A 228,056-nucleotide genomic window follows, 5' to 3' on the forward strand; every position below is an offset into this window, starting at 1 on the left:
CGCGAGCACCCCGCTGTTCCGCCCGGCTCCGCGCGGATGCAAAGCCGGGGACAACGCATGGTGGCCACTGGAGAAAACGATACATGTCTGATATTTCAGTCAGGCTTTGCATGACCAATTTGTGCCATGAGGAAACAGCACACTGATCAAGCCCTTGACCATAAGCGGTTCTTTCAATTGCTTCAGAATAAGACAGGCCGCGGATGACAGTCGTCGCGCCGGATCGCCCCTGTCGAGCTGAGCAAGCCATGGGCACGAGCAACATCATCGTTTACGTGCCGCCGGTCATTTTCGGGATGGTTGCGACCATTTTCTTCAACCTCTGGCGGGTCGGTATCGCCACCACCTGGCACTGGTCAGCCGGCTTTGGCCTGACGACCGCCGGCTTTCTGCTGTCGACGTTTCCGGTCGCTCCGGCCTTCGATGCCTTCGTCTCGGGCGCGATCTTCATTGCCGCCGCCTATTGCTATTCAAGCGCCGTCCTCCTGCATTTTAAAGCGCCGCTGTGGCACCTTGAGCGCCGGCTGTTTTGCGCCGCCTATATGGTTCTCCTCGTCCACACCGTCTTCATCATGGAGAGCCTGCGCTACCAGCTGCTGCTGACCGATCTCGGCTTTGCATGCCTGGTGGCGCTAGCCCTCGTGGTCGCGGTGCCGCGCGCCGCGCGGGGTGTGGACCGGGTGCTTCTGGCCACGGTCGGCCTCTGCCTTGCCGACACACTTGTACGGGCGGTGGTGTTCTTCTTCTTTGTCGATGAGAGCGACGATCTGGCCGATTTCGTCAATTCCGCCTATAATCTCAGCGTCCACCTGACGACCATCACGATCTGCCTGACATTTCCCTTCGCAGCGCTGGCCGCCATCGGCTCGGCGGCCATCGAGCGGCACCGGGACGCGGCCGAACGCGACCCGCTGACCGGGCTTTTCAACCGGCGCGGCTTTGACGCGGCCATCGACCGGGCGTTTCTGCCCGGCCTTTCCGCCGGATCCGTGATTGTCTGCGACATCGATCACTTCAAGACGGTCAATGACAGCCACGGCCATGCGGCCGGCGACGAGGTCCTGGCGCAGGTGGGGCGGCAATTGCAGCAGGTGATTGGCGAAAACGGTATCACGGCACGGCTGGGCGGCGAGGAATTCGTGGCCTACCTGCCGGACCTTGCCCCGCCGGACGCCGCCCGTCTTGCCGAAACATTTCGGGCCGCCGTTGCGAGCCGGATCTGGCAGCTGCGCGGCACGCCGCGCACGATCACCGTCAGCCTCGGCATCGCGGCGATCCCTCCCAGCAGGCACACGCTGCAACCGGCCATCGATCACGCGGACGAAGCGCTCTACCGCGCCAAGACCACCGGCCGCAACCGCGTGGTGATCGCCGAGCCTGAAGACGCTCGTCAGGAGGGCAAGCTCGTGAGGCAGTGATCCATGCGATGATGAAACCGGCAGCGGATGGGGCCACCCACCCCGCGCCGATTAACAGGGACTGCTAATTGAGCAAGAAGGTTTGACCGGCCTCCGATCGTCGTGTAACTCCCTCTTGCCCAGAGGCTCCAGGCCCTCGATGAACTAATTCAGCATCTTGGCGTGTGCGCAAGATACGTGAGAGACATTCGATGACTATTCTAGTGACTGGCGGCGCTGGCTTCATTGGCAGCAATTTCGTGCTCGACTGGCTTGCCGAGAGTGACGAACCGATCGTCAACGTCGACAAGTTGACCTATGCCGGTAATCTCGACAACCTGACTGCGCTGAATGGCGATGCCCGCCACATCTTCGTCAAGGCCGATATCGGCGACGTGACGGTGATCTCCAAACTTCTCGCCGACCACAGACCGCGCGCCATCGTGAATTTCGCCGCCGAATCCCATGTCGATCGATCGATCCATGGACCCGCCGAATTCATTCAGACGAATGTGGTCTCGACGTTTAGCCTGCTGGAGGAAGCGCGTCGCTATTGGGGCGAGCTGCCGGACGGGGAAAAGCACGCCTTCCGCTTCCTGCACGTCTCGACCGATGAGGTGTACGGCTCGCTGGAGAAGACCGATCCGGCCTTCCGCGAAGGCGACCAGTACAAGCCGAACAGCCCCTATTCCGCCAGCAAGGCCGCCTCCGACCATCTTGTCCGGTGCTACCATCACACCTATGGCCTGCCGGTGCTCACCACCAATTGCTCCAACAATTACGGGCCGTTCCATTTTCCGGAAAAGCTCATCCCGCTTTGCATCCTCAACGCGCTGTCGCTGAAACCGCTGCCGATCTATGGCGATGGCCAGCAGATCCGCGACTGGCTCTATGTGAAGGATCATTGCGCCGCCATCCGGCGGGTTCTCGAGGCGGGAAAACTTGGCGAAACCTACAATGTCGGTGGCTGGAACGAGATGGCCAATCTGGATGTGGTCGGTACGCTCTGCGCCATCCTCGATGAGCTGCAGCCACGCGCCGACGGGCTTTCCTATGCAAGCCAGATCACCTTCGTGAAGGACCGTCCCGGTCACGACCGACGCTATGCAATCGACGCGACCAAGCTGGAAAGGGAACTCGGATGGAAGCCGGTCGAGACCTTCGAGACGGGCATCCGCAAGACAGTCGAGTGGTATCTGGCGAACCAGGACTGGGTGGCGAACGTGACGAGCGGAGCCTACCAGAACTGGCTCGGCAAACAGTATAGTCACTGACCGATGCGGCTGCTGTTAACGGGCAAGAACGGTCAAGTCGGGTTTGAGCTGCAGCGGGCGCTTGCGCCGCTTGGCGAGGTGATCGCGGTGGACCGCAGTGTCTGCAACCTTGCAGACCACGACGAGGTTCGCGCGCTCATCCGGCGGGTGAAGCCCGATGTGATCGTCAATCCGGCCGCCTATACGGCCGTCGACAAGGCCGAGACCGAAGAGGAGCTGGCGTTTTCCGTCAATGCGACGGCCCCCGGCGTGATCGGCGCAGAAGCTGCAGCGCTTGGCGCGCTCGTCGTGCATTATTCCACCGATTACGTGTTCGATGGGATGCAAGAGGGTTTCTACAGCGAAGCCGATGCGCCGAACCCGCAAGGCGTCTATGGGCGCAGCAAGCTTGCCGGCGAGCAAGCGCTGAAGGACAGCGGTGCGCGGCATCTGATCTTCCGCACATCCTGGGTTGCCGGGGCTCATGGCGGCAATTTTGCAAAAACCATGCTGCGGCTTGCCGCAGAGCGTGAAGACCTGAAGGTCGTTGCAGACCAGGTCGGCGCACCGACATCCGCCGCCCTGATTGCCGATGCGACGGCGCATGCCATACGCGACGCCCTGGCCGCAGAACACGCCGTTCTCGATGGCGTTTATCATCTCGTTGCAGGCGGCGAAACGACATGGCATGCCTATGCCTGTCATGTGATTGAGACGGCGCGGCGCGCGGGAAAGACGATCCGCGTTGCGCCCAATGCCATTCTTCCCATTCCGACGGCGGATTATCCGACACCGGCGAAACGGCCTGCCAATTCCAGGCTCGACACACAAAAGTTTAAAGCGACATTCGGCCTTGAACTGCCGCACTGGCAGGCCGGTATCGACCATGTTCTCCAGCAGATGTTTTGAGGCAATGACGACACGCAAGGGTATCATACTGGCCGGTGGATCCGGCACACGTCTTCATCCGGCGACGCTTGCCGTCTCCAAGCAGCTGCTGCCGGTCTATGACAAGCCGATGATCTACTATCCGCTGACCACCCTGATGCTGGCGGGCATCCGCGATATCCTGATCATCTCGACGCCGCAGGACACGCCCCGCTTCGAGGCCCTGCTGGGTGACGGCAGCCAATGGGGTCTGAACCTCAGCTATTGCGTGCAGCCAAGTCCCGACGGGCTGGCGCAAGCCTTCATCCTCGGCCGCGATTTTGTCGGGAAATACCCGTCTGCCCTCGTTCTGGGCGACAATATCTTCTACGGCCATGATTTCCAGAAGCTGCTGAAGAATGCGGCGGGAAAGCCCGATGGCGCAACCGTCTTCGCCTATCACGTCACCGATCCGGAGCGCTATGGCGTAGTGGATTTCGACAGCAACAAGAAGGCGCTGTCGATCGAGGAAAAACCCTTGAAGCCGAAGTCGAACTACGCGGTGACGGGCCTTTATTTCTACGACAGCCAGGTCTGCGACATCGCCGCCGACATCAAGCCCTCCGCACGCGGCGAGCTGGAGATCACCGATGTCAACAGCTGCTATCTGAAACAGGGGCAGCTGGACGTCGAGATCATGGGTCGCGGCTATGCCTGGCTCGATACCGGCACGCATGATTCCCTCCTGGAAGCGGGACACTATATCGCCACGATCGAAAAGCGGCAGGGCTTGCGGGTCGCCTGCCCGGAAGAGGTCGCCTACCGGGCGGGCTGGATCGACGCGGGCCAGCTGGAAGCGCTGGCAGCCCCCCTGAAGAAGAGCGGCTACGGCACCTATCTGATGAACCTTCTGAAGGACGAGGTGTTCTGATGCAGGCCGTTCCCACCAGCATTCCCGATGTCCTCATCCTCGAGCCGAAAGTGTTCGGCGATGATCGCGGCTATTTCTTCGAGAGCTTCAACGCGCGCGCGTTCCAGGAGGCAACGGGTCTTCAGCGGGAATTTGTCCAGGACAACCATTCCAGGTCCTTGCGCCATGTCCTGCGCGGGCTGCATTACCAGATCCGGCAGCCACAGGGAAAGCTGGTGCGGGTCGTGGAGGGCGAGGTCTTCGACGTTGCCGTCGATATTCGCCGGTCGTCTCCGACCTTCGGCCGCTGGGTCGGCGTACATCTGAGCGCGGAGAACAAGAAGCAGCTCTGGGTGCCGGAGGGATTTGCGCACGGCTTTGTCGTCCTCAGCGAAGCGGCGCAATTTCTCTACAAGACGACCGACTACTACGCGCCTGAGCACGAGCGCAGTATCGTATGGAATGATAAGAGCCTTGCCATCGACTGGCCGTTCGAGGGCGAGCCGAAGCTTGCGGCAAAGGACGCCGCTGCACCGACGCTTGAGACGGCGGAGCTGTTTGACTGATGCAGGCCTTTCCCGCCACCCTTCGCGAAATGGCAGCCAGTCAATGGCGGCACCGCGGCCTTCTCAAGGCTTCCATCAGGCGCGAGGTGCTGGGTCGCTATCGGGGATCGTTTCTTGGCGTGTTCTGGTCCTTTTTCAATCCCTTGCTGATGCTGAGCGTCTATACCTTCGTGTTCAGCTCGGTGCTGAAGGCGAAATGGGGAACGGGCGGCGGTTCGAAGGCAGAATTCGCGCTGGTGCTGTTTGCCGGGCTGATGACCTTCAATCTCTTCGCCGAGACGATCAATCGTGCCTCCGGCCTCATCGTCGGCAATCCGAACTACGTGAAGAAAGTGGTCTTTCCGCTGGAAATTCTTCCCACCGTCGTCCTCGGATCGGCGCTCTTCCACCTCATCGTCAGCCTGTCGGTCTGGTTTCTGGCCTATCTCGTCTTTTACGGCCTTCCGCCGGCAACGGTGGTCTTCTTTCCGCTTGTACTGCTGCCGCTGTGCATATTCACGCTGGGCATCAGCTGGATCCTGGCCTCGCTCGGGGTCTATCTGCGCGATGTCTCCCAGTTCATTGGCGTGGCAACGACCGCCCTGATGTTCCTGTCGCCCGTCTTCTATCCGGCAAGCGCCCTGCCGGACGACATGCGCATCTTTCTCTATCTCAACCCCCTGACACCGGCGATCGAGCTGTCGCGCGATGTCCTGTTCTGGGGAAAGGCGCCCGATTTTCCGCTCCTTGGCCTTTATGGCCTCGCCTCCCTTGCGGTGGCATGGGTCGGCTTTGCCTGGTTCCAGGCGACGCGCAAGGGGTTTGCCGATGTCCTCTGAGGTGGCGATCAAGGTCGAAAACGTCAGCAAGTGCTATCAGATCTACGACACACCGCGCGCCCGCCTGAAGCAGTTCGTGCTGCCGCGCCTGCGCCACGCCATCGGCCTGTCGCGACCGCAATATTTCAGGGAATTCTGGGCGCTGCGCGATGTCTCCTTCGAGGTGAAGAAGGGCGAGACCGTCGGCATCATCGGCCGCAACGGCAGCGGCAAATCGACCCTGCTGCAGATGATCTGCGGCACCCTCAACCCGACCTCCGGCAGCATCAAGGCGCACGGCCGCATCTCCGCCCTGCTGGAACTGGGCTCGGGCTTCAACCCCGAATTTACCGGCCGTGAAAACGTCTACATGAACGCCGCGATCCTCGGCGTTAACAAGGACGAGATCGACGCGCGCTTCGACGACATCGCCGCATTTGCCGATATCGGGGACTTCATCGAACAGCCGGTCAAGAGCTACTCAAGCGGCATGATGGTGCGGCTGGCCTTTGCGGTGGCCATCAATGTAGAGCCGGAAATCCTGATCGTGGACGAGGCCTTGTCCGTGGGTGACGAGCTCTTCCAGCGCAAGTGCTTTTCGAGGATCGAGGCCCTTCGTGCGAAGGGTGCAACGGTCTTCTTCGTCTCGCATTCGGCATCGCAGATCGTGGAACTCTGCGACCGGGCAATCATGCTGGATGGCGGCGAGATCATCGCCTCTGGAGAACCCAAGCAGATCGTGTCCAGCTATCAGAAGCTGCTCTATGCGCCCGCGCATCTGCGGGACGACGTTCGCAATCGGTTGGTGGCGGGTTTGCTGATCGAGCCTGGCAAAGCTTCAGAAAGCAGTGAAGGCATTGCCACCGAACCGCGCGAGGCAGAGTTCGATGACGGATTTGATCCCAACTTCCTTCCGCAAAGCACCATCGAGTTCGAGCCCCGTGGCGCGCGGATAGGAGATCTCGCACTCCTGACGGGCGATGATCGTCGGGTCAATCTGCTGAAAAGGCGGGGAAGATACAGGCTCAGATACGAGGTCAGCGTCGACCGAGTTATCACAAATGTCCGATTTGGCATGCTCATCAAGACGGGCAGCGGCATTCCCTTGGGCGGCTTCATGTCGGCCCCAACACTGGCGGATGCCATTCCTCTGGTGGAGCCTGGAACTCGCTTCATGGTCGAATATTCCTTCACCTGCCACCTGAATCCCGGAGTATACTTCATGAACGCGGGTGTCTTCGGCTGTGACGGTGCCGACGATGGTGACGGCGATGCAGTGCTGCATCGCAAAGCCGACGCGCTCGTTTTTCGCGTTTTGCCTCTTGAACGAAACTGCTCAACCGAGATCGTCGATTTCGACTTCCAATGCGTGGCGAATGTAAATGCCTGATATTTTTGATCGTCTTCTGGTGTCTTGCCCCAACGAGGCCGGAGGCCTGTTCTTTATTCACGGTGGCGCGGTTCGCAGGATCGATCCGAGCCAGTCAACCGGTCTCGCCGTCGATGGCAACCGAGTGCTTCGCGGCATTCAACCGGCCACGGTTGTTCTCGCCGGTGACAGACAGTGGGTCATCAACGCCGATGGCGCCGGTGTCGACGACATTCACGACGTCGTCTTCAAGGGGGAGTTCTTCTATGTCGTCGGAACCACCGAAAACAAAGTCATAAAGCTTGATGCCGAAGGGCAGGAAGTCGAGACATGGACGTTTGCAGAGGCCCATGATTCCTGGCACATAAATTGTCTGGCAGACTGGAACGAACGGATCGTTTTCTCTGCATTTGGCGAATTCGAAACTACCCGTGGCTACAAGCACGCGACAGCCGGGGCTGGCTTCGTGCGAGATCTTGTATCGGGCACGAAACTGATTGACGGGCTCTCGCAGCCGCATAGTCCCGTGCCATGCGGCGAGAACCTCATTGTCGCCAACTCCGAAATGAAGGAAATCCGGGAATATGCACCGGATGGCACGCTGCTGCGCACGGCAAAATTTGACGGCTATACGAGAGGCATCAGTGTCGGCGATGACATTATCTATGTTGGCCTGAGCTGCTCGCGAAACGTCAGCGATACGGGTCTGTCCACGGCCACCGTGGTCGCCATTGACCGAGCGACATGGGCGGAAATTAGCCGTATCGCCCTGCCGTCGCGCGAGATCTACGACGTCAGGCAGGTTGTGGATCGCGATAGCCTTCTGGATGTGATCGGCTGCATCGGAGAGGACGTTGCCAATAGGCTTACCGATGTGGTGAGGCAGCAGCGTCTCGAGTTTGAGAACATTCAGCGGGAGCACGAGGAGCAGATCGAGCGGGAACGCGACGACCATGCTCGACGGCTTGACGATGAGGAGCGCACGGTCGAGAGGTTGAACGCGCAAATAGCAACGATTTTGACTTCGCGTTCATGGCGCGTGACAGAACCATTGCGCAAGGGGCGGTCGCTTATTACGCAGGTGAAAGCTGCATCTGGTGAGATCGGTGTGCCCCTGCAGCAGCGTGTGCGCCGGGCTTGGCGTGAATTGCGGCTGCACGCATCGCTCCGGGACGTCCGCAACAGTGCGTTGTTTGATGCGGACTATTATCGCACGACCTATCCCGACGTCTCTGAAAGTGGCCTGGACCCCGCAACACACTTCGTCGTGCATGGCTGGAAGGAGCATCGCAATCCTTCTGCAACCTTCGATACAGCCTTCTATCTGACTGAAAACCCTGACATTGCCAACGGAAATATAAACCCTTTCCTTCATTATGTCAGGCACGGCCGTCAGGAAGGGCGACGAATTTCCGCGTCGGAACCCAATGTTGTCTCCTTGATTGAAACCGATCCTGAAACGCTGAAGCGAGAGATCGAGACAATCCGCCTGTCAGGTCAGTTCGATGAACAATTTTACGTCTGCGTATACCCCGAACTTCAATTAAAGCCCGAAGATTCCATTCGCCACTACTGTGAGCATGGCTGGAGACAGGGTCGCGATCCCAGCGATGACTTCGACACGCAGTTCTATCTATCGACGTATGACGACATTCGAAATGCGGGAATGAACCCGTTTTTGCACTACGTCCTTGCCGGTGCGGCAGAGGGCCGCCAGATCGCAAATCGTGTACGCGGGCGGCGCGAAGAGGATGCCTGGTTTGGAGAGTTGGATAGCGACGTTAAACTTATAGCGTTTTATGCACTCCCTGACTGGGATGTGGTGCAATCGGCGCGACCGTTGTTCCCGCATCATTCTCAGCCAAAGAAACCCGACGTCAGTCTTGGATATTATGATCTGGCCAGTGCGGACGTTCTGCGCAATCAAGCCAGGATGGCGACGCGTCATGGCGTGTCCGCCTTCTGTTTTGAGCTGACGACTGCGCCAAGCTTTGAGGGTCGAAAGGATCCGCTTGCGCTCTTCCTTGAAAATGAAGACATAGCCATACGATTTTGCGTCAGAGTGGACGTCTCTGCGCAGGCGGCGGAAAATCTATCGGCAATCGGTGACGCATTGGTGCGGCTTTCCAGCGACCCGCGCTGCCTGCGGGTAGACGGAAGACCGTTGGTCGTCGTCGAGGCCACGCAAACATCGATGCAGGTTTCTGGTTATGTTCCTGCCTTGAGAGGCTGGTTTCGCGAACATGGATTGGATGAGCCCTTTATCGTCGGGCGCTCTGTTCTTGACGACGTCAACCACACCCATATCATCGAACTTCTTTCGAGCGGTTGTAACGCTGCTCTTGATTTTCCCGCTCATCCGGTATCGGGCGAAACCGGGAATTTCCGCCCGTCTGATCGGAACGGAGTCCAAATCGTTCCCTACAAGGCAGTTTGCGCTGCTGGTATAGAAAAAGCGCGCAACGATTCCAGCCTGCTGCAACCGGTTTACTCTGTCGTCACGCTCTCCCGTGACAATACGGCCCAGCAGACAGATCCTCGCTTGGTCTACACGAATTTTTCCACTGACAGCTATCGGCAATGGCTGAATGAATGCGTTTCAGCCAGCCTGAAGGGTCACCCTGAAGACAGACGTTTTGTGTTTATAAACGCCTGGAATGACTGGGAGAATGGTCTTTATCTCGAACCCGACCGTCAAGGTGGCTTCAATCGGCTGAATGAAACCGCGCGCGCGCTCTTGAAGCTGGACACCGGCCTGCATCTACCAAAAGTTTCAATAATTGTTCCAAACTACAATCATGAGCTGTTCCTGCGACAGCGCCTCGACAGTATTTATTCCCAAACCTACAGAAACATTGAAGTTATATTGCTGGATGATTGCTCTCCCGATGGAAGCCGCGAAATTCTGGATGAATATCTTGCGAAATACCCGGATGTCACGCGCGTTCTATATAACGCAGAGAATTCCGGGGGGCCTTTCAGACAATGGGCCAGAGGCCTGAAGGAGGCGTCTGGCGAACTCGTCTGGATTGCAGAGAGCGACGATTTTTGCGACCAGAAATTTCTTGAGGTGCTCGTTCGTTGTTTCGATGACGAGGCGGTCTTGCTCGCCTACGGAAAATCGATGTTCGTGAATCGCGATGGGGCGCCGGTTCGCGATGATTTCAAGGCTTATGTCGCTGATCTTGCTTGTGCTGCCAAATGGGAGAGCGCTTACGTCGAGACGGCCCACAATGAGGTCCAGGAAGCGTTAGGCATAAAAAACACGATCCCTAACGCGAGCGGTGTGCTTTTCAAACGACCGATCGAACTGCCACTTCTGGAGGATGAGCAGTGGTTGTCGATGCGTGTCGCCGGCGATTGGGTGTTTTATCTGCATGTCCTTCGAGGTGGAAAGATTGCCTATAACCCTGACGCGATAAACTTCTTCCGTCGCTATGAGGGCAGCGCGGCTGAAGCCACCTACAAGAAAGATTCCTTTTATCGCGAAGTCGGACTGGCAAGCCGGACGGTTGCCGCACTTTATCAAGTTCCCCTTGATGTCCTGGAACGTTGTCGCCGAGGCTATGAAGCGTTCTATTGGACAAGGGTTGGCAACACAGAGGCGGAGTTTTCAGATTGGTACGACTACGAGGCGGTTCTTCAGGCGCGCCTTGAGCGTTCGCCCAACGTTCTTGTGTCGACAATGGGGTTTTACCCCGGTGGGGCAGAAATTTTGCCAATTCGCCTGGCGAATGAGTTCAAGCGGCAAGGTCTCTCAGTGCTGCTGCTCAGCGCTGGTCTCGGCGGTCGCGAGGATGGCGTGCGGCAAATGCTTCGCAATGACGTGCCTTTGATCGAGACCTCCAATATTGCGAAATTCAAGGAGACTATCCGCAAATTCCACATAGAGGCGCTGAACACGCACCAATGGCATATTCAAAAATATCCCTTGGTGGTTCCAGATGTGTTTGACGATCTTCGCGCCCATGTGGCTTCGCTTCATGGCATGATCGAGCACGGCGAAGCTTTTGAAGTGACAAAAGAGCAGCTGGCTGCAGCCGACCGGAACGTCACAACCTGGGCCTATACAGCGGATAAGAACCTTGATCCGTTCAAAAAGCTTGGCCTTTATGATGGTTCTTCGCCACGATTCCAGAAAATCCAGAACGGAATGCAGCCGCCCGAGGTGGTTCCTGTTTCTCGCGCGCGAATGAACATCCCTGAGACGGCATTTGTTTTATGCTGCGTGAGCCGAGCGATACCGGACAAAGGTTGGGCAGAAGCGATTGATGCCGTTGACGGCGCCAGACGCTTGTCAGGGCTGGATATCCGCCTGATTCTCGTTGGCAACGGTGTCGTCTACGATGATTACTGCAAAAATCCCGTCCCGGATTTCGTTTATCTGGCGGGCTTTAGCGAGGACTCGGTTGGGCATTACGCGGCCGCAGACATGGGTATCATGCTCACCAAATTCAAATCCGAAAGTTTCCCGCTTACGATCGTGGATTGTCTTTTTGCGGGTAGGCCATATATCGGCACGGATGTCGGTGAGATCAGAAACATGCTCACGGTCGAGGGCGAACTTGCTGGCACAGTTATCGGCCTAGACGACTGGGAAGTCCCTGTGGAGCAAGTCGCTCGTGAAATAGCCGAGTTCGCATCGAACCGCACGAAGTATCTGAAAGCATTGTCCTTTGTGCCTCCGGCAGCCGCCAGGTATAGAATTGACGTAGCGGCATCACAGTATATTGCGCTTTTTAAGCAGGCTCGCGATGCAGAGCCTATCGGCAGCAAAAAGGGAGAACATCCGCACCTCCTGAATAGTCATAGCGTGCGAGGCGAGGGTTGATTGCAGTTAAATCGGTTGGTTGCATACACGCGGCAGAGTTGTGATTCGATGATCTTGTTATGCCGCAAGCTTCGGCACGTAAAAGCTCTTGCAGCCGCGCTTCGTCCCGCCCTTTCCTTCTACCAGGGATCGCCGCTGCTTGCGATCCGCAGGGTGGCCGGCGTGTTCCGGCGCGAAGGCATGCGTGGCATCATCCGGCGAGCGGCCATGCTGACCGGGCGCCCCCTTGCGGGCGAGGAATTTTCCTCTGCCGATCTCTATGGCGAGGTGCAGCCGCTTGCGGGGGATTTCCGTCCCCTGGTCTCGGTCATCGTTCCCAACTACAACCATGCGCCCTATCTGGCAGAGCGGCTGGATTCGATTTACCGCCAGAGCTATTCCAACGTCGAAATCATCCTGCTCGACGACTGCTCCCGTGACGACAGCCGGGACGTGCTGCGCGACTATGCGGCGCGCTATCCCGAACGGACGATATGCCACTTCAACGAGACAAATTCCGGCGGCGTCTTCAAGCAGTGGAGAAAGGGCCTGGAGCTGGCAAAGGGCGATCTGATCTGGATCGCCGAGAGCGACGACTATTGTTCGGACAACTTCCTTGAGGAAATGGTCCGTTGCTTCCAGACGGAGGGTGTCAAGCTCGCTTTCGCAAACACGCAGTTCGTGCGGGGCAAAGAGCCGGAAACGATCTGGCGTCTTGAGGAGTATCTTCATGAGCTTGGACTTGCCATCTGGGGCCGCCCCTTCATCCGCTCGGCGCATGCCTTGGTCAAGGCCGGCTGGGTGGCGAAGAACCTTGTGCCGAATGTGAGCAGCGCCGTCTTCCGGCATCCGGGGCAGATGGATCTCTTCGATGATCCGGAATGGCTGCGGATGCGGCTGTGCGGCGACTGGGTCTTCTACCTCACCCTCGTGCGAGGCGGCCTCGTGGCCTATAATCCGACAGCCGTGAACTATTATCGGCAGCACGTGGCCAATACCTCGGTCAACGCCCAGAAAGAGGATATCTACTACCGCGAACATGAGATTGTGGCCAAGCGCATCGTCTCCCTCTACGCGGTCGAACCGCAGGGCCTGGAGCGGCAGGAGCAAGTGCTGTACGGCCACTGGTGCACGCAGCGCGGCGACGGACGTCTGGCGGAATTCCAACAGCTGTACGATCTGCAGCGGATTCTGCCACTTGCCGGCACGCGGCTGCCCAACGTGCTGATGGCGGTCTATGCCCTTGCCGCCGGTGGTGGCGAAACTTTCCCGATCATGCTCGCAAATGAATTGGCTCGGAAAGGCTATGCGGTGACGGTACTGAACTGCCGGCAGCAGGCCACGGAGCCCGGCGTGCGGGCCATGGTGTCGCCACAGGTTTCGCTTCTGGAACTGGAGCAGTTGGAACGGCTGCCAAGCATCTGCGCGGATATGGGCATCGACGTAGTTCACTCGCATCATGCCTGGGTCGATATGACACTGGCCATGCTGTTGATGGGCAGGACCGACATCCGGCAGGTGATCAGCACGCACGGCATGTACGAAATGATGACGCCGGAACAGGTCGCGAGCTTCCAGCCTTTGCTGCGCAATCGCATCGACGCCTTTGTCTATACGGCTGAGAAGAACCTCGCGGCATTTCCCCCGGATCTTGTTTCCGCCGGGAAATTCCACCGCATCGACAATGCCCTGCCCTCAAAGCCGATCCACCCGATATCGCGCCAGACGCTTGGCCTTGGCGAGAATGACTTCGTGCTGTGCCTGGTGGCACGAGCCATTCCGGAAAAGGGCTGGGAGGAAGCGATTACGGCCGTCACGGCGGCCAATGCCCGCTCACCGCGTCGCGTGCACCTGCTGCTGATCGGAGAAGGTCCGGAGTTCGACCGCCTTCGGACACGGCCGGCGGGCGATCCTGTCCATTTCCTCGGCTTCAAGAGCAATATCCGCGATTACTTCGCCGCCGCCGACATGGGCTTCCTGCCGTCCCGCTTCAAGGGCGAGAGCGCGCCGCTTGTGCTGATCGACTGCCTGCTCGCCGGGAAGCCGGTTCTGGCAAGCGATATCGGCGAGATCCGCGTCATGCTCGACACGCCGGAGGGGCCGGCCGGAGCGCTGTTTCCCTTGCAGGACTGGACCATCGATGCAGATGGCCTGGCAGAGCTGATCGTGGCTGTTGCCAATGATCCCGAACGCTATGCCGGCATGGCCTCCCGCGTGCCGGAGGCGGCTGCCAAGTTCGAAATGGCCGCAATGGTTGAAAAATACGAAGAGGTCTATAGAAGCGTGCTGACCCCGTCGGGTCACCCGACTTGATGCCGTGTCATCGCATCGGAGGAATGTCGTGAACGACCTCAATGAAAACGCCGTAAAGCGCTGCCTGGTTCTCGGAGGAAGCGGCTTTATCGGTTCGCATCTCGTCGATGAACTGCTGAAGCGTGGTCTTCAGGTGCGCTGCTTTGACCGCCCGCATGTGAAGCCGGTCAGCGCCTTGCATCTCGGCAACGCCAATTTCGAGCTATGCGAGGGCGATTTCGTCAGCGAGGCCGATATCGCGCGTGCGCTCGATGGGTGCGATATCTGCTTCCATCTGGTATCGACGACACTGCCGCAATCGTCCAATGCCGACCCGGTCTTCGATGTCGAAAGCAATGTCATGGGCAGCGTTCGGCTTCTGCATCAGGCCGTCAAGCATGGCCTGAAGAAGATCGTCTTCGTCTCCTCCGGCGGCACGGTCTACGGCATCCCGAAAGAGGTGCCGATCCGGGAAACCCATCCCACCGACCCCTTGTCCTCCTATGGCATCACCAAGCTTGCGATCGAGAAATACCTGCATCTCCACAAGGTGCTGCACGGGCTCGATTACACCATTCTGCGGCTCGCCAACCCCTATGGCGAGCGCCAGCGCATCAATGCAAGCCAGGGCGCCGTTGCCGTATTCCTCGGCAAGGTCCTGCGCGGCGAGACGGTGGAGATCTGGGGCGACGGATCGGTTGTGCGCGATTACATCCATATTGCCGATGTCGTGGATGCGCTGGTGACCGCGGCCGGTTTCAGCGGCAACGAACATATCTTCAACATCGGCTCGGGTCGGGGACACAGCCTCAACGAGTTGCTGGATGCCATCGAGGCCGCGACGGGAAGAAAGGCCGAGCGCCGCTATCTGCCCGGCCGGCCCTTCGATGTGCCGACCAGCGTCCTGTGCATCGAGCGGGCGCGGCAGGCCCTGGGCTGGTCGCCGAAGGTGGGGTTTGAAGAGGGCCTGCGGCGCTTTTCCGACTGGCTGGGCACAAGTGCCGGCGAGGACCGGCATTGATGACCACCGCCCGGGCCTGACCGGGCGGCAGAGCCGGCTGCCATCCGCACCTTGCGCGGATGCGGGCCGTTCCCGGCCTCATCAAGCAGCGCTCTCATCCTTTTCGTTCAAGATAGTGCTGGATCAGAACGGCAAGCTCTGCCGGATCCGTGCCGACGGTGCGCAGGTGTAGTTCCGGGTTTTCCGGCGGTTCGTAGGGAGATCCGATACCGGTGAAGTTGCGGATGGCGCCGGTCATCGCGCGCTTGTAGAGCCCCTTCGGGTCGCGGCGGATGCATTCCTCGATGGGCGTATCCACAAAGACTTCGATGAACTCGTCCTTGCCCAGGAGTTCGCGGGCGAACTGACGCTCCGAGCGGAACGGCGAAATGAAGGACACGATGACGATGAGGCCGGCTTCCGTCATCAGCTTGGCGACTTCGGCGATGCGACGGATGTTTTCCACCCGGTCGGCATCGGTGAAGCCGAGATCGCGGTTGAGGCCGTGGCGCACATTGTCACCATCCAAGAGAATGGTGTGGCGCCCGTGGGCGTGGAGAAGCTTTTCGAGATTGTTGGCAATGGTGGACTTGCCCGATCCGGAGAGGCCCGTCAGCCAGAGAACTGCGGGCCGCTGGTTCATCAGCGCCGAACGCGACTGCTTGGAAACGTCCAGCGCCTGCCACTGGATATTCTGCGCGCGGTAAAGCGGAAAGTCGATGAAACCGGCGCCGACGGTCGCATTGGACATGCGGTCGATGAGAATGAAATTGCCGGTGTTGCGGTTGTCCTTGTAGGCATCGAAGACGATCGGCGCCTGCACCGAGACATTGCACACGCCAAGCTCGTTGCGCTCCAGCGACCGAACAGCCTTGCGGGCGAAATTGTTGATGTCGATGCTGTGCTTGAGGGCGGTGACCGTTGCGGTGACGCTGTCGCATTCGGTCCGCAGGATGTAATTGCGGCCCGGGATCAGCGCTTTCGTATCGAACCAGATCAGATGCGCCTGGAACTGGTCGGCGACGTGGGCGGGACTGTCTGCCGACACCAGCATGTTGCCACGCGCCACATCGACATCATCCTCCAGAACGACGGTCACGGCCTGCCCCTCACGGGCGCGCTCCAGAACACCGTCTGCGGTCACGATCTGCTTGATGCGCGTGATCTGGCCGGACTTTGCCACGCGCACGCGGTCGCCCGCGGCAATGCTTCCAGACGCGATCTGTCCGGCGAGGCCGCGAAAATCGGCGCTGGGCCGCGACACATATTGAACCGGCAGGCGGAAGGGCTTTTCCAGGGTTTCCCAGTCGACGGACACGGTTTCCAACTCGTCGAGAAGCGTTGGCCCCTCGTACCACGTCGTTCTTGCCGATTTTGTCGTGACGTTGTCGCCGTGTCGCGCCGACAGCGGAATAGGCTGGATCGTCACGAAGCCGAGGTCGCGGGCAAACTCGGCATACTCCCCGGCAATGCGCCGGAAAACCTCCTGGTCGAAATCGACAAGATCCATCTTGTTGACGGCAAGGATGATGTGACGGATGCCGAGCAGCGATGCGATGAAGGAATGGCGCTTCGTCTGCGGGCGAATGCCCTGGCGGGCATCGAGGAGTACGATGGCAAGTTCCGCTGTCGACGCGCCGGTTGCCATGTTGCGGGTATATTCCTCATGGCCGGGGGCATCGGCCACGATGAACTTGCGCTTGTCGGTCGCAAAGAACCGGTAAGCGACATCGATCGTGATGCCCTGCTCCCGCTCCGCCTCGAGACCATCGACCAACAGCGCGAAATCGATCTCGCTGCCGTTCGTGCCATGCTTTGCGCTGTCGCGTTCGAGCGCGGCAAGCTGGTCTTCGAAGATGAGCCTCGTATCGTAGAGCAGCCGGCCGATCAGCGTGGACTTGCCGTCATCGACGGAACCGCAGGTCAGAAAGCGCAGGATGGACTTGTTCTCCTGCTGGCGCAGGTAATCTGCCACGCCAGCGGCAGCCGTGGGCTCTTCGGACGACGCCATCAGAAATAGCCCTCCTTCTTCTTCTTTTCCATCGAGGCTGCTTCGTCACGGTCGATGAGCCGTCCCTGGCGCTCGGAGGTGCGAACGGTGAGCGTCTCGGCGACGATCTCTTCCAATGTCGTGGCGTCCGATTCGACGGCGCCGGTCAGCGGATAACAGCCGAGCGTGCGAAACCGGATGCGTCTCTCTTCAATGCCCTCGCCGGGCTCAAGCGTCATGCGGTCGTCATCGACCATGACCAGCATGCCGTTGCGCGAAACCACAGGCCGCGGGCGGGCGAAATAGAGCGGCACGATGGGGATGTTTTCCTTGAGGATATATTGCCAGATGTCGAGCTCGGTCCAATTGGACAAGGGAAAGACACGGATCGATTCACCCGGATTGATGCGGGTATTGTAGGTCTTCCACATCTCGGGCCGCTGGCTTTGCGGATCCCAGGCGTGCTGCGGGTTTCGAAAGGAAAAGATCCTTTCCTTGGCGCGGGATTTTTCCTCGTCGCGGCGCGCGCCGCCAAAGGCGGCATCGAAGCCGTGCTGATCGAGCGCCTGCCGCAGCGCCACCGTCTTCATGACATGCGTGTAAAGGTTCGAACCGTGCGTAAAGGGGTTGATCCCCTCCTTCACCCCCTCGGCATTGGTATGGACGAGGAGCTCAAGCCCGAGTTTTTCGACGGTGCGATCGCGAAATGCGATCATGTCGCGAAATTTCCAGGTCGTATCGATGTGCAGAAGCGGAAACGGCGGCTTTGCCGGATAGAAGGCCTTCATCGCCAGGTGAAGCATGACGGAGGAATCTTTGCCGATCGAATAGAGCATCACGGGCTTCGAGAAGCTGGCGGCCACTTCCCGGAAGATATGAATGGCTTCGGCTTCGAGACGATCAAGATGGGTGAGGTTCAAAACGGATGTTCCATGGGCTGGCGATGGTTTCTAGATTTGCCTCAAGAGCACGGCGCCGGTAAGGCCGATATTGCCGGGCACGGTCTGGCGATAGAGGCCGGCTGCCCTCAGCGCGCGAAGATTTGCCGGAAAGGCTGCACTGCGGGCCGTCTGGAAAAGCTCAAGGAGCTTTCGGTTTTCTGGCGTCAGCAGCGGTTCGATCGGCTCCAGTCCCTTTATATGCTGTTCGCTCCATCGCTTGAAGCGACCATCCTTCAGCATCTTGATGCGTCGCAGACGGGCGCGAAGCCCGGAGTTCGACCCGACCTGGTTGGCCCCGTGCTGGCGATAGTCGATCTTCGGCACCGGATCGTAATGAACGCTGCCGCCCGCCCCGCTGACCAGAATATAGCTCCACCAGTCGTGACTGGGAACCGTGACATCGGCACCGGCGCGCACGATCAGATCGCGGGCCGCCCGGTTCATGACCATGGTATTGCCGCCGGCAATGCTCTGCACAAGCGCATTGGCAAAGCTTGGGGGCCGCCGGAACAGGGGCGAAAATCCGGTTACCGCACCGGTATGATCGACGATTCTGGTGCGCGAGCAAAACAGCGCCGGGCGCGCCGCAGGCTGGGCTTTCAGCCAGGCCAGCGCATGCTCGATCTTGTCGTCATGCCAGAGGTCATCCTGATCGCAGAAGGCATAATAGTCCGCATCGATCTCGGGCCTTGCGAGAAGCGCCATGAAATTAGGCAGAAAACCCCGACGCGGGCCTTCAAGCGTGTGTACCGGCGCATCGGCCTTTCGGGAAAACTGCTCCACGATGTCGAGCGTCCGGTCCGTCGACCCGTCATCCGAAACCCAGAGGCTCCAGTTTGTGTGCGTCTGGCGTTGAAGCGATGTGAGCTGTTGCGGCAAAAACTCTTCGCCCTGATAGGTGCCCATCAAAATGGCAACGTGGTCTGGCATTTCACCTCGAACTTTCGCGCTCTTCCACCAGACGTGGCCGAGCGAATAACATTGGCGCACACTCAGGGCCAAGGCTCGCTCCTGGCCCAATACCGGCGCCGCGCACGATCCCGGGTCCTGTTCTTCCTCTCCACCCCGACCGGACATAACCTAGTTTGGTGTCGGCCACCACCATCCGTTCAACATCACGTTCAATGTCGAGCGCGCGCAACGATCATCGCAGGAAATGGTTCCCGCGATCCTGGGCACCGGTTGCGTTTCTTCGCGGCACGGACACGCGATGCGCAAATGCGCCACGACATGGGGGAACCGCGAGAAAATGGTCCTGAAAAGAGAGCGTGGCTGGGGCGCCAGGATTCGAACCTGGGAATGCCGGTACCAAAAACCGGTGCCTTACCGCTTGGCGACGCCCCACCGTGGATGGCGTTGAGGCAGGGGTGCCGCCTTGGCCGTCCGGGTGCGCCTGCATTAGCAAAGCTCCCGGCGCGTCACAATCACTAAGTTTATCGCCTGAAAAGTTTTCTGTGCGCCAAAACCACCTGCATGGTAGAGCATGTCCAGCAGAACTGCATGGGTGGTTTTGTGTCCAGACCGCGTAAAACCCGATGGAGCGGAGACTGTCGGTTACCGGTCTTCACCGGAATTCTCTTTCCTCTTTCAGAACCATCACCATTCCTGGAGACGTCATGAGCCAGTACCGCGCCCGACCGCCGGCCATTGCCACCACACTTGTGGATGATGCCGTGGTGCGGATCATCCGCTGGGATTTCGAGCCCGGAGCCGATACCGGCGTGCATACCCATGGCCTCGGCTATGTGGTGGTGCCGATGACCGATTGCTCCTTCCTGATCGAGGAAGGGGGCAGCGAACGGCGGGTGGAAATCGAAAAAGGGGCGGCATACCGGCGCGATGCCGGTACCGAGCACAATGTCGTCAATGCCGGGACCGAACCCATGTCCTTCATCGAGATCGAGTACAAGTAAGGGAAAGCGCCAGCCCGGCAGGCGAGGCAGCGGCATCAGGCGAGAGGGTTCGGTCGGTCAGCTTCAGGGGGCCGGGTGTCGACCCGGCCGGGCAAATTGCGGGTTTGAACGCCAAAGTCCCGCCGAGTGGCGGCAACAGACATCGTAAAACAGGTTTGCAAGGCATGGACACGCCGCATTTCGATCTTGATTTTGAGCCCGCCTATGGCGAGGCGGTAAAGGTGGCAGAGGGCGTGTGGCGCATCACCTGCAACAACCCCTCCCCGTTTACCTTTGCCGGCACCAATTCCTATCTCGTCGGGCGCGGCCGCGACGTGGCGCTGATCGATCCGGGGCCGGAGAACGAGGCGCATTTCGAGGCGCTGATGCGGGCGCTGAAGGGGCGTCGGCTGACCCATATCCTGGTCAGCCACACGCATCGCGACCACTCGCCGCTTGCCGCCCGCATCAAGGCGGAAACCGGCGCGATCACGGTGGCCGAAGGGCCGCATCGCGCCGCCCGCCCCTTGCATGCGGGCGAGATCAACCCCTTTGCCGAAAGCAGCGACACCGCCTTTGTCCCCGACCTTGCGCTCGCCGATGGCGCAGTGGTGGAGGGCGACGGCTTTGTGCTCTCGGCGATCCACACCCCCGGCCACACGGCAAACCACACCGGCTTTGCGCTGGAGGACAGCGGCATCCTGTTTTCCGCCGATCATGTGATGGCCTTTGCAACGACCGTGGTTGCACCGCCGGACGGATCGATGGGCGATTTCATGGCCTCGCTTGAAAAACTGCTCGGCCGGCAGGACCGCGTCTTCTTTCCCGGCCATGGCGGGCCGGTTGCCGACCCACCGGCCTTCCTGCGCGGGCTTCGCACCCACAGGCGCATGCGCGAACGCGCCATCCTGGAACGGGTGAAGGCGGGAGACACGGCGATTGCCGACATGGTGGCGAGCATTTACGCCTCCACCGACGTGCGCCTGCATGGCGCAGCCGCCCTCTCCGTTCTGGCGCATCTGGAAGATCTGGTGGCGCGCGGTCAGGTGATCTGCGAGGGGCCGCCGGGTCTTTCCAGCCGCTACCGCCCCGGCTGACGGTCTTTTTCGATTTTGCGGCTGGCCGACAGGACGGGCAATGGCCGGCCGATCAGTGCCTACTCTGCGGCAATTCCCAAAAGCTCCGCATCAAGCGCGCGCAGGAAGGATTGCGCGATCTCGGCGCCCTCTCCCAGATCATGCGGGCCGTAGCGCACCGCAACGCGCATGTCGACAAAGGTCGTTTCTGCCTCCTCGCTGAGGCGGATCACCACATCGAAGGGAAAGCCAAGGATCAGCGTGCGGGTTTGCCCCTGCAAAATGAGATCGCCGCCCTGCGCCGGATCAAGACCCGCACCCTGCAGCGGCACGGCGATGCCGAAGGAGGGACGCGGCAGCGGAATGGGAATGACATCCGGCATGCCCGATGCCGCACCCTTTCGTGCCGTCCCGGCGCCCGGAGCGGCCGGCAGCGCCTCCACCACCGGGGTTTCGGGCACCGCCGGCTTTTCCCGCGGCACCGGCCGCTCCGTGTGGAGCGTCATGCGGTTGGCGCGGGCAACCGTGATCACGGCCTGGTAGACACGGTCGAGCGCGCCCTCGTAACGCCGTCCGGTGAGGCCGGGATAGGCCTTCTCCTGCGCCTGCCGATCCGCCGCAGACACCGCATCCGGCCGCGGCAGCCAGATCTGGCGGGCGACCGGCGGGGTTTTCCAGGCCGGCGGATCGATGATGTCGGTCGTCACATCGAAGAGGCGCGGCCGCGTTTCATAGAGAAAGCCGGCATAGGCGAGAAGGCCGAGCGGCAGCGCTGCATAGACGAGCGCCTTGGCAGACGCGGTGCCAGCGCGCGCGCCAACCTGCCAGAGGCTGAGAAGGCCGAGCATTGCAAGCGGCACGCTCAATGCTGCCATGGCACCCGCCATCAGCACCAGTGCGGCAAACTGCGGCGTGGCAAGCGGCCCGAATCGGTGGCCGAGCCCCGACAGCACGAGAAGCAGGAGCGATGCCTGGGCAAGCCATTTTCCGGCATAGGCTGCCCTCGACACCGGTCTGACGAAACGTACGGTCATGGCATGGTCTCTGCTCTTCACGGCGGGCGGAAATCTGCGACGGGCGCTTTCCGTCTTGTCATTCTCTCTATCTTCTATGACATGCGCGCGGTTGCGTCACCTGCCGCCCTTGAACAAGGAGTTTTGCCATGCGCCTTTCCCGCCCCCTCCTGCCGCTGCTGATCTGTGTCGCGGCCGGTCTCGCCGGCTGCCAGACGATGACGCCGGAGGAACGGCGGGCCGCCGACGAGCGCACCTGCGCCGGCTATGGCTTCCGCCCGGCAACCGATGCCATGGCACGCTGCCTGCTCGACCTCGATCTCGACCGCCGCGCCGACATGCGCGCCTTCCAGACCCGCAGCATGATGTTCGATCAGCCGGTGATCCTCGAGCGGCGGGTGATCGTAGATCGGCGGTAACCTGCCCTGCGCTTACCCGGAGTTTCCGTTTGTCTTCTTCCGCGCCTGTCCCGGTCGCCTTTCTCGCCAGTGCCGATTATGCCCCGCTGACGGGCGGCTATGTCTACAATGCCAGGCTCATCGAGGCGCTGACAGGCCAGCACGGTGCGCCGGTGCCGATCACGCTCGACACGGGCTTTCCGACCGTGCCGCTCCATGAACGCGCAAGCCTTGCCGAACACTTGAGCGCGCTGCCGCAAAACACCGTCATCCTGACCGACCATCTCTATCTGGTGGATCTCCAGGAGGTATTTCAGGCCATACAGAATCCGGTAGTGGCGATCTTTCACCATTCGCTGGTCGAGGAACAGGGCGGGCCGGCGCAGACCGATCCGGCGCTGCGTGAGCGTGAAGCACAGGCGGTCTCTCGCGCCAGCCGGATCCTTGTGACCTCGCCGCAGACGGCGCACTACCTTCAGCAGCATTACGGCGTGGCCGAACACCGCATCCGCGTCGCCGTTCCGGGAAATCGCCCGGCAGTCCGGGGCACGGCGGGCAAGGACCGCTCTCATGGCATGGCCGGGCCGCGCCATCTCCTCTCGGTCGGGGCGGTGATTGCCCGCAAGCGCTACGACTATTGCCTGGATGTGGCAGCTTATCTGCCGAAGACCGGCTGGCGCTGGACGATCGTCGGCGATCCGGCCCGCGATCCGGCCCTCCTGCGCGACCTTCAGGAGAAGGCGCTGGCGCTTGGCCTTCACGATCGCCTGGTCTTTTCCGGTGACCTGAGCCACGAGGCGCTCGAAACGGTGTGGCAGGAGACCGATCTTTATATCGCCGCCTCCCGTTTCGAGGGCTATGGCATGGCGATTGCCGAAGCCTTTCGCCATGGCGTGCCGGTGATCACCACCGCGTCCGGCGCCGTCGCCACCTGGGCTTCCGGCGGCATCATCGAAGCACCGGACGACGATGCAAAAGCCATGGCGGGAAAGATCACGGCCCTTCTCGAAAATCCCGCCCGGCTCCAGGATCAAGCCGACCGCGCCTGGGTTTTCGGCACAACACTGCCGACTTGGGAGGAGACGTTTGATGGCATTGGGGACTGGGTGGCGGGGGACGGCTGAGGGGACTATGCAATTCACAGGCTCAGCCCGGCATGCTCAGCGGGTCGCGGGCGCCGTGACGGATGGCGTGAATGATGATGCTGTCGCCGGTCACTTCATAGAAAATCAGGTAGGGATACGGCGCTGCCACCACGCGACGAATGGATGGATCTTCGGTCCGCTTGCCGAGAAAGGCCTGCTGCGGCAACTGTTCGATCAGCGTCTTGATGCGTTGGCGTACACGCCGCGAGCCCTGCGGCGAACGCGGGTCGAGATAGCTGGCGATCTCCTTGAGATCGTGCAGGGCCGGCCGGGTGTAGAGAAGCTTCACAGACCGAAACTGGCCCAGACGGCGCGCACCTCGTCCTCAGTGGCGAAGTCACCGCGCGCCGCCGCAGCCTTGGATGCCGATATCGCCAGCCGTTCTCCCGGCGACAATGCCACCGGCTCCGGCTCCGCATCGGCAAGGCGCAGCAGAATACCTGCAAGCTCATCCTGCTGATCGGATGGCAAGGAGCGGATACGCGCGACGGCCTGCTCAAGAAGATCGGTCATACGGCCATTATGCATGTTTATGGCGGGCGAAAAAGCAAAAAGACCACCCGTGCTATCGCGCAAAGGGCATGTCCTCACCGCCCCTTGCGCCGCTCGTCGATCGCCGCCTGCGCGGCGGCAAGCCGGGCGATGGGCACGCGGAAGGGGGAGCAGGAGACGTAGTCGAGACCCACCTCTTCGCAGAAGCGGATGGAGGCCGGATCGCCGCCGTGTTCGCCGCAGATGCCGAGCTTCAGGTCCGGTCGCGTGCGGCGTCCGCGTTCGGCGGCAAGACGGATGAGTTCGCCGACGCCGTCGAAATCCAGCGAGATGAACGGATCATGCACGATGATGCCCTTGCGCTGGTAGGTGGGGATGAAACTTGCCGCATCGTCACGCGAAATGCCGAAGGTCGTCTGGGTCAGGTCATTGGTGCCGAAGGAGAAGAATTCGGCGGTTTCGGCAATCACATGGGCGCGAAGGGCCGCCCGCGGCAGCTCGATCATCGTGCCGGCGAGATAACCGATCGCCATGCCGGTTTCCTTCGATACGTCGGCAGCCACCGTGTCGATGCAGGCCTTGACGTAATCGAGCTCCGTGCGAAGGCCGACCAGCGGCACCATGATTTCCAGCGCGACGGCAGCGCCTGTGGCCTTGGCCGCAGCGGCGGAGGCCTCGAAGATGGCGCGCGCCTGCATTTCGACGATTTCCGGATAGGAAATCGCCAGCCGGCAGCCGCGATGGCCCAGCATCGGGTTGAACTCGTGCAGCGCCTCCACCCGGCGTGACAGAAGCGCCGGCTCCATGTCCATGGCGGCGGCCACTTCCTCGATCTCCTGCGCCGTCTTCGGCAGGAATTCATGGAGCGGCGGATCGAGCAGGCGGATCGTCACCGGAAGGCCGGACATGATGGTGAAAAGCTCGGTAAAATCCGAGCGTTGCATGGGCAGAAGCTTCTTCAGAGCCGCCCGGCGGCCGGCCTCGTCTTCGGCAAGGATCATCTCGCGCATCACATGGATGCGGCCTCCCTCGAAGAACATGTGCTCGGTGCGGCAGAGCCCGATGCCTTCAGCGCCGAAGGAGCGGGCGGCGCGCGCATCCGTCGGCGTGTCGGCATTGGTGCGCACCGTCATGCGGCGACCCTTGTCGGCCCAGGCCATCAGGCGGCCGAAATCGCCCGACAGAGCGGGCTGGATCATCGGCACCTCACCCTTCATCAGATGGCCGGACGAGCCATCGACGGTGACGATATCGCCGCGCTTCAGCGTGAAGCCCGGGCCGATCAGCAGTTCGTTGCGCAGGTCGACGCGCAGACCACCGGCACCGACAACGCACGGAATGCCCATGCCGCGCGCCACCACCGCCGCATGGCTGGTCATGCCGCCGCGCGTGGTGAAGATGGCTTCCGCCACATGCATGCCATGAATATCTTCCGGGCTGGTTTCGATGCGCACCAGCACCACCTTGCGCCCCTCGGCTTCGGCTTCCACCGCAGCCTCCGAGGTAAAGACGATTTCGCCCGACGCCGCGCCCGGCGAGGCCGGCAGGCCCGATCCGATCACCACCCGTTCCACGCGCGGATCGATGGTCGGATGCAGCAGCTGGTCAAGCGAGGGCGGGTCGATGCGGCAGATGGCATCTTCTTCCGAGATCAGCCCCTCATCGACCATGTCGACCGCCACCTTCATGGCGGCCTTCGTGGTGCGCTTGGCCGCGCGCGTCTGCAGCATCCACAGCGTGCCGCGCTCGACGGTGAATTCCACGTCCTGCATATCGCCGTAATGGCGCTCGAGCCGGGCGCAGATCGCCTTGAACTGCGAAAACACCTCCGGCATCAGCTTTTCCATCGAGGGCTTTTCCGAGCCGGAGGCAATGCGCCCCTCCTCCGTCAGCGATTGCGGCGTACGGATGCCGGCCACCACATCCTCACCCTGGGCATTGGTGAGGAATTCGCCGTAGAGGGTCTTTTCGCCCGTCGAGGGATTGCGGGTGAAGGCAACGCCGGTGGCGGACGACGAGCCGAGATTGCCGAACACCATGGTTTGCACCGTGACGGCCGTTCCCCACTCGTGCGGGATCTTGTGGAGCGCGCGATAGGTGACGGCGCGGGCATTGTTCCAGCTGGAAAACACCGCGGCAATGGCGCGCCACAGCTGCACATGGGGATCCTGCGGAAAGTCTTCCCCCAGTTCCTCGACAATCACCTGCTTGTAGAGCGAGACCACATGCTGCCATTCGACAGCCGACAGGTCGGTATCGTAGTCATGCCCGAGCCGCGCCTTCTCGTCCTCGAGGATTTCCTCGAACACGTCATGGTCGAGACCCATGACCACGTCGCCATACATCTGGATGAAACGGCGGTAGCTGTCCCAGGCAAAGCGCGCATCGCCGGCATCGTGGCCAAGCGCCTGCACCGTCTGGTCGTTGAGGCCAAGGTTCAGCACCGTGTCCATCATGCCGGGCATGGAGGCGCGCCCGCCGGAGCGCACGGAGAGAAGCAGCGGATGCGACGCCCCGCCAAAAGTGCGTCCAGTCAGCGCCTCCATCTCGGCAAGCCCTTCCAGCACCTGCGCTTTCAGTGTGTCGGGAAGGATGCGGCCGCTCGAAAAGTAATGCAGGCAGGCATCGGTGACGATCGTCAGCCCCGGCGGCACCGGCAAGCCAAGTGCTGCCATCTCGGCCAGATGCGCGCCCTTGCCCCCCAGCAAGGCGTTATCACTGGCCCGTCCGTCCGCCTTGCCTCCGCCGAAACGATAGACCCATTTGCTCATGTCGCTCCTCCAGCCGAGCATGGACTGCTTCTTGTTTTACCAAGCATTTACAGGATCGCACGCCACTTGGAAACCGGCATCATGCTGCATCGCAGCAGAAACACCTGCCCGACAGGTTGCCGCACCCCGCGGAAATCCTTGGTGGCGGCAAAACCGGTTCTTTGGAGAAAGCGCATCCAGCACCCGGCCATGGGGATGACACATAATCAAGCAGGCGCGCGGACGATGCGGTGAGATGGTGACGCAGGTGGCCATCGCTTTGTGGCGAAGGTTTCCGGAAGACGAGAGGATTTTAAACGTCGCCGAGTTGGTCCGCGGCTGACAAAAAGGCCCTCATGCCGGCTCCAGCAGCCATGACAGGCGGAAAATTCAATTCGTTATATAGAAATAAAGTCAGACTTTGCGGGGCCGCCTGCTCCGGCCCCGCAAAGTCTTCCGGCAGGTACAGGAACCCCGCCGGGGGGTACGTGAAACGTATGACAGGGTGTGCCCCTGATGGATTTTATTATAGTGTAATATAAAAAAACATCAAACATTTTACATGGATGACGCTTTGGGCTGCTTCGCCTGCATCAGCGAATGTCGTCTCGCCCGAAGCATTCAAGGGCGTGCAATAGGCATACAACGTCGACAGAGGCCTGCGCAACGGCATTTTTCTGATTTTTATGTATATCCCGAAATGGAGCCAGGTTCGTTTGGCGACGTGCCGGTACGAGACAGGCTGCTCGGATTGATCGTCTCGCAACGGATCAACCGGCGAAGATATCGATAGCAAAGGACCGATCGCTCGTTCGAGCGGGAGCCTGGAACGGAAAGGACGGGACAGTTGTCAGATGCCCGGCTTGCGAAGCAGCGCCAGCATAGCCTGAGACGGGCTCCCTAGGAGAATTTCTCCGTCGCGCGCATCGGCAATCAGTGCCATGGCCTGACGTCCATCGGGGGAAAAGACGAGACGCATGCGGCTTTCGGCGCATTGGCGGGGAAGGCAGGCCCCGAACAGCTCGAACGGCTGTCCGTCCACCTCGACGGCCTCCGAGGCGCCAGAGACATAGCGCGGGGTGGCGACCATGTTGCGCACCCAGCTCGGCAATTTCGGTGCCGGGCGCAAAAGCTGACGCAGCGTCGCCTCATGCGCGGGCGAGCTGGCGATGACCTCATGAAGGTAGCGACCGGATTTCACCGCCTGCGTTGAAGCCGCCGTCGGCGCTGGCGCCGAGACCGCAGGGGCTGGGCCCGCCGGCTGCGCGAGGGCAAGGGTCGGCGCCAGCAAGGCAAGGGCCATGGATTTGAACATGCGGCTCCTTCCGGGTTCGGGCGCTGCCGACGATGCGGTCAGACCGCCTCGCGCAGCAGTTCGGCCGTCTGCAGATCGACCGACACCAGCTGGCTTACCCCCTGTTCGGCCATGGTGACGCCAAACAGGCGGTTCATGCGCGCCATGGTGATCGGGTTATGGGTGATGATGACGAAGCGGGTCTCGGTGGAAGCCGCCATCTCGTCCATCAGGTTGCAGTAGCGTTCCACATTGTGGTCGTCGAGCGGCGCGTCCACTTCGTCCAGCACGCAGATCGGGGCCGGATTGGTGAGGAAGACGGCAAAGATCAGCGCCATCGCCGTCAGCGCCTGCTCGCCGCCGGACAGCAGCGTCATGGTCTGCGGCTTCTTGCCGGGCGGACGCGCCAGAATTTCCAGACCGGCCTCCAGCGGGTCGTCGCTTTCGATGAGTTGCAGTTCGGCCGTGCCGCCGTTGAAGAGATGGGTAAACAGCCGCTGGAACTGCGCATTCACCACATCGAAGGCGGCAAGCAAGCGTTCGCGCCCCTCGCGGTTCAGGCTCTGGATCGCCGAGCGCAGCTTGCGGATGGCATCGATGATATCGTCGCGTTCCTTGATGAGGGCGGACAGCTTGTCGGAAAGCTCCTTCTGCTCCTCCTCGGCGCGCAGGTTGACGGCGCCCAGCCGCTCGCGCTCGATCTTCAGCCGGTCGACGTCGCGCTCGACGATGGCCGTATCGGGAAGGGCTGCGCCCGGCGCAAGGCCCGCCAGCCGGAAGGCCTCGTGCGGCTCGACGTTCAAGGCCTGACGAATGGCGTTTTCCATGTCGTGGCGACGCTCGGCGGTGGAGACCAGCCGCTCCTCGGCGCGGCCGCGCTTTTCGCGTGCATCGGCAAGCGCCGCAAGCGCGGTCGCGGCAAGCCGGTCTGCCTCGCGCTGGCGGGTTTCGGCCTCGGCCAGCGCATCGCCGGCCGCTCGCCTTGCGGCCTCTGCCTTGTCCAGCTCGTTGATCAGCGCGCGGCGCTTGTCGTCGAATTCTTCCGGCGCCAGATCGAGATCGGCCACCTCCTCGCGGGCCTCCTCCTCGCGTTCGCGAAGGGTGGCGATCTGGTGTTCGGCGCTCGCCGCGCGGCTCGTCCAGCTCTGGCGCTCCTGGGCAATGGCGGCAAGACGGCGGCGACGCGCTTCGATCTCGCGCGCAAAGCCTTCGTGGCGGGCGCGCGCCTCGGCAAGGCTTGCGCGATCGGTTGCGACGGCAAGCTGCTGTTCGGCCAGCCGGCGCTCGACTTCGGAAAGATCCGGGGCGTCTTCCAGCTCGGCGCGGGCCCCCTCTTCCTGCGCCTGCAATTCCTCGACCTGGCTTTCGAACTGCCGCACCGCGCTGTCCACCACGTCGCGGCGGCGCATCAGGTCGCCGGCGGCACGCTCGGCCTCAGCCAGCCGGTCACGGGCATCCGCCAGTGTGCGCTGGAGAAGGCGCGACCGCTCGCGCGCTTCGGCGAGCCGAACCTCCTCGACGCGGATGGCAGCGCCGGCGTCCGCCAGCAGGCGTTCGGCCTCCGACAGCACGATCTGCGCCTCGTCCACCTCCGCTTCCAGTTCCGACAGCCGGTTCTTCTGGGCAAGGCGAAGGGCCGACGCACTCGGCGCTTCGGAGCCGGCGACATGCCCGTCCCAGCGGTAGACGGCACCGTCCCTGGTGACGAGACGCTGGCCGGGCTTCAGAAGCGGCAGAAGGCGCGCCGCATCACCCGCATCGATCACGCCGATCTGGTTGAGGCGGCGGGACAAGGGCTGGGGCGCGATCACATGGCAGGCAAGCGGGGCAACGCCCTCCGGGAGGGCGGGATCACCGGCGCCATCGCCATTGCCGGCCCAATGGGCGGGCGCTTCGGCATCAAGGGGGCTGTCGAGATCATCGCCAAGGGCGGCCCCCAGCGCCGTCTCGAACCCACGATCGACGCGGATCAGTTCCGCGGCCGGCGTGAAGCTCCCGGCGGCGGTGCCGGCGGCCAGCATGCGGCGAATGGTGCGGGCTTCGGTCTCAAGGCCGTTCAGGCTGGCGCGGGCGGCCTCCACCGGACGGCGTGCCTCCATCTCGCACTGGCGGGCGCGCGCCAGGGACGCATCGACATCCTCGATGGCAAGTGCCGCCTCCTCGACGGCGCTCTCGGCCGCCTCCACCGCCTCGCGGCGCTCTTCCGGATCGGGCAATTGCGAAAGCTTCTCGCCAAGCGCATCGACCTCCGCCTTCGCCTCGGCAAGCTGGCGGTCGAGCCGCCCGCGCCGGTCGGCGATCTCGCGGATCGTGCGCTCCAGCTGGCTGCAGCCGGCGGCGGCCTCGGCGCGCTCGGCGGTAACGGCGGCAAACAGACGTTCGCTTTCGGCAAGCCGCGCGGCGGCCTCGGCAAACAGTTCGCGGGTCTCCTCCGCCTCCTCGCCCGATTGCGCCAGAAGCGCGCCGAGTTCCTCTTCCTCGCCATTAAGACGGGCAATCACTTCGGCATTTTCCGCCATCAGCTGCTCTTCGCGGCGGATGTCTTCGGCGAGCTGGGCAAGACGTCGGGCAAGATCGTCGCGGCGGCGCAGGAGGCGGCCGGCTTCTTCCTCTAGCTGGCTGCGGGCGATCTGCAGGCGCTGGAGGGCGGCTCCGGCGGTGGCTTCCGCTTCGCGCAGCTCCGGCAGTTTCAGGCTGGCGATGGCTTGCGCCTTGGCCGCCTCCATCTGCTCCTGCGCCCGTTCCGCCACCAGGGAAGTTGCGATGTTGAGCGCGCTCATTGCCTCGTTTTCGGCGTCGCGCGCCAGAACAAAGCGGATATGCAGGAGCATGGCCTCGCGCTCGCGGATATCGGCCGACAGCATCTTGAAGCGGTTGGCCTGCCGCGCCTGGCGCTTCAGGCTCTCGATCTGGCTTTCGAGCTGGGAGGTCACATCCTCCAGCCGCTCCAGATTGGTTTCGGCGGCGCGCAGGCGCAGTTCCGCCTCATGGCGCCTGGAATGCAGGCCCGAAATGCCGGCCGCCTCTTCCAGCAGCTGGCGGCGCGCCTGCGGCTTTGCCTGGATCAGTTCGCCGATACGCCCCTGCCCCACCATGGAGGGGGAGCGGGCGCCAGTCGAGGCATCAGCAAACAGCAGCTGCACATCCTTGGCGCGCGCTTCCTTGCCGTTGATGCGATAGAGCGAGCCCTGCTCGCGCTCGATGCGGCGCGACACCTGGATTTCGTCGCTGTCGTTGAAGCCCGACGGCGCGGTGCGATCGCTATTGTCGAGATAGAGCGCCACTTCCGCCGAATTGCGCGCCGGACGATGGCCGGAGCCGGAAAAGATCACGTCGTCCATGCCGGAGGCGCGCATGTTCTTGTAGGAATTTTCCCCCATCACCCAGCGTAGCGCCTCGACCAGGTTCGACTTGCCGCAACCGTTCGGCCCGACAACGCCGGTGAGGCCGGGTTCGATGACGAATTCGGTCGGTTCCACGAAGGACTTGAAGCCGACGACGCGCAGCTTGTTGAACTTCATCGGGCACCCCCGATGGTGGCTGCCGGCCGGATGTCTTGGAGACGATGATTGGCGCCTTGCCGGAGGTTCACCCCCCTCTGCCCTGCCGGGCATCTCCCCCACACGGGGGGAGATCGGAAGGAGGAAACGTCGCCGCCTCTTCTCGCAGCGACACTTGCGGGCAGAATGGACGCGAGAGGCCAACGATCCTGCCGATCTCCCCCCTTGAGGGGGGGCCGAAGGACGGGGCGAGACCCGCGGCTCGCCCCCGGTCGCGCGGCAGGGCAGAGGGGGGTAGTCTCATCCGCCGACGGGACTGGTAAATCGCGGGTAATCCCACGCGCCAGCTTGCCCGCAAGCTCCCCCGCCACCCCATAAAAAACGGGCGCACGGCTTTCGCCGGCGCCCGCTGTCATGAAAACGGTCGGATCAGAGAAGGCTGTCGATGAGGGCAGACATGACTTCAACCGACATGTCTCCAGAATAATGTTTGCCATTGATCAGGAAGGTGGGCGTGGAGTTCACCTTGAACTCGTCGGCACCACGCTTCATCGTGGCGTTCACATCATCGAGAAGCTTCTGGTTCGTCAAGCAGGCTTCGAAGCTCTCCTGTGTAAAACCGGCAAGTTTCGAGTTTTGCAGGAGCGCTGCGCGCACATTGCCGTCGGCCGGCGCTGCCCAGGCGCGCTGCTGCTTGAACAGCATCGAGACCATGGCGAAATAGGTGTTGGCATCGGACAGCTCCGACGGCTTCTGCGGGTTGCAGCGCGCCAGCATGAAGGCAGCCGTCGCGACCGGATCGAAGGGGAATTCGCGCACGATGAAGCGCACCTTGCCGGTGTCGATATACTTCTGCTTGATCGGCTCGAAGGTGGTGGTGTGGAAATGGGCGCAGTGCGGGCAGGTCATCGACATGTATTCGACGATGGTGACGGGCGCATTGGCCTCACCCAGCGCCATTTCCGGCAGCGGACCGGGCTTCAGCACGGCTGCCATATCCACCGAGCCGGTCGAATCGGGCAGGTCCACCGCAAAAGCCTTGGAAGCCATGCCGACGACCGGCAGGCTTGCGGCGGTTGCGGCCACGCCGCCCATCAGATGGCGCCGGGAAAGAGAAAGGGAGCTGATCGGCATGAAGGACACCTATTGTTCAATGAAATGCTGACATCTGACGAATTCCGTACCGCGCCGCAAAGACGGCGACAAGCACAACCAAGGCCACTCTTCTCAAACAATTGTGACAGAGTGGCGATGGATGCAAGAAACCTGAGGTCTCTTGAAAACCCCACCGCCACTTGCGCGAGGGCGGGAAAGAGCTTGGCGGTCGGCGGCTTCGGTCACCGCTTGCGGGCCGCCGGCTGCAGAACGGCGGTGCCCAGGCGAGTAACGGCGCGGCGCAGCGCCTCGTTTTCGATGCCGTCCATCATGTCGGACAGGCGCTTGGCCGCATCGCCCTTCAGCGGTTGCGGCGCGCGGCGATGGCGGGCCGCCACACTCACCGGCTTTTGCACGATGCGCACCTGGCGAATGGCGGGAAAGCCGAAAAAGCCGTTGATGCGCTCGATAAGTTCGCCCTGCGCATGGGACAGAAACAGAGCGCGCGCGCCCTCGCAGGCAATAGTGAGCACGCCGGCCTGATACCCCGCCTCTTCCGCACCGTCGCGGCGCGGCCAGGCGATCTTTTCAGGCCGCGTGCAATCGGCAAACTCCTCGCCGGCAATCTCGTCCCAGGAACCGAGAAGGGCAGTCGAAATGCCGGCGCGGCGTGCCAGCACCGGGTCCATCAGGCCATTGGCGATTTCGGCGATCTGCTGGGGTATCGGGCGTCTGCTCATCGATCTCACACGATTTTCGGGGCGGCCGGCGTCAGCATGCGCCAGCGGCGGAACTGCGCCATATAGGCGGCAAGGAACAGCATCGTCGTCGCCATGCAAAGCTCATGGTAGAACGGATCGTGGAGAAGGCCAAACACCATGACCGTCAGGAAGAAATAAAACGCCACCCGCTTCATGCTGTTCTGCGCCGACTGCCGCATCACCGTCCACAGAAATGCAACCGGAATGCAGCACAGGAGCATGAGGCCGAACACGCCATTAGCCAGAAGTTCCTGGAGAATGAAGTTGTGGACGTGCTTGAATCCCTCGATCAGCCCCGCATTTTCACCCGCCACACGCTTCAGATGGGCGAACATGTCCATCATTCCGACACCGGTGAATGGATGTTGCGCAATGACGGCGACCGCCGAGCGCCACATCGTCAGGCGGATATCGCCGGACACCATGTCCGCCTCCGGAGCGCCATGGACATAATAGGAATAAACCGTGCCGAACCGCTCGGCGAGCATGGCCTGCACCGGCGGCATCAGCGCAAGAAGGACGACGGCAAGGAGGGCCGCGACATAGCAGCCACTTCGCACGGGGGCGCGCCAGTGCAGGCTGAGGAACACCATCTCGGCGAGGAAGATCAACGGCAGGACGACCAGAACCGCCCGCGTTTCCGTCATGAACACCGAGATACAGGCAATTGCCAGATAATGAAGCCCGTTGGCCAGCAGGCGCGGCGGGCGCTCCAGCCGGATTGTGGCGCAGATCGCTCCAAGGGCCAAAAGCAGCGCCACGATGGCGGCGTTTCCGCCCCCGTCATACCGCTCTTGCGGCCGGAAATAGGCAACCGCCGCAAGTGTCAGCGGCAGGGCGGCAAGCGTCCCGATCCGTGTGCCCAGCACCAGCACCCGCAAGGGGCGGCGCACGAGACAGAGGCCGGGTCCGATGAAGGTAAGGCCGGCCAGCAGGATCATGAACCCCATCTGTCGGTTTCCTGCTTCCAATTGATGGCGAAGCGCAATCAGCAGCAAGGCCCAGAAGACATAGAGCAGGACGAAACCATAGGCGCTGAAGACATGGTCGTGCAGCCGATCGCGCCTGGAAAACGCGACATAGAGGCCCGACACGCCAGACAGGCCGAGAATGCCGACAGTGCCGCTGATGTAGAGCGGAAAGAGGACGCAAGCCAGTCCCATAAGCCACAGATCGACGCGGCGTCGAAAAAGGAGGGATTGTTTCATCGCAATCATGCGGGGGCAGTTTCTTTCACAACGTTGCCTGCGGCTGAAGGTGCCAACCTAGAGCGCCGATGCCACAATGGCAGGCATAGCGGATCAAAATAAGGTGTAGCGGGCGCGGCGCAGCGCTTCGCGCACCCGAAACAGATGAGTCGGCAGCTTTTGCAGACCCCGAAGCTTCAGGCCCCGATAATCCGCCTGGCTTGCAATCAGCGTGTCATTGCGCAGCGCGCCGAAATCGATGACATTGCTGGCCGTCGTATAGACCGGCACGCCGTGATCCCAGGATCGTTCCAGCGCACTGTCGAGCGGCAGCGATTGAGGGCGCATGCCAACGAGAAGCCGCTCCGCCGCCCGCCGTGTCACCACGTAACAGGCCGACGAGCCCTGCGGACCAAAGCGCGAATAGCCGACCAGATCGCCAAGACGGCTTGCAAACCGGCGGCGGAAGCCGACCGTGCGATGGTTGACCAGCTTGACGACACCATCCTGCGGCAGCGCATCGACGATGGCCGCGGCTCGCTGCATGAGATCCTGCGACAGCGCCACATCATCCTCGATGATGATGGCAGCCTCCTGCCCGCTCTCGACCAGATGCGCCAGCGCGTTGAGGTGGCTGCGATAGCAGCCGTATTCGCCGGGCATCATCGGACGTCCATTGCGGCGGCGGAAGAGATCGAGGTCGACATCCTGCCATGCCTCCTGCGGCACCGCTGCGCCATCGACACCGGCGACGGCCACAAGGCGGATACCGAGTTCCTGAGCCTGGCTCTCGATCAACCGGCGTCTCGCTGCCGCCCGCTCGATGTTGATGAGGAGGACCGGCAATTGTGTCTCTGTCGCCATTGGCTTCAACGTCACCGCGCTTTATCTCTGGGGCTCGATCAACCGATCGCTCGAACCCTATATCGGATTCCATGCCCATTTCACCTTACCCAAGCCTCACAGCCGCGCTGCTTGCCTGGTACGACCGCCACCACCGCGACCTGCCCTGGCGCGTCTCGCCGCTCCGGCAGGCACGTGGCGAGCGAGCCGACCCCTACCACATCTGGCTGTCGGAAGTGATGCTCCAACAGACAACGGTGCAGGCGGTCAAGCCTTATTTTCTGAAATTCCTGTCGCTGTGGCCGACCGTCAAGGATCTGGCGGCCGCCCCGGTGGAGGACGTAATGGCCGCCTGGGCGGGGCTTGGCTATTATGCGCGGGCGCGAAACCTGAAGAAATGCGCCGAAGCGGTGGCCGCCGAGCATGCCGGCATCTTTCCCGATACGGAAGAGGGTCTGCGGGCGCTGCCGGGCATCGGTGACTATACCTCCGCCGCCGTTGCCGCCATTGCGTTCGATCGACCCGCTGCCGTGATGGACGGCAATGTGGAGCGCGTGATCTCGCGGCTTTACGCGATTTCCGATCCCCTGCCCGGCTCAAAGCCTGCGATGAAGGCAAAGGTGCGCGCCCTGACGCCCGAGGAGCGCCCCGGCGATTTCGCTCAAGCCATGATGGATCTCGGCGCCACCATCTGCACGCCCAAACGCCCGGCCTGTGCGCTCTGTCCCTTCAACGGCGACTGCCTGGCGCTGAAGGAGCACGATCCGGAGCGCTTTCCGGAGAAGGTGGCAAAGAAGGAAAAGCCGGTGCGGCAGGGGGCGGCCTTCGTGGCGGTGTCGCAAGAGGGCAGGATACTCCTGCGCCGGCGCATCGACAGCGGCCTGCTGGGCGGCATGACGGAAGTACCGACGACCGCCTGGACCGCACGGGCCGACGGCGGATCCACGCCCGATCACGCGCCCTTCGATGCCGACTGGCAGATGGCCGGCGTCGTCACGCATGTGTTTACCCATTTCGAGCTGCGCCTGACGGTGTTTCGCACGCGCACCGAAACGGAGATCGCCACCAATGGCTGGTGGCACGCGGTGACCGATCTCGACAGCCAGGCCTTGCCGACCGTGATGAAAAAGGCGATCACACAGGCCATTCCGCTTGCTTTCACGCGGGACGGCGGCTGACCCCGTCCGCCGCCCCTTCCCGCAGAGATGTTTTTTGATCCAAGGAGTTTTTGATGCCCCGGTCCATCGAGCACATCGTTTTCGACATCGGCAAGGTGCTGATCCATTACGATCCGAACATTCCCTTCAGCCGGATCATTCCGGATGCCGAGGAGCGGCGCTGGTTCTTTGAAAACGTCTGCACCCACGAGTGGAACCTGCAACAGGACCGGGGCCGCGACTGGGCGGTGGCCGAAGCCGAACTGATCCAGAAATTTCCCGAATGCGCCGAGCATATCCGCGCCTTTCGAAAGCACTGGCCGGAAATGGTGTCGCATGCCTATGACGGCAGCGTCGCCATCCTGGAAAAACTGATCGCCGACGGCCGTGACGTGACGATGCTCACCAATTTCGCCGCCGACACCTTTGTCGAAGCGCGACACATCTTTCCGTTTCTCAACGCGCCGCGCGGCGTCACCGTCTCGGGCGAAATCTTCCTGATCAAGCCGGATGTGGAAATCTACCACATGCACGCCAACAACTTCGGCCTCGACCCGGCCCACACGCTGTTCATCGACGATGCACCGGCCAATGTCGAAGGCGCAAAGGCCGCCGGCTGGCAGGCGGTGCATTTCTCCGGCGCCGAGAAACTGCGCGCGGATCTGGCAGGGTTTGGGATCTCGGTGTGAGGCAACCGGATCTACGCCGCGCTTCGGGCGGGCGGAGCCAGGATTTTTCCGGTCAGCCTGTTGAGCAACGGGACCCACCACGCTTCCAGGTAGATAAGCGGCAGCATGGCCAGAGCGCTGCCGACCACCGTGGCAACGGCCGCAAGCGGAACGCCGCCGATCAGAAAGGCGTAGCTCGACAGGCTGAGGATGACCAGCGTGTGCACGAGGTAGAGGGGGAAGGAGATCTTCCCCAGACCGCGCCCCACCGGACCGGCAAACCGGCCTGCCATGGTGGGCATGACGACGAAGCCGCAAATCAGGACCAGCGACACGATGATCTGGATCGGCGTGTCGCTGACACTCATGCCGACGGCGGCGATGAGGAGCAGGGTTTTCGGGTATTCCCGCCGCGGCTTCGTCAGGTGGGGCCACCGTGCAAGGACATAGGCCAGGATGGCACCGGCCAGAAACGGAAGCAGAAAACTTGCAAACAGGGCCGAACAGACGGCGCAGAGGACAAGCACCAGCAAGGCGATGTGGCGGGACGATAGAAACCCGACCGTCGCTGCGGCAAAGACTGCGAGGGACCCGAGATATTCGGGCCGCATCGTCCACAGATTGCTGTTGAAATAGAAGTTGTTCGGCAAGAGGAACACCAGGAACATCTGCCTGACCGCATCAAGCGCGTCGACCGGATGTCCGGCCGGAAGGTTGGCGTAGGCGAAGGCCGCAAGCCACTCCGATCCGGTGATCGCTGCCGCTTCGCGATGAAAGACCAGCCCCTTGTCCAACAGCAAAAAGCCGCACAGGATCGTGACCGCCGCCGGCAGGAACAGACGGGGAAACCGCTTGAGCGATGCACCCAGGAGATAATTGCGGCTGGGTGCCTGGAAGAATTTGTAGACCAGCACAAAGCCGGAAAGGACAAAGAAGAAATTGACCGCGGCACCGCCATTGATGACAAAATAAAGCGGCGATCCCCTCAGACCATCCGGAAATTTCTGCCGCGCGATGGGCAGGAATGCCAGGCAAAAGTGGTGGAAGACCACGATGATGGAGGCAAGACCGCGCAGCGCCTCCAGATACAGCATTTTGCCATTGCTTGCTTTTACGCTCGTCATGCCATGTTTCTAAATTGATGAACTATAACCGTTTCCGTCCTCAACGAGGCTAGCACAGGCGCCTTTTCGCAAACAGGCCATGCGACGACTATCCTCCAAGATCTGTGGGCGCAGACGACAAGACGCAGGTAATTTGCAAGCTTCACGGGCGTCCGGCACTGAAAATTCAGCGTGCGGATATGGCGGTGTTGCCCGCTTCAGATGTCAGGCAACAAAAACGCCCGCCACAGTGTCGTGCGCGGGCGTCCTGCCATCCGGGACTGGAGCCGGATGAAAATATCATCGTCGGAGGCGGTGGATCAGGTCTTCGGCGATGAGACGGAACCAGACAATACCCCGGATGTGGCAAAGGCGAGGCAGCGAATCAGGTTTTTGAGACTTCACGTGGGTGCAGCAACAGGCGCTCTGCCTGTTCGCTGCTCTCTGTCCTGCCGGACATCTCCCGCAACACGGGGGGAGATTGGATGGGGCAACCGGTGGCATTGTTTTGCCTAAACGGCATCACCAGGATGCGAACAGGCGAAGGCGCACCTCGGCAAGACGGCAACCGGAAAACCGGCCGTTCTGCTGATCTCCCCCATGTGGGGGAGATGCCTGGCAAGGCAGAGGGGGGGGGGTAAACCCAGAACGCCAAGGGTCAACTCGGAGGCCCGCACCCCCCAAAAAATCTCAGCCGAGCTTGCCCATGCCGGCACGCACCACGGCGCGCAGATCATCGATCGGCTTCAGCACGCCCTGATCCTCGAAATGCCAGAAGGTCCAGCCGTTGCAGGTATCAAAGCCCTGCACCTTGGCCCCGACGCGGTGGATGGAGCCAGCCTCTCCGCCGGCGACCAGCGTGCCGTCTGCCCGCACGATGGCGCTGACGCGGCGTTTGGCATCCGTCAGCACCTGGCCGGGCTTGATCATGCCGCTTTCCACCAGCGTGTTGAAGGCAACCCGCACTTCCGCCTTCTTGCCGGAGAGCACGGTGAGTTCCACCTTGCCAAGCGGCTCGACGGCGGCAATGCGCTCGGCGGCCGCATCGATGTAATCCTGCTCGCGCTCGATGCCGACGAAATTGCGCCCGAGACGCTTTGCAACGGCGCCCGTGGTGCCCGATCCGAAGAAGGGATCGAGAATGATGTCGCCGGGCTTGGTGGAAGCCATGATGATGCGCGCGAGAAGCGCTTCCGGCTTCTGCGTCGGGTGCACCTTCTTGCCGTCATCGCCTTTCAGTCGTTCGTGCCCGCTGCAGATGGGAAACAGCCAGTCGGAGCGCATCTGCACGTCGTCGTTGGAGGCCTTCAGCGCATCGTAGTTGAAGGTATAGGACTTGGCTTTCGCATCGCGGCTCGCCCAGATCAGCGTCTCATGCGCGTTCTGGAAGCGGCGGCCCTTGAAATTCGGCATGGGGTTGGTCTTGCGCCACACCACATCGTTCAACAGCCAGAAGCGCAGGTCCTGCAGCATGGAGCCGACGCGGAAGATGTTGTGGTAGGAGCCGATCACCCAGATCGTGCCGTTCGGCTTCAGCACGCGCCGGCAGGCGAGCAGCCAGGCGCGGGTAAAGGCATCATAGGCCTGGAAACTTTCGAACTGATCCCACTCGTCATCGACCGCATCGACCAGCGACTGGTCCGGCCGGTGCAGCATGCCGCCGAGCTGGAGATTGTAGGGTGGGTCGGCAAAGATCACGTCGACGGACTGATCGGGAAGCGCATCCAGGGCGGCCACGCAATCGCCCTTGATGATGGAGTTGAGCCAGGCGTCGGGACGCACTTCGGCCTTCAGGTCTACAAGCGGGAGAACGGCTGCCATCTGATACTCGCTGTACGCTTACTCGGATACGTTTACTGACTGTTATGGTTACCTAGTTTGGTTACCAAACCCTGAAGCGGAGACCTCAAAAGCGCAGAAATAATCAGGATGGCGGCAATGCCGGGATCGGATTATGTTAACGGCATGAGGAAACAGGATGCGATCCGATTGCTGCGCGAACGGGCTGAGGCCATACGGGCCCTCGGCGCAACCTCGCTTTACCTGTTCGGCTCGGTGGCGCGGGACGAGGCCAGGGATGAGAGCGACCTGGATCTGTTCATCGATTACGACGCGTCCCGCAAATTCTCTCTTTTCGATCTGGTCGGCCTCAAGCTTTTCCTGGAGGAAGAGTTGCGGTTGGACGTGGATGTGACAACCCGCAACAGCCTGCATCCAAGACTGCGTGCGCGGATAGAGCAAACAGCAGTTCAGGTCTTTTGATGCCCCGGGACGTGACGATCGTCCTTGACGAGATGCTGGAAACGATCGAGCGGATCGAAACATCGCTGGCCGACCGGACGTTTGATCATCTGGCCTCCGAATGGCTTCTCAGGATGGGTATCGAAAGAGCGATCGAGATCCTCTCCGAGGCTTCTCGGCATCTTCCCGATGACCTCGTGGCGACCGAACCCGACATCCCCTGGAAGCGGGTTCGTGGCGTGGGAAATGTCCTGCGCCACGAGTACCATCGCATTGCTGCCGAAGTCATCTGGGATCTTGCCATCAGCGACCTTCCAACATTGAAGGCAGCCTTGATCCGTTTCAGAGCGCGGATTTGAAGTCAGCCTACTCCCCCTTCCCCGGCGCCTCGCCCCGCTCGAACATGCCATAGTCGCGCAGCACATGGCCGATGCGCAGGCGGTAATCGGCAAAGAGGGTTGCGCGCCCCTCGCGCTGGGCGGCCCGGTGCGCCTCGACATTGCGCCAGGCCTTCACCGCCTCCTCGTCGCGCCAGAAGGAGAGCGACAGGATCTTGCCGCGCAGGGTCAGGCTTTCGAAACGCTCGATGGAAATAAACCCGTCGATCTGTTCCAGCTCGACGCGCAGCGCGCCGGCAAGATCAAGATAGCGGTGGCGTTCGCCCAGATAGGGCACCACCTCGAAGATGACGGCGATCATGCCGAAACCTTCGGGCCGTGCGGCAGCGACAGGTTTTTGAGGAACAGCCGGTCCTCCTTCAGGATGAACCGTTCGCGCCTGGCAAATTCATAGTTTTCGCGGCCGAGCGGATCGTCCCGCAGCCGCGCCCGATAGGCTTCGTAGGCGGCGAGGTTTTCGATGTTATAGACGCCGTAGGCGGTCGTCGCAGAGCCCTCATGCGGGCCGAAATAGCCGATGAGATCGGCACCGCAGCGGGGAATGGCCTGCCCCCAGGCTTTGGCATAGGCGGCAAAGGCATCGCCCTTGAAGGGGTCGATGTCATAGCGGATGAAGCAGGTGATCATGAATGTCTCTCCGTTGAAGATGGTGCATCATGCCCCGTTGCGCCACGGCAATGCTTCGTCTACCATCGAAGCATGAAAGAAGGACCAGACATTGCCCGCATCGGAACGCTGATCGGCGATCCCGCCCGCGCCAATATGCTCACCGTGCTGATGGGCGGTGAGGCGCTGACCGCAAGCGAGCTGGCGCAGGCGGCCGGCGTGAGCCTGCCGACGGCAAGCGCGCACCTGTCCAAGCTCGAGGACGGCGGGCTCCTCAACCAGCGCAAGCAGGGCCGCCACCGCTATTTTGCGCTTGCCCCGGAAACGGCAGCGCTTCTGGAAACCATCATGGGCTTTGCCGCCAGCCGCGGGCATCTGCGCCACCGGCCCGGCCCGAAGGACCCGGCGCTGCGGCAGGCGCGCATCTGCTACGACCATCTGGCCGGCGATTTTGGCGTGCGCATGCTCGACAGCCTGTTTGAGCATGGCGCGATCGAAGCCGATGGCGAGGCTCTCGACCTGACTGCGCGGGGCAAAACCTTCATCTGCGACATGGGCATTGATGTAGATGGACTTGCCTCGCCGCGCCGGCCGCTCTGCAAGGCCTGCCTCGACTGGAGCGAACGGCGCTCGCATCTGGCGGGGACGCTTGGCAAGGCGCTTCTGGCGCATTTTCTTGAGACGGGCCTTGCGAGGCGCCAGCCCGGCAGCCGCGCCATTCTGTTCACCGCGAAGGGCAAAAGCCGTTTTCTTGCCCTGTTTCCGGTCAAGGACGCTGAAGCGGCCTGATCGCTGAAGTCACGCCTGATCCGCGATTGTGAAAAACACCTGCCTCGTGTAGGTGGCAAGTCAGGCGCTAGCGGCATTTTCCCCAAAAGGGCCGGCTTACGGCCCGCAACACGTAGAAGAGCTTTTCATCATGAGCGGTTTCGACCTCATCATCTTCGACTGCGACGGCGTTCTGGTCGATTCGGAAATCATTGCGGCGCAGGTGGAATCGCGCCTGCTGACGGAAGCCGGCTACCCGATCAGCGTCGAGGAAATGGGCGAGCGCTTTGCCGGCATGACCTGGAAGAACATTCTTCTGGCCATCGAAAAGGAAGCGGATATTCCGCTGTCGGCCACCCTCATCGACAAGTCGGAAAAGCTCTTGGATGCTCGCCTCGCCCGCGACGTGAAGGTGATCGAGGGCGTCAAATTCGCGCTCTCCAAGCTGACGACGCAAAGCTGCATCTGCTCGAACTCCTCAAGCCAGCGGCTGGACATGATGCTGACCAAGGTGGGGCTGAAACCCTATTTCGAGCCGAACGTGTTTTCGGCCAAGGATCTCGGCCCCGACCGGGTGAAGCCTAAGCCCGATATTTTCCAGCATGCGCTCAGCGTGTTCGGCGTTGCGCCGGAGCGCGCCGTGGTGATCGAGGATTCGGTGCATGGCGTCCACGGTGCGGTTGCCGCCGGCTGCCGCGTCATCGGCTTTACCGGTGCCTCGCACACCTATCCGAGCCATGCCGACCGGCTGACCGATGCCGGCGCCGAGACCGTCATTGCCCGCATGAGCGACCTGCCGGCGACGATTGCGGCTCTTGCCGAATGGGTCGTCGTTTAACAGCTGCCCGGAACGGCGGGATCAACCCGTCCTGACGGCGCTAGCCGCGGTCAGAAAGAGCCGGCGAGCAGGATGGTCGCGCGATTGCTGACCATATGGTCGGAGAAAAGGCCGTTCCAGTTGAGCGTGAGGCGGATGGCCGGGGCAAGTTGCGCCTCGATCCCGGCCTTCAGGATCACCGCATCGCGGGCAAGCGGTACGCCCTCGATGCTGAACGACGAGCCGCCGGCATAGCCGACCTCGGTTGCCGGCGACACATCGCCGATCGAATGGCGCCAGCCGAGTTCGCCGGTCAGCGTCACCGGCACGGACCCCATCGCAAAGGTGGTGGCGGTGCGGATGCCAAGTGTCGTCAGCGTCGCCTCATCCTCGCTTCGTCTGCCCGTCAGCGCCGCAATGCCGCCCTCCTCCGCAAAACCATCGGAGTAGAGGCGCACATGGGCGATGTTGGCAAAGGGCTGCAGGGTGGTCATGTCGCCGGCGCGAAGATCCGTCGACACTTCGGCAAACACCTGCGCGGTATCGCTGTCGTCATCGCTGGTGAGATTGTTCGAGACGGAGCCGAAATTCACCTGTCGGTCGACGGAGGCCAGGTTGCCGGACCAGGCCGCACCGGCGCTGACCGTGATCGGACCGAGCCAGGTGCTGGCATAAAGCCCGGCATGATAGCTGTCGACGTCGGCGCTATCGCCGCTTTCGGGTTCTGTGACGGTCTTTCGGCTTGCCCCGACCACGACGCCGACGCGGGCGCCGTCAAAACGGTCATTGTCGAACAGGATCCCGTCGGCGCCGATGAGTGCGCCGGTGAGCCGGCTTTTCACCTCCTCGGCATTGCCGTCGCTTCCCATATGCGTCCTTGCACCGAAGACGGCCGCCCAGAACGTATCCTTGCCCGCTTCATCGGTGCGCATGCGCTCCAGCAGTTGATCGCGCAGGAACTGGCTGTCTTCCAGAAGGGTGGATTTGAGCGAGGCGTGCAGATCGCCGTCCAGCTGCTCGAAGGCGCCGGGCGCCTCGGAGCGCGACAGCGACACGGCGGCCAGATAGAGCGGATCGGTCGCGGAAAGCGCATCTGCCGCAGACGCTGCCGCCCGCCCGTTTGCCGTTTGCGCAAGCGAGGCGAACGAGACGGCATTGCGGTCGAGATCGACGCTGACCTGCGTTGCGCCATAGGTCAGGAGAGGCGACAGGAAGGCAAAATCGGAAATGACCGAGGAGAACTGGCCCGAGATGGCATTGGCGGTCAGAACCGTGTAGCCGGTGCCCGGCTGATAGACTTGGCTTGCCGCGACAAGCTGCAGGGTCGCGCCGGAAAGCTGCGCCGTCCCGCCGACGCTCACCAGATCGGAGGCACCGGTGGAGGCAATATCGGCCACATAGGTTGAGCCCGCGCCGAGCGTCAGGTCGCCGGTGACGGATAGCGTCGCAAGCCCCGGCCCCGGCGAAAGGATGCCGCCCGCCCCGACAGACAGAAGGCCGATGCTGCCGGTGCCGGACAGGATGCCGGTGCCCGAGACGAACAGCGTGCCGGCAACCGTTCCGTCATTGACCAGCATGCCGCCCGATACGCTGGCTGATCCGGTAATCGTCCCGCTGTTTTCAAACAGGCCATCGGTATTGGTCAGCGACGCGACCGTGCCGCCGTTGGAAAAATTGCCGGCATTGGAGACGGCACCGGTCGTGGCGCCGGTATTGTTGACGACGCGGCCATCGCTTGCGACGGCGACATTCGCAAGGCCTGCGTTGTTGGTAAGCGTGCCGCCAAGCACCGTGGTCGTGCCCGTCACCGTGCCGCCGCCATTGTTGGTGAAGACGCCACCCGTGTTGGACAGCGACGCGATCGTCCCGGCATTGGAGGCCGTGCCGGCATTTGACACCGCGCCGGCTGTCGCCCCGGTATTGTTGGTGAAGATGCCCGCCGCATCCACCGAGACCGCGCCAAGCGTGGCATTGTTGGTGACGGTGCCGCCGGACACCTGCGTTGCGCCCGTGACCACGCCCCCGGAATTGTTGGTGAAACTGCCGCCCGTATTGGCAAGCGTTGTGAGCGTGCCGGCATTGGAGGCGGTGCCGGCATTGGCAAGACCACCCGCCACTGCCCCGCTGTTGTTGACGAAGATCGCGCCGGAGGAAACGCTCACATCTGCCGCCGTGCCGTTGTTGGTGAGGCTGCCGGCAGACACGACCGTATCGCCGGTAATCGTGCCGGTCGCATTGTTGATGACGATGCCGCCGGTCTCGACGGTGAGCCCGGCCAGCGTGCCGTTATTGGTCAGAGGGGCATTGGAAACCGTCGTGTCGCCCGAAATTGCGCCGTCATTGACGGCGCTGCCGCCCATGAGGACGAGATCGCCGTCCAGCAGGCCCGAGACGGAGAGCACCCCGCCCGTGACCGTGAGGCCGGAAGACAGGGTTCCGCCGACCAAAACCTCGATCTGCCCGGCACTCAAAAGAGTGCCATTGCCGACCGTCAGCTGATCCTGAACGCGAAGCGTGCCGCCGCTAACCGCAAGGGTTTCAACGGCGGCATCCGGCGAGACGATGGCAACGCCGCTTGCAATCTCGGCCGCGTCGCCGGCTCCCGGCGCCAGAGGGGCCGTCGACCAGTTGCCGCCATCGGAAAATGTGGTTCCGGCATTGCCGGTCCACTGCGCCGGCGCCGATTGGGCCAGCGCATCGACGCCGGGCAGCAGGGCAAGGCCGGACACAAGCGCCGTGGAAAGCCGCAGGCATGGCCTCAACGGTTCCCGTCTGCCCGCCATGTTCTGCCTCCCCCGATCAGATCTTTGAAGCCATATCGCTCCCGCCGATCAGTTGAACCTAGAATTGAAGGGTTAACGCTTGCTTAAATTATCGGAAATGCAAGTGTATCTGTCACATTTCAGGAACAGCACGCGAGGCCGCAGGTGACGGCCGGCGCAGGATACCCACGCCCCTGCCCTTTCAAGCTCTGCCGATGGCAATCGGGCGCGCAGGGGCAAGACTGCGCGCCGGGTAAAAAATCTCAAAGGAAAATCCCCCCGATGATCACCGGGGGGCAAGATCGGCTGGCCTCGGGGGCTGCGGGATCAGCGCTTCTTGCGCGCCGGCTTTGCCACGGACCCGTCGTCGAAGCCGAGACGAACGCGGGTGAAGCGGGCATCGCCGCTGGCGGCCGTGTTCGGGATGGAAACATCGGCCTTGTTGAAGATGAACTGCGTCGATCCTTCGGCCGGCACATCCACCGGATAGCTGACCTTTTGCGAATAGATGACATTGTCGCCATCGACCACTTCCACCAGGATCGGCAGCGTCACGCGGCCGGATTTCCCGGCCGGGCCGAGGATGAGGCGGCCCTGCGCCACGACATTGATCGTCATGGTCGCTTCGTTTGCCGTGCAGGCGCGGGTCGCATCGGCAAGCGAGGCGCGGTAGATCAGCTTGTCCGGATCTTCCTTGGCATTGCCGGTATAGGAACTGCGCACCGCCGTTTCGTCCCGCAGCACGACGGGCGGGCAATAGGCCTGCACGACAGGCGCGACCGGAGCGGCGGCAGGCTGGGCAGGCGCAAGGCCGGCCGATGTTCCCGAGGAATTGCAGCCGGCAAGAATTGCAAGAAGCGAAACCGAGACAAACTTGAGCGATGACTTGCCAGACACGTAATGCAACCCTTTTCTTCCCAACCGTCCCTGAATAGGCATTCCGGGCTTTCACGGCCAATTTCGATGGTCTATATCAGCGGCGCACGGAAAAATCGATTGGGATTGCAGCCGAATTTTGTCTGACGCGTTGTTTGGGGGAGACTGGCCGGATTTGGCCAAGGTGAGCCCTTCGCGACAGAAGACGAGAGTGCGCTTGTGCCGTCTCCTTCGAAAGCCTGCGCCGCCGTCCGGCACGGACAGATGAACACGCCACCCTGGGACAGATATCTTGGAATATATTTCTACTCGCGGCGATGCACCCGCTCTCGGTTTTCGCGATGCGCTTCTGGCGGGCCTTGCCCGCGACGGCGGGCTTTACCTGCCGCGCGAATGGCCGCAGCTGTCGAAGAAAGATATCCGGGCCTTCCGTGGCAAATCCTACCAGGACGTGGCCTTCACCATCCTGTCCGTCTTCGTCGATGGGGAAATTCAGGGCGAAGCCCTGCGCAAGATGATCGACGAGGCCTATGCCACCTTCCGGCACCCGGCCGTGGTGCCGTTGGTGCAGGTCGGCCCGAATGATTTCGTCGCCGAGCTTTTCCACGGCACGACGCTTGCCTTCAAGGACGTGGCGATGCAGCTGCTCGCCCGGCTGATGGACTATGTGCTGGCCGAACGGGATGAGCGCGCCACCATTGTCGGCGCAACCTCGGGCGATACCGGTGGCGCTGCCATCGATGCCTTTGGCGGGCGCGAGCGCACCGATCTCTTCATCCTCTTTCCCCATGGCAAGGTCTCTGCCGTGCAGCAGCGCCAGATGACGACGTCCGGCCATGCGAATGTCCATGCACTGTCCCTGAACGGCAATTTCGACGATTGCCAGGACCTGGTGAAGGCGATGTTCAACGACGTCCCCTTCCGCGAAGGCGTGAAACTGTCGGGTGTCAACTCCATCAACTGGGGACGCATCATGGCGCAGGTGGTGTATTTCTTTACCACTGCCGTCTCGCTCGGCGCGCCGGACCGGAAAGTGTCGTTCACGGTGCCGACCGGCAATTTCGGAGATATCTTTGCCGGCTATGTGGCCAAGCGCATGGGTCTGCCCATTGACCGGCTGGTGATTGCCACCAATGACAACGACATCCTCGCCCGCACGCTGCGGACCGGGCGCTACGAGATGAAGCCGGTGATGGCCACGACCTCGCCCTCCATGGACATCCAGATCTCGTCCAATTTCGAGCGCCTGCTGTTTGAAGCCTATGGACGCGATGCAGGGGCTGTGCGCACCGCCATGTCCGGCCTTCGCCAGTCCGGCGCCTTCGAGATCGAGGCCGAGGCGCTGAAGGTGATCCGCCGCGACTTCCGCGCCGGCCGCGCCACGCAGAAGCAGGTGGCCGAAACGATCCGCGCGACCTTGTCCGCCACCGGTTACCTTCTCGATCCGCATACGGCGACCGGCGTTTTCGTCGCGGCGAAATATGCAAAGCCCGCAAGCCCGATGGTGACGCTGGCCACCGCCCACCCGGCCAAGTTCCCCGCCTCGGTAGAATCCGCTTGCGGAATTCATCCGGCGCTCCCATCATGGCTCGCTGATTTGATGACGAGGGAGGAGCGCTTCGACCTGTTGGAACCCGAGCTTAAGGCGGTCGAGACCTATATCGGCCAGCATGCGCGGGCGAAGGCTTAAAAGGCTGCAGCGCCGGAAAGACCGACAATGAATGTTGAAATCACCCGGCTTGCCTCCGGGTTGACTGTCGTAACCCAGAACATGCCGCATCTGGAAAGCGTGGCGCTCGGTGTCTGGATCAAATCCGGCGCCCGCAACGAGACGAGCGACGAGCACGGCATCGCCCATCTTCTCGAACACATGGCCTTCAAGGGCACGGCGCGCCGCTCGGCGCGCGACATTGCCGAGCAGATCGAGAATGTCGGCGGCGAACTCAACGCCGCCACCTCGACGGAAACCACGTCCTATTATGCCCGCGTGCTCAAAGACCATGTGCCGCTCGCCATCGACATCCTGGCCGATATCCTGACCGAATCGGCCTTCGACGAGGACGAGCTGGAACGCGAAAAGCACGTCATCCTGCAGGAAATCGGCGCGGCAAACGATACGCCCGACGATGTGGTGTTCGACCGCTTCTCCGAGGTCGCCTACCGCGACCAGACTATCGGCAGGCCCATTCTCGGCACGCCGGAAACGGTCAAATCCTTCACGCCGGACCAGATCCGCGGGTATCTGTCGCGCAATTACACGACGGACCGAATGTTCATCGTGGCAGCCGGCGCCGTCGATCACGACACGCTGGTCAAGCAGGTCGAGGACCGCTTTTCGCTGCTGCCGACGAAACCCGCAACCACACCGATCTTCGAGCCCGCGCGCTATCTCGGTGGCGACGTGCGCGAAACCCGCGACCTCATGGACACGCAGCTGCTTCTCGGCTTCGAGGGCAAGGCGTATCACATGCGCGATTTCTACTGCTCGCAGATTCTGGCCAATATTCTGGGCGGCGGCATGTCATCGCGCCTGTTCCAGGAAGTGCGCGAGCATCGCGGCCTCTGCTATTCGGTCTATGCCTTCCACTGGGGCTTTTCCGATACAGGCATATTCGGCATCCATGCGGCGACCGGCGGTGAAGACCTGCCGGAACTGGTCCCCGTCATCATCGACGAGCTGCGCAAGTCCTCCGAAGTGATCCACCAGCAGGAAATTGACCGCGCCCGCGCGCAGATCCGCGCCCAGCTACTGATGGGCCAGGAAAGTCCGGCCGCTCGCGCCGGCCAGATCGCCCGCCAGATGATCCTCTACGGCCGGATCATTCCGAATGCGGAAATGATGGAAAGGCTGGAAGGCATCACGACTTCGCGACTGACCGATCTTGCCGGACGGCTGTTTTTCGATACAGTTCCGACGCTGTCCGCCATCGGCCCGGTTGAAAAGCTGGCCTCGCTGTCGGACATCACGGCGGCGCTGTCGGCGCCGGACGTCGGGCGACACAAGGCAATCGGCTGAGCACGGCGCAATACCGCTCCGTCGGCCGCATTGCGACGGGCGGGACGGAACGCATAGGATGACGCGGTCGGTGTTTCGGTTCTTGCAACGTCAGCCGGAGATGCCCGAGCTTTACGGCGATCACCACATGCTGCGCCTTGCCCGCTATACGGATTACCGCGCCTGGTACAAGCTGCGCTCGGAAAGCCGGCAGTTCCTGCAGCCCTGGGAGCCGACCTGGCGCCATGACGAGCTGACGGAAGCCTCGTTTCGCGCCCGCGTCACGCGTCATACACAGGAATTCTCGTCCGGCCTTGCCGTGCCGCTTCTGCTGTTTCACCGCGACGACATGAGCCTCCTGGGCGGCCTTACCATCGGCTATATCCGCCGCGGCGCGGCCCAGAGCTGCATGGTCGGCTACTGGATGGGCGAAAAACAGGCCGGCCAAGGTCATATGTTTGCCGCACTCCGCCTTGTAGTACCCTACATCTTCACCGGGCTTCAGTTGCACCGCATCGAGGCTGCCTGTATCCCGGACAACTGGAAGAGCGTAAGGCTGTTGGAAAAAGCCGGTTTCGAACGGGAAGGTCTTTTGCGGAAATATCTGAAAATCAACGGCGAGTGGCGGGATCACACCCTCTATTCCCTGCTGTCGTCGGACCCAATGGACGTGAAGGCGCAAGCCCCACGATGACAAGGCCAGGCACGCGCGTTCCCCCTCTGCCGACCCGGCTGGCACTGCTGTTTGCCTGCCTGTTCATGCTTTTGCCCGGCGCGGCTCTCGCCTTCGAGCCGGTCAAGATCTCCCGCGACGACCGGGCGCTGGACCTGACGGCGACCACCGATATCTATGCCAACCAGGGCGAGGCTTTCCAGGTCTCGACCGCGGCCGGCACCGACGGCATTCGCCGGCGCATCGAGGTGCGCTCGGCAACGCCCGGCCACCAGGGCGACTGGGCCGTGTTTGCATTGGCAAACGTTTCGGAGGAACAGCTGGAGCGCGTCATCGTCGCCCCGCATTTCCGCCTGGTCGGCTCGCGCCTCATCTGGCCGGATCTCGGCTCGCAACGCATCACGGCCATCACGCCGTCTGAAGGCTTCGCGCTCGACAGGGTGCCGAGCCCGGATGCGGATGTCTTCCGCATCACGCTGAACCCGGGTTCGGTCATCACCTTCGTGGCGGAACTCACCTCGCCCAACCTGCCGCAGATCTATCTGTGGGAGCCGGATGCCTACAAGGACACCGTCAACTCGTTCACGCTCTATCGCGGCATCGTGCTCGGCATTGCCGGCTTGCTTGCGGTGTTCCTCACCATTCTCTTCGTGGTGAAGGGCACGTCCATGCTGCCGGCGGCGGCAGCGCTTGCCTGGGCGGTGCTTGCCTATATCTGCGTCGACTTCGGCTTCCTCGAAAAGCTCATCAGCATCACCTCCAGCGACGAGCGAATATGGCGGGCCTGCGCGGAAGTGGCGCTGGCCTCCTCGCTCGTCATCTTCCTGTTTGCCTATCTCAACCTCAACCGCTGGCACGTGCATCTGGGCTATGCCACGTTTGCCTGGGTGATCGGCCTTGCGCTTCTCTTCGGCGTTGCGATCTACGACCCATCGATTGCTTCGGGCATTGCCCGCATTTCGCTGGCACTGACGGCAACGGCCGGCATCCTGCTCATCATCTATCTCGGCCTCAACCGGTTTGACCGCGCCATTCTTCTGGTGCCCACCTGGGCGCTGATCCTCGTCTGGCTGTTCGGCGGCTGGATGACGGTGACGGGCAAGCTCGACAATGACATCATCCAGCCGGCGCTCGGCGGCGGCCTCGTGCTCATCGTCCTCCTCATCGGCTTTACCGTGATGCAGCACGCCTTTGCCGGCGGCGCCTACCAGCAGGGCCTGTTCTCCGATCTGGAGCGCCAGTCGCTGGCGCTGATGGGCAGCGGCGACACGGTCTGGGACTGGGACGTGGCGCGCGACAGGCTGGTGACGACACCCGACATTTCGCTGAGGCTCGGCCTGTCGCCGGGCACCATGCACGGGCCGGCGCGCAACTGGCTGCCACGCCTTCACCCCGACGACCGCGACCGCTTCAAGGCAACGCTCGACGTGCTTCTGGAGCACCGCCGCGGCAAGCTGAACCACGAGTTCCGCATCCGCGCCGAAGACGGGCATTTCCACTGGCTGCAGATTCGCGCCCGGCCGGTGCTCGGCTCCAATGGCGAAATCATCCGCTGCGTCGGCACGATCGTTGACGTGACGGAACCGAAGAATTCCGTCGAACGGCTGCTGGCCGATGCGCTCCACGACAACCTAACCGGTCTGCCGAACCGCCAGGTGTTTCTCGACCGGCTGCAATCGGTGCTCACCATTGCCGCGGCAAGCGACGCGGTGCGCCCGACGGTGATGGCGATCGACATCGATCGCTACAAGCAGGTGAACGACAGTCTTGGCATTGCCGCCGGCGACAATATCCTCATCGCGCTGACGCGGCGCCTGCGCCGCCTGTTGAAGCCGCAGGACACGCTGGCGCGCATTTCCGGCGACCAGTTCGGCCTCATTCTCGTCTCCGAACGCGATCCCGGCAAGGTCGCCGACTTTGCCGATGCCGTCAGCAAGGCGATCATGGTGCCGATCAACTTTGCCAATCGCGAGGTGATCCTGACCGCCTCCATCGGGCTCTCCTCCTGGGTGGATCAGCAGGAAAGCGCCGCCAGCCTGCTCGGCGATGCGGAACTGGCCATGTACCGGGCAAAGCGCGCCGGCGGCAACCGCGTCGAACCCTTCCGCCCGGCCTTCCGCAGCAATGGCACGCCCGACCGCCTGCAGATCGAAACGGATCTTCGCCGCGCCATCGAACGGCGCGAGCTGTCGCTTGCCTACCAGCCGATCATCCGGCTCGACAATGGCGAGATTGCCGGCTTTGAAGCGCTGATGCGCTGGGAGCATCCCAAGCGCGGCACGATTGCGCCGGCAGAGTTCATCCCGATTGCCGAAATGACCGATCTGATCGGTCCGCTTGGCCTGTTTGCGCTCGAAAGCGCCACCGCTGACCTGATGTCGTTTGAAAAGCAGACGGGCGAGCTGCCGATCTTCATGGCGGTCAACCTGTCGAGCGCGCAACTGCTGAACGCCGATCTCTATGCCGAAATCCGCTCGCTGCTCAGCCGAACCCATTTCGACCCGCAGCGCCTGAAGCTCGAACTCACCGAATCGATGATGCTGGAAAACCCGGAACAGGCGCGGCTTGTTCTGTCCAAGCTCAAGGAAACCGGCATCAGCCTGGCGCTCGACGATTTCGGCAGCGGCTATTCTTCGCTGTCGCACCTGACGCAATTCCCCTTCGACACGATCAAGCTCGACAAGTCGATCGTCGCCAATCCGTCCGATCGCGGCGCGGTGCTGCTGCGCTCGGTGATCGCCATGGCGCGGCAGATGGAGATGGTGGTGGTGGCGGAGGGTATTGCGAGCGACGAGGATGCAGGAGAGCTTGCCAAGATGGGCTGCCAGTTCGGCCAGAGCTTCCTCTTTGGCGCGCCGATGCCACCGGATGCCGTGCAGCGCCTTCTGAAGGAGCGCTTTCCGCTGACCAAGCGCGCCTGACGGGCAGACGTTTCCGCAGCACCCTTCTCCCCGTCATGACGAGGAGAAGAGTGATTGCCGATTTCCTCCCTGCCCAAGCGATGGACAGGGCTGGAGCGCGCTTTTTCAGTGCTTGCCGTGGACCAGTCCGTGGATGAATTCCAGCTTGGCGACCACGGTCGGGGTGAGGATGAAGGGATAAAGGTCGGGCACGCCCATCGAGCGGTGGATGCTGTTCATGGCGACCGTAAACGGCACCCAGGCTTCCACCAGCTGCGCGGCATCATGGGCGCGGTAGGGATTGAAATCGACCTCCGAGGCAAGCTCCGAATGGCCGCGCGGCTCCACCACCATGCCGAGGGAGCGTGCCATTTCCAGCGTATCGACCATGTGCACATAATGCGCGAAGCACTCGGCGAAATCCTCCCACGGGTGGGTGCTGGCATAGGTGCTGATGAAATGCTCCTGCCAGTCGGCGGGTGGTCCTTCTTCGTAATTGCGCTTCAGCGCCTCGCCATAATCGATCGTCTCGTCGCCGAAGGCGAGACGAAACGGGTCGAGCCTACCCATGTCGCGCACCAGCTTGTCCCAGATGTAGTGCCCGGTTTCGTGGCGGAAATGGCCGAGCATGGTGCGATAGGGCTCCTTCATCGACACCCTTATCTTTTCGCGCGTGTCGTCATCGGCTTCGGCGGCTCGGATGGCGATGAGGCCGCTTTCATGGCCGGTCATGGCTGGCACCACCGTGCCATCGGCCTTCACCTCGTCCACCAGGAAATCGAAGACCAGACCGCCTTCGGGGTCTTCGGCGCGGGTGGTGCGCGGCAGGTCCCACTTCAGCATCGAATAAAACAGATGGCGCTGCGCCTGGCTGATGGTGCGGAACTGGCGCAGGCCATCTGCGGTTGCCGCATCCGGCACCAGCCGGTTATGGCGGCAGGCGACGCAAAAAGTCTCCTCGCCCTCGGCCGGCAGCGTCCAGTTGCAGATGTCGTTGACCGCATTGGCGCAGAGGCGCAGCGCGTGTCCCGGATCCGAAACCAGCCGCCAGGAGCCGTCCTGGCCTTCGCTCAACGCATGCATGGTCAGCCGTTCCGGCACGAAAGCCAGCCTGTGGCCGCAATTGATACAGACACGGTTGTCGAAATGGATGGATTGGCCGCAGCTATCGCATTCGAAAAGGCGCATGGATCAGGTCCGTCAAACAGCAGGTCTACACATGGAAAGCCTGCCCCGACTGACGACGGGGCAGGCTTCAAAATTCTTCGAATTGGGCTTGATCAGGCCCGGTCGATGACGCCCTTGGCGCCTTCCTTCAGCTCGCCCTTGGCGTGCTGGGCCTTGCCCTTGGCTTCCTGGGCGTGACCCTTGGCTTCCAGGGAATGGTTGTCGGTCGCATCGCCGACAGCCTGCTTGACCTTGCCGGATACTTCATTGGCCTTGCCGGCTACTTTATCGCTCATGCTACCCATGGGTCTTCTCCTTGGTTTACCGCAGTTTTTTCTGGTTTGCTGCGGTTTCTGACAAGAAGAACGCAAGAGCTGCGACTTGGTTCCGCCGCTCAATCAGGCGTGGCCGGCTTCGCTCGACAGCATTTCGGGGCGCACCCCCATCAATGCCAGCGCCCGCTCATACTTATCCTCGAGCGTCCGGTCGAAGATCAGCGCCTCGGCCGCCGGGCAGTTCAGCCAGCCATTGGCGGCGATTTCCGCTTCCAGCTGGCCCGGTCCCCAGCCGGCATAGCCCAGAAGCATGGTGGCACGCATCGGCCCGCGCCCCTCGCTGATGGCCCGCACGATATCGAGCGTCGCCGTCAGCGAAATATCGTCGCTGACGGGAATGCTGGATTCGCTCACGTAATCATCCGAATGCAGCACGAAGCCGCGCCCCGTTTCGACAGGGCCGCCGTTGAGGATCGGAAAGTCGCGCGCCGCATTCGGCAGCATGATCGCATCGGCTTGGTCCACCATCTTCAGGTGCAGGAGGATTTCGGCAAACGAGATGGACTGGGCGCGGTTGATAATGAAGCCCATGGCGCCCGCCGGGGAATGGGCGCAGATATAGACGACCGACCGGCTGAAATTGCCGTCCGGCATGCCGGGCATGGCAATGACGAACTGGCCGTCGAGGAAGCCGCGCTCGCGCTTGTCGGCGGGCTTCTGCGCCAGCTGTTCTGCCAGTTTATCCGTCGGCGTCGACAATGGCATCGTGCCTCCTGCTCGGTAGGCCCGGCCCGGGAGCGGGCGAGCGGTTTTCTTTCAAGCGACCGTCTCACCTCAAGATGGGGCAGCACGCCTCATCAATCAACCGAAAATGATCCGGCTGAAGCGCAAGTGACTGGAACGCGGCGCGGGCATCGCCTAAATCTGCCGGCATGATCGTCAAAGGCCTCGCAACCATGCCCCGCCATGCATATGTGGCATTTCTCATATGCTCCGCCCTGCTCTGGGCTCAGGGCGCCTCGGCGGCCATGAGCGCCTGGGCAGAAAACGAGGGCGGGCGGATGCGAATCATCGCGCTGCCGGCAGAGCCCGACGGCACCGTGCGCGGCGCCCTGCAGATCGAGCCGAAGAATGGCTGGATCACCTATTGGAAGGAGCCCGGCCAGGCCGGCATTCCGCCGCAGATCACGATCTCGCCCGGCGACGGCATCCGCCTTCAGAAGGTGGAGTTTCCGGTACCCCGGCAATTTATGACCGGCGACGTGCGCGACCTGGGCTACGACCATGCCGTGACGCTGCCCTTCACGCTTGAGGTGGAGGACAAGGCAAAGCCGCTGATGCTGAATGCCAGCGCCTTTGTCGGGCTCTGCCGCAATATCTGCATTCCTTTCCAGGCCGATTTCCACATGGATATGGCAAGCGCAAAGGGCCTGCCCTTCGAGGAGAACCTCATTCTGGACGAGGCCAGGAAAAGCCTGCCGGAACAACCCTCCGAGGATTTTTCCGTCGCGCATCATGCCCTGACGGACGGCAAACGAAATTTGCGCGTGGGCCTGCGGCTGCCGGCGGACAGCCCGCCGCCGCAGATCTTTGTCGCAACGCCGGCCGGCCATGTGCTGTTTGACCAGACGGGTGCGCAGATGGTGGATGGCACCTATGTGGTGACCATGCCGCTTGGCAAGGGGGCAGACAAGGCGGTGGTGGCCGGGCGCAACTGGGACATTCTGGTGATTGCCGGAAGCCGCGCCATGGAAACCGCGCTTGCCTTCGATTGAGGCCGTTCTATAGTGCGCCAAACGCTGAAAGGCCGGCAGGCCTTGCCCCTTCGCAGGCCTTTCAGCCGAGCAGGTCCTGCCTGAACTTCATCCCCATTCCTGTCTGACCATCCACGAGGAGACGACCATGACGATTTCCGTCGGCGAAACGCTGCCGCAAGCCACCTTCAAGGAAAAGACCCCGGACGGCCCGGTGGAAGTGACCACCGAAGGTCTGTTCAAGGGCAAGAAGGTCGTCCTGTTTGCCGTACCCGGCGCCTTCACGCCCACCTGCTCGCTGAACCACCTGCCCGGCTATCTGGAAAACCGCGATGCGCTTCTGGAACGCGGCGTCGATGACATTGCCGTCGTGTCCGTCAACGACTGGTTCGTGATGGGCGCCTGGGCCGAAAAAAGCGGTGGCGCCGGCAAGATCCATTTCCTCTCGGATTGGGACGCCTCCTTCACCAAGTCGCTCGGCCTCGACATGGACCTCTCCGCCGCCGGCCTCGGCGTGCGTTCCAAGCGCTATTCGATGCTGGTGGAAGACGGCGTGGTGAAAAGCCTCAACATCGAGGAAAGCCCCGGCCAGGCCACCGTTTCGGGCGCCGCTGCCATGATCGAGCAGCTCTGACCCTCATCCGGACACGACGTTTTCGACCCAAGGCGGCCCCAGGGCCGCCTTGCTGCGTTATAGGATTGTTCTACTCTGTCCCGACACCCGGAAGGCTAGATGCGCCGTATACACGACCCGGCGGAACAAGCGGCCCTCTGCGACATTGTCCATCCGACTGCGCGGTATCCTTCGCGCTTCTCCGGATCGAGACACAGATGCAAGACAGAGTAGCCATTATCGGCAGCGGGCCGACGGGTCTTTACACCCTGAAGGGCCTGATCGGCGCGGCGCGTCCGCTCTCCATCACGATTTTCGAAGCGGAAGCGGAGCCGGGCAAGGGCACGCCTTACCATCCCGACATCAACGATCCGGCGATGCTGTCGAACATTCCGAGCATCGAGTTCCCGGCGCTCACCGAAACGCTGGTCGAATGGCTGTCGCGCCAGGAGGATGCCGAGCTGCAGCGTCTCTGCATTTTGCGCGAGGCGATCGATGCGCGTGAATTTTATCCGCGCGTCGTGCTGGGCGATTACATGCGCGCGCAGTTCCTGCAGCTTGTCGCCATCGGCACCCGCAACGGCCACCGCATCGAGGTGCTCGATCGCCACCGGGTGATCGACATCGCGCTGCAGGACGCAGACATCCGCCTTTCTGTGACCGGCCGTGACGGACAGCGGTTCGAAGCGGTGTTCGACCATGTGGTCATGGCAACCGGCCATAACTGGCCGGACAATACCGAGACTCGTCCGGGTTACTTCATCTCGCCCTGGCCTGCGGCAGCGTTGAAGACCATTCCGGATGGATCGATCGGCATTCTCGGCACGTCTCTCAGCGGCATCGATGCGCTGATGAGCGTGGCAACCGCCCGCGGCACCTTCCGGCTGGATACGGCCGGCGACCTGCAATACCAGCCGGCAACCGGCAGCGAGGCGTTTTGCGCCACCATGATGTCCCGCAAGGGGCTTTTGCCGGAAGCCGATTTCTACTGTCCGCTGCCCTACCGCACGCCGCAGGTCTTGACCGAGGAGGCCGTCGATGCGCTGATCGCCACCGGCCGCCACAACCTGCTGGATGCGGTGTTCGATCTCTTCCGCCAGGAAATTCTCGTGGCCGATCCGGATTATGCGGCAAAGATCGGGCTTTCGGAGCTTACGGTCGAGACCTTTGCCGAGGCCTATTACCGCGAGCGGCTGGCATCGGATCCCTTCGTGTGGGCCGCCCGCAACCTTGCCGAAACGGAAGCCAATCGCGACCGCCAGTATACGGTGCCGTGGCGCTATGCGATCCTGATTACCCATGAGATCGTGGCGCGCGCCATTCCGCATCTCGATGACACCGATCTCAAACGCTTCCATCGCCACTTCAAGTCGATCTTCGTCGACGATTATGCGACCGTGCCGCTGATGTCGATCCGCCGGCTTCTGGCGCTGAAACGCGCCGGCAAACTCAGCATCCTGGCGCTCGGGCAGGATTACGAGATTTCAAGCGACGGCGTGGAGCGCGGCGCGGTGGTGACCGCCCATGGTCAGCGATACGTGTTCGATGCCTTCATCGATGCGACTGGCCAGGCAACGCTTTCGGCAACTGACCTGCCGTTTCCGACGCTCGTGGCGCAGGGCGGCGTGCAGAAATCGGCAACACCGGTGGCACAAGGTTTTATCACCGACGACAGCCCCGTGCCGATGATCCGCACCGGCGGGATCGATATCGATGAGCTGTATCGCCCGAGAATCACCGCCCCGCTGTGCAACAATCTATATTGTGCGGCGATCTCCTTCCTCCTGCACAAGCATCCCTTCGTGCAGGGCATTACCAGTGCGGCGGAAATCGGGGAGACCGTTTCCGGCGCCATTCTGGAGGCGGTGGAAGCAAAATCCGCAAGCGTGCTTCAGCTTTCGGCATAAACCGCATCGCCGGGGGAGATCGTCACCGGACCGGCGATCTCCTCGCCAAGCCGGCCATAGACGCCGAGATGGCGGGCATTGTGGCGCATGATGGCGCGCAGCACATTGGCGTCTTCGGCAAGGCCCGGCTGGGCGGCAAGCGTCATGCCGCAGCGGCGCGTTGCTTCCGTCACGGTAATCCGGTGCTCGCCGATCCGCACGGCCTGTCCCACCCAGCGATTTTCCTCGAACCCTTCGATGCCGTCATCCGTTTCGATGAGCACCGTCGGGCGAAAACGGCGCGGATCCGGCGATGAAAGTCCGCCGAGCGTACCAAGCTTTGCAAGGGACGCTGTGGTGAGGAGATGCAAGGGGGAGACCGCGTAGCGCGGGGCAATGCGCGCCATCTGGGCCGGCACCTCTTCCGCAAAGACATCATGCACGCCTAGCGCTGCGGCAAAGCCGAAATGCGCCCGCAGATGATCGCCAAGCTCTTCCGACAAGGCGCCAAACACCCGGCCATCCGGGAAGGAAATCTGCGGCAGGCCGTCAGGCCCTGCAGAGGCCTCCAGCAGAAGCGCCGGTCGCCAGCGCGGCTCCTGCTCGGGAGCAGCCGGCCGGCCGGTCTGCGGGTCGAAGAGGGCAAAGCGGCGATCCGAGAGAACGCCATCCTTTGACACGGCAATCGATGCCGGCGCCTCGCCGCCGAGCGAGCTGACCGGATAGCGGAACACCTTTGCCACAACCCCGATTTTCCGCATTCATCCATCCCTTTGCTGTTGCGCCTGCGCGACCGTGTGGCTGAAGGCACAGGGTGCCACCCTGCCGGCGGGGGACAAGACAATTCTCACGCCTGAGTTCCAAAAGAACCCGAAGAACCCAATGGAACGCAAAAGAACATCGGCGGGGCTTGCCATTTTTTCGCCGCGATTGTTATAACATAACAAAATCCGTTCCGCCCATCCGAGGCCCCACTTATGCCCGTGCCCATGCCCCGTCGCCTGCCTTCGCTGCCGCATGCGTCCCGTCTTCTCCAGCATTCGGCGCTTGCCCGGCTGGCTGTGGTTGCTGTCGTGATCGGCGGCCTCTGGCTTGCCATTTCCTGGGCGGTCGTTCTGCCATGAGCGCCCATCCGGAACCCGTGATCCGCCTGCACAATCTGACCCTTGCCTATGACCGGCATCCGGCCGTGCATCACCTTTCCGGCACGCTGAAGGCCGGCAGCCTGACGGCGATTGCAGGCCCCAATGGCGCCGGCAAATCGACGCTCATGAAGGCCATCGTCGGCGAGTTGAAGCCGGCGGAAGGCCGCATCGAGCACAGGCTTGGCCGCACCGAGATCGGCTACCTGCCGCAGGCGGCCGAGATCAACCGGCGTTTTCCGATCGATGTGCTCGATACGGTGCTTTTGGGAGACTGGAAGGCGAGCGGCGCCTTTGGCCGGGTGCGCCACGCCGCGATGGAGCGTGCGCGCCAGGCGCTGCAGACGGTCGGCCTCGACGGGTTCGAAAAACGGCCGATCGGTTCGCTCTCGGCCGGCCAGTTCCAGCGCGTGCTGTTTGCCCGCCTGCTGCTGCAGGATGCCCGCGTCATCCTGCTCGACGAGCCGTTTACCGCCATCGATGCCCGCACCACCCGCGATCTCCTGGAGATTGTTGCCTCCTGGCATGGCGAGGGCCGCACCGTTGTTGCCGTTCTGCATGATTTCGACCAGGTGCGCAGCCATTTCCCCGAGACGCTGCTGATTGCCCGCGAACTGATCGGCTGGGGGCCGACGGAAGAGGTGATGGCACCGGAAAACCTGATGCGCGCCCGCGCCATGGCCGAGCGCTTCGATGAAAATGCCGAAGTCTGCGAGCCCGCCGCATGAGCGCCTATGACATCTTCCTGGCGCCGATGGTGGATTACGGTTTTATGCGCCGCGCGCTGGTGGCCTGCCTGTGCCTCGCGCTCGGTTCCGGCCCGATCGGCGTGTTTCTGATGATGCGGCGCATGAGCCTGATGGGCGATGCGCTGAGCCATGCAGTGCTGCCGGGCGCTGCCATCGGCTATCTCGTGGCCGGCTCGCTCTCGCTGACGGCCATGGGGCTTGGCGGGCTGGTGGCGGGGCTTTCGGTGGCGCTTCTGTCGGGCGCCGTCAGCCGGGCAACCGTGCTGTCCGAAGATGCAAGCTTTGCCAGCTTCTATCTCGCCTCGCTTGCCCTTGGCGTTCTCATCGTCTCGCTGCGCGGCTCCAATATCGACCTGCTGCACGTGCTCTTCGGCACGATCCTCGCCATTGATGCCCCTGCCCTCACGCAGATCGGCGCGATCACCTCGCTCACCCTTGTGGTGCTGGCCGTCATCTATCGCCCGCTGGTGGCGGAATGTTTCGACCCCGGCTTTTTGCGCGCCGTCGGCGGGCGCGGGCCGCTTTATCACGTCGCCTTCCTGCTGATGGTGGTGCTGAACCTTGTGGCCAGTTTCCAGGCGCTCGGCACGCTGATGGCCGTCGGCCTGATGATGCTGCCGGCCGCCATTGCGCAATTATGGGCGAAAAACCTGCCCGCCATGCTGGCGGTTGCCGTCGGCACGGCGCTCGTCTCCGGCTATTTCGGCCTCATCGCCTCCTACCATCTCGAAATCGCGTCCGGCCCGACCATCATCATGACGGCGGCGATCCTCTACGGGATTTCGATCTTCATCGCGCCCTCCGGCATTGCCCGGCGCTATTTCCCCCGCCCGCACCTCAAGGGTTAACCGCAAGGAGCCTGCCCATGTTCTCCCGCACACTCTACCTTTCTGCCTCACTGCCGGCCCTCATCGCCTTTTCAGCCCCGGTCTCGGCGGCAGAGCTGAAGGCCGTCGCCTCGTTCACCGTTCTCGCCGATGTCGTCCATCAGGTCGGCGGCGACAAGGTGAAGGTGACAAGCCTCGTCGGCCCCGACGGCGACCCCCATGAATTCGAGCCCTCGCCGAAGGATGCCAAGGCGCTGAAAGCCGCCGACGTGGTGTTCGTGAGCGGCGAAGGCCTCGAAGGCTGGCTCGACCGGCTGATCTCGGCCTCCGGCACCAAGTCGAAGCCCGTCACCGTCTCGGAGGGCATCAACACCCGCACCATGGAAGAGGACGGCAAAACCGTGACCGATCCGCATGTGTGGAACAGCCCGGTCAACGTCAAAATCTGGGTCACCAACATCGAAAAGGCACTTTCCGCCGCAGACCCAGCCGACGCCGCCACCTTCAAGGCAAACGCCGAAGCCTACACGAAAAAGCTCGACACGCTCGACGCCTATGCCCGCGAAAAATTCGCAAAAATCCCGGAAGACCGCCGCAAGGTGCTGACCAGCCACGACGCGTTTGGCTATTTCGGCCGCGAATACAAGGTGACATTCCTGTCGCCGCTTGGCGTTTCGACCGAAACCGAAGCCTCTGCCGCCGACGTTGCCAAGCTGATCGACCAGATCAAGGCCGAGCATGTGAAAACCTACTTCTTCGAAAATTCCAACGACCCGCGCCTGGTCAAACAGGTCGCCAAGGCAACCGGCGCCGAACCGGGCGGCGAGCTCTACGTCGAATCCCTGTCAAAGCCTTCTGGGCCGGCGGGGACGTATGAAAAAATGTTCCGGTTCAATGTGGACCATCTGGCCGGCGCGATGAAGGCGGGGAGCTGAGGTTTTTTGATTTTTGGTCGTGGCTCTCTCCTCGTGGTACGGGGAGAGAGTGATGTTGCAGGAGGATCACACGTGGTGCCGGAGCAGGAGGGGCGGTTTGGCGCCTTGCTTCCGAGAATTCACACAAGCGGCAAGATTTTCCCAGAGCCGCCGCTCGATTTATTTCGGCTGATGTTACTGCTTCAGATATGTTTACGACAATCTGTCTTTGGGTAGCGCACAAGCGAAACAAGCGTCAGACGACTGTCAGCTTCGGCTGCACGCGGGACTGAGCACTGATAAAGGCATCAGAACCCATAAATCATAAGGCTGCGGATTCGATACTAGGTAGCAATCTGCTGATGCGCCTCAGTGGGTATCTATTGTCTTGGAAAGAGAAATAGCTCCTTTGCGATTCCATTCTAAAAGGCTAAACGTGACATGGGCTAGCCTTTCACGGCAAAGAATTTGAGTTAAAATAAAAATGAGGACATTTTAGAGGGCGAAATGGCTAAATCAATCGCATTCTTTAATAACAAAGGGGGCGTAGGCAAAACGACTTTGCTATGCAACGTCGCAGCTTATGCATCAGAGGTACGCGATTTAAGCGTGCTGGTGATTGACGCGGACCCACAATGCAATGCGACTCAATATATGTTTGACGACAAGAGGCTATCTTACTTTTATGAAGAGACATCATCATTTACTATACACAATGTGATAAGACCGCTCTCCCTCGGCAAGGGCTACAGCAAAGAACTCACAGTCAGCAATAGTCCGCGTTTCGCCGTGGATGTATTGCCTGGGGACCCTAGACTAGCATTAACTGAAGATTTGCTGGCGAAGGACTGGGGTTCCGCTATTGGTGGCGACTCCCGCGGAATGCGAACCACGTTAATGTTCGCGGAGCTCATGAAGCGGTGCGATCATTACGACCTCGTCTTGTTTGATGTAGGCCCATCACTTGGTTCTATTAATCGTTCTGTTTTGTTGGCCAGTGACTATTTCGTTGCTCCGATGTCTATAGACATCTTCAGCGTGAAGGCAATCGACAACATCGCTGCATGGCTTTCTAGATGGCGAAAGCAATGGAGCGTTGGCGTTGAGAACGTCGATGATCCTGATGAGGTCGATACAAAGCTTGCCCGGAGTCTAGGGTTCCTTGGCTATGCATCTCAACACTATATCGCCAAAACAGACGGCTCTGGCGCGAAGCGTGCTGTGAATGCTTATGAGAAAATCATGAAGCAATTCGAGAGCATAGTGGCCTCTGAGCTTTCAACGGTTGCCCCCGCGCCCAATCAGATCGATCACTTTTTACTAGGTTCAATTCCCAACCTCCATAGCCTGATACCCATGTCGCAATCCGCACGGGCTCCGGTGTTTGGCCTCAAGGCGAGCGATGGCGTCAGGGGGGCGCACTTTTCGAAGGTGAAAGATGCTCGCGACACATTTGGCATAGTCGCAGACCAAATTCTTCAGCGGGTGGGGCTCCACTAATGATTGCGTGGCCTGAACAGCTTAAGCGCGATCTTATCTCAAGGCGAGTTGTCGTTTTTCTTGGTAGTGGCGTCAGCAAAAACTCCGTGGGAAAAGATGGAAAGACGCGCCCGCCGTTATGGGGCGAGTTCCTCGAACGCGGTCTGGCCAAGATTGGACCCAAGGGCACCGCTCACATTAAACGAGCGATCAAAGACAATGATTTTCTACACGCCTGCGAATGGATCAAAAGCAGGATGGAGGAAGAGTGGGAACACTTTATCAGAGAATGCTTTATCACACCTGCGTATGCACCGGCTGAGATACACAAACTGATATTCAACTTGGACCAGAGGATATACCTAACTCCTAATTTCGATCAAATATTCGAAAACTACGTTATTGCAGAAACTGGCGGTCAGGTCACAGTTAAAAGGCATTGTGACAAGGACGTACACAATTTCCTCCGTGAAGATCGCACCCACATTATTAAGATCCACGGGTCAATCGACCATCCCAATGAACTAATATTTTCAAATCATGATTATGCAAAGGCAAGAATATCCCACTCCGCGTTCTATGACGTTCTAGATGCATGCCTCTTGTCACACACCTTTTTATTAGTCGGATGTGGCATCTCAGACCCGGACCTTAACATGCTTCTGGAAAACCAAAGATTCAGTTTTCCGAACTCCCGACCACATTACTTAGTAACATCATCGCGCATAGCGCCAGACATGGTGAAATCATTGCGGTCGAATCGGAACTTGAAGTGCTTGTGCTACAATCCTGATAACCACCATGCTGAGTTGGTAGAGTCATTTAGAGAGCTTGCTACCCTGATGGACCAAGTTCCCGCCGGTCCATTGTTCAATTAGTGATTGTCGCAATTTATATCTGGAGCAGAACAGCTGTGTTGCGGACGTTGCACAGCAGGCAGAATGACCGAAATCGGGGGGCGCCGGTCGCTGAGGCCGACCCGTACACTATGACAGCTGTCTGTATCCTCGATACCGAAGACTGGACGGTCACGGAGCGGCACCTAAAACAGCCGCCCCCCCAAAAAACTCACACCTCCAGATCAAACACCAGCAACCCCGCCAGCCCCCCGTCGCAGGCCGCGACGATGCGTTCGCCGACTGCCTTGTGGTCGGGGTGGATGAGGTAGGCGTCGCGGGCGTCGGCTGTTTCGAAGGTGACGGCAAAGCCGTCCTGAAAACCGCCGCTCAGGCCTTCGGGCGAGACATTGGGGCCGACCTTGATCGAGACGATGCCGGGGATGATGTCCTTGAGGGCAAGGACGGCATCGAAGATCGATTGCTTGTCGGCCGTGCCAAGGGCTGATTTGAGGCGCAGGAAGACGCAGTGCAGGATCATGGTGTTCTCCGTGGTGGGTCTCTTCCGGTTTCTGGCTATGCGAAGGAGGGCGGCCGGCGGTCGCCATCCTTGTTTTAAAAAATTCAGCGTTTCTTGAACGGCGCCATGCCGAGGCGCGCCAGTTCATCGGCGCGTTCGTTTTCCGGGTGGCCGGCATGGCCCTTGACCCAGTGCCAGGTGACCTTGTGGCGCTGGTTTGCCGCGTCGAGTTGCTGCCACAGCTCGCCGTTCTTTACCGGCTTCTTGTCGGCGGTCTTCCAGCCGTTCTTCTTCCAGCCAAAAATCCACTTCGAGATGCCGTCCATGACATATTTGCTGTCGGTATGGAGGCTGACCTCGCAAGGGGTTTTGAGCGCATTGAGCGCGGTGATGGCGGCAAGCAGCTCCATGCGGTTATTGGTCGTATCCGCCTCGCCGCCGTAAAGTTCCTTCAAGGTTTCGCCATAGCGCAAAATGGCGCCCCAGCCGCCGGGGCCGGGATTGCCGGAACAGGCGCCGTCGGTAAAGATTTCCACCTGTTTCATCAGATCGCCTCCCCGCGCGGCGCAAGGCCATATTCCCCGGGCGAGACGATGGCGCGGTGGAAGCGCAGCTTCCTCAGATATTCGAGCGGATCCTTCTTCACCACCAGCGCGCCTGCCGGCGTCGTCAGCCAGTCATAGAGGCGGGTGAGGAAGAAGCGCAGGGCAGAGCCACGGCAGAGGATCGGAAGGGCTGCCGCCTCCGCATCCAGGAGCGGCCGCACCGACTGGTAACCGGCGAGCATGGACGCGCCTTTTGCGAAATTATAGGCGCCATCGGCCTCGAAACACCAGGCATTGAGGCAGATCGCCACGTCATAGGCGAGGAGATCATTGCAGGCGAAATAGAAATCGATGAGGCCGGAGAGCGTGTTATTGAGGAAGAACACGTTGTCCTGAAAGAGATCGGCATGGATCACGCCGGCCGGCAGATCACGCGGCCAGTGGGCGGAGAGATAATCGAGCTCATCGCCGATTTCCGCCTGCAGGCCCGGCAGAACCTCGTCGGCGCGCGGACCGGCCTTGGCCCAGAGCTCCACCCAGCCATCCAGCGAAAGCGCGTTCGGCCGCCTTATGGAAAAATCCGCAGCCGCCAGATGCATTTGCGCAAGCGCCCGGCCGACTTCAAAACAGTTCTGCGCCTCGGGCTTGCGCAGCCACACACCTTCCAGGAAGGAAATCAGCGCGGCCGGCCGGCCGGACAGCTCGCCCGTCAACGCCCCGTCGCGGCGCGGCAGAGGCAGCGGGCAGGAGAGCCCCCGCCGAGCCAGATGCTGCATGAGGCCCAAGAAGAACGGCAGGTCGCCCGCATCCACCCGCTTTTCATAGAGCGTCAGGATCAGCGGCTCCTTGGTGGTGTGCAGCAGGAAATTGGAATTTTCAACGCCTTCGGCAATCCCCCGATAGGAGGTGAGCTCGCCCACATCATATTGCGCCAGAAAGGTCTTCAGCTCTGTTTCGGAAATATCGGTATAGACGGCCAAATCTGTATGTCCTGCGCTTCGGGCTTTGCGACGTCATGCCCGCAAAGGCATACAGCGGCAGGCGCCGGCATGGCTAGCCCCTTGGGTGCCATGGGCACAGGATTTGGCGGGGTGGATGGGGGATGCGGGTTCAGGGGTCAGGCGTGTCGGGCGGCGGGCTCTCGAAGTGCCTCTCCACATCACGGTGCCCTTCCAGAATGTTGATCACCTCGAACAGGCCATCCCTCAGGCGGAAGAAGATGACATACCCGCGAAAGGCAGAGCTGCGGATGTCCGGCCCGAGCTCCGGCCGCAAGCGCCCCATGTCTCCCGGAAGCGCTGCCAGATGGCGACATTTCTGTCGCAGCAGGCCGGTAAAGTGTTGCCCGACCGCAACCGAACCGCTTGTCTTGGCAATGTAACGCAGGATCTCGATCAGATCCTGACGGGCGCTATCGAGATAGACAAGCCGCGCCACGTCAACGGGTGCTTTCAGAGAGCCTATCCGCTTCGGCAGCAAGCGCTGCCTCCATGTCCTCATCACTGACGCCGCCACCTTGCGCAAGGGAGGCATCCAGCGTGTCCCGAAGCGCGCGAAGCCTGACTTCCCGCTCCTCGACCAGCCGCAACCCCTCGCGCACGACCTCGCTGGCCGAGCCATAGCGGCCGGTCTGCACCGTCTGTTCGACGAATTTTTCCCAGCGCTCGCCTAAAGAAACATTCATGGCGGTCTGCTCCCGTTACGCCGTTACGATAACGAATAACAGAAATTGCGCAAGTTTGGTTATTGTCGGCTGGCGCCGTCGCGCTGGGCTTAAGCCCCCGGCCCTTCGCTTTGGGCTCAGGGCGTTCGCGGCTCAAAACGTGCCACTGGCACGTTTTGCCGGCTGGCGCCGTCGCCGCTCACCCATTCACCCAGGCCATGTCTTCGCGGGTGAGTTCGACGTTGCGCAGTTCACGGTTGACGAGGAAATGTTCGTTTTCCTCCGCCGTGATGGCAAGCTCCACCGTGGCATCGAAACGTTCGCGAAACGCCTCGATGATTTCGTCGACGATGACTTCCGGCGCAGAGGCGCCGGCGGAAATGCCGAGCGTGCGGATCGGTCCCACCTCGTCCCAGGCGATTTCGGCGGCGCGCTGGACGAGCAGCGAGCGGGTGGCGCCGGCGCGAAGCGCCACTTCCACCAGACGCTTGGAATTGGAGGAATTGGGCGCGCCGACGACGATGAAGAGATCGCAGCCGGGGGCCGCCTGCTTCACCGCTTCCTGCCGGTTGGTCGTCGCATAGCAGATGCTGTCGGCAGAGGGCGCCGTGAGGTTCGGAAACCGTTCCTGAAGCTTTGCAATCACCCCCGCCGTATCATCAACCGAGAGCGTCGTCTGCGTCACATAGCCGAGATTGTCGGGATCGATCGGCTGATAGGCTTCCGCATCGGCTATCGTATCGATGAGCGATACCGTACCTTCCGGCAGCTGCCCCATGGTGCCGATCACTTCCGGATGGCCGGCATGGCCGATGAGGATGACGTGGCGGCCGAGCCGCTGGTGGCGCATGGCCTGCTTGTGAACCTTCGACACCAGCGGGCACGTGGCATCGAGATAGAACAGGTTGCGGCTCTCAGCATCCTCCGGCACGGATTTCGGCACGCCATGGGCGGAAAACACCACCGGCTGGGCGCGGTGCTCTTCCGGGATCTCGTTCAGTTCCTCGACAAAGACGGCGCCCTTGGCCTCCAGCCCTTCCACCACATAGCGGTTGTGAACGATCTCGTGGCGCACATAGACCGGCGCGCCATAGGCCTTGAGCGCCAAAACGACGATCTGGATTGCCCGGTCGACGCCGGCGCAGAAACCGCGCGGGCCACAGAGGCGGATGGAAAGGGGCGGTTTCGACACCTGGATGTTCATAATCATTCCGGCTGAATGTCCATGTTCGCCCTCATATAAGCGAGCCGGGCGCCATGCGCCATGCAAAAAGACAAACGTCGCGTGCAAGGGCTGCGCCGGCCATGGCCCATCGCCGCCATCCCGCTGCGCGGTCGCCCGGAGCTGGACGGAAACCGACGCCTACCCGGCTTTTCCGGAAAGCTCCTGCGCCACCGCCCGGCCGGCCATGCGCGCGATGGCAAGCAGCCGGTCGGCGTCGAGGCCGTTGCGGGCCTTGGCCGACAGGCCGGACATGGTGGAACTGACGAAGTCGGTCATGCGGTCGGCAGCTTCAGGATGTCGCGCGGCAATGAAGGCGCGGATAACCGCCTCTGCATGGGCCTGCGCGGCGCAAGCCGCGTTCCGCGCGCCCGGATCGTCGCAGCGCGTCCCCTCGACCACGAGGCAGCCGGTGGCAACCGGATCTGCGACATACTGCCGGGCTGCCGCTTCCAGAACCGCCGCCAGGCATTCCGCCACCGGCCGGTCCGGCCGCAGAAGATCGGCAAGCGGAACAGCGCCGGTCGCTGCGTAGCGATCAAGCACGCGGGCATAAAGCCCTGCCTTGCTGCCGAAGGCGGCGTAGAAACTCGGCGGATTGATGCCCAGCGCCTCGGTCATATCGGCGACACTCACGGCATCGTAGCCACGGGCATGAAACAGCTGCTGGGCGGTTGCGACCCCTTCATCGGCATCGAACCGGCGCGGGCGGCCGCGGGATCGGGACGTATTTTTTGTATCAATCACTACATAAACCTTGACGCTGATGTCTCACCTATTTATGTAGCACTCGTTACGTTAATTCACAAGGATGTACATATGACCACGTTCAAGGGAAAATCCGTGCTGGTGCTGGGCGGCAGCAGGGGTATCGGCGCCGCCATCGTCCGGCGCTTCGCCGCCGACGGCGCGACGGTGACATTCACCTATGCCGGATCGCAGGGGGCAGCCGAGCAACTGGCCGCAGAAACCGGAAGCACGGCGGTCTTCACCGACAGCGCCGACCGTGACCAGGTGATATCCCGCGTGCGCGACAGCGGGCCGCTGGATATTCTGGTGGTCAATGCCGGGATTGCCCTCTTCGGCGATGCCCTGGAGCAGGATCCGGATGCCGTTGACCGGCTTTTCCGCATCAACATTCACGCCCCCTACCATGCCTCGGTGGAGGCGGCGCGGCAGATGCCGGAGGGCGGGCGCATCATCGTGATCGGTTCCGTCAACGGCGACCGGATGCCGGTGCCGGGCATGGCATCCTACGCCGTCAGCAAGTCTGCCCTGCAGGGCCTGGCGCGCGGTCTGGCCCGCGATTTCGGGCCGCGCGGCATCACCATCAACGTGGTGCAGCCGGGCCCGGTCGATACGGACGCCAATCCGGAAAACGGCCCGATGCGGGAGCTCATGCACAGCTTCATGGCCATCAAGCGCCATGGCCGGCCGGAGGAAGTCGCAGGCATGGTGGCCTGGCTTGCCGGCCCGGAAGCCGGCTTCGTCACCGGGGCCATGCACACGATCGACGGTGCCTTCGGCGCCTGATCACCGGGTGCGAAGGGGCGGCGCGTCAATGGCCCCGTGCTAGCGCCGCCGCCCCTTCCACCAGAGGCTGGCCGTCACCAGCACCAGCGCAAAGGCCAGCCCATACCAGGTCACGGCATATTGCAGGTGATTGTTGGACAGCTCGAACTGTGTGACGCCGCCTTGCGGAAAGCCGCCGGGGTTTTTCACGGCATCATCGACGTCCACGAAGAAGGGCAGCACTTTTTGCGGATCGAGCCCGGCGGTGGCCGCCATGGCATCAAGATCCTTCCAGTAAAAAATGTTCTTGGCCGGATCATTGTCAGGCACCAGCCAGGATGGTTTTGCCGGAAGCCGGTTGCGGAAATAACCGGTGAGGGCGACCTGCCCTTCGACCTGGCCTGCCTTGCGCGTATCGGCCGATTTCATCTCGTAGGGCACGAAGCCGCGGTTGACGAAGAGGGTCTTGCCGCCCGCCAGCATCATCGGCGTATAGATGTAAAAGCCGCTGCGGCCCTGATGGGTGGCAAAGAAATGCCGCTCGCGGCTGTGATCGAACACGCCTTCGATGCGCACACGGGCATATTCCTCATCCGCCCCCGCGCCTTGCTTCTCTGCCACCGCCGAAAGCGCGACAGGATCTGCCTCACGGCGCTCGGCGATCTGCGCCAGAAGCCCCTCCTTCCAGTGCAGCCGCTGCACCTGCCAGGTGCCGAGCGACAGGAGGAGGGCAAGCGCTAGGAAGACGGAGATTACGGTCGCCAGACGCTTGGCCGCGCTCATCGGGGGCTTGTGCGGCTCAGTCACGGTCGATCCGGCCTTCGCTTGCGCTATGCCTGTATTGCAGCGAGATCAGCAGGCCCTTCAGCAGCCGCAGCGACGCAAGGCATGTGATGACGGCAAAGGGCAAGGTCACCAGAAAATGCCAGATCACGCTCGGATGGAAGGTGAACTCCAACCACAGGGCAAAACCGACGACGAGAAAGCCGACCAGCAGCATGACGAAGACGGCCGGCCCATCGCCCGAATCGGCAAAGCCGTAATCCAGCCCGCAGGCCGTACAGCGCGGGCGCACCGTCAAAAGGCCATCGAACAGCTTTCCCTGCCCGCATCGGGGGCATGAGCCGCGAAGGCCGGTCGCCACGGCATCCTGCGGCGGAAAATGTGCTTCATCCTGTGGCATGAAAAACCTTCCGGCACGGGTTCCAAATAAAAAGGGCGGCAGGTGCCGCCCTTTTCAATTCTATCAAGCGGCGCTCAATGCGCCAGCGGCGCGCCCCATCCGCCCCAGACGTAGATGGCAAAGAACAGGAAGAGCCAGACCACGTCGACGAAATGCCAGTACCAGGCAGCCGCCTCGAAGCCGAAATGCTTGGTCGGGGTAAAGCCGCCATTGGCAGCCCGGATCAGGCAGACGAGCAGGAAGATGGTGCCGACGAAGACGTGGAAGCCGTGAAAACCGGTCGCCATGAAGAAGGTCGCGCCATAGATCGAGTTGCTGAACTCGAAGGGCGCATGGGCGTATTCGTAGGCCTGCACGAAGGAGAAGAACAGACCGAGCGCAACCGTCAGCGCCAAACCGTTCACCACGCCCTTGCGGTCGTTGTGCAGAAGCGCATGGTGCGCCCAGGTCACGCAGGTGCCGGAGAGAAGCAGGATCACGGTGTTGTAGAGCGGCAAGTGCCAGGGATCGAGCACTTCGATGCCCTTCGGCGGCCACTGGCCACCGGTTGCCGTCACGCGGCTTGCCTGGATCGCCTCATTGGCAAAAAGGCTCGCATCGAAGAAGGCCCAGAACCAGGCGACGAAGAACATCACTTCCGACGCGATGAACATGATCATGCCATAGCGCAGGTGCAGCGATACAACCGGCGTGTGATGGCCCTCGCGGCCTTCCTTGATCGTATCGGCCCACCAGCCGACCATGGTGTAGATGAGGATCGCCAGGCCGATGAAGAACAGCCACGGATGCGCAAAATCCAGACCGAACAGGTGGAACTGCCCGCCATGCAGGTAGCGCATGTAGCCAACGCCACCGAAGGTCAGCACGAAGGCGCCGAGCGAGGCCATGAGCGGCCAGATGCTCGGGTCGATGATATGGTAGTCGTGGTTCTTTTGATGCGCTTGCGCCATGCCAGCAGTCCCCGATGTTTCTCCTCAAGCCTCCCCGCGCAAGCGGGCAGGCCCTCTCTCACAACTTCTTCGCGCTGCCTTCGCCCTTATCCTTCAAACCGGCAACCGGTTTTGCCCCCTGGCTGGGATAGAAGGTGTAGGACAGCGTGATATTCCGGATATTCTTGGTTTCTTCCGCCGTTACGATCTGCGGGTCGATGAAGAACACCACCGGCATGTCGAGCGTCTGACCCGGCTGAAGGGTCGTTTCGGTAAAGCAGAAGCACTCCACCTTGTTGAAATAGGCGCCCGCTTCCATGGGCGTCACGTTGAACACCGCCATGCCGGTGACGGGCACCGGCGAGCGGTTGGTGGCCTGATAGGCGATCTGCACGGTTTCGCCGATTTTCGGCTCGATGGAGCGGTTGACCGGCTTGAACTCCCAGTTGAGGCCGGGCGAGATGTTAGCGTCGAAGGTGACGCGCATCGTGGCGTCGAGAATGGTCTCGGAATACTGCTCGACGCGTTGCGTCGTGCCGTTATAGCCGGTGACCTGGCAGAACAGCCTGTAAAGCGGCACGGACGCATAGGCCGCGCCGACCATGCCGCCGACAAAAACGAGGCAGGCGACCAGGATCGCGCCGTTGCCGACCTTCTGTTTCCTCACGGTGCTGTCAACCGTCATGCCGTACTCCTCCATCCCCCTCAAAGACGCTTCAGCCGGTTCCGCTGATCTTGATCAGTGTCACCACGTAGAAGATCACCACGAGCGCGCCGAGCACCAGGCCAAGCGCGATATTGCGCCCGCGACGGGATTTCTTCTGCGCCTCGTTGATCTTGACGGTCTCCACCATCACAGACCTCCGGCAAGGCCGGCAAACGCCCCGGCATAATGGCTGGCAATCAGGCCAAGGAAGATCGCAAACAGATAGACTAGCGAATAGGCGAACATGCGCTTGGCCGGCAGCATTTTCTCGTCGCCGTCGGCCATGCGCCAGACGGCGATGGAACAGAGAACGAAAAGGGCGCCGAGAATGGCAGCAAAGGCACCGTAGACCCAGCCGACAAGGCCGGTCAGCGCCGGCGACACGCCGGCGATGGCGGTGGCGACGGCATAAACGACGATCTGGTTCTTGGTGGCGCGCTCACCGGCAACGTTGGGCAGCATCGGAACGCCGACCGCGCCGTAGTCGCGCATCTTGAACAGCGCCAGCGCCCAGAAATGCGCCGGCGTCCACAGGAAGATGATGAGAAACAGCACGATGCTGTCGAGCGACACGCCGCCGGTCACGCAGGCCCAGCCGATCATCGGCGGAAACGCGCCGGAGGCACCGCCGATGACGATGTTCTGCGGCGTCGAGCGCTTCAGCCACATCGTATAGACGACCGCGTAGAAGAAGATGGTGAAAGCAAGCAGGCCGGCCGAAAACCAGTTGACCGCAAGGCCGAGGATGCAGACGGAAAAGGTCGACAGCGTCAGCCCGAAGGCCAGCGCCTCCTGCGGGCGAATGCGGCCGGCGGGAATCGGGCGGCGCGCCGTGCGCGTCATCACCGCATCGATATCGGCATCGTACCACATGTTGAGCGCACCCGATGCGCCGGCGCCGACGGCCACGCACAGGATCGCGATGAAGCCGATCACCGGATTGATGGTGCCCGGCGCCAGAAGCAGGCCGGCAAAGGCGGTAAACACCACCAGCGACATGACACGCGGCTTCAGAAGTTCGAAGAAATCGCGCGCGCCGGCTTCCGACAGACGAAACTCGTCCTCGTCTCCCAAGGCGGCGTGATGATCGATGGCAGTCATGCGGTCAGTCCTGTTGGTTGGGCGGCCATGGCACGACGTCGCGCCATGGCCAGAAGCAGATCACTTGATGCGCGGCAGCTGTTCCCACTGGTGGAACGGCGGCGGCGAAGACAGCTGCCATTCCAGCGTCGTGGCACCTTCGCCCCACGGATTGTCGCCGGCGACGCGCTTCTTGGCAAAAGCCTCCCAGACGCAGAAGAGGAAGATCAGCACGCCGACGAAGGAGATGTACGAGCCGATGGATGACACGTAGTTCCAGCCGGCAAAGGCATCCGGATAATCGATGTAGCGGCGCGGCATGCCGGCAAGGCCGAGGAAATGCTGCGGGAAGAACACCAGGTTCACGCCGATGAACATCACCCAGAAATGCAGGTTGCCGAGCTTTTCCGAATACATGTAGCCGGTCATCTTCGGGAACCAGTAGTACCAGGCCGCAAAGATCGCAAAGACCGCGCCGAGCGACAGCACGTAGTGGAAGTGGGCCACCACGTAATAGGTGTCATGCAGCGAGCGGTCGAGGCCGGCATTGGCCAGCTGTACGCCGGTGACGCCACCGACGGTAAACAGGAAGATGAAGCCGATCGCCCAGATCATCGGCGTGCGGAACGACAGCGAGCCGCCCCACATCGTTGCAATCCACGAGAAGATTTTGACACCCGTGGGCACCGCAATCACCATGGTGGCGAACACGAAATAGCGCTGCGCATCGAGCGACAGGCCGACCGTGTACATGTGGTGCGCCCAGACGATGAAGCCGACGGCACCGATGGCCACCATTGCATAGGCCATGCCGAGATAACCGAAGACCGGCTTTTTCGAGAAGGTCGAGACGATGTGGCTGATGATGCCGAAGCCGGGCAGGATCAGGATGTAAACCTCCGGGTGACCGAAGAACCAGAACAGGTGCTGGTAGAGGATCGGGTCGCCGCCGCCTTCGGGCGCAAAGAAGGTCGTGCCGAAATTGCGGTCGGTGAGCAGCATGGTGATGCCGCCGGCGAGAACCGGAAGCGACAGCAGAAGCAGGAAGGCGGTGACCAGCACGGCCCAGGCAAACAGCGGCATCTTGTGCAGCGTCATGCCCGGCGCGCGCATGTTTAGGATGGTGGTGATGAAGTTGATCGCACCGAGGATGGACGAAGCGCCCGCCACGTGCAGCGAGAAGATAGCGAGATCCACCGCGGGTCCGGGCTGGCCGGAAGTGGCCAGCGGCGGATACATGGTCCAGCCGCCGCCGACGCCGTAAGCGCCTGCCGGGCCTTCCACGAACATGGACAGAAGCAGCAGCAGGAAGGCCGGAACGATCAGCCAGAAGGAGATGTTGTTGAGGCGCGGAAACGCCATATCCGGCGCCCCGATCATGATCGGGATCATCCAGTTGGCAAAGCCGCCGATCATCGCGGGCATGACCATGAAGAAGATCATGATCAGCGCATGCGCGGTGGTGAACACATTATACATGTGCTTGCCGCCGTCGATGGCCGCATCCCCTTCGAAACCGTAGACCATGGCGGCAAGGCCATGGAAGATCTGGATGCCGGGCTCCTGCAATTCCATGCGCATGGCAACGGAAAGAAGGCCGCCGATGATGCCCGCCATGATCGCGAAGATCAGGTAGAGCGTGCCGATATCCTTGTGGTTGGTCGATTTGAACCAGCGCTCGAAGAAGCTCAGCTTATGATCGTGGTGATGGTCGTCGCCGGCATGCGCCTCGTGGGCGGCATGGGCGTGATGACCGTCGTGTGCGGAATGTCCAGCCATTGTCCTCGTTCCCCCTTACTTGGATGCCACGTTAAGCGCAGGCGCGCCGGCAGATGCCGTCAGCACCTTGTATGCGCCCGGCAGATCGCTTGCGGCCGCCGTCAGCCAGGCATCGTATTTCTCCTGGGAGACGATGCGGATGGCGATCGGCATGAAGGCGTGGTCCTTGCCGCAAAGCTCGGAACACTGGCCGTAATAGAGGCCTTCCTTCTCGGCGCGGAACCAGGTCTCGTTGAGGCGACCCGGCACGGCATCGATCTTCACGCCGAAGGCCGGCATGGCAAAGGCATGGATGACGTCGGTCGGCGCTGCCGTGACCAGCATGCGCACGGTCTTGTTGACCGGGAGCACCATTTCGTTGTCGACGGCCAGCAGGCGCGGATAGACCTTCATGTCGGTCTTGCCGGCAGCCGTGCGCTCCGCTTCCTTCAGCATGTAGCTGTCGAAGGCAAGCGGCGCTTCGCCACCTTCATATTCGTAGTTCCACTGCCACTGGGTGGCGGTCGCCTTCACCGTCACGTCGGGATTTTCCGGCATGGTCAGCTGGGCGTTCAACAGGTTGAACGAGGGAATGGCGAGAAACAGCAGCACCAGAACCGGACCGAGCGTCCAGGCAACTTCGATGGCCGTGTTGTGGCTGGTACGCGAGGGCACCGGATTGGCGCTGGCGCGGAACTTCACCACGACCACCACCAGAAGCACCAGCACGAACAGCGTGATAGGCACGATGAACCAGAGGCTGTAATGGTTGAACCACTTGATCTCGTGCATGATCGGCGTCACCGCCTGCTGCTGGTCGATCTGCCATGGAACCGGTTGGTCTGCAGCCGCCCCCGAGGCGCAGAGCAGACAGATCATCGCAGCGAAAGCTGCATAGGCTCTGTTCATCACTATTTCTCTCCCCAAGCATTTGATCTGGATCAGATCGAAACGCAGAATCCCAAGCTATAGGCTATCGGTTCAATCACAGTTTGCCAACTGCCGCAATATGCGCCAGTTGCATCTGGCGTTCGCGCCCGTGCGGCATTTTTGCGCGTTGTCAATTCCGCGACGATCCGCCCACGGTGATCGCACCCGCATTATAGCCTCGCAACAGCGCCAAACGGCGGGAACTGCGCTCTTGCGCGGCTCCGCATTTTTGCCGCACTCGCCTGAAAAGAGGGTAAGGGCTTTTCATTAACCCTCCCCGGCGACAAGATTAGCACGACTGATTCGAAAGACAGAGGTATTCATGCGTTTCTCCCTCCTGCGCGCCGCAGCGCTGGCCGCTCTGCTGCCCGGCGCCCTGCTCGCCAGCCCGGTCCTGGCGCAAGCGCCGCAGACGGGGGAAAAGCAGGCAAGACCGCAGCAGAGCGCCCCGCAGCAGCCCTCTGCGCAGCAGTCGCCGGCGCTGACCCCCGGTGCCCAGCAGCCGGCTGCACCCGGCGCGTCTCCGGCCGGCGCTCCGCCCGCCGGCACCGTGCGCGGCAATCATGGCGCCTGGTCCGTTCTCTGCGACAAGCCGGCCGGAAGCTCCGTCGAACAATGCGCGCTGATGCAAAATGTCATTGCCGAGGATCGGCCGGAGGTCGGCCTTTCCGTCGTCGTCCTGAAGACGGCGGACCGCAAGGCCAAGATCCTGCGCATTCTCGCGCCGCTCGGCGTACTCCTGAAAGACGGCATGGATCTCTTCGTCGACGGCAACAATATCGGCCGCGCCTATTTCACCCGCTGCTTCTCCGAGGGCTGCTATGTGGAGGTGGAGATCGACGACGAGCTGATGAAGATCCTGCGCGCCGGCAAGAACGCCGTCTTTGCGCTGCGTGAATCCGTCGATCAGGACCGCGTCGGCATTCCGATCGAGCTTGCCGGCTTTGCCGATGGTTATGACGCGCTGCCCTGATCTTGGCTGACGCCCCACAAGGGCGCGGCTGCGCGGCCCGCGGCGGCGAAGATAAACTTGCGCCGCCGTTCTGACAGACCTACATCGGACGTGAAAGCCGGATGCATCCCAAGCGTCCGCCACAGGAGCGCCACGATGACCACCGACCTCATCAACCTTTTCGATTGCGACGAGACGCGGCTGCGCGAGATGGTGGCCGCAGCGCTTGCCGGCGCCGATGATGGCGAACTGTTTCTCGAGCATGCGCAGGCCGAATCGCTCTCCTTCGACAACGGGCGCCTGAAGGGCGGCTCCTTCAACACCGACCAGGGTTTTGGCCTGCGCGCGGTGGCGGGCGAAGCAGTGGGCTATGCCCATGCGGGCGAGCTGTCGGTGTCTGCCCTGTCGCGCGCGGCGGATGCGGTTGGCGCCGTCACCCGCGGCTATTCCGGCTCCTATGCGGCCGCGCCGCAACGCACCAACAGACGCCTTTACGGTGACGAAAACCCGATCGGCTCTCCGACATTCGAGCAGAAGGTGGCGCTTCTGACCGAGATCGACGCCTATCTGCGCGCCAGGGATCCGAAGGTCCGCCAGGTGACCGCCTCGATTGCCGCCAGCTGGCAGGTGGTCGACATCCTGCGCGCCGATGGCCACCGCGTGCAGGACGTGCGCCCGATGACGCGGCTCAACATCTCCGTCGTGGTCGGCGAAGGCGACCGGCAGGAGAGCGGCTCCTTCGGCACCGGCGGGCGCATCGGCTTTGGCGATTTCATCGCAAACGGCAACTGGCAGACGGGCGCCGACGAGGCGCTGCGCCAGGCCTTCGTCAATCTGGAGGCCATCGAGGCACCGGCCGGCACCATGGATGTGGTGCTCGGCAACGGCTGGCCGGGCGTGATGCTGCACGAGGCCGTCGGCCACGGGTTGGAAGGCGATTTCAACCGCAAGAAGACATCCGCCTTTGCCGGCCTGCTCGGCGAAATGGTGGCAGCCCCCGGCGTCACCGTGGTCGATGACGGCACGATCGACAACCGCCGCGGCTCGATCACCATTGATGACGAGGGCACGCCGTCCGCCTATAACGTGCTGATCGAGAACGGCAGGCTGGTCGGCTACATGCAGGACCGGCAGAATGCCCGCCTGATGGGCATGACGCCGACCGGCAACGGCCGCCGCCAGGGCTATGCCCACCAGCCGATGCCGCGCATGACCAACACCTACATGCTCTCGGGCGACAAGACGCCGGAGGAAATCATCGCCTCCGTGAAAAAAGGCATCTATGCCGTCTCCTTCGGCGGCGGGCAGGTGGACATCACCTCCGGCAAGTTCGTGTTCGGCTGCACGGAAGCCTATCTCATCGAAAACGGCCGGATCGGCGCGCCGATCAAGGGCGCCATGCTGATCGGCAACGGCCCGGATGCGATGAAGCGCGTCTCGATGGTCGGCAATGATTCCAAGCTCGATACCGGCATCGGCAATTGCGGCAAGGCCGGCCAGTGGGTGCCGGTCGGCGTCGGCCAGCCGCATCTCAGGATGGACCAGATCACCGTCGGCGGCACGAAGGCCTGACGGGTGAGCGAAAACGCGCTGGTTCCGGAGCTTGCCGTCACCGACTGGGCAGCAAGCCGCGCTTTCTACCTTGATCTCATCGGCTGTACGGTCCTCTACGAGCGCCCGGAAGAAGGTTTCAGCTTCCTGACGCTTGGAAGCGCTCAGTTGATGATCGACCAGATCGGCACCGGCCGCACCTTCGATGACGCGATGCCGCTCGCACCCCCGCTCGGCCGCGGCCTCAACCTGCAGCTTCGCGTGCCGGATCTGTCGGCCCTCGTCAAACGTCTGGAACGCGCCGGCCATCCGCTTGTCCTGCCGGTCAAGGACACATGGTATCGCCGCGACGACCACGAGGTCGGCAACCGCCAGTGCCTCGTCGCCGATCCCGACGGCTACCTCTTGCGGCCCTTCGAGGATCTTGGCCGTCGTCCTCGCACCGGAGACGCGCCGGACGGCTTGCGGTAAGGAAAAATTCCATTACCTTGAAGCCAAAGGAGATGTGCCATGGCCTCTTTGACCGTGACCGCCAAGGGGCAGATCACCCTCAGGCGGGAGCTTCTGAACCATCTGGGTGTCCGGCCGGGGGAACAGATCGAACTCGACAGGCTTCCGGGCGGTGAACTGCGTCTGAAGGCCGTGCGGCCGACCGGCAGCATCGAGGGCTTTATCGGGCGCCATGCCGGCAAGGCGGCACAACCCCTGTCGATCGAGGAGATGAACCGGATTGCCGCCGCCGGCTGGGCTGGCGAGGAATGAAGATTGCCGTCGACACGAACATTCTGGTTCGCGCCGTGCTGCAGGACGATGCGGTGCAAGGTGCTGCCGCGTCTCGTCTGTTGCAGGAGGCCTCGCTGATTGCGATCTCGTCATCCTGTCTCTGCGAATTTGTCTGGGTGCTGTTGCGCGGTGCGAGACTTTCCCGGCAGGAGGTTGCGCGCTCCCTTCGCGACCTGCTGGAGGCCGGCAATGTCGCGATGGATCGCCCGGCCGTGGAGGCCGGACTGGCGGTTCTGGAAGCGGGCGGCGATTTCGCAGACGGCGTAATCGCCCACGAGGGACAGTGGCTCGGCGGTGAGACCTTCGTGTCGTTTGATCAGAAGGCTGTCGAAGTGCTAGAGGCACAGGGCCGCCTGGCACGCCTTGCTTCCTGACCCGCTTGCAGTGCTGTGCCGATAAGCGCATCCGCGCGAGAACGGGCACCGGCATGGTGGCGTGAGCAGAACGTGAACAGTGAAACCGGGCGTTCCAGGCAAACCCCTTTGCCGCAGACGCCTTCGATACAGGACCGATATGCCGATACTTCCCCGCCTGCCGCAGGCCGTCATCTTCGATATGGATGGCCTGTTGCTCGATACCGAAATCCTCTATCGCAGCTCGATCATTTCCGCCGCCACGGAGAAGGGTCTTCCGATCGGTCCGTCGATCTATGAGGGCATGCTGGGCAGGCCCTGGGTCAGCATCGCGGGCCTTTTGCGGGAGCATTACGGCGAAGCGTTCGATGCCGATGGCTTTAGGACGGTATGGCTTGCGCATTTCGACCGGCTGCTGGAAACCGACCTGCGGCTGAAGCCGGGGGTGACGCAGATGCTGGATCTGCTCGATACCCTCTCCATTCCGCGCGCCGTCTGCACCTCCTCGGCCCATTTCCAGGTCAAGCATCACCTCGGCGAACTCGGCATTCTCGGGCGCTTCGACCATGTGGTGGCGCATGGCGATTATGCCCGCGGCAAGCCGGCGCCCGATCCCTATCTGACGGCCGCGGGACGGCTCGGCGTCGCGCCGGCGCTTTGTCTGGCGCTCGAGGATTCCCACAACGGCATCCGCAGCGCGGCCTCTGCCGGGACCATGGCGGTGATGGTGCCCGACATGCTGCAGCCGACAGAGGAAATCCGGGCGCTCTGCGCGGCCGTGGCCGACAGTCTTGACCATTGCCGCGCCTTCTTCGATCGTCACCCGGCCGTCGTCACGCCGGCCTGAACAACCATTTGCGCTCCACCGCCGCGGCAAGATCGAGACCGTTGGCATGGGCAAACAGCAGGATGTGGCCGAGCACATCGGCGGCTTCGTCGGCCAAGTCGCGCTGCATGTCCTCGACACTGCGGCCCTTGGGCCGGCCGCGCCCGCTGAGCCGGTTCCAGCTTTGCGTGAGTTCGCCCACTTCCTCGTGCAGTTTCAGCACGAACCAGTCGGGATCGCGCGTCACGCCATGCGCCTCGGCATAGCGGTGGGAGGCAGTTTCAAACTCATCGATCAGCTGACGCAGCATGATGTTCTCCTTTTGTTTTAGCCACAGAACACCGATTCGCGAGGAAGATCCATCCGCTCGCGTCACGCGCATCGGGATGTCGCCCTGCCCGGCGATGACGTGCCGGAACGGCTCCGCCCCGCATTCGCTTGACAGGCCTTTGAGGCGGACGCAGAACCGGCGCTCACATTCCTCCATCCGCCCCTTCAGAACGCCCTCCCCTACCCGGCCCGCCCATGACCCTTTCCGACATGCTTGCGGCAGATGTCGCGGCCTTTCCTGCCCTGCATCCGCTGAGGCAAATCCTCGCCCTTCTCGCCACCGCCCTCGTTGCGGGTCTGGCGCGTGGGTTTTCCGGTTTCGGCGGCGGGCTGATTTTCATACCGATGGCCAGCGCCATTGCCGGGCCGCAGGCCGCCTCGCCGCTTCTTCTGGTGGTCGACTGGGTGATGACGCTCGGAATGTTGCCGGAGGGGTGGCGGCGGGCGAACCGGCGCGAGGTGGCAACGCTTCTCATCGGTGCGCTGGCCGGCGTGCCCGTCGGCACGGCACTTCTCGCCTTTGCCCCGCCGCTTGTGCTGCGCTGGATCATTTCGGTGACGGTTATTGCCCTTCTTGCCTTCCTCATCAGCGGCTGGCGCTACAAGGGCCGGCCGAAGGCACCGCTTGGCGTTGCAACCGGTGCGGTTGCCGGCCTCTTCGGCGGCGTCGCGCAACTGTCCGGCCCGCCGATCGTCGCCTATTGGCTGGGCGGGGCGAGCGACCGGGTGGTGGTGCGCGCCAATATCGTGCTTTATTTCGCGCTCGCCTCCCTGATATCGGCCACCGCCTATATCAGCGCCGGCCTGTTGCGGGTCGATACGCTGCTTCTCGCGGCAGTCGTCGGCCCCGGTTATGGCCTCGGCATTCTGCTCGGATCGCGCCTGTTCGGCTTTGCCGACGAGGCGACGTTCCGGCGCATCTGCTTCTGCCTGATTGCCGGCGCCGGCCTCCTCAGCCTGCCGGTGTTCGACGCTCTGCTGCACTGATGGTATTTGCAGTGCTTCATTAGCAAGGCTTAAAGGTCTCAGCGCTAGCGTGCCGCGAACAACTGGCGGTGAAGCAGTGCAGATGAATGGAAAGATCGACGCCCTGTGGCGTCGCAGCGTCAAGCGTGGCCTGATTGCCGGCGGGCTTGAGACGGCGGGCATTCTGGCGCGGGCCGGCCTGATGCGCGAGGCGCGCGGTCGCGGCGCGATTTTCACCCTGCATCACGTGCGCCCGCCGGAGCCGCGGCTTGCCGCGCCGAACGCCCATCTGGAAGTGACGCCGCAATTTCTCGATGCCGCCATCAGTCGGCTTGCCGAGGATGGCTATGATTTCGTCGCCCTTCAGGACGTGCCCGCGCGCCTAGCCGAACCGCCCGCGCGCCCCTTTGCCTGCTTCACGCTGGATGACGGCTACCGCAACAATGTCGAGCACGCTTTGCCGGTGTTCGAGCGTTACCAGGTGCCGTTCACCATTTTCATCAATGAGGGCTTTGCCGACCGCACCCACACCATCTGGTGGGAAACGCTGGCCGAGCTGTTGAACGAGACCGACAGGCTGAGCTTCGATTTCGGCGCCGGGCCGGAAACGCTTGATCTGACCGCCGGCAGTGCCCGGCTCGATGCGTTTGATCGCTTTGCGCTCTACATCGAACGCGACAACGAAGCCGATGCGGTGGCCGAGCTGGATGCGCTGGCGTGCCGCCATGGGATCGAGCCGCTCGACATCACACGCCGGCTGACACTCGGCCGCGAGGATCTGTCAAAACTGTCGCGCCATCCGCTCGCCTCGCTCGGCGCCCATACCGTCAGCCACCGGGCGCTGAAACGCCTATCAGATGCCGATGCCGGCGCCGAGATGAAGCGCTCCGCCGACTGGCTGGAGGCGCTCACCGGCACACGTCCGGCCGCGATCGCCTATCCCTACGGCACGCAGGCCGCCGTTTCCGAGCGCGACCAGGCGCTGGCGCAGGCGCTCGGCTTCACTGTGGCCGTCACCACGCAGCCGGGCACGGTCTGCGCGGCCGACACCGAACGGCTGACCGCCCTGCCGCGGATTTCGCTGAACGGCTATTACCAGGAGCCGCGCTACGTGGCAGCCCTTGCCTCCGGCATTCCCTTCGCCATGGGCACGCCCTGATCAGAACATCCTGACGGGCACGCCTTGACTCCGGGGAAACCCGGTGACGGAAGGGCAGCCTCTCCCGTCACGGATACATGCGCACCTTCGACCAGCCTTCGGCCTCGCCCTCGCGGCGAAACTCCACCCGGTCATGCAGGCGGAACGGACGGTCGTGCCAGAACTCGATCGAGCTCGGGATGATCCGAAAACCCGACCAGTGGGCCGGACGCGGAATGTCGCCGATGGCATAGCGGGCGGTATATTCGGCTACCGCCTTTTCGAGCGCAAAGCGTCCCTCGAGTGGGCGCGACTGTTTCGATGCCCAGGCGCCGATCCGGCTGCCGCGCGGGCGCGACGCATAATAGGCATCCGCCTCCTCGTCGGACACGACGCTCACCGGTCCGCGCAGCCGCACCTGCCGGCGCAGCGACTTCCAGTGGAAGCACATCGCGGCCTTGCCTTGCCCTAAGATCTCCCGGCCCTTCTGGCTTTCGAAATTGGTATAGAAGACGAAGCCGCGCTCGTCGAAGCCCTTCAGCAGCACCATGCGCACATTGGGCAGGCCGTCTGCATCCACCGTGGCAAGTGCCACGGCATTGGGATCGTTGAGTTCGGAACCTTCCGCATCCTTCAGCCATTCAGCAAACAGGGCGAAGGGCTCGTTTTCCTCGGTGAAGTCACCGCTTGTTAACCGATCTTGCGACATATTGACTAAAATGCTCCCGATCTGATCAAATGGACCCGTGAACCTTTTCCGGACTGGACGCAAGGTGGCAGTGACAGACAAGACAAAATATCGCATCCGATCGCCGCTGTCGCTCACGCTCAAAGCAGCCCTTTTGGTTACCCTTTCGACGACAATGTCGGGCTGCACCAGCGGCGCCTTCGACCTGTTCGACAGCTCTGCCAAGGTGGACCGCAGCCTCTCCACATCCACCATTCCCAAACGCTCGCAGGAAGCGGTCTCCGACGAAGTGACGGTACGCAATGCCGTCACCTCCGCCGACCTTTCCAAGGTGTCGGGCGCAGCACTCCCCTGGGCCAATACGGCAACCGGCAGCGCCGGTGTCGTCTCCGGCATCCGCGAGGCCAATGTGGCAGGCGTCGTCTGCCGCGGCTTCGTCACCACCCGCCATTCCTATGAAGGCATTGCCAAGTTTACCGGCCAGGCCTGCATGGCAAACAGCGGCGACTGGATGCTGACCTCCTTCGAACGGCAGTAATATCCTTCCTCTTTCCGGTAGAGACCCGCAGCGCAACCCCGCGCTGACGGACAGACATGCCGTCGCCGCAACTATCATTCCTCAGGATCGGCTGGTTACTGCGCGGTAATCTTAATTCCAAGTCGCCGGCGCGCGTAAATTCTCCTTAGAGAGTGTCACGATTATATTTCTTCACCATAGGCCAAAAGGGCGAAGTTCCGGCAGCGGAACCCTTCGCCGACGGCAAGAGTTGTTGTCGACAGCAGCCGCCGGGCGTTCCGGTGAGGCTGCAAACATAAGCGGTGGACGGTATGCGCGATCCCTATTCCCTTCTCGGCGTGAAGAAAGATGCCGGTGCCGACGAGATCAAGGCTGCCTGGCGTTCCAAGGCGAAATCGCTGCACCCGGACCATAACCAGGACGATCCGGCCGCCACCCGCCGCTTCGCCGAAATGGGCCAGGCCTACGAGGTCTTGAAGGATCCCGAACGCCGCAAGCGCTACGACCGCGCCTATGAGACCCACCAGACCATCCTGCAGCAGCGCGAAAACGCCCGCCAGGCGGAAGAGCGGGCAAAGGCCGCCCGCGCCAAGGCCGAACAGGTGATGGAGGAACTGGCGCGCGCCAATGCGCAGCGCGCCCAGAACCAGGCCAATCAGAACCGGGCGAATGCCACGGCCGGCGCCAGCACGCTTGGCGGGGCGGAGGAAAACCCGGAAGACCTGATCAACCGCATTTTCGGTCCCGCCCCTTCGGCGGGCTCCTCCACGGCCTCGCAGGCAGGAACGACCGGCAGTCGGCGCAGCAACGCAGAGGCAGGTGCGCAGGCTGGACAGGACCATGCCCGCACCGAGCGGCCCCAGCCCTCTTCGGCCAAAGGGCAGGCAGGCGCCGCACAGACCCAACGGCCCGCAGCCGAAAGCAGCAATCCGGATGCGACCCGGCCCGAACCAACTGGCCAGAAAGTGCCGCCGCCGCTTCCGCTTCAGGCGATCGAGCTTCTTTCCGGTCTCATGCGGCGAATCCGCGGCACGGCCCCGCCCCCGGAAAAGGCGCCCGACCTGTCAACGACCGCCACCGTGTCTCTTCAGGACATGCTGGCCCTCAACACGGCAACCGTCATCCTGTCCGACGATCGCGAAGTGCGCTTTCCGCTGGAGGCCGGCATGACGGATGGCCAGGTGCTGCGTCTCATCGGACAGGGACTGCGGCTTCCCGGCGCCCAGCGCGGCGACCTGCTGGTGACCCTGAAGATTGCCCGTGACAATCGTTTTCATGTGGAAGGTTTCGATCTCCACACCGTGTTGCCGATCTCGCTGGAGGATGCGGTTCTGGGCACCGAGGCCGAGGTGGAGACGCCGGGCGGGCGCGTTCCCGTCTCCATTCCGGCCTGGACCGGATCGGATCAGAGCGTGCGGATCGAAGGTCTTGGCTTGGCAAACGATGCCGGCGGGCGCGGCGATCTGGTGGTCGAACTGCGGGTGGTGTTGTGGGAAAAGCCCGACCCGAAGGTCATCGATCTGATGCGCCACATGCGCCACGGCCTCTTCGTGTGACGCCATTGTGACGCTATCCCCAGGCGGTTGCGTCTGCGCACCCATTGTTACACCCCCTTACAGGAGATGATCTCACGCCTGCTTGAACGTCGGGACGGCCTATGCCATAGGCAACTTTCGTCTTAAGTCTTAGAGGATAGAGTATGGCTCAGGCATCCGGCCTCATGGCAGGCAAACGTGGCATCATCATGGGTGTCGCGAACAACCGTTCCATCGCGTGGGGGATTGCCAAGGCCATTCATGCCCAGGGCGGCGAAGTGGCGCTCACCTATCAGGGCGATGCGCTGAAGAAGCGCGTCGAGCCGCTGGCCGCCGAAATCGGCGCTTCGCTTGCCGGCCATTGCGATGTCAGCGACGAATCGACCATCGATGCCGTCTTTGCCGATATCGAGCAGCGCTGGGGCAAGATCGACTTTCTCGTGCATGCCATCGGCTTTTCCGACAAGGACGAGTTGACCGGCCGCTACGTCGATACGACCGCCGACAATTTCGCCAAGACCATGCAGATCTCCGTCTACTCCTTTACCTCGGTTGCCCGCCGCGCCGAAAAGCTGATGACGGATGGCGGCTCCATGCTGACGCTGACCTATTACGGCGCCGAAAAGGTCATGCCGAACTACAACGTCATGGGCGTGGCGAAGGCCGCGCTGGAAGCCAGCGTGAAATATCTCGCGGTCGATCTCGGCCCGAAGAACATCCGCGTCAACGCGATCTCGGCCGGCCCGATCAAGACGCTCGCCGCCTCCGGCATTGGCGATTTCCGCTATATCCTCAAGTGGAACGAATACAACGCGCCGCTGCGCCGCACCGTCACCATCGAGGAAGTCGGCGATGTCGGCCTCTACATGCTGTCGGACCTGTCGCGTTCGGTGACGGGCGAAGTGCATCACGCCGACAGCGGCTATCATGTCGTGGGCATGAAGGCGGTCGACGCGCCTGACATTTCCGTCATCAAGGATTGATGACACGAGGCCTGGGGCCTCAATTCGGGGTTGGACTTTCGCCTTTCATTGGGTAGGCTCGGATCAAGGTTTCGGCAGGATATTGCCGGGACTTCAACCGGGCGCCCTGCCATTTGTGCTGGACGGGACCCGGAAACCCGGAGAGACCGGCTACACATTCGGCGCAGCACGAGCGTGCAGCCAAGGCATGAAAGAGGGTTTTACCCGTGCTCATCTACATGATCCGCCACGGACAGACCGACTGGAATGCCGAAGGACGCCTGCAGGGTCAGAAGGACATCGGCCTCAACGACACCGGCCGGGCCCAGGCTTTTCAGAACGGCGAAACGCTGCGCGGCCTTTTGGGGACAGACGTCTTAAACTTCGATTTCGTCGCCTCCCCCCTCTCGCGCACCCGCGAAACCATGCAGATCGCCCGCAAGGCGATGGGGCTTGACCCCATGGGCTACCGCACCGACGAGCGGCTGGTGGAACTGTCCTTCGGTGACTGGGAAGGCCATACGCTGGACGATATTCGCGCCGTTGCGCCCGATCGGCTGAAAATGCGCTCGCGGCAGAAATGGAACTTCATTCCCCCCGGCCCTTCGGCCGAAAGCTACGAGATCCTTTCCTGGAGAATCGGTGCCTGGCTGCAATCGGTGGAGAGGCCGACCGTCTGCGTCAGCCATGGCGGCGTCATCCGCTCCATTCTGAAACTGGTCGGCGGCTGGGACGAGGCGGACGCGTCACGCTGCGACATCCACCAGGACCGCGTGCTGATCATCGAGCAGGACAAGGGCCGCGCGGAGTGGTTGTGACGGTTTCGGCGCAGCAAGCGCCGGCCTGTTACTGCTGGACGATCTGCAGGTCGTCGATCACCCGGTGGCCGTCAACGACGGTATAGAAGACGACGACCTTCACGCCCGACGACAGGCCGTCGAAGTTGAACTCCTCCGGCACCTTGTAGGTCTTTCCGTCGTCCAGCGTCAGGCTGAGCTTCTTCACGTCAACGGACTTGATCGTGGCTTCGACATCGACGCTCTGCGCCAGCGCGGAGAGCGGGGAAAGCATACTGGCGGTTGCGAGCAGCGCTGCAATCAGGAGGCGCATCGTATAAGCCTTTGGCAGATCAAGGAATGTTTTGTTTCGAAACATGATTTGCCTTTCGATTGTGGCAAAAGTTGCCCGGCTTGATGTCAATTCGCGTCTCATTGATGAACAGGATTTTAACCAATTGCAACCATTTGCCCTGGAAAGCCCGAAAGGCCGGAAAAACCGGCCATTCCGACGGCAGCATCCCGTGACGAAATGCCATCGAGTTTGCGTTTGCCGGTGCAATGGGAAATTAACCCGCGCTGTCTAGCCTGTGGACAAGCGATTGGGGGCAACGCGTTTGACAATGAGCTTGATGGCAAGGTGGCGGACAGCGGCCGCACAGATGCGCTGGCGCCTGCCGGTGGCTGTGGCCGGCGCCCTTGCGCTTTCCGTGATCGCAACCACCATCCTTCTCGATCGCCAGCATCGCCACGATTACCAGGAGTTTCTGCGCGGCGCGACCGAGCGCACGATGATCATCCTTCGCCAGCGGCTCGCAAGCCGGATGCAGGCAGACCTTATCCTTGCCTCCCATCTGGGGCAGTTGCTGGGCGATCCGTCGGCTTTCGACCTCGCCCAATTTGCGCCGGCCGCGCACGACATCCTGCTGCGCAATCCGCATCTGGTTGCCGTGGCTCTGGCGCCGGACAACAAGCTCGGCCCCATCATCACCGCGCAGGCGCAAGCTCCGGATGCCGGGCCCAGCGCCGCCATCGATCGGGGAGCACTGTCGAAGGCCATCCTTGCCCATCGCCTGCCGGGCCCAGCGCTGCTCAGCCAAGGGGCCGGTGACGGAATGATGGTGCTTGTGCTGCCCGTCTCCGCCAACAACACGCCCTGGGGCAAGCTGGCGCTGGTGATCGATCACCACCGCTTCCTCGCCGAGGCCGGTATCGAACCTCAGACATCCACCATTGCTCTTCAGGAGAGCCCGCACGAAAGTCTGCTGGACATCACCATCCGCCATGTCGGGTCCGACGCCAACCGGCTGCTGACCGGTCCGGAGACTATTGTCGACCGGGAGCCGGACGTGTCCACGCTGCCGATCTCCGGCGGCCACTGGGAACTGTCGGCCGCGCCGCCCGAGGGCTGGTCGGCCGCGCCGAACGACCAGCCGTCCTTTCGCCTGCTGCTCGCCGCTGCCGGCCTGGGAATGATCGTACCGATCCTCGCGGCGGGCGTGCTGATCGGCGAACGCAACCGTCACATCGCCATGCTGAAGGCGCGCGAGGCCAATCTGGTGGCGTTGTCGCAGCGCTTCAGCCTGGCCATGGAAACGTCCAGCATGGGCATATGGGAAGTCACCGACGACAATAACCTCACCTGGGACGCGCGCGCGGCCGCCCTGTATGGTCATCCGGAAAAACCCGGCGGCAACCGGCTCGAGGACTGGGTGGCTTCTATCCATCCCGACGATGTCGACACGGCGGAAGCGCATTTCTTCGGCTGCATCTGCTCCACCCGCTCGCGCGTCGATGACTATCGCATCTGCCTTGGCGACGGCACCATCCGCACGCTTCGCTCGACCGGCGCCACCTTCGTCGATCCCGACGGCAGCTGCCACACGACCGGCATCGTCTGGGACGTCACGGCGGATGCCGAGACCACCCAGGCGCTGCGCGCGGCCAAGGAAAGCAGTGAAATCAAGAACGCCGAACTGGAACTGGCGCTGGACGAGCTGTCGCACCGCGAGCGGGAACTGGAGGAGCTGTCGACCAAGCTCGACCTGGCGCTTGCCTCCTATGACTGCGGTATCTGGGAAACCTACCCGCAGGAAGGGCTGGAAGTGTGGGACAGGCGCATGTGCCAGCTCTACGGCATCGCCTATACCGACGGTCGCCTGAGTACTGAGCAGTGGCTGAGCCTCATCCACCCGCAGGACCGCCCGCGGGCCGAACGCCTGATGAAGAGCGTGGATGACAGCAACAAGACATCGCTTGTGGTACGCGTCCCGCAGGCGGATGGCAGCATCCGTTTCGTCCGCACCATCGGCAGGCGTCACGGCGATCGCGATGGCGCCTACAAGTTTCTCGGCATTGCGCTTGACGTGACGGAGGACATGCAGCTGACGGCAGCGCTGCAGGCCGCCAAGCAGGACGCCGAGGCCAAGAATATCGAGTTGCAGCTTGCCCAGCGCCGCATCGAGCACAATGCACTCCACGATCCGCTGACGATGCTTGCAAACCGGCGCAAGCTGGACGTGGCCCTCGACGCTCTGTCGCGGGAAAGCCAGACCGAGCGCCGCCATGCCTCTCTCCTCCATCTCGATCTCGACCGGTTCAAGCAGATTAACGATACGCTGGGTCACGCCGCCGGCGATGCCATGCTGGTGCATGCGGCGCAGATCCTCACCCGCAATGTGCGCAATGAAGATGTGGTGGCGCGCATCGGCGGCGACGAGTTCGTCATCCTCGTCGCCAACACGGCTGACCCCGCCGAAATGGCGGCGCTCGCCGCACGCATCGTCAGCGAGCTCCACCAGCCGATAGAGTTCGAGGGGTTTTCCTGCCGCTGCGGCGTTTCCATCGGCATTGCCCAGGAAAGCGGCCGCAGGATCGATGCGCGCAAGATGCTGATCAACGCCGATATCGCGCTCTACCGGGCAAAGCATCTCGGCCGCAACCGCTTCGAGTTTTTCACGCAAAACCTCCAGGCCGAAGTGATCAACAACAAGCGCATGGCAGACGAGATCCTCGTCGGCATCGAGCAGGGCCAGTTCGCCACATTCTACCAGCCGCAGTTTTGCGCACGGACCTACCAGCTCGTGGGCGGCGAGGCGCTGGTGCGCTGGCACCATCCCGACCGCGGCCTTCTGACGCCGGATGTCTTCCTGAAGATCGCCGAGGATCTGAACGTCGCGGCCACGCTCGACCAGCTGGTGCTGGAAACCGTGCTGCGCGACCAGATGCTGTGGGCGGCCGCCGGCATCGACGTGCCGCGCGTATCGGTCAATGTGTCTGCCAAGCGCCTCCACGACCGGACGCTGGCCGACACGCTGAACACGCTGTCCATCTCGCCCGGCAAGATTGCCTTCGAACTGGTGGAATCGATCTTCCTCGACGAAAGCGACGACGTGGTGACGGACAATCTCAACCGCATCAAGGCGCTGGGCATCGACATCGAGGTCGACGATTTCGGCACCGGCCACACCTCCATCGTCAGCCTGCTGAAGCTGAAGCCGAAGCGGCTGAAAATCGACCGGCAGCTGGTGATGCCCATCCTGTCGTCGCAGCAGGAACGCGGGCTGGTGCGCTCGATCATCGAGATCGCCCGCTCGCTGGGCATCGAAACCGTGGCGGAGGGCGTGGAAACCATGGAGCATGCCTCGCTTCTGAAGGAGCTGGGCTGCGACCTCCTGCAGGGCTTTGCCTTTTCGCAGCCGCTGGCCGGCGCCGAATTCGCCGTCGCCGCACGCCGGGGATTTATCACCGCGGCGTGAAAATCCTCGATCAGGGCAGCGAGCAGCGGCCGGCGCGGGAGCCCGGCGTGCGGCACAAAAAGGGCTTCCCCCCCGCCCCCCTTTTCCACTATGACAAGTGCGCTTCACGTCACGACGGCTTCCCGCCACGGGGTTTGCCGGCGCTCAACGGTCAGGGTTCATGTCGCATAATACATTCGGTCATCTGTTCCGCGTCACCACCTGGGGCGAAAGCCATGGCCCGGCGCTTGGATGCGTCGTGGATGGCTGCCCGCCCGGCATCCGCTTCACCGCCGCCGAAATCCAGGCCTTCATGGACAAGCGCAAGCCCGGCCAGTCGCGCTTCGTGACCCAGCGCCGCGAGGACGATATCGTCAAGGTGCTCTCCGGCGTGATGCTGGACGAGGACGGCGTGACGATGACGACGACCGGCACGCCGATTTCGATGCTGATCGAAAACACCGACCAGCGCTCCAAGGATTATGGCGAGATCGCCAAGCGCTACCGTCCCGGACACGCCGATTTTGCCTATGACGTGAAATACGGCATTCGCGACTATCGCGGCGGCGGACGCTCTTCCGCGCGCGAGACGGCGGCCCGCGTGGCGGCCGGTGCGCTTGCCCGCAAGGTTCTGCCCGGCGTCACCGTTCGTGCAGCACTCACTCAGATCGGCATTCACAAGATCGACCGCAACCGCTGGGACTGGGCGGAAGTCGACAACAACCCCTTCTTCTGCCCTGACAAGGCAATGGTGCCTGTCTGGGAAGAGTATCTGGACGGCGTGCGCAAGGCGGGCTCCTCCATCGGCGCTGTCATCGAAGTGGTGGCGGACGGCGTTCCGGCAGGCCTTGGCGCGCCGATCTACAGCAAGCTCGACCAGGACATCGCTTCGCTGCTGATGTCGATCAACGCGGTGAAGGGCGTCGAGATCGGCGACGGTTTTGCCGCAGCAGAACTGTCTGGCGAAGAAAATGCCGACGAGATGCGCATGGGCAATGACGGCAAGCCGCTCTTCCTGTCCAACCATGCCGGCGGCGTGCTTGGCGGTATTTCCACCGGCCAGCCCATCGTGGCGCGCTTTGCAGTCAAACCCACCTCCTCGATCCTGACCGAGCGCCAGTCGATCGACAGCGACGGGCAGAATGTCGATGTGCGCACCAAGGGCCGGCATGACCCCTGCGTGGGCATTCGCGCCGCCCCCATCGGCGAAGCCATGGTGGCCTGCGCGCTGGCCGATCATTTCCTGCGCGACCGGGGCCAGACCGGACGCATCCGCTCATTGCCGACAGAGTAATTTTCAAAAGGATTGACTGCCATGCCCTTCGACCAAAAGCGCGTTGTCGATGCCATCCGGGCCTTCGAGGCCGGCGAAATCATTGTCGTGACCGATGACGACGACCGCGAGAATGAAGGCGATCTGATCGTTGCAGCCGTTCACTGCACGCCGGAAAAGATGGCCTTCATCGTGCGCCACACGTCGGGCATCGTGTGCACGCCGATGCCGCGCGAGGAGGCCAAGCGCCTGAACCTCAACGCCATGGTGGCCGAAAACGACAGCGCCCACACGACGGCCTTTACCGTCAGCGTCGACTTCAAGCATGGCACGACGACCGGCATTTCCGCCGACGACCGGACGCTCACCGTGCGCAATCTCGCCAATTCGAATGTGGGCGCCGCCGATTTCGTGCGCCCCGGCCATATCTTTCCGCTGATCGCCCGCGAGGGCGGCGTTCTGATGCGGTCAGGCCATACGGAAGCAGCGGTCGATCTGTGCAAGCTTGCCGGCCTGCCGCCGATCGGCGTCATCAGCGAACTGGTGAACGACAACGGCACCGTGATGCGCGGCCCGGACGTCGCAGCCTTTGCCGCTGAGCACAAGCTGACGCAGGTCTCCGTCGCCGATCTCATCGCCTACCGCCAGCGCAAGGAAACGCTGATCGAGCTGCAATCAAGCTTCGACGTCGCAACGCCGGTCGGCAAGGCCAAGGCGCATGCCTACTCGCTGCCCTGGGATCCGATGCAGCATCTGGCAGTGGTGTTCGGCGACATCCGTGACGGCGTCGATATTCCCGTGCGCCTGCATCTGGAAAATGTCGCAAGCGATGTCTTCGGCACCGACCGCAGCATCGGCCGCTACATGGACAAGATCGCCGAGGCCGGGCGCGGCATCATCATCTACCTGCGCGAAGGCTCCGTCGGCGTCGGCCAGAAAGGCCTCAACCGGCGCACCCGCATGGGCACCGAAGACCACGGCCAGGCCCAGAGCCGCGATAGCGAATGGCTGGAAATCGGGCTCGGCGCGCAGATCCTGAAGGATCTCGGCGTCACCTCGATCCGCCTCTTTGCCTCGCGCGAGCGCCACTATGTCGGCCTGGAAGGCTTCGGCATCAAGATCAGCTCGACCGAGATTGTTTGAAGCGTCTGACCGGTCGGCAGCCGGTCAGGCTACCGCCATCTTCCCAACATAAGGGGTAAATCTCTTCTAGAGGAAGAAAGACCCCTCCCAAACCCTCCCCACAAGGGGGAGGGCTTAGCCCGGCCGCACCCTCTGATGCAGGAACCGGGCGCGTTCCCAACATCTACAAGAACTGGTCGGAGATCAACCCGACGCTGTCGAAGGGCCCGATCGCTGCCTCCATCGGGTCTCCCCCCTTGTGGGGGGAGATGGCGGCAGCGAGAGGGGGTTTAAAGTCTAATCAACGCCATAGCCGCAGCGCCTTCAGGCAACCACCAGGCCACCGTGATAATCCAGCCGGTAGACCGCGCGGTTCTCGAACATGATCTGCTCGACACCGGTGAAAGACGTATGGTCGCCGTCGCTTGCATCCAGATAGCGATACGGGCCGGCATCGTGCGCAAAACCGCCGAGAAACCGCCCCTCGGCATACATCCGCGGCAGCGCCGCGCGCAGCACATTGGCGGCACGGCTGCCGTCGATGGCCGCGCCATCCAGCACCCGGCCATAATAGTTCATCGCCCAGACCGGCGCCCCGTCACGCCAGACGACTTCCTGGCCCAGAAAATCCGTTCCACCGAAATAGCTGTCGAGATAGGACCACGCACCCCGCCGATAGGGGATATCGCGCGAGCCCGGCCGGCATGATCCCTCACCCGGCTTTCCGCCAATATAGGCGGCCGCCTTGGCCTCCACGATGAACGGCAGGAGACCATCCAGATTGACACCAGTCTCCATCGGCTCTGCCTCCGCTACCGAACAATCTTCATGGCCATGCCGACAGAGCGCGGGGCCGTTTCGGCAAAACCGAACTGGGCATAGAGCCGATTGGCCGGTACGTCGGCGATGAGACTCACATAGGCGCTTTCGGGCGCATTCGCCTTCAGGTGATCGGTGAGGGCTGCCATGATACGCTTGCCAAGGCCGCGGCCCTGGTGGGCCGGATCGACGGCAATGTCCGTGATCTGGAAAAAGCAGCCGCCGTCGCCGATGATGCGCCCCATGCCGACGATCTTGTCCTCCCACACCAGCCGCACGCCGAAAACCGTACCCTTGAGGCCAAGGCTTGCGGCTTCCGGCGTAAACGGACTGAGGCCGGCCACCTGGCGAAGACGCAGATAATCGGCAAGCGGCGGGGCCTGCGGCTCCAGGCGATAGTCGTCCGGCAGCCGTGTTGCAACGTCGTCAGTCACTCTGTCATGTCTCCCGTTTTCGGATCCCGCGACCTCTGGCCGCCCCGATTGTCCGTAAATATCCAGTTCTCTGCGTAGTCTACCCGCTCCACACCGGTGAAGCGGGCCAGCCGCTGCAGTTCCGCATCAAGCTTTTCCAGCCGGCCGGCCGAGGCGCGCACGTCAGGCTCCAGCCAGAGCCGCTTGACGGCAAGCACGCCCGCCTTGCGATCCGCCTTCATGTCGATGCGCCCGATCAGCCGGTCGCCTTCCAGAAGCGGAAACACGTAGTAGCCGAACTGTCGCTTCGGTTCGGGCACGAAGACCTCGATGCGATAATTAAAGCCGAACAGGCGCTCCGCCCGGTCGCGGTCGCGCAGCAGCGGATCAAACGGGCTCAGCACCCGGATGCGCGCCGGTGGCTCGGGCGGTTCCAGAAGCGCCGGCAACCGGTCGGGCAGCGCGTAGGAGAGGCGCCGGCGGCCATCCACCGTGACGACCTCCACCGGTTGCAGGTCCTGCGCCTCGCGGGCAACCCAGTCTTTCGCCTCCTGCGGCGTGATGAGGTCGAAGAAGGCGGCGATCTCGCCGGAGGTGGCAAAGCCCAGCCGCGAGAGGGCCGCGCGGCAGGCCCAGTCGACAAATTCGCCATGGCTGACCTCCGGCTCATGATGATGGGCCGGCACGACACGCTCGGTGAGATCGTAGACCTTCTGGAAATTCACCCGGCCGGCAATCGCCAGGCGGCCGGTGCGCCAGTGATATTCGAGCGCCGTCTTGGACGGATGCCAGTTCCACCAGCCGCCGGAGGTATGATCGGCGTGGCGGATCTCGCGGGCCATCACCGGCCCGCCCTCCCTTACCCGGGCATAGGTTTCCTCGAACACTGCATCGAACCCCTCGCCGCGCCATTTCTGCCAGCGTGCCAGAATGGCCGCCTCCTCCCTGAGGAAGCGGTGCTTCCAGTAGCGGAAGAAGCCGGAGGGGATGATCGCCGCATCATGCGTCCAGTGCTCGAAGAGCGCCCGATCCGTTTCCAGAAGGGCGGCCAGATCCTCGCGGCGATAGGTCTGGTTGCGGGAAAACAGGATCTGGTGATGCGCGCGCTCCACGGTCTGGATGCTGTCGACCTGCACGAAACCCAGATCCTCGATGAGGCCGAGCAGCGCCTGCTTGTCAAGCTTCAGGTTCGGCGCGCGCGAAAGCCCCTGCCGTTCGAGGAAGGCCCAGCGTGCCGTGCGATTGTCGATCAGAATCGTCATGCAGAGAGGCTAGCTCCCGTTCGCGTTTTGTTCAACCGAAAACGCAGCACGCTGGGGTCCGTGAGGAGAGACGGCAGGAGCGATATTCCACTGATTGTCACAGCCGCAAGATTTGCGGGGAACATCGGCCATAACCCACGGTTGGGCCAATGTACTCCAACCAAAGGAACGCCTTATGTTCATGAGAGTAGACCAGCTGCAGGCCAATCTGCCAGCGCCCGCGCGGGCAGATCCCAATGCCGCCGCCGCCCTCCAGGAATTGCTGGGAGGAAAGTACGGCGAAATGTCCACGCTCGGGAACTATATGTTCCAGAGCTTCAATTTTCGCAGCAAGGAAAAGCTGAGGCCCTTCTATTCGCTGGTCGCCAGCATTACGGCCGAAGAACTCGGCCATGTCGAGCTGGTGAGCAACGGCGTCGTCATGCTGAACAACGGCCCTGACATTCCCGATGGCGATGCAGGCGATGGCGGCGACATTTCCGACGCGCCCTGGGAAGGCATGAAGGATATCCGGCTTGCCGCAGCCTTTTTGTCGGGCGGTGGTGGCGCAATGCCCGTCAACAGCAATGGCGTGTCATGGAACAACGACTTCATCACCATGACCGGCAATGTCGTGGTCGACCTGCTGCACAACTTCCATCTGGAATGCGGCGCACGCCTGCACAAGCTGCGCGTCTATGAGACATTGTCGGACCCGACGGGCCGGGAAGTCTGCGGTTATCTTCTGGTGCGCGGTTCCGTCCATGCGCATGCCTATGCGCTGGCGCTCGAAAAGATCACCGGGGTCGACGTGAAGAAATTCCTCCCGACCCCCAACATTCCGCTCGACAAGATCCCGGAGTGCCAAAAATATCTCGACGAGGGCTCGCATCGCCGGCTCTATACGTTCAGCCCCAACGACTACAAGGAAATGTCCGGCATCTGGGGCAATGGCGAAGTGGCCCTGCCGAACGATCCGCCCGGCGAGCTGGAAGTGGTGGACGGCATGCCTGAAGGCGGCAAGATCCACCAGTTCGTCGGCGTGCCCTCCGCATTCACTCCGGACTATTCGCCGGAGGAAATGTTCGAAATCGCCGAAAAGCTCTACAAGAAGTCCAGATAACGGACGAAACGACAACCGTGTCGGGGCATTTCACCCCGGCACGTCTCCCCCGGCACGTCTCCGCTGACGAAAGCCCCGTCCCGGACTGCAAGGCTCTGGCACATTCGATCGCCGCGTCGCAGACCGAAATTGCCGGTCCCGCGCTTCCCCCCTGCCACCTTCGCGGTTTATAGAGGCCTCAAGACCGGAAGAGGCCCGCCCTTTGCACATCATCTTCGACAAGGCCGAATTGCGCTTCGGCGAGCGCGTGGCGCTTCATCCGCTGAGCCTTCAGCTGTCAGAGCCGCGTATCGGCGTGATCGGCCTCAACGGCTCGGGCAAGACGAGCTTTGCCCGGCTGGTGAATGGGCTTGTGAAGCCGACAAGCGGCCGCGTGACGCTGGACGGCATGGACACGGTGGCGGATGCCAAAGCCGTTCTTGCCGCCACCGGCTTCATCTTCCAGAACCCGGCCAACCAGATCATCCTGCCGCTGATCCGCGACGACATCGCCATGGGACCGAAAGCCCGAGGCCTGAAGGGCAAGGCGCTGGATGAAGCGGTGGAGGCCGTGATGGACCGGTTCGCCATCGCCGAGCTTGCCGAGCGTCGCCCGCACGAACTCTCCGGCGGGCAGCTGCAGCTCGCAGCGCTGGCCGCCGTGGTGGTGACGGAACCGAAGCTCATCCTGTTCGACGAGCCGACCAACCAGCTGGATCTCAAAAACCGCGCACTGGTGAGGCGGGCGATCGACGGGCTGGAGCAGCAGGCCATCGTCATCAGCCACGATCTGGATCTCGTCTCAGGCTTTGGCCGGGTGCTTGTGTTTCACGAAGGCCGCCTTGCCTTCGATGGAGACGGTGCCGAGGCCATTGCTCGCTACCGGGAGACTGCCGCATGCTGACCAGCCTTTATGTCGAAGGCACAAGCTTTCTCCACCGCATGAGCGTGCGGGCAAAGCTTGCGGGTCTGATGATCATCGGCCTTGCGCTTTTCCTCGTCGCGAACCCCGTGGCGCTGGGATTTGCCCTTCTCGTCACCGCCACGCTCTATCTGCGGCTGGGGCTGGGGGTGGGCGAGGCCTTTCGGCGGCTGCGCCCGGTGCTCATCACGATTGCCTTTTTCGGGCTCGTCAATGTCGTCGTCCTGTCGCCGCACGAGGCGCTTACGTCCACCTTGCGCCTGCTGGCGATCCTGTTTCTGGCGGCAAGCGTGACCGCCACCACGACGATTGCCGACTTCATCGACACCATCACCGCGCTTCTGGTGCCCCTGGAGCGGCTTGGGCTGATGAAGGCCGCAGACGGCGGGCTGGCCTTCGGGCTGGTGCTGCGGTTCGTGCCGGACATTGCGCTACGCTATGCGGTGCTCAAAGAAGCGCATGCGGCGCGCGGCCTGACGCTGAAGCCGCAGACCATTCTCGGGCCGCTCATCATTTCAACCCTCAAGGAAGCAGACAGCATTGCAGAGGCGATTGACGCGCGCGGCATTCGGGGCCAGTAGAAGCATCGGAAGACCTGTACCCCTCAACCGGAGTGTTTCATGATCACCAGGGATCTCGTTCTGTCGGCATTGTTTACTGCCATCATCATCGTGCTGGGCCTCATCCCGCCGGTGACGCTCGGCTTCATTCCTGTGCCGATCACGGCACAGTCGATGGGCGTCATGCTGGCGGGTACGATCATCGGCGCCCGGCGCGGGGCGCTCGCCTATGTGCTCCTCGTGGTGCTGGTCGCCGTCGGCCTGCCGGTTCTGTCGGGCGGCCGCGGCGGGCTCAACGTCCTGATGGGACCGACGGGCGGTTATATCATCGGTTGGATCCTCGGCAGCTTCGCCACCGGCTATCTCAGCGAGCGCCTGGTGCGCGATGGCCAGTCGGCGCTTCTGCAGGCCGCCGGCTTCTTTGCCGCAAGCGTTGCCGGCGGCATTATCGTCGTCTACGCGATCGGCATGCCATGGGTTTCCCTGATGACCGGCACGCCCTTCAGCAAGGTCATCTTCGGCTCCCTCGCCTTCATTCCTGGCGACCTACTGAAGGCCGCCATCGCCATACTCGCCGCCCGCGCGGTGATGGTCGGCTACCCTCTTCTGCCGCAGCGGGCATAAACCGCCTCCAGAGCAGACAGCACTTGAAATGCCACCTTTATGGTGGCATTTTTCGTCATGGAGAAGAAGCGGCCAACCTATCACCTTGAGGCAATACAGGCGGCACTGGGCACGGTAAACGCGCTTGCCATGACGTCCTCGGCCCTGCGTGATGCGCTGGCACTGGGTTTTGACCGACAAGGGGTCGTCGAGACGATCGCAAGCATTCGTCCTTCGATGTTCTACAAGTCGATGACGACGGTCCTTGATCACAGGGTCTGGCAGGACGTCTACCACGTACCGGCGAAGGGCTACATTCTCTACGTGAAGTTCCAGGCAGACGTGATCACCCAGTTCACGGTCATGTCGTTCAAGGAGAAGTAAGCGCATGACCGTTGCAGGGCATAGACCTGAAACCATGATCTCCCCGGAAACCGGCGCTCTCTTGCGCCGTGGCTCACGTCCTTTTGCCGTCTCCTACAAGGGTGAAACTGTAACCGTCGATCTGCCCGGCTATTATCCCGATGATGACGGAGACGGGCTGCATGTGGGCGATGACATGCGCGCTGCGGATGAAGCCTTGCGGCTTCTGAAAGAGCGTATGGACGGCCTTCCCTCGCCCGTCAGCATCCGCAAGCTTCGCCACAAGCTGCAACTCTCCCAGCGCGAGGCCGGCCAGCTGCTGAAAGTAGGGGAAAGCGCGTTTGACAAGTACGAGCGCGGTCTTGCAGAGCCCAGCGGCCCGACCGTACAACTCTTAAAGCTGCTGGATCGACATCCGCACCTTGTTGAGGATCTGCGCACGGTCTGAGCCGGGCAAAGCATCACTCCAGATACTGATAAAGCCAGTCGCGAAGAGTTTCCGGCAGCGCCAGCGCCTCGCCGGTTTCGGGATCGCAGGCGGTCCAGACGATTTCGGCCTCGGCCACGAGAGCGTCGCTGCGGAAAAGCAGGATGGCAAAGCCTGCGGATTTGCCGCCGATCTTGCTGACGCGCACGGCTGTCGAGACGTCGTCGCCGAAGCGAAGCGCCTTGTGGATGACGCAGGCGACCTTGGAGACGTAGAAGGTGGGGTCGGTCTCTTCCGTGGCGCGGGCGCTCCAGAAGTGCGCCAGCGCCTCTTCCGCATAGGTGATGTAGGCGGCGCTGTGCATCTCGCCGCGCAGGCTGACATCGCGAAACGGCACGATGAACGCATAATGACTGTATCGACCGGTCTCTGCCACGCAACCCCCACTCTGTTTGGCGGCATTTAAGACCAGACGGGCCGGAGGAACAAGCTGCAAAGCCTTGTCCGACGCTTGAAAAACGGTGGTGTTTGCGCCATTTCGATGAGACCCGCCGCTCGCATCCGGCGCGGCAGGAGCTTTGGCCATGACCACGCGTCTTTACGAACACAAGATCTTTCTCGAGCACAACACGCCCGCCGGCCATCCGGAGCGCGCCGACCGGCTGCGCTCGCTGGCGATTGCGCTGGAGCATCCGAATTTCGACCGGCTTGAGCGGCTGGAAGCGCCGCAGGCCAATGAGGATACGGTGCTTCTGGCGCATCCGGAAAGCCATCTTCTGTCGGTCATGCGCGAGATCCCCGAGGAAGAGGATCGCATCCGCCAGATCGAGGCCGATACGCATGTGAGTGCCAAGAGCCTGCAGGCGGCGCTGACCGGCATCGGCGGCGCGCTGGCCGCCGTAGACGACGTGTTTGCCGGCCGCGCCGACAATGCCTTCGTCGCCTCGCGCCCGCCCGGCCACCACGCCGAAAAGACAAAGGCCATGGGCTTTTGCCTGTTCAACAACGTGGCGATTGCCGCCCGCCATGCGCAAAAGACCCATGGCGTGGAGCGCGTCGCCATCGTCGACTGGGACGTCCACCACGGCAACGGCACACAGGATATCTTCTGGGACGATCCTTCCGTGCTGTTCTGCTCGACCCACCAGATGCCGCTCTACCCCTGGACGGGAGACCGCCACGAGACCGGCGCGCACAAAAATATTGTCAATGCGCCGCTCGAAACCAATTCCGCCAGCGAGCATTTCCGCGAGGCCTTTTCCACCCGCGTGCTGCCGGCGCTCCATGAATTCCGCCCGGATTTCATTCTGATCTCGGCGGGCTTTGACGCCCATCACCGCGATCCGCTGGCGCAGATCAACCTCGTCGGCGACGATTTCGACTGGGCCACCGGCCGCCTTATGGAAATCGCCGGCAAATACGCCGGCAACCGGGTCGTCAGCCTTCTGGAAGGCGGCTATGATCTGGAAGGTCTCGCCGAATCGGCAGGCCTCCATATTTGCAGACTGATGAGAGGCTAAGAATGTCGCAGAGCCCGGACGGCAACGACGTCAACGGCTACAGCTTTGAAAAGGCCGTGGCGGAACTGGAAAGCATCGTGGCGCGGCTGGAGCGCGGCGATGTGGCGCTGGACGAATCCATTGCCATCTACGAGCGCGGCGAAGCGCTGAAGAAACATTGCGAAAAGCTTTTGAGTGCTGCCGAAAACCGCATCGAAAAGATCCGTCTCGACCGGGCCGGCGCGCCGCAGGGTGTGGAGCCGCTCGACCAGGCTTGAGGATAAGGCGCGGTCGCGCCACGCCGGCCGGCTGGAACAAACAGGCGCGTTTGCCGTTGACGCGCCATGGCAAAAGATACCGGACCCAAAGCCCGCAGCGGCATGCTCACCTTCGTTCTTCTCATCCTTGCCGTGGCGCTCGTGCTGGCAGGTATCTACATGATCGGCTTCACGCCGGGCGAAACCAATCCTTAAACGGCCTTTGCGGCAGCAGCCTTGCCGCTGATCCACAGCGCCCCACGCACCGGTAAATCCGCTTACCGCGACGCCGTCAGCCGCTCGTCCACTGCCGTCAGCGCCCGATCCAGATGCCCCTCGAAGACCAGGGACTGCTCGTCAGGGATCGTCTCGATCACCGGCGGGCCGTTGAGGCGCACGTGCAGGGATTGCGAAAGCCCCTCCTCCATGCCGGCCTTCAGGAGATCGAAAAAGCGCGTTCCCGGACCGGTGACGACGATTGGCAGATTGCCGGCAAGGCTCAATACCCGCGACAGCCCCTGCCCCAGCGTCAGCCCCGCCTGGCGAAAGGCATATTGCGCCATGCGGTTCGACTGGCGGGCGGCGGTTGCGATCTTCTCCATTTCCGACAGCGGCACGAATTTCGCCGGAATGGTGTTTTCCGGAACCTGGAAGGCAAGCCGCAGGATGCCGTAAAATCCGGCCGTCGCCTCCACGCAGCCATAGGCGCCGCACCGACAGAGCCGGTTGTCCACAGTATTCAGCATATGGCCGAAATTGGGGGCGGTGACCGAGAGCGCGCCGCCCGGCCCCTCGCTGCGCGCAATGCCAAGCCCGATACTATGGCCAAGCGACAGTGCCACGAGGCCCGTGCTTCCATCCGGCCCCGCAAGCTGCGGCAGGTTCCGCCGCGACAGGGCCTGGGCGACCAGCAGCGTCTCGTTTTCCACGCCAAGCGCTGCCTGCGGAAACGCTGCCAGCAGCGGCTGGAAATCCACCGGATCGCGGCCGAACACCGGCGACCACAAAAGCCGTCCCCCTTCCGGATCAACGATGCCCTTGCTGCACAACGACAGGAGCGCAATCGACGAAGGGTGCAGCCGCGAGCGCTGCAGCAGCCGCTCCAGGGCACCAGCCATCTCCGCGAGAAACCGGTCCGGCCGGCTGCTCATGGCATCGCGCGCCAGGCTGAACCGGTCGATCAGCGTGCCGCGAAAATCCGACAGCGCATAATGCAGGGCATCGGAGGCGATCTGCACCGCAACCACATGGGCAAAGGCGGCGGAGCGGGAAAACAGCACGCGCGGCCGGCCGCGTACGCCCGCCACCGTCTGCTCCTCGCGCGCGATGGCGCCAAGCTTTTCAAGGTCGGTCGTCAGGGCGGTGACCGTCGCCGAGGCAAGCCCCGTAAGGCTCGACAGGTCCGTATGCGACAGCGATCCGTTGAGGCGAAGGGCGGACAGAACCGAGCGCAGGTTTTGGCGCCGCAGCAGTTCCGTCCCCGGCCGAACCGGGTTTGCGGGCACCGCTGCATCCGGTGCGCCGGGCAAGAGGGAGCGGTTCCGCATGGGCATTAAATTCATTCGAGAGAGGGCTGTTGACAGGTTCATCATCATCTGCCAGATATTTTCTCGACTGTCGAGAAAAACAATCTTTCTCAGGGGATCGGGGGTTTGGCCGACGGTTATTTCAAGCGGGCATGGGCGGACGAGGAGGTTCGCGGCCCGCGTCACTCGGGAGGTTTAAAATGAAATCCGTCTTGAAGCTGATGGCCGCTGCAGCCGTCATCACATCCGTGCATGTTCCGGCCCAGGCCAAGGATCTGGTCGTTGGCGTTTCCTGGTCGAACTTCCAGGAAGAGCGTTGGAAAACCGACGAAGCCGCCATCAAGGAAGCCCTGAAGGCTGCCGGCGCCAAGTATATTTCCGCTGACGCCCAGACCTCTGCGGCAAAGCAGCTGACCGACATCGAAAGCCTGATCTCGCAGGGCGCCAACGCCCTCATCGTGCTGGCGCAGGATTCCGGCGCCATTGGTCCTGCCATCGAAAAGGCAGCCGCCGAAGGCATTCCGGTCATCGGCTATGACCGCCTGATCGAGAACCCGAACACCTACTACATCACCTTCGACAACAAGGAAGTCGGTCGCCTTCAGGCCAAGGAAGTCTTCAAGGTCAAGCCGACCGGCAATTACGTGTTCATCAAGGGCGGCTCCACCGACCCGAACGCCGATTTCGTCTTCTCCGGCCAGATGGAAGTGCTCAAGGCCGCCATCGACAGCGGCAAGATCAAGAATGTCGGCGAAGCCTACACGGATGGCTGGAAGCCGGAAATTGCCCAGAAGAACATGGAGCAGTTCCTGACCAAGAACGGCAACAAGGTGGATGCGGTCGTCTCCTCGAACGACGGCATGGCGGGCGGCGTCGTGGCAGCGCTCGAAGCCCAGGGCCTTGCCGGTTCCGTTCCGGTCTCCGGCCAGGACGGCGACAAGGCAGCACTCAACCGCGTCGCCCTTGGCACGCAGACCGTGTCTGTCTGGAAGGACAGCCGTATGCTCGGCAAGAAGGCCGGTGAAGTGGCCGTAGCGCTTGCCGGTGGCAAGAAGATCAGCGAGATCCCCGGTAGCACCAAGTTCAAGGGCGGTGCAAAGGGCGTGGAAATCACCTCGCAGTTCCTGACGCCCCAGGCCATCACCAAGGACAACCTGAACGTGGTTCTGGATGCCGGCTGGATTTCCAAGGCCGAGCTTTGCCAGGGCGTCAAGCCCGGCGCCGTTCCTGCCTGCAAGTAAGGCAGCGACCGAAGGCCACCCGTTTTAGACCGGGCAGGACGCCGCAACCCGTTGCGGCGTCCCTTGCCTGACTGTGGCTTTGAAAAATAACAAAGGGGAGTAGAAGGGTCATGACGGATCAGACGATCGCCGTGCCTTCCAGCAGCGCACGCCATGCCAAGGGCAACCTGTGGCAGCGTTTCTTTCACGCAACGGAATTGGACACGCGACTTCTGGGCATGGTGTTTGCCCTTGTCGTCATCTGGGTGGGATTTGACATCCTGTCCGGCGGATTGTTCCTCTCATCGCGCAACCTGTGGAACCTTTCGGTGCAGGCGGCCTCGGTGTCCGTGATGGCCACCGGCATGGTGCTGGTCATCGTCACGCGCAATATCGATCTCTCGGTCGGCTCGATCCTCGGCTTTGTCGGGATGATCATGGCCGTTACCCAGACGAAATTCCTGCCGGCCATCCTCGGCTTCGACCATCCGCTCACCTGGGTGCTGACGCTGATCATCGGCATCGCGCTCGGTGGCGCAATCGGTGCCTTCCAGGGCGCCATCATCGCCTTCTTCGGCGTGCCCGCCTTCATCGTCACGCTCGGCGGGCTTCTGGTCTGGCGCGGTGCGGCCTGGATGGTGACGAGCGGTGCCACCGTTGCCCCCATGGACACGACGTTCCGCCTGATGGGCGGCGGTGCCGACGGCTCGATCGGGGCCACGGCAAGCTGGATCGTCGGCGTCATCGCCTGCATCTTCATCGTGCTGTCGATCCTGCATTCGCGCCGCCAGCGCAAGCGCTTCGGTTTCCCGCTGAAGCCGATGTGGGCTGAATATTTCACCGGCATCGTCGGCTGCGGCGTGGTGCTCGGCGCGGTCAACGTGCTCAACAGCTACTACATGCCGGTGAACCTTGCCCGCCGCTATGCGGAGGCAAACGGGATTGCCTGGCCCGAAGGCGGCCTCGACATCTCGCTCGGCATTGCCATTCCGGTTCTCATCGCGCTTGGTATCGCCGTGGTGATGACCTTCCTCACCAACCGCACGCGTTTCGGCCGTTACGTATTTGCCATCGGCGGCAATCCGGAAGCGGCAGAACTGGCCGGCATCAAGACGCGGTGGGTCACGGTGCGCATCTTTGCCCTGATGGGTGTTCTCTGCGCCGTTGCCGCTGCCATTTCCACCGCCCGCCTCAATGCCGCCACCAATGCGCAAGGCACGCTGGACGAGCTTTACACCATCGCCGCGGCCGTCATCGGCGGCACATCGCTTGCCGGCGGCATGGGCACGATTGCCGGCGCCGTCCTGGGTGCGGTCGTCATGCAGTCGCTGAATTCCGGCATGGTGCTGCTCGGCATGGATGCCCCGCTGCAAAGTATCGTGATCGGCCTGGTGCTGGTATTTGCCGTCTGGCTCGACACCGTCTATCGCGCCCGGGCACGCTAAGGAGGACTGGAGACATGACGCAACAACGCACACCTCTCGTGGAAATGCGCGACATTTCCATCTCCTTCGGCGGTATCCACGCAGTCGACAGCGCTTCTGTCGATCTCTTCCCCGGTGAAGTCGTGGCTCTTCTTGGCCATAACGGCGCCGGCAAGTCGACGCTGATCAAGATCCTGTCGGGCGCTTACCGCCGCAATGCCGGCGAGATCCTGATCAATGGCCAGCCGGTCGAGATCAACAATCCGCGCGATGCCAAGCAGTTCGGCATCGAGACGATCTACCAGACGCTGGCGGTTGCCGACAATGTCGATGCCGCCGCCAACCTTTACCTCGGCCGCGAGCTGCGCACCCCCTGGGGCACGCTGGACGACGTGGCGATGGAGGCCAAGGCGCGTGAAGTGATGGGCCGCCTCAACCCCAACTTCCAGCGTTTCAAGGAACCGGTGCGCGCACTCTCCGGCGGCCAGCGGCAGTCCGTCGCCATTGCCCGCGCCATCCTCTTCGATGCCCGCATCCTCATCATGGACGAGCCGACGGCAGCGCTTGGACCGCAGGAAACCGCGCAGGTGGGCGAACTCATCACCCAGCTGAAGCGCGAGGGCATCGGCATCTTCCTGATCAGCCACGACATCCACGATGTCTTCGATCTGGCAGACCGGGTCTTCGTGATGAAGAACGGCCGGGTCGTGGGCCATGCCCGCACGCAGGATGTCACCAAGGACGAAGTGCTCGGCATGATCATCATGGGCAAGGTGCCGCCGGGCGCGGTGGCAGGACCGGGCGCAGCACAGATGGCGTAAGGGGCAAGGCGGGACCTTTTCCGGCACAACGCTCGTGCCGGAGGCCGCCCACCGCTGTGCCGGAGGCTGCCCCCCTCTGTCCTGCAGGACATCTCCCCCACAAGGGGGGAGATTATCGTGGCGCTGCCGTCGCGCCCGCCATTGTAGAGGGATGAAGCCCTTCACGCGATCAAGGGACTTGGTCGATAGAGAGGGAGCTGGACGCATCCCAATCTGATCTCCCCCCTTGTGGGGGAGATGCCCGGCAGGGCAGAGGGGGGCGCACTGGTCTCCGCCTCCAACCCTCACCGCCTCAAACCCTCAGCCGCCCCAAACCCTCACCGCCCGCGCAACACCCCGGCGATCGTGTGGATATGGGCAGCCCCGATGCCGCAACAGCCGCCGATGAGGCTTGCGCCGGCGTCCGCCCAGCTGCAGGCAAAGCGTGAATAGGCGTCGGTGGTGAGGTCCGCGCGCGTTTCGTGCAAGCCCTCGTTGGCAGCCGTTTCGTCGGTGTCGCTTTCGAAGGCATTGGCATAGACGCCGATCCTGATATCGAGGCCCTCTTCGGCAAAAACGGCAGAGGCCGTCGCGACAGCTTTTTCCATCACCTCGGGTTTGGCGCAGTTGAACAGCAGCGCCTCGGCGCCGGAACGGGCCGCCCAGAGGGCTGCATCGCGCACGCTTTCGCCCGAGCGCAGGCGCGCCTCGCCACCGTCTGTCTGCGCTGCCACCTGCGCCTGATCGTCGGCCAGCGTGAACGAGATCCAGAACGGTTTGCCCGTCTCCTTCACCGCCACCCGCACAGCCTCGCCTTCCGCAATGAGGCTCAACGTTTCGCCGAGCCAGACATCGACATGGGGAGCAAGATTTTCGACCAGCACCGACAGGTAATCCTGCACGGTGGCGGGATCAAACCTCTCCGGCTCGTAGGACCCGAAAATCGGCGGCAGGCCGCCGGCGACAATGACCTTGCGACCGGCCTTGTCGGCCGCCTCGCGCGCCAGGCGTCCCGACAGATCGATGAGGGCCGCGCCCTCACGGGCGAACCGTTCCTCGCCGATATGAAACGGCACCAGCGCATAGGAATTGGTGGTGATCACATCGGCGCCGGCGGCGATGAATTCCGCATGCACCTGGCCGACAATCTCCGGCGAATTGATCAGCGCCAGCGCCGACCATTCCGGCTGCACGAGCTCGGCGCCAAGACGCAGCAGTTCACGGCTCATGCCGCCATCGAGAATGAGAAGTCTGTCCATCGCCCCTGCCCTTTTTGCCCGTCCCAAGCCGATCCCGACGGGCTGAAAATTCCGTTTAAGCAATTCTTGCGCGGGTTGAAAGGGATTTGTCGCCGGCGGCTGCGGCGGTGGAGAGCCGTGTGCTCAAAGGGTTTCAGTGCGTGGCAGGCCATGGCGTAGGGCAAATCTCTTGAGATAGCGGCAGGGATTACCCCCCTCTGCCCTGCCGGGCATCTCCCCCTCAAGGGGGGAGATTAGCGTGTGGCCGATGTCTCCATCCCTCACCAGCCGTTTTGCGAAACCCTCATCATCCGTTTGCCGCGATTGCTGAGCTGGGCCTGGAATGCGGCGCCGGCATCCGGCTTATCTCCCCCCCTGTGGGGGAGATGTCCGGCAGGACAGAGGGGGTAACCCCGGCCGCTACGGTCGCGTCACTTCGCGCTCCAGCCGGTCGGGCAAGTTCGGTTCATTGAAATTTTGAGCGGCAGACGGACGCGCCTGCCTCGGCGCAAGTACGCCCCCCTGTGCCCTGCCGGGCATCTCCCCCACACGGGGGGAGATTAGCGTGTGGCCGATGTGCTCGTCCTCCATCAGCCATTTACGGAACGCTCATCCGTTTGCAGCGATTGCTGAGCTGGGCCTGGAATGCGGCGCCGGCTTCCAGCTGATCTCCCCCCCTTGAGGGGGAGATGTCCGGCAGGACAGAGGGGGGCAACCCCAGCCGCTACGGTCGCGTCACTTCGCGCTCCAGCCGGTCGGGCAAGTTCGGTTCATTGAAATTTTGAGCGGCAGACGGGACGCGCATGCGTCGGCGCAAGTGCGGCCCCCTCTGCCCTGCCGGGCATCTCCCCCTCAAGGGGGGGAGATTAGCGTGTGGCCGATGTCTACGTACCCGGGCCAGCCGGGCCGGATCAGCCGCGCGGCTTGGCGCCGGCGGGCTTGGGGGCCTTCTTCTTGGCAAAGGACTTGCCGTCATTGGCGTAAGGCTTGGCGTCCTTGTTGAAGGGTTTGCCCTCCTTCTTGAAGGGGGCCTTGTCCTTGAACGGGCGATCGCCGGCCGGCTTGTCGCGGAAGGGCTTATCGAAGCTCTTTGCGCCGTCGCCGGCATAGGCGGGCTTGCCCTTCGGCTTCTTCGACCAGTCTTCGCGGCCACCTTCCCGGGCGCCATCGCGCGGGGCTTCGCGGGCCGGGCGGTCCTCATACGCCTTCTTGGCATAGGGCTTGGGCTCGGCCTGGCGCGACAGGTCGGGCGCGCCGTCAAGCCGGGTCACGCGGATGCCGCGCTCCAGCGTCTTGTTCGAGCCGATGGCTTCGGAAAACACCGCCGCATGATCGGCAGAAATTTCGACAAAGGTTTCTTCCGCCTGCATCTTGATGGCGCCGATCTGCGCCTTGGTGAGATTGCCGTTGCGGCAGAGCATGGGGATGAGCCAGCGCGGCTCGGCATTCTGCTTGCGCCCGACAGACAGCGAGTACCAGACGGAGGGGCCGAATTCGCTGCGCGGGGTGCGCGGCGTCGCATCAAATTCCTGCCGTTCGAAGGCGCCGTCGCGCGGCTTCTTCTGGCCGCCCGGCTGCACGGAAATCTCGATCAGGTCTTCCGGCGCGGACTGGCGCGAACGGTAAAGATTGACGAAGGCGGCTGCCAGCTTTTCAGCACCATGCGCCTCGACGAGACGGGCGATGATGTCCTGTTCTTCCTCGCGGGCCTCTTCGGCAAAAATCGGGTCGGACAGAAGGCGCTCCTGGTCGCGGCCGATCACCTCTTCGGCAGACGGCGGGCGGGCCCAGGTGGGGGTAACGTCGGCGCCGGCGAGCAAGCGCTCGGCCTTGCGGCGCTGGTTGATCGGCACGATCATCGCGCTGATGCCCTTGCGACCGGCACGGCCCGTGCGGCCCGACCGGTGCAGCAGCGTTTCCGAATTGGTCGGAAGGTCCGCGTGGATGACGAGATCGAGGCCCGGCAGGTCGATGCCGCGGGCGGCAACGTCGGTTGCGATGCAGACGCGGGCGCGCCCGTCGCGCATGGCCTGCAGCGCGTGCGTGCGCTCGTTCTGCGTCAGTTCGCCCGATAGCGCCACGACGTCGAAATTGCGGTTGTTGAAGCGGGCGGTCAGATGGTTGACGGCCGCACGCGTCGAACAGAACACGATGGCGTTCTTGGCATCATAGTAACGCAGCACGTTGACGATGGCGTTTTCCCGGTCGGCCGGCGCCACGACCAGCGCGCGGTATTCGATATCGGCATGCTGCTTTTCCTCCGTGGTGGTGGAAATGCGCACGGCATTGCGCTGGTAGCGCTTGGCAAGCTTGGCAATGCCGCTCGAGACGGTTGCCGAAAACATCAGCGTGCGGCGGCTTTCCGGTGCTGCTTCCAGAATGAATTCCAGATCCTCGCGGAAGCCGAGATCCAGCATCTCGTCGGCCTCGTCGAGCACGGCGACGCGCAGTTCCGACATGTCGAGCGCATTGCGGCGGATATGGTCGCAGATACGGCCGGGCGTGCCGACAACGATATGGGCGCCGCGTTCGAGCGCGCGCCGTTCGTTGCGGATGTCCATGCCGCCGACGCAGCTGGCAATCACGGCGCCGGTCAGTTCGTAAAGCCATTCCAGCTCGCGCTTCACCTGCATGGCAAGCTCGCGGGTGGGGGCAATCACCAGGGCGAGCGGCGCGCGGGCGGTCTCGAAGCGATCGGCCTCTTCCAGAAGCGTCGGCGCAATGGCGATGCCGAAGGCCACCGTCTTGCCGGAACCGGTCTGGGCCGACACCAGCGCATCGGAGGTGACCAGCGCCGGATCGAGCATTGCCTGCTGGACGGGGGTCAGGGTTTCGTAACCGCGCTTCGTCAACGCCTTGGCGATCGCCGGAACGGCGCCATTCAATTCGGACATCTACCTGTCTTTCGGATTTTCATGCGCATTGCCGCGCGGGCTGCGAGGGTCGCAGCGGGATATGGCCTCTCCCTACTGATTTGCGCGCGAAATGTCAAAGCGCATGCGCCACCGGCGCATTGTCTTCTCCCACAGGGTAAATGGACAAGACGGGGGAAACCGGAAGTGGCATAGTGGCAGGACGCGCAGGGCCGACATGGCCGTGCAGGCTGACGCAGACGAATGAGGCGCGGAGAAGAGACGCGCAGACTGGAGAAAAGCTGATGTCCTTCTTTCCCGGCAACGACCCGACGCCCGGCGATGCCTTTGCCTGCGACGCCATCGAAAACCTGATCATTCCCCGCTCTTCCGATATCGGCGGCTTTTCCGTGCGCCGGGCGCTGCCCACCCGCCAGCGCCGTCTTGTCGGGCCATTCATCTTCTTCGATCGCATGGGACCGGCGGTGCTGAAGGCCGACGAGGCGCTGGATGTGAAGCCGCATCCGCATATCGGGCTTTCCACCGTCACCTACCTGTTCGACGGCGAGATCAAGCACCGCGACAGCCTGGGCACCGAGCTTGTGATCCGTCCGGGCGACATCAACCTGATGACGGCCGGGCGCGGCATCGTGCATTCGGAGCGCACGCCGGAAAACCTGCGCGGGCATCCGCTCTCCATGTCCGGCCTGCAGACATGGCTTGCGCTTCCCGATACGCATGAGGAGATCGACCCGGCCTTTGCCCACACGGCGCGCGAAAAAATGCCGGTGATCGACATGCCCGGCGTGTCCGGCCGGGTGGTGATCGGCGCGCTCGACGGCCTCTCCTCCCCCGTTTCCACCTTCACCGATACGCTTTACGTGGATCTTGCGCTGGAGCCGGGCAAAAGCTTTCCCTTTTCCGCCGCCCATGAAGAAAGAGCGATCTATATACTTTCCGGGGAACTTTGGGTTGCGGGCGACTGTTTTGCCAAAGACCAGCTGCTGGTGCTGCGCCCCGGCGACGAGATCACCCTGAAAAGCGGCGAGACGGGTTGTCACATCATGCTGTTTGGGGGTGCCGCCTTGAACTCCAAGCGCTATATCTGGTGGAATTTCGTGTCGTCCTCGAAGGAACGCATCGAGCAGGCGAAGGAAGAATGGCGCACCGGCCGCTTTGATATCGTACCCGGTGACGAAGAAGAGTTCGTGCCTTTGCCAAGTCCATGAATTCGTCTAGAAGCGCGTTCTGAGAGACTTGAAAAAGCCGCGTTGCATCTCATCTTGGGAAAAAACGAAGGCTCGGGACAAGAGCAGAAAAGGCCATCATTCGTGACATCCAGCCCTCAGACGCCGCTGCTTGACAAGGTGAAGCTGCCGGCCGACCTTCGTCAGACCGAAGACCGTGACCTGCCGCAGCTGGCGCGCGAACTGCGCGACGAGATGATCGATGCGGTGTCGAAAACCGGGGGGCATCTGGGCGCGGGCCTTGGCGTGGTGGAACTGACGATTGCCATCCACAAGGTGTTCAACACGCCGCATGACCGTCTGATCTTCGATGTCGGCCACCAGTGCTATCCGCACAAGATCCTGACCGGCCGGCGCGAGCGCATCCGCACGCTGCGCCAGGAAGGCGGGCTCTCCGGCTTTACCAAGCGCACCGAGAGCGAATACGACCCGTTTGGCGCGGCGCACTCCTCCACCTCGATTTCCGCCGGCCTCGGCATGGCGGTGGCGGCCGAGCTTTCCGGCACGCCGCGTAACGTGATTGCCGTCATCGGCGATGGCGCCATGTCGGCCGGCATGGCGTATGAGGCACTCAACAATGCCGGCGCGCTCGATGCGCGCCTGATCGTCATCCTCAACGACAACGACATGTCGATTGCCCCGCCGACGGGGGCGATGAGCGCCTATCTGGCGCGCCTTGCCTCGGGCCGCAGCTACATGGGCTTTCGCGAGTTCGGCAAGAAGCTCACCGCCTATCTCGGCAAGAATGTCGACCGGGCGATCACGCGGGCCGTGGAACATGCGCGCGGCTATGTGACCGGCGGCACCATGTTCGAGGAGATGGGTTTTTACCACATCGGCCCGATCGACGGGCACTCCTTCGAGCATCTTCTGCCGGTGCTGCGCAATGTGCGCGACAATGCGAAAGGCCCGGTGCTGATCCATGTGGTGACGCAGAAGGGCAAGGGCTATGCGCCTGCGGAAGCGGCCGCCGACAAGTATCACGGCGTCAACAAGTTTGATGTGATCACCGGCGCGCAGGCGAAAGCCAAGCCGAATGCGCCAAGCTATACCGCCGTCTTTGCCGATGCGCTGGTGGAAGAAGCCCGCCACGACGACAGGATTGTTGGCGTGACCGCCGCCATGCCCTCCGGCACCGGCCTCGACAAGCTGCAGGAACTCTATCCCGCCCGCACCTTCGATGTCGGCATTGCCGAACAGCATGCGGTGACCTTTGCCGCCGGCCTTGCCACCGAAGGCTACAAGCCCTTCTGCGCGCTCTATTCCACCTTCCTGCAGCGCGGTTACGACCAGGTGGTGCATGACGTGGCGATCCAGGGGCTTCCCGTGCGCTTCCCCATCGACCGCGCCGGTTTCGTCGGCGCCGATGGCCCGACGCATGCCGGCTCCTTCGACACCGGCTTCCTCGCCTCGCTTCCCGGCTTCGTGGTGATGGCCGCCGCCGACGAGGCGGAGCTGAAGCACATGGTGCGCACGGCCGCAGCCTATGACGACGGCCCGATTTCCTTCCGCTATCCGCGCGGCGAAGGGGTTGGCATCGAGATGCCCGCACGCGGCGACATTCTGGCCATCGGCAAGGGGCGCGTCATCAAGGAGGGCGCCAAGGTGGCGCTTCTCTCCTTCGGCACGCGGCTCTCCGACTGTCTGCTCGCCGCCGAAGATCTGGATGCTGCGGGCCTTTCCACCACCGTTGCCGATGCGCGCTTTGCAAAGCCGCTCGACCACGACCTCATCCGCCAGCTCGCCCGCCACCACGAAATCGTCGTGACCGTGGAGGAAGGCGCCGTCGGCGGTTTTGGTTCACAGGTCATGCACTTCCTCGCCAACGAGGGCCTGCTCGACACCGGCCTCAAGATCCGCTCGCTGGTTCTGCCCGACCTCTGGATGGATCAGGCCAAACCCGAAGTGATGTACGCCAAGGCCGGACTGGACCGCGCCGGCATCGTGAAGACGGTGTTCAGCGCGCTGGGGCGTGGGGTTCAGGTGGGGGCTGCTGGGTGAGGTGACGGGGGAGCCGCGGGTTCGCGACTTTCCCTATAGCAGCTCGCCGAAGGCTGATGTCGGCCCTAAACGGTCATTCCAGGCTGGTCACGCACGCGGGAGAGGACGTGGCCAACCCAAGGTCTGCCACGTCATCCATCACAGGAACTTGCAAAGCGAGATGTTCAAAGCGCTACGCCGACACTCGACAGGAAGCTGTCGATGCGGTGATCAACCACGCGCTTTGTTTCGGCCCAGGCGGGAACCGACTGAATTAGATTGTCGTGCCAGGCCATGAGATTGGGAAAATCCCGTAAGGGAGGCCTCGAACGATCGATCTGCGAAAACGGCCCCGCAACGTCGATATCGGCAAGCGTCAGGGTCTCGCCGACAATGAATTTGCGGCCTTGCAGGTGCTGGTCAAGCACTTTCGCGGCCGCACGAAGCTTGCCCTCGGCGAAGGCGATGACGGCCTCGTTCTTTGGCAGCCCCATCACCGTCTTGCCCACTCGCTCGTCGAACAGCGCCGTCGCAAAGACGCGCCATTGCTCACCCGACCAGAACATCCACTGAAGTACCTCAAAACGGTCTTCTGCGGTCGCTCCGACCAATGGGGAGTTTGCCTTGCTCGCCAGATAAAGATTGATGGCGGCTGCTTCGTAGAGAACGAAATCACCATCGACCAGAACAGGCGTCAGGCCGTGCGGATTGAGCCGTGATTTGAACTCAGCCGTCTGGCTCTCGCCCTTGAACAAATCGACCATAACGTGTTCGATTTCGATGCCCATGACTTTTGCCGCCGTGGTCACCCGCCGCAAGCTGCCTGATCCGGGATCGCCGTAAATCTTGATTGTCATAATTCTTCCTTTGGCTCCAAGACCCTCGCGGTCTCACCAAGCCGATTTCTCATATTCTCTGATTGAATTGAATTGCGCCAGGAAGCATAATATGAATTCCATTTTTGAATAGTTCCAAGGGTTAAGGATCGGGGAAATGGACAGGCTCGATTCCATGCGCGCGTTCGTGCGCGTCGTTGAAAGCGGAAGCTTTTCGCAGGCCGCGCGAGACCTGAATGTGAGCCAGCCAACTGTCAGCAAACAGCTCGCGGCTCTTGAGGCGCGTCTTGGAACGCCGCTCCTCTCGAGAAATTCTCGAACTCTTGCCGTTACGCTTGCGGGCCAGGAATATTATGAGGCCACAGTCCGTATCCTTGAGGATATCGATTCCATCGAAGAAAAGGTTCTGGCAGGGCAATCGTCCCCCTCGGGTCTGGTCCGGGTGACCCTCTCGCCAGCCTTCGGCAGGCTCTATGTCATCCCGCGGCTCCGTGCCTTTCAGGATCGTTTTCCGGACGTGGCAATCGACATGGAAGTCTCGGGCCGTCACGTCGACCTTGTCGAGGAAGGGATCGATGTCGCGATCCGGATCGGTCCACTGTCCGATTCTGCGTTGGTTGCTCGACGCATCGGCGATATGCGCATGATAACCCTGGCATCAGCGAGCTATCTCGCCCTGCACGGAAAGCCGGAAACGCTTGACGACTTGCGATCGCACCAACGTATCGGCTATGTCCATAAGGGCAGTGTCGTCGGTTGGGAGTTTACGGCCCACGGTCGGCGGATCACTTTAGACGGCGGAGGCGCGTTTCGCACCAACGATGCCGAACATGTTCGCGGTGCGGTCCTTGCCGGTCTGGGTATTGCCCATCACGCAAGTTGGTTGTTCCCGGATGTCCTGGCCTCCGGCGAGGTCGTCCGGATTCTTGACGATCACGCTCCGCCGCCTTTGCCAATTTTCGCCATCACGGCTTCCGGGCGTCGCATGCCTTCGCGGGTGCGGCATTTCATCGACTTCCTGGCCGATATTTGCGCTGAAGAGGCAGAGCTACGGATCACTGAATGAGCTATGATCGACGTTGGCGCAAAACCGCCATTTCCTCGCTCCCTGCGCATCCCCTTCTCCGCAGCTCCCTTGCAACGCGCTACTCGCCAGCCGCTTCCCTTACTGCCGAGGTGAGGTTTGCGCCGATCGCCCGCGCCTGCTGGAGCCCGGCCTGAGAGGACGCAGCGTCGAGCGGGAGCAGGAGGTCCGATCCCACCCTGCGCGCGCCGACATAGCCGAAAATGCCCTCGTCGATCTGTGTCCGAAGTGCCTGCGCATAACCGCGCTTGTCGTAGGTGCGCTGCGTTGCGCCGCCAACCGCCACCAACTGGACCGCAAGCCGCCCGAGAAGACGTGTCGTTTGCTCGCCCTCGGCATCGATATAGGCCCAGCCATTGGTGAAAACGCGGTCGATCCAGCCTTTGAGGATGGCGGGCATGGACCACCAGTAGACGGGAAAGATCAGGATCAGCAGATCGGCGCGGTCGATCCTTGCCTGCTCGGCGACAGTGTCGGCCGGCAAAACCGTTCCGTCGCGAAAGGCCCGATAGTCGGCACCTGTATAGCGAGGATCAAAGCCCTCGGCCGTCAGGTCGGCGATTTCGACCGTGTTCTGCGGGTCTTCCTGAAGGCCGGCGATGACCTGCTCGGCCACGGCATGCGTATAGGACGAGGCCTCGGGATGCGCAATGACGATGAGAGAATGCATGGCAGGTTTCCATCTGAAGGCGTTTTGGGATTGGCCCGGTGCTAAACCGCCTGCGGGATGCGGGCGATGACCTTGATTTCGAAATCGAACCCGGCAAGCCAGGTGACGCCAACGGCGGTCCAGTTTGGAAATGGCGGGGCCGGAAAAAACTCGTCCTTGATCGGCATCAGGATCTCGAACTGGTTCTGCGGGTCGGTGTGGAACGTCGTGACATCGACGATGTCGTCAAAGCTGCAGCCTGCGGCTTCCAGCGTTGCCCGCAGATTCCGGAATGCCAGCCGGGCCTGCGCTCCGAAATCCGGTTCTGCCGTTCCGTCCTCCCGGGCGCCGACCTGACCCGAGACGAGGTCGCCGGATTGAATGGCGGCGGAATATCCATGCTGCGTGTAAAGCGCGTGCCGGTCGGCTGGAAAAATGGCTGTGCGGGCGGTCATGGGTCTTCCTTTCTGGGGACGCTGCCGAAGCTTCTTCCAACGGCGGGCCGGTTCAGATACTGTGCGTATGTGAAATAGTGAGATACGCTGCGTATGTCAAATTAAATACGCATCGTATGTGAAATGAGGGTATGATGGCGAAGACGCGTGCGCAAACCATGGAAGAAAACAGGGCAAAGCTCATTGCGGCTGCACGCAGGGCTTTTGCCGAAAAAGGCTATGCCGCCGCCTCCATGGATGAGCTGACGGCGGAGGCGGGCCTCACGCGCGGCGCGCTCTACCACAATTTCGGCGACAAACGCGGACTGTTTGCCGCCGTCGTCAACCAGATCGATTCCGAGATGGCGGCGCGCGCAAAGGCGGTGGCGGCCTCAGAACCCGACGAGTGGAAGGCGCTGCTTGCGGAGGGAATAGCCTATATCGAAATGGCGCTTGATCCCGAGGTGCAGCGCATTGTGCTGCTCGATGGGCCGGCGGTGCTCGGCGATCCGTCCAGATGGCCAAGCCAGGACAATTGCCTGCAGGTGACAAGACAGGCCGTCGAGCGGCTGATTGCGCATGGCACGATGAAGCCGCTCAATGCCGAAGCCGCCGCCCGCCTCATCAGCGGCGCCTCCCTCAACGCCGCCCTCTGGGTGGCGGCGAGTGATGATGCGGAAGCGGTGCTGGCGAAGGCTGTCGAGGCGTTTTGCGCAATCGCCAGCGGCGTTCTCGCGCGGCAGGACTGATAGGCTGCGGGTTTGAGCGGGTGCCTCACCGGAAGCCCGAGATGCGCAGGCTGTCTTGGCGCCGGGACGAAAGGACTGGCGCAGGTCTTAGCGCGGCGTGTCTGGTTCACCCCCCTCTGTCCTGCCGGACATCTCCCCCACACGGGGGGAGATTGGCGTGGGGCCGATGTCGCCGCCCCACATCCGCCTTTTGGGAAACCAAATCAGCCGTCCCCCGATTCCACAAGAACCGTTGCCGGCAAACGCTGCGGCAAATTTAGAATGCGGCGCCTACTTCCGGCTGATCTCCCCCCTGAGGGGGAGATTGGCGTGTGGCCGATGTCCCCCTCCCACATCCGCCGTTTGGGCAAACCACATCCGCCGTTGCGGCAATTGCAGAGATAAACTTGGAATGCAGCGGCAGCTTCCAGCTGATCTCCCCCCATGTGGGGGAGATCATCGTGTGGCCGATGTCGCCGTCCCACATCCGCCGTTTCCCAAACCACTTCTGCCGTTTCCGGATCCCACAAATGCCGTTGCCGGTAAACGCTCCGGTAAACTTGGAATGCGGCGGCAGCTTCCGGCTGATCTCCCCCCGTCTGGGGGAGATGTCCGGCAGGACAGAGGGGGGCGCCGCACCCACCGCCCTCACCCGAACCAAAAAAGCCGGCGCGGCCCTACGGACGCCCCCAGGCTCAACCGCGCCCGGCAAGCCATGCAAAAGGGGGGGCCTTTCGACCGCCCCTGGATGTCGTGCCGTTGCCCGCCTCGGCTCAAAACTCTTCCCAGCTTTCGGCGACCGCTGCCGGAGAGCCGCCGCCGAGGCCGACGGCGCCGGCGACTTTGGCGATCATGCGGCGCGCCGGCGAGGCAACGGGCTTTGCTGTCGCCCGGGCGGCTTCCGGACGACGCCCGGCGGGTGCTTCGGAGGCGCCGCCGACGCGGAACTGGCCGATGATGTCGCGCAGCTTGTTGACCTCATTGGCAAGGGCGGCGCTGGCGGCGGTGGATTCTTCCACCATCGCGGCGTTCTGCTGGGTAACCTGGTCCATCTGGTTGACGGCGGTGTTGACTTCGGCAAGACCGACCGACTGTTCCTTGGCCGAGGTGGCGATGGCGTCGAGCTGGGTGTTGATCGTCACCACCTGCTGCTCGATCACCTTCAGCGCCTCGCCGGTTTCCTGCACCAGCCGCACGCCGGTCGAGACTTCGTCGACGGAGTTGCGGATGAGATCCTTGATCTCCTTGGCCGCCTGGGCGGAACGCTGCGCCAGTTCGCGCACTTCCTGGGCAACGACGGCAAAGCCCTTGCCGGCTTCCCCGGCGCGCGCCGCTTCCACGCCCGCATTCAGGGCGAGAAGGTTGGTCTGAAAGGCGATTTCATCGATGACGCCGATGATCGAGGAGATCTGGTTGGACGACTGTTCGATGCGCTGCATGGCATTGACGGCGCTCGAGACAACCTCGCCGGAGCGACGCGCCGAGCGGTTGGCTTCCACTGCCACGTGACGGGCCTCTTCGGTGCGCTTGGACGAGTTGGTGACATTGGTGGTGATCTGGTCGAGCGCTGCGGCGGTTTCCTCCAGCGAGGCGGCCTGCTGTTCGGTGCGCTTGGACAGATCCTCGGCACTCTGGCTGATTTCGCGCGTGCCGTTGCCGATGCTGCCGGTGGCGACGGAAACCGAGCGCAGGCTGTCTGCCAACTGTCCGACGGCAGCGTTGAAATCGGAGCGGAGGGCTTCGAAATCGCGGGCGAAGGGCTCGGAGAGACGGAAGGTCAGGTCGCCATCCGACAGATGCTTCAGGCCCTGCGCGAGGCCGGAGGTGGCCTGCGCCATTTCCTCCGCACGCACGCGATCGGCTTCCAGCGCGCGGGCCTTTTCAGTTTCGCTGGCCGAACGGGCCTGATCGGCTTCCTGTTCCAGCTGGCGGGCACGAAGGCCGTTGTCCTTGAACACCTGCACGGCCTTTGCCATGCCGCCGATTTCGTCGCGGCGATCCGTGCCGTCGACCATGACACCGAGATCGCCATTGGCAAGCGTGACCATGGTGGCCGACATCGCGCGGATCGGCTGCACCAGCCAGGCGCGGATCAGGAAGAAGCCGGCGAGAAGAACCAGCACAAGGCCGCCGATGACGATCGAGAGCGTCACCATCACTGTGGCATTGGTCTTGTCGGTCAGATCGTCGCTGGCCTTTGCGGCGGCTTCGACCAGTTGCGTCGTGATGTTGCTGAATTTGGGCGACACGGCCGTGAAGGCCGGCTGGCACTGTTCGAGGAACAGGGTCTGCGAAGCGGCAATCTCGGCTTCCGTGGTGGACGCCTTGCCGGCAGCGATAACGGCGGCACAGGTGGTGTTGAGGATGCTCAGAACCTCGGTGCGCAGTTGTTCGACCTGCGGATTCCCCGGCAAGGCCTTGGCCACCACATCCATGTACTTCGTAAAATTGGCCTTGCCGTCTTCGATTTCCTTGGCCGACCTGGCATTCTGCTCTTCCGAGCGGGCCATCATCAGGTCGCCGATCGCGGCGCGCATGTTCTGTACGGTGCGGTTCGAGCGCGCCATGTACAGCGCGCCCTGGCTCGGGCCATCCAGCAGTTTGCTGTATTCGTCATCCGTGCGCGAGATCTGCTGCGTGGAGTAGAGCGCCATCCCCAGGGTGAACAGGCCAAAGCCTGCCATGATGATCAGAAATTTGCCGATAATTGAAACGTGCTTCACATGCCACTCCCGCAAGAACCTGGCGTTCAGATGAGTGAGCCGCGTGCAAATCATTCGCCGGGCAAACGCGAAAGAGCGTGACGGACGTCTCCGCATCGGCCCGGGGCGGGCCGAAACGGGCTGCAAAGGTGCTACGCCTCATCGCTCTGTTCGGACGCACACCTTGAATCGGCGCCGATCCGAACGGTCTATTTATGTCAATAGATCGTTACATCTGCGTTAATGATCATGTCTTCATATATCGATAGGACTTCAAATTCGTCGCCATGCGACGAATCCCGTATACGTTTCTCGATATGAGGGGCCGAACGAAAAAGGGGCGGACCGCGATCCACCCCGTACAACACTATCTGCGACCACAACGTCATCCTCGGCCCAGCGCCCAGTCATACAAGCTCCATGAAATCAGAGCGTTGCAGATGCTCGGGACAAGCCCGAACATGACGGAAGAAGCGCAGGCCCCTTTGTCAGCAATCTGGCGAGGCGGACGCGGTCCACCCGGTCTTGCCGTTCATCGAACCATAAAGGCTTGCTCAAAACTCTTCCCAGTTCTCGGCAGCAGGCTTTGCCGCAGGCGCAAAGGCGCTTGCCAGCTTGCTGCGCAGGGCACCCGCCGGAGACGGTCTGGCGCGCGCGCCGGCAGGTGCCGCAACCGGGCCTTTCAGGCGGGCAGGTTGCGGAATTTTTGTGCGGCCTTCCGTGGGCTTTGCTGCGGGCGCAAAGCGTGGCGCCTCGAGGGAAGCGGCACCACCTTGCACCGGCCGGGAGGCCGGCCGGCTGTCCTGTCCAGGCGAGGCGGCGGCATTGCCCAGCCGGAACTGGCGCAGCAGCGCATCCAGTTCGCTTGCCTCGCGCGCCAGCGCATGGCTTGCCGCCGTCTGCTGTTCCACCATCGCGGCATTCTGCTGGGTGTTCTGATCCATCGAGGAGACGGCGGTATTGATCTCCTGCAGACCGGTCGCCTGCTCGCGCGAGGCGGTGACGATCGCCTTGATGTTCTCGTCGATCTCCTGCACCTCGACCACGATGGCCTGCAGCGCCTCGCCGGTTTCGCCGACGAGAGAAACCCCGGCATCCACCTGCTGGCTGGATGTGGTGATGAGCGTCTTGATCTCCTTGGCGGCATTGGCCGAACGCTGCGCAAGCTCGCGCACTTCCTGCGCCACCACGGCAAAGCCCTTGCCCGCTTCGCCGGCACGCGCCGCTTCCACGCCGGCATTCAGCGCGAGAAGGTTCGTCTGGAAGGCGATGTCGTCGATAACGCTGATGATATTGATGATTTCGCTGGACGATTTCGAAATGCCTTCCATCGCCGCCACCGCACGGCGCACCACTACGCCTGACTTTTCCGCGCCGAGCCGCGCCCGCTCGACACGCTCGCCGACATCTTCGGCGCGACGGGCGGAATCCTTCACCGTCGTCGTCACCTCCTCCACGGCGGCCGCCGTCTGCTCGACGGAGGCGGCCTGCCGTTCGGTGCGTTTTGCCAGGTCGTCCGTGGCGCTGCGGATTTCCATCGCGCCGGCATGGATGGCGGACGTGTTGCGCCCGACGCCCTGCAGCGCATCCTGCAGCTTTTCGACGGCCTGGTTGAAATCGCCGCGCACGCGGTCGAGATGGCTGGCAAAAGGCTGTTCGAGCCGGTTTGCCACATCGCCTTCGGCGAGCCGCGACAGGCCTCCGGCCAGCGCATTCATGGCAAACTCGATCTCGGCGGCCTCATGCGCCTTGCGGCTGTCATTGTTCTGGCGTTCCTGTTCGCTGGCCACGCGCAAACTTTCGGTCTCCTGCGCCAGCCGCAGCTTTTCGATCGCCGCATCCTTGAACACGGCAACGGCCTTTGCCATGCGGCCCACCTCGTCGCCCCGGTCGAGCGCCGGCACGGGGATTTCGTGGCGACCGGAGGCGAGCGCCGACATGGCTTCCGTCATGCCGACGATGGGGCTGACGATGGCGCGCGACAGGAGCCAGATCAGGGCCACCGAAATGACACCGGCAACCGCACCACCGATCAGCAGCGTCCAGAGAAGATTGGTGTGTGCGTTGAGCTGCGTCCCGGCCGTGGCGCGGATCAGATCGTCCGCCTGCGCCTTGATGCGGGCGGCGGCGGCACGGAAACCGGCAAGCGGATGGGCGGCCTGGTCGCTAGCCGTCGCTGTGCCCGCGGCCGCCTCACGCGCCTTCACCTGCGGATCCACCACCTGCCGCTGGTAGGCATCGGCGGACGACTTCATCTCGTCAAGCGTTGCGACCATGGCCGGAAAGCCGGTCGCCTGCTTGCGCGCCTCGCCAAGGGCCGACACCACGCTGTCGCGGGCGACAGCCATGGCAGACAGAAGGGCCGGATCGCCGGACAGAAGATAGCCGCGCTGCAGGTAGCCTTGTTCCATCTGCGCCTCGAGCGCCTGGCCGACGGCAGCGGCAATCGCCTGCGCCTGCATCTGCTCGCGCGAGGCGGCAGCCGATTTCAGCCCCTGCCAGTAAACCACCGCAGATGCGATGAGGCAGACGGACATGAGCGCGAGAAATGTGCTGATCAGCTTTTTGTTGAGAGACAGGTTCTTGAACGACATGGAGTGTGCTGCGGTTTCTTCTGGAACGACAGGAAGGCGCACCGGCGCCGGCGACGAACCCCAAAAAGAGCGCACGCGCCTTAACATCGGATTGAGAAAATCGGCAGGATTTCACCCATCGCGCGGCCGAAATTGCGCTTCGTCAAGGCCGGAAACGCAAAATCCCTTGCCAGCCTGCGCATTCGCCGTCATGGACTGGCGCATGACATCTTCACACGATCAAAGACTGGACCAGCTGCTGGTCAACCGCGGCCTGTTTGCCAGCCGTTCGCGCGCCCGCGATGCGGTGCTGCGCGGCACCGTCAAGGTGAACGGCCAGACCGTTCTGAAACCGAGCGCCGTGGTGCCGGGCAATGCGAGCTTCACCATCGACGATCCGGCGCAGGATTACGTGTCGCGCGCGGCACTGAAACTGGTGGCCGCCCTCGACCATTTCGGCCTTGATCCGGAGGGCCTCAACTGTCTCGATATCGGCGCCTCCACCGGCGGCTTCACCGAAGTACTGTTGAAGCGCAAGGCGGCCTATGTGGTGGCCATCGATGTCGGCCACGGCCAGATCCATGACCGAATTGCCGGCAGCCCGCGCGTCTTGAGCCTCGAAGGCCTCAACGCCCGCGCCATGACGCGCGACGATGTGGGCGACGAGGACTTCGGCATGGTCGTCTCGGACGTCTCGTTCATCTCGCTGAAGCTTGCGCTGCCGCCGGCACTCGACATGGCCGAGCCGGGTGCGACCTGCGTGCTTCTGGTGAAGCCGCAATTCGAGGCGGGACGCGATTTCGTCAGCAAGGCCGGCCTGTTGAAGGATCCGGAGACGGCGCCCGACGTGGCGGCCGAGCTGGAGCGCTGGCTGGTGGAGGACATGGGCTGGGAAAGCCTTGGCCTCATCCCCTCCCCGATTGCCGGCGGCGACGGCAACCAGGAATATCTGCTGGCCGGCCGCAAGCCGCTCGTGGATGATGACGACCTGGACGATGACGATCTGGACGAAGAGGCAGACGAGCAATGAGCGCGCCCGGTTCCGGCACCCAGACCGTCACCATCGCGCGCCTGGGCGCCCAGGGTCACGGCATTGCCCATGGCGAGGACGGGCCGATCTACGTGCCCTTTGCGCTTCCCGGCGAAACCGTCTCCATCGCCCGTGTCGGTGCGCATGGCACGGTCATGTCGACCGCCACTGCCTCGCCGGACCGCGTGGCACCGGTCTGTCGCCATTTCGGCCCCGACAGCGATGCCTGTGGCGGCTGTTCGCTGCAGCATCTGGCCGATGTGCCTTACCAGGCCTTCAAGCGCCAGCTGGTGGTCGATGCGCTGAAATCCAAGGGATTGACGCCGGAGGTCAGGGATCTGGTGACGGCCGCCCCGGGCGAGCGCCGCCGCGTCGTGTTTTCCGCCCGCATGACGGAAAAGGGCCTGCTGCTGGGCTTTAACCGGGGCGAAAGCCATCAGCTGTTTTCGGTCGTGGAATGTCCGATCACCACGGCGGGCATCGTGGGTCGGCTCGATGTGATCCGCCGGGCCGCCGGCGCGCTGGCACAGGGCACCGATGTGTTTCGCCTGACGGTTCTCGAAACCCGCACCGGACTTGACCTGTCGGCCGAGGGGCTGAAGGCGCTGACGGACGCGCAGCGACGCCGGGCGACGGAAACCGTGCTGGCGCTGAAGGGCGTCGTGCGGCTTTCGGTGAACGGCGAAATCCTGATCGAGAAGGAAAAGCCGCTGCTCGACTTCGCCAGCGTTCCGGTCTCGCCGCCGCCGGGCGGCTTCACCCAGGCGACCCGCCAGGCCGAAGATGCCATGGCCGCCATCGTCATCGGGCATCTCGGCAAGGCAAAGCGCGTGGCGGATCTCTTTGCCGGCTCCGGCACCTTTGCGCTCCGGATCGCGGCAAAGGCCCGGGTGCATGCGGTGGAAAGCGATGCCAAGGCGATTGCAGCGCTTGACCATGCCGCCCGTCACGCCCAGGGCCTGAAGCCGGTCAGCATCGAGCGCCGCGATCTCTACCGCCGTCCGATGATGGCGCAGGAACTGAAAGTGTTCGATGCCGTGGTGTTCGATCCGCCCCGCGCCGGCGCCGAAGTCCAGATGAGCGAACTCGTCCGCTCCGGCGTCAAGAAGGTCGTCGCCGTCTCCTGCAACCCGCTGACGCTGTCCCGCGATCTGGCCATCCTCATCGCCGGCGGCTACCGCATCACCAGCGTCACCCCCGTCGACCAGTTCCTGTGGAACCCGCATGTGGAAGCGGTGGCGCTTCTGGAGAAGTGACACCCGCGCTTTCTGCAATGCCTTTGCGGGTCACGCCATAGCTGCGGCCTGCATTTACCCCCCTCTGCCCTGCCGGGCATCTCCCCCACACGGGGGGAGATCGGCTGGAAGCAGGCGCGGCATTCAAAGTTTACCGGAGCGATTGCCGGGAACGGTTTTTATGGGATCCGGAAATGGCTGATTTGTTTGCGGAAACGGTTCATGAGGGACGAGCACATCGGCCCCACGCTAATCTCCCCCCGTGTGGGGGAGATGTCCGGCAGGACAGAGGGGGGGGTGAACCGCGCACGCAACGCGCCATCTGCCCTTAAAACCAACGCGACACCTCAAGAGATCAATCGAACACCATCACCCCGCCGGTTGCAACGTGCCGTTGCCGGTGACGCCGTCGCAGCGGCAGCGTCCGCCGGCGCGGCCTTCCGGGGCGCGGCAGATGTAGGGGCGGGTGCGGTCGGCGCTTTTGGGCGGCTCGATGATGCAGACGAAGCGCGGGCGTGGCTTGAACTGGTTGTCGTTATAGACCCGTGTATTGGGGCCGGACGATTGGGCGAGAACGCCGGAAGCGCCCGAAAGCAGGATGAGGATGCCGGCGGCGAGCCTGAGCATGGCGATGTCTCCCAAGAGATTGCGGAACGGATGGCTCCATCCTTGGCCGACCCCGCTTAACGCCCGGTGAAGACGTCTTACCGCTTGCCGCGCTGCAGGAAGGCTTCGAAAGCGGCCCGCGCTTCCGTGCTTTGCAGCTGGCGACTAAAATGCACCATCTCCTCGTCCATGCGGGCCAGAACCTCCTGCCCGTTGCCACGCAGAAGATCACGGGCAATCTTCAGGGCGCCGGCAGGCTTTGCCGCAAGCGCGGCGGCCAGTTTCAGCGTCTCGGCCTCGACATCGGCCGCCTCGACAACCGCCCATACCAAACCCGCCTCGCGCGCGGCCTCGGCCGAAAATCCTTCGCCTGCCACCAGCAGGGCAAAGGCGCGCTGATGGCCCATGAGGCGCGGCGCAAGCAGGCTGGAGGCCGCCTCCGGCACCAGCGCCAGATCGACGAAGGGCGTGCGAAACAGGCTGCGCGACGAGGCGACCGTCAGGTCGCAGTGCAGGTGAAGCGTCGTGCCGATGCCGATGGCCAGACCATCGACGCCCGACACCAGCGGCTTGTCGAAACCGGCCAAGGTTTTCAGAAATTCCACCGCCGCTGGCGGCTCCGTCGTGCCGGACATGGCATGGGCCAGGAAATCGGCCATGTCATTGCCGGCGCAAAAGCAACCGTCCGAGCCGAGAAAGGCGACCGCGCGGATGGCGGGGTCTGCGCTCGCCTCCTGCAGTCCTGCCACCATGGCGCGGTACATGGCAGAGGTGATGGCATTCTTCTTCTCCGCCCGGTTGAAGCGGACGACGGCAACGCCTTCAAAGGCCGGCGGATGTTCGATCAGGATGGGCTCGCTCATCGGTGTCTCCTTCAGCCGAACACGGCGCGGGCGCTAGCAAGGCTTGGGGCCCCGTTTACCACCCGGTCCTTCAAGGCTGCGGTTTCGGCAATGAGGTTTTCGGCGGCAAAGCGGCAGAGCGCCACGCGCTCAGGCTTGCCATGCGCCTCATCCGCCAGCGCCCCCTTGGCGAGATAGATGCCGGTGAGGGCAAGCCCGAACAGCCGCAGATAGGGCGTGGCGCCGGAAAGGGCTGCCACCAAGTTTCCCTCGGCCTGCTGCGCAAGAAGCCATTCGGTTGTCGTTTCGAGATCATCGAGGCTTTGCGCGAGCCGGGCCGCCGTCTCGCCCAGACCGTGGAGATTGGAAGTGCGCACCGCGTCTGCCACCGCGCGCAACTCGGCGATAAAACCACGCACCTGCCCGCCGCCCGACAGCGGCAGCTTTCGCGTCACAAGATCGATCGCCTGGATGCCGTTGGTGCCCTCGTAGATCGGCGCGATGCGCGCGTCGCGCAAGAATTGCGCCGCCCCCGTTTCCTCGATGAAGCCCATGCCGCCATGCACCTGGATGCCGAGCGAGGCGACATCGACGCCGATATCGGTGGCAAAGGCCTTGGCAATCGGCGTGAGAAGAGCCGCCCGCTCCTGCCAGGAACCCGCGTTTTCGCCGGCATGCGAGAAATCGATGGCCTTGGCGCAGGCATAGCAGATGGCGCGTGCGCCCTGCGTCAGCGCCTTCATCGTCAACAGCATGCGCACCACATCCGGATGCTCGATGATCGGGCTCATGCCGTTGCCTGAGGGCTTTTCGCCCGTCCAGGCGGGCGCCTTGCCCTGCGTGCGCTCGCGCGCATAGGCAACCGCCTTTTGCGTTGCCGCTTCCGCAACCGCCACGCCCTGCATGCCGACGGCCAGGCGCGCATTGTTCATCATGGTGAACATGCAGGCGAGCCCGCGGTTTTCCTCGCCGACCAGCCAGCCGATGGCGCCCGGTTCGTCACCGTAACGGCCATCGCCATAGATCATCGTGCAGGTGGGCGAGCCGTGAATGCCGAGCTTGTGCTCCAGCGAATGGCAGAACAGATCGTTGCGCGCCCCCGGCGTGCCGTCCTCATTGGGCAGAAACTTCGGCACGAGAAACAGCGAGATGCCGCGCGTGCCGGCCGGCGCATCAGGAAGACGCGCCAGCACCAGATGGATGATGTTGTCGCTGGCGTCATGCTCGCCCCAGGTGATGTAGATCTTCTGGCCGAAAATGCGGTAGGTGCCGTCGCGGGCCCGCTCCGCCCGGGTCTTCAGCACTCCGAGATCGGAACCGGCATGCGGTTCGGTCAAATTCATCGTGCCGGTCCATTCGCCCGACACCAGCTTTTCGAGATAGGTCTGCTGCAGCGCCCGGCTGCCATGCGCCTTCAGCGCCTCGATGGCGCCGACCGTCAGCGTCGGCCCGAGCGCAAAGGCAATCGAGGCAGAGTTCCACATCTCCAGCGTGGCGACGTTCAGCATGTTGGGCAGGCCCTGCCCGCCGAACTCTTCCGGCGCCGTCAAGCCGTTCCAGCCGCCGGCGCACCAGTCCTTGTAGAGCTTGACCCACTCATCCGGCGACAGAACCCTGTCCCCCTCGACGAGCCGCGCGCCCTGCCGGTCGCCGATGGCGGCAAGCGGGGCGATTTCGTCGCTGGCGAAACGGCCGGCCTCCGACAGGATGGCCTCGACCAGATCCGCGCTCAGATCGCCGAACCGGCCTTCGCCGATGGCATCGGCAAGGCCAATGACATGGTTCAGGGTGAAGGCGATCTCCTCGACCGGTGCCTTGTACATGAGAACTCCTCCTCCGCCGTTCCGGCCGCGCGCCTCCCGCGCACCGCCTCCCATTGCTTTTTACGTAAACGTAAGATGGCTTGTCAATCGCCAAGCGCGGGCGCCCGGCGTGTGCCGGTCGCGGCAAAAGAGGTGTTGCACGACAAAGACCGTCACAGAGAGGCGTTATGGAGAAGACAACGGCGACATTCGTCTGCTGCTGCCGGCCGTCTTCCTTGCCAGACGCGACAGGCAGCGGCAGGATGCCGCTTCCCGCATTTTCCGGATGTCTGCATGGCGCTTCTTACCCCTTCCGTACCGGGCCTCGTCTGGGCCTATCAGTTTCATGGCCACTCGAAGACCTGCCGGCGGCTTCCGACAGAGGCGGGCCGCGACGACCTTGCAACACCGGACAGCGGCGATTTTCTCTGGCTGCATCTCAACCTCGCCGACCAGCGGGTCCCGGCTTTCCTGGAAGGGTTTCAGGATCTTGATCCGGCCGTGGTAACGGCGCTGACGACGCATGAAACGCATGCCTCGATGACCCTCGACGACCGGATGGTCTACGGCACACTTGTCGATTTCCAGCGGGATTTCGATGCCGATACGCGCGATATCGGCTGGCTGCACTTTGCCGTCTGCGGCAACCTCATCATCACCACCCGCCTGCAGCCCCTGCGCTCCATCGACCGGGTGCGGGCGGCGGTGGAAAAGAACCCGGCGCGCTTTCACCAGCCGATCGACGTCTTCGAGGCGATCGTTGCGGAATTCCAGCGCACGCTGATCTCGCTGGTGATGGAACTGACGGAGGAACTGAACCAGATCGAGGATGTCGTCTATGGCAATGATTCGCGCGACGAGAGGCGGCGGCTGGCGCCGGTCCGGCGCGTCGTCGTGCGCCTGCATCGCCATCTGCGCACCGTGCTGACACTGATGCGACGGGCGGCAGCCGCCGACGACGACGAGATGCCGGCGGGTTTTGACGACGTGGCCGGGCGCCTGACGAGCCGGCTGGAAGCGGTGGATCACGATGTCTACGCGCTGCAGGATCGCGCACGCCTGCTGCACGAAGAAATCGATTCCAAGCTCTCCTCGGAAACCAACCGCCACCTCTACATCCTGTCGCTGATGACGGCCTTCCTGCTGCCGCCCTCGCTGGTGACGGGGTTCTTCGGCATGAACACGGCGGCCCTGCCCTTTGCCCATACCGATAGCGGCACCGGCTGGGCGTTTGCCTTCATGCTCCTGTCGGTGGGCTTTGCCTGGTGGCTGTTGAAGCGCGCCGGCATCCTGTGACGGGCGCTGTCTGGCACAACGAAAAACCGCCCGGCGACATGTCCGGGCGGTGTGGTCGTTTCAGACGTTCAAGGCCTCAGTAGTAAGGCGACAGGCACTGCTGGCGCGGGCCTTCATAGGGCTGGAACGTGTTCGAATAACTATCATAGGTGCGGTAACGGGCCGCGCAATATTCGTAGTGGCGCGGGTTGAGCCCCGTGCGCACCGGTGCGACTTCGCGATATTCCGGCACGTAACGGGGTGCGGGAACATAGCGCGGCTCCGGGCGCGGCTGGGCAAGCGCGCCGCCAATGATCGCGCCTGCAGCAAAGGCTGCCAGCGGATACCAATAGCCATCCCGGTAGCGGTGGTTGGGGCGATGCTCGCGGTAACCGCGATAGCCGCCGTAGTAACCGGGGCGATCATAGCCGCGGCCATAATAGCGCGGCGGCGGCGGGCCATCGCGCCAGTACTGCACCTGAACCACATCGCCGGCCGCGGCAGGCGCGGCCACCAGCGGCATGGCCTGCGACGGCAGGATCGACGCCGACAGCAGCGCGGCAGACAGTCCCGCAATGGACAAACTCTTCATCAGCGTCATCATCTTCGGTCTCCCTTTCTGGGTCACGCGGGCAAAGGCGGCATCCGCCACCCCCCGGCGTTTATGAGAAAAACCTATCTTTTCTCACCTGAACCGCCGATTAACATGGGGATTGCGCGACACCGGCAAAAGACCATGCGACAAGACGGCAGGCACAGATGTGCCGAACGCGAAACCCGGCCCCGCACAAGGCAGGACCGGGTCATCAGCAGTCATTCCGGCGAACGCGCCCGATCAGTAGGGCGAGTTGCAGCTCAGACGCTCGCCACGGCTGTTGGCCACGAACGTGTTGTCGGAGGCGCGGTAGGTCTTGTAGCGGTTCTGGCACCAGGCATAGTGGCTCTGCGAATAGCGGCCGGGCGTGACACGCTGCGGCTGCGCAACCGCGCCGCCGATGATCGAGCCTGCCGCAAAGGCAGCCAGCGGGAACCAGAAGCCGTTGTGATAACGATAGCCTGCGCGGCGTTCACGATAGCCACGGTGACCGTTGTAGTAGCCCTCGCGGACCGGCGGGCGACGATAATCGCGACGACCATCGTAATGCCGGCGATCGTTCCAGTGACGGCGGTCTTCGCGGCGCCACTGAACATCAGTTGCCTGCGTCTGCGCGCTCTGGCGGTCAACCGCGACCACCGGCATAGCCTGAACCGGCGCCAGACCGGTGAAGGTCACGGCAAGCGTCGTTGCCAGGATGGCGAATTTCTTCCTGATAGAACCCATGGGTGCTTCCTTCCGTCTTTTTATCAACAGTCAGAACGCGCACTCGACCTTGGAAGTTCCCGTCAAAGGGTCAGAAATGTAAGCTTTTGGTGACCGACAAGGGTCGCGTGAACCCGGTCCTCACCCGACAAAGGGTCGGCAGACGGTGTCAGACCTCGATCTCGACATCGCCCTTCGGACGCGAGCAGCAGGCAAGGATGTAGCCCTCCTCGATCTCCTCGTCGAGAATGCCGCCATTGTGGTTCATGTCCACTTCACCGGACAACAGCATGACGCGGCAGGTGCCACAGAGGCCGGATTCGCAGGCCGCCCCGATGCGCACGCCATTGGCGCGTGCCGTCATCAGGATGGTTTCGCCGGGCTTGCAGGGGGCCTGCTTGCCGGCAATGGCAAAGGACACCATGGCAGGCGCCTCGCCTTCGGCAAGCGCCACCGCCTCTTCCTCGACGGTCGCAACGGCCGGCTGAAAGCTTTCCTGGTGGTAGCGGCTCATGTCGAAGCCTGCCCCGTCCAGCGCCGAACGCACGGCGGCCATGAACGGCTCGGGTCCGCAGCAGAAGATCGTGCGGTCGAGGAAATCCGGCGACAGAAGCGAGATCTTGGCGCGATCGACAAAGCCGCGCAGGCCCGACCACGGTTCGGCCTTGCCGCAATGCTCCACCACGAAACCGAGATTGAGCTTCGGCATCAGCCGCGACAGGTTTTCGAGCTCATGGCGGAAGATGATCTCAGAGGGCGAGCGGGCGCAGTTGATGAAGACGATATCCGACAGCGGCGCCCGGTCGGCCATGTCCCGCGTCATCGACATCATCGGCGTGATGCCGGAGCCGGCCGAGATGAACAGGTATTTTTCGCCCGGATGCTTCACATAGGAGAAATCGCCGAGCGGGCCGTAGGCGCGCATCCTCATGCCGGGCTTCAGGTGCTCGAACATCCAGCGGGTGCCGATGCTGTCCTTCTGCGCCTTCACCGTCACCGCCAGCGCATAAGGCCGCGACGGGCTGGATGACAGCGTATAGGTGCGCATCACCGGTTCCGGCCCGACCGGAATTTCCAGCGTGACGAACTGGCCCGGCAGATAGCGAAACCACACGGACCGTTCCGCCTTGAAGGTGAAGGTCATGACATCGGGCGCCTCCAGCGTCACGGAGGTGCATTCGAGAAGATGCAGCCGGTCGCTCCACGGCACCATCTGGTCGAAATGCTGGTAGGTCGTCACGGCCATGTTCATCTCACGTCATTCCGTCTGCGGGCATGTTGTTTGGCGCCTGTCAGGCGACGGCCGAAAGCTTTGCCTTGTCGCCCTGCAGGCGGTTCATCATGAAGGTCGTGTACCAGTCGACGAACTGCATGACGCCACCTTCGTGATCCGGCGAATAGGGGCCGGGTTCATAAGCGGGCGAACGGATGCCGAAGGCGTTTTCTTCCACGATGGAGCGGTCCTGGTCGTTCGTCATGTTCCACACATGCGTCAGTTCTTCCAGGTCGTAATCGACGCCTTCCACCGCATCCTTGTGGACGAGCCACTTGGTGGTGACGGCGGTTTCTTCCGCCGAGAGCGGCAGCACGCGGAACGAGATGGCATGGTCGCCCAGCATGTGGTTCCAGGTGGTGGGGTAATGGAAGAGCAGCATGGTGCCGATATGGCTGATCGGCACGTCGTCGGACAGCGGACGCTTTACCGCCCGCTTGCCGGACATGGTGTAGCTTTCGGCCTCTTCCACGAGCGGCATGCGCGCCACGCGGAACTGGCCGCTCTCATGCATGGCAAAGGTGCTCGGCAGGCCTGCCGCCTCGCAGCGCTGCCAGTGTTCGGAAATGAACGGGTCGTCACCGGCGCCCTGCACGCCGGTTGCCGTCGGCGCTTCCGGATAGGTGCGGCACAGTTCCGGATGGTTGCCGGCGCAGTGGTAGCATTCGCGGTTGTTTTCCCAGACGAGCTTCCAGTTGCCCTTCTCGATGATGGTGTTCTGGTAGGCGACCTTGGCCTCCGACAGCCGGTGCGGCGCCATGTAGGGTTCGACCATCTGGCGCACGGGAGCAAAATCCGGCGCGACCTCGGCAAGGCAGATGAAGATATAGCCGGCGACCGTTTCGCAGTGCACCTGCTTCATGCCGAACTGCGCCTTGTCGAAATCCTCGCCCATCTGGCGGGCAAAGACCAGCGAACCATCGAGATCATAGGTCCACTGGTGATAGGGACAGACGAGCTTTGCAGAGGCGCCGCGCTCCTGCGTGCACACGCGGTGGCCGCGGTGGCGGCAGGTGTTGTGGAAGGCGCGGATCAGCTTGTCGCGGCCGCGCACCACGACGACGGGATAATCGCCGACCTGCAGCGTCACGTAATTGCCGGCGCGCGGGATCTCGCAATCATGGCCGATGAACAGCCAGTCGCGATACCAGATGGTTTCGAGGTCCAGCTTGTAATAATCCTGATCGATGTAGAACGGCTGCTCCAGGCTGTAGCCCGGGCGGTGGTTCTTCAACTGCCGCAGCATGGTGTCGCGAATATCCATCTTCCGTTCCTTCGATGGCGGGGATGCGAAGGCAGGCATGGGAGGGTGCCGCAAAGGGCCGGGCCTTGTCCATCCCCGTCGCCCACCGCGATGGGTCAACCTGTCACTCGGGCTCTTGTCTGCGTGGCACCGGCGGCTTCCTTAAAGGGCCGGCACCCCGGTGGTCTCCACCGCTTTTTACGGTAAAACCTCGAATAGGAAAGATATAACCGAGGCCCTCCCGGCTGAGCGGATGCAATGCGACATGTCATCCTGCATTGACGACAAAACGCGACATCGGTTGCATCGGGCCGGCAGCATCCCCGGGACGGCATTCCATCGGGCGCGCAAGCCTTTGCCTTGAACCCTAGGCCTTCGCGCCACAGGCCCGGCGGCGAAGGCTGGACGGCGCAAATGGAACATCGCACGCCCGTTCGCGGCGCAAGCCACCGTTAAGGATGTTGCCCTACACTTTGCCTGACGCACAGGGAGTGAACGGACGTGGACGCCAAGGCGAAGCTCAGATATTTCGATGCCCGCGCCGAACGGCCGCCGGCGCCGCAGGCAAAAACCTCTGCCCATTCAGAATTCCTGCGTACCGGGCGCATTTCGCGCGACCGGCGCGACTGGCTGCCCGATGAACGACGCTACCTCACCTATGAGGAAGTGGCCGAGCGCACCGAGCGCAAGCTGGCCCTTGCCGGCGAAAAGACCCATGAGCGGATCAATGCCGTTCACCGCAGGATCACCTTTCCCAAACTTCTGTTCAGCCGGTCGCTGAGCGAGACCCCGCATCTCGGCTATTGCCATGTCACGGCGGCGCGCACTTTCTTTTCCCCCAGCCAGCCGGTCAGCTGGTCCTTCTACATCTGCAATTTTTCCGCCGAGATCGGCGAGGCCGAACAGTTTTTCGGCCAGATCCGCACCGATTACGCCCGCATGTATTTTGCCGTCGCCATCGAGCGGCAGGACACGGGCGAGACGCGCATCAACCGCGCCGTGCGTGGCAATGGCGTCCTGTTTCGCACCAGCGATCCGGCCGAGGCGCTGAAGAACGTGCTGATGCTCGGCGCGCCAGAGCCCTCCTTGCGCGAGGTCATCGCCCGGGCCTGAAAGAATTTGCTTCGGGGCGCCGTTTGGCGTTATGGAAGCGCCATCATGGCAGCACGCATCATCGACATTGCGACAGACCGCGACGTGGCGGTGACGGAAGCCTGCCGGGTGCTGGCGGAAGGCTTTCCCGTCGCCATACCCACGGAAACCGTCTACGGCCTTGCCGCCGACGCCACCAATCCGGTCGCGGTGACCCGCATCTACGAAACGAAAGGCCGGCCGCGCTTCAATCCGCTGATCTGCCACATGTCGGATCTTGAGATGGCCGAGCGCTATGCGGTGTTCGACCCGATCTCGCGTCAGCTGGCAGAGGCCTTCTGGCCGGGTCCGCTGACGCTCGTACTGCCCTTGCGGCAAGGTTGCGGCATCCATGCGCTGGCGACCGCCGGCCTCGACAGCGTCGGCATCCGCGTACCGAAGGGATTTTCCGCAGAGCTGATTGCCGCCTTCGGCAAGCCGCTTGCCGCCCCGAGCGCCAACACGTCCGGCAAGGTGAGCCCGACCTCGGCGCGCCACGTGGCCGACGATCTCGGCGAGAAACTGCGTCTCATCCTGGACGGCGCCAGCGCCGGGGTGGGCGTGGAATCCACCATCATCCGCGTCGAGGGCGAGCGGCTGCGGCTGCTGCGCCCCGGCGGTCTTGCCGCCGAAGACATCGAGGCGCTCACCGGCCGCATGGTCGAGCGCCAGGACGGCCCCGCCCCGGCCATCGAGGCACCGGGCATGATGGCCTCCCATTACGCGCCGGGCGCTGCCGTGCGGCTGAATGCCGCTGCCGCTGAACCGGGCGAGGCGCTGATCCGTTTTGCGGGCATGCCGCTTTCCGCAACCAAGGCCCACGCTATCTTCGACCTCAGCCCGTCCGGCGATCTTGCCGAGGCCGCGGCCAACCTGTTCGACACCTTGAAACGCGCCGATGCGACGGGTGCCGCATCCATCGCAGTTGCGCCCATCCCCGACCACGGGCTTGGCGAAGCGATCAACGACCGCCTGTTTCGCGCCGCAGCGCCCCGCGAGGGATAGGAACCGGGGAGGATGGGACGCAGGATGATCGTTATGCGCTTGCGGTTTTACCCCCCTCTGGCCTGCCGGCCATCTCCCCCGCACGGGGGGAGATCAGCAGAACGAAAACCCGCGGACCTTGACCGCAAGACACCGCAAGCGCACCGCATGGCTTTGGCAATGCATAATCCGGGCAGACTGCCGGCTCCATCCGATCTCCCCCCATGTGGGGGAGATGGCCGCAGGCCAGAGGGGGCAAAACCGCACGCACGCCCTTCCCGACCCGTCCACCAGCGGCGCGATACCGACAGTCCGTAGCCTGACCTTTGAACGAACCACCCCAAGGAGACACCCATGGACGCCCATCAGCCCCTCAGCCGCGACCTTCTCTCCCGTTTTTCCGCCATCGTCGGCGAGGCGAATGTGGTGACGGGCGACGCGGACATGGCGCCGCATCTCGTGGAAAACCGCGGCCTCTACAAGGGCGCCTCGCCGCTGCTCCTGAAGCCCGGTTCGACCGAGGAGGTGTCGGCGATCCTGAAACTTGCCTCCGAGACCGGCACGGCGATCGTGCCGCAGACCGGCAATACCGGTCTCGTCGGCGGCCAGACGCCGAGTGCCGACGGCACGCAGCTGATCCTGTCGCTGGAGCGCATGAACAGGATCCGCGACATCGATCCGCTCGCCAATGTGATGGTGGTCGATGGCGGCTGCATTCTGGCCGATGTGCAGAAGGCGGCAGAGGAGATCGGGCGGCTGTTTCCGCTCTCGCTCGGTTCGGAAGGCTCCTGCCGCATCGGCGGCAACCTCTCGACCAATGCCGGCGGCACGGCGGTTCTCGCCTACGGCAATATGCGCCAGCTGTGCCTTGGCCTTGAAGTGGTGCTGCCGACCGGCGAGATCTGGGACGGGTTGCGCCGGCTGAAGAAGGACAATACCGGCTATGACCTGCGCGATCTCTTCATCGGCGCCGAAGGCACGCTTGGCGTCATCACCGGCGCGGTGCTGAAACTTTTTCCGCAGCCGGCCGGCCATCAGGTGGCCTTTGTCGGGCTTGCCTCGCCGGAACAGGCGCTGCATCTCTTCGAGAAGGCGTCCAACCTCTGCGGCACGGCGCTCACCGGCTTTGAACTGATGCCGCGCATCGGCATCGAGTTTACCACCCGTCATATTCCAGGCGTCCGCGACCCCTTGGGCTCGGTCCACGACTGGTATGTGCTGGTCGACATCTCCACCAATGATTCAGCCGACACCGCCCGGGTGATGGTGGAAACGCTGCTGGAACAGGGGCTGGAGGCAGGCCTGATCGAGGATGCGGTGATCGCCTCCTCCGTTGCCCAGCAGACGGCGCTCTGGCACATGCGCGAAAGCATGTCGGATGCGCAAAAGCCGGAAGGCGGCTCGATCAAGCACGATGTCTCGGTGCCGGTGTCGAAAATCCCCGCTTTCATGGCTGCGGCGGAAAAAGGCGTGCTCGCCGCCATGCCCGGCGCGCGCATCTGCGCCTTCGGACATCTCGGCGATGGCAATATCCATTACAACATTTCCCAGCCCGTCGGCGCCGACAAGGCGGAGTTTCTCGGCCGCTGGCGCGAGATGAACGCCATCGTGCATGGCATCGTGCTTGCCGCAGGCGGCTCGATTTCGGCCGAGCACGGCATCGGCCAGCTGAAGCGCGACGAGCTTGCCAGGATCCGCCCCGAAATCGAGATCGAGCTGATGCGCCGCATCAAGCGCGCCTTCGATCCGGCCGGCATCATGAACCCGGGCAAGGTCGTGTCCGTCTGACGGGCGTCAGCGGCTCTGCGACAGCGAGTAGAGAAGGTCGGCGCTGATGCCGCCATCCGAGCCGCTGCCGGTAAGGATGGACAGCGCCGACGAACTGGCATCGGAATTCTGCACGTCGTACATGACGGTAAACTTGTCGACCATCTTTGACACCTTTTCGGGATCCTTCAGGTCTTCGAGGTTCATGTATTTCTTCACCAGCGCCGCCTGCTTGTCGACGTCGAGATTGCTGAAACTGTCGGGCAGCTGGTAGCTGACGCGGAAGAACTCCAGAAGAGCGGTATCGCCGAGGATATCGTAGGCGCTGGTGATGGAATGCGACAGACGCTCGAAATAGAGCGCAAGCCGCACACCGGCATTGCTCTCGCCCTGCTCCTGCTCCAGCGTCTGGCGGGTGTATTTGTTCTGGGTTTCGAGAATCTTGCCGGTGCTCTGTGCGCCGGTCTCGCGCGCCGCGGTCAGCTTGCCGCTGCTATCGAAATTGAAGGTGCCGAGGATTTCCGCCCAGACCGAATTGGTCTGCTTGTTGACGAAGCTCTTGGGATCATTGAGATCCGAGGCGAAGACCTGCTTGAGGAAATCCTTGGTGACGGATTTCGGATCGACGTCATAGGAGGTCAGCAGCACGTTGACGAGGCGATCGTCCTTGATGAAGTCGGACGCCGTCTGGATCGTCTGCATCTGGGTGGAATAATACTTGACCTCGGCAGAGGCGGCCGTCTTGGCGGCCGTCTTCTTGTCGTCCGCCAGGAAGCGCGTCATCTTGATCGTATATTCGGCGGCGACAGAGGTGATGGTGCCCTGCGCCTGCGCCGTCAGCGGCACCGTCACGTCTCCCTTGGTGTTGAAGTTGAACGCTTTCGCCAGTGTCAGGTAGCGATCATCCTTCAGCTTGTAGATATAGCTGTCCGGATCGTTGAGATTGCTCATCAGCGCCTGGCGCACCGTAAACTTCGACACCTTGTCCGGATCAAGCCCCACGGCCTTCAGGGCAAAATCAAGAACGTCACTCTTGCCCATGAACTCGTCGACAGAGGTGATTCCCGAAATCGCCGCCTTGTAGAGGGCGGCGGCCTTTTCGTCGGCGGTGTCCTGCACATCGTTATAGGTGCTGTAATAGCGGTTGACGGTTGCGGCCTGCTGCGTCGCGGTCTGGGCCGCGCCGGCCGTGACCGTGCCATCGGTCTTAAATCCGAAATCCTTTGCCAGTTGCAGATAGGCCGGGTTGCTCTTGCCGAAGCGGTTGGCATAGCTGTTGGGGTCATTGAGATCGCTGGTGAGGATCTGCTCGATGGTGGAACTCACCACGTTGATGCCCGAAAGGCCGTAGGAGGTCTTGATGAAATTGTAGAGCCGCCGGTCCGCGATGATATCGGAGACATTGTCGACGGAGGCCATCTTTTCCTTGAAATAGTCGGCCTCATTGATGGCCGTGGCGGTCGAGACGCGCGTCTGCCTGCTCAGATACAGGTCGTTGATGGTTTCCTTCTGTACCGCGGTCTGCGCGCCGCCGGCCGGGGTGGTGCCATCGGCCTTGAAGTTGAACGCATCGGCCATGTCATAATAGGTCTGGAGACCGGACAGCTTGGACTCGTAGCCGGAAATTTCCGTATTGATCTTCGTCTTTTCCGCCGTCGTGGTGGCCGCGGCAAGCCGCGTCTGCGCATCGGCCACCTGTGCGTTCAGCGCATCGCGCTGGGGGCCAAGCGTCTGGTTGATATAGCTTGCGCTGTCACCGGTATCGCTCGACAGGACGCCGCGCAGGAAGCTGCGTGAATAATAGCTGTCCGAGACGCCATAGGAGGTGAAGAGATAGCTGCGCAGACGGTCGTTGTTCAACAGATCGTCGACCGAGCCGATTTCGCCCATCATCGCGTTGAAATAGTTCGTCTCGGTGGTCACCGCATTGCCCTGGCTCACCATCGTGCTGGTATAGAGCCCGACCATGGCATCCACCTGCGTCGATGACTGGGCGGCTTTCTCTTCCGACGAGAAGTTGAAGGCTGTGGCAAAATCACGGTAGCGGTGGTCGGTCAGCTTGTTGGCAAAGCTGTTGTCGTCCGACAGATCGCTTTCCAGCACCTTGCGCATGAAGGCCTTGGCATAGGTCATGTCTTCCAGGCCAAACGCCTTCATCGCGTAGGAATAGAGCCGGTAGTCGCCGAGCAGATCGTCGACCGAGGTAACCTTTGAGATGTTTTCCTTGTAGTAAGCGGCCTCGCGCGAGACGTCCGACTGCTTTGCAACGCGCTTCAGGCTGGCCTGCAGGTCGCGATTGACAAGATCGTAGCTCAGATAGGTCGATACCATTCGGGTGGCCTCTTCTCTCCCGGGGCGCTGAAGGTTGATGCGCCCATCCTACGTCAACGAAACTTAAAGAATTGCTGTCCGGGCTTTGCACACAGGGCTTGCACCGGCCTGACCTTAACCCAAAACCTGTCTTGAACTCACGCAGACGCGCCGAAATTCATCTTCAGGAAACCCTGCCGGATTCACTTTTGCTAACCATCAGGGGAGGCAAAGATTTCTTAACCGCAATTTTTAAGTGGTTCTGGAAAGGCCCCGCCTATGTTGGCCCCATCAGAGGACAAAAGTCCCGGCAAGAGATCCGGCAGCGGCTCTCGGGTAAAACAAGGGTAGCAATTGACGATGACTAATACGGTTCTGAAGCCCTCTTGGGCAGGTGCAACACTTCGGCTCGATCCGTCGCGTTTCCCCCAGCAGATCACGTACGGGCTGCATGATGCCGCCGGCGATGTCACCATTACCATCGACGAACGCGGCGCAGTCCTGCGCAAGATCCTTCCCGGCAGCGGGCTTCCGCTGTCGTTCGCTCTTCCGGCCCGCGCCTTCAAGGGTGTCGCGGCCCGGGCCATCGACCACGGCAATGGCGAGGTCACCGTGACGCTCGAACTGCATCACGACGATCCGGATCTGTGCATCCCGCTGCTCGTTGCCCACGACCTTTGCGATATCGCCGCCGACTGGCGCAGCTGGTCGGAAGCCTTCCGCATTCCCATGCTGATGGTGGAAGCCGATGGCGTTGCCCGTCCGCTGGAAAATCATCTCGGCGAAGTGCGCATGCAGGACACCAAGCCGCGCCGCCGCCACTCCTATTTCGCCGCCCGCCGCCCGCGCTTCCTGGTTCGCCGATCCACCGGCAGCCTGGGTGTCGCCATGCGCATCGAAGGCAAGGAGATCATCGCACGGCGCTGATCGCTCCGGCCGACGCCAGGCCACCCTTTCTCATTGATCTCCAGCAGAAGAGCCCGGCACCCCTGCCCGGGCTCTTTCGTTTTCAGGCACGGACACTCAGCCGCCGAGGCTGACGAGCGATGCGACGAGGCTTGCGAAGATCACTGCGCCGACGCGGCCGTTGAACTTGAAGAGCCGCATGCAATGATCCGGATTGTCGATATCGAGGATGAGGATCTGCCAGGCAAACATCAGGGCGGCGATGAAAAGCCCGAGATAGCCGAGAACGTTCACCTGCGCCGCCATGAAGGCAAACAGGAGGAAGATCAGCGCCAGCGCATAGATGCCACAGAGCCAGGCCTTGGTGTTTTCGGCAAACAGGCGCGCGGTGGAGCGCACGCCGACCAGCGCATCGTCCTCCTTGTCCTGGTGGGCATAGATCGTGTCATAGCCGACCGTCCAGGCAATCGCCCCGAGATAGAGCCAGATCGGCGCCCAGGACAGGCTTGCAAAGACGCCCGCCCAGCCCATCAGCGCGCCCCAGGAAAAGGCAAGCCCGAGGAAAAACTGCGGCCAGTCGGTAAAGCGCTTGGCAAAGGGATAGATCGCCACCACCAGCAGCGAGGCAAAGCCGAGAAAAATGGTGAAGCGGTTGAATTGCAGGAGGACGACAAGCCCGATCAGCGCCTGCAGGACGAGAAAGATCTTTGCCTGCAGCCGGGTTGCCCGACCCGACGGCAGCGGGCGCGAGCGCGTGCGCGCCACTTCGCTGTCGATGTCGTGATCGACCAGATCGTTATAGGTGCAGCCGGCGCCGCGCATGGCAACCGCGCCGACGAAGAACAGGAACAGATGCGCAAGCTTCAGCTCCAGCGAAAAGCCGCCGTCGGGAGCCGCATCGGCATTGGCCGCCAGCGCTGCCGACCAGAAGCAGGGCCACATCAGCAGCTCCCAGCCGATTGGCCGGTCCCAGCGGGCAAGCTGCGCAAAGGGCCACAGGGACCGCGGCAGGAACCTGTAAACCCAGTTGTCGGAAGGGGCATCGGCCACGCGGCCGGAAACATCATGTGTCGTGCTCATGGCTGAAACTTCTAAAAGCTTTGCCGCCAAAAGCAATCGGCTCCGACGCCGCAGGAGCGCGGAACGGACATTGCGGGGATGGGGGTGTATGAAGCGCGCTTTTGCGTTCGAGGCCCACCCGCGCTGCGTTTTGGGGCCCACCCCCTCTGTCCTGCCGGACATCTCCCCCTCAAGGGGGGAGATCAGCCCGAAGCAGTCGCCGCATTCCAAGTTTACCGCAGTGACTGCCGGCAATGGCTGATGTGGGTTCCTGAAACGGCTGATGAGGGACGAGCACATCGGCCACACGTTAATCTCCCCCCTTGAGGGGGAGATGCCCGGCAGGGCAAAGGGGGGTACCACCCAGGCACCGACCTCAGAAAATCACCGGCTCCAGCGGCGCCCGTCCGGCCTCGAAGGCTTTCAGCGCCTCCTCGCGCCGCGCAATGTAATCGCGGTCGTGCGGGACGCTGTCGCGTGCCTTCTTCAGCTGGATCTGGAAGATGAAGAAGTTTTCGTGGGTAAACGCCATTTCGGAACCGGCGAGGTAGAATTCCCACATGCGGAAGAAGCGCTCGTCATAGAGCGCCAGCACCTCCGCCTTGCGCGCCAGAAAGCGTTCGCGCCAATGGCGAAGGGTGATGCCGTAATGCATCGGCAGGATTTCGATGTCGGAGATTAGAAGTCCGGCCCGCTCGATCTGCGGCAGCACTTCCGACAGGGCCGGAATATAGCCGCCGGGAAAGATGTATTTTTCGATGAAGGGATTGGTGACGTAGACGATCTCAGGCTGGCCGATGGCATGCAGCACCATCACGCCATCATCGGCCAGCACCTCGTTGACCTTGCGGAAATAGCGGCCGAAATTGGTGCGGCCGACATGCTCGAACATGCCGACGGAGACGATGCGGTCGAATTTTTGCGGCGGCGTCAGGTAACGATAGTCCTGAAGCTCGAAACGCACACGGTCCGTAAGGCCGCGCTTTGCCACCCGCTCGCGCGAAATCTTCAGCTGCTCGCGCGACAGCGTGATACCGGTGACATCGGCCCCGGAGGATTCCGCCAGATACATGGCCATGCCGCCCCAGCCGGACCCGATTTCCAGCACCCGCTGGCCGGGCTCGACCAGAAGCTTTGCCGCGATATGGCGCTTCTTGGCGAGCTGCGCTGCATCGAGCGACAGGTCGGGCGGATTGAAATAGGCGCAGGAATATTGCCAGTCCTCATCGAGGAACAACGAAAACAGCCGCTCGTCGAGATCGTAATGATGGGCGACGTTGCGGTGGTTGCGGTTGATCGGCACGCGGTTTCGAACCTGCGACACGGCAATGCGCAAAAGCCCGCGCCAGATCATGCCGAAGGTCAGGCCTTCGCTTAAGGTATTGTCCTTCACCAGCGCGAGGAATTCGTAGATGTCGCCCTCCTCGACGATCATGCGGCCATCCATGTAGTGTTCGCCGAGCTTCAGCGCCGGATCGGCCGCCAGCTCCTCCTCGGCCTTGTCATCGGTGAAGCGGATCGCCACGCGACGTCCGCCGCCGGATCCGAAGGACTGTTCTCCGGCCGGCCCCCGCACGACAAGCGTTCCGACCTTGATGATTTTTGCAAGCAGGCGACGCAAGGACGAGGCCATACAACCCCCTAGATACTAAGGATGCCTTACTATTTCCCGGTGAAGGTAATACGGATTTTTCCGCTGACAAGGAAAAAATTCGGCGCAAGCCCGCACGCAGACAGCCCGCCAAACCGGATTTGGCGGGCTGAAGTTCCAGGCAGTTGATCAGGACAGGACCGGGCGGTCCTCAGCGCTTCTTCATGGCTTCCGCAAGGGCCGCCCCCAGCCCGCCGAGCTGGGACGTTTCGGACTTGGCCGGCTTGGCGCTCGCATGGCGCATGGCATTGCCGGGGCCGCGCGGCTCGCGCATCGAAGGCGCTTCGGCCTCGCCGCCATCCTTTCGCATGGTGAGCCCGATGCGCTTGCGCTTCACGTCGACCTCCACCACGCGCACCTTCACCACATCGCCCGCCTTCACCACCTCATGCGGATCTTTCACGAAGCGATCGGCAAGCTGCGAGACGTGGACGAGCCCGTCCTGATGCACGCCGATATCGACGAAGGCGCCGAAGGCTGCAACGTTCGTCACGGTCCCCTCCAGCGTCATGCCGGGCTTCAGGTCGGTGATCTCGTCGATCCCCTCCGCAAAGGTTGCGGTCTTGAAGCTTGGGCGCGGGTCGCGGCCGGGCTTTTCCAGCTCGGCAATGATGTCCTTCACCGTCGGCAGGCCAAAGGTGTCGTCGATGAACTGGCGCGGATCGAGCTTCTTCAGCACCGCACTGTCGCCCATCAGCGCACGCAGGTCCCGCCCACAGGCGGCGACGATCTTCTTGGCCACGCCATAGGCTTCCGGGTGAACGGCCGAGGCATCGAGCGGCTCCTTGCCATCGGGAATGCGCAGGAAGCCGGCGCATTGCTCGAAGGTACGCGCGCCAAGACGCGCCACCTTCAACAGGTCCCGCCGGCTGGCAAACGGGCCGTTCTGGTCACGATGCGCAACGATGGAGTCGGCAATGCCGCGCGAAAGGCCGGCGACCCGCGCCAGAAGCGGCGAGGATGCGGTGTTCAAATCGACGCCCACGGCATTCACCGCATCTTCCACCACGGCATCGAGCGAGCGCGACAGTTTTTGCTGGTCGACATCGTGCTGGTACTGGCCGACGCCGATGGATTTGGGCTCGATCTTCACAAGTTCCGCCAGCGGATCCTGCAGGCGACGCGCAATCGAGACGGCCCCGCGCAGCGAGACGTCGAGATTGGGAAATTCCTGGGCGGCAAGTTCCGAGGCCGAATAGACGGACGCGCCGGCCTCCGACACGATCACCTTGGTCGGCTTCTTCGCGGTTGCCGGAAACTGCGCCAGCATGTCGGCCACCAGCTTTTCCGTCTCGCGGCTGCCGGTGCCGTTGCCGATGGAGATGAGATCGACATTGTGCTTGCGGATGAGGCCGGCCAGTTCCGCCTGGGTGCCGCGAATGTCGTTCTTCGGCGGGAACGGATAGACGGTCGAGGTTTCCAGCACCTTTCCGGTGCCATCCACCACGGCGACCTTGACGCCGGTGCGGATGCCCGGATCAAGCCCCATCGTGGCGCGCGAGCCTGCGGGTGCTGCCAGAAGCAGGTCCTTGAGGTTGCGGGCAAAGACGCGGATCGCCTCTTCTTCCGAGCGCTCGCGCAATTCGCGCATCAGGTCGAGCGACAGCGACATGGAGAGTTTTACTCGCCAGGTCCAGCCGGCGACATCCATCAGCCAGCGGTCACCCGGTCCCTTTTCGCCGATCCCGAAGGCAAAGGCGATCTTGCGCTGCACGGGCTTTACCGGCGACGGATCGTCCTGATCCACATCGATGGTGAGCGTCAGGACCTCCTCGTTCCAGCCGCGCAGCATGGCCAGCGCCCGATGGCCGGGCGTGCCGGACCAGCGTTCCGAATGGTCGAAATAATCGGAGAACTTGGCGCCGGCCTCCTGCTTGCCATCGACCACCTTTGCCCGCAGCGTGGCATTGTCGCGCAGATACTGGCGCAACGTCTTCAAGAGGTCGGCATTTTCCGTGATGGCTTCAGCGACGATATCGCGCGCGCCGTCGAGCGCTGCCTTCACGTCGGCGACGTCTGCCGAGAGATAGGCGGCCGCCAACGCATGCGGATCGGCGCTGCGGTCGGCCCAGATCGCGTCGGCGAGCGGCTGCAGGCCGCGCTCGCGGGCAATCTCGGCCTTGGTGCGACGCTTGGGCTTGAACGGCAGGTAAAGGTCTTCCAGCTCGGCCTTCGTCGTGGCCCGCGCAATCTTCAGGGACAGCTCGTCGGTCATCTTGCCCTGCGAGCCGATGCTCTCGACAATCGTCGAGCGGCGGGCTTCCAGTTCGCGCAGGTAGACCAGCCGTTCGGCGAGATTGCGCAGCTGCGTATCATCGAGCCCACCCGTCACTTCCTTGCGGTAACGCGCGATGAACGGCACCGTCGATCCCTCGTCCAGAAGCCCGATGGCGGCAACCGCCTGATCGGGCCGTGCGTTGATTTCCTGGGCGATGGTTGCGGCGATGGATCTGATGTCGGCGGCCATGGGCATCTTCTCTTTGTTGTTCGGGCGCGACCATAGCGACAGATCGTGGCAAGGCAACGCCGGCGGGGGCGATTCCACAGGATCTGGCGACCCAGGAGGGGCAAGGCCCCTGTGTGACCGGGCAAAAGCCTTGACCTTTCTCCCCGCGCCCCTTAACCGCGCAGGCTTATCCTAGACCTTTTAAAGGGGGCGAATGTGAAGGTTCTTCTGATCGGATCCGGTGGCCGTGAGCATGCGCTTGCCTGGAAGCTTGCGCAATCGCCCCTTCTGACCAAGCTTTACGCCGCGCCCGGCAATCCCGGCATTGCCGAGGACGCCGAACTGGTGGCGCTTGCCGTCGAGGATCATGCCGCCGTCATCGCCTTCTGTCGTGACAAGGCAATCGACTTCATCGTCGTCGGCCCGGAAGCGCCGCTGGTCGCGGGTTTGGCCGATGATCTGCGCGACGCCGGTTTTGCCGTGTTCGGTCCCTCGAAAGCTGCCGCTCAGCTGGAGGGGTCCAAGGGTTTCACCAAGGATATCTGCGCCCGCTACAATATCCCGACCGGCGCCTACCAGCGTTTTACCGCGGCAGAGCCGGCAAAGGCCTATATCCGGGAACAGGGCGCACCCATCGTCGTGAAGGCCGATGGCCTTGCCGCCGGCAAGGGCGTGACGGTTGCCATGACGCTGGATGAGGCACTTTTCGCCGTCGACGACTGTTTTGCCGGCGCCTTCGGCGCAGCCGGTGCCGAAGTGGTGGTGGAAGCCTATCTGGATGGCGAAGAGGCAAGCTTCTTCTGCCTGTCGGATGGCAAGACGGCGCTGGCGCTGGCCACCGCGCAGGACCACAAGCGCGTCGGCGATGGCGATACCGGGCCGAACACCGGCGGCATGGGCGCCTATTCGCCGGCCCCGGTCATGACGTCCGAAATGGTCCAGCGGACGATGGATGAGATCATCCAGCCGACGATATCAGGCATGGCCGACAGCGGCATGCCGTTTACCGGCGTTTTCTTTGCCGGCCTGATGATCACCGAGAAAGGCCCCGAACTCATCGAATACAACGTGCGTTTCGGCGATCCGGAAACGCAGGTGCTGATGATGCGGCTGAAAAGCGATCTTCTGCCGATCCTCTATGCGGCCTCGACCGGCACGCTCGATCAAGTGAGCGCCGAGTGGCGCGACGAGGTGGCGCTGACGGTCGTGATGGCCTCCAAGGGCTATCCCGGCGCCTATGAGAAGGGCACGCCCATTGCATCGATTCCGCAAGCGCAAGACGGCGCAAAGGTGTTTCATGCGGGCACGGCGCTGCAGGACGGCCGCCTTGTCGCCACAGGCGGGCGCGTGCTGAACCTCACCGCCCTTGGCGAGACGGTGAAGGAGGCGCAGTCGCGCGCCTATGGATTGGTCGATACGGTCAACTGGGACAACGGCTTTTGCCGCCGCGATATCGGCTGGCGCGCCATCGAACAGGACGCGTGAGGCGGGCTGCCGGCATTCAGGAAGCGTTAACCGCTTCCCCTGACCGGTTTGAAAGGAAACGGCGCTAGCCTTGCCCCGAGAAGTCGAAGCCCGAGACATCAAGGCACGACACCATCAAGGCCCGACATCAAGGAACGCGCCGATGCCAAGCCCTGTGCCATTGCTGTTGATGATGCTTGCCGCCACGCCCGCGTCTGCCGGCTCGATCGAGCGGATTGCGACGGCATCCGAACCGGCACGCCCGACGGGAAGCATCGTGACGCTCGACTGCCTGTCCTGCCCGCCGGTTGAGCGGCGCCGTCCCTCGATGACGGCCCCCTTCGAGCTTGCGCCCGGCCAGCAGATCCTGTCGCTGCAGGAGCGCAACGGCAAGCCGGTGCTGCTGCGCACCGAAGCCTGGATGGGCGGCTCGCCGGTCACGTTTGTGAGCCTCAACCCGGTCTGGATCGACCGGGAGGAACAGGCGATCGTCGCCCGCGCCAGGCCAGCCTCCCCCATGGATCCGGCAGCGCCCTCCGATCCGCTGGATACCGGCACCACGGCAGCCGTGCCGGCACCGCCGACGCAGGCCGCGCCACGCCTGCCGTCTGCCGCTCCCGCTCCCCTTCCGGATTTCTCCGGCGTGGCCCTGCGCCCGGCACTTTAAAACCGACGCCTTCATCTTGCCATCCGGCAGGATGGACTGTCCTACCGGGCGATTTTCTCTGCGCAGTGCTGCAGGAGAACAGGGATAATCGATCCATTAGAGCTTTATTTATAGTTAAAGACTAAAACTCTCGGTGGGGCGTGGTCAGCGTCCGTCAAGCGCAGGAGCGCGATAACGAAACATGTTGTCGCCCGCTCTCCGTTCCATGGGCCCCCGGCGACGACCAAGGGCGGTGGTACCAATGAAGAACATGAAGATATCCACCCAGCTGTTCCTGCTGGTGGGCGCCATGATGGTGGTGTTTGCAGCCATCACCTTCTTCCAGATCAAATCCTCGACGAACGCCATCTATCGCGAACGCTATGAAATGCTGCGCACGCAGGTGGAAACGGCGATTTCGGTGATGAGCGACTTCAACGATCGCGCCAAGGCCGGAGAGTTTTCCAAGGAAGAGGCGCAGAAGCGCGCCTATGCCCTCATCAACAAGATGCAGTTCCAGCCGGACGGATATTTCTTCGGTTACGACTATGACGTCGTCCTGGTCTTCCATCCCACCTCTCCGAGCGTCGGCAAGAGCAACAAGGGCAAGGGTGACCCGACCGGCAACATGTATCGCGACGACCTCGTCAAGCTGGGTCGCGCCGGCGGTGGTTACGTCGAATTCATCGGACCCAAGCCCGGCAAGGACCCGAACGACTACAGCTACCCGAAGGCCGCCTATGGCAAGGTGTTCGAGCCGTGGCAGATCGTCGTCGTCACCGGCCTTTATACCGATGACCTGAGGGCAGAGGTGCGCGACAACATCATCAAGACCGTCGGCGGTTCCTCGCTGCTGTTCCTCATGGCCCTGGCCGGTGCCTTCTTCGTCATTCGCGGAATCACCGGCCCGCTCAACGCCATTCACGATGCGCTGGGGGCCGTGGCCGACGAGGACACGTCGAAAACCATTCCCCATACCGACATGGGCAATGAAGTGGGCATGATGGCAAAGGCCACGAAAGCGCTGCAGGAAAAGATCCGCGAGCGCCACGCGATGGCCGAGCGCCAGAAGGCACAGGAGCAGGAACTGGATGCCGAGCGCCAGCGCAACATAAAGGCCCAGCACGACGAAGCCGAGCAGCAGGCGCATGTGGTGGCCACCATCGGAGCGGCACTGGAACAGCTGGCCGATGGCGACCTCACCATTCGCTGCAACGATCTCGGACGCAAATACGAGGGCCTGCGGCAGAACTTCAACGATGCGCTGTCGCGGCTCGAGCAGGCCATGTCCCGCGTCAACCTCAAGGGCAACGATATCGGCGTCTCCAAGGAGGAGATCCGCCGTGCCTCCAGCGAGCTTGCCCAGCGCACCGAGCGCCAGGCGGCCAATCTGGAGGAAACCTCCGCAGCGCTCGACGAACTGACGGTTGCCGTGCGCCAGACGGCGGACGGTGCCCGGGAAGCCGCCCAGCGCGTGAAGACGATCAGCACCGAGGCGCGCCAGAGCGACAGCATCGTCGAACAGGCGATCGGCGCCATGAGCGGCATCGAGCAGTCGTCGTCGGAGATCACCAAGATCATCGGCGTGATCGACGAGATCGCCTTCCAGACCAATCTTCTGGCGCTGAATGCCGGTGTCGAAGCCGCCCGTGCCGGCGAAAGCGGCAAGGGCTTTGCCGTCGTGGCCCAGGAAGTGCGCGAACTCGCCCAGCGCTCCGCCGCCGCCGCCAAGGAGATCAAGGACCAGATTTCCCGCTCCACCGGCCAGGTGGAACAGGGCGTGCAGCTGGTGGCCCAGGCGGGTGAAGCATTGAAGCGCATTTCCGCCCAGATCGAAGGCGCAAACGACATTGTCGGCAAGATCTCGCACAGCGCCCAGGAACAGGACACCACGCTGCGCTCCATCTCGGCGGCACTGAACCAGCTGGACAGCGCCACCCAGCAGAACGCCGCCATGGCCGAGGAAACCACGGCATCCGCCGAGGTTCTGGCCAATGATACCGGCGACCTTCTGGATCTGATCCGCAGCTTCCGCACCGGCGACGTGCGCGATGCAGCGGGCAACCTGCAGGGGATGGGCCAGAAGATGCGCCGCGCCGGCTGATCCTTACGCTTTGTCTTGATGCAATTCCGGACGCTGGAATTGCTTCGCACACGCAGACAGCGCCGGCCCCCGTGGCCGGCGTTCTGCGTTCAAAGCATCGCTTCAGAGGTAGACTTCCAGTTCCGCCATCAGCCGGTCGATTTCATGGCCGGCAAAAACGGTTATGCCATTCTGGCGCAACAGCGCCGCCGTAACGCCCGATCCCGCATGCCGGCGCCCGGCAAAGGCACCGTCATAGATGGAGATCGAACCGCAGGACGGGCTGCCGTCGATCAGAAGTGCGTGGCAGCAATGGCTTTCGCGCGTAACCGCAAGCGCCTTTTGCGCACCGGCCACGAAGGCAGAGGTGACATCGCCGCCGGTTAACTCCAGCACCCGCGCGCGCCCCAAAAGCACATCCTCGCCTGTCAGGCCCGCCTCGATTTCCGCCGGCGGGCGCGGCACGCTCATGCCGCCCGCCAGCTCCGGACAGAACGCGACCACCCGCCCCTCCTCCTGCAGACGCGTGAGGGCCGCATGGGACAGCAGCTTTCCCTTGCCGTCATAACGGACCGGCTGGCCGAGAAGGCAGGCGCTGACGAGGATTTTGGCGGGCATGGTCTTACACGTCCAATCGGCGCGGGATATCGGATCGTTCATGAAGAATGCGGACAACTTCGACCAGATCGTCCCCAGAAATGACATAGAAGATCAGGTGAGAACCGGCTCTCCTTCGCCGATAGCCGGGCCGCACCCAGTCCACTTCGCCACCCGCGAATGGATGACGGCCGATCTCGGCAATCATCTCAAGTATCTCTTTCAGATAGCGCTCTGCCTGGGCTTTCGACCATCGATCTCGCGTCTCGTCGCCAATATCGAGGAAATCGTTTCGCGCCGCGGGACGAAGCCGGACCTCAGCCACGGGCCTTCCATCTCTCCCGTGCCAAATTCATCAGTTCCTCAGGGTCGAAGGGCACGGAAGGGCCACTGTTCTCACCCTCGATCAGCGCATCGCGCAAGCCTTCCAGCTTCGCCTGCTCTTCCTCCAGCAGCCGGAGCCCCGCTTCTACGACTTGCTGCGGTGAGGAAAACCGGCCGCTTTCGACCTGCTCATCGACGAAGCGGTCGAGCGGTGTATCGAGAAGGATCGAGAAGGGCTTGTTCATGGGAAGCGTCCAACACTGAACTGATGGGATCACTCTAGCCCAGAGAGCCGAAAACTGGAAGGCAGATGCAAAGGCCCCGCCGAAGCAGGGCCTTCATCAATCATCCCGCAATCTTGGAAAAATCCGCAACCGTGCCGGTCGCTTCGCGCACCGCGTAAAGCAGGGCGAGGCGGTTGGCGCGGATTTCCGGGTTTTCGTCGTTGACCAGCACATCCTCGAAGAAGGTATCGACCGGGCCGCGCAGGTTGGACAGCGCCTGCATGGCGGAGCGGAAATCCTCCTGCACGATGGCGTCGGACGCTTCGGCGGAGGCGGCGCGTACGGCGGTGTAGAGCGCCTTTTCAGCGTCCAGAACCAGAAGTTCGTCGGAGACGCCATCGGCAATGACGGCACCCTTCTTTTCTTCCGCCGCCAGAAGCTGCGTGGCGCGCTTGGTGCCGGAAAGCAGGTTCTTGCCGTCTTCGGAGGTGATGAAGGCGGTCAGCGCCTCGACGCGGCGGGCCACCAGCAGCAGATCGTCGGACGCCGGCGTCAGGACGGCATCGATGAGATCGTGGCGGGCACCCATGTCGCGCAGGTAGCCTTTCAGACGATCGTGGAAGAAGGAGAGGAGATCGCTGTCCTTGACGATGGCCAACAACCGCAACCGAACCTTGCATTCCATGAGGATACGCACGACACCAAGTGCTGCACGGCGCAGCGCGTAAGGGTCCTTGGACCCGGTCGGCTTTTCATCGATGGCCCAGAAGCCGGTGAGCGTATCGAGCTTGTCGGCGAGCGCCACGGTGAGACCCACCGCGCCTTCTGGCAGGCGGTCGGACGGGCCCTGCGGCTTGTAATGATCCTCGACGGCGGCGGCCACCTCTGCCGGTTCGCCCTGCAGGAGCGCATATTTGCGGCCCATCAGGCCCTGCAGTTCCGGGAATTCGCCAACGGCTTCGGTGCGCAGATCGGCTTTTGCAAGCACCACGGCGCGATCGACCAGCGCCGGATCGGCACCCACAAGCGGGGCAAGCTGGGCGGCAAGCGCCCGGATGCGCGCCACGCGCTCGCCTTGGGTGCCGAGCTTGGCGTGGAAGGTCACGTTCAGCGCGTCGAGCTTGGCCATGCGCTGGTCGAGCGGTTTCTTCAGGTCGAGACCGAACTTTTCGGCCGAGGCCTTCAACGTATCGAGATCCGGCAGATTGCCCTGGTCGCGGGTCCAGAAGTGCTTGGCGTCCGACAGGCGGGCGCGCACGACCTTGCCATTGCCATGGATGATTTCGGCACCGCCATCCTTCGCCTCGATATTGGAGACGAGGATGAAGCGGTTCGACAGGCCTTCGCCGCCCTGTGGGCGGGTGACGAAACACTTCTGGTTCGTCTTGATCGTCAGGCGGATGATTTCGGCCGGGATCGCCAGATACTCTTCCTCGAAGGCGCCCATCAGCACATGCGGCCATTCGACGAGACCGGAGACTTCCTCCAGTAGGCCTTCATCTTCCACGAGGTCGAGACCGCTTGCAAAGGCGAGATCGCGCGCATCATGCAGGATCACGTCCTTGCGGCGCTCCGCATCCAGCATCACCTTCGCCTTTTCAAGGCTCGTCACATAGTCGTCGAAGCGGCGCACGGTGATGGCGCCGGGCGCATGAAAGCGGTGACCATAGGTGATGTTGGAAGCCTTGATGCCATCGAGCTCGAATTCTACCACCTGCGTTTCGTCATGTTCCGGGCCGAAGACGCAGAGGATGGATTGCAGCGGGCGCACCCAGCGCAGGCTTTCCGAGCCCTTGCCCTCGATGCCGCCGAACCGCATGCCCTTGGGCATGGAGGCAAAGCCGGAGCGCATGCTTTTCGGCCAGGGAAAGGTGCGGATGATGGCGGGCATCACCTCGGCGATGATCTCTTCCGCCGGCCGGCCGGGCTTGGAGACGACGGCGACATAAAAATCACCCTTCTTCGGATCCGGCACGACCTGCGCCTCGGACACGTCCGACAGGCCCGCCTTGCGCAGAAAACCCTGCACGGCCTGTTCCGGCGCCTTGGTGGACGGGCCCTTGATCTCTTCGCGCTGATCGGCCGAGCGGGCATTGAGGCCGCGGATATCGAGCGTCAGCCGGCGCGGTGTCCAGTATTCGCGCACACCCTCATAGGTCAGCCCCTGATCCACCAGCGCATCGGTGACGAGCTTTTTGAGGTCGCCTGCCGCCTTGCGCTGCATGCGGGCAGGAATTTCCTCGGAGCGAAGTTCGAGCAGAAGATCAGGCATGGCACTCGGCTTGTAATGGAAATGACATTGCGCCGGGACTTAGCAAGCCCTCGGGCAAAAGTCATCTGCCGAGTCACGCAAAATGCAGCCGACGGGCCGATGCAGGCACAAAGCCTCACCGGACCGGGCTGCCGGCGATGAGCGCCTGTTGCAGGAGATCACTGCGGACCTTGTTCTTGTGCTGAGCCACCATGCCCGGGATCAGGAAGGCGTCGACCAGGACCCATATTCCGACCGCAATCAGCGGCACTGCTCCCACGCCAACAGGAAGAAGAACGAAGCCCACGATCGTCAGGATTATCATGACAACAGCAGAACCACTGCGCCCCAAGTAAAAACGATGACCGCCCAATCCTCCAACAAACAGCCAAAGCAAATAGGAAGCCCCTATAGACTTTGCTTCGTTGGTCACCCTCTGTTCGATGAGCATTTGCTGCTCTGTAGATACTGCCATTGCTCCTACCCCCAAGTGTCGGGATTGAATCTAGACAATGAGTGGCACGCGGGCAATGCAAAAATGACAGGCTGCGATGTGAGGAGCAGAGCGTCCCCTGCCCTCATCCCCGCTGCAGGGAGACGCCGAGCGAAGTCAGCGCATCCCAGTACCCGGGATAGGTTTTACCCACGCAATCCGGGTCGAGAATGGTGATGCCGTTGATCTTCAGCCCGGCGAGCGCAAAGCTCATGGCGATGCGGTGATCGGCAAAGGTGTCGATCTCGGCCGGCAGGGTCTGGCCGGCAAGCGCCGGGTCGGAAGACACGATGAGGTCGTCGCCCTCTTCGGCCGCCAGCCCTTCGCGAATGGCGTTGAGGCCGGTCGACAGCGCGCGGATGCGGTCGCATTCCTTGACGCGCAGATTGGCGATGCCGACAAAGCGCACCGGCGTTTCGTTGAAGGCGGCAAGCACCGCAATCGTTGGAATGGCATCCTGCATCTGGCTGCCGTCGATGACGGCCGGCATGTGCGGAAAGGCGGCAATGACGGCATGGGCCTTGGCGTCCGGCTGGGTGAAGGCCTGCGCCGGCGTGCCGATATCGATCTGGCCGCCGGTCAGCACTTCCGCACCCCAGAGATAGGTGGCGGCCGAGGCGTCCGGCTCGATGTGGAAATCGGTGGCCGTATAGCCGGTCGGCTTGACGCGCCAGGTGGCGCTGTCCAGCTCTTCGACCTCAGCTCCAAAGGCGCGCATGGCATCCAGCGTCAGGTCCACATAACCGCGCGCGCCGATCTCGGTGCCGGTGAGCGCCACGGTCACCGGGGCATTGGCGCCTTCAGGGGCAAGCGGCGCGGCCATCAGCAGCGCCGAGACATACTGGCTGGAGAGGCCCGCATCGATTTCCACACGGCCGGAGGCAAAATGGCCGGTGCCCCTCACCGTCACCGGCGGGCAACCGGTCGGCGCTTCGGCGGAAATGCCGAGTGCGTTAAGGGCCGAGACCAGCGGCGCGATCGGGCGCTTGCGCATATGCGCATCGCCATCCACCACCACCGTGCCCTCGACCGAGGCCACGGCTGCCGTCAGAAAGCGCGTTGCGGTGCCGGCATTGCCGAGGAAAAGCGGTGTGGCGGGCGCCGTCAGCCGGCCGGTGCCGGTCACGACGAAGGTCGTTGCATCCGGCTCTTCCACGGTGACGCCCATGGCGCGCAGGGCCTCTGCCATATAGCGGGTATCGTCGCTTTTCAGCGCGCCGGTCAGCCGGCTTGTTCCACGCGCAAGACCCGCCAGAAGCAGCGCCCGATTGGTGATCGACTTGGAGCCGGGAGGCGCGACATGGCCGGTCAGGGGATGGCCGGGGGGAAGGATGGTCAGCTTGTCGAGTTGCTTATCGGGGGTCATGGCGGTCTCGTCAGTCTCGGATGGCACGCGGGACGGATGGGTGCAGCATGGCGAAAGGCGCACGGGCATCCGTTTCGGGGTTGATGTCGTGACAAGGCTTGTTCACCAAACCGCGCCGGCTGGCAACAGGCTTTGGCCCCAAACCGCAGGAATGGCGCAAGGCATCGCGCGGGTTTCAAGCCACCAGCGCTGGCTTGCCACCCAACGGAGGCTGTGCAGCAGGACACCGGGCCTATAAGAAGAACGCCCGGCGCACCATATGTCTGGCGCAAAGGCCCGATGGGAGGAGAAACCGCATGCAGCCCCTTCAGGACAGACTGGCCGGCAGCGGCCCGATCATCGACGCCCGTTTCGACGGGGAAGAGATGCAGGAGGCCCATATTGCCGAGGCGGAATTTCGCAATTGCCGGTTTTCAAACTGCACGTTTGACGAAGCCACGTTTCGCAACTGCCGGTTTTACGGCTGCCTGTTTGATCACTGCAACTTTCGCGAAACGATCATCGAGGACTGCCAGTTCTGCGAGGGCGAGACCGGCACGCAGTGGCGCTATTGCGATCTCTCCAAGGCAGAGATCCGCCGCAGCAATCTCAGCCTCAACACCATGATCGGCAGCACGGCCTATCTGACTACCTTCAGCGATTGTTCGGCCGCTGGCATCCGGCTCGACCTCGAGACCCAGCGGAAAATCCGCACGCAGATTCTGGCCGGCGGCGTGACCTTCCGCAAATGCAAGCTGCAATATGCCGTCTTTTCAGCGGCGGATTTTCGCCAAAGCGTGTTTGAAAGCTGTGATCTGCGCGATGCAAGCCTTTCCGGCTGCAATCTGTCGGAGGCAAGCTTTCGCGGCTCAAGCCTTCACAATATCGATCTTGTCGGCGCAACGCTCGACCATGCGGACCTATCGCATGCCAGCTTCGATGCGCTGGACCTCACGAGCCTCGCCTCGTTTCATGCCGCCGTGGTGACGCGCGACCAGCACGAGGCGCTTCTGGCCTCGCTCGGGATTTTGACGGCGGATTGACCATCAGCCGCCGTCAGCACCGCCTCTCATCTGTTATAGACGGTGCAGAACAGCTTCAATCGAGACTTCTCCCGGATGAAAGTCGTATAAGATGCGAGGCTGTACCCCTTTTCGGCCCAGTATTTCTTGTTCTCCTCCAGATTGTTCCAGCCGTCGATCTGCCAGTCGAGGTGCTTGGTATTCTGGCTATAGTGCAGACGAACAAGGGCGCTTTCAACACCAAGTTCCCGCGAGCCACTGTCTTTGCATTCCATCTTGGTAACGATCAGCCCCTGAGCACCAAGCTTTCTTGCATATTTGAAGACCACTTCGCCTGACATCCATTCGGATACTTCCGCCTGCGCTGCTTGTGCCGTGACGAAAGCTGCAGTGACCGACGCGACGATGAAAAATTTACAGAGAACCCTCATAATACTACCCCCAAACACCCAGAGTACTTTATGTCCGGCTCTTCTACTCCGCAAGGCGCTATGGCAGCAGCTTCGGATCGCTCCGCTGTCTTTCGTCAGGCAACGGCCTTTTCGATGTTCACACCGCCGGCATCGGTCAGCAGAAACGCTTCGCCGCAGGCCTTGGCGAGCGTTCTGACGCGCAGGATATAGCTCTGGCGTTCGGTAACGGAAATAACGCCGCGGGCATCGAGAAGGTTGAACACGTGGGAGGCCTTGATGCACTGGTCATAGGCCGGGAAGACGCATTTGTGCAGGCGCTGGTTGGCACTGTCGCCCGGCGCGCCGAAGGCAAGCAGGCTTGCGCATTCGCGCTCGGCATCCTCGAAATGGCGCAGCAGCATGTCGGTATTGGCATATTCGAAATTGTGCCGCGAATATTCCTGCTCGGCCTGCAGGAAGACATCGCCATAGGAGATCTTCTCTTCGCCCTCGCGGCCGTTGAAGTTGAGGTCATAGACATTATCGACGCCCTGCACATACATGGCGAGACGTTCGAGACCATAGGTCAGTTCGCCCGCGACCGGCGAACATTCGATGCCGCAGACCTGCTGGAAGTAGGTGAACTGCGAGACTTCCATGCCGTCGCACCAGCATTCCCAGCCAAGACCCCAGGCGCCAAGCGTCGGGCTTTCCCAGTCGTCTTCGACGAAGCGCACGTCATGCAGCAGCGGATCGAGACCAATGGCGGCGAGCGAACCGAGGTAAAGCTCCTGCAGGTTCGACGGGTTCGGCTTCAGGATGACCTGATACTGGTAGTAATGCTGCAGGCGGTTGGGGTTTTCGCCATAGCGACCGTCGGACGGGCGCCGCGACGGCTGCACATAGGCAGCCTTCCACGGCTTGGGCCCGAGCGCGCGCAGCGTCGTTGCCGGATGAAAGGTGCCGGCGCCCACTTCCATGTCATAGGGCTGCAGCACCGCGCAGCCCTTGTCGGCCCAATAGGCGTGGAGCGTCAGGATCAGCGCCTGGAAGGAGCGCTTGGGGTCCATATGCGGAGCAAGGGGCGTGGTCATGGCACTATCCGGAACTTCAATGAAACGTCGCCCGTCTGGTGCCACGGCGGGCCGGAAGGGTCAAGTGCGGCGGGGAAAGGACGGGACACGGAAGCAAAGTTCGGCTAAAATGAACCGGCGAGATGCAAGGAGCGAAGATGAACGTCAAGACCACGATCGAGCTTCCTGAAATTCTGGCTGACATTACGGAAGAACTCCGCCGCCGGGCCGCCCTGCCCGCAGAGGAATGGCAGCAATGGGATGGCGAAGCGTTATCCTCACGGGTGAAAGCGCGCCTCGACGAAAAATACCGACCGCAGGAATAGTTGTTCGCCCACAGAGCAAGCAGCCTTTCACCGTCTCCGCTCTCTCCCCCGAAGGAAGAGGGGCCTTCAAGCGGTTGAGGGACGCCTTCGCAGACACTGACCTTTGAAATGCAACAGGCGCGATGCCGAGAAAACTACTCCTCGTCGCGGCGCACCCTGTATTCGCCCGTTACCTCGTCCTTGACCAGCGTGCCGATGGCGTTGGTCTGGCGCTCACGCTCCTGCTCGCGCCGGCGGATGGCGAGTTTTTCGGCGTCGGCCACGAACTTTTTATAAAAATACCAGCCCCCGCCGATGACGAGGGCGAGAAACAGAAGTTGCGGCATGGTTGGTTCTCCCCCTTGCAAGCGGTTCGGGGAGACACGGACCGCGTTCCCTGACAATCACGAACGGGACTTAAAGCCCGTAACGGCTCCACAATGCCCGCTCTTCGAGGCTCGCGGCAAGGCCGGATACGGCAGCAGAAGCAATTTCCCCACCGGATCCGATGCCAGGACCGCCCGAAACCCCGCCCGAGATCACGCCCGGCAGGCGCCGGCCGAAGAGGCTGCGGGCACCGCCGATGAGTTCCAGCTTGGTGTTCTTGCCATAACGGCGCTTCAGGACCTCGCGCATTTCGCCGATCCCGTCGACAAGACCAAGCTCGACGCCGCGCGTGCCGGTCCAGAACAGGCCGGAAAAGATCGTTTCCTCTTCCGCCAGCCGCTCGCCGCGGCGTGCCTTCACCATGTCAATGAACACCTTGTGGATATCGAGCTGCAGCGTCTTCAGATATTCGATGTCGGCTTCCTTTTCCGGCTGGAAGGGATCGAGGATCACCTTGTTTTCGCCGGCCGTATAGACGCGCCGTTCGACGCCGATCTTCTTCAACAGTTCGGGAAAACCGAAACCGCCGGAGACGACGCCGATCGAGCCGACGATGGAAGTGGGATCGACGAGGATCTCGTCGCCGGCAATCGCGATCATATAACCGCCGGAAGCGGCGACATCTTCCACGAAGACCAGCACGCGCTTGTTCTTTTCCTCCGCCAGTGCCCGGATGCGCTGGTAGATGAGGCGCGACTGCACCGGCGAGCCACCGGGAGAATTAACCGACAGCGCAACGGCTGGCGCATCCTTGCGCGAAAACGCCTTTTCCAGCATGGGGGCGACGGTTGCAAGGTTGAGCGCCGGGCGAAACTGGCTGCCGCCCGTCATGATGGCGCCATGCAGGCGCACGACGGGAATGGCGATGCCTTCATCCTTGCGGAACCGCTTCGGCACCAACCGTTTCAAAACACCAGCCATTTCATCTCCTGCTTCATCACGTTGCTGATCGAGGATGTATGCAACGGAATGGCCGGCGCAATGGTTGCCATGGATAAATTCCGCGTCATTCAGCGGCTTGTGCGGCGATAGGCGGCACGGCCGTTGTTGAGATCGTCGACAAAGGGGGAAAAGGCATGCCCCTCGTCGGCATGCATGAAGAGCGGCGCGCGAAACCGCGCCCGCGCCCGGGATCCCTTGATGGCGGTGACGAGAAGCCGGATCGCATCCTCGCCCGGGCGCGGATGGACAAGCGTCAGTTCGAGCCCGCCAAAGCGTTTGCCACAGGCGGCAAGGATGTCGCCCACCGATTGCGGCCGCGCAATCAGCGACAGCTGGCCGCCCGGCACCATGATGGCGCCGGCGGTGCGGATCCAGCTCTCGAACAGGTCGTCGGTCATCGCATGGGCCTCCGCCTTCAGCGCATCCGGCGTCTTGCGGTCGCGTCCGTCGTTGAACGGCGGGTTCATGATGACATGGTGGAAATGATCGTCCAAAAGACCCGCGGCGATCCGCGCCTTGCCGCGCAGCGTCACATCGGCCTCGATCACCTGGGCGCGGGCGGCAAGGAATGCGTTCTCGTCAAGGGCAAGCGTGCGCCGGGCATAGTCCGCCATCTCGGCGGAACGCTCCACCAGCACCACTTCGGCGGCGACAAGACGCGCGGCAACGGCAAGACCCGCGGCCCCGGCGCCGGCGCCGAGATCGGCCACCCGCACCGGACGATCCGCATCGACCAGGGCTGCCAGAAGCATGGCGTCCATGCCCGCCCGGTGGCCGCCATCGCGCGGCTGCACCAGAAAGAATTGCCCGCGATGGAAGGCGTCGACCGTCTCGCTGATCGCCCTGTCCATCGCTCACATGTCTCCCGGATCTCTGAGCTCCGCCGACAGGCCGGCGTCGGTCAGAATGCGGCGCGCCGCCTCGATGCGGTCGCCCTCCACCAGCAGCCGGCGCGGCAACAGGCCGAGCGATCCTTCCAGAATGCTCATGGACTGGTCCGCGATGAGACAATGAATGCCCGCATCCTGAAGCAGGCTCTGGGAGAAGGACAGCACAACCGCATCATTGGTGCGGATCAGTTCTTTCATGGGCTTAAAACACCTCAATTATCAGTCATCCGTCCGATTGCCTCTTGCCGGGCCATCCGCCCCTTTCTATTGTCCGGCACAAAATTTGAACAGGAGGCCACATCATTGGGCGTCGTTATTCCGCTCGAAGAGGGCAAAAACAAGCAGGCATCCGTGAAACCGCTGGTCGATCTGACCAAGGCGGACATGGATCGGGTCAACCAGCTGATCCTGTCCAAGGCAGGATCCGATGTGCAGATGATCCCGGAAGTGGCCAATCACCTGATCTCGTCGGGTGGCAAACGGCTGCGCCCGATGCTGACGCTCGCCTCCGCCCAGATGTTCGGCTATGAGGGCGAAGGCCATGTCAAGCTTGCGACCAGCGTCGAGTTCATGCACACGGCAACACTGTTGCATGACGACGTGGTGGACGAAAGCGATCTTCGCCGCGGCAAATCCACCGCCCGCATGATCTGGGGCAACCAGGCGAGCGTTCTGGTCGGCGACTTCCTGCTCGGCCAGGCCTTCAAGATGATGGTCGACGTCGGTTCGCTCGATGCGCTGGACGTGCTTGCCACCTCCGCATCCGTCATTGCCGAGGGCGAGGTTTTGCAGCTGTCGGTCGCCAAGAACATGGAGACCACGGAAGACGACTATCTCTCCGTCATCCGCGCAAAGACCGCGGCGCTGTTTGCCGCGGCCGCCGAAGTCGGCCCGATCATCGCCAATACGGACCGGGCCAGCCGCAATGCGCTCAAATCCTACGGCATGAATCTTGGCCTTGCCTTCCAGCTGGTCGATGACGTGCTGGATTACGGCGGCAAGGCGGCCGATCTCGGCAAGAATGTCGGCGACGATTTCCGCGAGGGCAAGATCACGCTGCCGGTCATCCTCTCCTATCGGCGCGGCACGGCCGAAGACCGTGCCTTCTGGAAAACCGCCATCGAACAGGGCGACAGCAGCGACGAGAACCTTGAAAAGGCGCTCGGCCTCATCGCCAAATACAATGGCCTTGGCGATACCATCACCCGCGCCAGACATTATGGCGAAATGGCCCGCGATGCCCTGTCCCCGCTTGCTGCCACCCCCCAGAAGGCGGCCCTGATGGAAGTGATCGACTTCTGTATCGACCGGGTCAATTGACGACCGTCAGGAGAGGCATGCGCACTCTCCTGTGGATGTCGGGTGCCGGGGTGATTTTCTTGCGGATTTGCTCCAAAAAAGCCATTCTGTGGTGAATCATCGGCACGGGATTCATGGCGGCCACACGGCCGCCCACCGCTTTTCATGAGAGGCACCTTCATGCGGCAGAAATTCGCCCATCGTCTGCTATCGGGCACGGCATTCGGGGCAGCGCTCCTGCTCGCGCAGGCAATGCCGCACATGGCCCGGGCCCAGCAGCCGCCGGTGACCGAGCCTGCACCGGTTACAGAGCCTGCCCCGGCGCCTGAGACCAATCCGGCGACCAGCCCTGCCCCGGCCACCGAGCCGGCGCCCGTCACGGCGGCGGCGCCGGTTGCCCCTCCCATCCTTGACCAACCGGAATTTTCCACCGCGAAGGTCAACAGCTTTTCGGGCGCCTTCCTTGCCGCCCGCACCGCCGATGTCGATCACGATTACGTAACCGCGATTGCGCTCTACCAGAAGGCGCTGCAGTTCGAGCCGGCCAATGTCGACATCCGCGAACGCCTGATGATCTCGCTTCTGATGAACGGCGAGTTCGACGAGAGCCTGAAGCAGGTGGATGCGCTGAAGGAAGACACCGCCGTCGACCGGATCACGAAGATCGTGCGCGGGCTGGACGCCATCCGCCGGGCAGACTACGCCGAGGCCGAAAAGGTCCTGGCCTACAAGGGCCTCAACGATCTCGACCGCATGACGCAGGCGCTGATGACCGCCTGGGCCAAGGTGGGTGCCGGCAAGGGCAAGGATGCCTTGAGCCTCGCCAAGAGCCTCAAGGGGCCGGAGTGGTTCAAGGTGTTTACCGATTACCATATCGGCACCATGGCCATCGTGATCGGCGACAAGGCCACGGCCCGCACCTATCTGAAGGCGGCGATCACCAGCGAGGAGGCGGTGGCGACTTCGCCCGACACCTTCATGCGCGCCGTGATGGCGCTCGCCCGGCTGGAAGCTGCCGACGGCAACAAGCAGAAGGCGCTCGATGCGATTTCCGTGGCCGAGCGGCTGATCACCAATTACGCCCCGCTGAAGGCGCTGCGCCAGGCGATCGAGAAGGGCGAACAGCCGCCACAGCAGGTGACCAATGCCACGGAGGGATCGGCAGCCGTGCTGTTTTCCGTCGGCAGCGCGCTCAACCGCCAGGGCGCCGAGGAAATGGTGTCGCTCTACCTGCAGATCGCCTATGCGCTCGACCCCAAAAGCGCCGATACGCTGATCCTGCTCGGCGGCATTGCCGAAAAGATGGAACAGCCCAAGCGGGCGACCGAGCTTTACAGCCGCGTGCCGGAAGGCTCGCCGATGCGCCGCATTTCCGAGCTGCAGCTTGGCCTCACGCTGGCGCAGACCGGCGATATCGCTGGCGCGCGCGAACACCTGAAATCGCTGATCGACAGCGATCCGACCGATATCCGCAGCTACATCGCCTATGGCAGCGTCCTGTCCGACGCCAAGGACTACAAGGCGATGGCCGAAACCTATGACAAGGCGGTGGAGGTGGTTGGCCCGGTCCCGCGCCCGACCGACTGGACCGTGTTCTTCCAGCGCGGCATTGCCTATGAACGGCTGAAGGAGTGGGACAAGGCCGAGCCGAACTTCAAGAAGGCGCTGGAGCTGAACCCGGACCAGCCGCAGGTGCTGAATTATCTCGGCTATTCCTGGGTGGACATGAACCGCAACCTGGAAGAGGGATTGGACCTCATCCGCAAGGCCGTGGAACTGCGCCCGGATGACGGCTACATCGTTGATTCGCTTGGCTGGGCCTATTATCGTCTCGGCCGTTACGACGAGGCGGTGGAGGAACTGGAGCGCGCCGTGCAGTTGCGCGCCGGCGATGCCGCCATCAACGACCATCTGGGTGACGCCTACTGGCGCGTCGGGCGCAAGCTGGAAGCCGGCTACCAGTGGCAGCGGGCGCTGACCATGAAGCCGGAACTGACGGAAATTCCCAAGATCGAGCAGAAGATCCGCGAAGGTCTGGTGGAAGCGGGTCCGCCGCCGGTGAAGACGGCCATGGCCTCGCCTGCCGCAACGGCACCCACCGTGCTGCAGCAGGATCCGGCAGCCGCCGCCAAGTCGAACTACATCGTGGGTGCCGGCGATACGCTGTGGAAGATCGCCAACGACACGCTGGGCGACGGCGACCGCTTCCGCGAGCTGATCGAGATCAACCCGGAGCTGAAGCGCAATCCGAACCGGCTCTATCCCGGCCAGGTGCTGGAGCTGCCGGGCCCGGCCAACTGACGCTGTCTTGTCCGGCATGACCGCATCCGGCCTGGCGCCAGACAGCATGGCCGCCGGCGTGACCGAAAGGGCGCCGGCAAAGGTCAATCTGTGCCTGCATGTGACCGGGCGGCGGCCGGACGGTTATCACCTTCTCGACAGCCTGGTGACCTTTGCCACCCATGGCGACACGCTCACCTTTAGCCAGAGCACATCGGACAGCTTTGCCGTGACGGGCCGGTTTGGCGAAAGCCTGTCAGCGGCGGCCGACAATCTCGTGGTGCGGGCGCGCGACCGGCTGCGCGCAGCCATAGAGGCTTTGGGGCTGGAGGCCCCGCCGGTTGCCATCACTCTGCAGAAGGACCTGCCGATTGCCTCCGGCATAGGCGGCGGTTCGGCCGATGCGGCAGCGACGCTTCGCGGCCTCCAGCGCCTCTGGTCGGTCCGCATTCCGAAAGAGCCGCTGGCCGACCTCGCCCTTGCGCTTGGCGCCGACGTGCCGATGTGCCTTTCCTCGCGTCCGCTGATGGCGCGCGGCATCGGCGAGGAGCTTGTTGGCGTCGAAAACCTTCCGGCGCTGTTCATGGTCCTGGTCAATCCTCTGGTGTCGGTGTCGACGCCGGACATTTTTCGCCGCCTGACACGCCGCGACAATGCGCCCGTGCCGCCGCTGCCAGAGCGCAGCGATGACGACTGGCTGTCCTTCATCGCGACCTTGCGCAATGATCTGGAACCTCCGGCACGCGCTGCGGTTTCGGAGATCGGGGTGGTATCGCAGGCGCTTGCCGAAACCGGCGCACCACTGGTGCGCATGTCCGGCTCCGGGGCCACCTGCTTTGGCCTTTATCCGACGCCGGATGCGGCACAACGCGCGGCAAAAACCCTGACGAGCCGCCACCCCGCCTGGTATGTTCAGGCAACCACCACGATTGCAGGAGAGGCCACATGAGCCGGATCGACGAAACCCGCCCGTTCCTTCCCGTCGGCATTGCTGTGCTCACCGTCTCCGATACCCGCACGCCGGAGACGGACAAATCCGGCGACACGCTGGTGGCCCGCATCGAAGAGGCCGGCCACAGGCTCATCGCGCGGGCCATCGTACCCGACGACAAGACGGCGATTTTCGAGCGCGTGCGCGACTGGACGCGGATGGACGACATCGACGTGGTGATCACCACCGGCGGGACCGGCTTTACCGGCCGTGACGTGACGCCCGAAGCGCTGGAGCCGCTGTTTGAAAAGCGCATGGACGGCTTTTCGGAGGTCTTTCACCGGATTTCCTACGACAAGATCGGCACATCGACCATCCAGTCGCGGGCAACCGGCGGCGTGGCGAATGCCACCTTCATCTTCGTGCTGCCCGGCTCTCCCGGTGCCTGCAAGGATGCCTGGGATGGCATCTTGAAGGCGCAGCTCGACTACCGCCACATGCCCTGCAATTTCGTGGAAATCATGCCGCGCCTCGATGAACACCTGAAACGCGGCGGCAAGGCTTGAATCCTCAGCTGCGTGCCGCCCAGGCCGGCACCATTTCGCTGGTGAGGCGAAACGGCTTTCTCCCCCGGGCGAGATCCGACAGACGCTGGGCGGTGCGCGCCTGCGCGAGCGCCTCCGACTTGGCGAGGATCAGCCCCTGCTCAAGCGGCTTTGCCGCTCCGGTGAGGCGCGCCAGCAGTGGACGCCGATGATGGCGCGACGGCGAAAACCGCGCTGACTGACGATTGAGCGCGATGTGCTCAGCCACTTCATCGATCCATCCCATCAGCGGGCGCGCGCCCGGCTCGATGAGAAAGAGCCATTCGCCGCGCGTGGCCCGCAGCACCTCCTCGATCGACCAGCCGGTGTGAAACCGGCAGCCGGCGGCATCCGCCACCCGCGCGGACGCATCCGTCGAGCCGTGATCGAGCACGGCCACATCGCTCACCAGCCCCTCCACGGCCCCTGCCACCAGCACAGACAGGGTCTGCGCCAGTTGGGATTCCTGGTCATGGCATTCCATCAGCACACTCAGCATGACCCATGCTTACCGCATCGCAACAGGAATTGCCACAAACCTGACATGGCGATTTTGTTCTTGCAATGTTCTCTTTTTGGCTTTAACAATGAGGGCGTGGCGATCAGGGATGTGACGCCGAGGAGTTTTCCATGAACGAGCTGAACCAGCTGCGGCAGGGTGCATTTGCGCCCGCCCATACGGCAGATATTGCCGATGCCCTGGTGGAAACCTCGGGGCTTCGCATCGAGATCGACCGCCGGCGCGGCCGCGGCGCGGGGCTGAACCCCAGCGGCCGTTTCGAGACGGAACGGCGCGAGGTGTTCGACGACGGCTGGCAGACGCTGGAGGAGCTTGCGCCCTTCAAGACGGAAGTGCAGGTGGAAAAGCCACGCACGATCATCAGCCGCAACGAATCCCCCGATATTCCCTTCGATCGCTCGATCAATCCCTATCGCGGCTGCGAGCACGGCTGCATCTATTGCTTTGCAAGGCCCACGCACAGCTATATGGGCTTGTCCGCGGGACTGGATTTCGAAGCCAAGCTGTTTGCCAAGCCCGATGCGCCAAAGCTTCTGGAACGGGAGCTGAGCCGCCCGGACTACCGGCTGCGCACGATCGCCATCGGCACCAATACCGACCCCTACCAGCCCATCGAGCGCGAATGGCGGGTGATGCGCCAGATCCTCGAGGTTCTGGCCAAGGCCAATCATCCGGTGATGATCGTCACCAAGTCGGCGCTCGTCACCCGCGACATCGATATCCTGTCCGAGATGGCCGCCAAGGGGCTCGCCAAGGTCGGGATATCGGTGACGACGCTGGACGGCAAGCTTGCCCGCACCATGGAACCGCGCGCCTCGACGCCGGCCAAGCGGCTGGAGGCGATCAGCAAGCTGACAGCCGCCGGCATTCCGACCAGCGTTCTCGTGGCACCGGTCATTCCGGCGCTCAACGACCACGAGATCGAACGCATTCTGGATGCGGCAAAGGCGGCCGGCGCCAGCGAGGCGAGCTATGTGCTGCTGCGCCTGCCGCTGGAGGTGAGCCCGCTCTTTCGCGACTGGCTGCTGCGACACTATCCGGATCGCTACCGCCACGTGATGTCGCTGGTGCGCTCCATGCGCGGCGGCAAGGATTATGACGCCGAGTTCGGCAAGCGCATGAAGGGGGCGGGTCCCTATGCCTGGCAGATCTCGCGGCGCTTTGAACTGGCGACCAAGCGACTCGGCCTTGGCCGGCGTGGCATGCCCTTGCGGGACGACCTGTTTATTCCGCCGGCCGGAACCGGCATCCAGCTGTCGCTGCTTTAAAAGTTTGACAGCGTTCGGCCTGCGGCCCTCTGTCTGTTGAAGGGCCTGATCAAATACCGCTCGCGCTGAAAAGTGGCGGGCGACGAGACATAAAAATTCGGCACGGTCCACCGCCTCAATCCGTGCTGAACAGCCCCGGGCCGCCCTTCCCCTTGGGTGGTTCAAGCGATGCCGCAATCAGCGCTTTGCCGGGGCTTGCAGGAGATCGGGTGCGCGTGCGAGTTTCCGCCGCATGTTACAGAGCACGCCACCCGATTCTCCGAGCCTTTTCGAGCTTGCGCCGCCCGTTCCGGATTTCAGCCTGGAGCTTGCGGCACGAAAGGCCGGCCATTGGCCGGTGGCCGGAACCGACGAGGCCGGGCGCGGGCCGCTGGCCGGTCCGGTGGTTGCCGCCGCCGTCATTCTCGATCCGGAGCGGATACCGGAGGGGCTGAACGATTCCAAACAGTTGAGCCTGAAGGAACGGGAGCGGCTGTTTGACGACATCCTGGCAACCGCCCATGTCTCGATCGCCGCCTCCGGTCCCCGCCATATCGACGAGAAGAACATTTTGCGCGCGAGCCTCGATGCCATGCGCCGGGCCATTGCGGGCCTCAGCCTCTCGCCGGCGATGGTGCTTGCCGACGGCCGCGACGTGCCGCCCGGCCTTTCCTGCCCAGGCAAGGCGGTCATCAAGGGCGACGCCCGCTCCGTCTCCATTGCGGCAGCCTCGATCATCGCCAAGGTCACCCGCGACCGGATGATGGTTCGCGCCGGCCTCGTCCACCCCGCCTACGGCTTTGAAGTTCATGCCGGCTACGGCACCGCCCGCCACCGCGCCGCCATCGATGCCGCCGGCCCCTGCCCGCTGCACCGCATGACCTTTCGGCCGCTGCGCAAGGATTGATTTTTTGCGGGCCGTTGGGGTGCCGCCTCTGAGAATGACGTTTGGGCATTGGGCTTGCCACGCATCAGAAACCACAGACGTGGACCTCCCCGGCTCGCTCATCAAGCTCGTGCGGCCTGCTCCTGAACGAGCTATGTCCTATCAACTCTACCGCCCAAGTCGGGAGGATTGAGGGTAATGCTGGCGCATGGCGAAGTGGCACCATGACCACCGAAATGCAAAAAGGCCGGACAAAAGCCCGGCCTTTTGGAAATACTCAAAGGAGACAAGCCTCAGTTGAGGCGGGTCTTAACTTGGCTGATCGTGTCGGCGAACAGCGCCTGCTGGGCGCCGGCATCGGCCTTGGCGGCGATGACTTTTTCGGCAGCGGCAATAGCGATGTCGACGGCTGCGGCGCGCACGGCGCCGATGGCGTCGGCTTCGGCCTGGCGGATCTTCTGTTCCGACAAAGCGTTGCGGCGGGCGACGAATTCCTCGGTCTTCTGGCGGGCTTCCTCGGTCAGCATGGCGGCTTCCCGTTCAGCAGAGGCCAGGATGCCGGCGGCTTCCGCTTCGGCTTCCTTGCGCTTGCGCTGGTATTCTGCCAGCAGCGCCTGGGCTTCCTCGCGAAGACGCTTGGCTTCGTCCAGTTCGTCACGAATGTTGTCGGCGCGCTTGTCGAGCGCCTTTGCCATCATGCCCGGCACCTTCACATAGGCGAGCAGCACGAAGAACAGGATGAGGCCGGCAAGGGCAAAGAATGTTGCATCGAATGCCATGGTGATCAGGCCTCCACTTTGGCGCTTGCAACGGCGGCCCGAACGTCCTCGGCAGAGGCCTTCGGTCCGATCAGCTGCTCGACGATGGCACCGGCGGCCTCTTCAGCAATGGCACCCACTTCGGCAAAGGCCTGAGCCTTGATCGTTGCGATGCTCGCTTCGGCGGCGGCAAGCTTTTCAGCCAGTTCTGCCTCGATGGCGGCGCGGTCGGCGGCAGCCTTGGTGCGGGCGGCTTCGCGGGCGGTCTCGGCAATCGTGCCGGCCTTGGCGCGAGCAGCGGCCAGTTCCTTTTCATAGGTCTCGACGGCGGCGTCAGCTTCCGCCTTCAGGCGCGATGCTTCGTCCAGATCCTGTGCGATCCGGTCATGACGGTGTTCGAGAATGCCGCCGACGCGCGGCACGACCACCTTCTGCATGATCCAGTAGAAAAAGCCGAAGGTGATGACCAGCCACAGCAGCTGCGACGAATAGGTTGTGTGGTCGAAGGGCGGGAACACGCCACCGCCGTGCGCGTCATGCGCCACACCGGTTTCGGTATGCACTTCGCCCGCCGGCGCGGCGCCGGTTGCTGCATTCGGATCGCCATTGGCCGGCGCGCCTTGCGCGAATGCCGGTGTCACGAACATCATCACCTCCAGGGGTATTCAAATACGAAGAATCACGGCGCGCCTTTTTCGAGACGGCCGTGATCCGAAGTCCAGGCCGCTCTTAGACAGCGAACAGGAGGAGGAGAGCAACGAGCAGCGAGAAGATGCCCAGAGCTTCCGTAACGGCGAAGCCGAATACCAGACGGCCGAACTGGCTGTCGGCAGCAGAGGGGTTGCGCAGTGCGCCGGTGAGGTAATCACCGAAGATACGGCCGAGTGCCAGCGACGTACCAGCCATGCCGAGGCATGCGAGACCTGCGCCGATGAACTTTGCTGCTTCCGCTTCCATATGGATACTCCTTCGAAATGGTTGTTGCGGCAGTTGAGGACCCAGGGCTGCCGGGTCCTGCGACTATATTCTCAGTGACCACCGTGCACGGCGTCGTTCAGGTACATGCAAGTCAGTACCGCGAAGACATATGCCTGCAGGAAAGCGACGAGAAATTCCAGACCGGTCATGGCGACCGTCATCAAGAGAGGCAGGATCGCGCCGCCGACGCCCAGTGCGCCCATGGCGCTCATGGAGGCGACGAAGCCGGCGAATACCTTCAGCGTGATATGGCCTGCCAGCATGTTGGCAAACAGACGAACCGAAAGGCTGATCGGGCGCGACAGGAAGGAGATGATCTCGATGGACGAGACCAGCGGCAGCAGAACCTTGGGCACGCCGGCTGGCGCAAACACACTGAGGAAATGCAGGCCGTGCTTGTAGAAACCGTAGATCAGAACCGTCAGGATGACGAAGAGCGCGAGCGCGAAGGTGACGATGATCTGGCTGGTGACGGTGAAGAAGTAGGGGAACATGCCGAGCAGGTTTGCCGTCAACACGAACATGAACAGCGAAAACACCATCGGGAAGAACTTCATGCCCTGGCTGCCGGCGCCTTCGCGCAGCATCGAGGCAATGAATTCATAGGACATTTCCGCCACCGACTGCATGCGCGTCGGGATGAGGCCGCGATTGGCCGTGGAGAAATAGAGAAAGCCGGAAGCGGCCGCAACGGTTGCCACCATGAACAGGGAGGCATTGGTGAACGAGAAGTCCATGCCGCCGATTTCGATCGGGACGATCTTGAAGACCTGGAACTGATGCGTCGGATCGTTGGCCACCGCTCTACCTTCTTTCTACCTTACACCCGCCGCATTCGGCGGATTATCTCACCCTGCAGTCTCACCTGCCGTCCTTGTCGCTCTGATCCTTGAAGGGACCGGGCTGGGCAACCATGCCAAGCGCACGCAGGACGTTCAGTATTCCGGCGCAGAAACCAAGGAGGAGAAGAACGATCATCCCCCACGGCGTCGTACCGGCAAAACGGTCGAGAAGATAGCCAAGCATGGTGCCGACAGCGATGGCAGCGATGAATTCCGAAGAAATCTTCAGCCCGAGAGCCATGCCTTTACGGCTTTCCTCGGAACTCTTTTCCTTCGCGGTCTCCGCTGCATCGCCCCGCTTCCGGTCCGCAAGCTTGGCGGAAAGGGATTTGCGGCGCTGCTCAAGACTATCGTCGCGGTCTTCCGTCACTTAAGTCCCCCCTCAAGCTTCCGTTGCCCTGACCGGAGGTCAAAGCCTCTCTCGAAGCCCGGGAATAAGCGCCTTCCGGCCGTTTTGAAGTCGGCGCACCATAGTTTTGCGCGAACCCATAGTCAAGGCAGCACAGGGCGCTCATCCAGAACTAATTTAATTCGGAAATTCAATCGTTTAAGTCACAACCAGACGAAGTCGTGATCGGTTGTTGAGCAAATCACACATTTCAACTCCATCCGCCGCCATAGGTGCGGTAGAAGATGTGGAGCCCGATGCGGCCGACCTTCTCCATGCTGCGGGCCCATTTGGGGCGCACATAGACGGCGTGATAATGGGTGGCAGAGCCCACTTCCGGCAGCCAGATCTTGCCCGCAGTCACGGCGATGGCGACCTCGCGGGCCATTTTCCAGTGCTCTTCGGAGCGGATACGGTCCTTGATGTCATCGCAGGCGAAGGAGAACTGGCAGCGGTTGCGCCAGTCCTCGTTCTGGTAGACGACGCCGCAGATGGTTTTCGGATAGGCGGGATTGCGCACCCGGTTGAGGATCACCTGCGCGACCGCCGCCTGGCCCTTCACCGATTCGCCGCGCGCTTCGAAATAGATGCCCGACGATAGGCATTGCTGTTCGGCGGCGGAAAACACTTCGGCAGGCAGCGCCGTTGCCGCCCAGGCATGGTCCTTTGGACCGATTTCGGGCACGAAGCGCCCCTCCTCCGGCTTCTTCAGGATCGCATCGAAGGGCGACTGGCGGGAAAAATCAGGCTTTTGCGGCGCAAAGGCCGTGGCAAGACTATCCGCGTGCGTATTGGTCACAAGGCTTGCCACCATGGGCGAGAGATCCGGCTCGCGCGGCTTTTCTTCCTTTTTGCGGAAATAGAAGGCGGCAAGCTTGATCTCGTTGCCGGCCTTGCCGGGCTTTGCAAGGGCTGTGCGCTCGCCGGATGCGGCAGGCGGCAATAGCAGCGAACTCTGCCGCTGCAGCACCGAACCTGCGGTAAAATCCTTAGGGGGCTGCATCCGCTCCACCGCAATCACGCGGCCGCGTTTTGTCGAACGATTGACGCGCTCTTCATCGGTTGACGCCTCATCGCCGGCCTTGGTTGCGGCGGCAAAGGCAATGCGCCGGCCGTCCGGCAGGCTCATGCCGGCGCCGCGGGCAAGACGCTCCTCCCCTTCCGGAAAGGCAAGTTCTGCCGCGTGCAGCGACCCCGCCGGCGAATCGGTCAGAACCATGCGCCACTGGCTCCCGGCCCGGTCAAAACCGGAAAGCATCTCGGCAAGATCGGCCTTGCCCGGAAGAGAGGGAAAGATCAGCCAGGCGGCAAGACCGAACAGCGCCGGCGAAGTCCACCGGTCCAGGCGCGTGGGCGAACCACGCTTGATAGACTTGCCACGCACAGCCACAACTCCAACACGTCAACTCTTATCCGCGAAAGATCTGATATTAACCTAAACGGAGAGTTAACGGGGCCGATGTTCCAGGCTTTTAAGGGGTTTTAGCGGCCTGAAGGCTCAAGCCGGCAAAGCAGGCGCCGCCGGCGTTAAGCATGTTTTCACGCGACGGCGGCTGTATGCTCCACAATGACTGGCGCCACGTCCCTGCAAGGGACTAGTGGTGAGGCCGTCAGATGATGACGTGGGATCCAAGCTCAACCACGCGGTTGGCCGGCAGGTGGAAATAGTCCGAGGGATCGGTTGCGGCATTGGCAAGGGCGATGAACAGCCGGTCCTGCCAGATCGGCATGCCCGATTCGGCATCCGGCACCAGCTTGCGGCGGCCGAGATAAAAGGAGGTCGACATGATGTCGAACTTCAGGCCGCATTTGCGCAGGTAGGCAATGGCCTGCGAGACATTCTGCGACTGCATGAAGCCGAAGCGCAGCTCGATCAGCGTAAACCGCTCGGAAAATTTCTCCACATGGAAACAGTGTTCCTGGGAAACGCGCGGCTTGTTCACCGTCTTGATGGTGAGGATGACATTCTTTTCATGCAGCACGTGATTGTGCTTGAGATTGTGCATGAGCGCCGCCGGCGCCGATTCCGGATCGCTGGTGAGAAAAATCGCCGTGCCCGGAACGCTCACGGGGGCATGGGCGCTCTTGCCGCTGATCGATTTTTCGATAGAGGCGGCAAAGGCCGCCAGCGGCACGTCGGAGCGGCGGGTCTTTTCGGCAAGGATCGCGGTTCCGCGCTTCCATGTCCACATGATCACCGTAAAGGCCACCGCCATCATCACCGGCACATAGCCGCCGTCGTGGATCTTCAGAAGGTTTGCGCCGAGAAACACCAGTTCCAGCGCCAGAAGCGGCGCGAGAGCAAGAGCCGCCACGGTGCGCGGCCAGCGCCAGCGCGCGCGCACGAATTCGAACGCCATCAGCGTCGTCACCACCATCGCGCCGGTGACGGAGATGCCATAGGCGGTGGCAAGCGCATCGGAGCTTTCAAAGCCCAGCACCAGCGCCAGAACGCCGATCAAGAGCAGCATGTTGACGCCCGGCAGGAAGATCTGCCCGGTATTGGTTTCCGAGGTGAAGAGGATTTCCATGCGCGGCAGATAGCCGAGATGGATCGCCTGGCGCACCAGCGAGAAGGCGCCGGTGATCACGGCCTGGCTTGCGATGATCGTTGCAGCCGTTGCAAGGATGACCACCGGCAGCAGCGCCCAGCTCGGAAACATCAGGTAGAACGGGTTTTCCATCGCCTCCGGATGCTTCAGCACCAGCGCGCCCTGCCCGAGATAGTTCAGCGTCAGCGCCGGAAAGACCACCACGAACCAGGCCCACTGGATCGGCCGGCGACCGAAATGGCCAAGATCGGCATAGAGCGCTTCCGCGCCGGTGACGGTGAGGAAGACGGCGCCCAGCACGACGACGCCGACATAGCCCTCGTCCAGCATGAAGGTGACGGCATAGATGGGGTTGAAGGCGCGGAAAATGCTCACATCATCGGTGATATGGGCAATGCCGCCGGCGCCCATGACGATGAACCAGACCAGCGTGATCGGCCCGAAGAAACGCGCCACAAGGCCGGTGCCCTGCGACTGGATGGCAAAGAGCCCGATGAGAATGACGATGGAAATCGGCAGCACCGCCTCGCTGAGGGCGGGCGTGACAAGCTTCAGCCCCTCGACGGCCGAAAGCACCGAAAGGGCCGGCGTAATCATCGCGTCGCCCAGGAAAAGCGCCGCCCCGATGAGGCCGAGCATCATCAGGACTGCCTTGTTGCCGCCGGCCGTCTTCATCAGCATGGCCAGAAGCGACAGCGTGCCGCCTTCGCCATGGTTGTCTGCGCGCAGCAGGAACAGCACGTATTTGATGGTGACGATGATCGTCAGCGTCCAGATCATCAGCGAGATGATGCCGATGATTTCTGCCTGAGTCAGGCCATCGGCCGAGACCGGGCGTAACGCCTCGCGAAAGGCATAGAGCGGGCTCGTGCCGATATCGCCATAGACGACGCCCACAGATCCCAGCGTCAGCGCGAGGAAGTGTTTCAGGCTTTTGTTTTCGGCGATTTGGTCGTCAGCTGCGTGTGACATCCGGTTTCCTGGCGCTTAGAGCCAGCCCTTCCAGCGGAAAAAGTAAAACGGAACGATGGCGGAGATCAACATGCCGACAAGGGCCATGGGATATCCGAACGTCCAATCCAGTTCGGGCATTGCGCGAAAATTCATGCCGTAGACGGAAGCCACCAGCGTCGGCGGCAAAAACACCACCGAGGCGATCGAGAAGATCTTGATGATGGCATTCTGCTCCACATTGATGAGGCCGAGCGAGGCATCGAGAAGAAAGGCGATATTGCCGGCAATGAAGGCGGCATGTTCCGAGAGCGTTGCGACATCCTTCACCACCGTGGCGCAGAGGCTGACCACCTTGGTATCCTCCTGGACGGCGGGCACGTTGAGAAGGAAGGAGAGAACGCGCGAGAGCGAGCTCAGACTGTCGCGCACCTTGCCGACGAGGCGATGGCACTCGGCGATCTCGGCCAGCTTGTGCTCGAGGAATTTCGGAGGGCGGCGCTCGTCGCGGCCGCGAAAGATGTCGTTCGACAACTGGTCGACGCGCGCGACCACCGTTTCGAGAATTTCCGCCGTGCGATCGGCAATCGTCTCGATGAGGTGGGCAAGCAGCATCCGCCCGTCGCAGGTCTCGTCCGGGGCCCGGCCCAGCGCTGCGATGAACAGGTTGAAGGATTTCGGCTCCGCATAGCGCACCGTCACCAGCCGGTCGCCGGTCAGGATGAAGGCGACATCGGTGATCTGCGGATTGTTGGTGTCGGCCTTGAAGACCAGCGAGGCCGTCATGAAGACGGCATCCTTTTCCACATAGAGACGGCTGGAGGGCTCGATATCCTTCAGGTCGTCGCGGGTCGGCACCTCGATCCCGAGAAGATCTTCCACCAGCCGGTCTTCCTCGTGCGAGGGCGCGACGAGATCGATCCAGACGATATCGCTCGTCAGGCTCTGGCCGGGAACGTCCGGAGAAAGCACCGTATGAAGGCCATTGGCACGATAGGCATTGATCAAGCAGCGTCTCCGCGCCGGCGCCCGATCGACCGACACAATTGAACGTAAAGGGCCAACATACAGTTCCCCCGTCCCAAGCGAGACGGGCGTATAAGACCACTCAATGACGAATGCAAGCGAAACGAATCAGATACGGCTAGTCGAAGACGATGGACGGCGCCGGTCGCGGCTTCATTCCCGTCAGTTCCTGCGCCACGCGCCGGGCGATGTCACGGTAGATCTGGGCGGAGGCGCCGTTTGGATCCGAGACGACGACCGGCGTTCCCGCATCCGAGCGTTCGCGGATATCCATGGTGAGCGGAACTTCGCCGAGGAAGGGCACGCCGATGCGGGCCGCTTCCGCCTGCGCCCCGCCATGGCCGAAAATATCGTAGCGCGTGCCGGTATCGGGGGCGAGGAAATAGCTCATGTTCTCGATGATGCCGAGCAGCGGCACTTCCACCTTGCGGAACATGGCAATGCCCTTGCGGGCATCAATGAGGGCAAGGTCCTGTGGCGTCGAGACGATGACGGCGCCGGCAAGCGGCACCTGCTGGGCAAGCGTCAGCTGTGCATCGCCGGTGCCGGGTGGCATGTCGACGACAAGCACATCCAGTTCGCCCCAGGCCACTTCGCGCAGCATCTGCAGGATCGCCGATTGCACCATCGGACCGCGCCAGATCATCGCGGCCTCTTCATCGACGAGAAAGCCCATGGACATGGCTTTCAGGCCATAATTTTCCATCGGCACGATGATGCGGTTCTCGATCTGCTGCGGGCGGCCGGAAATCTTCAAGAGACGCGGCACGGAGGGACCATAGATATCGGCATCCAGAAGGCCGACCTTCAGCCCGTTCGCCATCATGGCGAGCGCGAGATTGACGGCGGTGGTGGATTTGCCGACGCCGCCCTTGCCGGAGGCAACCGCAATGATGGCACCGACGCCCGGCACGCCGGCCTTCTGCGCCCGCTGGGGCGGCGCCGGCTGGCCGGGGCTACGTGCCTGCGGCGCATGGCCGTGGCCGGCATGGTCATGCGGGGCGGTGGGCTGTGTCGGACGGGCGGGCGCGGCACCGGCCTTGCGGTCGGCCGTCAGCGTCACCAGCGCGCCGCGCACGCCCTCGATCGCCGTCACCGTCTTTTCGGCGGCAACCCGCAGCGGCTCCAGTTCCTTGGCCCGCTCGGCCGGCACGGTGATCGAGAAATAGACCTTGCCATCGGCAATGAAGACGTCGGACACCATGTTGCGCGATACGATATCGCCTTCCAGATCCGGCCCGCGCACGCGCGACAGCGCCGCAAGCACGATATCCTTGGTAACCTCGGCCATATCAAACTCCCTTGCCCCGTGCATCACGCCACATCCTCCCTTGCGGGGACGCCTTTGGCGAGGCATCTGGTGCAGCGTGTCCGGTCGGACTTATAGGTGGTGCATCGGGCCGCGGGCAACAAGTATTAAAGCCGCCGCCTGAGGCCTGCAGCAGTCAGATCGACGCGCGAAGCTCAGACGACGGCTTTTGTTGCATGCGTCTCTTGGGACGCTTTTTGTCCCCTCTGGACATGCCATGGAGGATGCAGGATGCGTGCCAGTTGCAGAAACAGGCGTTTACGGAGGGAAGCGGCCGGAATCGGGGCCGCAAGTAGATGTTCCCGGCCCGTCATGACTAAAACTTGAGCGTGAATGAAATAAAGGCAGCTCGAACTGCCTCTCAAGCGATCAGTTTCAGGCGCAGTGCCTTGGCCACGGCCTGTGTGCGGTTGACTGCATCGAGTTTCTTGGTGGCGCGATTGAGATAATGGTTAACCGTGTGTTCCGACAGGGTCAGGATCTCGGCGATTTCGGCACTGGTCTTGCCGGCAGACGTCCAGTTCAGGCAATCGAGCTCCCTGTCGCTCAAATGCTCGGTGACCTTGATGTCGATATCGCGGATCTCGGCCAGGCGCTGGTAGACGTGCACCGATATATAGAAGAGTTCGAGCATCTGCAGCACGGTAAACAGCACACCTTCGCCAGAAAACCCGACGGTACCACGCTTGCCTGCGGCATCATGGACGGGGAAGAAGACGCCGCCGCCCATGCCGAACCGCTGAAAAATCTCGCAGGAGACCATGTTGCCGCGCGCCAGCGCAATTTCGGCCATGGAATAGGTGACCGGCAGCGTGGAAGTGCGCAGACGCTGCAGCACCGGGCTCGTCTGCAAAAGGCCCGCCTGATCGAAATTCGACATCAGTTCGGACGGCCAGTTGGTAATGATCGTATTGCCGGAAAGCTCCAGCGTCGTCGTGGACGGAAGCTCGCACACGATGAACATGCGGCACCCGTAACTCTCGGTGATGCGGCGCATGAAGCGGAAAATGTCGAATTGCGTCGGAAGGGATTTGAGTTCCGCCACACGGGCGGCCACGCTGGAGGTGGCGTCGAAGCTTTCGGTCTTATCCATCTTTCATGACAATCTTGGTTAGAGCGTCCCCGAAAGCCGGTCTTTGATGCCTTAACAGGCAGAACAGGTCTTCGGGGTGACATCGAGCCGGCAACCAACAGGCCGGTCTTGCGTAGATGCCATCATGGCCGCAATCATCATGCCCCAATCATGCCATGATTGGTTGTATTTGACAAACACTCAGTTCCGGATTTTTGACAGATTTCGTAAAATCCGAGCGTTTTTCAGCGGCGGGGTCCCAGGCGGCGGGCGATATCGGCCACAATGGCGCTGGCCGCCGCGCAAACCGGTCCCGCCCAGGCCTCCAACTGCTCCGGCCCGGCGCGAAAGGCCGGAGCCGTGACGGAGATCCCCCCGACAATTCCGGCCGCCGGCGCATGAATGGATGCGGCCACGCAGCGGATGCCCGGCTGGTGTTCCTCCAGATCATAGGCAAAGCCGCGGCTGCGGATTTTTTCAATTTCTGCCAGAAGCGCCGCGGCATCGGTCAGTGTCGCTTGTGTATAGGCGTCAAAGGTCATGCGCGCGCAGCGACGATGGAGATCCTCGTCGGAAAGACAGGACAGCGACACCTTGCCGACGCCGGTGCAATAGGCGGGTGCGGAATTGCCCACCTGTGAATGCATGCGCACCGCCTGCCGGCTTTCGATCTTGTCGAGATAGACGATCTCGCAATCGCGCAGCACGCCGAGATGCACCGTCTCGCCGGTCGTTTCGTGAAGGCGCGTCAGGTGCGGCTCGGCCACCAGCCGGAACGAATTGCGCGCCCAGGCGCGCGAGGCAAATTGCAGGAGGCGAAGGCCCGGCGTGTAGACGCCGTCCGGCGACAGGTCGATCAGCCCTTCCAGCACCAGATGCCGCAATTGCCGGTGCAGGCTGCCGCGCGGCTGGCCGGTCTGCTTGAGGAGATCGGTAAAGCGCGGCGGCATGTCGGCCCGGGCGACGAGATCCAGCAGCGCCACGGCCTTGCCGAGCGTGCCGGTATCACCGGCGGCGTTTTGCGGGTCCAGTTCTGCCGGGTCGGGGCGATCAGCGTTTGACGAGAGGTGAGGCAATGGGCGGTCCCGGCCAGTGGTGGTGGAGATCGGCCGCTAAGGCGGCTTGACACGTCCCACGGTTTATTCTCTTTATTCCACTTAGTCAAACAGAGTTCCATATATCGGAACAACAGGATCCTGCCCGTGAGCTCCCATCCCTCCTTCCGCTTTGCCGATCTGGAAGACCGCGGCGTGCTGATTACCGGCGGTGGCTCCGGCATCGGTGCTGCCTTCACGCGCGCCTTTGCCCGACAGGGCGCCCGCGTCGCTTTCATCGACCGGGCGGAGGGGCCGAGCGAGGCGCTGGTTTCCGACATTCTCCGCGACAGCCGCCATCCGGTCACCTATCTGAAGGCGGACCTGCGCGACATGAACGCCGTCGAAGATGCCGTTGCAACGGCCGCCGAGCGCTGCGGCGGCCTCGGCGTTCTGGTCAACAATGCCGGCTGGGACGACCGGCATGAGCTTTTCGACGTGACGGAAGCCTATTGGGACGACAACCAGGCGATCAACCTCAAGCAGATGTTCTTTGCCGCCAAGGCCGCGGCGCCCCATCTGAAGGCGGATGGTAGCGGCGCCATCGTCAACCTGTCGTCCATCGCGTTTCTGCTCAACATGGGCAGCCTGCCGAGCTATGCGGCGGCCAAGGCCGGCATTCTGGGGCTGACGAAAAGCCTTGCAGGACGGCTGGGTCCCGACAATATCCGCGTCAACGCCATCCTGCCCGGCATGGTGGTGACGGAGCGGCAGAAGGAATTATGGCTGACGGATGACAGCATCAGCGCGATGATCGATCGCCAGTGCCTGAAACGCAGCCTGATGGCCGAGGACATGGTGGGGCCATGCCTGTTTCTCGCCTCGACCGCATCCGCCGGCATGACGGCGCAATGGCTGACCGTAGATGGAGGAACTCTCTGATGGCTGAGGCCGCCTATATCGCCGTGGACTGGGGCACCAGCAGTTTCCGGCTCTGGCTGATGGATGCCGGACATACCGTTCTTGCCGAACGCCGCAGCGGCGAAGGCATGACGACCGCCGCCGAAACCGGCTTTGCAAACGTGCTCAACGCCCATCTTGCCGCCGTCTCGGCGCCGGCAAACCTGCCGGTCATCATCTGCGGCATGGCCGGCGCCCGCCAGGGCTGGGTGGAAGCCGGCTATGCCGATGCGCCTGCCCCGCTGTCCTCAGTGCTCGAAGGTGCGGTTTCCATGCCCGGCGAGAGCCGCGACATCCGCATCCTGCCCGGCATTGCCCAGCGCGCAGCCGACGCACCGGACGTCATGCGCGGCGAGGAAACCCAGCTTCTCGGTGCGCTCGGCACCGCCTCCCGCGGCAAGCAGCTGGTCTGCATGCCCGGCACCCATTCAAAATGGGTGAATGTCGAAGACGGCCGCGTCACAAGCTTTGCCTCCTTCATGACCGGCGAAGTTTTTGACGTCTTGTCAAAACAGTCGATCCTGAAACATGCTGTTGCCGGGGCCGAAGGGTTCGATGGCACGCATCCGGCCTTTCTGGCGGCAGTCGCCAAGGCCTCATCCGCCCCTGCCATGCTGACCAACCTCGTCTTTACAGCCCGCTCCGGCCAGCTGCTGAACGGACTTGACGCGACAAGTGCCGCCGCACGCCTCTCCGGCACGCTGATCGGCGCGGAAATCGCCGGCGGCCTGTTTGGCGCCGGTGGCACGGTCGATACGGTCGAGCTGGTCGCGTCGGGTCGCCTGCAGGGGCTCTACGAGGCAGCCTTTGCCGCACTTGGCCTTGCCTATCGGACAGTCGATGCCGATCTTGCCGTGCGAAACGGCCTGGCCGCTGCCGCCCAAAACCTTTTCTTTCCCGATGCAAGGATATCCGCATGACCCGCGTTCCCTTTCCCCCGATGCAGCGGCCGCTGGTCGCAATCCTGCGCGGCCTGACGCCCGGCGAAACGGAAGCCGTCGTCGGCGGCCTGATCGAGGTGGGCTTTACCGCCATCGAGATCCCGCTCAATTCACCCGATCCGTTCCGCTCCATCGAGATGGCGGCAAAGCTTGCGCCGGCCGAGTGCCTGATCGGTGCCGGCACCGTGCTGACGGTCGAGGATGTCGAAGCGCTGGAGGCGGCCGGCGGCCGACTGATGGTCAGCCCGAATGTCGAGCCGGCGGTGATTTCGCTTGCCGCGCAAAAGGGCATGGTAACGCTTCCCGGCTGCTTTACCGCAACCGAGGCGCTGGCCGCCGCCCGCGCCGGCGCGACCGGGCTTAAATTCTTCCCCGCAAGCGTGCTTGGCCCCTCCGGCATCAATGCCATCCGCGCCGTGCTGCCGAAGGATCTGATCATCGCGGCCGTCGGCGGCGTGTCGGACGCCAATTTCGGCGAATACATCAAGGGCGGCATCACGGCCTTCGGCCTCGGCTCCAGCCTCTACAAGCCAGGCATGACGCCGGCCGAAGTCATCGCCAAGGGCCGCCTCACCATCGAGTCCTATGATCGGGCCATGGAGGCGCGCGCATGACGCAGGTGATCGATTTCAACGGCTCGGTTCTCTCGTCGCAAGGCCTGGAGCTCGGCGAAGGCCCGACCTATGACGCGGCAACCGATACGCTCTGGTGGTTCAACATTCTGGGCCAGCAACTGCATGAGCTGAACGTGACGAGCGGTGCCGCGCGCATCCACGCGCTGCCGTTCCGGGCCAGCGTTCTTGCCCGAATCGATGCCGGGCGCCAGCTCATGGCATCCGAAAAGGGCCTCTTCATCCGCGATGTCGCAACGGGAGAACTGACCCTCTACCGCGAGCTGGAACCGGCCCATATGGGCACCCGCTCGAATGACGGTCGGGTTCATCCGTCCGGCGCGCTCTGGATCGGCACCATGGGGCTGAAGGCCGAAGACGGCGCCGGCTCCATTTATCATGTCGCCAGGGGCGTCATCACCCGGATGTTTGCCGGCATCAGCATCCCCAATTCCATCTGCTTCTCGCCCGACGGTGCCACCGGCTACTATACCGATACCCGCATCGGCAAGATCATGCGCGTGCCCCTTGATGCGGCAACCGGCCTTCCCGCCGGTAGAGCCGAGGTGTTTGTCGAAAGCGGTCCGGCCGGTGGACCGGATGGCTCCGTCTGCGATGCCGAAGGCAATGTCTGGAATGCCCGCTGGGGCGCATCGGCGGTGGATTGCTACCGTCCCGATGGCAGCCATGCCGCCCGCTATGCGCTTCCGACTGCCCGTACCTCCTGCCCCGCCTTCTTCGGCAAGGACCTGGATCGCATCGCCGTCACCACCGCCTATGAAGGGGCAAGCGCCGAGGAACGCGAAAGCGATCCGCAGGCAGGCTTCCTGTTTGACCTCGGCATTACGGTGAAGGGTCGGCCGGAACCGGCCTACATCCTGTAAGGCAACAGCTTTCACCCTCCCCGCGAAGGCGGGCACAAACAAAGATCAGGCGAAAACGTTCCCGCGTTTTCGCCTATTTTTTTGGCAGATGCCTTCGGAACTATCGAGCCTCCTCCGCATTCTCTCCTCGAACCGACACGGAAGACCACTCCGGTCACCGCGTCAGATCGAAAACAGATAAAAAGGTAGGTACGATATGAAGAAGACCCTTAGCACCATGGCAGCCGCTGCCGTACTGATGGCCTCCACAGCAGTCGCACCCGCGCTTGCTCAGACCGCAACCCCTGCGGCCCCCTCGGCCCAGACCCAGACCACGATGCCGTCGGCTGCGACGACCGGAACGACGTCCGCTGCTGGCGCTGGCATGACCGGCGAATACCTGACCGAGCAGGCGCAGAACCAGATCAGTGCCAATGATTATATCGGCAAGTCGATCTATAACGGCGAAGACAAAAGCATCGGCAGCGTGACCGACCTCATCCTGGAACAGGATGGCGGCATTGTCGCAGCCGTGGTCGGCGTCGGCGGCTTCCTCGGCATCGGCCAGAAGAACGTAGCAGTTCCGATGGACAAGATCACGGTGACCCGCGAAGCCGACAGCAACGACATCCGTCTGACGACGGCTGAAACGGCTGATGCGCTGAAGGCCGCACCGGAATTCAAGACGCTGGATGATCAGGCCTCCACGGCTTCGACCAACGGCGCAACGGACGCCACCACCACCTCGTCCACCGGTGGCGCTGCAACGACCCCGGCCCCTGCTGCAGGCGGTGCAACTGCCCCGTCGACGACCACCCAGCCGTAATCTTTACGGCGGGTCCCGGAACGAGAGACGTATTGCCCACAGGGACAAACGGATGAGGGCGGCACGCAGGTGTCGCCCTTTTTCCTATGGATGCACATGGGCCAAGCGCAGCGTCAGGCGGTTTCGCGGCTCTCGCCGGAGCGGTCGCCGATACGCAGGTGCTGTTGCAGATAATGCTGCGTTGCCGCCGCATCGATCGGGCGACCGTAATAATAGCCTTGCCCCATGGCGCAGCCGAGGGCTCTGAGCTTCTCGGCATCGGCCTGCTCCTCGATGCCTTCCGCAACCACTTCAAGACCGAGCCCGTCACACATGGCAATGATCGCCCGGACGATATGTTCGGTGGCACGATCAACGGTGATGCGGGATATGAAGGCACGGTCGATCTTCACCTTGTCGAAGGTAAAATCGCGCAGGCGCCCGAGGCTCGACTGGCCGGTGCCGAAATCATCGAGCGCGATGCGCACGCCGACCCGTCGAAGATCGGCAATGATCCGCTCGGCCGTATCGGCCGATGTCATCACCGCCGTCTCGGTGATTTCCAGTTCCAGCCGGGCAGGGTCGAGCCCGACGCGCGAGAGCGTGCTCAAAATGGCGCCGGCCGTGCCGCTATCCATCAGTTGCGCAGAGGACAGGTTGAACGACAGGAACAGTTCGCGCGGCCAGGACAGGGCCGCTTCCGCAGCCTTTCGCAACAGCGCGTGCGACAGCGCATCGATGAAGCCGCGCTCTTCTGCAAGGGGAACGAAGACGGCAGGCGAGACGAAGCCGAGATCCGGATCGTTCCAGCGGGCAAGCGCCTCGAAGCCGACGACAGAGGCATCACGAATGCGCACGATGGGCTGGAAATACACCTCGACGGCGTCGGCGATGATGGCATTGCGCAGCGCCTGTTCGAGCTGCGTAGACCGCTTCATTTCCTGGGCGATTTCGCGCGAATAGACGGTGATCTGCCCGCGTCCACGCCGCTTGGACCGGTAAAGCGCGGTTTCGGCACTTTTCAGCAATTCCTCGAACTCGGCTCCGGCGAACGGGTAGACGGCAAAGCCCAGCGAGGCCGACAGGCGCACATGACGATCGCCGAGATCATAGGGGGCCGACAGCACGTCCTTGATCATCTGGCCCAGCCGTTCGGCGCTCAGCTTCTCAAACACCAGAGGCAGGAGGATGGCAAATTCGTCTCCCTCGTGACGGGTGACGGTCGCGCCATCGGGGATGCAGGCTTTCAGGCGAAAGGCGACCTGGCAGAGGATTTCGTCCCCGGCTTCCGAACCGAAAAGGTCGTTGATCGGCTTGAACCCATCGAGATTGACGATGCCCAGGGTGAAGGGCGCCGGGTCATCAGCCCGCTCGGCGGCAATCAGACGCACTTTGTCGCGCAGCCGGTAACGATTGCCCAGGCCCGTTAGGGGATCCCGGTACGCCATCGCCTGCAGTTCGTTCTGACTGACGTCTGGCAACGGATCGCCCGCCGACTTCATAAAACCGTGTCCCCCGGATGTCTGGCCTTGGCGCACAATGCTGGCGAAAGATTAACAAAGCATGGCTTTGCGACTAGCGGTATTCCCTTTGCGCTAAACGCACGCCGTCGCGGTGGCGCCTCTCGGCGCCATCGTCTGCCAGATGCCGGCGAAATGTCTCCTCCAAAAGATCAGGGCTCAGCGGTTTCATCACCACATCGTCCATGCCGGCCGCCCAGCAGGCGTGGCGGTCGCCTTCGACGGCCGGCGAGAGCACGCCGATGATCGGCACCGTGCCGGGCACCGTCTCCAGCTCGCGGATCGCCGATGCGGCTTCAAACCCGTTGAGGCGTGGCAGCGTGATATCCATCAGGACGATGCGCGGCTGAAGTTCGCGAAACAGCCGAACCGCCTCCTGGCCGTCGGACGCAATCGCGTAGCGATAACCAAGACCTTCGAGGATCTGCGAAAAGACGATCTGGTTGACGGCATTATCCTCCGCCACCAGGACATCGGCCGGCGTGGCGGTGGAGATCTGCCATTGATCCTCCGGCTCCGCCTTTGCGGCACGAGGCTGGCGGAAGCGCCGCTTGACCGAGGGGACCAGCTCGCGGGCGATCTGGAAGGCTTCGAGCACCAGAACGTCGATGCCGGACGCCTGGGCCGCCTCCAGGCAGGCGAAATCCATGGCGGCATCGACCACGATCAGATCAACCGACACCTGCCTGTCACGAACGACGGCGAGGAGCGCGGCAAGCTCGCGACCATTGCGGGCAGCGGTTGCATCAAAACCTGCAGCAAGGAGCAGCGAGACCCCTTCCTCCTCTACCGCCCGGTCGTCGGTGACCAGCAGAACGCGGCAACCGGCGATGCTCGCCGCCGTCACGCCCTGCGGCCCCTGCTCCTCGCGCCTCTGCCGGCCGAGATCCGAGACGATGAAATCGACACCCTCGAGACCGGCGAAATTCCACTCCGGCTGCCCGCCGCTTGCCAGCACATCGGCCACGTCCTCCAACACCGTCACGACGCAGTAGCGACCGGGCTTGCCGACGCGGAATTTGCGCAGGAGATAGCAGGAGGGCGGCTCATCCGGGGGAATGATCTGGACGCCGATGGAAAACGGCACGCCGGTCTCCAGAACCTTTCGGTTGGTGGCATCGATATGGACCGAGGGCTCCGACGCATGCAGTTCATCGGCCCGGCGACCGAGAATTTCATCCACCGGGCGGCCATACAGCCGTTCCGCCGCCTTGTTGACAGCCACGCAGACGAGATGGCGATCCCGAACGATCACCGGGAAAGGCAGCGTATCGAGGATTTCCTCCGTGAGCTGGACCCGTTCGAGGTCCGTTCGCCACTGATCTTCGCGGCGGCGCAGTTCCGAGACATCGCGGATGACGCAGGTGCCATGGCCGGACGGCAGGCGGCGGCGGGAAAGGCTCATCCAGCGGTCGCCGTCGCGGCGCACCACCGTTTCGCAGCGCTCGCGCCAGAGGGCGGCGATCTCGCCGGAAATCCAGTCCTCGCGGCGGATGCAGCGATGCTCCACGCCACCGGACAGATCGCCACTATAGCCGCCACCGTCGTAGATGGCGCCCAGAAGATCGCGAAGCCGCGTGCCGGGCGCGGGTGCGACCGAAAGCGCCGGCAGGAAGCTCAAGACCTGCGGACTTGCAAACACGATCATATCGTCGCGATCATAGATCAGCACGGCGCCGGAGATCGCGTCGGCAACCATGTCCATCATCAAGGAGGCGGCAAGGCCTTCCGTCTGCCCGGGACCGGTCATGGCAGGACCGTCTGCAGGGTCCGGTTGGCTCCCGCCCGAGGGAGCCGGCTTTGGTCAGCTGCCGGTTGCATTGCGTCCTGTCCTGTCGTGCGGGCAGCGTGCCGAGCGCAACCCGATCTTGCATGTTCCATAGGGGAAACCGCAGTGACTGGCGCGACGCCGTACGGCAGGGTATCCTGTTGCAAACGATTACCGATTCCGCGTTAAGGTGCGCTTAACGCTGCGTTCTTCGGGGGACAAGGCGCCAGACGGGCTTTTCCCGGGGCGGAAAATCCAGGAAAATGGTGCAATGTCCGTCAAACAGCTTCCCGAAACGCTCATCAACCAGATCGCCGCCGGCGAGGTGATCGAGCGCCCCGCCAGCGCCGCCAAGGAGCTGATCGAAAACGCCATCGATGCCGGCGCGACGCGCGTGGAAATCGCCACGGCCGGCGGCGGCAAGAGCCTGATCCGCATCACCGACAATGGCAGCGGCATGGATGCCGACGACCTGAGCCTTGCGGTGCGCCGTCACTGCACCTCGAAGATTTCCGAAACGCTCGATGATATCCGCACGCTCGGCTTTCGCGGCGAGGCGCTGCCCTCCATCGGCTCGGTCGCCAAACTGTCGATCACCAGCCGGCGGGCCGGTTCGGCGACGGGTGTCGAAATTGCGCTTGCCGGCGGCAAGCTGACGCCGGTGCGCCCGGCGGCCGCCAATATCGGCACCGTGGTCGAGGTGCGCGACATCTTCTTTGCCACCCCGGCCCGGCTGAAATTTCTAAAGACGGAAAAGGCCGAGGCCGGCGCCATCACCGAGGTGGTGAAGCGCATGGCAATCGCCTTTCCGCATGTGCGCTTCGTGCTGTCGGGATCGGACCGTTCGACGCTGGAGTTTCCCGCCTCGCCCGGCGATCCGCTCGCCCGCATGGCGCAGGTGCTGGGCGCCGAGTTCAAGGACAATGCCATCGAAATCGATGCGACGCGCGAAGATGTCGGCCTCAAGGGCTTTGCCGGCGTGCCGACCTTCAACCGCGGCAATTCGGCCCATCAATATGCCTTCGTCAACGGTCGCCCGGTGCAGGACAAGTTGATCCTCTCGGCGATCCGCGGCGCCTATGCCGAAACCATTCCGTCCGGCCGCTATCCGGTCGCTGTCCTGTCGATCACGCTCGATCCGGCGCTCGTCGACGTCAACGTCCATCCGGCCAAGGCCGATGTGCGCTTTCGCGATCCGGGCCTCGTGCGTGGCCTCATCGTCGGTGCGCTGCGACAGGCCCTGGCGCGCGAGGGCGACCGGGCGGCAACGACCGGCGCCGATGGCCTGATCCGCGCCTTCCGTCCAGGCTTTGACGCAGGCCTTGGTACAGGGGCGGTCGAAAAAACGGCGGCAGCGCAGGCCAGTGGTTCCAAGGGCTATTTTACCGGCCACCGCAGCGGCAATCTCGGCTGGACGCCGGCCGCATCGCCATTTCGGCCAATGGCCATGCCGGAGAAGGCCGGTCTCTCTGCGGGAGGTTTCGCAGAACGCCGCCAGGCCGCCTTCGACGCGGTGCTGACGCCGAGTGCGCGCGCCGACGCCGTGATGGCGCACGACACCGAAAACCCGGCCGCGCCTGCCGGCGACCCCGCCACGCAGTTCCGGCTCGGCGCGGCGCGCGCGCAGCTGCACGAAAACTATATCATTGCCCAGACCGACACCGGCCTTGTCATCGTCGACCAGCACGCCGCCCATGAGCGGCTGGTCTTCGAGGCCATGCGCAAGGCGCTGGAAAAGGACCGCCTGCCCTCGCAGGTCCTGCTTATTCCGGAAATCATCGACCTGCCCGAAGAAGAGTGCGACCGGCTGATTTCGCATGCGCCGGAGCTTGAAAAACTGGGGCTGGCGCTGGAGCGCTTCGGCCCCGGTGCCGTTGCCGTGCGCGAAACGCCGGCTCTCCTCGGCAGTGTCGATGCCGCCGGCCTCGTGCGTGATCTGGCCGATGAAATCGGCGAGTGGAACACGTCCGACGGCTTGAAAAGCCGGCTGGAACACGTGGCGGCCACCATGGCCTGCCATGGCTCGGTGCGTTCGGGCCGCAGGCTTCGGCCGGAGGAAATGAACGCGCTCCTGCGCGAGATGGAGGCAACGCCAGGCTCTGGCCAATGCAACCACGGCCGCCCGACCTATATCGAACTGAAGCTCAACGACATCGAGCGCCTGTTCGGCCGCAGCTGACTTTTTAACCATGCCCGCGCCGGCGGCTCTGGCCAAGGGGCGGCGCGTGGGGATAGATGAAACGATGAATCTACGCAGGAGACGACCGATGAACCGTTTTGAAGGCGGCAGCCACCGCGAGGCGAAAATCCGCTATCTCGACGGCGATTTCCAGATCCTGTCCGCCGGCGCCTATGTCACCTGCGCCATGACGGGCGCCCAGATTCCGGTCGACGAGTTGCGCTACTGGAGCGTCGCCCGCCAGGAACCCTATGTCGATGCCGCCGCCTCGCTCGAAGCCGACAAGCGGGCGGGGATTTTACCGAACCAGGGCCGGGGGTAGTTTTGTGGTGGTGGTGACTTGGGGCTGAGGCCGCCGAGTATGCCGCCAAGACCCTCTCTGCCCTGCCGGGCATCTCCCCCACAAGGGGGGAGATCAGATGGGGCCACCGCCCAATTTCATCGATATCTACCAAGTTTCTCGGGAGTATAAAGGGCAGCGCCCCTCTGCAATGGGAGCCGCGACGGCAGCGCCACGCTCATCTCCCCACCTGTGGGGGAGATGCCCGGCAGGGCAGAGGGGGACTTTGCGGCAGATTGAAAGATCTCGCCGCATGCCGAACACCTTCGATCCGCCGCGTCAAACCGGCCCGCTGCCTCGCTTCTCCCGCAACACCCGCTTCCGGCAATGAGCAATCGCGTCCTCGATCATCTGGCCCGGCGCATGGGGATCATCGAACACCATATCGACCTCCACCACCCGCAGCCGATCCAGAAGCGTTTTGGCCGCCCCCGGCCGCCCGGCAAGGCGCACGGCATCCTTTGACGTGGTGACGATCACAAGATTTTTCTCCTCCGCCTCGCGCAGGAGGTCGGCCAGTTCCTCGTCGGTGAAGGCATGGTGGTCCGGGAAGGACCGTTCGACCGCGATCTCCCCGCCGATCGACACCACCGTGCGGTAAAATTTCTGCGGATCGGCAATGCCGGCGAAGGCCAGCACGCGCTTGCCGGCAATCTCCGGGTCCGGACGCGGCACAAGGCTTGCCATGCGAAGCGGTTTTCCGGCGCGCGCCGCACGGCGCACCACCGTATCGGCGCCGGTGCCATTGCCCACCTTCATCAGCGCCGACATCTGGCGGATCTGTTCGGAAAGCGGCGCACGCAACGGCCCTGACGGAATGACATGGCCATTGCCCACGCCGCGCACCGAATCGATGACGACAAGGGCGAAATCGAGCACCAGACGGGCGCTTTGAAAGCCGTCATCCATGATGATGAGGTCGCAGCCTTCTGCCACGAGCTTTTGCGCCCCTTCGAACCGCTTGCGGGAAATCACCGTCAGCGCCTCGCGCGCCAGAATCAGCGGCTCGTCACCAACCGCATCGGCACCGTGGCGCTGCGGATCGACCACCGTCGTCACGGAAAGCTTGCCGCCATAACCGCGGCTGAGAAAGCCGGGCGTGAGCCCTTTCGCCTTGGCCGCTCGGGCGATGGCAATAGCGGTCGGTGTCTTGCCGGCGCCGCCGACGGTGAAATTGCCGACGCAAAGCACCGGCACGGGAACGCTTGGCCGCTGCGTGCGGGCCATGCGCCGGCCGGCAATGCGACCATAGACGACAGAGAGCGGCCACAGGCCATAGGCACGCCAATTCGTCCGTGTCCACCAGAAGGAAGGCGCCTCAGAAACCATCTTTGTCCTCTTTGCCGCCAGCACCTATCCTGCCGAACGCTCGCACAGGGTCAGGCCGGCTCACCCTGCGGCAAAAGCGTTTCAAGTCCGGTAATATCGTCCAGCACGTGATCGGCGGCGCCCGCCAGTGTCTCGGGCGAGCCGGTGCCTGTCAGCACCGCAACCTTGAGGCCCGCGCCGGCCGCCGCCCCCATGTGCAGATCGTGATTGTTGTCCCCGACCATCGCCACTTCGAAAGGCTGCAGGCCCACCGACTTGCAGAAGCCCAGCACCATGCCCGGCTCCGGCTTGCAGCCATGGCCGCTGTCATAGCCGGCAATGAAATCGAGATGATCGAGAAAGCCGAAGCGGCGCGCCGTCTCGCGGATCGAACGCTCGTTGTCGCTGGAGGCCACGCCGAGCCGGAAGCCACGCGCGCGCAGGCGGGCGAAGAAGCCGGCAAGATCGGTCACCGCGACGGAAAAATCCGAGGCCCGCACGAACAGTTCATCCAGTGCAACGGTGAGCGGTCCAACGGCGAGCGGCGATCCGGCGGCGACGAAGCCGGCGGCGATCTGGGCTGCGGTTCCGGCCGCAAACAGGCTGTCGGCCCGCGTCAGCCCGGTCACCGGGTCCATGCCGCAGGCAATCAGCAGCCGGTTCTCCATCGCCTCGCCGGCGCCGTCGGCGGCAAGCTTTGCCGCCTGCCGGTTCACCGGCCCCCAGCTTTCGTCATAACGCAACAGCGTTCCGTCCTTGTCGAACAGAAGGCCCCTGATCGCGGCAAGCGGGTTGTCGCTGTTCATCATCAGCCAGCTGCTCCGGCCGGGCGCAGACGGGCGGTGACCGTCAGCGGGTTGAGATAGGGTTCGAGCGCCTTGATCGTGGTGGAGAGCGCGCCGCGCATGTCCTGCACGGCCTCATGGCCACAATCGATCATCTTCTGGCGGGCCGGATCATTGGTCAGCAGGTAATGCACGGCTTTCGCCAGCATTTCGGTGTCGCGCACCATACGCGCGCCGCCGCGGCGGATCACCTGCTGATAGGTCTCGCGGAAATTCTGCACATTGGGGCCGGTCAGCACCGCGCAGCCCAGCATGGCCGATTCGAGCGGGTTCTGGCCGCCTTCGGCCGTCAGCGAGCGGCCGACGAAGGAAATTTCAGTGAGCCGCAGGTAAAGCCCCATTTCGCCGATCGAATCGCCGAGGAAAACGTCGGTTTCCGGCGTGATGCGGTCGTTGCGGCTGCGGCGTGCCACGACAAGACCCTGGCCAACCAGCATCGCCTCGATATCGTCAGCCCGTTCGGGATGGCGCGGCACGAGAACCGTCAGCTGTTCGTTGCGCGGCTTCAGCGCCCGGTGAACGAAGGCCGCCGCCTCCTCCTCGCCCTGGAACGTGCAGATCGCAGCCCAGGTCTTGCGGGTGCCGATGTCCGAAAGATAGCGCGACAGGACCACCTCATCGACCGGCGGCGGATCCGTATCGCCCTTCAGGTTACCCGACACGACCACCGGCCAGGCACCAAGATCGCGAAAACGCTCCGCATCGACATCCGAGCGTGCCACCACAAGCGCAAGCTTACCAAACAGCAGTTCGGCGATCGCCGAGCGACTGCTCCAGCGGGCAAAGGAACGGTCGGAAATGCGCGCATTGACGCGGATCTGCGGAATGTTGCGCCGCGTCAGTTCCGCCATGGTGGTGGGCCAGATCTCCGATTCGGCGGTGATTGCCGCATCCGGATGCCAGTAGGCGACGAAGCGCTTGATGGGGAACTTCACGTCGAGCGGCACATACTGGTGGATGACCTCGTTGCCGAGGCGTTTTCGGCTGAGTTCCGCCGAGGTCACGGTACCGGTCGTCAGGAGAACGTGGATCTCGCGGCGCACAAGCTCGCGGATGAGCGGGATGACGGCAATGGTTTCGCCGACGCTTGCCGCATGCACCCAGATCAGGGGACCGCGCGGGCGCGCCACGCTGGCATAGCCGAAACGCTCCAGCCGGCGCTGGCGCTCTTCTTTGCCCTTGAGGGATCGGTAGGCAAGATAGGGGGATGCCAGAGGATATCCGCAAATTCCGGCCATGCGATATCCCAGCAAGGCCATGCGCGCCAAGCCATTGCTCAATGCCATCGCCCTTCTTTGCTTGCCATCCGCACCATCCCCGGTCGCAGCCCTATTTTACACACTGGTGCATGCCTGACAAATGCGTCGAAAACACAGCCGTCGATTGCTTGAGGGCGGCAGGGCCGCCGCGTGGGGCTTAAGCTCAGCCCTTCGTCTCAGGGTCCAGCAGGCGGTGCATGTGGACGATGAAATAGCGCATATGCGCATTGTCCACGGTCATCTGCGCCTTGCTTTTCCAGGCTTCCAGAGCGCTTGCATAATCGGGAAAGATACCGACGATGTCGAGGGCTGCCAGATCCTTGAATTCAAGGCCCTTGAGGCTTTCCAGCTCGCCGCCGAAAACCAGGTGTAGGAGTTGTTTCTTGCCGCTTTGCTCGGTCATGTTATGCCTCGTCTCTTCGTCTCCCCCGCCCCTTCCTCCTGCGGCATTCCGCATCAAAGGTCAACCCGAGGCAAGGCCCGCTACCAAGCTTTCCAGAACATGTTCGGCCCCGCCGCACAGAACGCCCTGCGTCACCGCCTGCCGGTTGTAGACGAGGCGATGTCCGGCAAGATCGACCAGCCGGCCGCCAGCCCGCTCCAGAATGATGTCGGCGGCGGCCAGATCCCATTCATGGCTGTTGCGCTTCACCACCGTTCCATCGATACGGCCATCCGCCACCATGGCCAGCCGATAGGCGAGCGAGGGCACGTGGCGGATGCGGTGCAGGGTCTGGCGGAAGCCCGGCGCAAACTGGCCGAGCATGTCTTCGGCAACCGCGATCTGGCGCGCCTCGCCGGGTTTTTCCGCGGAAACCGAAATCTCCGACCCATTCTTCATCGCCGGCCCGGTGGCTGCCGCCCAAAACTCTTCCTGCAGCGCCGGCGCATAGAGAACGCCCGCCACCGGCTTTCCCCGGTGAACCACAGCCACGCTGACGCACCAAGTCTTTTCGCCGTTGATGAAGGCCCGCGTGCCATCGATCGGATCGACCACGAAGAGCGTGTCGCGCGAAAGCCGCCCGGCATCGTCATCGGTTTCTTCCGACAGCCAGCCATAGCCGGGACGGCTCCCAAGAAGCAGCGTCTGCAGCCGGTCGTTGGAGGCAAAATCGGCAGCGCTGACCGGGGAGCGGCCCTCGTTCTTCCACCAGACCTCCGGCGAGCGCCCGAAATAGCCCAGCGCGATATCACCCGCCTCGCGCGCAGCGCGGCGGATCAGCGCCAGGTCGTCATCGAAAGTCTGCCGCGTCTCCTGCTCCAAGATCACCGCCCCGCCAGTGTCATGCCCTCGATGGCAATCGTGGGTGCGGCAACGCCGTATTTGCGGTCGATGTCATTTGCCGGCGTCAGCCGCATGAACATGTCCTTCAGATTGGAAGCGATGGTGACTTCGGAGACGGGAAAGGCAAGCTCGCCGTTCTCGATCCAGAAGCCGGTGGCGCCGCGGCTATATTCGCCCGTCAGCATGTTGACGCCCTGCCCGATCAGTTCGGTCACGTAAAGCCCGGTGCCGATGCTGCGGATGAGGTCTTCAGGGGAGATATCGCCCGGCTCCAGTGCCAGATTGGTCGAACCCGGCGAGACGGAGGTGCCGCCGCGCACACCGCGCCCGTTGGTGGAAAGGCCAAGCTCGCGGCCGGTCGAAGTGGACAGGAACCAGTGGTTCAGCACACCGTCCTCGATCATGAGAAGCCGGCGGCCCGAGACACCTTCGCCATCGAAGGGACGCGAGGAGGAGCCGCGCACGACCAGTGGATCGTCGGTGATCGACAGGCCGGCCTTGAGAACCTGCTGGCCCATCTTGTCGCGCAGGAAGCTTGTCTTGCGGGCAACCGATGCGCCGTTGATGGCGCCGGCGATGTGACCGACGAAGCCGCGGGCAAGGCGCGGATCAAACACCACGGTGACATTGGCACCGGTTTCCACCTGGCGCGGGTTGAGGCGTTTCACCGTCCGCTCGCCGGCACGCCGTCCGATGAGGTCCGGCGCGGCAAGCTCTGCGGCATAGAGGCGGCTGTCGAAATCATAGTCGCGCTCCATCTTCGTGCCCTCGCCGGCAATGACGCTGACGGAGCGGCTGAAGCGGCTGGCCATATAGCTGCCGGAAAAACCGTGCGAGGTGACGAGGACGAGGCCACCGGCGCCCGCGGAGGCACCGGCGCCGGACGAATTGCTGATGCCCGCAACGCCAAGTGCGGCCTCTTCCATGGCAAGCGCGGCTTCCGTCAGCTCTTCGGCCGACATTTCGGTCGGATCGAACAGGTCGAGATCCGGATAGTCGCGCGCCAGATCGGCCTCGTCGGCCAGACAGGCGTAAGGGTCATCCGGCGAAACGCGCGCCATGGCGACAGCCCGTTGGGCAAGCGCTGCCAGATCAAAGCCCGGATTGGCCGAGACGCTGGCCACGCGCTTTCCAACGAACACCCTGAGCGAAAAATCGTCACTTTCGGATGCTTCCGTGCCCTCCACCTTGCCGAGGCGAACGCTGACGGAACGGGAGCGGGAGCGCACGATGACCGCATCGGCCTGATCTGCACCGGCCTTTCGTGCAAGATCGACAAGCTCACCGGCGCGAGAAAGCAGAGCGCTGGTGCCAATTTCAGAGGACATGGGAAACCCTTTCATTCCTGTTCCATGTATTGTGCACTAAAGGAAGCATCAAGGGCGGCTCAGCGATTCTTGACGATCGGCCGCCGAAAGGTCCCCGCGAGGTTTTATGGCAACCGCAGATCCCCTGTTCAACGAAACGCTGCTGCTTCTCGCAGGCGCGGTTCTGGCCGCTCCCCTGTTCAAGAAGCTCGGCCTTGGCACGGTGCTGGGCTATCTTGCCGCCGGCATCGTCATCGGCCCCATCCTGCAGCTGATCGCCGATCCGGAAGAAGTGCTGCATGTGTCGGAACTCGGCGTCGTCTTCCTGCTGTTCATCATCGGGCTGGAGCTGAAACCCTCGCGCCTGTGGCAGATGCGCGGCGATATTTTCATCCTCGGCACGGCGCAGGTGCTGGCAAGCGGACTGGTGCTGACGGGACTTGCCTGGGCGACAGGCATTGCCAGCTGGCAGGGTTCGGTGATTGCCGGCTTTGGCCTTGCGCTCTCGTCCACCGCCTTTGCGCTGCAGATCCTCAATGATGCCGGCGACACGAACTCGGCCTATGGGCGGCGGGCCTTCTCCATCCTGCTCTTCCAGGATCTCGCCATCGTGCCGCTTCTGGCGCTGGTGACGCTGCTGCGGTCTGGCCCAGGCGTTGCCGAAAGCTCGTTCGTCAGCGATTTTGCCATTGCAGCCGCCGCCGTCATCGGCATGATCGTGGCCGGCCGCTATCTGCTGACGCCACTCTTCCAGGTGATTGCACGCACCGGCGCACGCGAGGTAATGCTGGCGGCAGCGCTGCTGGTGGTGCTCGGATCGGCGGTTCTGATGCAGCTTGCCGGGCTCTCCATGGCCATGGGCGCCTTTCTCGCCGGCATCATGCTGGCCGAATCCTCCTATCGCCATGAGCTGGAGGCCGATATCGAGCCGTTCCGCGGGCTGCTCTTGGCCATGTTCTTCATGGCGGTCGGCCTGTCGCTCGATCTCGATGCCATCCTCTCCAATCTGGCGCTGATCGTCATCGGCGTGCCGCTGTTCATGGCGGCAAAAGGCATCGTCATCTATCTGCTCTGCCGCATCGGCGGGTCCCGCCGGGACGATGCCGCAAGCATTGCCGTGCTTTTGCCGCAGGGCGGCGAATTCGGTTTCGTGCTGTTTACGACGGCCGTCAGCGCCGGCCTTCTGTCGCCCGCCACGGCCTCGCTGCTGATTGCGAGCGTCACCCTGTCCATGGCGCTGACGCCGCTCGGTTCGGCCATCGCCAAACGCCTTCTCGTTCGTGATGAGGGTCGCGAGGAAATCCCGGAGGATTTCGAGGGCGCCGGCTCCGACGTGCTGATGGTGGGCTTTTCGCGCTTTGGCCAGATCGCCTCCCAGATCCTGCTCGCCGGCGGACGCGACGTGACGGTGATCGACGATTCGCCCGACCGTATCCGCCAGGCGGCGACCTTCGGCTTCCGCATCTATTTCGGCGACGGCACGCGCCGCGAAGTTCTCTTGGCGGCCGGCATCGAACGGGCGAAGATCGTGGCTGTCTGCACCCAGAAGCGCGAAATCACCGACCGCATCGTTGATCTCATCCGGGCCGATTTCCCCGATGTGCGGCTGTTCGTGCGCTCCTATGACCGCATCCACACCATTTCGCTGAGGGCCCGCGAGGTGGAATACGAGCTGCGCGAAACGCTGGAATCCGGTCTGCTGTTCGGCCAGAAGACGCTCGAGGCGCTCGGCACATCCGAAGCGGAAACGAGCGAGATCGGCGCCGACATTCGCCGGCGCGACGAGGAGCGGCTGCAGATCCAGGCCGCGCAAGGCATTTCCGCCGGTGCCCACATGCTGCACACGCGCCCTGTCCGCCCCGAACCGCTGACCAAGCCGAAACGCGCCACGATGGTGACGGAAGAGCAGGAAGACGCCTGACAGTCTAACCCGTCATTCCCTGCGGCGGGCTGCAAATGGCGATTGTCAGGGTCTGAAGGCCCGTGTCCGCGGCAGGTTAAGCGCGGGCAGCGGCAAGCAGGCCTTCCAGCCCGCGCTTCAGCTCGTCCTTGATCGGCGCCGATTCCTCGAGGATCTCGCGGGCCTTCAGAAAGTCCATCACGCCGAAGCGGTTGACCGAGGGGCGCAGGAAAAGATGCGGCGGATGCAGCTTCATCTTCAGGGCGATCGCCGCCTGCATCATCAGCTGGCTTGCGCCAAAGACGCTGTCGATACGGTTCGGCGGGTGCGTTCCATCGCCTTCCGGCGCGCCCACCACATCGACGCCGATAACGATATCGGCATTGTCCATGACATGTTCGTAAGGGATCGGGTTGAACACCCCGCCATCGATCATCACCCGGCCATGGATCATCACCGGCATGAAAAGTCCGGGAATGGCGGCGGAGGCGGCAATGGCCGGGCGCAACTCCCCCTCTTCCAAGATGACTTCGGACTGGCCGTAATAATCGGTGACGGCGATCTTCAGCGGGATCTTCAATCCTTCGAAACCGGCTGGAATGTCTGCCGGCAGAAACGCTTCCAGGATGCGTTCCAGGTTGAAATGGCCAAGCCGGAAACCGCCCACGACATCGCGCATGCTGGAGGGACCGAGCGACCAGAGACGGTTGAGAACGGCTGTCCGATTGCCGACGGTTTCCAGCGTATGCTCGCGGATGGCAGCGCCGGTGAGGCCGGCCGCCATGCCGGCGCCGAAAATCGCCCCGATGGAAGAACCGGCAATGGCAACGGGCCTGATGCCCATTTCGTCGAGGGCTTCTATGACGGCGATATGGGCAATGCCGCGCGCGCCGCCGCCGCCAAAGGCCACCGCCACCCGCGGTGCGCCGCCCTCAAGCGGCAGACCATGTTCGGGAAGCGAGAGTTTCGTCGTCATCGCCTCGGCCTCAGACCGGCCTGTAACGGTAAAAATCGACGCGCGTATCGCCAAACACCCGCTGTTCCAGCGGCTGGAAGACCGGCGCGACGGCCGGTGTCACATCGGCGCGCTCCTCCAGCACCACCAGCGCGCCGGGCAGAAGCCAGCCGCCCTCATGGGCCGAAACGAGCGCTGCCTCGCCGAGCCCGCGCCCATAGGGCGGATCGGCAAACAGGAAATGACAGGGCTCCATCGTGCCGACGGTGCCAAGCTTGGTGGCATCGCGGCGCAGGATGCGCGCCCGGCCGTGCAGGCCAAGGCTCTCGATGTTTTCCCACAAGAGCCCGCGGCCCTCGACGCCGTTTTCGACAAACAGCGCGCTGCGACAGCCGCGCGACAGGGCTTCAAGCCCCACCGCGCCGGTGCCGGCAAACAGGTCGATCACCCGCGTGCCTTCGATGGCATCGGGATAGACATGCCCGATGATGTTGAACAGGCTTTCGCGCGTCCGGTCGATGGTCGGCCGGATCGCGTCTGTCTTTGGCGCGGCAAGATTGCGGCCACGAAATTCACCGCCAACGATGCGCAAGGATCAGCCCCTCGGTGTTCTGGAACGATTGCCGCCGCCCTTCGGGCCGGAGCCCGGGCCACGACCGCCGGATGGCTTTCCACCGGAAGGCTTTCCGCCAAACGGTTTTGCACCACCGGGTTTCCCACCAAATGACTTGCCGCCGCCGGGCTTACCGCCAAAAGGCTTCGCACCACCGGGCTTGCCCCCGAACGGCTTTCCACCGGCAGGCCTGTCACCGAAGCCCCCGCGTCCGCCTTCGGACCGTTCGCCGGCCGGGCGACCCGAATAGGGCCGTGCGCCGCCGGGCTTGCCGCCGAAGCCGCCGCGACCACCTTCGGCGCGATCGCCTTCAGAACGGCCACCCTCGAAACGGCCTTCAGAGCGGGGACCGGACGGGCGAAACGCCCGTTCGGCATTTTCACGCGGCGAACGACCGGGGCCGGCACCAGCGCCGTAAGGCTTGGAACGGCCACCCTCTTCGCGCGGCTTGCGATCCCCGAAGGAACGGTCGCCCCTGGGGCGATCTCCTGAAGGACGGTCTCCTGCCGGGCGGGCACCGCGCGGACGGTCGGAAAAGTTGCGCTCGCCACCTTCGCCGCGGGCGGGACGATCGCCGCGCGGCGGACGGTCACCGCGGGCCGGACGATCTCCCCGATCACCCCGATCTCCACGGCCTTCGCCACGACCGCCGGAGCGATCGCCACGGCCGCCGGCAGGCGGTTCGTCGGCGCGGATCCAGTCGCTGTCGCCCTGTACCCGGTTCACCTGCACGCGCAGGCTTGCATCATCCGTGCCCTTGGCAAACAGACGCTCGGCCTCGGCGCGGGCAGAGGACTTGCCCTTCTGATCAGCGGTCGGACGTGCACCGGGCGCCATCCAGACATTGGCCGTGCGCGAGGTGCCGAGCGGCGGGCGCTTCTTCGGCTTGTCCTCGTCGAAGGCGGGCGCCCTGTCGAACTTGCCGCCGAATTTGGCGCCGCCCTTGTCGAATTTGCCGGCAGGCTTGCCCGAGGGCTTTGAAAAGGCGGGGCGCTTGCCCTCACCGGCAGCCTCGGAGCGCTCGCGCCGTTCGACGGCAAAGCCACGCTCTTCGCGGTCGCCCTGCTTGCCAAACGGCTTGCCGAGCGGCTTTTCCGCCGAGCGGGCGGTGGCCACATCCTCTTCGATGGGACCGTTGTTGCTATAGATCGGCGCGTCGAAATTCGCCTTGGATTCCTCGATGAGGCGGGGGCCGAGCTGGTCGCGCAGCATGCGGCCGCGCACTTCCACCACCTGGCCTTCCGGCAGGTCACCGAGCTGGAAGGGACCGTAGGAGAGACGGATCAGGCGGTTCACCTCAAGGCCGAGCGCACCGAGCACGTTCTTGATCTCGCGGTTCTTGCCTTCGCGAAGCCCCATGGTGATCCACACATTGTGGCCCTGGGTGCGGTCGAGCGTCGCATCGATTGCGCCATAGAGCACGCCATCGACGGCAATACCGTCCTTCAGCGTGTCGAGCTTTTCCTGGCTGATATCGCCATAGGCGCGCACGCGGTAGCGGCGCAGCCAGCCGGTGGTCGGCAGTTCCAGAACGCGCGACAGGCCGCCGTCATTGGTCAGCAGCAGCAGGCCTTCGGTGTTGATGTCGAGACGGCCGATCGACATCACGCGCGGCAGGTCTTCCGGCAGGTTGTCGAAGACCGTGGGGCGGCCTTCCGGATCGGAATTGGTCGTCACCAGGCCGGCGGGCTTGTGGTAGAGCCACAGGCGCGTGCGCTCGATGCCGCGGATCGGCTGGCCATCGACCTCGATGCGGTCGGCAAGCGTGGCGTTCAGAACCGGCGTCTCCAGCTGCTTGCCGTTGACGCTGACGCGGCCCTCCATGATCATCCGCTCCACGTCGCGGCGCGACGCAATGCCGGCGCGGGCGAGGATCTTGGAAATGCGTTCGGGCTTTGCGGAGGCGGATGCCGCGCCGTCCGTTGCCACCGGCGCCGGCTTGCGCGCAGCACGCGGCTCGCCATCCGGCGCGCTTCTGCTCGGCGTCTTCTTGGGGGCGGAGGTGGATTTCCGGTCGCGATCGAAGGACCTGGTCCCCTCGCGCTTCGGCTTGTCTTTGAAGCTCATTTGTTGTTTGCCTGAAGCGTGTGTCGGACAATGCTGTCCATGACATGCGTGTTTGACTGAAATTAAAGTCTGTCGCGTTGCGAAAGACGGCTGACGCAACGCAGGTTGGACCGTTCCTACCAGTTCGCGTTGCCCTGGTTAAGAGGAAATCGCCGCATGGGCGGGACAAATCGCTTCATGGACGAAGCATTGATCGAGGCGCAGCAGGCGGCAGAGCGCAACGAAGTGCCGATCGGCGCCGTCGTGGTGCTGGATGGGACGATCGTCGGACGCGCCGGAAACCGTACCCGGGAGATGCACGACGTGACGGCACATGCCGAAATTCTCGCCATTCGCATGGCCTGCGAAGCGCTTGGCCAGGAACGGCTCTCAGGCGCCGATCTCTATGTGACGCTCGAACCCTGCACCATGTGCGCCGCCGCCATTTCCTTTGCCCGCATCCGCAGGCTCTATTACGGCGCAAACGATATAAAGGGTGGCGCGGTGGAAAGCGGCGTGCGCTTCTTCAACCAACCCACCTGCCATCATCAGCCGGATGTCTATTCCGGCATCGGCGAAACGGCAGCAGCGGACATTCTGGTGGAATTTTTTAAAGGCAAGCGCGGGGATGCGATCTGATTTTTGCGAAGGGCTGAGAAGGCACGGAGCAAGCGCACCTTCATCCGCCAAGATCAAATGTCGATCAAACCATACTGTAGTCGGATCGGGATAACCGCTCCCGGAAAAAATCACCTTACTGGAACGGCTTCCACCAGGACGATGACTTGGTGCCCGCTTCCTGGGCGGCTTTCTTGCGTTCGCGTTCCTTCTTCAGCTCCGGCTCGCCCAGATCGTTGAGCTGGTCGGTATCGGCGATGCGATACTCGGCCGGCGGATCGGTCAGCGAGCGGCGGGCGCCGGTGATGCCGGGATTTTCGGCATTCTGGCGCGCCTTGCGGAAGGCGTCCCATTTCTGGCTTTCCGTCAGCGTGCCGGCGGTGCCATTGCCGGCCAGAAGCGGCGAGCGGTAGTTCGGGTTGTCCTTGTTGGCGTCGGCCTCGTCGCGCAGGCGCGCGCGGGTTTCTTCCGGCGATTCAACCCAGTTGGGATTGTTCTCGCGGCTGGCGAGCGAGGTCTGCGGCGCCGGCAGGGTCTGCGTGACGTTCTTGTTCACCACCAGCTGCGGGCGCGGATTGTACTTGGTGTTCTTGTTGGCCGGTTCAGAACCCAGCGATACCGCCTGTCCGAGGTCATCGACCAGCTGTTCGGATGCCGTCTTGTTCGTTCCGTAAGTCGGGCCGGTGGTGCAACCCGACACCGCAAGAGCGGCTGCGGCAACGGCAAGAAGCCCCGCGCGCGCGCGAATTGCAGCTGCCCGTGCGCCCATGACAGTGGTCATTTTCATCAAAACCCTTCCAGCCGCGCCCGTCCGTGACGCTTGCGAGATCCATCATCTCCCGTTGACCGAAAATTCCGGCCAATTTCAGGCAGATTTACCGGATGACGCGGCAAAGCGCAATCATCCGGTATCAAGGCTTTAGTTCAGCGCGGCAAGTTCACGCAGAGCTTCCGCATCACGGGCAGACACATCCGGATAGTCGGGATCGGAGCCGACATCCTTGGTGATCTTCCACGAGCGGGCGCATTTGACGCCTTCGGCAAGTTTTGGCTCGACAGCAACCTTTGTGCCGTCCTCCAGGCGAAATGCCTCTGCCGGCCCCTCGCCCGCCACCACGGAAATATCCGAGGTGATGCAGATTTCGGCCATGTCGAGGCCCTCCAGCGCCGCAAGAAGTTCGGCATCCGCCACATGGACGACCGGAGCCGCCTCCAGCGACGAGCCGATGCGCTTGTCCTTGCGCTCCACTTCCAGCGCGCCGGTGACGGCACGGCGCACGGTGCGCACACGCTTCCACTTGTCGGCGAGCGCCTCGTTCAGCCACTCGGCGGGAATTTCCGGGAATTGCTCCAGATGCACCGAGACGGCGGAGGGATCGCGACTCAGCCACGCCTCTTCCGTGGTAAACGGCATCATCGGCGCAAACCACAGAACCAGGCAGTCAAACAGCTTGCGGATGACATGCAGGGCGGAGCGGCGGCGCAGAGACGACGGCGCATCGCAATAGAGCGCATCCTTGCGGATATCGAAATAGAAGGCCGACAGTTCCACATTGGCGAAATCGGTGAGCGCACGGGTGATGCGCTTGAAATCGAAATCATCGTAAGCGCGGCGCACAAGCTGGTCGAGTTCGGCCAGCCGGTGCAGCATCAGCTTTTCGAGTTCCGGCAGGTCGGCATAGGCGATCTCCTCGCCTTTATCGTGGGCGAGCGTGCCGAGCATCCAGCGGATGGTGTTGCGGATTTTCCGGTAGGCATCGATATTGGTCTGGATGATCGTCTTGCCGACGCGCAGGTCCTCGGCGTAATCCGAACTCATCACCCACAGACGCAGGATATCGGCGCCGGCATCGTTCATGATGGCTTGCGGGGCGGTCACATTGCCCTTCGACTTCGACATCTTCTCGCCCTTCTCGTCCATGATGAAACCATGGGTGACAACGGCGTTGTAGGGCGCGCGGCCGCGCGTGGCGCAGCTTTCGAGAAGCGAGGAATGGAACCAGCCGCGATGCTGGTCGGACCCTTCCAGATAGACATCGGCCGGCCATTTCAGGTCCGGACGGTCTTCCAGCGTGAACGTGTGCGTGGAGCCCGAATCGAACCAGACATCGAGAATGTCGGTGACCATCTGCCACTGTTCGCTATCATGCGCATTGCCGAGGAAGCGTTCCTTGGCGCCTTCAGCAAACCAGGCGTCAGCCCCTTCCTTCTCGAAGGCGTCGAGGATGCGGGCATTGACGTCCTCGTCCTGCAACACGTTTCCGGCCTTGTCGGCAAAGACGCAGATCGGCACGCCCCAGGCGCGCTGACGCGACAGCACCCAGTCCGGCCGCCCCTCGATCATGGCGCGCAGACGGTTCTGGCCGGCAGCGGGCACGAAGCGGGTGTCATCGATGGCAGACAGGGCGCGCGACCGCAGCGTCGTGCCATCGGACAATTCCTTGTCCATGTAGACGAACCACTGCGGCGTATTGCGGAAGATGACCGGCTTTTTCGAGCGCCAGGAATGCGGATATTCGTGCTTGATGCGGCCGCGAGCAAACAGGTTGTTGGCCGCGATCAGCGCTTCCGTCACCCTCTTGTTCGCATCGCCCTTCTTGCCGTTGTCATCCAGCACACGCGCCGCACCACCCTCGGCCGAGGGGCCGAAACCGGGGGCTTCATCGGTGTAGAAGCCGGCGTCGTCAACGGGGAACGGGATTTTGGTGTCGATGCCGCGGGCTTCCAGCGCGCGGACATTGCTCATCCAGGCCTCGAAGTCTTCGCGACCGTGGCTGGGCGCCGTGTGGACAAAACCGGTGCCGGCATCATCGGTGACGTGATCGCCATCGAGAAGCGGGACGGCGAAGGTGTAGCCCATATCGGCGAGCGGGTGAGCGCAGGTGATGGCTGCAAGTTCCGCACCGGTGACGTCGCGGATCAACTTGAACGTGACCTTGGCCTTGGTTGCAGAGTCCTCCGCAAGACGCTTGGCAAAGATCAGCTTTTCACCCGGCTGCGGGCCAAAGTCGTTGACGGCTTCGGTGACTTCGTAAAGCCCATACTCGATACGAGACGAATAGGAGATTGCCCGGTTGCCGGGGATCGTCCAGGGCGTGGTCGTCCAGATGACGACAGCGGCACTCCACAGATCCTGCGGAGTTTTGTCAGGCGAGTGAGATGGCGCCGTGTCGCCGGTCAGGCGATCTACAACAATATTCTGCGGGACGATCGGAAACTTCACCCAGATCGTATCGCTCTCGACCTCGTGATACTCCACCTCGGCTTCGGCCAGCGCCGTGCGCTCCACCACCGACCACATGATCGGCTTCGAGCCGCGATAGAGCTGGCCGGACATGGCAAGTTTCAGCAATTCGCCGGCGATGCGGCTTTCGGCGTGAAAATTCATCGTCGTGTAGGGGCGCTCGAAATCGCCCTCGATGCCGAGGCGGCGGAATTCTTCCGACTGGATGTCGATCCAGCCTTGCGCGAACTCGCGGCATTCGCGGCGGAATTCGTTGACCGGGACCTCGTTCTTGTCCTTGCCCTTCTCGCGGTATTTTTCCTCGATCTTCCATTCGATCGGAAGGCCGTGGCAATCCCAGCCGGGCACGTAATTGGCGTCATAGCCGCGCATCTGGAACGAGCGGGTGATGACGTCCTTCAGTACCTTGTTCAGCGCATGCCCGATGTGGATATTGCCGTTGGCGTAAGGGGGGCCATCGTGCAGCACGAATTTTTCGCGCCCGGCGGCGGAGGCGCGGAGCTTCTTGTAAAGTTCCATCTCCTTCCACTTCTTCGCCATTTCCGGCTCCTTGGCAGGCAGGCCGGCGCGCATCGGAAACTCGGTCTCGGGCAGATAGAGGGTCTTGGAATAGTCAGGCTTTTCAGCGGTCTCGGTCATGGATCAACCATCGGAAAGGCGACCGGTCGCGGTCGCAGAATAAACAATTTGGATTGGCGACGGACGCGCAAGGGAAAACCCAAGCGCCAAAAACCCGGACCTTCCCGTCGGCTTTTCAAGCCGTGGGGAAAGCCGGGCCAATAATTCGAATGACACGGGCCGCCGAAAGATAGGTCATGGTGGCGCATTCTTTAGGGGTTTTCGCCGCCAAAAGGAAGAGGGGATTGGCATTGCGGCGGATGGATGTATTCTTGGGGCCGCAAGGTTTGAAATACGGCGGGCGGCGGAACGAACGGAAAATGCCATGGCACCGAAAGCACAGCTGACCATCGACATGGACGCGACGCTGGCAGCCGAATTTGCCGCCGCGACGAGATCGGCGCGGACCTCCGAAACGGAAGTGCTGCGCGCCATGGTGCGCGACTATGTGGAACGTCAGAACGTGCCCGAAGCCTATCGATCGTTTGTCGAGGCCAAGGTGGAGCGGGGACGCGCCGATGTGACGGCCGGCATCACACAGTCTGCCGAAGACGTCGAACGAGAATTTTCGCAATTGCGCAACCGCCTGATCGACACAGGCCAGCAATGATTATCCGGTGGACGCTGCAAGCCACCGAAGACCGCCTTTCCATTTTCAATGACATCAAGGACCACCATCCGCCGGCAGCGCTTGCGATGGATCTGCTCTTCGAGCAGGCCACGAAACATCTGGCGCAGTTCCCAAGGCTTGGCAAAGCCGGGCTGGTGGCCGGCACGCGCGAACTCTTGCCGCACCCAAGCTATCGACTGGTCTATGAAATAGATGGCGATACCCTGTTCATCCTGACCATCGTTCATACGGCGCGCGCATGGCCGCCTGTCAAGGACGGCTGATCGCTTAGAACGCGATTTTGCCATCCACCGCACTCAGCGGCTGAACGCCCGACAGCAGCGCGCGCGCCTCTTCCTCGTCACGCTTCATCTGCACGACAAGCGCATCGAGCCCGTCGAATTTCAGTTCCGGGCGCAGATAGCCGAAGAAAGACACCGAACAGATTTCGCCATAGAGGCTGCCGGAGAAATCGAAGACGAAGGTTTCCAGAAGCGGTGCGCCGTTTTCCGTCACCGTCGGGCGCCGGCCATAGCTTGCCACGCCATTATAGAGCGTGCCGTCCGGACGGCGGAAGCGCACGGCATAGATGCCGGCTTTCAGCTCCACCTCGGGTTCGAGCGCCATGTTGGCGGTGGGGTAACCGAGCGTGCGGCCAAGCTGCTCGCCGCCGACGATTTCGGCCTCGACGGTATAGCGATAGCCGAGCAGGCCGGCCGCCTCGCTGACATCACCTTGGGCAATCAGATCGCGGATGCGGCTCGACGAAATCACCTCGGCATTTTCATCGCGGAAGGCATCGACCAGCGTCACGTCGAAGCCGAAGCGGCGCCCGGCATCCATGAGGAAGGCCGGCCCACCCTCGCGGCCACGGCCGAAATGGAAATCGAAACCGGTGACGACGGCGCTCGCCTTCAGCCAGCCGGAGAGAATGTTTTCGACGAAATCCTCGGCGGAGCGCTGCGAGAACGCGCGGTCGAACGGATATTCGATCACCGAGTGAAAGCCCATGGCCTCCAGCACCCGCGCCTTCAAGGGCGCCGGCGTCAGGCGAAACACCGGCTGGTCGGGCTTGAAGACGGTGCGTGGATGCGGCTCGAAGGTTAAAACCAGCGCCGGGACGCCACGCTCCGCAGCAAGCGCCAGCGCCCGGTCGAGCACGCTGCCATGGCCGCGATGCACGCCATCGAAATTGCCGATCGCCACGACGCCGCCCTTAAGGTCCTGCGGCAGCGGCTCCTTCATTTCATTGCGGTGAAACACGCTCATCTCGTCCATCCCTCAGGCAAGCCGCGGCATCCACCATTTGGGCGTCGCATTCTCGCGCTCCAGATAGGCGTTGAGGATCGCCTCGTCGGTCTCGCCATTGATGGTGTATTCGGCCGCATGAATGCCGCCGGAGATGTAGAGAAGGTCGAGGCCGTAGCTCAAGGCGCCCTTCACATCGGTCGGCATGCCATCGCCGACGGCAATGATCTTCGACAGGTCGATTTCGCCCTTCACGTCGCGCGCGCTGGCAAGGGCCGCCTCGTAGATCGGCCGGTGCGGCTTCCCGCCGAAGCGCGTATGGCCGCCCAGCTGGTGGTAATAGGCGGCAACGGCACCGGCGCAGGGGATAATGCGATGACCGCGCTCAACCACCAGATCCGGATTGGCGCAAATCATCGGCACGTCACGCCCGATGAAACGCACCAGCATGTCGTGATAGTCTTCCGGCACCTCTTGCTCGTCATCGAAAAAGCCGGTGCAGACAACGCAATCGGCATCCGCCTCGCCGGTGACTGTCACATCAAGGCCCTCGAACAGCGGCATGTCGCGCTCCGGGCCGAGCAGAAAGACCTTTTGCGGGCCTTCGGCGATCAGCTTGCGGGTGACGTCGCCGGAGGTCACGATGCGGTCATAGGTTTCGTCCGGCACGCCGAGCGCCCGCAACTGGTCGATGACGCCGGGTGCCGGCCGCGGCGAATTGGTGATGAGGACAACGGCAAGGCCTGCCTTTCGGGCGTCCTTCAGGGCTTCGCAGGCAGCCGGAAAGGCAGTGATGCCATCGTGCAGCACGCCCCAGACATCCGAAAGCACGAGATCGTAGCCAGTGGTGATTGCGCTGAGGTTCTTGATGCGGTCTGCCATGATCACCCTGATGCGTTGCAAGAAACTGGCGCTGACATGACAAAGCTTGCCTGCAATGGCAAGGAGTTTTAGCCTATGCCGCGCGTGGAAGCCCCTGCCTCTTCCTGCAGAAGACGGCCCCACGAACCGCTCAAAAGCCTGCAAGCCGCCAGCACAGACCGGCGGAGGCTGAAAGCGCCAGTACCTTCACCATGCCGAGCTTCAGCCGCAGCAGGAGGAAAGCCGAGACGGCAAAGAGGACGGCAGCGGCCGCATCGAGCGAATGCAGATCCGGCCACCAGAGGCCGGGCGCGCCCTCGCCGGCCCAGCCGGGAAAGAGGGCGATGCGCGCGACGCGCGCAAACAGCACATGCAGGCCGAACCACAGGGCGAGATTGAGGATGACGCCGACGACGGCCGCCGTAATGGCAGAGAGGGCCGCCGAAATGGCGGCATTGCCGCGCAGCCGCTCGATATAGGGTGCACCGGCAAAGATCCAGATGAAGCTCGGCACGAAGGTTGCCCAGGCCACCAGAAGCGCGCCGACAGTTCCCCCAACGATCGGATCGAGCCCCGGCACGGTGCGGAAACCGACGAGATAGCCGACATAGGAGAGAACGAGCACCAGCGGACCGGGCGTGGTTTCGGCAAGCGCCAGCCCGTCCAGCATCTCGCCGGGCTGCAGCCAGCCGTAATTTTCCACCGCCACCTGCGCCACATAGGCCAGCACCGCATAAGCGCCGCCGAAGGTGACGAGCGCCATCCTCGAAAAGAAGGCAAACATCGCCGCAAGGCTTTCGGCGCCGGAGATCAGCGACAGGACCAGAAGCGGCAATTGCCACACGCCGATCCAGAACAGCAGGGAGGCGATGGAGCGCAGAAGCGGCGGGCGGGAAGGTGCTGACGGCAAAAGTTTTTGTGGGGCATCGTGACGGTTCAGGGAGCCGGCCTCACCGCGCCTTGCTTGAAGAAATCCGGCAAGACCGGCCAGCAGCACGACAAGCGGAAACGGCAGCGCCAGCACGAAGAGCGCCAGAAAGGCGAGAAGCGCCAGCGCCCGCAGGAACCGCGTCTTCAAAGTCTTCCCGGCGAGCCGGATCACCGCCTCCACCACCACCGACAGGACGGCCGCCTTCAGCCCGAAGAACAGGCCGGCAAGCCAGCCCGCCTCCTGGTACAGCCCATAGGCGGTGGACAGCCCGATGATGACGAAAAGCCCGGGCAGCACGAAGAGAAGGCCAGCGACGATTCCGCCGCGCACGCCGTGCAGGAGCCAGCCCGTATAGGTCGCCAGTTGTTGCGCCTCCGGCCCTGGCAGAAGCATGCAGTAATTCAGAGCGTGCAGAAACCGGTCTTCCGACAGCCAGCGGCGCTCCTCGACGATGGCCCGGTGCATCATGGCGATCTGGCCGGCCGGGCCGCCAAAGCCCAGGCAACCGATGCGGGCAAAGACCAGCGTCAGCTCCTTCAGCGAGGGGTTTTCCGGCACAGCCGACGGAGCCGCGCCGGGGGTGATTTTTGCCGCCGGCGGGGTCGAAAGGCCGCTCACGCCATCCCTCCGCCGCAAAGACGCGCCACGGCAGAGGCCGGCCCAAAAATCGCGACAGATTTTTTAGAGGCCCGTTCTTGACTCATCCGCCCACCGGTCTTATTTCGAGGCCGTTAGCACTCCCAAGGGGTGAGTGCTAACAAAGGGACACGGGCCTCCTCAAAGCCCGTAAAGGTCATTTGATCGAGGGATTAGACAATGGCAAGCACCAATTTCCGTCCGCTTCACGACCGCGTCGTCGTTCGTCGCGTTGAATCCGAAGCCAAGACCAAGGGCGGGATCATCATTCCCGACACCGCCAAGGAAAAGCCGCAGGAAGGCGAAATCGTCGCTGTCGGCACCGGCGCTCGCGATGACAGCGGCAAGATCGTTGCACTCGACGTCAAGGTTGGCGATCGCGTTCTGTTCGGCAAGTGGTCGGGCACGGAAGTAAAGCTCGACGGCGAAGACCTTCTGATCATGAAGGAAGCCGACATCATGGGCATCATCGGCTGATTTTTCAGTCCGATCTTTTCCATCAGATTATCAATTCAACCAAAGGGCGTGATGCCCGGGAGTTTTGAACATGGCAGCTAAAGAAATCAAGTTCGGCCGCACTGCGCGCGAAAAGATGCTGCGCGGCGTCGACATCCTCGCAGACGCAGTGAAGGTAACGCTCGGCCCGAAGGGTCGTAACGTCATCATCGACAAGTCCTTCGGCGCACCGCGCATCACCAAGGACGGCGTATCGGTCGCCAAGGAAATCGAACTGGAAGACAAGTTCGAGAACATGGGCGCCCAGATGGTGCGCGAAGTGGCATCCAAGACCAACGACATCGCTGGTGACGGCACCACGACGGCAACGGTTCTGGCCCAGGCGATCGTTCGCGAAGGCAACAAGGCAGTTGCTGCCGGCATGAACCCGATGGACCTGAAGCGCGGCATCGATCTGGCCGTTTCGGAAGTCGTGAAGGATCTCCAGGCCAAGGCCAAGAAGATCTCCACGTCTGAAGAAGTTGCGCAGGTCGGCACGATTTCGGCAAACGGCGACGCTCAGGTCGGCCGTGACATTGCTGAAGCCATGCAGAAGGTCGGCAACGAAGGTGTTATCACCGTCGAAGAAGCCAAGACCGCCGAGACCGAACTCGAAGTCGTCGAAGGCATGCAGTTCGACCGCGGCTACCTGTCGCCTTACTTCGTCACCAACCCTGAAAAGATGGTTGCTGACCTGGAAGACGCCTACGTTCTCCTGCACGAGAAGAAGCTTTCGAACCTCCAGGCCATGCTGCCTGTTCTCGAAGCTGTCGTTCAGACCGGCAAGCCGCTCGTCATCATCGCTGAAGACGTTGAAGGCGAAGCTCTTGCAACGCTCGTCGTCAACAAGCTGCGTGGCGGCCTGAAGATTGCTGCCGTCAAGGCTCCGGGCTTCGGCGATCGCCGCAAGGCCATGCTGGAAGACATCGCGATCCTGACCGGCGGCACCGTGATTTCGGAAGACCTCGGCATCAAGCTCGAGTCCGTCACGCTGGACATGCTCGGCCGCGCCAAGAAGGTGTCCATCACCAAGGAAAACACCACCATCGTTGATGGCGCCGGTGCAAAGACCGACATCGAAGGCCGCGTTGCCCAGATCAAGGCGCAGATCGAAGAAACCACTTCGGACTACGACCGCGAAAAGCTGCAGGAACGTCTGGCGAAGCTGGCTGGCGGCGTTGCCGTGATCCGCGTTGGCGGCTCGACGGAAATCGAAGTCAAGGAACGCAAGGACCGCATCGACGACGCGCTGAACGCAACGCGCGCTGCCGTTCAGGAAGGCATCGTCCCCGGCGGCGGTACCGCTCTCCTGCGCTCTTCCACGAAGATCACCGTCAAGGGTGCAAACGACGACCAGGAAGCCGGCATCAACATCGTTCGCCGCGCCCTGCAGTCGCTGGTTCGCCAGATTGCTGAAAACGCAGGCGACGAAGCCTCGATCGTTGTCGGCAAGATCCTCGACGGCAACAGCGACAACTTCGGCTACAACGCCCAGACGTCCGAATATGGCGACATGATCGCCATGGGTATCGTCGACCCGGTCAAGGTTGTCCGCACGGCCCTGCAGAACGCAGCTTCGGTTGCTTCGCTGCTGATCACCACGGAAGCCATGATCGCCGAACTGCCGAAGAAGGATGCCCCGGCCGGCATGCCTGGCGGCATGGGCGGAATGGGCGGCATGGACATGATGTAAGACCTGATCGGTCTTGCATCTGGGCCATCCGGTTCAGACTACGGAAAAGGCGCCGGGAAACCGGCGCCTTTTTTGCGTGATGAGGACATCACCGTGACTGGTCGAGGTGATCCGAAAGGGCCGAGGCAACGACGACTTCCGTTCCGGCAAGCCCCGTCGAGCAGAACAATGTCACATCGTCCAGTCCGCGCCCCTGCCCCGTAGCGCCCGCCGGGAGCGCTCCCGCAACAATGTCCGCCAGATCTTCCATCCGAGAGAGTTGCGGCGTGCCCGCCAGAAAGAAAGGTCGCCCATAGGCCTGCAACTGCGCGGGCGAATCCGTGGCGATGCGACGGGCCATTGCGGCAACCTCGACAGGCAGTTCGTGTGCCTCCGCGGTTTTTGGACCCACAGTGTTGATGTGCGCGCCGGGCTTCAGCCATTCTGCGCGGATGACCGGTTCCGGGCTTACCGTGGCACACAGCACGATATCGGCCCCCTCCACCGCGGCTCTTGCCGTTTCCACCGCCTGCACGGGACGTCCGAGGCGCTGCTGCATTTCCATGGCAAAGCGATCGCGGTTTTCCGCCGAGCGGCTGAACACGCGCACCTCGCGGACGGGACGCACGGCTACGGCCGCCTCGAGCTGTGTGCGCGCTTGGAGCCCGCTGCCGATGACGGCAACCACCTGCGCATCCTCACGCGACAGGTAACGGATGGCAGCGCCGCCAATGGCGCCCGTCCGGATCGCGCCGAGCAGGCTGCCGATGACGACGGCTTTCAGGGTGCCCGTCTCGACGTTCCAAACCGCCACGAGCTGATCGTCCTGCTGTACCGAAAAGGTCGTATAGGCGCGAAAACCGGCAACCGGCGACTGCCCGCCGGCACCGCCGCCAATCGTGAAGACGAGGTCGCCGGCGCCGTCGATTGAAACGGCATGGCGGGGCGGCGAGACGAACGCACCCCTTGCCCGCTGACGCAGAACATCCTCGACAGCCTCGATCGCGAGCGGCATCAGGGCGGGCATCTGGAGGTCATGATCTGTCAAAATACGCGTCATCGTCAGCTCCTCTACGACATTGACCGGATGATGGAGCCTCAAGCGCATGTCAGGTCAAGTGAGGGGTGATCGGCGGTTAGATTTGCCGACAAGCCGCCGTTCATCAATATCGAACAATTTGTCTCCGATCGTTCATCTTTCGCGGGGCGACGATCTGGCGCATATCAGAGGGCAGAAAGTTAACGGCCACCTGGCCCTGCCCCCGGAGATCCTCCCATGTCTACCCCCAGCAATGCACTTCTGCTTCTTGCCCGCATCCTCCTCTCCTTCATCTTCATCCTGTCCGGTTTCGGCAAGCTGGCCGATCCGTCGGCCACTGCCGGCATGATCACCGGCGCCGGCCTGCCGGCCGCAACCGCCCTTTCCTATCTCGCCGGCCTGTTTGAACTGGTCACCGGCCTTGCCGTTCTCGCCGGCTACCAGGTAAAGATCGTCGGCTGGGCACTCGCCCTCTTCTGCATCTTCACCGGCGCCGTCTTCCATTCGGGCACGGTTGCCGTTCCCGGCTGGCCGGATGCCGCTCTCGGCTGGATCAACGCGCTGAACAGCATCATGATGATGAAGAACTTCACGCTGGCTGGCGCCTATATCCTGCTCGCCACCGTCGGCGCCGGCGCCTACTCGGTCGATGCCCGTCGCGGCGCTGCACCGGCGCTTGCCACCCGCTAATCCCTGCCCCCAAGGCAAAAAGAAACCCGCTGGAGCGATCCGGCGGGTTTTTTCGTGGGGAAATTTTGACCTTGCACTCCGCAAAGCCCCCTCTGGCCTGCCGGCCATCTCCCCCACAGGTGGGGAGATCACCGTGCCGTAACCCTCGCGTTTCCCACGCCTGGCAGAATATTGGTGCGGAAACCGTCGACATCCCTGTTCTGGCGCCGAGCGTGCATCCTGCTGATCTCCCCACCTGTGGGGGAGATGGCCGGCAGGCCAGAGGGGGGGCTTGGCAGGCACTTAGCGTTACCGCCTCACAAAGCCCCGCGCACAGCCTCTACGATCCTTGCGACCGTCGCATTGCCCTCATGCTCCGGCTTTTTCGCCCGCACGAGGCAGGCCTCGGATTTGAGGATGACGCCGTCCGACAGCACTTTCAGATGATTGGCAACGAGCGTCGAGCCCGTCGAGGTGATGTCGACGATTATATCCGCCTGGCCGGCCGCCGGGGCGCCTTCGGTGGCGCCGAGGCTTTCCACGATGCGATAGAGCTGGATGCCGTGGCTCCCGGAAAAATGCTGCTGGGTGAGCCGCCAGTATTTGGTGGCAATCGCCAGACGCCGGCCGTGACGGGCGCGGAAATCCGCCGCCACATCGCCGAGATCCGCCATGCTTTCCACGTCGAGCCAGATGTCCGGCACCGCCACAACCACATCCGCATGGCCAAAGCCCAGGCGGGCGGAAATTTCCATGCGCCGGTCGGCATCCGCCAGTTCCTCGCGGATGAGATCCTCGCCGGTCACGCCGAAATCCACCGTGCCGTTGCCGATTTCGCGCGAGATTTCCGAGGCCGAGAGGAAGGCGATTTCGATATCGTCTGCACCTTCGACGCGGCCGCGATAGGAGCGCTCGTTGCCGATGGCCGAAATCACAAGGCCAGCCCTGGCAAAAATCGCCGAGGCATCGTCCTTCATGCGGCCCTTGGAGGGAAGCCCGATGGTAATGGTCATCGGCTGGTCTCCCTCGCCTTTTCGATGCGGTCCAGCCACAGCGCAAAGCCGACGGCGGGAATATGGTCCTTGGCGCCGAGCAGCGTCAGCATGCGATCATAGCGCCCGCCGCCGGCCAGCACGTCATGGTCGCCGCGCGCGGTGATTTCGAACACGAGCCCGGTGTAATAATCGAGCGGACGCCCGAAGGCGGCCCGCCAGGTGATATCGGCAAGCGAGGCGCCTGCATTGGCAAAGGCTGCCACGCGCGCATCAAAGCCTGCAATCGCGGCCTGAAGCGGCAGCCCCGCGGACCGGGCGAAATCGGCAAGCACGCCCGGCGCATAGCGCAGCGAGACGTTGAGCGACAGAAACTCCTTCAGCGCATCGAGCTTGGCCGGTTCGAGCGAAGCCCCGGCCAGCAGCCGCTTCTCTTTGAGCCGCCGCACGATCTCGACCGGCGCGCGGCTGGCATTGGTGAGATAGCCGGTGCGCTCCATCTGCGCTTCGACATGGACGACAAGGGCTGCCTCGTCTCCCGCCTCCAGAAGCGCTTCCACTTCACCCGACAGGCCCGACACGGGCTGTGGGCGCGCAAGCCGTGCAATCATCGCTTCCAGCAGATCCGTCTGGCCAAACGCGCGCACGAGGCGCTTCTGCCAGCCGGCGGGAAGGCCAAGCGCTGCCACCACGGCCTCGAACACCGCCTGATCGCCGATGGTGACGGCAAGGCCCCGGTTCGGCAGGACCTTGGTGAGGCATGACAGCGCATCGACCACCACGCGCGCATCGGCGCTTGCCACGTCCCGGTCACCCAGATCCTCGATGCCGGCCTGATAGAACTCGTTTGCCCCTTCGCGGCGCTGGCGAAACACCTGGCCGAGATAGGCATAGCGCTTTGGCGTGCCGGTTGCCGTTTCGATGTGGCGCAGGCAGACCGGAATGGTGAATTCCGGGCGCAGGCAAAGGCTTGCGCCGCGCTCGTTCTCGGTCAGAAAGATACGCCGGCGCAGGTCTTCGCCGGCCATGTCGAGAAAGGGTTCGGCCGGCTGGATGACGGGCGTATCCACCCGCGTGGTATTGCGTGCTGCAAATTCTTCGAGCAGCATGGGCGCGAAATCGGGCATGTCGATCAGCGGCATGGGGTAAGGCCTTGGGTGAAATACCCCCTCTGGCCTGCCGGCCATCTCCCCCACAAGGGGGGAGAAGACCTGGAGCAAGCGCCCGTTACCAATCTAGCGCCCCGGGCACGACGAACAGTCTGAGCGCGCAAATTGAACAGGTGGGAAAACGGCACGCGCCGACCGGCTCCCTCCCCCTTGTGGGGAGGGTTGGGGAGGGGAAAAACCACAGACGCCAACATCAAACGCCCTTTGCCCGCAGACGATCTTCCGCCTGCTGGCCCAGAATTTCCTTCACCTTGGCCACCAGATCCGCCTCCGGCACGACCACCTGCGCAACACGGGCCTCGCGCCATTCGGTGTTGTCGGAAATCTCGCCGGAAAGGCGCTTGCCCTCGATCAGGTCCTTGATCTGCACGACGCCTTGCGCCCGCTCGTCACCGCCCTGGATGATGGCGATGGGGGAGCCGCGACGATCGGCATACTTCAGCTGGTTGCCGAATTTTTTCCAGTTGCCCTGGTACATTTCGGCGCGGATGCCGGCATTACGCAGGTCCTGCGCAAACTTTTGGTAGCGCCCCATGGCTTCCACATCACCATCCATGACGGTGACGAGAACCGGCGCCAGAACGTCGTCCTGACCCAGTTTGCCAAGGTTTTTCAGCGCCGTCATCAGGCGCGACACGCCGATGGAAAAGCCCGTGGCCGGCACCGGCTGGCCCATGAAGCGGGAGACGAGGCCATCATAGCGACCACCACCGCCGACAGATCCGAAGACGACCTTTTCGCCCTTTTCGTTGGTCACATCGAAGGTGAGTTCAGCTTCGTAGACCATGCCAGTGTAGTATTCGAGGCCACGTACAACAGACATGTCTATAAGTATCCGATCAGGTCCATAACCGGCAGCTGCAACCAAATCCTCAAGGGTACGCAGCTCATTGAAACCGTTCGTGTATGTCTCGTTTTGCTTGCTTCCTCCAAGGACGCCTTGCAGAGGCATGTTCATCGACCGTCGGACAATTTCTGAGGATTGGACCTGTTTTGTCGACTCGCTTTCCTTTGTCTTCAGGAATAGATTAGCAACAAAATCGATGTGCTTTTGCTCAAGCCCTGCACCCTTGGTGAAGTCACCACTCTCATCCTTGCGGCCCTCACCAAGCAACAGCCGCACACCCTCCAGGCCAAACTTGTCAAACTTATCGATCGCCCGCAGCACAGTCAGCCGCCGCGCCGCGTTCTCCTCGCCGCCAAGGCCGATGGCTTCCATCACGCCATCCAGAACCTTGCGGTTGTTGACGCGAATGACGTAATCGCCGCGCTTGATGCCCAAGGCTTCCAGCGTATCGGCCATCATCATGCACATTTCCGCATCGGCAGACACGCCGGGTGCGCCAACGGTATCGGCATCGAACTGCATGAACTGGCGGAAACGGCCGGGGCCCGGCTTTTCGTTGCGGAACACATAGCCGGCGCGATAGGTGCGGTAAGGCAGCTGGATCTCGTTGAAATTTTCCGCGACGTGGCGGGCGAGCGGGGCGGTCAGATCATAGCGCAGGCTCATCCACTGATCGTCGTCATCCTGAAGCGAGAACACGCCCTCGTTCGGGCGGTCGCTGTCGGGCAGGAATTTTCCGAGCGCATCGGTATATTCGAACAGCGGCGTCTCGATCGGGTCAAAACCGTAGCGCTCGTAGACCTCACGGATTTTTGCCATCATCTCGTTGGTGGCATGGATGTCGGTTGCGGTACGATCGCCAAACCCGCGCGGCAGGCGGGCCTTGAGTTTCTGCGTTTTTTGCTTCTTGTCGCTCATGATCGTCTTCCTTGGCCGCGGCACATGAAAAAGGCCGGAAATGTGTGCGGTTTCTTAGAGGATGCAGGCGAAGGCGGCAAGCCTTGAAGCGGGCGCAACGGCTGGCCGCACACGCTGCGGCCTGCTAGGATGGCGCGGTGTTGGAGATTGGGCGATGAACCAGCAAATAACCCTCGATATGCCGGATGAAACCTATGCGCTCCTCTCAAAGGAAGCGGAAAAATGCCGCCTTACGGTCGAAGAATTTATACTCGACCTCATCAGGAGCGATATCGGGCGCGAGGTGCACGAGGCGGAAAGTGCCGACGACCGGCAAGAGCGACCGGTTGCCTGACGCAGGTTCAGGCACCTCTCCATCGCGGCGCAAGCGCGCCCCCCTCTGCCCTGCTGGGCATCTCCTCCACAGGTGGGGAGATCAGCCTGCACGCCACCCTCGCCTTTCATCAATGATGCGGTGGGATAAGCAGCGGCGCACTTCCCGCCACCTCCATGATGAAAAGTGAACGCAATCGGCCATGATCCTCGAAGCCCTCAACTATGCCGCAAGCTGGCCGCTGACGCCAAAGCCGTTTCGCCCCCACATCGCCTCCTCCATCAGCCTTTTGGCGCGCGCCAACCGCTGCCGGGCTGCCTGGGGGCACCATGAGGACAACAGCAAGGCGCATGTGCTTTCCGCCATCAACGGCCTGAAGCAGCGCCGCACCGCCGTCGTGCTCGGCTCCGGCCTGTTGCGCGATGTGCCGATCCTGGAACTGTCGCGCGCGTTCGATACGGTGGTGCTGGTCGATCTCGTGCATCTGGCAAGCGTGCGCGCCTTTCTTGCCGCACGACGGCTTTCCAATGTGCGGCTGATCTGGCGCGATCTCTCAGGGTTTGACGAGGCCGTGGCAGGACAGGTGCCGGAACCGCTCGGCTTCCTGCGGCAGGTGCCCTATCTCGATCTCGTCGTCTCGGCCAATATCCTGTCGCAGATCGGCGTCGGCGCCCGCGCCCGGCTGGAGGCGACCGGGCAGAGCGCGAGCGCGGAGACGGTGCTGCCCGCCCTTGTCGGCGCCCATCTGCACGGGCTCGCCACCGTTGCCGCAAAAACCTGCCTGATTACCGATGTCTCCTATCGCATCGAGGACAGGGGCGGCAAAATTCTGGAGGAGCACGATCTTCTCGCCGGCGTGCGCGTCCCCGCGCATGACCAAAGCTGGGACTGGCCGGTGGTGCCGCTCGAAGAGGCGCGCGGGGCGTATCGGGCGGTGCACCGGGTGGTGGCAGGCTGAAGGTGCCGGGATTGCCGGCCCCGACAACGCCCGTCAAAACAGCAAACGAGTTGTCCGGCCGATGCAATGCGCTTATAGTTCGGCCATGCGCCACATTGCCCGGCTTTTCATGGTTGTTGCCGTTCTCCTGCAGGGGATGATGCCGGTGCTTGCCCTGCAGCCGATGGCCGTAATACCGACAATGGCGTTAATGCCGCATCATGCTGCCTTTTCGTCCGCGGCCATGGACGATGGTCACGCGCCGCATGGCCCGCATCACGCGCATGCGACACAGAAAATGGCTCCCTGTCCCGGCTGCAAGCCGATGCCGATGATGAACTGCTGCGCCGGAGCGTTTTGCGCGGCCTGCTTGTCGCCGCTGCCGGTGCCGCTTTTTGCCGATGTGCGCAAAACGCTTCCGCTGAGCTATCCCGCTTCCCGCGTGGCACAGATGCGGGCCGGCGCGCCCGATCCGCTGGTGCCCCCTCCCCGCGCCTGACCTTTGCGATGAACGGGCCGATCCGGCCCAATTCCATCCATTTGCGTCAGATAAAAGGGAAATCCCCATGACCACCAGACTGCTCGACCCGAGACTGATCCCGGCTGCGCTTGCCGCAGCGCTTGCCTTCACCGCCCCGCTTCTCGGCGCGCCCGCAATCGCGCAGGACATGCCGGCCCATGCCGGGCATGGCGAGATGAAGGGCTCCATGATGAGCCAGATGCCAAAAGCGGCCGACACGCCCTCCACCCGCGCCTTCGAAGCGGCCAACCGCAAGATGCACATGGACATGGCGGTCAAATATACCGGCGATGCCGATGTGGATTTCGTCCGTTCGATGATCCCCCATCATCAGGGTGCCATCGACATGGCCCGCGTCGAGCTTGAACACGGCAAGGATCCAAAGATCCGCGCGCTGGCGCAGGACGTGATCAAGGCGCAGGAGGCCGAGATTACCGAGATGAAGGCCTGGCTGAAGAGCCACGGCCGTTAAGCACGGGCACGACCGATGCAATGGCGCTTTCCCGCGCCATTGCTTTGCCTCACCGCCGGGTTACACTTGCGCTTGGCTGAACATTCGGAGGCTGCCCATGACGATCCGCCGCTTGTCCGTGATCGGTTTCGATGCCGACGACACGCTCTGGCAGAACGAGCAGTTCTATCGCCTGACGGAAGGCCATTTTCGCGCGCTGCTCGCCGACTTTGCGGAAGGCGAGCAGATTTCCGAACGGCTGCTGGAGGCGGAAAAGCGCAACCTTGCCCATTACGGTTTCGGCATCAAGGGCTTTACCCTCTCGATGATCGAGACGGCGCTGGAAGTGACCGAAGGCAAGGTGTCGAGCGAGGTCATTGGAAAAATCCTCACCATCGGCCGCGATCTGCTGAGCCACCCGGTGGAATGCCTGCCGCAGGCGCGGGCCGCGCTGGAGGCGCTTCGCGGGCGCTATTTTCTGGTGCTGATCACCAAGGGCGACCTCTTCGACCAGGAACGCAAGCTTGCCCAATCCGGTCTTGGCGATTTCTTCGATGCGGTGGAAATCGTCTCCGACAAGACGGCCACCACCTATCGCCGGATCTTTGCAAAACATGGCGAAGGCGCCGAACAGGCGATGATGGTGGGCAATTCGCTGAAATCCGATGTGGTGCCGGCCATTGCAAGCGGCGCCTGGGGCGTGTTCGTGCCGCACGAACTGACCTGGGTTCTGGAGCATGTGGAACGCCCGCTCGAGGCGCCGCGCTTTCGCGAGATCGAAACGCTGGGCCAACTGCCCGACCTCATCGCGCAGATCTGTTCGGCACCGGATTAAGGCCGCACGAAAGCATCCTTGAGCGCCTGCACCTCCGGCTGGCGATAACAGCCGTCCAGATGATCGTTGACGAGGCCCATGGCCTGCATGAAGGCATAGACCGTGGTCGGGCCGACAAAACTCCAGCCGCGCTTTTTCAAGTCCTTTGACAGCCGCACCGAGGTGGGCGTCGTCGGATTGGCCCGCAGCGTGTCGAGATCCATCACCGCCGGGCGTTCGGAGGTATCCGGCTCATAGGACCAGAAGAACTTGGCAAGCGAGCCGAATTCATCGCGCAGCTCCACCGCCCGGCGGGCATTGTTGATGGTGGAAACGATCTTTCCGCGGTGGCGGATGATGCCGGCATCGGCCACGCAGCGTTCGATATCCGCCTCATCGAACAGCGCGACCTTGTTAAAATCGAAGCCGGCAAAGGCTGCGCGAAAATTGTCGCGCTTGCGCAGGATGGTGAGCCACGACAGGCCCGACTGAAAGCCTTCAAGGCAGATCTTTTCAAACAGCCGGATATCGTCGACCACCGGCAGGCCCCACTCCGCATCGTGGTAGCGCTCGTAATCGGCAAGGCCCTGATGCCAGCTGCAGCGGCAACGTCCGTCCGCCCCCTCAATGATCCCCGGCTTCTGCATGATCGATATCCCTCCCGACGCGCCCCCTCGTTTAGCCGGGATAAACCATGTCTGCCAACCAGAGATTAACCGTGACGGCAGAGTTTGCGCCAAAACCTGACAGGCAACGGGAGCGCATTTACGTTTCGCTTGCACCTTTCCCGCACGGTCAGGCCATCGCGGCGTGAAGGCGATCAGTGGGTTAAGCATTTGCAAAGGATAAGGCCGATGAAGACGATGTGGCTGATCGGTGCGCTGGGACTTGCAAGCCTCTCGGGTCCGGCACTGGCCGAGGACCGTTATGCGGAGCGCCCGCCCGTCATCGTCAGCCCGGATCTCACCGCGCCCTGGATTACGCAGCTCGGCGGCACGCCGCGTCGCACGCCTGTCCCCTCCGGCGTCCGCGCCGCTCAAGTGCCACCACCGCCCGGCCTGCGCGTCCTCTACCGCCAGCCGCCGCCGTCGCCGCGCACCCAGTCCACCCAGATCCGCCCACGGGAGCCGCAAGTGGCACCGGAGCCGCAGGCGCAAGGTGTGCGGCCGGTGCAGACGACGGTGGCCGGGCGGCCTCTTCCGGTCATCCGCGGGCGCATCGAGCCGCAATTCCTGCCGCAGATCGTGTCCTTCGACACCAGCCACGCGCCCGGCACGATCATCATCGATTCGACCAGCCGCTTTCTCTATCTCGTGCTGCAGGATGGCAAGGCGAAGCGCTATGGCGTCGGCGTTGGCAAGCCCGGCTTCGAATGGGCCGGCGCCCATACCGTAACCCGCAAGGCCGAATGGCCAAGCTGGCATCCGCCACAGGAGATGATCAGCCGCGAGGCGGAAAAGGGGCATTACCTGCCGGCTTCCATGGAGGGCGGACCGGAAAACCCGCTCGGCGCCCGTGCGCTCTATCTCGGCTCGACGCTCTACCGCATCCACGGCACCAATGCCCCCTGGACCATCGGTTCCGCCGTCTCCTCCGGCTGCATCCGCATGCGCAATGAAGACGTCACCGATCTCTACGGCCGCGTGCCCGTTGGCACCAAGGTGATCGTCATCTGAGTTCAAGTGATGCCGCCGCGCCACAGCCGCGTCATCACCCTGTCATCGACGCCCGCTTAGCTCCATCCCAAGCTTTGGGGATCGGGGTCAACATCATGTCTTTTCGCATGGGTCTTGCCGCTGCCGTCTTGGGCGGCTGTCTTCTTGTCGGTGTCGCCCATGCGGGCGATTTCGAGATTTCCGCCTATGGCGGTTACCAGACCGCGCCGCACAGCAAGGTAGAAGTGTCCGACCAGGCGGATTTCACCGCCGGCTGGGAGGGAAAATCCTTTGCCTCGCCGCCCTATTGGGGCGTGCGCGGCACCTACTGGTTCGAGGGCGGTGCGCTCTCCAATCTCGGCATCTCGCTCGATTACACCCATGACAAGGTCTATGCCGACGACGACACGCTGCAAAAATCCGGCTGGTCGCATTTCGAGTTCACCGATGGCCTCAATCTCCTGACGCTGAACGCGCTCTATCGCTTTCCGCTGGAGAGCATGCCGGCGCTCACCCCCTATGTCGGTGCCGGTGCCGGCATCAACGTGCCGCATGTGGAAGTCACGCGTGCCTCGGGCAAGACGTTCGAATACCAGTTCGGTGGCGCGACGCTGCAGGCGCAGGCCGGCGTGAGTTACGCCATCACCAGGAACTGGTCGACCTTTCTGGAATACAAGGGCACCTATTCCTTCGTCGACGTGGACATCGACAGCGGCGCGTCGCTGAAGACCGACGTGAAGACCAATGCGGTTAATTTCGGCGTCGCCTACAAGTTCTAAGCCCGTTCAAGACCGGCAAGCTTGGCGGGTTTCGGCCCGCCATAGGCCCAGTCCAGCAGTTCCACCGTATGCAGGATCGGCATTTTCGCAGCGGTCGCAATCTGCGTGATGCAGCCGATATTGCCGGTGGCGATCAGATCGGCGCGGGTCGCCTCGATATTCTTCACCTTGCGCGCCTTCAACTGCGCCGAAATCTCGGGCTGCAGGATATTATAGGTTCCGGCCGATCCGCAGCAGAGATGGCCTTCGGCCGGATCCTTCACCGCAAACCCCGCCGCCTTCAGAAGAAGTTTCGGCTGCATTGTGATCTTCTGGCCGTGCTGCATCGAGCAGGCGGAATGATAGGCGACGGTGAGGTTCTGCGGAGCAAGACGCGGCAGGTCGAGCAGCGCCAGAAATTCGGTGACATCCTTGGCGAGCGCCGAAACCCGTGCGGCCTTTTCAGCATAGGCCGGATCAAGCCGCAGCATGTGGCCATAGTCCTTGATCGTCGTGCCGCAGCCCGAGGCGGTGATGAGGATGGCATCGAGCCCGCCCGCCTCGATCTCGCGCGTCCAGGCATCAACATTGGCGCGGGCAAAATCCAGCGCTGCCGCCTCGCGGCCCATGTGATGCACCAGCGCGCCGCAACAGCCCTCTCCCTTGGGTGTCACGATCTCCACCCCGAGCCGGGACAGCAGCCGAACGGTTGCCGCATTGATGCCGGGATCGAGCACCGGCTGGGCGCAGCCGGCAAGGATCGCGACACGCCCGCGGACCGGTTGTTCCACTGGGACCGGACCCGCAGGTGCGGCCGGAAGCGGGCTTTGCGGCGCAAGTTCCAGCATGGCGGCAAGCGGTTTTAACGCCCTTACGCGGCCAAGAACGGACGCTAGCGGCCGGGCCAGACGGGCAAGCGCCAGCGCCAGCCGGAAGCGCTGCGGATGGGGCAGCACCGCCACAAGCACGCCGCGGATCAGCCGGTCGATCAGCGGGCGGCGATAGGTGTTTTCGATATGGGCCCGCGCATGGTCGATGAGGTGCATGTAATCGACGCCGGAGGGACAAGTGGTGGTGCAGGCAAGGCAGGAGAGACAGCGGTCGATATGGGTCACCACCTCGCGGTCGGCCGGCCGGTCGTTCTCCAGCATGTCCTTGATGAGGTAGATGCGCCCGCGCGGACTGTCGAGTTCATTGCCGAGCGTTACATAGGTCGGACAGGTGGCGGTGCAGAAACCGCAATGCACGCAGCGCCGCAGGATTTTTTCCGATTGCGCCACATGCGGATCGGCAAGCTGGGCTTCGGTGAAATTGGTCTGCATCGGCGGTTACGCCCCCATCTTTCCCGGATTGAAAATGCCGGCCGGGTCCAGCTTTTGCCTGACCCGTTCAGACAGGGCCGCAAGCGGCGCCGGCTGCGGCTCGAAGGCGGGCGTCTGATCGCGCACGGTATCGCCGGCGCGCAGCAGCGTGGCATGGCCGCCGCCGAACCGGGCAATGAGGGCACGCAACAGCGCGGCCTCCGGGTCTGCCTCCATGCGCATCCACACAAGACCGCCCTGCCAGTCGTAAAACGCATCGACACCGGCTTCGAGCCTGAGGGCCGCCACCAGCGACGCTCCGGCACCGGGCGAAACCGAAACCCGCCAGAGCGGTTTCTGGCTGCGATCCGCATAAGGCAGCACGTCGCGGATCTGCAGCCACAAATGCGCGCTCGCCTCGGCCTCGACGCGCGAGACCGGACCGAACCGGTGAAGGGCAGCAGTGAGTTTTTCGGCGCGCACGGGAACGGAGGCGGACAGGCCCTCGAGCCGCAGAACGGTTGCCGCACCATCCGGCAGGCGGCCGGAAAGGAAGCGGCCGCGCACGCTTTCCGGCAGGTGGGCAGCGCCGGACACCTCGACGGAAAGTCCCATGGCAAGCGCCATGGCGCGTGCGCCGACGTCATCCTCAAGGCCGCTTACGATCAGCGTCTGTTCCGTCTGCGGGCGGGGCGCCACGCGAAACGTCACTTCGGTGAGGAAGCCGAGCGTGCCGAAGGAGCCGGCCAGCAGCTTGACGAGATCGAGCCCGGTGACATTCTTCATCACCCGTCCGCCGGCGCGGATGACCTCGCCCTCCCCGTTGATGAAGCGGATGCCGAGAAGGCTGTCGCGCGCGGCGCCCGCCAGGATGCGGCGCGGACCGGAGGCATTGGTGGCAAAGACGCCGCCGATGGTGGGCTCGCCTTCCGTGCCCATCACCGCCCGGTGATCCATGGGCTCAAAGGAGAGCATCTGATTGTTTTCGAGCAGGATGTCCTCGATTTCGGCAACCGGCGTGCCGGCCCGTGCCGTCATCACCATCTCGGCCGGATCATAGGCGACGATGCCGGACATGGCCGCCGAGCGCAGCACCGCATCGGCGTCCACGCGGTTGCCGAAGCCGGAGCGGGTATTGCCGCCGGAGATCGAAAGCCGGCGCCCGGCCTCGGCCGCCGCGCGGATCATGCCGGCCGCCTCCTCCTCGCAGATCGGAACCAGGATCGCGCTCATCGCGCCGGTATCGAGCGGATTGGCGGTGATGGATGTCATATCCGTCGAAATCGCACTCATGCGGAAACCGTCCCCATGGCAGGCCGCCCGTCGAGCGGAAACACCTTTGACGGGTTCATCAGCCATTGCGCATCGAAGGCGGCGCGCACCGCCATCTGCTGGTGAAGATCGGCTTTCGAATACTGGTGGCGCATCAGGTCGCGCTTTTCGATGCCGACGCCATGCTCGCCGGTGAGGCAGCCGCCCGCATCGACGCAGAGTTTCAGGATCTCGTTGCCGGCCGCCTCCGCGCGGGCTGCCTCGTCGGGATCGTTCGCATTGAACAGGATCAGCGGATGCATGTTGCCATCGCCGGCGTGAAAGACATTGGCGACGCGAAGCCCAAAGCCTTGAACGATCTCGCCGGTGCGCTTCAGCACATAAGGCAGCTGGCTGAGCGGCACCGTGCCGTCCATGCAGATGTAATCGGCGATGCGGCCGGTGGCGCCGAAGGCGGATTTGCGGCCCTTCCAGATGAGAGCGGCCTCCGTCGCCGACTGGCATTCGCGCACCGTTTTCACCCCATGGCGGCAGGCGATCTCGACGATCAGCGCCAGCATGGCGTCCATCTCGGCCTCCGACCCCTCGACCTCGACGATCAGCAGAGCCTCGACATCCAGCGGATAGCCGGCCTTGGCAAAGGCCTCGCAGATCTCGATGGCGGGCTTGTCCATGAATTCGATCGCAACGGGAATGATGCCCGATCCGATGACATCGGCCACGCAGGCGCCCGCCCCTTCCGAGGTGTCGAAGCCGAACAGCACGGGCCGCGCGCCCTCCGGCTTTGCGATGAGGCGCACCGTCGCTTCCGTGACGATGCCAAGCTGGCCTTCCGAGCCGCAGACGAGGCCAAGCAGATCATAGCCGCCGGCATCCAGATGCTTGCCGCCAAGCTCGATCACCGTGCCATCCACCAGCACCAGTTTGACGCCGAGCAGGTTATTGGTGGTGACGCCATATTTCAGACAGTGCGCGCCGCCGGAATTCATGCCGATATTGCCGCCGATGGTGCAGGCCAGTTGCGAGCTCGGATCCGGCGCGTAGAAAAACCCCTCCGGCGACACCGCATCGGAAATGGACAGATTGGTGACGCCCGCCTGCACGGTTGCCGTGCGGTTGAACGTGTCGATCTCCAGGATCTGCGTCATGCGAGACAGCCCGATTACGACGGCATCCTCCTGCGGGATGGCGCCGCCGCAGAGCGACGTGCCCGCCCCGCGCGGCACGACCGGGATGCCATAGCGGTGACAGTATTTCAGGACAGCCGCCACCTCGGCAGTGGTCTTGGGCAGCGCGACGGCCAGCGGCAGGCGGCGATAGGCGACAAAGGCATCCGTTTCAAACGGCACCAGTTCGCGCGCCTCATGCACCAGACACTCCGGCGGCAAAAGATCCGCCAGATCGGCAATGATGACCGAGCGGCGCGCCAACACCTCGGCACGCGGCTTCAGGAATGCGATGACCTCCGACACGTCGTCTCCTCCACCTGTCCGCCAGTCGTCTCACACATGGCCCATCCGCATCAAGGGCTTCGCGCAAAGAGAGTGGAGGTCGAAAAAAATCGCTCCATTCCCCAAGCAAATTCTCATATATTCAGGTTGGTGCAATCCAGAGAGTGTAAAAGAGTTTTGAGATTGCCGCACTTCGAATCAATTTTTCCGCTAACGTCGCAAATGAACAGCTGTGCAATGGCCTTTTCTGCTAGGAG

216 protein-coding genes and 1 tRNA gene are annotated in these 228,056 nt (G+C 62.8%); 104 read left to right on the plus strand and 113 right to left on the minus strand.

Features of this window, described 5'->3' with window-relative positions; genetic code table 11:
* Nucleotides 1–248: 248 nt before the first annotated feature.
* The 10 genes from J2858_RS02880 (at nt 249) to J2858_RS02925 (ending at nt 15,282) form a co-directional block, all read left to right on the plus strand.
* Nucleotides 249–1,418 carry a GGDEF domain-containing protein gene (locus tag J2858_RS02880; RefSeq protein ID WP_210103230.1) on the plus strand — a complete coding sequence of 390 codons (1,170 nt, stop codon included), beginning with the start codon at nt 249–251 and terminating at the stop codon, nt 1,416–1,418.
* Between the two features lie 191 nt (nt 1,419–1,609).
* Nucleotides 1,610–2,671 carry a dTDP-glucose 4,6-dehydratase gene (gene rfbB / locus J2858_RS02885; RefSeq protein ID WP_210103231.1) on the plus strand — a complete coding sequence of 354 codons (1,062 nt, stop codon included), beginning with the start codon at nt 1,610–1,612 and terminating at the stop codon, nt 2,669–2,671.
* Between the two features lie 3 nt (nt 2,672–2,674).
* On the plus strand, nt 2,675–3,559 hold the full coding sequence (rfbD, locus tag J2858_RS02890; protein ID WP_210103232.1) for a dTDP-4-dehydrorhamnose reductase: 885 nt from the start codon (nt 2,675–2,677) through the stop codon (nt 3,557–3,559).
* Between the two features lie 4 nt (nt 3,560–3,563).
* On the plus strand, nt 3,564–4,448 hold the full coding sequence (rfbA, locus tag J2858_RS02895) for a glucose-1-phosphate thymidylyltransferase RfbA (protein WP_210103233.1): 885 nt from the start codon (nt 3,564–3,566) through the stop codon (nt 4,446–4,448).
* Nucleotides 4,448–4,993 carry a dTDP-4-dehydrorhamnose 3,5-epimerase gene (gene rfbC / locus J2858_RS02900; RefSeq protein ID WP_210103234.1) on the plus strand — a complete coding sequence of 182 codons (546 nt, stop codon included), beginning with the start codon at nt 4,448–4,450 and terminating at the stop codon, nt 4,991–4,993. Before rfbA ends, rfbC begins: the two co-directional genes overlap by 1 nt.
* The gene (locus J2858_RS02905) at nt 4,993–5,811 is read left to right on the plus strand and encodes an ABC transporter permease (RefSeq protein ID WP_245365525.1); all 819 of its coding nucleotides are present in this window, start codon (nt 4,993–4,995) and stop codon (nt 5,809–5,811) included. The genes rfbC and J2858_RS02905 overlap by 1 nt, the downstream gene beginning before the upstream one ends.
* Before the next feature lies 1 nt (nt 5,812).
* A complete protein-coding gene (locus J2858_RS02910; RefSeq protein ID WP_348635438.1) occupies nt 5,813–7,180 on the plus strand; it encodes an ABC transporter ATP-binding protein in 1,368 nt (455 codons plus the stop codon).
* Complete coding sequence (locus J2858_RS02915; protein ID WP_210103235.1) at nt 7,173–11,990, plus strand: glycoside hydrolase family 99-like domain-containing protein; 4,818 nt, start codon at nt 7,173–7,175, stop codon at nt 11,988–11,990. The genes J2858_RS02910 and J2858_RS02915 overlap by 8 nt, the downstream gene beginning before the upstream one ends.
* Nucleotides 11,991–12,038: 48 nt before the next feature.
* Nucleotides 12,039–14,282 carry a glycosyltransferase gene (locus tag J2858_RS02920; RefSeq protein WP_210103236.1) on the plus strand — a complete coding sequence of 748 codons (2,244 nt, stop codon included), beginning with the start codon at nt 12,039–12,041 and terminating at the stop codon, nt 14,280–14,282.
* A 28-nt stretch (nt 14,283–14,310) separates the two neighbouring features.
* Complete coding sequence (locus J2858_RS02925) at nt 14,311–15,282, plus strand: NAD-dependent epimerase/dehydratase family protein (protein ID WP_210103237.1); 972 nt, start codon at nt 14,311–14,313, stop codon at nt 15,280–15,282.
* Nucleotides 15,283–15,376: 94 nt separating this feature from the next.
* On the opposite strand, the gene cysN is transcribed toward J2858_RS02925, so the two are convergent.
* From cysN to J2858_RS02945, 4 genes are all read right to left on the minus strand, one after another.
* The gene (cysN, locus tag J2858_RS02930) at nt 15,377–17,272 is read right to left on the minus strand and encodes a sulfate adenylyltransferase subunit CysN (protein WP_210103238.1); all 1,896 of its coding nucleotides are present in this window, start codon (nt 17,270–17,272) and stop codon (nt 15,377–15,379) included.
* A complete protein-coding gene (gene cysD / locus J2858_RS02935; RefSeq protein ID WP_210103239.1) occupies nt 17,272–18,171 on the minus strand; it encodes a sulfate adenylyltransferase subunit CysD in 900 nt (299 codons plus the stop codon). Before cysD ends, cysN begins: the two co-directional genes overlap by 1 nt.
* Before the next feature lie 30 nt (nt 18,172–18,201).
* The gene (locus J2858_RS02940; protein ID WP_210103240.1) at nt 18,202–19,122 is read right to left on the minus strand and encodes a glycosyltransferase family 2 protein; all 921 of its coding nucleotides are present in this window, start codon (nt 19,120–19,122) and stop codon (nt 18,202–18,204) included.
* Nucleotides 19,123–19,461: 339 nt separating this feature from the next.
* Nucleotides 19,462–19,536, minus strand: a tRNA-Gln gene (locus tag J2858_RS02945).
* A gap of 272 nt (nt 19,537–19,808) precedes the next feature.
* Between J2858_RS02945 and J2858_RS02950 the strand changes: the two genes are divergently transcribed.
* Together J2858_RS02950 and J2858_RS02955 are read left to right on the plus strand one after the other, a co-directional pair.
* Nucleotides 19,809–20,105, plus strand: a complete 297-nt coding sequence (locus J2858_RS02950; protein ID WP_210103241.1) for a cupin domain-containing protein — start codon at nt 19,809–19,811, stop codon at nt 20,103–20,105.
* 164 nt (nt 20,106–20,269) lie between these two features.
* Nucleotides 20,270–21,181, plus strand: coding sequence for an MBL fold metallo-hydrolase (locus J2858_RS02955; protein ID WP_210103242.1), 912 nt, complete (start codon nt 20,270–20,272; stop codon nt 21,179–21,181).
* 59 nt (nt 21,182–21,240) lie between these two features.
* On the opposite strand, the gene J2858_RS02960 is transcribed toward J2858_RS02955, so the two are convergent.
* Nucleotides 21,241–22,194, minus strand: a complete 954-nt coding sequence (locus J2858_RS02960; RefSeq protein WP_210103243.1) for a DUF1499 domain-containing protein — start codon at nt 22,192–22,194, stop codon at nt 21,241–21,243.
* A gap of 128 nt (nt 22,195–22,322) precedes the next feature.
* On the opposite strand from J2858_RS02960, the gene J2858_RS02965 reads away from it, so the two are divergent.
* A complete protein-coding gene (locus J2858_RS02965; protein ID WP_210103244.1) occupies nt 22,323–22,592 on the plus strand; it encodes a hypothetical protein in 270 nt (89 codons plus the stop codon).
* 29 nt (nt 22,593–22,621) lie between these two features.
* Entirely contained in the window at nt 22,622–23,695 is a 1,074-nt protein-coding gene (locus J2858_RS02970; protein ID WP_210103245.1) for a glycosyltransferase family 4 protein, read from the plus strand.
* A gap of 22 nt (nt 23,696–23,717) precedes the next feature.
* Here the strand turns inward: J2858_RS02970 and J2858_RS02975 are convergent, their stop codons facing one another.
* The 9 genes from J2858_RS02975 to J2858_RS03015 form a co-directional block, all read right to left on the minus strand.
* Nucleotides 23,718–24,005 (minus strand): type II toxin-antitoxin system RelE/ParE family toxin, encoded by a 288-nt coding sequence (locus tag J2858_RS02975; RefSeq protein ID WP_210103246.1) that lies wholly within the window; start codon nt 24,003–24,005, stop codon nt 23,718–23,720.
* The gene (locus tag J2858_RS02980) at nt 24,002–24,229 is read right to left on the minus strand and encodes a hypothetical protein (protein WP_210103247.1); all 228 of its coding nucleotides are present in this window, start codon (nt 24,227–24,229) and stop codon (nt 24,002–24,004) included. Before J2858_RS02980 ends, J2858_RS02975 begins: the two co-directional genes overlap by 4 nt.
* A 74-nt stretch (nt 24,230–24,303) precedes the next feature.
* The gene (gene ppdK / locus J2858_RS02985) at nt 24,304–26,979 is read right to left on the minus strand and encodes a pyruvate, phosphate dikinase (RefSeq protein WP_210103248.1); all 2,676 of its coding nucleotides are present in this window, start codon (nt 26,977–26,979) and stop codon (nt 24,304–24,306) included.
* A gap of 829 nt (nt 26,980–27,808) precedes the next feature.
* Nucleotides 27,809–28,273 (minus strand): Ivy family c-type lysozyme inhibitor, encoded by a 465-nt coding sequence (locus J2858_RS02990; protein WP_210103249.1) that lies wholly within the window; start codon nt 28,271–28,273, stop codon nt 27,809–27,811.
* Nucleotides 28,274–28,311: 38 nt separating this feature from the next.
* Nucleotides 28,312–31,773 carry a chromosome segregation SMC family protein gene (locus J2858_RS02995; protein ID WP_210103250.1) on the minus strand — a complete coding sequence of 1,154 codons (3,462 nt, stop codon included), beginning with the start codon at nt 31,771–31,773 and terminating at the stop codon, nt 28,312–28,314.
* Nucleotides 31,774–32,181: 408 nt separating this feature from the next.
* Nucleotides 32,182–32,886, minus strand: coding sequence for a DsbA family protein (locus J2858_RS03000; RefSeq protein WP_210103251.1), 705 nt, complete (start codon nt 32,884–32,886; stop codon nt 32,182–32,184).
* A gap of 203 nt (nt 32,887–33,089) precedes the next feature.
* Complete coding sequence (locus J2858_RS03005) at nt 33,090–33,587, minus strand: DUF721 domain-containing protein (protein ID WP_210103252.1); 498 nt, start codon at nt 33,585–33,587, stop codon at nt 33,090–33,092.
* Nucleotides 33,588–33,592: 5 nt separating this feature from the next.
* The gene (locus tag J2858_RS03010; protein WP_210103253.1) at nt 33,593–34,816 is read right to left on the minus strand and encodes an O-antigen ligase family protein; all 1,224 of its coding nucleotides are present in this window, start codon (nt 34,814–34,816) and stop codon (nt 33,593–33,595) included.
* 93 nt (nt 34,817–34,909) lie between these two features.
* Nucleotides 34,910–35,659 carry a glycosyltransferase family 25 protein gene (locus J2858_RS03015; RefSeq protein ID WP_210103254.1) on the minus strand — a complete coding sequence of 250 codons (750 nt, stop codon included), beginning with the start codon at nt 35,657–35,659 and terminating at the stop codon, nt 34,910–34,912.
* A 71-nt stretch (nt 35,660–35,730) separates the two neighbouring features.
* Here J2858_RS03015 and mutY point away from each other — a divergent pair, with 71 nt between their 5' ends.
* Together mutY and J2858_RS03025 are read left to right on the plus strand one after the other, a co-directional pair.
* Nucleotides 35,731–36,816 carry an A/G-specific adenine glycosylase gene (gene mutY / locus J2858_RS03020; protein WP_210103255.1) on the plus strand — a complete coding sequence of 362 codons (1,086 nt, stop codon included), beginning with the start codon at nt 35,731–35,733 and terminating at the stop codon, nt 36,814–36,816.
* A gap of 53 nt (nt 36,817–36,869) precedes the next feature.
* Nucleotides 36,870–37,484 (plus strand): HAD family hydrolase, encoded by a 615-nt coding sequence (locus J2858_RS03025; RefSeq protein ID WP_210103256.1) that lies wholly within the window; start codon nt 36,870–36,872, stop codon nt 37,482–37,484.
* Between the two features lie 11 nt (nt 37,485–37,495).
* Here the strand turns inward: J2858_RS03025 and J2858_RS03030 are convergent, their stop codons facing one another.
* Complete coding sequence (locus tag J2858_RS03030; protein WP_210103257.1) at nt 37,496–38,587, minus strand: acyltransferase family protein; 1,092 nt, start codon at nt 38,585–38,587, stop codon at nt 37,496–37,498.
* A gap of 669 nt (nt 38,588–39,256) precedes the next feature.
* The gene (locus J2858_RS03035; protein WP_210103258.1) at nt 39,257–40,387 is read right to left on the minus strand and encodes a site-specific DNA-methyltransferase; all 1,131 of its coding nucleotides are present in this window, start codon (nt 40,385–40,387) and stop codon (nt 39,257–39,259) included.
* A 144-nt stretch (nt 40,388–40,531) separates the two neighbouring features.
* On the opposite strand from J2858_RS03035, the gene J2858_RS03040 reads away from it, so the two are divergent.
* Both J2858_RS03040 and J2858_RS03045 read left to right on the plus strand, forming a co-directional pair.
* On the plus strand, nt 40,532–40,828 hold the full coding sequence (locus J2858_RS03040; protein WP_210104111.1) for a nucleotidyltransferase family protein: 297 nt from the start codon (nt 40,532–40,534) through the stop codon (nt 40,826–40,828).
* A gap of 11 nt (nt 40,829–40,839) precedes the next feature.
* Complete coding sequence (locus J2858_RS03045) at nt 40,840–41,166, plus strand: HepT-like ribonuclease domain-containing protein (protein ID WP_348635439.1); 327 nt, start codon at nt 40,840–40,842, stop codon at nt 41,164–41,166.
* Nucleotides 41,167–41,173: 7 nt separating this feature from the next.
* Here J2858_RS03045 and J2858_RS03050 read toward each other — a convergent pair whose 3' ends face one another.
* Nucleotides 41,174–41,506, minus strand: coding sequence for an antibiotic biosynthesis monooxygenase family protein (locus J2858_RS03050; RefSeq protein ID WP_210103260.1), 333 nt, complete (start codon nt 41,504–41,506; stop codon nt 41,174–41,176).
* Nucleotides 41,503–41,832 (minus strand): NIPSNAP family protein, encoded by a 330-nt coding sequence (locus tag J2858_RS03055; protein WP_210103261.1) that lies wholly within the window; start codon nt 41,830–41,832, stop codon nt 41,503–41,505. The genes J2858_RS03050 and J2858_RS03055 overlap by 4 nt, the downstream gene beginning before the upstream one ends.
* Nucleotides 41,833–41,904: 72 nt before the next feature.
* Here J2858_RS03055 and J2858_RS03060 point away from each other — a divergent pair, with 72 nt between their 5' ends.
* Both J2858_RS03060 and J2858_RS03065 read left to right on the plus strand, forming a co-directional pair.
* The gene (locus J2858_RS03060; RefSeq protein WP_210103262.1) at nt 41,905–42,600 is read left to right on the plus strand and encodes an ArsR/SmtB family transcription factor; all 696 of its coding nucleotides are present in this window, start codon (nt 41,905–41,907) and stop codon (nt 42,598–42,600) included.
* Nucleotides 42,601–42,730: 130 nt separating this feature from the next.
* Nucleotides 42,731–43,417 carry an HAD family hydrolase gene (locus J2858_RS03065; RefSeq protein WP_210103263.1) on the plus strand — a complete coding sequence of 229 codons (687 nt, stop codon included), beginning with the start codon at nt 42,731–42,733 and terminating at the stop codon, nt 43,415–43,417.
* Nucleotides 43,418–43,467: 50 nt separating this feature from the next.
* On the opposite strand, the gene J2858_RS03070 is transcribed toward J2858_RS03065, so the two are convergent.
* On the minus strand, nt 43,468–46,179 hold the full coding sequence (locus J2858_RS03070; protein WP_210103264.1) for an autotransporter outer membrane beta-barrel domain-containing protein: 2,712 nt from the start codon (nt 46,177–46,179) through the stop codon (nt 43,468–43,470).
* A gap of 306 nt (nt 46,180–46,485) precedes the next feature.
* Nucleotides 46,486–47,055 (minus strand): PilZ domain-containing protein, encoded by a 570-nt coding sequence (locus J2858_RS03075; protein ID WP_210103265.1) that lies wholly within the window; start codon nt 47,053–47,055, stop codon nt 46,486–46,488.
* Nucleotides 47,056–47,326: 271 nt separating this feature from the next.
* Here J2858_RS03075 and thrC point away from each other — a divergent pair, with 271 nt between their 5' ends.
* From thrC to J2858_RS03095, 4 genes are read left to right on the plus strand one after another with little or no spacing between them, the layout of a single operon-like run.
* A complete protein-coding gene (gene thrC, locus J2858_RS03080; protein WP_210103266.1) occupies nt 47,327–48,724 on the plus strand; it encodes a threonine synthase in 1,398 nt (465 codons plus the stop codon).
* Nucleotides 48,725–48,751: 27 nt separating this feature from the next.
* Nucleotides 48,752–50,050, plus strand: a complete 1,299-nt coding sequence (locus tag J2858_RS03085; protein ID WP_210103267.1) for a M16 family metallopeptidase — start codon at nt 48,752–48,754, stop codon at nt 50,048–50,050.
* 58 nt (nt 50,051–50,108) lie between these two features.
* Nucleotides 50,109–50,723, plus strand: a complete 615-nt coding sequence (locus tag J2858_RS03090) for a GNAT family N-acetyltransferase (RefSeq protein WP_210103268.1) — start codon at nt 50,109–50,111, stop codon at nt 50,721–50,723.
* A complete protein-coding gene (locus tag J2858_RS03095) occupies nt 50,720–53,623 on the plus strand; it encodes an EAL domain-containing protein (RefSeq protein WP_210103269.1) in 2,904 nt (967 codons plus the stop codon). The genes J2858_RS03090 and J2858_RS03095 overlap by 4 nt, the downstream gene beginning before the upstream one ends.
* A gap of 105 nt (nt 53,624–53,728) precedes the next feature.
* On the opposite strand, the gene J2858_RS03100 is transcribed toward J2858_RS03095, so the two are convergent.
* The 3 genes from J2858_RS03100 to J2858_RS03110 all read right to left on the minus strand — a co-directional run bounded on the left by J2858_RS03100 (nt 53,729) and on the right by J2858_RS03110 (nt 55,809).
* Nucleotides 53,729–54,790 carry a zinc-binding metallopeptidase family protein gene (locus J2858_RS03100; RefSeq protein WP_210103270.1) on the minus strand — a complete coding sequence of 354 codons (1,062 nt, stop codon included), beginning with the start codon at nt 54,788–54,790 and terminating at the stop codon, nt 53,729–53,731.
* Nucleotides 54,791–54,882: 92 nt separating this feature from the next.
* Nucleotides 54,883–55,074 carry a CsbD family protein gene (locus tag J2858_RS03105; RefSeq protein ID WP_210103271.1) on the minus strand — a complete coding sequence of 64 codons (192 nt, stop codon included), beginning with the start codon at nt 55,072–55,074 and terminating at the stop codon, nt 54,883–54,885.
* A gap of 93 nt (nt 55,075–55,167) precedes the next feature.
* Nucleotides 55,168–55,809 (minus strand): YqgE/AlgH family protein, encoded by a 642-nt coding sequence (locus tag J2858_RS03110; protein ID WP_210103272.1) that lies wholly within the window; start codon nt 55,807–55,809, stop codon nt 55,168–55,170.
* A gap of 263 nt (nt 55,810–56,072) precedes the next feature.
* On the opposite strand from J2858_RS03110, the gene J2858_RS03115 reads away from it, so the two are divergent.
* The 3 genes from J2858_RS03115 (at nt 56,073) to J2858_RS03125 (ending at nt 59,318) form a co-directional block, all read left to right on the plus strand.
* On the plus strand, nt 56,073–56,819 hold the full coding sequence (locus tag J2858_RS03115) for a protein-disulfide reductase DsbD domain-containing protein (RefSeq protein WP_210103273.1): 747 nt from the start codon (nt 56,073–56,075) through the stop codon (nt 56,817–56,819).
* 127 nt (nt 56,820–56,946) lie between these two features.
* Nucleotides 56,947–57,432 carry a peroxiredoxin gene (locus tag J2858_RS03120; RefSeq protein ID WP_210103274.1) on the plus strand — a complete coding sequence of 162 codons (486 nt, stop codon included), beginning with the start codon at nt 56,947–56,949 and terminating at the stop codon, nt 57,430–57,432.
* A 197-nt stretch (nt 57,433–57,629) separates the two neighbouring features.
* Nucleotides 57,630–59,318 (plus strand): FAD/NAD(P)-binding protein, encoded by a 1,689-nt coding sequence (locus J2858_RS03125; RefSeq protein ID WP_210103275.1) that lies wholly within the window; start codon nt 57,630–57,632, stop codon nt 59,316–59,318.
* On the opposite strand, the gene J2858_RS03130 is transcribed toward J2858_RS03125, so the two are convergent.
* Nucleotides 59,303–60,058 (minus strand): MOSC domain-containing protein, encoded by a 756-nt coding sequence (locus tag J2858_RS03130; RefSeq protein WP_210103276.1) that lies wholly within the window; start codon nt 60,056–60,058, stop codon nt 59,303–59,305. The genes J2858_RS03125 and J2858_RS03130 overlap by 16 nt on opposite strands.
* Before the next feature lie 216 nt (nt 60,059–60,274).
* Here J2858_RS03130 and J2858_RS03135 point away from each other — a divergent pair, with 216 nt between their 5' ends.
* The 6 genes from J2858_RS03135 (at nt 60,275) to J2858_RS24340 (ending at nt 65,286) form a co-directional block, all read left to right on the plus strand.
* Nucleotides 60,275–60,421 (plus strand): hypothetical protein, encoded by a 147-nt coding sequence (locus J2858_RS03135; protein ID WP_210104176.1) that lies wholly within the window; start codon nt 60,275–60,277, stop codon nt 60,419–60,421.
* A complete protein-coding gene (locus tag J2858_RS03140; protein WP_210103277.1) occupies nt 60,418–61,167 on the plus strand; it encodes a metal ABC transporter ATP-binding protein in 750 nt (249 codons plus the stop codon). Before J2858_RS03135 ends, J2858_RS03140 begins: the two co-directional genes overlap by 4 nt.
* Nucleotides 61,164–62,036, plus strand: coding sequence for a metal ABC transporter permease (locus J2858_RS03145; protein WP_210103278.1), 873 nt, complete (start codon nt 61,164–61,166; stop codon nt 62,034–62,036). The genes J2858_RS03140 and J2858_RS03145 overlap by 4 nt, the downstream gene beginning before the upstream one ends.
* A gap of 17 nt (nt 62,037–62,053) precedes the next feature.
* Entirely contained in the window at nt 62,054–62,950 is an 897-nt protein-coding gene (locus tag J2858_RS03150; protein WP_210103279.1) for a metal ABC transporter substrate-binding protein, read from the plus strand.
* Nucleotides 62,951–63,436: 486 nt separating this feature from the next.
* Nucleotides 63,437–64,429: a ParA family protein gene (locus J2858_RS03155; RefSeq protein ID WP_210103280.1), complete on the plus strand. Its 993-nt coding sequence runs from the start codon at nt 63,437–63,439 to the stop codon at nt 64,427–64,429.
* A gap of 236 nt (nt 64,430–64,665) precedes the next feature.
* Entirely contained in the window at nt 64,666–65,286 is a 621-nt protein-coding gene (locus J2858_RS24340; protein WP_432443270.1) for an SIR2 family NAD-dependent protein deacylase, read from the plus strand.
* A gap of 190 nt (nt 65,287–65,476) precedes the next feature.
* On the opposite strand, the gene J2858_RS03165 is transcribed toward J2858_RS24340, so the two are convergent.
* The 7 genes from J2858_RS03165 to J2858_RS03195 all read right to left on the minus strand — a co-directional run bounded on the left by J2858_RS03165 (nt 65,477) and on the right by J2858_RS03195 (nt 69,941).
* Nucleotides 65,477–65,785 carry a Dabb family protein gene (locus tag J2858_RS03165; protein ID WP_210103282.1) on the minus strand — a complete coding sequence of 103 codons (309 nt, stop codon included), beginning with the start codon at nt 65,783–65,785 and terminating at the stop codon, nt 65,477–65,479.
* An 83-nt stretch (nt 65,786–65,868) separates the two neighbouring features.
* Nucleotides 65,869–66,312 carry a ribonuclease HI gene (gene rnhA / locus J2858_RS03170; RefSeq protein WP_245365597.1) on the minus strand — a complete coding sequence of 148 codons (444 nt, stop codon included), beginning with the start codon at nt 66,310–66,312 and terminating at the stop codon, nt 65,869–65,871.
* Nucleotides 66,309–67,289 carry a homoserine kinase gene (locus tag J2858_RS03175; protein ID WP_210103284.1) on the minus strand — a complete coding sequence of 327 codons (981 nt, stop codon included), beginning with the start codon at nt 67,287–67,289 and terminating at the stop codon, nt 66,309–66,311. Before J2858_RS03175 ends, rnhA begins: the two co-directional genes overlap by 4 nt.
* A gap of 130 nt (nt 67,290–67,419) precedes the next feature.
* Entirely contained in the window at nt 67,420–67,746 is a 327-nt protein-coding gene (locus tag J2858_RS03180; protein WP_210103285.1) for a type II toxin-antitoxin system RelE/ParE family toxin, read from the minus strand.
* Nucleotide 67,747: 1 nt separating this feature from the next.
* Nucleotides 67,748–67,993 carry a type II toxin-antitoxin system ParD family antitoxin gene (locus J2858_RS03185; RefSeq protein WP_210103286.1) on the minus strand — a complete coding sequence of 82 codons (246 nt, stop codon included), beginning with the start codon at nt 67,991–67,993 and terminating at the stop codon, nt 67,748–67,750.
* Nucleotides 67,994–68,171: 178 nt separating this feature from the next.
* Nucleotides 68,172–69,176, minus strand: a complete 1,005-nt coding sequence (gene ispH, locus J2858_RS03190) for a 4-hydroxy-3-methylbut-2-enyl diphosphate reductase (protein WP_210104112.1) — start codon at nt 69,174–69,176, stop codon at nt 68,172–68,174.
* A 159-nt stretch (nt 69,177–69,335) separates the two neighbouring features.
* Nucleotides 69,336–69,941: a TetR/AcrR family transcriptional regulator gene (locus J2858_RS03195; RefSeq protein WP_210103287.1), complete on the minus strand. Its 606-nt coding sequence runs from the start codon at nt 69,939–69,941 to the stop codon at nt 69,336–69,338.
* Nucleotides 69,942–70,013: 72 nt separating this feature from the next.
* On the opposite strand from J2858_RS03195, the gene bdcA reads away from it, so the two are divergent.
* Nucleotides 70,014–70,727 carry an SDR family oxidoreductase gene (bdcA, locus tag J2858_RS03200; RefSeq protein WP_210103288.1) on the plus strand — a complete coding sequence of 238 codons (714 nt, stop codon included), beginning with the start codon at nt 70,014–70,016 and terminating at the stop codon, nt 70,725–70,727.
* 39 nt (nt 70,728–70,766) lie between these two features.
* On the opposite strand, the gene J2858_RS03205 is transcribed toward bdcA, so the two are convergent.
* The 8 genes from J2858_RS03205 to coxB form a co-directional block, all read right to left on the minus strand.
* Nucleotides 70,767–71,489: an SURF1 family protein gene (locus J2858_RS03205; RefSeq protein ID WP_210104113.1), complete on the minus strand. Its 723-nt coding sequence runs from the start codon at nt 71,487–71,489 to the stop codon at nt 70,767–70,769.
* Between the two features lie 16 nt (nt 71,490–71,505).
* Nucleotides 71,506–71,889 (minus strand): DUF983 domain-containing protein, encoded by a 384-nt coding sequence (locus J2858_RS03210; protein ID WP_210103289.1) that lies wholly within the window; start codon nt 71,887–71,889, stop codon nt 71,506–71,508.
* A gap of 74 nt (nt 71,890–71,963) precedes the next feature.
* Entirely contained in the window at nt 71,964–72,839 is an 876-nt protein-coding gene (locus J2858_RS03215) for a cytochrome c oxidase subunit 3 (RefSeq protein ID WP_210103290.1), read from the minus strand.
* A gap of 58 nt (nt 72,840–72,897) precedes the next feature.
* Nucleotides 72,898–73,503: a cytochrome c oxidase assembly protein gene (locus J2858_RS03220; RefSeq protein WP_210103291.1), complete on the minus strand. Its 606-nt coding sequence runs from the start codon at nt 73,501–73,503 to the stop codon at nt 72,898–72,900.
* Between the two features lie 31 nt (nt 73,504–73,534).
* A complete protein-coding gene (locus tag J2858_RS03225; protein ID WP_210104177.1) occupies nt 73,535–73,672 on the minus strand; it encodes a hypothetical protein in 138 nt (45 codons plus the stop codon).
* Nucleotides 73,672–74,625, minus strand: coding sequence for a heme o synthase (locus J2858_RS03230; protein ID WP_210103292.1), 954 nt, complete (start codon nt 74,623–74,625; stop codon nt 73,672–73,674). Before J2858_RS03230 ends, J2858_RS03225 begins: the two co-directional genes overlap by 1 nt.
* 60 nt (nt 74,626–74,685) lie before the next feature.
* Nucleotides 74,686–76,383, minus strand: a complete 1,698-nt coding sequence (ctaD, locus tag J2858_RS03235) for a cytochrome c oxidase subunit I (RefSeq protein WP_210103293.1) — start codon at nt 76,381–76,383, stop codon at nt 74,686–74,688.
* Nucleotides 76,384–76,398: 15 nt separating this feature from the next.
* Nucleotides 76,399–77,271, minus strand: a complete 873-nt coding sequence (gene coxB, locus J2858_RS03240) for a cytochrome c oxidase subunit II (protein ID WP_210103294.1) — start codon at nt 77,269–77,271, stop codon at nt 76,399–76,401.
* Nucleotides 77,272–77,590: 319 nt separating this feature from the next.
* Here coxB and J2858_RS03245 point away from each other — a divergent pair, with 319 nt between their 5' ends.
* The 6 genes from J2858_RS03245 to J2858_RS03270 all read left to right on the plus strand — a co-directional run bounded on the left by J2858_RS03245 (nt 77,591) and on the right by J2858_RS03270 (nt 81,778).
* Nucleotides 77,591–78,265 (plus strand): invasion associated locus B family protein, encoded by a 675-nt coding sequence (locus J2858_RS03245; RefSeq protein ID WP_432443271.1) that lies wholly within the window; start codon nt 77,591–77,593, stop codon nt 78,263–78,265.
* 135 nt (nt 78,266–78,400) lie between these two features.
* Entirely contained in the window at nt 78,401–79,816 is a 1,416-nt protein-coding gene (gene tldD, locus J2858_RS03250; protein ID WP_210103296.1) for a metalloprotease TldD, read from the plus strand.
* Nucleotides 79,817–79,819: 3 nt separating this feature from the next.
* Nucleotides 79,820–80,266: a bleomycin resistance protein gene (locus J2858_RS03255; protein ID WP_210103297.1), complete on the plus strand. Its 447-nt coding sequence runs from the start codon at nt 79,820–79,822 to the stop codon at nt 80,264–80,266.
* Between the two features lie 39 nt (nt 80,267–80,305).
* Nucleotides 80,306–80,557 carry an AbrB/MazE/SpoVT family DNA-binding domain-containing protein gene (locus tag J2858_RS03260; RefSeq protein ID WP_210103298.1) on the plus strand — a complete coding sequence of 84 codons (252 nt, stop codon included), beginning with the start codon at nt 80,306–80,308 and terminating at the stop codon, nt 80,555–80,557.
* Nucleotides 80,554–80,952 carry a type II toxin-antitoxin system VapC family toxin gene (locus J2858_RS03265; protein ID WP_210103299.1) on the plus strand — a complete coding sequence of 133 codons (399 nt, stop codon included), beginning with the start codon at nt 80,554–80,556 and terminating at the stop codon, nt 80,950–80,952. Before J2858_RS03260 ends, J2858_RS03265 begins: the two co-directional genes overlap by 4 nt.
* A gap of 139 nt (nt 80,953–81,091) precedes the next feature.
* Nucleotides 81,092–81,778 carry an HAD family hydrolase gene (locus tag J2858_RS03270; RefSeq protein WP_245365526.1) on the plus strand — a complete coding sequence of 229 codons (687 nt, stop codon included), beginning with the start codon at nt 81,092–81,094 and terminating at the stop codon, nt 81,776–81,778.
* Here the strand turns inward: J2858_RS03270 and J2858_RS03275 are convergent.
* Nucleotides 81,765–82,067 (minus strand): pyrophosphatase, encoded by a 303-nt coding sequence (locus tag J2858_RS03275; protein ID WP_210103300.1) that lies wholly within the window; start codon nt 82,065–82,067, stop codon nt 81,765–81,767. The genes J2858_RS03270 and J2858_RS03275 overlap by 14 nt on opposite strands.
* Before the next feature lie 215 nt (nt 82,068–82,282).
* Between J2858_RS03275 and J2858_RS03280 the strand changes: the two genes are divergently transcribed.
* Together J2858_RS03280 and J2858_RS03285 are read left to right on the plus strand one after the other, a co-directional pair.
* On the plus strand, nt 82,283–83,074 hold the full coding sequence (locus tag J2858_RS03280) for a sulfite exporter TauE/SafE family protein (RefSeq protein ID WP_210103301.1): 792 nt from the start codon (nt 82,283–82,285) through the stop codon (nt 83,072–83,074).
* An 82-nt stretch (nt 83,075–83,156) separates the two neighbouring features.
* On the plus strand, nt 83,157–84,212 hold the full coding sequence (locus J2858_RS03285; protein ID WP_210103302.1) for a polysaccharide deacetylase family protein: 1,056 nt from the start codon (nt 83,157–83,159) through the stop codon (nt 84,210–84,212).
* A 67-nt stretch (nt 84,213–84,279) separates the two neighbouring features.
* Here J2858_RS03285 and pdxH read toward each other — a convergent pair whose 3' ends face one another.
* Nucleotides 84,280–84,900 carry a pyridoxamine 5'-phosphate oxidase gene (pdxH, locus tag J2858_RS03290; RefSeq protein WP_210103303.1) on the minus strand — a complete coding sequence of 207 codons (621 nt, stop codon included), beginning with the start codon at nt 84,898–84,900 and terminating at the stop codon, nt 84,280–84,282.
* 70 nt (nt 84,901–84,970) lie between these two features.
* Here pdxH and J2858_RS03295 point away from each other — a divergent pair, with 70 nt between their 5' ends.
* From J2858_RS03295 to J2858_RS03310, 4 genes are all read left to right on the plus strand, one after another.
* Complete coding sequence (locus J2858_RS03295; protein WP_348635440.1) at nt 84,971–85,417, plus strand: RT0821/Lpp0805 family surface protein; 447 nt, start codon at nt 84,971–84,973, stop codon at nt 85,415–85,417.
* Nucleotides 85,418–85,707: 290 nt separating this feature from the next.
* Complete coding sequence (locus J2858_RS03300; RefSeq protein WP_210103304.1) at nt 85,708–86,952, plus strand: DnaJ C-terminal domain-containing protein; 1,245 nt, start codon at nt 85,708–85,710, stop codon at nt 86,950–86,952.
* 143 nt (nt 86,953–87,095) lie between these two features.
* Nucleotides 87,096–87,914, plus strand: a complete 819-nt coding sequence (gene fabI, locus J2858_RS03305; RefSeq protein WP_210103305.1) for an enoyl-ACP reductase FabI — start codon at nt 87,096–87,098, stop codon at nt 87,912–87,914.
* 206 nt (nt 87,915–88,120) lie between these two features.
* Entirely contained in the window at nt 88,121–88,711 is a 591-nt protein-coding gene (locus J2858_RS03310) for a histidine phosphatase family protein (RefSeq protein WP_210103306.1), read from the plus strand.
* Nucleotides 88,712–88,739: 28 nt separating this feature from the next.
* Here J2858_RS03310 and J2858_RS03315 read toward each other — a convergent pair whose 3' ends face one another.
* Complete coding sequence (locus J2858_RS03315) at nt 88,740–89,003, minus strand: DUF1344 domain-containing protein (RefSeq protein ID WP_210103307.1); 264 nt, start codon at nt 89,001–89,003, stop codon at nt 88,740–88,742.
* A gap of 298 nt (nt 89,004–89,301) precedes the next feature.
* Between J2858_RS03315 and J2858_RS03320 the strand changes: the two genes are divergently transcribed.
* The 3 genes from J2858_RS03320 to ribB all read left to right on the plus strand — a co-directional run bounded on the left by J2858_RS03320 (nt 89,302) and on the right by ribB (nt 94,822).
* The gene (locus J2858_RS03320; RefSeq protein WP_245365527.1) at nt 89,302–92,427 is read left to right on the plus strand and encodes a bifunctional diguanylate cyclase/phosphodiesterase; all 3,126 of its coding nucleotides are present in this window, start codon (nt 89,302–89,304) and stop codon (nt 92,425–92,427) included.
* Nucleotides 92,428–92,587: 160 nt separating this feature from the next.
* A complete protein-coding gene (gene aroC, locus J2858_RS03325) occupies nt 92,588–93,700 on the plus strand; it encodes a chorismate synthase (protein ID WP_210103309.1) in 1,113 nt (370 codons plus the stop codon).
* Nucleotides 93,701–93,721: 21 nt separating this feature from the next.
* Nucleotides 93,722–94,822, plus strand: a complete 1,101-nt coding sequence (gene ribB, locus J2858_RS03330) for a 3,4-dihydroxy-2-butanone-4-phosphate synthase (RefSeq protein ID WP_210103310.1) — start codon at nt 93,722–93,724, stop codon at nt 94,820–94,822.
* Nucleotides 94,823–95,125: 303 nt separating this feature from the next.
* Here ribB and J2858_RS03335 read toward each other — a convergent pair whose 3' ends face one another.
* The 3 genes from J2858_RS03335 to J2858_RS03345 are packed head-to-tail and all read right to left on the minus strand — an operon-like array spanning nt 95,126 to nt 97,295.
* The gene (locus J2858_RS03335) at nt 95,126–95,599 is read right to left on the minus strand and encodes a DUF5680 domain-containing protein (protein WP_210103311.1); all 474 of its coding nucleotides are present in this window, start codon (nt 95,597–95,599) and stop codon (nt 95,126–95,128) included.
* Nucleotides 95,600–95,613: 14 nt separating this feature from the next.
* Complete coding sequence (locus J2858_RS03340; protein ID WP_348635441.1) at nt 95,614–96,054, minus strand: GNAT family N-acetyltransferase; 441 nt, start codon at nt 96,052–96,054, stop codon at nt 95,614–95,616.
* A complete protein-coding gene (locus J2858_RS03345) occupies nt 96,051–97,295 on the minus strand; it encodes a winged helix-turn-helix domain-containing protein (protein WP_210103312.1) in 1,245 nt (414 codons plus the stop codon). Before J2858_RS03345 ends, J2858_RS03340 begins: the two co-directional genes overlap by 4 nt.
* A gap of 175 nt (nt 97,296–97,470) precedes the next feature.
* Here J2858_RS03345 and J2858_RS03350 point away from each other — a divergent pair, with 175 nt between their 5' ends.
* The 6 genes from J2858_RS03350 (at nt 97,471) to J2858_RS03375 (ending at nt 101,272) form a co-directional block, all read left to right on the plus strand.
* Complete coding sequence (locus J2858_RS03350; protein WP_210103313.1) at nt 97,471–98,397, plus strand: manganese catalase family protein; 927 nt, start codon at nt 97,471–97,473, stop codon at nt 98,395–98,397.
* Nucleotides 98,398–98,599: 202 nt separating this feature from the next.
* On the plus strand, nt 98,600–99,280 hold the full coding sequence (locus J2858_RS03355) for an energy-coupling factor ABC transporter ATP-binding protein (RefSeq protein WP_210103314.1): 681 nt from the start codon (nt 98,600–98,602) through the stop codon (nt 99,278–99,280).
* Entirely contained in the window at nt 99,274–99,879 is a 606-nt protein-coding gene (locus J2858_RS03360) for an energy-coupling factor transporter transmembrane component T family protein (RefSeq protein ID WP_210103315.1), read from the plus strand. The genes J2858_RS03355 and J2858_RS03360 overlap by 7 nt, the downstream gene beginning before the upstream one ends.
* Before the next feature lie 39 nt (nt 99,880–99,918).
* Nucleotides 99,919–100,482: a biotin transporter BioY gene (locus J2858_RS03365; RefSeq protein WP_210103316.1), complete on the plus strand. Its 564-nt coding sequence runs from the start codon at nt 99,919–99,921 to the stop codon at nt 100,480–100,482.
* A gap of 39 nt (nt 100,483–100,521) precedes the next feature.
* Nucleotides 100,522–100,845 carry a type II toxin-antitoxin system MqsR family toxin gene (locus J2858_RS03370; RefSeq protein WP_245365528.1) on the plus strand — a complete coding sequence of 108 codons (324 nt, stop codon included), beginning with the start codon at nt 100,522–100,524 and terminating at the stop codon, nt 100,843–100,845.
* Between the two features lie 4 nt (nt 100,846–100,849).
* Entirely contained in the window at nt 100,850–101,272 is a 423-nt protein-coding gene (locus tag J2858_RS03375) for a type II toxin-antitoxin system MqsA family antitoxin (protein WP_245365529.1), read from the plus strand.
* 13 nt (nt 101,273–101,285) lie between these two features.
* Here J2858_RS03375 and J2858_RS03380 read toward each other — a convergent pair whose 3' ends face one another.
* Nucleotides 101,286–101,687, minus strand: coding sequence for an acyl-CoA thioesterase (locus J2858_RS03380; protein ID WP_348635442.1), 402 nt, complete (start codon nt 101,685–101,687; stop codon nt 101,286–101,288).
* Nucleotides 101,688–101,835: 148 nt separating this feature from the next.
* Here J2858_RS03380 and J2858_RS03385 point away from each other — a divergent pair, with 148 nt between their 5' ends.
* The 3 genes from J2858_RS03385 (at nt 101,836) to J2858_RS24220 (ending at nt 103,223) form a co-directional block, all read left to right on the plus strand.
* Complete coding sequence (locus J2858_RS03385) at nt 101,836–102,771, plus strand: histone deacetylase family protein (RefSeq protein ID WP_210103317.1); 936 nt, start codon at nt 101,836–101,838, stop codon at nt 102,769–102,771.
* A gap of 2 nt (nt 102,772–102,773) precedes the next feature.
* The gene (locus tag J2858_RS03390) at nt 102,774–103,028 is read left to right on the plus strand and encodes an exodeoxyribonuclease VII small subunit (protein ID WP_210103318.1); all 255 of its coding nucleotides are present in this window, start codon (nt 102,774–102,776) and stop codon (nt 103,026–103,028) included.
* Nucleotides 103,029–103,094: 66 nt separating this feature from the next.
* Nucleotides 103,095–103,223, plus strand: a complete 129-nt coding sequence (locus tag J2858_RS24220) for a hypothetical protein (protein ID WP_281067712.1) — start codon at nt 103,095–103,097, stop codon at nt 103,221–103,223.
* 62 nt (nt 103,224–103,285) lie between these two features.
* Here J2858_RS24220 and J2858_RS03395 read toward each other — a convergent pair whose 3' ends face one another.
* Entirely contained in the window at nt 103,286–104,554 is a 1,269-nt protein-coding gene (locus J2858_RS03395; protein ID WP_210103319.1) for an ROK family transcriptional regulator, read from the minus strand.
* Between the two features lie 179 nt (nt 104,555–104,733).
* Here J2858_RS03395 and xylF point away from each other — a divergent pair, with 179 nt between their 5' ends.
* The 3 genes from xylF to J2858_RS03410 all read left to right on the plus strand — a co-directional run bounded on the left by xylF (nt 104,734) and on the right by J2858_RS03410 (nt 107,998).
* Nucleotides 104,734–105,774, plus strand: a complete 1,041-nt coding sequence (gene xylF / locus J2858_RS03400; protein ID WP_210103320.1) for a D-xylose ABC transporter substrate-binding protein — start codon at nt 104,734–104,736, stop codon at nt 105,772–105,774.
* Between the two features lie 110 nt (nt 105,775–105,884).
* Nucleotides 105,885–107,198: a sugar ABC transporter permease gene (locus J2858_RS03405; RefSeq protein ID WP_210103321.1), complete on the plus strand. Its 1,314-nt coding sequence runs from the start codon at nt 105,885–105,887 to the stop codon at nt 107,196–107,198.
* Between the two features lie 14 nt (nt 107,199–107,212).
* Entirely contained in the window at nt 107,213–107,998 is a 786-nt protein-coding gene (locus tag J2858_RS03410; RefSeq protein WP_210103322.1) for an ATP-binding cassette domain-containing protein, read from the plus strand.
* A gap of 317 nt (nt 107,999–108,315) precedes the next feature.
* Here J2858_RS03410 and J2858_RS03415 read toward each other — a convergent pair whose 3' ends face one another.
* Both J2858_RS03415 and J2858_RS03420 read right to left on the minus strand, forming a co-directional pair.
* A complete protein-coding gene (locus tag J2858_RS03415) occupies nt 108,316–109,236 on the minus strand; it encodes a homocysteine S-methyltransferase family protein (protein WP_210103323.1) in 921 nt (306 codons plus the stop codon).
* Between the two features lie 890 nt (nt 109,237–110,126).
* Complete coding sequence (locus tag J2858_RS03420) at nt 110,127–112,109, minus strand: DEAD/DEAH box helicase (protein ID WP_210103324.1); 1,983 nt, start codon at nt 112,107–112,109, stop codon at nt 110,127–110,129.
* A 263-nt stretch (nt 112,110–112,372) separates the two neighbouring features.
* Here J2858_RS03420 and J2858_RS03425 point away from each other — a divergent pair, with 263 nt between their 5' ends.
* Both J2858_RS03425 and dxs read left to right on the plus strand, forming a co-directional pair.
* A complete protein-coding gene (locus tag J2858_RS03425; RefSeq protein ID WP_210103325.1) occupies nt 112,373–113,296 on the plus strand; it encodes a pirin family protein in 924 nt (307 codons plus the stop codon).
* Between the two features lie 102 nt (nt 113,297–113,398).
* A complete protein-coding gene (gene dxs / locus J2858_RS03430) occupies nt 113,399–115,315 on the plus strand; it encodes a 1-deoxy-D-xylulose-5-phosphate synthase (protein ID WP_210103326.1) in 1,917 nt (638 codons plus the stop codon).
* A gap of 164 nt (nt 115,316–115,479) precedes the next feature.
* On the opposite strand, the gene J2858_RS03435 is transcribed toward dxs, so the two are convergent.
* Nucleotides 115,480–116,151, minus strand: coding sequence for a glutathione S-transferase family protein (locus J2858_RS03435; protein WP_210103327.1), 672 nt, complete (start codon nt 116,149–116,151; stop codon nt 115,480–115,482).
* 136 nt (nt 116,152–116,287) lie between these two features.
* Between J2858_RS03435 and J2858_RS03440 the strand changes: the two genes are divergently transcribed.
* Nucleotides 116,288–117,196, plus strand: a complete 909-nt coding sequence (locus J2858_RS03440) for a LysR family transcriptional regulator (RefSeq protein ID WP_210103328.1) — start codon at nt 116,288–116,290, stop codon at nt 117,194–117,196.
* A 79-nt stretch (nt 117,197–117,275) separates the two neighbouring features.
* Here J2858_RS03440 and J2858_RS03445 read toward each other — a convergent pair whose 3' ends face one another.
* Nucleotides 117,276–117,884 (minus strand): NAD(P)H-dependent oxidoreductase, encoded by a 609-nt coding sequence (locus J2858_RS03445; RefSeq protein ID WP_210103329.1) that lies wholly within the window; start codon nt 117,882–117,884, stop codon nt 117,276–117,278.
* A gap of 41 nt (nt 117,885–117,925) precedes the next feature.
* Entirely contained in the window at nt 117,926–118,318 is a 393-nt protein-coding gene (locus J2858_RS03450) for a RidA family protein (RefSeq protein WP_210103330.1), read from the minus strand.
* A gap of 134 nt (nt 118,319–118,452) precedes the next feature.
* Between J2858_RS03450 and J2858_RS03455 the strand changes: the two genes are divergently transcribed.
* Nucleotides 118,453–119,046, plus strand: coding sequence for a TetR/AcrR family transcriptional regulator (locus J2858_RS03455; protein WP_210103331.1), 594 nt, complete (start codon nt 118,453–118,455; stop codon nt 119,044–119,046).
* A gap of 752 nt (nt 119,047–119,798) precedes the next feature.
* On the opposite strand, the gene J2858_RS03460 is transcribed toward J2858_RS03455, so the two are convergent.
* Nucleotides 119,799–121,748, minus strand: coding sequence for a methyl-accepting chemotaxis protein (locus tag J2858_RS03460; RefSeq protein WP_210103332.1), 1,950 nt, complete (start codon nt 121,746–121,748; stop codon nt 119,799–119,801).
* A gap of 533 nt (nt 121,749–122,281) precedes the next feature.
* Nucleotides 122,282–124,321, minus strand: a complete 2,040-nt coding sequence (locus J2858_RS03465; protein WP_210103333.1) for a methyl-accepting chemotaxis protein — start codon at nt 124,319–124,321, stop codon at nt 122,282–122,284.
* Nucleotides 124,322–124,523: 202 nt separating this feature from the next.
* Here J2858_RS03465 and J2858_RS03470 point away from each other — a divergent pair, with 202 nt between their 5' ends.
* Both J2858_RS03470 and J2858_RS03475 read left to right on the plus strand, forming a co-directional pair.
* A complete protein-coding gene (locus J2858_RS03470) occupies nt 124,524–125,330 on the plus strand; it encodes a TlyA family RNA methyltransferase (protein WP_210103334.1) in 807 nt (268 codons plus the stop codon).
* Nucleotides 125,327–126,586 carry a class I SAM-dependent RNA methyltransferase gene (locus J2858_RS03475; RefSeq protein WP_210103335.1) on the plus strand — a complete coding sequence of 420 codons (1,260 nt, stop codon included), beginning with the start codon at nt 125,327–125,329 and terminating at the stop codon, nt 126,584–126,586. Before J2858_RS03470 ends, J2858_RS03475 begins: the two co-directional genes overlap by 4 nt.
* 348 nt (nt 126,587–126,934) lie before the next feature.
* Here the strand turns inward: J2858_RS03475 and J2858_RS03480 are convergent, their stop codons facing one another.
* The 3 genes from J2858_RS03480 to J2858_RS03490 form a co-directional block, all read right to left on the minus strand.
* Nucleotides 126,935–127,192, minus strand: coding sequence for a hypothetical protein (locus J2858_RS03480; protein WP_210103336.1), 258 nt, complete (start codon nt 127,190–127,192; stop codon nt 126,935–126,937).
* A 77-nt stretch (nt 127,193–127,269) separates the two neighbouring features.
* The gene (locus tag J2858_RS03485; protein ID WP_210103337.1) at nt 127,270–128,034 is read right to left on the minus strand and encodes a crotonase/enoyl-CoA hydratase family protein; all 765 of its coding nucleotides are present in this window, start codon (nt 128,032–128,034) and stop codon (nt 127,270–127,272) included.
* A gap of 11 nt (nt 128,035–128,045) precedes the next feature.
* Entirely contained in the window at nt 128,046–129,836 is a 1,791-nt protein-coding gene (locus J2858_RS03490) for an acyl-CoA dehydrogenase (RefSeq protein ID WP_210103338.1), read from the minus strand.
* 273 nt (nt 129,837–130,109) lie between these two features.
* Between J2858_RS03490 and J2858_RS03495 the strand changes: the two genes are divergently transcribed.
* Nucleotides 130,110–131,111, plus strand: coding sequence for a transporter (locus J2858_RS03495; RefSeq protein ID WP_210103339.1), 1,002 nt, complete (start codon nt 130,110–130,112; stop codon nt 131,109–131,111).
* Between the two features lie 76 nt (nt 131,112–131,187).
* On the opposite strand, the gene J2858_RS03500 is transcribed toward J2858_RS03495, so the two are convergent.
* From J2858_RS03500 to J2858_RS03515, 4 genes are all read right to left on the minus strand, one after another.
* Nucleotides 131,188–131,694, minus strand: coding sequence for a BA14K family protein (locus J2858_RS03500; protein ID WP_210103340.1), 507 nt, complete (start codon nt 131,692–131,694; stop codon nt 131,188–131,190).
* Between the two features lie 231 nt (nt 131,695–131,925).
* Nucleotides 131,926–132,411, minus strand: coding sequence for a BA14K family protein (locus J2858_RS03505; RefSeq protein ID WP_210103341.1), 486 nt, complete (start codon nt 132,409–132,411; stop codon nt 131,926–131,928).
* A 148-nt stretch (nt 132,412–132,559) separates the two neighbouring features.
* Nucleotides 132,560–133,642 carry a hybrid-cluster NAD(P)-dependent oxidoreductase gene (locus tag J2858_RS03510; protein ID WP_210103342.1) on the minus strand — a complete coding sequence of 361 codons (1,083 nt, stop codon included), beginning with the start codon at nt 133,640–133,642 and terminating at the stop codon, nt 132,560–132,562.
* A gap of 40 nt (nt 133,643–133,682) precedes the next feature.
* Nucleotides 133,683–134,927 (minus strand): aromatic ring-hydroxylating oxygenase subunit alpha, encoded by a 1,245-nt coding sequence (locus J2858_RS03515; RefSeq protein WP_210103343.1) that lies wholly within the window; start codon nt 134,925–134,927, stop codon nt 133,683–133,685.
* Between the two features lie 480 nt (nt 134,928–135,407).
* Between J2858_RS03515 and J2858_RS03520 the strand changes: the two genes are divergently transcribed.
* The 3 genes from J2858_RS03520 to J2858_RS03530 all read left to right on the plus strand — a co-directional run bounded on the left by J2858_RS03520 (nt 135,408) and on the right by J2858_RS03530 (nt 138,809).
* Complete coding sequence (locus J2858_RS03520; RefSeq protein WP_210103344.1) at nt 135,408–136,019, plus strand: DUF6656 family protein; 612 nt, start codon at nt 135,408–135,410, stop codon at nt 136,017–136,019.
* Nucleotides 136,020–136,064: 45 nt separating this feature from the next.
* On the plus strand, nt 136,065–137,042 hold the full coding sequence (locus J2858_RS03525; RefSeq protein ID WP_210103345.1) for an L-threonylcarbamoyladenylate synthase: 978 nt from the start codon (nt 136,065–136,067) through the stop codon (nt 137,040–137,042).
* A 333-nt stretch (nt 137,043–137,375) separates the two neighbouring features.
* On the plus strand, nt 137,376–138,809 hold the full coding sequence (locus tag J2858_RS03530; protein WP_210103346.1) for an FAD-binding oxidoreductase: 1,434 nt from the start codon (nt 137,376–137,378) through the stop codon (nt 138,807–138,809).
* A gap of 6 nt (nt 138,810–138,815) precedes the next feature.
* On the opposite strand, the gene J2858_RS03535 is transcribed toward J2858_RS03530, so the two are convergent.
* Nucleotides 138,816–141,119: a DUF1217 domain-containing protein gene (locus J2858_RS03535; protein WP_210103347.1), complete on the minus strand. Its 2,304-nt coding sequence runs from the start codon at nt 141,117–141,119 to the stop codon at nt 138,816–138,818.
* Between the two features lie 339 nt (nt 141,120–141,458).
* Here J2858_RS03535 and J2858_RS03540 point away from each other — a divergent pair, with 339 nt between their 5' ends.
* Nucleotides 141,459–142,025, plus strand: coding sequence for a DUF6101 family protein (locus J2858_RS03540; protein ID WP_210103348.1), 567 nt, complete (start codon nt 141,459–141,461; stop codon nt 142,023–142,025).
* A 96-nt stretch (nt 142,026–142,121) separates the two neighbouring features.
* Here the strand turns inward: J2858_RS03540 and ubiA are convergent, their stop codons facing one another.
* From ubiA to J2858_RS03555, 3 genes are all read right to left on the minus strand, one after another.
* Nucleotides 142,122–143,084 (minus strand): 4-hydroxybenzoate octaprenyltransferase, encoded by a 963-nt coding sequence (ubiA, locus tag J2858_RS03545; protein WP_210103349.1) that lies wholly within the window; start codon nt 143,082–143,084, stop codon nt 142,122–142,124.
* A 355-nt stretch (nt 143,085–143,439) separates the two neighbouring features.
* Nucleotides 143,440–144,696 (minus strand): SAM-dependent methyltransferase, encoded by a 1,257-nt coding sequence (locus tag J2858_RS03550; protein WP_210103350.1) that lies wholly within the window; start codon nt 144,694–144,696, stop codon nt 143,440–143,442.
* A 169-nt stretch (nt 144,697–144,865) separates the two neighbouring features.
* Entirely contained in the window at nt 144,866–147,181 is a 2,316-nt protein-coding gene (locus J2858_RS03555; protein WP_210103351.1) for a Tex family protein, read from the minus strand.
* 195 nt (nt 147,182–147,376) lie between these two features.
* Between J2858_RS03555 and purD the strand changes: the two genes are divergently transcribed.
* From purD to J2858_RS03570, 3 genes are all read left to right on the plus strand, one after another.
* Nucleotides 147,377–148,645, plus strand: a complete 1,269-nt coding sequence (gene purD, locus J2858_RS03560) for a phosphoribosylamine--glycine ligase (protein WP_210103352.1) — start codon at nt 147,377–147,379, stop codon at nt 148,643–148,645.
* 142 nt (nt 148,646–148,787) lie between these two features.
* Complete coding sequence (locus tag J2858_RS03565; RefSeq protein WP_210103353.1) at nt 148,788–149,291, plus strand: plant virulence effector HPE1-like domain-containing protein; 504 nt, start codon at nt 148,788–148,790, stop codon at nt 149,289–149,291.
* 241 nt (nt 149,292–149,532) lie between these two features.
* Nucleotides 149,533–151,374: a methyl-accepting chemotaxis protein gene (locus tag J2858_RS03570; RefSeq protein ID WP_210103354.1), complete on the plus strand. Its 1,842-nt coding sequence runs from the start codon at nt 149,533–149,535 to the stop codon at nt 151,372–151,374.
* A 102-nt stretch (nt 151,375–151,476) separates the two neighbouring features.
* Here J2858_RS03570 and J2858_RS03575 read toward each other — a convergent pair whose 3' ends face one another.
* The 6 genes from J2858_RS03575 to aroA form a co-directional block, all read right to left on the minus strand.
* Nucleotides 151,477–151,971: a DUF523 domain-containing protein gene (locus tag J2858_RS03575; protein WP_210103355.1), complete on the minus strand. Its 495-nt coding sequence runs from the start codon at nt 151,969–151,971 to the stop codon at nt 151,477–151,479.
* A gap of 4 nt (nt 151,972–151,975) precedes the next feature.
* Nucleotides 151,976–152,275 carry a type II toxin-antitoxin system RelE/ParE family toxin gene (locus J2858_RS03580; protein WP_210103356.1) on the minus strand — a complete coding sequence of 100 codons (300 nt, stop codon included), beginning with the start codon at nt 152,273–152,275 and terminating at the stop codon, nt 151,976–151,978.
* Nucleotides 152,268–152,519: a type II toxin-antitoxin system ParD family antitoxin gene (locus J2858_RS03585; RefSeq protein WP_210103357.1), complete on the minus strand. Its 252-nt coding sequence runs from the start codon at nt 152,517–152,519 to the stop codon at nt 152,268–152,270. Before J2858_RS03585 ends, J2858_RS03580 begins: the two co-directional genes overlap by 8 nt.
* Nucleotides 152,520–152,619: 100 nt before the next feature.
* A complete protein-coding gene (gene glyS, locus J2858_RS03590) occupies nt 152,620–154,770 on the minus strand; it encodes a glycine--tRNA ligase subunit beta (protein ID WP_210103358.1) in 2,151 nt (716 codons plus the stop codon).
* A gap of 115 nt (nt 154,771–154,885) precedes the next feature.
* Complete coding sequence (locus J2858_RS03595; protein ID WP_245365532.1) at nt 154,886–155,200, minus strand: TM2 domain-containing protein; 315 nt, start codon at nt 155,198–155,200, stop codon at nt 154,886–154,888.
* A 127-nt stretch (nt 155,201–155,327) separates the two neighbouring features.
* Nucleotides 155,328–156,608, minus strand: a complete 1,281-nt coding sequence (aroA, locus tag J2858_RS03600; RefSeq protein ID WP_210103360.1) for a 3-phosphoshikimate 1-carboxyvinyltransferase — start codon at nt 156,606–156,608, stop codon at nt 155,328–155,330.
* A gap of 296 nt (nt 156,609–156,904) precedes the next feature.
* On the opposite strand from aroA, the gene J2858_RS03605 reads away from it, so the two are divergent.
* Entirely contained in the window at nt 156,905–157,630 is a 726-nt protein-coding gene (locus tag J2858_RS03605; RefSeq protein ID WP_210103361.1) for a pentapeptide repeat-containing protein, read from the plus strand.
* Nucleotides 157,631–157,656: 26 nt separating this feature from the next.
* On the opposite strand, the gene J2858_RS03610 is transcribed toward J2858_RS03605, so the two are convergent.
* Nucleotides 157,657–158,040, minus strand: coding sequence for a hypothetical protein (locus J2858_RS03610; RefSeq protein ID WP_245365533.1), 384 nt, complete (start codon nt 158,038–158,040; stop codon nt 157,657–157,659).
* Nucleotides 158,041–158,135: 95 nt separating this feature from the next.
* A complete protein-coding gene (locus J2858_RS03615) occupies nt 158,136–159,071 on the minus strand; it encodes a glycine--tRNA ligase subunit alpha (RefSeq protein WP_210104121.1) in 936 nt (311 codons plus the stop codon).
* Between the two features lie 161 nt (nt 159,072–159,232).
* Between J2858_RS03615 and J2858_RS03620 the strand changes: the two genes are divergently transcribed.
* A complete protein-coding gene (locus tag J2858_RS03620) occupies nt 159,233–159,400 on the plus strand; it encodes a hypothetical protein (RefSeq protein ID WP_210103362.1) in 168 nt (55 codons plus the stop codon).
* A gap of 134 nt (nt 159,401–159,534) precedes the next feature.
* Here the strand turns inward: J2858_RS03620 and J2858_RS03625 are convergent, their stop codons facing one another.
* The 4 genes from J2858_RS03625 to J2858_RS03640 form a co-directional block, all read right to left on the minus strand.
* Nucleotides 159,535–159,726 (minus strand): hypothetical protein, encoded by a 192-nt coding sequence (locus J2858_RS03625; RefSeq protein ID WP_210103363.1) that lies wholly within the window; start codon nt 159,724–159,726, stop codon nt 159,535–159,537.
* A gap of 70 nt (nt 159,727–159,796) precedes the next feature.
* The gene (locus tag J2858_RS03630) at nt 159,797–160,687 is read right to left on the minus strand and encodes a S49 family peptidase (RefSeq protein ID WP_210103364.1); all 891 of its coding nucleotides are present in this window, start codon (nt 160,685–160,687) and stop codon (nt 159,797–159,799) included.
* An 89-nt stretch (nt 160,688–160,776) separates the two neighbouring features.
* Nucleotides 160,777–161,559 (minus strand): tRNA1(Val) (adenine(37)-N6)-methyltransferase, encoded by a 783-nt coding sequence (locus J2858_RS03635; RefSeq protein WP_210103365.1) that lies wholly within the window; start codon nt 161,557–161,559, stop codon nt 160,777–160,779.
* Nucleotides 161,560–161,562: 3 nt separating this feature from the next.
* Nucleotides 161,563–161,796 (minus strand): DUF2007 domain-containing protein, encoded by a 234-nt coding sequence (locus J2858_RS03640; protein WP_210103366.1) that lies wholly within the window; start codon nt 161,794–161,796, stop codon nt 161,563–161,565.
* 105 nt (nt 161,797–161,901) lie between these two features.
* On the opposite strand from J2858_RS03640, the gene J2858_RS03645 reads away from it, so the two are divergent.
* The 4 genes from J2858_RS03645 (at nt 161,902) to moaB (ending at nt 166,674) form a co-directional block, all read left to right on the plus strand.
* The gene (locus tag J2858_RS03645) at nt 161,902–162,918 is read left to right on the plus strand and encodes a polyprenyl synthetase family protein (RefSeq protein ID WP_210103367.1); all 1,017 of its coding nucleotides are present in this window, start codon (nt 161,902–161,904) and stop codon (nt 162,916–162,918) included.
* 159 nt (nt 162,919–163,077) lie between these two features.
* Complete coding sequence (locus J2858_RS03650) at nt 163,078–165,198, plus strand: tetratricopeptide repeat protein (RefSeq protein ID WP_210103368.1); 2,121 nt, start codon at nt 163,078–163,080, stop codon at nt 165,196–165,198.
* Nucleotides 165,199–165,214: 16 nt separating this feature from the next.
* Nucleotides 165,215–166,126 carry a 4-(cytidine 5'-diphospho)-2-C-methyl-D-erythritol kinase gene (locus J2858_RS03655; RefSeq protein WP_210103369.1) on the plus strand — a complete coding sequence of 304 codons (912 nt, stop codon included), beginning with the start codon at nt 165,215–165,217 and terminating at the stop codon, nt 166,124–166,126.
* A complete protein-coding gene (gene moaB, locus J2858_RS03660) occupies nt 166,123–166,674 on the plus strand; it encodes a molybdenum cofactor biosynthesis protein B (RefSeq protein ID WP_210103370.1) in 552 nt (183 codons plus the stop codon). Before J2858_RS03655 ends, moaB begins: the two co-directional genes overlap by 4 nt.
* A 4-nt stretch (nt 166,675–166,678) precedes the next feature.
* On the opposite strand, the gene J2858_RS03665 is transcribed toward moaB, so the two are convergent.
* Nucleotides 166,679–167,191 carry a glycosyl transferase gene (locus J2858_RS03665; protein ID WP_210103371.1) on the minus strand — a complete coding sequence of 171 codons (513 nt, stop codon included), beginning with the start codon at nt 167,189–167,191 and terminating at the stop codon, nt 166,679–166,681.
* Nucleotides 167,192–167,322: 131 nt separating this feature from the next.
* Here J2858_RS03665 and J2858_RS03670 point away from each other — a divergent pair, with 131 nt between their 5' ends.
* Both J2858_RS03670 and J2858_RS03675 read left to right on the plus strand, forming a co-directional pair.
* Nucleotides 167,323–168,480 carry a PA0069 family radical SAM protein gene (locus J2858_RS03670; RefSeq protein WP_210103372.1) on the plus strand — a complete coding sequence of 386 codons (1,158 nt, stop codon included), beginning with the start codon at nt 167,323–167,325 and terminating at the stop codon, nt 168,478–168,480.
* Nucleotides 168,481–168,712: 232 nt separating this feature from the next.
* Nucleotides 168,713–169,366 carry a ribonuclease HII gene (locus tag J2858_RS03675; protein ID WP_210103373.1) on the plus strand — a complete coding sequence of 218 codons (654 nt, stop codon included), beginning with the start codon at nt 168,713–168,715 and terminating at the stop codon, nt 169,364–169,366.
* Between the two features lie 272 nt (nt 169,367–169,638).
* On the opposite strand, the gene J2858_RS03680 is transcribed toward J2858_RS03675, so the two are convergent.
* The 11 genes from J2858_RS03680 to J2858_RS03730 all read right to left on the minus strand — a co-directional run bounded on the left by J2858_RS03680 (nt 169,639) and on the right by J2858_RS03730 (nt 180,252).
* Complete coding sequence (locus J2858_RS03680) at nt 169,639–170,124, minus strand: F0F1 ATP synthase subunit B (protein WP_210103374.1); 486 nt, start codon at nt 170,122–170,124, stop codon at nt 169,639–169,641.
* Between the two features lie 5 nt (nt 170,125–170,129).
* A complete protein-coding gene (locus J2858_RS03685; protein WP_210103375.1) occupies nt 170,130–170,753 on the minus strand; it encodes a F0F1 ATP synthase subunit B in 624 nt (207 codons plus the stop codon).
* Nucleotides 170,754–170,832: 79 nt separating this feature from the next.
* Nucleotides 170,833–171,060 carry a F0F1 ATP synthase subunit C gene (locus J2858_RS03690; protein WP_137132375.1) on the minus strand — a complete coding sequence of 76 codons (228 nt, stop codon included), beginning with the start codon at nt 171,058–171,060 and terminating at the stop codon, nt 170,833–170,835.
* 71 nt (nt 171,061–171,131) lie between these two features.
* The gene (locus tag J2858_RS03695) at nt 171,132–171,881 is read right to left on the minus strand and encodes a F0F1 ATP synthase subunit A (RefSeq protein WP_210103376.1); all 750 of its coding nucleotides are present in this window, start codon (nt 171,879–171,881) and stop codon (nt 171,132–171,134) included.
* Between the two features lie 61 nt (nt 171,882–171,942).
* Nucleotides 171,943–172,293, minus strand: a complete 351-nt coding sequence (locus J2858_RS03700) for an AtpZ/AtpI family protein (protein WP_210103377.1) — start codon at nt 172,291–172,293, stop codon at nt 171,943–171,945.
* Between the two features lie 229 nt (nt 172,294–172,522).
* The gene (locus tag J2858_RS03705; RefSeq protein WP_432443272.1) at nt 172,523–173,680 is read right to left on the minus strand and encodes a cell wall hydrolase; all 1,158 of its coding nucleotides are present in this window, start codon (nt 173,678–173,680) and stop codon (nt 172,523–172,525) included.
* Nucleotides 173,681–173,921: 241 nt separating this feature from the next.
* Complete coding sequence (locus J2858_RS03710; RefSeq protein ID WP_210103378.1) at nt 173,922–175,835, minus strand: potassium transporter Kup; 1,914 nt, start codon at nt 175,833–175,835, stop codon at nt 173,922–173,924.
* Between the two features lie 15 nt (nt 175,836–175,850).
* Complete coding sequence (locus tag J2858_RS03715) at nt 175,851–176,822, minus strand: magnesium transporter CorA family protein (RefSeq protein ID WP_245365534.1); 972 nt, start codon at nt 176,820–176,822, stop codon at nt 175,851–175,853.
* 136 nt (nt 176,823–176,958) lie between these two features.
* The gene (locus tag J2858_RS03720) at nt 176,959–178,131 is read right to left on the minus strand and encodes an Mrp/NBP35 family ATP-binding protein (protein WP_210103379.1); all 1,173 of its coding nucleotides are present in this window, start codon (nt 178,129–178,131) and stop codon (nt 176,959–176,961) included.
* A 379-nt stretch (nt 178,132–178,510) separates the two neighbouring features.
* On the minus strand, nt 178,511–179,242 hold the full coding sequence (locus tag J2858_RS03725; RefSeq protein WP_210103380.1) for a LuxR family transcriptional regulator: 732 nt from the start codon (nt 179,240–179,242) through the stop codon (nt 178,511–178,513).
* 224 nt (nt 179,243–179,466) lie between these two features.
* Nucleotides 179,467–180,252, minus strand: coding sequence for an IclR family transcriptional regulator (locus tag J2858_RS03730; protein ID WP_245365607.1), 786 nt, complete (start codon nt 180,250–180,252; stop codon nt 179,467–179,469).
* A 171-nt stretch (nt 180,253–180,423) separates the two neighbouring features.
* Between J2858_RS03730 and J2858_RS03735 the strand changes: the two genes are divergently transcribed.
* From J2858_RS03735 to J2858_RS03755, 5 genes are all read left to right on the plus strand, one after another.
* Nucleotides 180,424–181,197 (plus strand): SDR family NAD(P)-dependent oxidoreductase, encoded by a 774-nt coding sequence (locus J2858_RS03735; protein WP_210103382.1) that lies wholly within the window; start codon nt 180,424–180,426, stop codon nt 181,195–181,197.
* Nucleotides 181,197–182,135: a 2-dehydro-3-deoxygalactonokinase gene (locus J2858_RS03740; protein WP_210103383.1), complete on the plus strand. Its 939-nt coding sequence runs from the start codon at nt 181,197–181,199 to the stop codon at nt 182,133–182,135. The genes J2858_RS03735 and J2858_RS03740 overlap by 1 nt, the downstream gene beginning before the upstream one ends.
* Nucleotides 182,132–182,770, plus strand: a complete 639-nt coding sequence (locus tag J2858_RS03745; protein WP_210103384.1) for a 2-dehydro-3-deoxy-6-phosphogalactonate aldolase — start codon at nt 182,132–182,134, stop codon at nt 182,768–182,770. Before J2858_RS03740 ends, J2858_RS03745 begins: the two co-directional genes overlap by 4 nt.
* Nucleotides 182,767–183,651, plus strand: a complete 885-nt coding sequence (locus tag J2858_RS03750; RefSeq protein WP_210103385.1) for an SMP-30/gluconolactonase/LRE family protein — start codon at nt 182,767–182,769, stop codon at nt 183,649–183,651. The genes J2858_RS03745 and J2858_RS03750 overlap by 4 nt, the downstream gene beginning before the upstream one ends.
* Before the next feature lie 196 nt (nt 183,652–183,847).
* Nucleotides 183,848–184,456 (plus strand): PRC-barrel domain-containing protein, encoded by a 609-nt coding sequence (locus J2858_RS03755; protein ID WP_210103386.1) that lies wholly within the window; start codon nt 183,848–183,850, stop codon nt 184,454–184,456.
* 113 nt (nt 184,457–184,569) lie between these two features.
* Here the strand turns inward: J2858_RS03755 and J2858_RS03760 are convergent, their stop codons facing one another.
* Both J2858_RS03760 and J2858_RS03765 read right to left on the minus strand, forming a co-directional pair.
* Complete coding sequence (locus tag J2858_RS03760; RefSeq protein ID WP_210103387.1) at nt 184,570–185,937, minus strand: putative bifunctional diguanylate cyclase/phosphodiesterase; 1,368 nt, start codon at nt 185,935–185,937, stop codon at nt 184,570–184,572.
* Between the two features lie 73 nt (nt 185,938–186,010).
* Nucleotides 186,011–187,705, minus strand: coding sequence for a response regulator (locus J2858_RS03765; protein WP_210103388.1), 1,695 nt, complete (start codon nt 187,703–187,705; stop codon nt 186,011–186,013).
* Nucleotides 187,706–187,994: 289 nt separating this feature from the next.
* On the opposite strand from J2858_RS03765, the gene mutL reads away from it, so the two are divergent.
* Together mutL and J2858_RS03775 are read left to right on the plus strand one after the other, a co-directional pair.
* Nucleotides 187,995–189,902 carry a DNA mismatch repair endonuclease MutL gene (gene mutL / locus J2858_RS03770; RefSeq protein WP_210103389.1) on the plus strand — a complete coding sequence of 636 codons (1,908 nt, stop codon included), beginning with the start codon at nt 187,995–187,997 and terminating at the stop codon, nt 189,900–189,902.
* Nucleotides 189,903–189,990: 88 nt separating this feature from the next.
* Nucleotides 189,991–190,224, plus strand: a complete 234-nt coding sequence (locus J2858_RS03775) for a DUF2093 domain-containing protein (RefSeq protein ID WP_210103390.1) — start codon at nt 189,991–189,993, stop codon at nt 190,222–190,224.
* A gap of 297 nt (nt 190,225–190,521) precedes the next feature.
* Here J2858_RS03775 and lpxK read toward each other — a convergent pair whose 3' ends face one another.
* From lpxK to J2858_RS03805, 6 genes are all read right to left on the minus strand, one after another.
* Nucleotides 190,522–191,571: a tetraacyldisaccharide 4'-kinase gene (gene lpxK, locus J2858_RS03780; protein WP_210103391.1), complete on the minus strand. Its 1,050-nt coding sequence runs from the start codon at nt 191,569–191,571 to the stop codon at nt 190,522–190,524.
* A gap of 50 nt (nt 191,572–191,621) precedes the next feature.
* Entirely contained in the window at nt 191,622–192,359 is a 738-nt protein-coding gene (locus tag J2858_RS03785; RefSeq protein ID WP_432443242.1) for an HAD family hydrolase, read from the minus strand.
* Nucleotides 192,359–193,675: a lipid IV(A) 3-deoxy-D-manno-octulosonic acid transferase gene (gene waaA / locus J2858_RS03790; RefSeq protein WP_210104125.1), complete on the minus strand. Its 1,317-nt coding sequence runs from the start codon at nt 193,673–193,675 to the stop codon at nt 192,359–192,361. Before waaA ends, J2858_RS03785 begins: the two co-directional genes overlap by 1 nt.
* A gap of 142 nt (nt 193,676–193,817) precedes the next feature.
* A complete protein-coding gene (locus J2858_RS03795) occupies nt 193,818–194,057 on the minus strand; it encodes a DUF4170 domain-containing protein (RefSeq protein ID WP_210103392.1) in 240 nt (79 codons plus the stop codon).
* 60 nt (nt 194,058–194,117) lie between these two features.
* Complete coding sequence (locus J2858_RS03800) at nt 194,118–194,918, minus strand: 3'(2'),5'-bisphosphate nucleotidase CysQ (protein WP_210103393.1); 801 nt, start codon at nt 194,916–194,918, stop codon at nt 194,118–194,120.
* Between the two features lie 2 nt (nt 194,919–194,920).
* Nucleotides 194,921–196,267: a TldD/PmbA family protein gene (locus J2858_RS03805; RefSeq protein WP_210103394.1), complete on the minus strand. Its 1,347-nt coding sequence runs from the start codon at nt 196,265–196,267 to the stop codon at nt 194,921–194,923.
* Between the two features lie 106 nt (nt 196,268–196,373).
* Between J2858_RS03805 and J2858_RS03810 the strand changes: the two genes are divergently transcribed.
* Nucleotides 196,374–198,167 carry a monovalent cation:proton antiporter-2 (CPA2) family protein gene (locus tag J2858_RS03810; protein ID WP_210103395.1) on the plus strand — a complete coding sequence of 598 codons (1,794 nt, stop codon included), beginning with the start codon at nt 196,374–196,376 and terminating at the stop codon, nt 198,165–198,167.
* Between the two features lie 76 nt (nt 198,168–198,243).
* Here the strand turns inward: J2858_RS03810 and J2858_RS03815 are convergent, their stop codons facing one another.
* The 3 genes from J2858_RS03815 to J2858_RS03825 are packed head-to-tail and all read right to left on the minus strand — an operon-like array spanning nt 198,244 to nt 201,781.
* Nucleotides 198,244–199,122 (minus strand): patatin-like phospholipase family protein, encoded by an 879-nt coding sequence (locus tag J2858_RS03815; RefSeq protein ID WP_210103396.1) that lies wholly within the window; start codon nt 199,120–199,122, stop codon nt 198,244–198,246.
* Between the two features lie 10 nt (nt 199,123–199,132).
* Nucleotides 199,133–199,693 (minus strand): 16S rRNA (guanine(966)-N(2))-methyltransferase RsmD, encoded by a 561-nt coding sequence (gene rsmD / locus J2858_RS03820; RefSeq protein ID WP_210103397.1) that lies wholly within the window; start codon nt 199,691–199,693, stop codon nt 199,133–199,135.
* A 3-nt stretch (nt 199,694–199,696) separates the two neighbouring features.
* Nucleotides 199,697–201,781, minus strand: coding sequence for a pseudouridine synthase (locus J2858_RS03825; RefSeq protein ID WP_210103398.1), 2,085 nt, complete (start codon nt 201,779–201,781; stop codon nt 199,697–199,699).
* Between the two features lie 156 nt (nt 201,782–201,937).
* On the opposite strand from J2858_RS03825, the gene J2858_RS03830 reads away from it, so the two are divergent.
* Nucleotides 201,938–202,399, plus strand: coding sequence for a nucleoside deaminase (locus tag J2858_RS03830; protein WP_210103399.1), 462 nt, complete (start codon nt 201,938–201,940; stop codon nt 202,397–202,399).
* A 115-nt stretch (nt 202,400–202,514) separates the two neighbouring features.
* Here J2858_RS03830 and J2858_RS03835 read toward each other — a convergent pair whose 3' ends face one another.
* Nucleotides 202,515–203,159, minus strand: a complete 645-nt coding sequence (locus J2858_RS03835; RefSeq protein ID WP_245365609.1) for a hypothetical protein — start codon at nt 203,157–203,159, stop codon at nt 202,515–202,517.
* A gap of 138 nt (nt 203,160–203,297) precedes the next feature.
* Nucleotides 203,298–206,261, minus strand: a complete 2,964-nt coding sequence (ileS, locus tag J2858_RS03840; protein ID WP_210103400.1) for an isoleucine--tRNA ligase — start codon at nt 206,259–206,261, stop codon at nt 203,298–203,300.
* A gap of 304 nt (nt 206,262–206,565) precedes the next feature.
* Between ileS and J2858_RS03845 the strand changes: the two genes are divergently transcribed.
* A complete protein-coding gene (locus J2858_RS03845) occupies nt 206,566–206,850 on the plus strand; it encodes a hypothetical protein (protein ID WP_210103401.1) in 285 nt (94 codons plus the stop codon).
* Nucleotides 206,847–207,134: a type II toxin-antitoxin system RelE/ParE family toxin gene (locus tag J2858_RS03850; RefSeq protein ID WP_210103402.1), complete on the plus strand. Its 288-nt coding sequence runs from the start codon at nt 206,847–206,849 to the stop codon at nt 207,132–207,134. Before J2858_RS03845 ends, J2858_RS03850 begins: the two co-directional genes overlap by 4 nt.
* A 4-nt stretch (nt 207,135–207,138) precedes the next feature.
* Here the strand turns inward: J2858_RS03850 and J2858_RS03855 are convergent, their stop codons facing one another.
* The 3 genes from J2858_RS03855 to chrA all read right to left on the minus strand — a co-directional run bounded on the left by J2858_RS03855 (nt 207,139) and on the right by chrA (nt 210,475).
* Nucleotides 207,139–208,119, minus strand: coding sequence for a bifunctional riboflavin kinase/FAD synthetase (locus J2858_RS03855; RefSeq protein ID WP_210103403.1), 981 nt, complete (start codon nt 208,117–208,119; stop codon nt 207,139–207,141).
* Nucleotides 208,120–208,131: 12 nt separating this feature from the next.
* Nucleotides 208,132–208,980, minus strand: coding sequence for a TIGR01459 family HAD-type hydrolase (locus J2858_RS03860; protein ID WP_210103404.1), 849 nt, complete (start codon nt 208,978–208,980; stop codon nt 208,132–208,134).
* A gap of 130 nt (nt 208,981–209,110) precedes the next feature.
* The gene (gene chrA, locus J2858_RS03865) at nt 209,111–210,475 is read right to left on the minus strand and encodes a chromate efflux transporter (protein ID WP_210104127.1); all 1,365 of its coding nucleotides are present in this window, start codon (nt 210,473–210,475) and stop codon (nt 209,111–209,113) included.
* A 231-nt stretch (nt 210,476–210,706) separates the two neighbouring features.
* Between chrA and groES the strand changes: the two genes are divergently transcribed.
* Nucleotides 210,707–211,003, plus strand: a complete 297-nt coding sequence (groES, locus tag J2858_RS03870) for a co-chaperone GroES (RefSeq protein ID WP_210103405.1) — start codon at nt 210,707–210,709, stop codon at nt 211,001–211,003.
* Between the two features lie 70 nt (nt 211,004–211,073).
* Nucleotides 211,074–212,714: a chaperonin GroEL gene (groL, locus tag J2858_RS03875; protein ID WP_210103406.1), complete on the plus strand. Its 1,641-nt coding sequence runs from the start codon at nt 211,074–211,076 to the stop codon at nt 212,712–212,714.
* Between the two features lie 88 nt (nt 212,715–212,802).
* On the opposite strand, the gene J2858_RS03880 is transcribed toward groL, so the two are convergent.
* Complete coding sequence (locus J2858_RS03880) at nt 212,803–213,753, minus strand: ornithine cyclodeaminase family protein (RefSeq protein WP_210103407.1); 951 nt, start codon at nt 213,751–213,753, stop codon at nt 212,803–212,805.
* Nucleotides 213,754–213,969: 216 nt separating this feature from the next.
* Between J2858_RS03880 and J2858_RS03885 the strand changes: the two genes are divergently transcribed.
* On the plus strand, nt 213,970–214,422 hold the full coding sequence (locus J2858_RS03885; protein WP_210103408.1) for a DoxX family protein: 453 nt from the start codon (nt 213,970–213,972) through the stop codon (nt 214,420–214,422).
* 296 nt (nt 214,423–214,718) lie between these two features.
* On the opposite strand, the gene hisG is transcribed toward J2858_RS03885, so the two are convergent.
* The 3 genes from hisG to hisS form a co-directional block, all read right to left on the minus strand.
* Nucleotides 214,719–215,414: an ATP phosphoribosyltransferase gene (gene hisG / locus J2858_RS03890; RefSeq protein ID WP_210103409.1), complete on the minus strand. Its 696-nt coding sequence runs from the start codon at nt 215,412–215,414 to the stop codon at nt 214,719–214,721.
* The gene (locus J2858_RS03895) at nt 215,411–216,535 is read right to left on the minus strand and encodes an ATP phosphoribosyltransferase regulatory subunit (RefSeq protein WP_210103410.1); all 1,125 of its coding nucleotides are present in this window, start codon (nt 216,533–216,535) and stop codon (nt 215,411–215,413) included. The genes hisG and J2858_RS03895 overlap by 4 nt, the downstream gene beginning before the upstream one ends.
* A 220-nt stretch (nt 216,536–216,755) precedes the next feature.
* A complete protein-coding gene (gene hisS / locus J2858_RS03900; protein ID WP_210103411.1) occupies nt 216,756–218,327 on the minus strand; it encodes a histidine--tRNA ligase in 1,572 nt (523 codons plus the stop codon).
* Between the two features lie 154 nt (nt 218,328–218,481).
* On the opposite strand from hisS, the gene J2858_RS03905 reads away from it, so the two are divergent.
* The 5 genes from J2858_RS03905 to J2858_RS03925 all read left to right on the plus strand — a co-directional run bounded on the left by J2858_RS03905 (nt 218,482) and on the right by J2858_RS03925 (nt 221,383).
* On the plus strand, nt 218,482–218,661 hold the full coding sequence (locus tag J2858_RS03905) for a ribbon-helix-helix protein, CopG family (protein ID WP_210103412.1): 180 nt from the start codon (nt 218,482–218,484) through the stop codon (nt 218,659–218,661).
* 181 nt (nt 218,662–218,842) lie between these two features.
* Entirely contained in the window at nt 218,843–219,598 is a 756-nt protein-coding gene (locus J2858_RS03910) for a hypothetical protein (RefSeq protein ID WP_210103413.1), read from the plus strand.
* An 85-nt stretch (nt 219,599–219,683) separates the two neighbouring features.
* On the plus strand, nt 219,684–220,076 hold the full coding sequence (locus tag J2858_RS03915; protein WP_210103414.1) for a hypothetical protein: 393 nt from the start codon (nt 219,684–219,686) through the stop codon (nt 220,074–220,076).
* A gap of 67 nt (nt 220,077–220,143) precedes the next feature.
* The gene (copM, locus tag J2858_RS03920; protein WP_432443243.1) at nt 220,144–220,569 is read left to right on the plus strand and encodes a CopM family metallochaperone; all 426 of its coding nucleotides are present in this window, start codon (nt 220,144–220,146) and stop codon (nt 220,567–220,569) included.
* A gap of 97 nt (nt 220,570–220,666) precedes the next feature.
* A complete protein-coding gene (locus J2858_RS03925) occupies nt 220,667–221,383 on the plus strand; it encodes an HAD family hydrolase (protein ID WP_210103415.1) in 717 nt (238 codons plus the stop codon).
* Here J2858_RS03925 and J2858_RS03930 read toward each other — a convergent pair.
* A complete protein-coding gene (locus J2858_RS03930) occupies nt 221,380–222,009 on the minus strand; it encodes a DNA-3-methyladenine glycosylase I (protein ID WP_210103416.1) in 630 nt (209 codons plus the stop codon). The two genes, J2858_RS03925 and J2858_RS03930, sit on opposite strands and share 4 nt — an antisense overlap.
* Nucleotides 222,010–222,216: 207 nt before the next feature.
* Here J2858_RS03930 and J2858_RS03935 point away from each other — a divergent pair, with 207 nt between their 5' ends.
* Both J2858_RS03935 and J2858_RS03940 read left to right on the plus strand, forming a co-directional pair.
* Nucleotides 222,217–223,038 carry a L,D-transpeptidase gene (locus J2858_RS03935; protein WP_210103417.1) on the plus strand — a complete coding sequence of 274 codons (822 nt, stop codon included), beginning with the start codon at nt 222,217–222,219 and terminating at the stop codon, nt 223,036–223,038.
* Nucleotides 223,039–223,133: 95 nt separating this feature from the next.
* Nucleotides 223,134–223,796, plus strand: a complete 663-nt coding sequence (locus J2858_RS03940; protein WP_210103418.1) for an outer membrane protein — start codon at nt 223,134–223,136, stop codon at nt 223,794–223,796.
* Here the strand turns inward: J2858_RS03940 and glcF are convergent.
* The 3 genes from glcF to J2858_RS03955 are packed head-to-tail and all read right to left on the minus strand — an operon-like array spanning nt 223,793 to nt 227,820.
* Nucleotides 223,793–225,097: a glycolate oxidase subunit GlcF gene (glcF, locus tag J2858_RS03945; RefSeq protein ID WP_210103419.1), complete on the minus strand. Its 1,305-nt coding sequence runs from the start codon at nt 225,095–225,097 to the stop codon at nt 223,793–223,795. The genes J2858_RS03940 and glcF overlap by 4 nt on opposite strands.
* A 6-nt stretch (nt 225,098–225,103) precedes the next feature.
* Nucleotides 225,104–226,309, minus strand: coding sequence for a glycolate oxidase subunit GlcE (glcE, locus tag J2858_RS03950; RefSeq protein ID WP_210104129.1), 1,206 nt, complete (start codon nt 226,307–226,309; stop codon nt 225,104–225,106).
* 56 nt (nt 226,310–226,365) lie between these two features.
* Nucleotides 226,366–227,820 (minus strand): FAD-linked oxidase C-terminal domain-containing protein, encoded by a 1,455-nt coding sequence (locus J2858_RS03955; protein ID WP_210103420.1) that lies wholly within the window; start codon nt 227,818–227,820, stop codon nt 226,366–226,368.
* Between the last annotated feature and the right edge of the window lie 236 nt (nt 227,821–228,056).

This window comes from Neorhizobium galegae, from assembly GCF_017877135.1.
GTDB lineage: Bacteria > Pseudomonadota > Alphaproteobacteria > Rhizobiales > Rhizobiaceae > Neorhizobium > Neorhizobium galegae_A.

Bases quoted from the DNA above. Each gene is read 5' to 3' on its own strand.
- J2858_RS03815 (WP_210103396.1), bottom strand. From the start codon at position 199,122: ATGACGACGAAACTCTCGCTTCCCGAACATGGTCTGCCGCTTGAGGGC.
- J2858_RS03740 (WP_210103383.1), top strand. From the start codon at position 181,197: ATGGCTGAGGCCGCCTATATCGCCGTGGACTGGGGCACCAGCAGTTTC.
- J2858_RS03465 (WP_210103333.1), bottom strand. From the start codon at position 124,321: ATGTCGTTCAAGAACCTGTCTCTCAACAAAAAGCTGATCAGCACATTT.
- J2858_RS03155 (WP_210103280.1), top strand. From the start codon at position 63,437: ATGGCTAAATCAATCGCATTCTTTAATAACAAAGGGGGCGTAGGCAAA.
- J2858_RS03830 (WP_210103399.1), top strand. From the start codon at position 201,938: ATGGGCGGGACAAATCGCTTCATGGACGAAGCATTGATCGAGGCGCAG.
- J2858_RS03345 (WP_210103312.1), bottom strand. From the start codon at position 97,295: ATGACGATTCTGATCGACAATCGCACGGCACGCTGGGCCTTCCTCGAA.
- ribB (WP_210103310.1), top strand. From the start codon at position 93,722: ATGCCCTTCGACCAAAAGCGCGTTGTCGATGCCATCCGGGCCTTCGAG.
- J2858_RS03105 (WP_210103271.1), bottom strand. From the start codon at position 55,074: ATGGGTAGCATGAGCGATAAAGTAGCCGGCAAGGCCAATGAAGTATCC.
- J2858_RS02980 (WP_210103247.1), bottom strand. From the start codon at position 24,229: ATGACCGATCTTCTTGAGCAGGCCGTCGCGCGTATCCGCTCCTTGCCA.
- J2858_RS03135 (WP_210104176.1), top strand. From the start codon at position 60,275: ATGCCCGTGCCCATGCCCCGTCGCCTGCCTTCGCTGCCGCATGCGTCC.
- J2858_RS03885 (WP_210103408.1), top strand. From the start codon at position 213,970: ATGTCTACCCCCAGCAATGCACTTCTGCTTCTTGCCCGCATCCTCCTC.
- J2858_RS03350 (WP_210103313.1), top strand. From the start codon at position 97,471: ATGTTCATGAGAGTAGACCAGCTGCAGGCCAATCTGCCAGCGCCCGCG.
- J2858_RS03565 (WP_210103353.1), top strand. From the start codon at position 148,788: ATGCCAAGCCCTGTGCCATTGCTGTTGATGATGCTTGCCGCCACGCCC.
- J2858_RS03765 (WP_210103388.1), bottom strand. From the start codon at position 187,705: ATGACCGGTCCCGGGCAGACGGAAGGCCTTGCCGCCTCCTTGATGATG.
- J2858_RS03030 (WP_210103257.1), bottom strand. From the start codon at position 38,587: ATGACGAGCGTAAAAGCAAGCAATGGCAAAATGCTGTATCTGGAGGCG.
- J2858_RS03015 (WP_210103254.1), bottom strand. From the start codon at position 35,659: ATGGCGACAGAGACACAATTGCCGGTCCTCCTCATCAACATCGAGCGG.
- J2858_RS03935 (WP_210103417.1), top strand. From the start codon at position 222,217: ATGAAGACGATGTGGCTGATCGGTGCGCTGGGACTTGCAAGCCTCTCG.
- J2858_RS03720 (WP_210103379.1), bottom strand. From the start codon at position 178,131: ATGGCCGAGGTTACCAAGGATATCGTGCTTGCGGCGCTGTCGCGCGTG.
- J2858_RS03930 (WP_210103416.1), bottom strand. From the start codon at position 222,009: ATGCAGAAGCCGGGGATCATTGAGGGGGCGGACGGACGTTGCCGCTGC.
- J2858_RS03635 (WP_210103365.1), bottom strand. From the start codon at position 161,559: ATGGACAGGGCGATCAGCGAGACGGTCGACGCCTTCCATCGCGGGCAA.
- hisS (WP_210103411.1), bottom strand. From the start codon at position 218,327: ATGAGCGACAAGAAGCAAAAAACGCAGAAACTCAAGGCCCGCCTGCCG.
- J2858_RS02915 (WP_210103235.1), top strand. From the start codon at position 7,173: ATGCCTGATATTTTTGATCGTCTTCTGGTGTCTTGCCCCAACGAGGCC.
- rfbB (WP_210103231.1), top strand. From the start codon at position 1,610: ATGACTATTCTAGTGACTGGCGGCGCTGGCTTCATTGGCAGCAATTTC.
- J2858_RS03725 (WP_210103380.1), bottom strand. From the start codon at position 179,242: ATGGATAAGACCGAAAGCTTCGACGCCACCTCCAGCGTGGCCGCCCGT.
- J2858_RS03425 (WP_210103325.1), top strand. From the start codon at position 112,373: ATGTCCTTCTTTCCCGGCAACGACCCGACGCCCGGCGATGCCTTTGCC.
- J2858_RS03585 (WP_210103357.1), bottom strand. From the start codon at position 152,519: ATGAACAAGCCCTTCTCGATCCTTCTCGATACACCGCTCGACCGCTTC.
- J2858_RS03540 (WP_210103348.1), top strand. From the start codon at position 141,459: ATGACTAATACGGTTCTGAAGCCCTCTTGGGCAGGTGCAACACTTCGG.
- J2858_RS03225 (WP_210104177.1), bottom strand. From the start codon at position 73,672: ATGGTGGAGACCGTCAAGATCAACGAGGCGCAGAAGAAATCCCGTCGC.
- hisG (WP_210103409.1), bottom strand. From the start codon at position 215,414: ATGACCATTACCATCGGGCTTCCCTCCAAGGGCCGCATGAAGGACGAT.
- J2858_RS02995 (WP_210103250.1), bottom strand. From the start codon at position 31,773: ATGAAGTTCAACAAGCTGCGCGTCGTCGGCTTCAAGTCCTTCGTGGAA.
- J2858_RS03070 (WP_210103264.1), bottom strand. From the start codon at position 46,179: ATGGCGGGCAGACGGGAACCGTTGAGGCCATGCCTGCGGCTTTCCACG.
- J2858_RS03260 (WP_210103298.1), top strand. From the start codon at position 80,306: ATGGCCTCTTTGACCGTGACCGCCAAGGGGCAGATCACCCTCAGGCGG.
- J2858_RS03850 (WP_210103402.1), top strand. From the start codon at position 206,847: ATGATTATCCGGTGGACGCTGCAAGCCACCGAAGACCGCCTTTCCATT.
- J2858_RS03055 (WP_210103261.1), bottom strand. From the start codon at position 41,832: ATGATCACCTGCTTCATCCGCTATGACATCGACCCCTTCAAGGGCGAT.
- rfbA (WP_210103233.1), top strand. From the start codon at position 3,564: ATGACGACACGCAAGGGTATCATACTGGCCGGTGGATCCGGCACACGT.
- J2858_RS03035 (WP_210103258.1), bottom strand. From the start codon at position 40,387: ATGGCAGCCGTTCTCCCGCTTGTAGACCTGAAGGCCGAAGTGCGTCCC.
- J2858_RS03490 (WP_210103338.1), bottom strand. From the start codon at position 129,836: ATGTACAAGGCACCGGTCGAGGAGATCGCCTTCACCCTGAACCATGTC.
- J2858_RS03455 (WP_210103331.1), top strand. From the start codon at position 118,453: ATGGCGAAGACGCGTGCGCAAACCATGGAAGAAAACAGGGCAAAGCTC.
- J2858_RS03805 (WP_210103394.1), bottom strand. From the start codon at position 196,267: ATGTCCTCTGAAATTGGCACCAGCGCTCTGCTTTCTCGCGCCGGTGAG.
- J2858_RS03210 (WP_210103289.1), bottom strand. From the start codon at position 71,889: ATGCCACAGGATGAAGCACATTTTCCGCCGCAGGATGCCGTGGCGACC.
- J2858_RS03810 (WP_210103395.1), top strand. From the start codon at position 196,374: ATGGCAACCGCAGATCCCCTGTTCAACGAAACGCTGCTGCTTCTCGCA.
- J2858_RS03595 (WP_245365532.1), bottom strand. From the start codon at position 155,200: ATGCTCATCGAACAGAGGGTGACCAACGAAGCAAAGTCTATAGGGGCT.
- J2858_RS03335 (WP_210103311.1), bottom strand. From the start codon at position 95,599: ATGGAGACTGGTGTCAATCTGGATGGTCTCCTGCCGTTCATCGTGGAG.
- xylF (WP_210103320.1), top strand. From the start codon at position 104,734: ATGAAATCCGTCTTGAAGCTGATGGCCGCTGCAGCCGTCATCACATCC.
- J2858_RS03605 (WP_210103361.1), top strand. From the start codon at position 156,905: ATGCAGCCCCTTCAGGACAGACTGGCCGGCAGCGGCCCGATCATCGAC.
- J2858_RS03745 (WP_210103384.1), top strand. From the start codon at position 182,132: ATGACCCGCGTTCCCTTTCCCCCGATGCAGCGGCCGCTGGTCGCAATC.
- J2858_RS03130 (WP_210103276.1), bottom strand. From the start codon at position 60,058: ATGCGGAAAATCGGGGTTGTGGCAAAGGTGTTCCGCTATCCGGTCAGC.
- J2858_RS03535 (WP_210103347.1), bottom strand. From the start codon at position 141,119: ATGGTATCGACCTATCTGAGCTACGATCTTGTCAATCGCGACCTGCAG.
- aroC (WP_210103309.1), top strand. From the start codon at position 92,588: ATGTCGCATAATACATTCGGTCATCTGTTCCGCGTCACCACCTGGGGC.
- J2858_RS03375 (WP_245365529.1), top strand. From the start codon at position 100,850: ATGACCGTTGCAGGGCATAGACCTGAAACCATGATCTCCCCGGAAACC.
- ubiA (WP_210103349.1), bottom strand. From the start codon at position 143,084: ATGAGCACGACACATGATGTTTCCGGCCGCGTGGCCGATGCCCCTTCC.
- glyS (WP_210103358.1), bottom strand. From the start codon at position 154,770: ATGCCTGATCTTCTGCTCGAACTTCGCTCCGAGGAAATTCCTGCCCGC.
- groL (WP_210103406.1), top strand. From the start codon at position 211,074: ATGGCAGCTAAAGAAATCAAGTTCGGCCGCACTGCGCGCGAAAAGATG.
- J2858_RS03185 (WP_210103286.1), bottom strand. From the start codon at position 67,993: ATGAATGTTTCTTTAGGCGAGCGCTGGGAAAAATTCGTCGAACAGACG.
- J2858_RS03405 (WP_210103321.1), top strand. From the start codon at position 105,885: ATGACGGATCAGACGATCGCCGTGCCTTCCAGCAGCGCACGCCATGCC.
- J2858_RS02965 (WP_210103244.1), top strand. From the start codon at position 22,323: ATGCGCCTTTCCCGCCCCCTCCTGCCGCTGCTGATCTGTGTCGCGGCC.
- J2858_RS03065 (WP_210103263.1), top strand. From the start codon at position 42,731: ATGAGCGGTTTCGACCTCATCATCTTCGACTGCGACGGCGTTCTGGTC.
- J2858_RS03905 (WP_210103412.1), top strand. From the start codon at position 218,482: ATGAACCAGCAAATAACCCTCGATATGCCGGATGAAACCTATGCGCTC.
- J2858_RS03895 (WP_210103410.1), bottom strand. From the start codon at position 216,535: ATGCCGCTGATCGACATGCCCGATTTCGCGCCCATGCTGCTCGAAGAA.
- J2858_RS03300 (WP_210103304.1), top strand. From the start codon at position 85,708: ATGCGCGATCCCTATTCCCTTCTCGGCGTGAAGAAAGATGCCGGTGCC.
- J2858_RS03530 (WP_210103346.1), top strand. From the start codon at position 137,376: ATGGACGCCCATCAGCCCCTCAGCCGCGACCTTCTCTCCCGTTTTTCC.
- J2858_RS03100 (WP_210103270.1), bottom strand. From the start codon at position 54,790: ATGCGCCTTTTCGAATGCGATAGCTGCGGCCAATCCATCCATTTCGAC.
- J2858_RS03140 (WP_210103277.1), top strand. From the start codon at position 60,418: ATGAGCGCCCATCCGGAACCCGTGATCCGCCTGCACAATCTGACCCTT.
- J2858_RS03285 (WP_210103302.1), top strand. From the start codon at position 83,157: ATGAATGGAAAGATCGACGCCCTGTGGCGTCGCAGCGTCAAGCGTGGC.
- aroA (WP_210103360.1), bottom strand. From the start codon at position 156,608: ATGACCCCCGATAAGCAACTCGACAAGCTGACCATCCTTCCCCCCGGC.
- J2858_RS03495 (WP_210103339.1), top strand. From the start codon at position 130,110: ATGGCGCTTCTTACCCCTTCCGTACCGGGCCTCGTCTGGGCCTATCAG.
- J2858_RS03450 (WP_210103330.1), bottom strand. From the start codon at position 118,318: ATGACCGCCCGCACAGCCATTTTTCCAGCCGACCGGCACGCGCTTTAC.
- mutL (WP_210103389.1), top strand. From the start codon at position 187,995: ATGTCCGTCAAACAGCTTCCCGAAACGCTCATCAACCAGATCGCCGCC.
- groES (WP_210103405.1), top strand. From the start codon at position 210,707: ATGGCAAGCACCAATTTCCGTCCGCTTCACGACCGCGTCGTCGTTCGT.
- J2858_RS03315 (WP_210103307.1), bottom strand. From the start codon at position 89,003: ATGCGCCTCCTGATTGCAGCGCTGCTCGCAACCGCCAGTATGCTTTCC.
- J2858_RS03755 (WP_210103386.1), top strand. From the start codon at position 183,848: ATGAAGAAGACCCTTAGCACCATGGCAGCCGCTGCCGTACTGATGGCC.
- J2858_RS03665 (WP_210103371.1), bottom strand. From the start codon at position 167,191: ATGCTGAGTGTGCTGATGGAATGCCATGACCAGGAATCCCAACTGGCG.
- J2858_RS03835 (WP_245365609.1), bottom strand. From the start codon at position 203,159: ATGACCACTGTCATGGGCGCACGGGCAGCTGCAATTCGCGCGCGCGCG.
- J2858_RS02905 (WP_245365525.1), top strand. From the start codon at position 4,993: ATGCAGGCCTTTCCCGCCACCCTTCGCGAAATGGCAGCCAGTCAATGG.
- J2858_RS03005 (WP_210103252.1), bottom strand. From the start codon at position 33,587: ATGAGCAGACGCCCGATACCCCAGCAGATCGCCGAAATCGCCAATGGC.
- J2858_RS03230 (WP_210103292.1), bottom strand. From the start codon at position 74,625: ATGACTGCCATCGATCATCACGCCGCCTTGGGAGACGAGGACGAGTTT.
- J2858_RS03265 (WP_210103299.1), top strand. From the start codon at position 80,554: ATGAAGATTGCCGTCGACACGAACATTCTGGTTCGCGCCGTGCTGCAG.
- J2858_RS03395 (WP_210103319.1), bottom strand. From the start codon at position 104,554: ATGCGGAACCGCTCCCTCTTGCCCGGCGCACCGGATGCAGCGGTGCCC.
- J2858_RS03125 (WP_210103275.1), top strand. From the start codon at position 57,630: ATGCAAGACAGAGTAGCCATTATCGGCAGCGGGCCGACGGGTCTTTAC.
- pdxH (WP_210103303.1), bottom strand. From the start codon at position 84,900: ATGTCGCAAGATCGGTTAACAAGCGGTGACTTCACCGAGGAAAACGAG.
- J2858_RS03440 (WP_210103328.1), top strand. From the start codon at position 116,288: ATGGACAGGCTCGATTCCATGCGCGCGTTCGTGCGCGTCGTTGAAAGC.
- J2858_RS03775 (WP_210103390.1), top strand. From the start codon at position 189,991: ATGAACCGTTTTGAAGGCGGCAGCCACCGCGAGGCGAAAATCCGCTAT.
- J2858_RS03120 (WP_210103274.1), top strand. From the start codon at position 56,947: ATGACGATTTCCGTCGGCGAAACGCTGCCGCAAGCCACCTTCAAGGAA.
- J2858_RS03675 (WP_210103373.1), top strand. From the start codon at position 168,713: ATGTTACAGAGCACGCCACCCGATTCTCCGAGCCTTTTCGAGCTTGCG.
- J2858_RS03940 (WP_210103418.1), top strand. From the start codon at position 223,134: ATGTCTTTTCGCATGGGTCTTGCCGCTGCCGTCTTGGGCGGCTGTCTT.
- J2858_RS03485 (WP_210103337.1), bottom strand. From the start codon at position 128,034: ATGAGCGAGCCCATCCTGATCGAACATCCGCCGGCCTTTGAAGGCGTT.
- J2858_RS24220 (WP_281067712.1), top strand. From the start codon at position 103,095: ATGGCAAAAGATACCGGACCCAAAGCCCGCAGCGGCATGCTCACCTTC.
- J2858_RS03750 (WP_210103385.1), top strand. From the start codon at position 182,767: ATGACGCAGGTGATCGATTTCAACGGCTCGGTTCTCTCGTCGCAAGGC.
- copM (WP_432443243.1), top strand. From the start codon at position 220,144: ATGACCACCAGACTGCTCGACCCGAGACTGATCCCGGCTGCGCTTGCC.
- ileS (WP_210103400.1), bottom strand. From the start codon at position 206,261: ATGACCGAGACCGCTGAAAAGCCTGACTATTCCAAGACCCTCTATCTG.
- J2858_RS03570 (WP_210103354.1), top strand. From the start codon at position 149,533: ATGAAGAACATGAAGATATCCACCCAGCTGTTCCTGCTGGTGGGCGCC.
- J2858_RS03710 (WP_210103378.1), bottom strand. From the start codon at position 175,835: ATGTCACACGCAGCTGACGACCAAATCGCCGAAAACAAAAGCCTGAAA.
- J2858_RS03010 (WP_210103253.1), bottom strand. From the start codon at position 34,816: ATGAAACAATCCCTCCTTTTTCGACGCCGCGTCGATCTGTGGCTTATG.
- J2858_RS03825 (WP_210103398.1), bottom strand. From the start codon at position 201,781: ATGAGCTTCAAAGACAAGCCGAAGCGCGAGGGGACCAGGTCCTTCGAT.
- J2858_RS03360 (WP_210103315.1), top strand. From the start codon at position 99,274: ATGCTGACCAGCCTTTATGTCGAAGGCACAAGCTTTCTCCACCGCATG.
- J2858_RS02920 (WP_210103236.1), top strand. From the start codon at position 12,039: ATGATCTTGTTATGCCGCAAGCTTCGGCACGTAAAAGCTCTTGCAGCC.
- J2858_RS03855 (WP_210103403.1), bottom strand. From the start codon at position 208,119: ATGAGCGTGTTTCACCGCAATGAAATGAAGGAGCCGCTGCCGCAGGAC.
- J2858_RS03115 (WP_210103273.1), top strand. From the start codon at position 56,073: ATGAGCGCCTGGGCAGAAAACGAGGGCGGGCGGATGCGAATCATCGCG.
- J2858_RS02880 (WP_210103230.1), top strand. From the start codon at position 249: ATGGGCACGAGCAACATCATCGTTTACGTGCCGCCGGTCATTTTCGGG.
- J2858_RS03415 (WP_210103323.1), bottom strand. From the start codon at position 109,236: ATGGACAGACTTCTCATTCTCGATGGCGGCATGAGCCGTGAACTGCTG.
- J2858_RS03640 (WP_210103366.1), bottom strand. From the start codon at position 161,796: ATGAAAGAACTGATCCGCACCAATGATGCGGTTGTGCTGTCCTTCTCC.
- moaB (WP_210103370.1), top strand. From the start codon at position 166,123: ATGAGCCGGATCGACGAAACCCGCCCGTTCCTTCCCGTCGGCATTGCT.
- J2858_RS02955 (WP_210103242.1), top strand. From the start codon at position 20,270: ATGGACACGCCGCATTTCGATCTTGATTTTGAGCCCGCCTATGGCGAG.
- J2858_RS03085 (WP_210103267.1), top strand. From the start codon at position 48,752: ATGAATGTTGAAATCACCCGGCTTGCCTCCGGGTTGACTGTCGTAACC.
- J2858_RS03690 (WP_137132375.1), bottom strand. From the start codon at position 171,060: ATGGAAGCGGAAGCAGCAAAGTTCATCGGCGCAGGTCTCGCATGCCTC.
- J2858_RS03205 (WP_210104113.1), bottom strand. From the start codon at position 71,489: ATGAGCGCGGCCAAGCGTCTGGCGACCGTAATCTCCGTCTTCCTAGCG.
- J2858_RS03785 (WP_432443242.1), bottom strand. From the start codon at position 192,359: ATGATGAACAGCGACAACCCGCTTGCCGCGATCAGGGGCCTTCTGTTC.
- ispH (WP_210104112.1), bottom strand. From the start codon at position 69,176: ATGAACATCCAGGTGTCGAAACCGCCCCTTTCCATCCGCCTCTGTGGC.
- J2858_RS03795 (WP_210103392.1), bottom strand. From the start codon at position 194,057: ATGACCGAGCAAAGCGGCAAGAAACAACTCCTACACCTGGTTTTCGGC.
- J2858_RS03365 (WP_210103316.1), top strand. From the start codon at position 99,919: ATGATCACCAGGGATCTCGTTCTGTCGGCATTGTTTACTGCCATCATC.
- J2858_RS03475 (WP_210103335.1), top strand. From the start codon at position 125,327: ATGAGCGCGCCCGGTTCCGGCACCCAGACCGTCACCATCGCGCGCCTG.
- J2858_RS03150 (WP_210103279.1), top strand. From the start codon at position 62,054: ATGTTCTCCCGCACACTCTACCTTTCTGCCTCACTGCCGGCCCTCATC.
- rfbC (WP_210103234.1), top strand. From the start codon at position 4,448: ATGCAGGCCGTTCCCACCAGCATTCCCGATGTCCTCATCCTCGAGCCG.
- J2858_RS03910 (WP_210103413.1), top strand. From the start codon at position 218,843: ATGATCCTCGAAGCCCTCAACTATGCCGCAAGCTGGCCGCTGACGCCA.
- J2858_RS03880 (WP_210103407.1), bottom strand. From the start codon at position 213,753: ATGACGCGTATTTTGACAGATCATGACCTCCAGATGCCCGCCCTGATG.
- J2858_RS02960 (WP_210103243.1), bottom strand. From the start codon at position 22,194: ATGACCGTACGTTTCGTCAGACCGGTGTCGAGGGCAGCCTATGCCGGA.
- J2858_RS03410 (WP_210103322.1), top strand. From the start codon at position 107,213: ATGACGCAACAACGCACACCTCTCGTGGAAATGCGCGACATTTCCATC.
- J2858_RS03445 (WP_210103329.1), bottom strand. From the start codon at position 117,884: ATGCATTCTCTCATCGTCATTGCGCATCCCGAGGCCTCGTCCTATACG.
- J2858_RS03270 (WP_245365526.1), top strand. From the start codon at position 81,092: ATGCCGATACTTCCCCGCCTGCCGCAGGCCGTCATCTTCGATATGGAT.
- glcE (WP_210104129.1), bottom strand. From the start codon at position 226,309: ATGAGCGCGATCCTGGTTCCGATCTGCGAGGAGGAGGCGGCCGGCATG.
- J2858_RS03025 (WP_210103256.1), top strand. From the start codon at position 36,870: ATGCCCCGGTCCATCGAGCACATCGTTTTCGACATCGGCAAGGTGCTG.
- J2858_RS03095 (WP_210103269.1), top strand. From the start codon at position 50,720: ATGACAAGGCCAGGCACGCGCGTTCCCCCTCTGCCGACCCGGCTGGCA.
- J2858_RS03525 (WP_210103345.1), top strand. From the start codon at position 136,065: ATGGCAGCACGCATCATCGACATTGCGACAGACCGCGACGTGGCGGTG.
- J2858_RS03050 (WP_210103260.1), bottom strand. From the start codon at position 41,506: ATGATCGCCGTCATCTTCGAGGTGGTGCCCTATCTGGGCGAACGCCAC.
- J2858_RS03615 (WP_210104121.1), bottom strand. From the start codon at position 159,071: ATGGACCCCAAGCGCTCCTTCCAGGCGCTGATCCTGACGCTCCACGCC.
- J2858_RS03275 (WP_210103300.1), bottom strand. From the start codon at position 82,067: ATGCTGCGTCAGCTGATCGATGAGTTTGAAACTGCCTCCCACCGCTAT.
- J2858_RS03515 (WP_210103343.1), bottom strand. From the start codon at position 134,927: ATGGATATTCGCGACACCATGCTGCGGCAGTTGAAGAACCACCGCCCG.
- J2858_RS03575 (WP_210103355.1), bottom strand. From the start codon at position 151,971: ATGCCCGCCAAAATCCTCGTCAGCGCCTGCCTTCTCGGCCAGCCGGTC.
- mutY (WP_210103255.1), top strand. From the start codon at position 35,731: ATGCCCATTTCACCTTACCCAAGCCTCACAGCCGCGCTGCTTGCCTGG.
- J2858_RS03110 (WP_210103272.1), bottom strand. From the start codon at position 55,809: ATGCCATTGTCGACGCCGACGGATAAACTGGCAGAACAGCTGGCGCAG.
- J2858_RS03435 (WP_210103327.1), bottom strand. From the start codon at position 116,151: ATGACAATCAAGATTTACGGCGATCCCGGATCAGGCAGCTTGCGGCGG.
- J2858_RS03060 (WP_210103262.1), top strand. From the start codon at position 41,905: ATGAAAGAAGGACCAGACATTGCCCGCATCGGAACGCTGATCGGCGAT.
- tldD (WP_210103296.1), top strand. From the start codon at position 78,401: ATGACCACCGACCTCATCAACCTTTTCGATTGCGACGAGACGCGGCTG.
- ctaD (WP_210103293.1), bottom strand. From the start codon at position 76,383: ATGGCTGGACATTCCGCACACGACGGTCATCACGCCCATGCCGCCCAC.
- J2858_RS02990 (WP_210103249.1), bottom strand. From the start codon at position 28,273: ATGTTCAAATCCATGGCCCTTGCCTTGCTGGCGCCGACCCTTGCCCTC.
- J2858_RS03620 (WP_210103362.1), top strand. From the start codon at position 159,233: ATGAACGTCAAGACCACGATCGAGCTTCCTGAAATTCTGGCTGACATT.
- J2858_RS03915 (WP_210103414.1), top strand. From the start codon at position 219,684: ATGCGCCACATTGCCCGGCTTTTCATGGTTGTTGCCGTTCTCCTGCAG.
- rfbD (WP_210103232.1), top strand. From the start codon at position 2,675: ATGCGGCTGCTGTTAACGGGCAAGAACGGTCAAGTCGGGTTTGAGCTG.
- J2858_RS03625 (WP_210103363.1), bottom strand. From the start codon at position 159,726: ATGCCGCAACTTCTGTTTCTCGCCCTCGTCATCGGCGGGGGCTGGTAT.
- J2858_RS03500 (WP_210103340.1), bottom strand. From the start codon at position 131,694: ATGATGACGCTGATGAAGAGTTTGTCCATTGCGGGACTGTCTGCCGCG.
- J2858_RS03630 (WP_210103364.1), bottom strand. From the start codon at position 160,687: ATGGCTGGTGTTTTGAAACGGTTGGTGCCGAAGCGGTTCCGCAAGGAT.
- J2858_RS03845 (WP_210103401.1), top strand. From the start codon at position 206,566: ATGGCACCGAAAGCACAGCTGACCATCGACATGGACGCGACGCTGGCA.
- bdcA (WP_210103288.1), top strand. From the start codon at position 70,014: ATGACCACGTTCAAGGGAAAATCCGTGCTGGTGCTGGGCGGCAGCAGG.
- J2858_RS03760 (WP_210103387.1), bottom strand. From the start codon at position 185,937: ATGAAGTCGGCGGGCGATCCGTTGCCAGACGTCAGTCAGAACGAACTG.
- cysN (WP_210103238.1), bottom strand. From the start codon at position 17,272: ATGGCGTCGTCCGAAGAGCCCACGGCTGCCGCTGGCGTGGCAGATTAC.
- J2858_RS24340 (WP_432443270.1), top strand. From the start codon at position 64,666: ATGGAGGAAGAGTGGGAACACTTTATCAGAGAATGCTTTATCACACCT.
- J2858_RS03370 (WP_245365528.1), top strand. From the start codon at position 100,522: ATGGTGGCATTTTTCGTCATGGAGAAGAAGCGGCCAACCTATCACCTT.
- coxB (WP_210103294.1), bottom strand. From the start codon at position 77,271: ATGAACAGAGCCTATGCAGCTTTCGCTGCGATGATCTGTCTGCTCTGC.
- J2858_RS03000 (WP_210103251.1), bottom strand. From the start codon at position 32,886: ATGCCGATCAGCTCCCTTTCTCTTTCCCGGCGCCATCTGATGGGCGGC.
- J2858_RS03320 (WP_245365527.1), top strand. From the start codon at position 89,302: ATGGCAAGGTGGCGGACAGCGGCCGCACAGATGCGCTGGCGCCTGCCG.
- J2858_RS02940 (WP_210103240.1), bottom strand. From the start codon at position 19,122: ATGCCAGACCACGTTGCCATTTTGATGGGCACCTATCAGGGCGAAGAG.
- J2858_RS02950 (WP_210103241.1), top strand. From the start codon at position 19,809: ATGAGCCAGTACCGCGCCCGACCGCCGGCCATTGCCACCACACTTGTG.
- J2858_RS03610 (WP_245365533.1), bottom strand. From the start codon at position 158,040: ATGAGGGTTCTCTGTAAATTTTTCATCGTCGCGTCGGTCACTGCAGCT.
- J2858_RS03510 (WP_210103342.1), bottom strand. From the start codon at position 133,642: ATGAACATGGCCGTGACGACCTACCAGCATTTCGACCAGATGGTGCCG.
- J2858_RS03420 (WP_210103324.1), bottom strand. From the start codon at position 112,109: ATGTCCGAATTGAATGGCGCCGTTCCGGCGATCGCCAAGGCGTTGACG.
- J2858_RS03165 (WP_210103282.1), bottom strand. From the start codon at position 65,785: ATGATCCTGCACTGCGTCTTCCTGCGCCTCAAATCAGCCCTTGGCACG.
- J2858_RS03145 (WP_210103278.1), top strand. From the start codon at position 61,164: ATGAGCGCCTATGACATCTTCCTGGCGCCGATGGTGGATTACGGTTTT.
- J2858_RS03655 (WP_210103369.1), top strand. From the start codon at position 165,215: ATGACCGCATCCGGCCTGGCGCCAGACAGCATGGCCGCCGGCGTGACC.
- J2858_RS03480 (WP_210103336.1), bottom strand. From the start codon at position 127,192: ATGCTCAGGCTCGCCGCCGGCATCCTCATCCTGCTTTCGGGCGCTTCC.
- J2858_RS03040 (WP_210104111.1), top strand. From the start codon at position 40,532: ATGAGGAAACAGGATGCGATCCGATTGCTGCGCGAACGGGCTGAGGCC.
- J2858_RS03385 (WP_210103317.1), top strand. From the start codon at position 101,836: ATGACCACGCGTCTTTACGAACACAAGATCTTTCTCGAGCACAACACG.
- J2858_RS03280 (WP_210103301.1), top strand. From the start codon at position 82,283: ATGACCCTTTCCGACATGCTTGCGGCAGATGTCGCGGCCTTTCCTGCC.
- J2858_RS03650 (WP_210103368.1), top strand. From the start codon at position 163,078: ATGCGGCAGAAATTCGCCCATCGTCTGCTATCGGGCACGGCATTCGGG.
- J2858_RS03505 (WP_210103341.1), bottom strand. From the start codon at position 132,411: ATGGGTTCTATCAGGAAGAAATTCGCCATCCTGGCAACGACGCTTGCC.
- J2858_RS03555 (WP_210103351.1), bottom strand. From the start codon at position 147,181: ATGGCCGCCGACATCAGATCCATCGCCGCAACCATCGCCCAGGAAATC.
- J2858_RS03220 (WP_210103291.1), bottom strand. From the start codon at position 73,503: ATGACGGTTGACAGCACCGTGAGGAAACAGAAGGTCGGCAACGGCGCG.
- glcF (WP_210103419.1), bottom strand. From the start codon at position 225,097: ATGCAGACCAATTTCACCGAAGCCCAGCTTGCCGATCCGCATGTGGCG.
- J2858_RS03670 (WP_210103372.1), top strand. From the start codon at position 167,323: ATGAACGAGCTGAACCAGCTGCGGCAGGGTGCATTTGCGCCCGCCCAT.
- fabI (WP_210103305.1), top strand. From the start codon at position 87,096: ATGGCTCAGGCATCCGGCCTCATGGCAGGCAAACGTGGCATCATCATG.
- J2858_RS03550 (WP_210103350.1), bottom strand. From the start codon at position 144,696: ATGGCCTCGTCCTTGCGTCGCCTGCTTGCAAAAATCATCAAGGTCGGA.
- ppdK (WP_210103248.1), bottom strand. From the start codon at position 26,979: ATGAGCAAATGGGTCTATCGTTTCGGCGGAGGCAAGGCGGACGGACGG.
- J2858_RS03470 (WP_210103334.1), top strand. From the start codon at position 124,524: ATGACATCTTCACACGATCAAAGACTGGACCAGCTGCTGGTCAACCGC.
- J2858_RS03925 (WP_210103415.1), top strand. From the start codon at position 220,667: ATGACGATCCGCCGCTTGTCCGTGATCGGTTTCGATGCCGACGACACG.
- lpxK (WP_210103391.1), bottom strand. From the start codon at position 191,571: ATGGTTTCTGAGGCGCCTTCCTTCTGGTGGACACGGACGAATTGGCGT.
- J2858_RS03680 (WP_210103374.1), bottom strand. From the start codon at position 170,124: ATGGCATTCGATGCAACATTCTTTGCCCTTGCCGGCCTCATCCTGTTC.
- J2858_RS03685 (WP_210103375.1), bottom strand. From the start codon at position 170,753: ATGATGTTCGTGACACCGGCATTCGCGCAAGGCGCGCCGGCCAATGGC.
- J2858_RS03215 (WP_210103290.1), bottom strand. From the start codon at position 72,839: ATGGCGCAAGCGCATCAAAAGAACCACGACTACCATATCATCGACCCG.
- J2858_RS03860 (WP_210103404.1), bottom strand. From the start codon at position 208,980: ATGGCAGACCGCATCAAGAACCTCAGCGCAATCACCACTGGCTACGAT.
- J2858_RS03090 (WP_210103268.1), top strand. From the start codon at position 50,109: ATGACGCGGTCGGTGTTTCGGTTCTTGCAACGTCAGCCGGAGATGCCC.
- J2858_RS03390 (WP_210103318.1), top strand. From the start codon at position 102,774: ATGTCGCAGAGCCCGGACGGCAACGACGTCAACGGCTACAGCTTTGAA.